A 209,201-nucleotide genomic window follows, 5' to 3' on the forward strand; every position below is an offset into this window, starting at 1 on the left:
ATCTGCGGAAGCGTCACACGTGAAAAAGAGACAGCTCGAGGGGCTGGGCGGGTGCTGGGCGGGCGGAGCGGGAAGAGCAGCACGAGCGTACGGGCGCCTCCTGGGAAGCCTGCGGCGGCCCGCCGTGATCGCACGTTCACGGTCCGGGGGTCAGCGTTTGCGGTTCGGAGTCCGGGGTCCGTGGTTCGCCGCCGGTTGCTCGCCGCGGGGCGGGCGCGTCCCTGACAACGAGTGACGGTTCTGGTTCACGAAGCGGGGGCTTCGCGAACCAGAACCGTCACGGGTCGTTCGTGCACCGCAGTCAGCGCTCGCGTCGACCGTCCTGTCGACCCCGACGCAGGCGCCAGCCTCCGGCGGACAGCGACAGCGCGGCGATCACCGCGATGACGACGGTCCAGATGACACTGGTCGCGTCCATCAGACGTCGCGGTGGTCGTGCGGCGGGCGCTGCACCTTCGTCGGCTCCGTCACGAGTCCGGTCGGGGCCTTCTCGGCCTGCTTCCGTCCGTGGGTGAACCAGGTCAGGATCCAGAGCAGCACGCCCAGGGCCAGCAGCGCGCCGGCGATCTGGTACTGCTGCGGGTCACGACCGGACGAGAACGGCAGGACGAGCCACAGGCACGTGATGATGCCGATGACCGGGATGATGACGCCGGCTCGGAAGTGCTTGTGGTCGACCTTGTCGCGGCGCAGCACGAGCACGGTCACGTTCACGACGGCGAACACCGTCAGCAGCAACAGCGAGGTGGTGCCACCGAGGACGACGACGATGGGGGAGTCGGGGTCGAGCGAGACCCACCCGATCAGCAGCAGCGAGATGAGCGTGGTGAAGACGATCGCGGTCGACGGGGTGCGACGGGCGGGGGAGATGCGGGACAGGAAGCCCGGCAGCACGCCCTGCTTGCTCATGCCGTAGAGCAGGCGCGACGCCATCATCATGTTGATCAGGGCCGTGTTGGCGACGGCGAACATCGAGATGAAGGGCAGCAGGTCGGCGATCGGGAAGTCCGGCGCGGCGGTCTGCACGACGGTGACGAGGGGGGTCTCGTTGCCGGCGAGCTCCCCGATCGGCACGACGGCCACGGCGCAGATCGACACGAGGACGTAGATCACGGCGGTGATGCCGAGGCCGGTGAGCATGATCTTCGGGAAGATGCGCGAGGGGTCCTTGGTCTCCTCGGCCATGTTGACCGAGTCCTCGAACCCGACCATCGCGAAGAACGCCAGCGACGTCGCGGTGCTGATCGACAGCAGCAGGGACTTGTCCTCCGGCGTCTCGAACATCACGACCCGCGAGAAGTCCGCGTTGCCGCCGGCGATCGCCCAGAACCCGATCAGGATCACCATGACGAGACCGGACAGCTCGACGAGGGTCAGCACGACGTTCGTCTTGACGCTCTCGCTCACCCCGCGGAAGTTGATGAACATCACCGCGAGCATGAAGCCCATCGCGATGAGCATCACCACGCCGTTCGGCAGCTCGATGCCGAACCCGGCGCCGAGGTTCGCTGCGAACGCCCGCGATGCCGTCGACGCCGATGTGATCCCGGAACACATCACGATGAACGTCACGATGAAGGTGACGAAGTGGATGCCGAACGCCTTGTGCACGTAGAGGGCGGCACCGGCGGTCTGGGGGTACTTCGTCACGAGTTCGAGGTACGAGAAGGCCGTCAGCAGCGCGACCGCGAACGCGATGAGGAAGGGGAGCCACGCTGCCCCGCCGACCTCGGCCGCGACCTGGCCGGTGAGCGCGTAGACACCCGTGCCGAGGATGTCGCCGACGATGAAGAGCAGCAGGAGCTTGGGACCGATGACCCGGCGGAGCTCGTGCTGCTCCTGCTGTGGGCGGTCCGTCTTGGTGGTGGCCATGCGTCACCCTTGCGCGCGGAATGCCTTTCTGTCCAGTCCCACAGGAAGGTTTCTCGCGATCGCAACACGGTCCCTCGGCGACGGATACGCTCCGGCCATGGACCAGCAGTCGAACACCACCGAGGAGCCCATCGAGTTCGCGGACTTCAACGCGAAGCTCCTGGTGCTCGACGTCCTCTGCTACGACCTCGACGTCCTGGACCCCTACGACCCGGACGCCGAGGACGAGACCGACGAGGACCTCGACGTCGACGGGCAGGACGACCGGGCGCGCGAGTACTACGACGACCTCGACCTGCTGCCGTCGCACCTGTCGCTCGTCACCGAGATCACCGTGGACTCCGACCTCGAGGTCCTGCAGGACGTCCACCCCGGCTGGGACGGCTCGGACGACCGCTTCGACCCGCAGAACTGGGACGACCTGCTCGACCTGCCGGAACTCCGCACCGTGTACGCCGCCGCACCACTGCCCGCCCACGTCGCCGAGCGGCTCGCGGCCAAGGGCGTCGAGGTCCGCTCCGCCTGAGCGGGTCGCGACCGGGACGCGACCTGGACGCGGCCTGGACGCACCTGGGCGGACGGACGGCTAGCGGTCCAGCGCTCGCAGCTGCTCGGTGAACTGCTTTGCGCCGCCCTGCGCCGGGTGCCGCACGGCACTCGCCTCGATGTCGGCCAGGGCGAGTGCTCCCTGCGCCTTGCGGCCGACGGCGACCACCCGGACACGGTCCACGCCGCCGAGGGCCGCCAGCAGCGCAAGCGCGACGGGCGCTCCCGAGCGGACCTCCGCGGGCCGTGGCGTCCGGTTCGTCAGCCGGTCCGGTGCCACGAAGGGGTGGTGCGGGAAGATCGCCCACGCGACGGGGAGGGCACCGCGCCAGCCCTCCAGCGCAGCGTGCACGACGCGCGACGAGGCCTCCCACGGTGCCGTCGGCTCCGGCGGGACGCCGTACTCGGGTCCGAGCTCGCGCATGCTCGTGAACGGCACACCCGTGTTCGTCATGCCGCGCCACCCCGGTGCCTCGGCCACGAGCAACGTGTCAGCCCCCGGCCCGGACTGCTCCAGGTACCGCGTCAGGTTCGCCCGCCGGAGTCGTCCCTCGGGCGATCCGACGTCGTAGAGCGCCTCGGCGTCCGACTCGACGGGCACCGCGTCGAGCGCCGCCCAGAACGCGGCGAACCGGCTGCCCGTCCCGCTCACGAGCGCCCGAGCACCCGGCGGTAGACGTCCTCGAGCCCCGCGGCCGACCGCTCCCAGCTGAGGCGCTCCGCGTGCTCCCGCCCTGCAGCGGCGAGCCCGGCGGCGTACGGCGCATCCGTCAGGATCCGCTCGATCTCGGCCGCCCACTCCTGCGGGTCACGGGACTCGAGCACGACGCCCGTCTCCCCGTCGACCACGGCCTCACGCAGGCCCCCGGCAGCCGCGGCCACGACCGGCACCCCGGAAGCGGAACCCTCGAGCGCGACGAGCCCGTACGTCTCGGAGTGGGACGGCACGAGCACGGCTGCCGCGCCACGGAACAGGAACGCCAGGTCGGCACGTGACTGCGGCCCGATGAAGGTGACGTGGTCGGCGATGCCCCGCGCGTCGGCGAGCCGACGCAGTTCGTCCACGTAGTCGCCCGCCTCACTCGAGACGTCGCCCGCGATGACCAAGGTGGGGCGGGCCTCCAGGCTGATGTCCGCGATCGCCTCGATCGCCAGGTCCAGACCCTTGAGCGGCTGCACGCGCGCCGCTGCGACCACGTAGGGGGTGGCGGCGCGGCGCGCACCGACCGCGGCGGGGCGGAAGACGGACCCGTCGACCCCCGGTGGCACGATCCAGATGCGGGCGTCGTCGCCGCCGAGCCGGGTGCGCACGGTCGACGCTTCGGCCTCGGACACCACGACGACTGCGTCCGACTCGCGCGCGAGCAGTTCCTCGCCGGCGATGCGGCCCGCCGACTCGGGTCGTTCGCCCTCGGACAGCGGCGTTGCCGGGTCGGCGGCGATGGAGTGGAACGACTGCACGTGGGGGATGCCGCGCTCACGGGCGACGGGCAGCGCGGCCGCGCCGGAGAACCAGTGGTGCGAGTGCAGGACGTCGAACGGCCCGAGCTGCTCCAGCTCGTGGCGGAACGGTTCGATGAACGCGTCGTGCTCGCCCTTCGGCACCGGCTCGGCCGGCCCCGCGGACAGGAACCGCAGGCACACGCCCGGCACGAGCGACACCGAGTCCGGCTGCGTCGGGGCGGACCGGCGCGTGATGATGTCCACGTGGTGGCCCAGGTCGGCCAGTGCCTCGGCCTGGTGCCGGACGACGACGTTCATGCCGCCGACCTCGCCCGAACCGGGTTCGTCTCCGGGGGAGGTGTGCAGCGACACCAGCCCGATGTGCAGGGGTTCGGTCGTCGTGCTCACCGCTCAACCCTAGCCGCGCGGCCTCCGTTGCGACGGTCGTGCGGGTGCCACCACGACGGGCCGTCCTGGCGGGTCTGGAACACGTGCGCGCCCCGGCGTAGCATTGATGCATGCCCAAGCGAATGGTTCGGACCGTCTCCGGCTCGGAGCGCGTCAAGCGGACGCGCGCCGTCGCTGCGGTGATCCACTCCGGGCGACTCGAAGGCTTCAAGGACAACCCCGAGTGGATCCGGTACATGGACCGCTTCGCGAAGGGCGAGATCAGTCGCGAGGAGCTCCGGGCTTTCGCGCACCGTCGGTGAGTCCTCGACCCGAGAGTTCGCGACGCTCGATCACATCCACCCCTTCATGATCTGCACGGCGGCAGCAACGGGCGAGATCTGATCCTTCTCGCGCCGTCAGCGCTGCGACGGGCGTGCGGGCGCCACCACGACGGGCCGGCGGCCCGCCTCGTCCGGCGTGTCGGTGGGGAGGGCCGGATCACCTCCCAGGATCTGCACGCGCTCGTCGCCGTGTCGCTCCCAGAACGACGCCGTCCACGCGCACAGCGCCCCGTCGAGCAGGTCCTCGCGGTGCTTGTGCGTCGGACCGTGCAGCACCGACGGGTCGGCGAGCCGCTGCGTCAGCGGGTGGGAGTCGAGCAGCAGCGGCGGGTCGAGCGGGGTCTCGCGCAGCCGCCGGACCAGCTCGTCGAACGCCTCGGCGCGACGGGCACGCGCCTCGGCGGCGGGGATCCGCAGGTTGAGTCGCTTGTAGCGGGGGCGTTCGACGTCGTAGCCGAGTTCCTCCACCCCCACCAGCGTCGTGTACGGGTAGCACTCGAACATCGCCGGACCGGTCCGTGCCCGCATGGCGTCCGTGTCGGAGACGTACCCGACGCCCAGTGCGGTCAGCCGGTCGAGCAGTGTTGAGCCGGCGCTCGCCGCCGACGCCTGGTTGGTCGGGTTCGCCGCGACCTTCCACCGGCCGTAGCGCTGCCCGACCTGCCGCTCGGACTCGCGGATGCCCGTCGGGTTCGTCACGACGAGCGAGGCGTCGACGGCGATCAGTGATCGTGGCCCGAGGTGCTCGGCGATCCAGTCCGTGACGGCGTCCACCCCGCGGGCCCACCCGGCGTCGGTGATCGTGCCGTCGTGTTCCATCGCCACCAGCCCGGTCTCGTTCGCGGCCTTCCGCTCGGAGCCGAGCCCCCACGCCAGGTCGATGCCGAGGTACGCGTTCACTCGCCCATCCTGCCCGGCGGGCGGTTCATCCTCACAGCGCGGCTGCCCCGGAGTGGGGGTGCAGCGGTCGACGGAGCACGGGGCACCCTGGATCGTCGTACCGAACACGAGGGGATGTCGCAGGATGCGCTGGTCAGCACTACCGACGAAGGCGAAGGCTTCGGTCGTCGTCGCGATCGCAGCGGTGATCTGGGTCGGAGGCGTGGGCACCGCCGGTGCTGTGGTCGGTGCCGCCGTGACCAGTGCCAGCCAGGACACGGCTGCTCCGCGAGCCGTCGCCGACGTCGCCACGCCCCCGACACCCAGCGCGACGCTAACCCCGACGCCGACCCCGGTCGTCGAGGTGTCGGAGGTCTCGAAGGACTTCCCGATCCACTTCCGGAAGACCACCATCGACGATCCGACCCTGGCGAAGGGCCAGACGCGGCTGCAGACGGCGGGTGTCGACGGCGTGCTCACCCGCACGTACCGAGTGACCACCACCGACGGCGTCGAGACGGACCGAGTCCAGGTGTCCAGGACCGTGTCGACGGCCCCGGTGCCCGAGGTGACCGCGGTCGGGTCGTACGTCGAGCCTGCTCCGGCCCCCGCGGCTCCCGCGCCTGCGCCAGCTGCTCCTGCTCCCGCGCCCGTCGAGCAGGCGCCCGCGCCGTCGCAGGACTTCATCACGCCCGGGGCGTTCTGCGCCGATGCGCAGGCCGGAGTGGTCGCCCAGGCCGCGAACGGCAACTCGTACACCTGCGGCGGCAAGGGCCCTGACGCGAACGGCCACCTGCACTGGAACGTGATGTGAAGTCTGCCCGCAAGACACCGGTGTCCGCGCGCTGAACACCGGCGTGCGCGTGTTCGACCAGGGAACACCGGTGTCTTGCGGGAACAAGAGCGGTCCCGGCTGCGGGCGGGCGGCCGGCACGCGTGTACGGTCCGCTGCATGGCGAGCGAAGCGACGACGGTGCGGGTGCCGGGGCCCGACGGTGACCGCGAGGTCCGGATCAGCAGCCCCTCGCGGGTGCTCTGGCCCGAGGGGGGCATCACGAAGCTCGACCTGGCGGAGTACCTCGTCACGGTGGGGGACGCCTTCGTCCGGGCGAACGGCGACCGGCCGATCTCGCTGCAGCGGTTCCCGGGCGGCGTCGAGGGTGAGCAGTTCTTCTCGAAGAACCCGCCCAAAGGGGCGCCCGACTACGTCCGCTCGGTGACGGTGACCTACCCGAGTGCCCGGTCGCACCCGCAGCTCGTGATCGACGAGCCGGCCGTGGCGGTGTGGGCCGCACAGATGAACACGGTGGTGTTCCACCCGTGGGCTTCTCGTGCCGAGGACAGCGACCACCCGGACCAGCTCCGCATCGACCTCGACCCGCAGCCCGGCACGGACTTCGGCGACACGGTACCGGTGGCCGAGGAGCTCCGGAAGGTCCTCGACGAGGTCGGCCTGACCACCTGGATCAAGACGAGCGGCAACCGCGGCCTGCACGTGTTCGCGCCGATCCGCCCCGAGCACGAGTTCCTCGAGGTGCGGCACGCGGTGATCGCCGCGGCACGCGAACTCGAACGCCGGATGCCCGACCGGGTCACGACGGCGTGGTGGAAAGAGGAGCGGGGGCAACGGATCTTCGTCGACTTCAACCAGGCGAACCGTGACCGCACGATGGCCGGTGCTTACAGTCCCCGAGCTCTCGCACACGCCTCGGTGTCCACGCCGATCGCGTGGGAGGAACTGCGCACCGCGGACCCGACGACCTTCACGATCCGCACGGTGCCGGAGCGGCTGCGGACCACGGGCGACCCGTGGGAGTCGATGGGGGAGCAGCCGGGCAGCATCGCGCCGCTGCTCGAGTGGTGGGAGCATGACCTGGCGAACGGCGAGGGTGAGCTGCCGTTCCCGCCGGACTTCCCGAAGATGCCGGGGGAGCCGCCGCGCGTGCAGCCCTCACGAGCGAAGAAGCCGAGCTGAGCCCGAGCGGCCGAGCGGCCGAGGGACCGAACAACCGGCGGCCGAATGCCGAACAGCCGCCGCCGAGCCTCAGGCTGCGGAGGAGACGTCCCGCTGACGGTCCGGGTCCTCGACGCGCGTGGTGTGCGTCGGCAGCCCGATGCTGGCGGTGTGCAGGCGAGTCAGCCGCGACCAGGTGCCGCGGTGCACGTCGGTGATGCCGTCGACGATCACGAGCCGAGTCCGACCGTGACGAGTGCGAGCGCCGTGGCGGTCACGCCGGCGATGGCGCTGATGACCGCGCTGAGCTGCAGGACGCGCTGGCGCCGTGCCTCTCGGACTTCTGTGAAGGGGCTCCGCCGAGGGTGGCGGACAAGCGTGCTGGTGCTCATGTCGATCCGCTCCGATCCGGGCGTCCGAACTGGACGCCTCGTGCTGCTGAGATCATCCTGGCACGGCTTCGCTAGTTCGGCTAACTACTTTTCCCCGAACGTGACAGAACAGCGACAAACGGACACCGCAGTGCGTTCCGCCGTCATGACAGCACGTCGTTCAGGTCGTACGCACTCGGCACCTCGAGCTGCTCGAACCCGCACGACGTCGCGTCACGGTCGGGCCGCCACCGCTCGAACTGCACGGTGTGCCGGAACCGGTCGCCCTCCATCTGGTCGTACCGGACCTCGAGCACCAGCTCCGGCGCCAGCCGGACGAACGACGTGTCGCGACCCGACGAGAACCGCGACCGTTCCCCGTCACCGGTGACGGGCCTCCCGTCCGCATCGCGGAGCACGACGGGCTCGAGCTCGTCGATCAACGCGGCCCGGCGCTTGTCGGAGAAGGCGGAGACGCCGCCGACCTGGCGGAGCTCGCCGTCCGCGTCGTACAGGCCGACCAGCAGGGACCCGACGCCGGAGCCGCTCTTGTGCACGCGGTAGCCGATGGCGACGACGTCGGCGGTGCGGTGGTGCTTGATCTTGAGCATCGAGCGCTTGTTCGGTTCGTACGGCCGCGCTCGCGGCTTCGCGACGACGCCGTCGAGCCCGGCGCCCTCGAAGGCGGTGAGCCACTCGCGCGCCTGCTCGACGTCGAGTGTGGTGCGGGTGACGAAGAGCGGGTCGGTCATCGCGTCGCCGAGCTGCTCCAGGCGCTCACGACGCTCGTCGAAGGGGCGGTCCACCAGCTCCTCGCCGTCCACCGCCAGCAGGTCGAACGCCACGAACTGCGCCGGCGTCTCGACGCTGAGCTTGGCGATCCGCGAGGCCGCCGGGTGGATGCGCTGTGACAGGGCCTCCCAGTCGAGGCGCTCGGCACCGGGCTCGCCGGAGCGCAGGATCACCTCGCCGTCCAGGACGACCGGGTGGTCGCGGCCGCCGAACTGCGCGCGGAACGCCTCGACGAGCTCGGGGAAGTACCGGGTGAGCGGCTTGGCGCCGCGGCTCCCGATCTCGACGTCGTCACCGTCGATGGTCACGATGCCCCGGAAGCCGTCCCACTTCGGTTCGTACCGCAGCCCGCCCTTCGTGCTGTCCGGGTCGGGGACGGTTGCGACGGCCTTGGCGAGCATCGGTGCGATCTCCATGAGTCCTGTCTACTCGCGGGAGTCGGCGGGGCTGCGCACTTCGTGAGCAGGAATGGTCGGGTCCGGCTCGACGACCCGACATCTTCTGCTCACGATGCGCGGCCGGGAGGCCCGGATCACCCCGGGCAGGTCGGCGCGCGTCGGTAGGGTGGCCGGCGTGACGACCGTGCCTCCGCCGGCAGCGCCGGCCCCGGAACCGATCAGCCCCGTGCAGGCCGCTGCGCTCCGCGACGGCGTCCTGCCACCCGTCGAGCAGGTCCGGCCGGGCATCTGGACCCTCGCGGTGCCGTTCCGGTTCGGGGTGCCCGACGCGACCCTGGTCTACATCGTCGAGGCGGCGGACGGCTCGCTCGCGGTGATCGACCCCGGGTGGTCTGCCGACGGCGGGCTCGCCGAGCTGCGGGACGGGCTCGCCACGATCGGACGGACCCTGGACGACGTGTCGCTCGTGGCCGTGACGCATCTGCACGCCGACCACCTGGGTGCCGCGGCGGCCATCCGCCGGGCGACGGGTGCACGTGTGGCGATGCACGGCCTCGAGGTCCGTGCGCTCGAACGGGAACGCGCCGACGCCGAGCGGAACGACGCCGACATCGCGACGTGGGGGCTGCCGGAACACCTGCGGGCCGGGGTCGTCGAGGCCTGGGGCAGCGGACGCCGGATCGGGATGGGCCGGATCGAGGCGCCGTACGCGGACGTGCTGCTCGGGGACGGCGACCTGCTGCCGATCCCCGGTCGGACGATCCGCACGCTGTGGACCCCGGGGCACACGAGCGGGCACGTGTGCTTCCTCGACGAGGCCGACGGGCTGCTGTTCTCCGGCGACCACGTGCTGCCGCGGATCAACTCCGGCATCGGACTCGGCGGCCGGACCGGGACGAACCCGCTCGGCGACTACCTGGCGTCCCTCGCACGGCTCGACCCGTACGCCGACCTCGAGGTCTGCCCGGGCCACGAGTACCGGTTCCGTGACGTCGTCACCCGCGCGCAGACGCTGGCCCGGCACCGGGAGGAACGCTCCCGACACGTCGCCGCGGCCCTCGACGCGCTGGACCGTCCGACGCTGTTCGAGGTCGCCGCCCGGGTGCCCTTCAGCGGCGGGATCGAGTCGATGACCGGGTTCCTGCTCGCGAGCGCGCTGACGCAGACGGCCTTCCACGCGGACCTGCTCGGGCGGGCCGGCGAGATCCGGCCCGCCTGACGAGCGCCGCGGACGCGCGGGTCAGCCGAGCGTCGTCGCCAGGCGCTCGATCGTCGTCTTCGCGTCGGCGAACTCCGCGGCGGCGTGGTCGGCCAGCGGTGCGAGGTCCGGCAGCCGGTCGGCCAGGGTCGCACTGACGGTGATCGGGTACAGCTTCATGCCGAGCGCGGTGCCGAGCACGATGTGCAGGACGGGGGAGCCGTGGTCCCAGCCCTCGGTCGGGGTGCCGGCGTCGTAGGTCGCGCCGCGGCTCACGACGGTCACGACGGGTCGACCGGCCAGGGGCTGCACGCCGCCGGTCAGGATGCCGGGCACGTGGATGCGGTCGATCCAGGCCTTCAGGGTCGACGGCACCGTGTAGTTGTACAGCGGCGCACCCACCACGACGACGTCGGCGGCCAGGAGCTCGTCGATGACCTCCTGACGAAGGGCCTCGGCCTCGGGCGCGACGATCTCCTCGGTGGTGCGGTCGGCGGCCGCCCAGTGCAGCGCCGAGCTCTCCAGGTGGGGGAGCTGGTCGACGTGCAGGTCCCGCCGGACGACCGTGTACTCCGGGCCGCGGGCGCGCCAGGCGTCGGCGAAGGCCGCGGTCAGTGCGCGCGAGCGGGAGTGGGACAGGTCGGCCGAGGAGTCGATGTGCAGCAGCGTGGGCATGTCGCCAACGCTACCGGCGCGGACCCGGCCGGGCGCGGATGCGAAACGGCCCCGCCTGCTCCGGTGGAGGAGCAGGCGGGGCCGTCACGGGCCTCCCGTCCACCGCGCGGGCACGCGACGGACGGGAGACGTCTCAGGGTGTCAGCGCTGGGCGCGACGACGACGCGCGAAGCGGGCGCCGATGAGGCCGGCACCGGCGACGAGCAGGCCCAGGGCCCACGGCAGCGCGTCGGTGGTGTCCGAACCGGTGTAGGCGAGCTGACCGCCGGTGTTGACCGGGGCGACCGGGGCCGCTGCCGGCGCGACCGGGGTCGGGTCGGCGATGCCGGCGACCGCGGTCGGCTGGACATCCACGGCGAACGAGGTGGCGAAATCGCCGGCGGCGACCGTGAGGTTGTGGATCGAGGCGTGCGGGAACGTGACGCCGATGAAGCCGAACTCACCGATCTCGGGGTCTGCGGCGATGACGTCGGTCGAGACGTCCGACGTCACGGTGGGCGTGATCGACTCGTCGTCCTCGCCCAGGACCTCGTTGCCGAACCGATCGACGACCGTGCCGGTCACGATGAGCGTCCCACCCTGCTTGATCGTGGGACGACCGCCGTCGACCTCGGTGCCGACCTGGCCACCGTCGCCGTCACCCTGCGTGATGACGGTGTAGACCTTGCCGTCCGGGTCGATGATCCACGTGGTGCGCTTCTTGGTGTCGTTCTCGTCGAAGTCGAAGTCGAAGGCTCCGGCGCGGTCGGTCGTGTAGACGAACAGGCCGAGCGGCGCACCGGCCTCGACGTTGAGCGAAACGTACTGCGTGGTCGTCTCGGTGCCGCTGGTCGCCGTGACGGCGAAGGTCCAGTCCCACGCCTCGGTCGTGACCCCACTGAGCTCACCGGTCGACGCGTCGAAGGTGAGGCCGTCGGGGAGCTGGTCCGCGGGGGACATCTCGTCCTCCGGGAACTCCTCGGCGTACTCGGCGTCGTCCTCGTCGAACCAGGCGAGGCTGTACTTCGGCTCCGGGAAGCCCTGCGCACGGAAGGTGTGCGAGAAGGCGTCACCGGCGGCGGTGCTCAGCTCGAGCGGGCTGTCCTGCGTGGCACCGGCCTTGGTGGGCTGGCCGTCCTCACCGAGGAACGCCGGGGTCTGCGTCACGGCGGCGGTGGCCTCGGACTCGACCGTGGAGGTCTCGGTCGCGCCGGGCAGCGTGCCCGTCACGGCGACCGTGATGGTCTTGCGGACGTCGGTCGGGTCGACGACGTAGCTCGCGGCCTTCGACAGGACGTTGCCGTCCTGGTCGGTCCACGAGTACTTGTACCCCGCCTCGTCGTCGAAGCCGGTGACGACGGCGACGAGTCGGGTGCCGACCTTGGCCGTGCCCTCGATGGTGACGGTGGCGTCGGCGGCCTTGGCCGTGACGTCCGGCTTCGGGGTCTCGGTCGGCTTCGGAGCCTCGGTGGCGGCCGGCGCGGTGGTCTCCGGCGCGGCGGGCTCGGTGGCCTCGGGGGTGGGTGCCGGGGCTTCCTCGACCGGAGCCGGGGTCTCGGGCGCGGTCTCGACGGGCGGGTCCGTCGGCGTGGGCGTCTCGTCGGAGACGACCGGAGCGGGCGTCTCGGCGGCCACGATCGGCTGCGTCGTGTCGAGCGTCTCGGCGTTGGCGGCCGTCGCGGTCATGATGCCGAGGCCGGTGGTCAGGCCGACCAGGGCGACGGTGGTGCCGACGGCGCAGGCGCGACGGACAGTGGAGGTGCTGCGGTGCACGGGATCCCCCAGGGATTCGGTCCGGGCTCATCGCCCAGATCATGTGAATTTGCCGAGAATGTCGGCGTCCTCGGATCGTAGCGGGATGACGTTGCCGGGCTGTGACGATTCACCGGAATGTGACCCGGGTTGGGGGTGCGTGCGGGAAACCGCCGGACCCCCGCACGCGCGGCGCGCCCTGTGGGCGCGAAAGGACGGACGGGAGGCGCGGTGCGGGCCCGCACCGCGCCTCCCGTCCGTCCGGGGCCGCGTCTCAGGCGCGACGGCGACGCAGCCGGTGGACCAGCAGACCGCCGCCGGCGGCGAGCAGGCCCAGCGCCCACGCGAGCGGCCCGGAGGCGTCAGCGCCCGTGTAGGCGAGGTGGCCACCGCCGCCGGCCGTCGGGGTCGTGTCGCCGACGGTCGCGACCGACGGCCGCACGTCCACGTCGAACGTGGTCGAGACCTCACCGAGGGCGACCGTGATGGTGTGCGGCGAGGCGTGCGGGAACCCGACCCGGGGCTCCCACTCGCCGTACGGCAGCGTCACTTCGTCGCTGGCCACGCTGCTCGTCACGACGGGCTGCGCGCCGTCGGACTCCTTCGTGCTGTTCCCGAACGCGTCGAGGGCCGTCACCCGGACGACCATCGTCGCCCCCTGGGCCACCGGGACGGCGTCGACCGGGATCGACCTCGGGCTCTCCGCGAAGATCTCGCGCAGGCCCTCGGCGTCACGGAGCCACCCCTTCGGGGACCCGATCGTGCCGACGAGCAGGCTGAGTTCCTCCGTCGCGGCGGGACGGATGGACAGGTGGACGTACTGGGTGGCAGCGCGGGACCCGTTCATCGCCATGACCTGGAAGTCGTACTCGCCGGCCACCGTCGGAGCGCCGCTCAGGACCCCGCTCGTGTCACCGACGGCGAGGCCGAGCGGTGCGATCGGGTGTTCGTTGCCCGGGACGGGGAACGCCGTCGGGCCGGTCAGCAGGACGTAGTGCAGCTCCGTCGACGACCCCGTCGCGGTGAACGTGCGCTCGATCTGCTCGCCCGCGGTGGTCTCGATGCGGATGGGGGACTCGGGCGTCGAGGGCTCGGTGAACGTGATGGTGTCCGGGGCGGCGGGTCCGTCGGTGTCCTCGGCGCCGACCACGACCTCGAACGACGTGGAGACGCCCCCTTCGGAGACCGTCACGGTCCGGGTGCCGGTGCCGCCGAAGGTCACGGTGTTCGAGGAGTCCCCGTCGTTCCACACCGCCGCGTCGGAGTCGTCCGTGCTCGTGACCGTCGACCGGGGGTAGTCCGGACCCGGCGTGGTCCGGTTGCCGTACGCGTCGACCGCGAGCCCGGCGAGCGTGAGGGGGGTGTCCTCGGTGACGGGGATGCTCGGCACGATGCGGACGCGGCCCTGACCGGCGGCCTGTTCCCAGATCGTGCCGTCGGTCTCGACCTGCCACAGCCCGTTGTAGTCGGGGGTGGCGACGCCGAACGTCACGCCCACGGGGTCACCGGGTGCGACCGTCAGCTCGACGTACTGCGTGATCTCGGTCGAGCCGCTCAGGGCGACGACCTGGAACCGGAAGGTCCCGGCCTCCTTCGGGTCACCGCTCAGGACACCGGTGTCGACGTTGACCCAGTAGTCGGAGGACGGGGCGTCCTGGATGGCGTAGCCGACGGTGCCGTCGCCGCCGGTGGTCTCGAAGGTGCGTGTGAAGGGCGTGCCGCTGGTGGCGGTGAGCTCGATCGGGTCCTCGGCGGTGGACGGTTCCGTGAAGGCGAGGTCGCTGCCGTCGGCGGGTGCCGCGGGCGCCGCAGGTGTCGTCGGTGTCGCCGGTGCGGCGGGTGCCGTGGGCTCTGGTGCCGCCGTTTCCGGGACCGCAGTCGGCGTCGTGCCGGTGGACGGGCCTCCCGGCTGCTGGTCGGTGTCGACCGTCGTGACGGGCGCGGCGGGCGTGATGGGCGCGGCGGGCGTGATGGGCGCGGCGGGCTCGGCCGGCGTACCGGGTGTCGCCGTGCTCGTGGCGGTGGTGGGCTCGGCCGCGACGGCGGTCGCGGCGCCGATGCCGAACGCCGACGACGCGGTGACGATGGCGACGGCTGCGCCGATGGCAGCGACCCGTCGCGTGGTGGAGGTGCAGGGCTGGTTCATGGGATCCCCCTCGGATGCCGGTCGGGGCACCGGGAGGTGCCCTCATCCAGGAGATGTCTGCGGCGACGAGATCCTGACGGATGCACAGGTCTCGATCCGGTCACGGTGTCGTCTCGCGTGCGCGGTGGCTGATGTGCGCGCCGGATGGCGTGCGCCGGCGGATCAGTCGCCGACGGCCGCCGCCGCGCGCTCGAGCGCGTCACGGAGTGCGCGGACCGCCGGGGACGACGACCCCGCGGACCGCACCACGGTGAAGATCGTGCGTCGGGGCCCCTCCGGCAGCTCGAGCAGCCGACAGGTCGTCGTCCGACCGGTCCACATCAGGTCCGGCATCAGGCTCACCGCGTTGCCCGACTCGACCAGACGGATCTGCGTCTGCAGATCGGCGGTCTCGTACCGGACGTCGGGCTCGAAGCCCCAGCGCCGACAGACCTGCTCCGCGAAGTGCCGCGACGCGGTGCCGCGGGGTTCCATCACCCAGGGCATGGTGCGGGCGTCCTCGAGCGACGACACCGGGCGCAGGGCAGTGTCGAGCGGGGGCAGGGCGAGCCGGACGGTGTCGGTCGTCAGGTCGGAGCGGTCGAGCCCGGGCAGGTGCGGAGCGGCATGGGCCGGGTACTGCTCGGCGATGACCATGTCGAAGTCACGAGCCCACGTCTCGTTCAGTGCGGTCTCCGGTTCCCGCTGGACCATCTCGACCCGGACGTCGGGGTGTTCCGTGGCCATTTCGTGCAGGGCGCTCGGCATCAGGGCGAGGGCCGCGGACTGGAACACGGCGACCCGGACGCGGCCCTGCACGGATGACAGGGTGTCCTCCACCTGGGACTGCGCGTGCTCGAGGACGTCGAGTACCTGGCCCGCCGCAGCGACCAGCACCTCGGCCTGCGGGGTGAGCTGGAGCCGTCGCCCGGCCTTGCGGAGGAGCTGCACTCCGGCCTCCCGCTCCAGGGCACTCAGCTGCTGCGAGACCGCCGACGGGGTGAAGTTCACGGCCTCCGCGACGGCCGCGATCGTGCCGCGGATGGACAGCTCCCGGAGGAGCACGAGACGGCGGACGTCGAGCATGATCCGACGCTAGCCGGATCACGACCGGAACGGTAGCGGAACTGAACGGTATCCATCAGGAACGCTCACTTCCGCTACCGCATCCCCGACCTCCACACTGAACCCATGACGACGCTGCACGAGGACTCCGCCATCGACCACGACGCCCTGGCGGACCAGTCCGTCGCGCTCGTCCGACAGTGGCTCGCCGAGGCCGAGTCCTACCCGGTCGACGGCTCCGCGAAGCAGCTCGCCGGCGTGCTCGCCGACCCCGCCGGCCTCGACTTCGCCGTCGGGTTCGTCGACGGGGTCGTGCGACCGGAAGACCTCGCCGTCGCCGCACGCAAGCTCCGCCAGATCGCCCCGGACGCCCCCGGGTTCCTGCCCGCCGCGCTCCGCGGACTCGTCCGGCTCGGCGGCGGCGTGGCCCCGATGATGCCGAACGTCGTCGTCCCCATCGCCCGACGCGTCCTCCGCAACATGGTCGGCCACCTCATCGTCGACGCCACCGACTCCAAGCTCGGCCCGGCCATCGCCGGCATCAAGCGCGACGGCGTCCGCCTCAACGTCAACCTGCTCGGCGAGGCCGTCCTGGGCGAGCGCGAAGCCGCCCGCCGACTCCAGGGCACGCACAAGCTCCTGGCCCGCGACGACGTCGACTACGTCTCCATCAAGGTGTCCTCGACCGTGCACCCGCACTCGCCGTGGGCATTCGGCCACGCGGTGGACGACATCGTCGAGCAGCTCCGACCGCTCTTCCAGCGTGCCGCAGCCGCCACCCCGGCCAAGTTCATCAACCTCGACATGGAGGAGTACAAGGACCTCGACCTCACCATCGCGGTCTTCACGAAGCTCCTCGACGAGCCCGAGTTCCTCGGCCTCGAAGCCGGCATCGTGCTGCAGGCGTACCTGCCCGACGCGCTCGCCGCGATGCAGGAGCTGCAGGAGTGGTCCGCAGCCCGCCGCGCTCGTGGTGGTGCCGGCATCAAGGTCCGTCTGGTCAAGGGCGCGAACCTGCCGATGGAGCAGGTCGAGGCCTCGGTCCACGGTTGGCCGCTCGCCACCTGGCACACCAAGCAGGACTCGGACACCAACTACAAGCGCGTGCTCGACTGGGCGCTCACCCCGTCGCGCGTCGAGAACGTCCGCGTCGGTGTCGCCGGGCACAACCTGTTCGACGTCGCGCACGCCTGGCTGCTCGCCGGTGAGCGCGGCGTGCGGGACGGCATCGAGTTCGAGATGCTGCTCGGCATGGCGCAGGGTCAGGCGTCGGCCGTGAAGAACACCGTCGGTTCGCTCCTGCTCTACACACCGGTCGTGCACCCGGGCGAGTTCGACGTCGCGATCGCCTACCTGATCCGCCGTCTCGAAGAGGGTGCGTCGCAGGACAACTTCATGTCCGCGGTCTTCTCGCTCGTGTCCTCGCCGCCGCTGTTCGCCCGCGAAGAGGAGCGATTCCGTGCATCCCTGGTGCCGCTCGCGACGCCCGAGGGCCTCGAAGCGCCGGCCTCCCACCGTGTCGCCGACCGGTACGCCGCCGTCGGCCGCCCCGGCCCCGGCCACTTCGAGAACACCCCGGACAGCGACCCCTCGGTCGGCGCCGTCCGCGCCTGGGGCGACGCCATCACCGCACGGGTCGCCTCGTCGACGCTCGGCGTCCGTGCCGTCCAGGAGGCCCGGGTCGACTCCGCCACGGCGCTCGACTCCGCGCTCGGCCGCGCCAAGGCCGCCGGTGCGGTCTGGGGGACCTGGTCCGGTGGTGCGCGTGGCGCCGTGCTGCACGCCGTCGGTGACGCACTCGAGGCGAACCGCGCCGCCCTCATCGAGGTCATGGCGTCGGAGACCGGCAAGACCATCGACCAGGCCGACCCCGAGGTGTCCGAGGCGATCGACTTCGCGCACTTCTACGGCACCCTGGCGTCCTCGCTCGACGACGTCGACGGCGCCACCTTCGCGCCCGCGGCGCTGACCCTGGTCGCGCCGCCGTGGAACTTCCCCGTCGCGATCCCCGCCGGATCGACCCTCGCTGCGCTGGCGGCCGGGTCCGCCGTCGTCCTGAAGCCCGCGCCGCCCGCCGAGCGCTCCGGTGCCGTGCTCGCCTCGATCATCGAGACCGCGCTCGACGCCCACGGGGCCCCGGCCGACGTGCTCGCGTTCCTGCAGGTGTCGGAGAACGACCTCGGGCAGCAGCTCATCGCGTCCCCGATGGTCGACCAGGTCATCCTCACCGGTGCGTACGAGACGGCCGAGCTGTTCCGCTCGTTCCGCCCCGACCTACCGCTGCTCGCCGAGACCTCGGGCAAGAACGCCGTGATCGTCACGCCGTCGTCCGACCTCGACCTCGCCGTGAAGGACGTCGTCGCGTCCGCGTTCGGGCACGCCGGCCAGAAGTGCTCGGCCGCGTCCCTCGTCGTCATGGTGGGCTCGGTCGCGAAGTCGAAGCGCTTCCGGAACCAGCTGCTCGACGCGGTGGCCTCGCTCACGGTGGGGTACCCGACCGACGCCGCGACGCAGATGGGTCCCGTCATCGAGCCGGCCTCGGGCAAGCTGCTCGACGGCCTGACGAAGCTCGGCGCGGGGGAGTCCTGGGCCGTCGAGCCGAAGCAGCTCGACGAGACCGGCAAGCTCTGGAGCCCGGGTGTCCGACAGGGCGTCCGCCGCGGCTCGGAGTTCCACCGCACCGAGTACTTCGGCCCGATCCTCGGCATGATGACCGCCGACTCGCTCGACGAGGCGATCAACATCGTGAACGAGGTCGACTACGGCCTGACCTCGGGCCTGCACTCGCTCGACCCGGCCGAGATCGGTACCTGGCTGTCGCGGATCCAGGCGGGCAACCTCTACGTCAACCGCGGCATCACGGGCGCCATCGTCCGCCGCCAGCCGTTCGGCGGGTGGAAGAAGTCGGCGGTCGGCGCCGGCACGAAGGCCGGTGGGTTGAACTACCTGCTCGGGCTCGGGTCGTGGACGCCGGCACCGGCGGCCGCTGCGTCCGGTGTCGCCGTGTCGGGTCCGGTCTCGGCGTTCGCCCGGGCTGCCGAGGTGTCCTCGCCGGTGCTCGACCGTGCGCTGCCGTCCGACGAGCAGGCATGGTCGACGCTGTTCGGCACCGCGACCGACGTCTCCGCGCTCTCCGCCGAGCGGAACATCGCCCGGTACCTGCCGTTCCCGTCGGTGCAGGTGCGGCTGGCCGCGGTTGCCGACTCGGACACGGACGCTGATGCCTCGGTGATCGAGCTCGTCCGCGTCGTCGCTGCAGCGCTCCGGGCCGGCACGACGATCGAGGTCTCCACGGCCGCGACGCTGCCGTCGTCCGTCGCCGCGGCGATCCGTTCGCTGCCGATCGTCCGCTCGCTGTCGCAGACGGTGTCCGACGCGGCCTTCGCGAGCTCGGTCGCCTCGGGTCCGTCGACGCGGGTGCGGCTCATCGGCGGCGACACCTCGGCGCTGTACTCGGCCGTCGGTGGTCGTCCGGACGTCGCGGTCTACGGCGGCCCCGTGACCGAGGCCGGGCGGCTCGAGATCCTGCCGTTCGTCCGCGAGCAGGCGGTGTCGATCACCGCGCACCGCTTCGGCACGCCGAACCACCTGACCGACGACCTGATCTGACCCCGGACTGCGGCGCTGGCGTTCGGGTCCAGCGCCGCTTGCAGAACCGAAGTGCCCCCGAACCGTGGAGAACCGCGGTTCGGGGGCACTTCGGTTGTGCGGCGTGCGGAACGCCGTCCACGGGGCTGTCCGGTCGCCGCACGGCCTCGGGTGCTTCGGAGGGACCGAGCGTTGCCTCAGGTGTGCGCCGCAGCAACGGCGCGCAACCCTGAGGAGCTCCACCATGACCGAGCCGTTCGCACGCCCGACCGCCCTGGCCCACGTCCGTGTCACCGTGACCGACATCCACCGGAGCAAGGCCTTCTACCAGCTGCTGCTCGGCACGGATCCGGCGATCGACTTCAGCGACCAGGTCGACGAGCCGGGTGTCCGTGAGGATCGCGAGCGTTTCTACGGCGGATCGGTGTTCCGGCTCGGTGACCAGGTGTTCGGGCTCCGTCCGGTCGCTCCCGCAGGGCAGACGTTCGATCCGGACACCGTCGGCCTCGACCACGTGAGTTTCGTCGTGAGTTCGGTCGACGAGCTGCACGAGGCGGCCGCCCGACTCGATGCCGCGGGTGTCGAGCACGGCGAGGTCACCGACCTCGGCGACGCCGGCATGGTGATCCTGTCCGTGCAGGACCCCGACGACATCAACCTCGAGCTGGCTGCAGTGAAGGGCTGAGGTCGTCAGTCGGCGACGGCGGTCTGCTGCGCGACCATCGAGCCGGTCACGAGCTCGCGGAGCTCGGCGGGCAGCGGGATCGGACGGCGGGCGCCCTCGCGGTCGATGATGACGTGCACGAACTCACCGGTGGCGAGCAGGGCGCCGTCGGACTGACGGAACAGACCGAACTCCCACGACAGGCTCGTAGTGCCGAGGTGCTTCGAGCGCATCCCGACCTCGATGACGTCCGGCCAGACGGCGGACTCGACGAACCGGCAGCTCGACGACACCAGCACGGCGATCCACTCCGACGAGAACGGGTCGAGCCCGGCGGCCTCGCGGAACCAGTACGTCGACGCGTTGTCCATCGCCGAGTAGTAGATCGTGTTGTTGACGTGCCCGAACATGTCGTTGTCGTTCCACCGGGTGGGGTAGGAGCGGCGGAACGGGTACTCGTCGATGGTCATCGGTCTCCGATCGGTGGTGCGGGTGTGGCGTGCACCGCGTCGGGCCGCAGGACGTACTCGAACGCCGCACGGGCCCGGTCGGGATCAGGGGTCTCACCGGAGATGAACTCGGCGTAGGTGAACGACTCGGAGATCCGGACGAGCAGCCGTGCGAGCTCCTCAGCCGACAACGGTGCCGGATCGAACGTACCGGACGACTCCTGCTGCTCGATGAGAGCGGTCACCCGGGCGACGAAGCGGCTCTGCACGTCACTGTCCGAGGTGGTGAGCAGACGCATCGCCCGAGCGGGTTCGCGCGTCAGGAACGCCCGGAAGTACGGGGCGTCGATCAGGTCGGCGGTGAACCGGTCGAGCACGACGACGAGCCGGGCTGCTCCGGTCGCCCCGATCTCGTCGGCGGCGTGGGTGGCTCCGTCGAGGGTCGGGACTGCGAGGGACCACAGGATCTCGGACAGCAACCGGTCACGGTTGCCGACCCACCGGAACAGCGACGTGCGGTCGACGCCGAGTGCGGCAGCCAACGCCCCCATGTCGATCCGTGAGCCGGCGATGAAGGTGTGACGGGCCTCCCGGAAGGCGCGCAGCGCAGAGTCTGATGTGTACACGCGATCCTCTCTTGCAACGTTTTCGAGAATGATGCATCGTGGTTCCCATGTCAACGACGATGCCCGCGACGCCCCTGCTCGAATCGGACTTCTACGGCTTCCAGCAACAGCTCACCGAGCAGGAGCGCGCGTCGCTCGGGCAGCTCCGGCAGTACCTCGAGCGCGAGGTCGCGCCCATCGCCGACGCGTACTGGGCGCGCGCCGAGTTCCCGATGCAGGTCATCGCGCCGCTCGCCGAGCTCGGCATGTACGGGCCGGGCGTCCCGCTCGTGCGGCAGTTCGAGAACTCGGCCGTGTACCGCGGCTGGGCGGCCCTCGAACTCGGACGCGTGGACGCGAGCGTCGCCACCTTCATCGGCGTGCAGTCCGGCCTGGCGATGAACTCGATCGCGGTCGCCGGCAGTGACGAACAGCAGCGCGAGTGGCTGCCCCGCATGGCTGCGGGTGAGATCGTCGGGGCGTTCGGGCTCACCGAGCCGTACTCGGGCAGCGACTCCGCGAAGGGTCTGCGCACCACCGCCCGGCGCGAGGGCGACGAGTGGGTGCTCGACGGCGAGAAGCGCTGGATCGGCAACGCCACCTTCGCCGACGTCGTCGTGATCTGGGCGAAGGACGTCGCCGACGGTCAGGTCAAGGGCTTCCTCGTCACCACCGACACCGCGGGCTTCACCGCGACGAAGATCGAGGACAAGATCGCGCTGCGCGGGGTGCAGAACGCCGACATCGTCATGCAGGACGTCCGGGTGCCCGAGTCGCGCCGGCTGCAGAACGCGACGTCGTTCCGCTCGACCGCCGAGGTGCTCCGACTGACCCGCACCGAGGTCGCCTGGCAGGCCGTCGGCATCGCGGTCGGTGCGTACGAGGCCGCGCTCGCCTACGCCCGCGAGCGGATCCAGTTCGGCAAGCCGATCGCCGCGCACCAGCTCGTGCAGGACCTGCTCGTCAAGTCGCTGTCGAACATCACGGCCTCGATCGCACTGTGCACGCAAGCCTCGGCCATGCAGGACGCCGGGGTCGGTGGCGACGAGCACTCGGCGATGGCCAAGGCGTTCGCCACCGCGAAGATGCGGGAGACCGTCGCCTGGTGCCGCGAAGTACAGGGCGGCAACGGCATCGTGCTCGACAAGGGCGTGGCCCGGTTCTTCGCCGATGCCGAGGCGATCTACTCGTACGAGGGCACGCGCGAGGTCAACACCCTGATCGTCGGGCGGGCGATCACCGGGCAGGCCGCGTTCGTCTAGCGGCCCACCCGGCTCGCCCCGGTTCGCCGGGCGGGTGCGCTACCCGAGCAGCGCCGGCCGCTCCCACTCCTGGTCGAGCACGTGCTGCCCGAGGAACGCGAACACCGTCTCGTACCAGACCACGGCGTGCTGCGGAGCGAGGACCCAGTGGTTCTCGTCCGGGAAGTACAGGAACCGGTGCGGCATCGAGCCGTCCGGTGCCGCGTGGTGCTCCGCGAGTTCGGACCAGAGCCGCAGCCCCTCGCCGATCGGCACCCGGTAGTCCTTGTCGCCGTGGATCACGAGCATCGGTGACGTGATGTCGGCCACGAACCGGTGCGGGTCGTTCGCCGCGATCCCGTCGGCGTCGAAGATCGACGACCAGTACTGCGACGAGTCCGTCGTGCCGTTGAACTGGTCGAGCGCCCACAGGCTCGCGTGGGTGACGATCGCGCGGAACCGGTCGGTGTGCCCGGCGACCCAGTTCGCCATGTACCCGCCGAACGATCCACCCATCGCGGCGGTGCGGGTCGCGTCGATGTCCGCCCGCGCCTCGACCACGTCGGTGATCGCCATCAGGTCGGTGTACGGCGCCTGCCCCCAGGCGTTCCAGCCGCGGTTCACGAAGTCGAGTCCGTAACCGGTCGAGAGCGCTGGGTCCGGCAGCAGCACGGCGTAGCCCCGGGCTGCGAGCAGCATCGGGTTCCAGCGCCAGGACCACTGGTTCCACGAGTTGAGCGGTCCGCCGTGGATCCACAGGACGAGCGGGTGCGGCCCGTCGCCCTCGGGCACGACCAGCCAGCCGCGCACCCGGGCGCCGTCGGCTGCGGTCGTCTCGACCTCTTCCAGGTGAGCGGGCACGTCCGGCAGGGGCGCCGGCGTCGCCAACGGGGTCACCGTGCCGTCCGTCGCGATCCGCACCGGGTGCAGCGGGGCCGCCCAGGAGGCCCGGAGCGCCACGACCACGCCCGTCGCCGCCGCCACGCGCAGGTTCGAGTACGCCCAGTCGTCGTGCGTCAGCTGCTCGACGGCTCCGCCGTCGAGGGGGATGCGGAAGACCGGCGCGCGGCCGTCCTGGTCGGCGACCGCCAGGAGCGCGCGGTCGCCGTGCTCGAACACGAGTTCGCTCGGCCAGCGGTCCCAGTCGGTCGCGACACGGCGGGCGTCGGAGCCGTCGATGCCGGCGACCCAGACCTCCTGCTGGTTCGCGCCGGCCGGGGTGGAGCGGACGGTGCGGACCCAGGCGATCGTCCTGCCGTCGCGGCTGAGCGCCGGCATCTCGTGGTCGACGTCGACGTCGTCGAACAGCACCGTGCGGTGGCCGCTGGACAGGTCGATGGTGACGAGCGTCGAGCGGTCCCCACGGGCCTCCCGGACGCCGACGGATGCCAGCAGGACCGAGCCGTCGGGCGTGAGCGCCCCGCTGACGTGGTCGAGCGAGCGGCCGGGCGCCGGTGTGCGGTCGACGGGCTGGACGGGCTGGACGGGCTCGGCGCTGGCGCCGACGGCGTCGCTGTCGGCCGTCTCGAGCGTCAGCACGTGCGTCTGGGCCGGCCCGAGGTCGTGGTCCCAGTACCGGACCGGGTAGGTCTCGTGCAGGATCGCGCGGACCTGCTTGTCCTTCCGGCTCTTCCGGAGCTCCGCGTCGGCCTCGAGCACGGTCGCGGGGTCGGAGCCGGCCCCCGGCAGCAGGTCGGCGGTCAGCGCCACGACGTCCGACGAGGCCGCGGTGGCCAGGACCCCACCGACGCCGCCGGCCAGGCGGGTGAGCGGACGTGCCTCGCCAGCGTTCGCAGGCAGCACCCAGAGCTGGGCTGTCTCGAGGTCGGTGGCGTCGGCGTCGGGCCGGGCGGAGACGAAGAGCAGGTCGCCGGTGCGGGTGAAGGCGATGCCGCCCTCGCCCTTGGCGGAGCGCGTGAGGCGGACCGGTCGCGCGGCGGGTGTGCCGGCGTCGTCCGCGTCCTCGGCCTGGGCTGCTGGTACCTGCCAGATCGACCGGCGGTACCCGGTGCCGTCGGGGTCGAGGGCACTGACCGTCAGGGCGACGCGGGTGCCGTCGGGGCTGATGTCGATGCCGTCGACGCGGGGGAGCGCGACGTACTGGTCGAGGTCGGAGAACGGGGTGCTCATGCGTGCACGCTCGCCAGGTCCTCGGCCCAGAAGGCGGCGACCTGCTCGGCGACCACGGTGCCCTGGGCGTGGCCGGCTTCGGCCGACGGTGTCTGGGTGGCGAGCGAGAGCGAGTTCGTGCCGAAGGCCTGCTGGGACGCGCTGTCCGCCACCACGACCTCGACCGACGATCCGCCGGCCCGCAGGGTCTCGACGGCGACGTCGAGCCAGGGCCCGCACGGGGACGGGCCCTCGGGGCCGCAGGCGATGACGAGCACGCGCTCGTACCCGGCGGCGGCGTCGGCGTTGGTGCCCGAGCGGACACCACCGTCGACGTACGGGCGGCCGTCGATGGCGACCGGGGTCCAGACGAAGGGCACCGAGCAGCTGGCCGCGACCGCACGGGGGAGCGGCACGCCGTCGGCTGCCGTCAGCAGGCGGAAGGTGCCGTCGGTGGCGTCGACCGCGGTGACGGCGAGCGGCTTCTCCGGCCACTCGGTGGACGGGAGCGTCTCGCCGAAGGTCGCGGTGCGCTCGTCGTCGCTCTGCCCGCCGACGACCTGCTGTGCAGCCTGACCGAGTCGAGCCCGGGCGTCCTGCTCGCCGGTCGCACCCTGCAGTGCTGCGCCGATGTGCTGCTGCACGGCCTCGACGTCGATGGGCGCCGGCTCTTCGTAGGTGGTCGGCGCCGGGGTGTGCTGCTGGTCGTAGGCCTGCTGGACGGCACCGTTCCGGACGAACGCGCCGACGACGCTGCCGGCACTGGTGCCGACGACGAGGTCGGCGGCGTCGAGGTCGACGCCGGCTTCCTGCAGGGCGACGAGGACGCCGACTTCCCACGCGATGCCGGCGACACCTCCGCCACCGAGGACGAGGGCTCTGGATCCGGGAACGGGCGTGCTGACGTCGGTCATGGGTCCTGCTTACCAGCTGCGTGCGACGGGCCGGTGGAGGCCGATGGATCCTGTGGAGAACCCGCCTGTGGACAACTCCGTCCGCGTCGGTGGCGTGACCTAGCGTCGTGGTCATGGGGCAACAGCGTTCAGGACGGGTCGGCACGGTCGTGTGGCCGATCGTGGTGGCTGCTGCGCCCACCGCGGCGTTCCAGCTGCCGAACCTGTTCGTCACGCCGGCGGTCCGACTGTCGCTCGTCGCGTTCGGGCTCGTCGTGCTCGTCGGCGCCGTGACCGTGCAGGTTGTCCGGACCCGGCGCAGCGACGCCGCCCGGTCGGTGGCCGAGGACAACGCCACCGCGGCGGAGCTCGAGCAGTCGACGGCGGTCCGGTACGCGTTCGGCCAGATCGCCACCCGGCTCGTCCGGTTCACCGAGCTGCCCCGATCCGAGCGCCACGGTGAACTCTCGGTGGTCGCCGACCGCGTCGCCGTGGCCCTGGCGTTCTACCTGCTGCCCAAGGTGCCCGACGTCCGCGCCAACGTGTACCAGCTGTCCACCGATCTGCGTGCGCTCGAGCCGATCGGTCACGGTGGGGCCGGCGACACCGCCGGGGTCTTCCGCGCGGGCACGCCCTACGGTGACCGCAACCTCGAGTGGGTGCTGGTCGGCGGATCACCCCGGATCGTCGGTGACCGCTCGGCCGACGTGGACGTCGACCAGGACCTGCGGGGCTTCGAGCCGCGGTACACCTCGTACGTCTCGGTGGTGATCCGGTCCGACCAGTACTCGTTCGGCATGCTCACCGTCGACTCTCCGGTCCCCGACGCCTTCACCGAACTCGACGCCAAGAACATCGCGATGATGGCGTCGTTCATGGCCGTCGCGTTCTCGTTGACCTACTCGTTCCCCGAGCGCGACCGCAATCCAAGGAAAGGCCCGTGATGCTCACACGCTCTGTCGGACGCTCGACGTACGATGCCCCCATGACGACCGTGAACCCTGCTCCGCCGTCGTTCGGGCGTGCCCGGATCTCCTCGCCGAACTGGAACGACACCACCACCGACGCCGACTACGAAGACCTCGACGTCATCGCCGCCAACATCGAACGCGAGCGCGTTGCAGCCCGGCTCCGGGTCACCGCAGCGATCGCCGCGCGTCTGGGTCGCTGACCCCTCCCGCATCGTCCACGACGAACGGCTCCCACGCATGCGTGGGAGCCGTTCGTCGTCTGCGAGCCCGAGCCCGAGCCGGCTCCGATGTCGCAGCTACGGCGCCTCGGTCACGTCGATGAGCACCTTGCCGACCGTGTCCTGCTCGACCGCGTCGTGCGCCTGGGCGGTCTGTCCGAGCGCGAAGCGGGTGAGCGGGAGCCCGGCGTCCTCGCCGACCGGCAGCAGACCGTCGTGCAGCGCCTCGGTGACGTCCTCGGCTGCCGCGGACAGCGCCTCGTCGCCGATCGTGTAGAGCAGCAGGAACTGGTAGCGGGCGTTCACGCTCATGTTCGGGCGGATCGGCAGGCTCGCCTCGTCGCCGCCGTTGTTCGCGTAGATCGACACGACACCATGGTTCGCCAGCACGTCGGCGACCAGCGCGGCGTTCTGCGGGATCGACACCTCGACGACGATGTCGACACCGTCCGGCGCGATCGACCGGATGCGCTCGGCAGCATCCTCGTCGCGGTAGTTCACGACGTGGTGGGCGCCGGCCGCAGTCGCCAGTGCTGCCTTCGCGTCCGAGCTGATCGTCGTGATGACGGTCGCGCCGGCCCAGCGGGCGAGCTGGATCGCGGCGTGCCCCACGGCACCGGCGCCGCCGGCGACGAGCACGGTGAAGCCGGCCAGGGCACCGGGGCCCAGGCGTGCGGGGCCGTCCTCGTGGGTGGTGAGCGCTCGGTGCGCCGTCATGGCGGGCACGCCGAGCGAGGCGCCGACGTCGAACGAGACGCCGTCGGGCAGCGGGACCACGCGCGACTCGGGCACGACCGTGTACTCCTGCGCGGTGCCGGTCGGACGTGACGCCGCCGCCATGAACAGCCAGACACGGTCGCCGACGGCCAGTCCGTCGACTCCGGCACCGACGGCGTCGACGACACCTGCGCCGTCCTGGTTCGGCGTGATCTCGGGGAAGGGCAGTCCGTCGCCGTACGTGCCGCCGGCACGGGCCTTCCAGTCGGTCGGGTTGACGCCGGAGACGACGACGCGGACGCGGACCTCACCGGCTCCGGGCTCCGGGATCTCCCGCTCGACGAGTTCGAGGACGCTGCTGGCACCGGGCTTCGTGTAGACGATCGATCGCATGTCCCCAGGCAACCACTCGTCGCCGTCGGGGATTCCGAGTGCGGGCTCGCTCAGCGCGCGTCGTACCCCTCGCGCGCCTCGGCGACGTCGGGCATGTGCGAGGTGGCCCAGTCCTCCAGTGGCACGAGCACCGTGCGCAACGACCGCCCGAGCTCGGTCAGTTCGTACTCCACGTGCGGCGGGATCTCGGGGAACACCGTCCGCGTCACCATGCCGTCGCGTTCGAGCGCCCGCAGCGTCTGGGTGAGCATCTTCTGGGAGACCCCCTGCACCCGGGCCGCCACCGCCGAGTACCGTGCGGGACCGTCGGCGAGGGCGCCGATCGTCAGCACGCTCCACCGGTCGCCGATGCGGTCGAGCAGCTGCCGGCTGGGGCAGTCCGCCGCGTAGGGGCTGTACTCGAGTGCTGACATGGTCTCCTCCGCAACGCACCGCCAGGTGCCTACTTACTCAAAGAGAGTAACTCTTGTACGGTGACTGTCAACGTCACCGACGCCCAGCACGTCCACGAAGGGAACACCATGACCAACATCGTCGTCTTCGGAGGCACCGGCTACGCCGGCTCCGCCATCACCCACGAGGCCCTCTCCCGCGGCATCGCCGTCACCGCGGTCGCCCGCGACACGAGCAAGCTCGAGCCGGCCGAGGGTCTCACCCTGGCGCAGGGTGACGCGTTCGACGCCGACTTCGTGTCCGAGGTCACCAAGGGTGCCGACGTCGTCATCGTCTCGCTCCACGCCGTGCAGGCCGACGGCAGCGAGCTGAAGGACAAGTTCCAGCACTTCGTCGACGCCGCCGCTGCAGCCGGTGCGCGGCTCGGCATCGTCGGCGGTGCCGGCTCGATGCGCGTGTCCGAGGACGGCCCCCGCCTCTTCGACACCGACGGCTTCCCGGACGCCTTCAAGGGCGAGGCGAAGAGCCACGCGCAGATCCTCGACGCCCTCCGTGCGTCGGACACCGAGGTCGACTGGTTCTACGTGAGCCCCGCCGCGGCCTTCGGCAGCTACAACCCGGGCGAGCGTCGCGGCACCTACCGCGCCTCGGACGAGGTCCTGCTCGCCGACGCCGAGGGCAACTCGGACATCTCCGGTGCCGACTACGCGATCGCGTTCGTCGACGAGATCGTCACCCCGGCGCACCACCAGACGCGTTTCGGCGTCGCCTACTGAGGCACTGCCCCTCGCAAGACACCGGTGTTCACGCAACGCACCGCGGGATCCCGCGGCGTCGAGCGTGAACACCGGTGTTTTGCGCACCACCCGACGCGACCAAGGGGCGGACGGGAGGCGCGGGGCGGGGCCGCCACGGGCCTCCAGGTCGGCGGATGGTCACCGCCAGGGCCCGCGTCAGTGCGCGACGATCGCCGGCACCGGCAGGTGGTGGCGCATCTGCACCGCCAGGTGCAGGCCGCCCCGGCGGGCGAGCACGAGCGCGATCACGGCGGCGGCCGCAGCCGGCACGCCTCCGGCGACCATCATCCCCACGTGCGCACCGAAGCGGTCGACGATCTGGCCCATCAGCGGCCCGCCGATCGCCTGTCCACCGAGCAGCACCAGGACGTAGAGCGACATCACCCGGCCGCGGATCGCCACGTTCGACGACAGCTGCACGAGCGAGTTCGACGCGGTCTGGAACAGCAGCTGCGACATCCCGACAGCAACCAGCGCGACGGTGAACGGTGCGATCGCCGGGATCGACCCCGAGACGACGAGCAGCAGGCCCGTCCAGAACACCCCGCCGACGATGGTGCGGAGCCGGACGACGGCCCTCCGGGTGGAGAGCAGCGCACCGACCAGGGCGCCGATCGCCACGGCGGAGTTGAACACCCCGTAGCCGCCGGCGCCGACGTCGTACACCTGTGACGCGAAGGCGGACAGCAGCACGGGCATCGTCAGCGCGAACACCGAGAAGAACGCGACGAGGATCACCGGCACGATGATCGTCGGCTTGTGCACGGCGTAGCGCAGGCCCTCCACGAGCTGCCCCTTGCCGCGGGGCGCCGGGGGTGTGCGGTGCAGTTCGGAGACCTTCAGGAACCCGAGCGTCACGACGACGGCGACGCAGGCGATCGCGTTCACCCCGAACGACCACCCCGCACCCACCGCGACGAGCAGGGCGCCGGACAGCGCTGGACCGATCATGCCGCCCAGCTGGAACACCGACGAGTTCACGCTGATGGCGTTCCGCAGGTGCTTGTGCCCGACGATCTCGGTGACGAACACCTGCCGTGCCGGGTTGTCGATCACGGTGACCATGCCGACCAGGAACGCGATCACCCAGATGTGCCACGCCTCGACGACGCCGGCGAGCGTCAGGACAGCGAGCAGCGCGGACAGCACCGCGAAGGCGCCCTGCGTGATCATCATGAGCGCGCGCTTCGAGAACCGGTCGACCAGGACGCCGCCGAGCAGCCCGAACAGCAGCATCGGCGCGAACTGGCAGGCGACCGTGATGCCGACCTGCGCGACCGACCCGGTCAGCTGCAGCACGAGCCAGTCCTGCGCGATGCGCTGCATCCAGCCGGCGGTCATCGCCACCAGGTTGGTCGCCGTGAACAGCCGGAAGTTCGGCACGGACAGGGCGATGAGCGTGTGGCGCCACGGCGGTCGCGTGGCCTGGATCGGGAGCGGTTCGGTGGGCGGGGGGAGGGTCGTCGGTGACGCGCTCACGGTGCGGGGTTCTCCGGACGTCGGTGTGGATCTGGTACCCCAACGAAACTACGTGGCGCCGGCCCATTCGATACCCCTATGGTGGCTATCACTCCATTGCGATGTCGAATGAGGTCGCACCGACGGAAGGCGCGACGTGCTCGATCCGGTCCTGTTGCAGACGTTCCTGGCCGTGGCGGAGACCGGCAGCTTCACGCAGGCCGGCACCCGGCTCGGCATCAGCCAGCCGACGGTGTCGCAGCACGTCCGGCGCCTCGAGACCGCGGTGGCGCGCACCCTCGTCGCCCGGGACACCCGCGGCGTCGCCCTGACCGACAACGGGGACGCGATGGCCGGGTTCGCACGGACGATCCTCGCCGCGCACGCCACCGCCGACGCCTACTTCTCCGGCGCGGCCACCCGCGGGCGGCTGCGGTTCGGGGCGGCGGACGACCTCGCCATCACCCAGCTGCCGCGGATCCTGCGGGACTTCCGACGGCTGCACCCGCAGGTGAACCTCGAGCTCACGGTGAACCAGTCGTCACCCCTGCTCCGCCGGGTGCACGCCGGCCAGCTCGACCTGGTGTTCATCAAGCAGACGGCGGGGGAGTCCGCCGAGGGCACCCGGGTCGCCACCGACCAGATGGTGTGGATGGCGCAGGACGGCATCGCCCTGGAACCCGGCGAACCCGTCCCGCTCATCGCGTACCAGGCGCCGAGCATCAGCCGGCAGATGGCTATCGACGCCCTCGAGGCCGCAGGCCGCACCTGGCGGATCACCTGCAACACCCGCGACGTCAACGGGGTGCTCGCCGCGGTGCGCGCGGGCATCGGCGTCGCGGTGTTCCCGCACTCGCTGATCCCGGCCGACCTGGTGAAGGTGTCGCAGCGGCTCGGGCTGCCGGATCTGCCTGCGGTGGACTACGTCCTCATCGCGAACCCGACGGTGCAGCGGGAGCCGATCGACGCGCTGACGAACGCGATCCTGTCCCGCGGGGTCGTCCGCGCCGTCTGAGCGCGTGCATCGGCGGCGAGACGCCGGCGTGTTCGGGCTGGTGTCCGCAGCAAGACGCCGGCATGTTGTCTCGACACCGCCGAGCCGCCGAGACGCCGCGACTTTCGGAGGCGTCTCGACGTCGACGCGGCGTCCTGCCGAGACGACGGCGTCTGAGCGCTCGCGGGCCGCGGTGCGCTACGGGGCGAGCGTCGGGGTCGTGCCGGTGCCGGTGACGTCCGGCAGCGTCACGCCCGCGAGCGGCAGCAGCGCCGCCGCGACCGCCCACAGCAGCACGATCGTGCCGACACCGCCGAGCACCGCACCGAGCAGCGCGACCGGTCGCTGCCACGCGGCCGTGCGGTCGCGCAGTGTCACGATCGAGAGCACCAACGCGAGCAGTCCGAGCACCACGCCGACGCCGTGCACGGTCGCCGGAGCGGTGAACCACCAGGCCGCCAGACCGATCGTCGCGATCCCGGCGACGGCACCGAGCACCGCACCGGCGGTCGCGCCGAGCGCACGGCGTGGCCCCGGCACGGCGCCTGCGGTCACGGGCTGGTCGAGCAGTTCGGTCGGGAGGCCCGCCTCGCCCCCGCCAGCACCCTGCGGCACCGGGGTGGGTGCGACCAGGGCCGTGGTCGCCCGGGCTTTCGGGGTCGCGACGGCGGTGCCGCCGGGAGCCGCGGTGGTCGGCGCCGCGTGCAGCACGGCGTCGAACGACCCCGCGGCTGCGGGTGTGGGTGCTGCCGACCGTGCGGCGGCCTGCTGGTGGGCGAAGCGTCGGGGTGTCCGGTAGCCGATCGGGCCGACGGGCTCGGGTTCGGTGCCCTCGACGACCACGTGTTCGAGGCCGGGCACCGAGAACCGGGGCTGTCCGGCGACGGGCACCGCGGGTGTGGCGGTCGGCGGTGCCTCCGGCGAGGGGGTGGTGAGCGGTGCGACGAGCGGTGTCGCGTCCGCCGAGGCGGGTGCGGCGGCGACCGGGGAGACCGGCACCACGAGCCCGGAGGCGGGGACGACCGACGACGGCGGCACCGCGGGGGTCTCGAACGGCACGGTGTGCACGTTCGGCGACGTCGGGGCCGGGGGCAGCAGTTCCTGCTGCGGCGGGAAGTCGGGCACGGGGGCGTCGGCTTCGACCAGTGCGGCGATCGACGCGGGCTCGGACGTCGGTGCGTGCGCGGCCGGCGCATGCGCGGCGGGTGACTGCTCAGCCGCGGCGTTCCCTGCCGGGGCGACCGTGGTCGGTGGGACCGGCACCGCGTGGGCGGCGCGTGACGAGGCGGGGGTGGGGCGGGCCTCCCGGCCGGAGGCGTTCACGTGACCGGCGGCGGCGACCCGCTCGGGCGCGACCTCGTCGACGGGCGGCGCGGTCACCCAGGCCGGGACGGGCCGACGGGGCCGGTCCGATTCGGGCATGCGATGCGCTGCCACTGCGGCGCTCCTTCCGTCGACTGATCCATGCTCAGTTGTAGCGGCAACCGCTGTGCGGATCGCAGCCCCAGTTCGGGGTCGCCGCCCACCGAGGACCACATCGCCGACATGACGACGATCTTCGACCGGGCCTGAGCGGGCTTTTCGCGCCCGGTTGTTTCGCGCTGAGCGACAGGTCACGGGCTGCGGAGCCCGTGAGGTGTCGCTCAGCGCGAAACTGCGTCGGGGGCGCGCCGCGGACTAGCGCGTCGCGGCGGCCAGGGCGTCGCGCAGCTCGGCGGCGGTCATCCGCGGGCCGTAGCCGGGGGTGTCCCGCTGGATGCGCCAGCCCTCGGCGAGCGGTCCGGCGTCGACGACGTCGAAGCCGAACGCGTCGATGAGCTCGGCGACGGTCTGCTTGGCGGAGTCGTCGTCGCCGGCGATGACCAGGGCACGACGGTCGGGGGTGCCGGCGGGCGTCGCGTGGCCGGTCAGGTCGTCGGCGCCGATGTGGTTGAACGCCTTCACGACACGGGCGCCGGGCAGGTGGTCCTGCAGCATCTCGGCGGTGGTCGTGGACTGGTCGTCGAGGGCGGCGATGTGGCCGTCGCGCTCCCAGTAGTAGTTGTTGGTGTCGATGACGACCTTGCCGACGAGGGGCTCGACGGGGATCGTCTCGATCGCGGCGAGCGGCACCGTCACGACGACGATCTCGCCCGCTGCGGCTGCCTCGTCGCGGGTCGCTGCGCGTGCGCCGTCGCCGAGTTCCGTGACGAGGTCGGTCAGGGTCTCCGGGCCGCGGGAGTTCGCGATGACGACCTGGTGGCCGTTCCGTACCGCGAGTCGAGCGAGCTGGGATCCGATGTTGCCGGCGCCGATGATTCCGATGGTTGTCATGGTGTCCCTGCAACGCTGCCCGCCGTCGTGCATTCCCCGGGGGCGCGAACGCCCCGCCGGGAGCATGATGGCGGCATGGACCCCGACTTCCGCGACGAGACCGACCAGGACCGCTACGCGATGTACGTCGGCGGCGAGCTCGTGAGCGTGCTCGACTACCGGGTGAACGGTGACGCGGTGGCGTTCCCGCACACGTACACGGTCCCGAAGCACCGCGGCCACGGGTACGCGGCGCAGCTCGTCGAGTACGCCGTCGCCGACGTCGAGTCGTCGACCACGAAGCGCATCGTCCCGATGTGCTGGTTCGTCGGCAAGTGGTTCGACGAACACCCCGAGAAAGCCGACCTGCTCAGCCGCAGCGCCGCGGACTGAGCACCGAACGAAGGGGCTCCCCGTGCCCACCATCACCCCGTTCCTCTGGTACGACGACCAGGCCGAACAGGCGGCCGAGTACTACGTCGGACTGTTCCCCGACAGCCGCGTCGACAGCGTCAGCCGGATGCCCGACGGCCGTGCCCTGGTCGTGGAGTTCACGTTGCTCGGCGCCCCGTACCGCGCGATGAACGGCGGTCCCGGGCACCCGCACACCGACGCGGTCTCGTTCCAGATCGACGTGGACACGCAGGACGAGCTCGACCGGCTGTGGGACGCGCTGCTCGCCGACGGCGGGCGCCCGATGGCGTGCGGCTGGTTGACCGACCGCTGGGGTCTGGCGTGGCAGGTGACCCCGTCGATGCTGGGGGAGCTGATGAGCGGATCGGGTGATCCGGAGGCCAACGCCCGCGTCTTCGAGGCCATGATGCAGATGGTCAAGCTGGACATCCCCGCACTGCAGGCCGCGGCCTCCGGTCACTGACCCCACTCTCCGCGGACCCGCCGGTAGTGTGACCGGACGAGAAGACCGCCGGCCGGCGCCGGCACAGACAGGCTGGAGCCACCATGGACCACCCGAGTTCGAGGGTCCGCAACAGCGACATCAGCCGGGCGTACACCGAGCTCGCCCGCATCACCCGTCGGGCGAGCATCCGGGCCCGCGGTTCGGACCAGGTGTTGAGCGTCGTCGACCAGTCCCTCGTCGACTTCGTTGTCCAGCACCCGGGCTGCATGGCCATCGACATCGCCCGGTACCTGCGGCTGAACCGGTCGACGATCTCGCGGCAGCTGTCCGGGCTCCTCGCGACCGGGCTGGTGCGGACGACCGACGGTGGCAGCGGCAACGCCAAGCCGCTCGAGGCGACCGACGCCGGCCGCGCAGCGCTCGAGCGGTCGGTGCAGCTGCACCGGGACGCGCTCGACGAGCGGCTCGCCGACTGGTCGGACGACGACATCGCACTGCTCGCCGGGCTGCTGGAGCGCCTCGGTGCCTCGGACGAGGCCGGGCTCCCGATGCCGGCACCCACCGAGTCGTGACGACGTCGTTCGTCCTGCTGTCCGACACGCACCTGCCGAAGCGCGCGAAGGACCTGCCGCCCGGACTGTGGGCCGACGTCGACGCGGCCGACCTCGTGGTGCACGCGGGGGACTGGGTCGACCTCGCCACCCTCGACGCCGTGCAGGCGCGGTCCCGCCGCTTCGAGGGCGTGCGGGGCAACAACGACGGTCCGGAGTTCGACGACCGGCTGCCGCTCGTCGCCCGGTTCGGTGTCGAGGACCTGCGCTTCGCCCTGGTGCACGAGACCGGGGCATCGACCGGTCGGGAGCGCCGGATGGACGCCGAGTACCCGGACACCGACGTGCTCGTCTTCGGCCACTCGCACATCCCGTGGGACACCGTGGCGCCGTCGGGGATGCGCCTGCTGAACCCCGGTTCGCCGACCGACCGCCGTCGCCAGCCCGACCACACGTGGATGCGCGGCACGGTCAGCGGCGCCGAGCTCTCCGTCGAACTGGTGCGGCTGCCGCCGGTCGCCGGCTAGCCCCGGTCGCGTGCTTGCGTCGGCGCGCCCCGTTCCCGAAAGCGACAGATCCCTGCGGAACTTCTCCGGACATCTGTCGCTTTCGCGGGGTGTTCGACGGCCGTCAGCGCAGCAGTGTCGCTTCGGCGGCACCGACCGCGCCGCCCGCAGCCGCGGTGGCCCCGGCACCAGCAGCCCCTGCCAGCGGCATCCGGAAGAACGCGAGCTCCCACTCCGCCGAACGCCGGAACGCCCGCGCCATCCGCCCCCGCTCGTCGGGTGTCGCCGCACGGGCTGTCTCCTCGACGAGCCGGGTCGCCTCGGCGCTCGACGCCGCGAACCCCGGGTCCCCGTACGCCGTGATCCAGTCCGCGAAGGCGTGCCCGTCCGGAGCGACCCCGAGCTGCGACCCGACCCAGGCGTAGACCCGGAAGCACGGCAGCACCGCGGCGGCGAGCACCGCACGGGAGCCGGAGTCGGCGGCCTCCTGCAGGTGCGCGAGGTACCCGGCGCACGTGGGGTGCACGGGATCGTCGGCGTGCGAGCCGGCCAGCCGACGGTGGTGCAGGTCGCGGGCCTCGTCGGCACACCCCTGCGCAGCCGCGGCCCAGAACGCAGCAGCACCGCCAGCACCAGCACCAGCACCCGAACCAGCACCGGCACCGGCAGCGCCGACCCCGAGCGCCGCCAGGTGCCGCTCGTACGCCCGCAGGTAGTGGACGTCCTGCGCCAGGTAGCCCGCGAACACCTCCGGCTCGAGGGTCCCGTCCCGGAGCCCCACCAGGAACGCACAGTCGATCGTCTCCTGCAGCACCGACGCCGCATCCGCCCACCACACGTCCGTGTACGACAGCGCCGGCAGGGCTGCCCGCGCCTGCGCCCCGTGGTCGACCGGACCGTTGCCGCTCCCGACCGACAGAGCATCGGCCCCGCGGAGCGCCGCCGTCAGCCACTCCTTCGCCACCCCGACCGCGAGCTCCCAGTCGCCGTGCCGCGCGGCGAGCGTCGCGACCGCACTGGAGAGCGAGCACCCGGTGCCGTGCGTGTTCGTCGTCGTGACCCGGGGACCCGTGAACACCCGCACGGTGCCGTCCGGTGCCACGAGCACGTCGTCCGAAGTGGGTCCCTCGTCGTGCCCGCCCTTCGCCAGCACCAGGACGTCCCACCGCGCCGCCACGGCACGCGCGGCATCCAGCGACGAAGCCGACGACGACGCACCACGACCGGGGACACCGGACCCGGCCAGTTCCGCCAGCACCACGAGCTCGGCCCGGTTCGGCGTCACCAGGTCGGCGAGCGCGAACAGCGCCCCCATGGCCGCCGCCGCGTCCTCGTCGAGCAGCCGGTCCCCGCTCGTCGCCACCATCACCGGGTCGACGACGACCACCGGCGGCCGGTGCTCCCGCAGCCAGTCCGTCACGACCCGCACGACGTCGGCCGTGCCGAGCATCCCGATCTTCACCGCGTCGACCACGACGTCGTCCGACACCGCGTCGAGCTGCTCCCGCAGGAACCCGACGTCCGGCACGTGCACCGATCGCACCCCGTGCGTGTTCTGCGCGACGAGCGCCGTCACGACCCCCATCCCGTACCCGTCGTGCGCGGCGATCGCCTTGAGGTCCGCCTGCATCCCGGCCCCGCCCGTCGGGTCGGTCCCGGCGATGCTCAGCACCCGTGGGACGCTCATGCGTCCGCCCCGTGGTGCGTGGCGTCGGCCTGGAGGGACGGATCGCCAGCACCTGACGGCCTCGCCTCCGTCCCGTGGTCGGGTCCAGGGCCCCACGCGGCCACGTACGCCGCCGCCGCGGATCCGGGGTCGGCCGCAGCGCAGATGCCCGACACGATCGCGACCCCCGCGGCACCGGCAGCCCGGAGCGGCGCGACGTCGTCGAGGGTCACCCCGCCGATCGCCACGCACGGCACGTCGGTCGCGGCGGCCAGCCGGGCGAACCCGTCGCGGCCCAGCGCCGGCGGGTGGTCCGCCTTCGTCGCGGTGGGGTGCACGACCCCGACGCCGAGCAGGTCCACGGTGCCGCGGGGCAGTCGCTCGACGGCAGCCAGGTGCGCGAGCGTGTTCGCGGTGAGGCCCACGTGGGCGTCCGCTCCGAGCAGGGCACGGGCGGCGGTGACGGGGACGTCGGACTGGCCGAGGTGCACGCCCGCGACCCGGTGTCCCGCGTGCCGTGCGGCGAGGGCGACGTCGAGCCGGTCGTCGACCACCACCGTCGCACGGTCCCCGACGGCGTCGGCGACCGCCGCGGTGAGTGCCAGCAGGTCACGCGCCGAGGCGTCCTTGTCCCGTACCTGCACGATCCGGACCCCGGCGTGCACGGCGGCACGGACGACCCCGAGCACCCCGATGCCGTGCCGGTCGGCCAGGGCACCGTCGGTCACCAGGTAGACGCCGAACCCCGCAGACTGCAGCCCGCTCATGCCGACACCGACCGGGCACCGACAGGAGCGGTCTCGACCGTGATCCGGGCCTCGCGGACGACGTCCTCCGAGGTCAGCGACGCCAACCGGTCGAGGAACAGCGGCTGGAAGGTCCCCGGCCCACCGGCATCCCGCGCCGCGAGCTCCGCGGCGATCGTGTGCACGGCGGTGGCGGCGACGGCAGCGGCACCCGCGTCCTCCGGCGCGACCGACGTGAACGCGGCGACGACCGCGCCGAGCGCACACCCACCACCGGTGATGCGTGTCAGCAGGTCGGTCCCGTTCGCCACCCGGACCGCACCGATGCCCGGCGCGACCAGCAGGTCGACCGCACCCGACACGGCCACCGCGGCCACGAGCCTCCCGTCCGAAGCGGCGACGGACGCGACCCGGGCATCCTCCGTGCCCACCGTGCTGTCGACCCCCCGGCCACCGGCCGAGTCGCCGAGCAGGGCGAGCACCTCGGAGGCGTTGCCCCGCAGCACCGTCGGGTGCAGCGCGAGCAGATCGCGCGCCAGGGCGGTGCGCACCGGCAGCGAGCCGACCGCCACCGGGTCGAGGACCCACGGGGTGCCCGCGGCACGGGCGGCGTGCACGGCCTCGAGCGCGGCGACCCGCGGCTCGGCGTGCGGGGTGCCGGTGTTCACCAGCAGGGCATCGGCGACGCGGGCGAACGGCCCCGCCTCGGTCGCCACGTCGACCATCGCGGGCGAGGCCCCGAGTGCGAGCAGCACGTTCGCCGTGACGTTCTGCACGACGGTGTTCGTGATGCACTGCACCAGCGGGGCCCGGGCACGCACGGCCTCGAGCAGTTCGGCGGTTCGGTGGGCCCAGGCAGGGGAGGGCGCAACGGTTTCCATGGACGATCCCTTCGCGAGTACGAGCTCGAGCAGGTTCGACGGGTGTGATCTCAGCCGCTGGATGCGGCACCCCGTGTCTCGAGCGACACCGTACACGACGCCCGGTGACCACTTCGAGGCCCGCTCCGGGCACCGTGTGCCAGGGTTGGACCGTGCCAGATGCAATGCCCCCCGGGCCCCCACCCGGCCCCCGCGACCCCGGCGACGCCTGGGCGGTCGGTCCCGACGGCACCAAGGCGTGGGGACGCTTCGGCGCCGCCGGCCTGCTCGTCGACGACGGCGCCGGCCGCGTGCTCCTGCAGCACCGCGTCGAGTGGAGCCACCACGGCGGCACCTGGGGCATCCCCGGCGGCGCACGGCACCAGGGCGAAGCAGCGGTGACCGCCGCCCTCCGCGAATCCGCCGAAGAGGCCGGCGTGCCCGACGACGCGATCGCCCTGCGCCACACGGCACTGCTCGACCTGGGCTTCTGGACCTACACGACCGTCGTGGGGCGCGCCTCCCGGCCCTTCGAACCCGTCATCGCCGACCGCGAGAGCCTCGCCCTGTCGTGGATCCCGATCGACCAGGTCGACGAGCTGCCCTTGCACCCCGGGTTCGGCAGGTCGTGGCCGGCGCTCCGTGCCACGATCGCGACCACCGCGCACGTCGTCGTCGACGCCGCGAACGTCGTCGGCAGCGTGCCCGACGGCTGGTGGAAGGACCGAGCCGGCGCCGCATCGCGCCTGCTGGCACAGGTGTCGGCGCTCGCCGCGGGCGGGGTCGCCGCATCGTTGCTCGACCTGCCGTTCGCGCGGTGGTGGCCGCGGTGGACCGTGGTGCTCGAGGGGGAGGCCCGGGCCGCTGCGGACGTGGGCGGTGCGGGTGGAGACGGCGGTGCCGGCTCGGACCGCGGCGCCGCCACCGGCGCTGTCGATGTCGTCCGTGCTCCGGCCTCCGGCGACGACGCCATCGTCGAGTCCGCGCGGGCCGCGGTGCAGGCCGGAGACGGGCCGGTCGTCGTCGTGACGGCCGACCGCGAGCTCCGCGACCGCGTCGAGGCCCTCGGCGCGGTCGTCCACGGGCCGTCCTGGTTGCGCGACCAGCTGTAGCCGCCATCCGGACCGCCGCGTTCCGGATGGTCTCCGAGCGGCCGTCGGTCGCTGCCGGTACGCTGGCCCTCCGTCAACGGAGACGCAACACGCAGGAGGTTCCCCTTGGAGCGCATCACCAGGGCCGACGACCGAGTCCACCGCCCCGCCGGGCCGTGGACCCCCACGGTGCACCGGCTGCTCGCCCACCTGCACGAGCAGGGGTTCGTCGCAGCCCCGGAACCGATCGCCCTCGGTGACACCCTCGAGACGGTCTCGTTCGTCCCCGGTGTCGCGGGCGAGTACCCCTGGACCGAGGACATCGCCAGCGAGGCCGCCCTCGTCACCAGCGCCCGACTGCTCCGCCAGTTCCACGACGCCGCCGCGAGCTTCCCGCGCAGCGCCACCGACGACCTCTGGTCCCAGGCCGACCGTGCCCCGGTCGAGACGATCGTGCACGGCGACTTCGCCCCGTACAACTGCGTCTACGACGGCATCGCCGCCGTCGGCCTGATCGACTTCGACACCGCTCACCCCGGGCCCCGCGTCTGGGACGTCGCGAGTGCCGTCTACCGGTTCGCACCGTTCACCACCGGTGCCGTCGAAGGATCGACCGCCCCCGACCTCGACGAGCGGCTCGCACGGGCCGCCGAGTTCTGCCGCGCCTACGCCCTCGACGACCGTTCCCGCAGCGTCCTGGCCGAGACGATGATCGCGTCCCTCGTCGCCCTGGTCACGACGATCGAGCACGAGGCCGCCGCCGGCAACCCGAAGTTCGTCAGCGACCTGCAGCACGGCCACGCCGACCTGTACCGCGCTGACGTCGCCTACCTGGAGCAGCACGCCGACGCCGTCACCGCCGCCGTCGCGTGACCACCAGCCCCGCGCGGCTCCGCACGGCGCGGTTCGCGGCGCAGGGCATCGCGGCACCCGGACTGCGACCCACCGAGGTCGTCGAGCGGATGCTGGCGGTGCAGGGGCAGGACCTCGGCCAGGTGCTCTGGGCCATCGGGGTCCGCGCTCCCGGATCGTCGCGGGACGACGTCCGCGAGGCCTTCGACCGCGGGGAACTCGTCCGCTCGTGGCCGATGCGCGGCACCCTGCACGCCCTGCGCCCCGACGACCTGCGCCTGCTGCTCTCGCTCACCGCCGAACGGACGCTCCGCACGATCGCCCGACGCGCCGCCGAGCTCGGCATCGACGACGCCCTGCTCGGCCGGGCCCGGGACGCGACGATCGCGGCCCTGGTCGGTGGTCGTGCGCTGGGCCGGGACGACCTGTTCGCGGCGTACCGCGCTGCGGGCATCGACCCGGCCGGAGGCCGCGGCTACCACCTGGTCCTGCAGCTCGCGCAGGAGGGCCTCGTCGCCTGGGGCCCCACCGCCCGCGTCGGGCAGGGGCTCGTGCTGCTCGACGAGTGGGCACCCGCCACCGCTGACCCGCCGGACCGCGACGAAGCCCTCCGCCGGGTCCTGCTCGGGTACCTGCGCGGCCGTGGCCCCGCGACCGAGGCCGACGCCGCGAGCTGGACGAAGCTGCCGCTCGGTGACCTCCGCCGAGCGCGGGCGGCGGCGGGGAACGCGGTGGAGGACCTCGGCGACGGGCTCCTCGACCTCGCCGACCGGCCGGCAGCCGCGCGCGTCCCCACCGGGCACCTGCTCCCCGGCTTCGACGAGTACCTGCTCGGGTACGCCGACCGGTCCGCGCAGCTCGACCCCGCCCACGCCGACCGGGTCGTCCCCGGGGCCAACGGCATGTTCCTGCCGATGGCCGTCGTCCGGGGTCGCGTCGTCGGCACCTGGAAGCGCACCGAGCGCCGGGCCGGGCACCTCGTCACCGTCACACCCTTCGGTGCCCTCGACGCGGCATCGGTCCGCGCGCTCGAGGCGGCGGCCGCGCGGTACGCGGCGTTCCTCGGTGCGCCCGTCGCGACCACGGTGGTCTGACGCGACCACCTGCGGACCGTGTGCCGAGACTGCCCGGCCGCCCCGACCCTCTCCCCACCGGCACGGCCGCCCCGCCGCTGGCGCGTCGGTGCGGAACCGGCGGCGTGGGCCCAGACCGCACCCAGCAACCATGCGGCGGACTCCGACACTGCCTCCGGTAATGTCGCAGGGCCATGACGGACAGCCCGGCCGACGCCACCCCCTACGAAGTCCTCGGCGTCCCCGCGACGGCTGACGACGAAGCGCTCCGCCGCGCCTACCGGCGGGCCGCCCGCGAGACGCACCCCGACCTCGGCGGCGACGCCCAGCGCTTCCGCCAGGTCCAGCTCGCATGGGAGCGCATCGGCACGCCGGCGGCCCGGCGCGCGTACGACATCGGGTCCCGCGCGTACGGCGCGTCCGGGGCGACCGCCGGCAGGGGTGACACCGGTCGCGACGCCTACGCACCCCCGGCAGCGCGTCGCGACACCCGCCCCCGGGCCCGGTCCCACGGACACCCCGGCGGTCGGTCGCGCGAGGTCTTCCTGCAGGCCGAACGCGAGTGGGTCGGCCTCGGCGACCCCATCGAGGACCCGTACGACCCCACGCTCATCCGCTCCGCGCCGCGGCACATCCGGCGCCTGCTCGCCGAGGCCCTGGCCGAAGAAGCGACCGCGCTGATCGTCTCCGACATGGGGATCGGCGTCACGGTGTGGCACGACCTCGACGCCGGGGCCGAGGGCAAGCTCGACCACGCCGTCCTCACCCCGAGCGGACTCTGGGCCGTCGAGTCCATCGACTGGGGCGCTCCGGTCCGCGTCGAGCACGGCGAGATCGTCGGCGAGACGCTCGCGCCGGGGGAGCGACCCGTCAAGGAACTCGTCCGCGCCGCCCGTGCCGTGCAGAAGCAGACCCGGGTGCGGTTCTCCGGGCGGCTGCTCGTCGTGCCGGACGCCGCCGTCACCGAGGACGTGCAGCTCGTCGGCTCCCCGAAGAAGCCCACCGCGCTCGTCGTCCGCCGGAGTGCGCTCGCCCAGGTGCTGAACGGCGTCTGGTCGCCGGCCGGTTCCGTCGACGTGTTCGAGATCCGCGACCGCCTGCAGCAGACAGTCCGCTTCGTCTGATCCGCTGTATCAGTAGCCGCGGAGCTTCTCGAGGTCGCGGCGCTCCCGCTTGCTCGGCCGTCCGGCGCCGCGATCACGCATCGGGACGAAGCCGGCCTCTTCCTTCGACAGCCGCGGCGGGGTCTTGTCCTCGAAGTGCTTCGCCGCCTCGGGGGCGCTCGTCCGCTTCAGGATGATGCCGGTGACCATGACGATCCGGTCGAAGCCGTTCTGGCGCACCCGCACCTCGTCGCCGGGGCCGATCGGCTGCGCCGGCTTCGCGCGCTCCCCGTTCACCCGGACGTGACCGGCCTTGCACGCGGCGGTGGCGGCCGACCGGGTCTTGGTGATCCGGACGGCCCAGATCCAGCTGTCGACCCGGGCCTTCTCCATGCCGACACTCTAGGCGGCCCGTACCCTGGGGCGGTGCATGCGGACGAACAGGCGGCGATCGCCCGGGCCCGTGCCCTCGGGGTGCTGCACGAGGCCGCGATCGGGGACCGCCTGGTGGTCCGGGCGCACCACGGGGACGGCGCGCAGGACGCCCTCGGCGACCTGGTCGCCCGGACGCCCGACGCCGTGACGATCGCCACCCGCCGCGGCCCGGTCGAGGTCCGGCTCGCCGACGTCGTCGCCGCGAAGCCCGTCCCGCCGCCCCCGCCCGCGCGGCCTGCTCGGCGCTGACGCGCTCGGCTCGCACCGTGCGGACTTGTCGTGCTGTCGAGCCGGGGTCGCACGGTGCGGACTTCGTCGGCGGGTGCGTCATCGGAGGTTCGGTGCGGGGTTGTAATGGCGCACGGGGCCACGAGCCCCGCACGGTGTGGCGGAGGCGGCACGGTGCGGGATTCGCGGAGCCGGGGTCGCACGGTGCGGACTTCGTCGGCGGGTGCGTTGTCGGAGGCTGGGTGCGGGGTTGTGGTGCCGCACGGAGCCACCAACCCCGCACCGGCTGACGAACCTCGCACCGTGCGAACCCGGCGCCCCGCTCCCGACATACGCTCATCCCATGGCAGTCCCCGTCCCGCTCGGCACCGAGGACCGCACCGCCCGCCTCACCCTCCGCCGCCCGGACTCCTGGCGCCGCGAGGAATCAGCCCAGGCGGACCTGCGCGTCACCGGCGACGACGTCGTCCTCACCGTCCGATCCCGACCCAGTGACCGCGCGATCGGCGACGAGAACACCGGCCTGCTCGAACGGCTGCCCGGCTCCGTCGAGGGCCTGCTGCTCGTCGGCTGCGACCCGTGGACCACCGCCGGCGCCCCGGCCCGGCTGGTCGAGTACGTCCGGCCCGACGAGCACGGCGACGTCGCCGGCACCCACCTGCTCTTCGTCACCGGTCGGCACCGCGTCGACCTGACGATCGAACGCCCGCTCGCCCGGCTGCTCGAGACCGACGACCTCGTGCTCGCCGTCCTCGAGAGCGTCCGCGCCACCGAGACGGTCCCGGTCCGCCCCGAGCGTGACCTCGAACCCCTGCCGGCCCCCGCCCCGGCACCGTCGCTCGACGGCCCCCGCCTCAGCACGGACGCGATCGGCACCCTGCAGAGCCTCGCCGGACGCCGGTGGAACCCCACGCTCCTCCGCACCGCGGCGGGCCGCGAACTCATCGAGGCGGGCCTCGTCGGCCGACTCGGCACGCTGCCGGAGTCGACCCAGACCCTCCTCGAACCCTGGCAGGGCGATGCCCAGCCGGTCACGCTGGAACAGCACCTGCCCGACGGGGGCGAGTCGCGCCTCCAGGCCTGGTCGCAGACCGTCGTCGACGGGACCGACGCGGCGGGCGCCGTGGTCGCGTCCGTCACGCCGGACCGGGCCGTCGCGCTGCTGGCCGGGAGGCTCGGCATCGGTCCGACGTGGACCTTCCCGTTCCGCACGGGGTCGCTCCCAGGGCACCTGCTCGGCCGCAGGCTGGCCGGCGGTCCGGACGCACCGGACCTGCCGGAGGCCCTCGTCGAGGCGGACCCGCGCCTCGCGCGGTTCTGGGCCGCGCCGTGGACCGTCTCGTACCTGCGTCGACCCGGCAAGCCGAAGCCGATCACGATCGTGCGTGCTGAGGGGCACGGGTTCGCGCGGGTGGGCGCGACGAAGGCCGGGGAGACCGCCTTCCGGACGGACTCCCCGGCCAACGTCTACCGGTCGGTGGTGCGGGCGCTGCTGGGCTGAGCGCGCCCGGGTTCTCCCGCTACGCGGCGGGTCCGGCGGTCAGGGTGATCGTGACCGTCTTCGCGGCGCCGGTGCTGTCGGTGTAGCGGACGCTCACCTTGTCGCCCACCGAGTGCGACTGGACGACCTTGGTCAGCTGATCCGAGCTCGTGACCGCGGTGCCGTCGATGCTCGTGATCGTGTCCCCGGCGGTCAGGCCGGCGCTCGCGGCGCCGGAGCCCTCGACCGTGCCGGCGACGGCGACGCCGCCCGTGGTGCCGGTGGTGTTGCTGACCTCGACCCCGAGGAACGCGGGCAGCCCGATGGTGATCGTGCTCGAGGACTCCCCGGCGAGGATCTTCTCGGCGATCGTCTTCGCGGTGGTGATCGGGATGGCGTAGCCGGTGACGTCGGCCGTGCCGGAGGACGCTGCCGTGGCCATGCCGACGACCTCGCCCTCGCTGTCGAGCACCGGTCCGCCGGAGTCGCCGGAGACGATGTCCGCCGAGATCTCGATCAGGCCGGTCAGGGACTCGGTGCCGGTGCCGGACTCGCTCTGCACCTGGATGTCCTGGTCGGTCGCGGTGACGGTGCCCTCGGCGGCGACGAGGTTGCCGGTGCCCTCGGCGTTGCCGACGTCCTTGACGGTGTCACCGGTGCTCGGCTCGCCGTCGTCGTCGAGCGTGACCGTGGACAGCCCCGAGGCGTTCTCGAGCTTCAGGACGGCGACGTCGTTGGTGGCGTCGGCCCCGACCACGTCGGCCTTGTACTCCTTGCCGGTGGTCTCGTCGGTGACGGTGATGCTCGTCGCGCCCTGGATCACGTGGTTGTTCGTCAGGATCGTGCCGTCGGAGGTCAGGACCATGCCGGTGCCGGCCGCCTGTGACGACTCGTCGTAGTTCAGGACGGTGTTGATGGTCACGACGCCCTTCTTGTCGGTGGCCGTCGCTGCGGTGGCGGGGGACTGGGTCGTGCCGGTGCCGGTGCTGCCGTCGCCGCGGGTGCCGCTGCCGCTGCCGTCGCCGGGCACCGTGAAGCCGTTCGTCCCGTCGCTGCTGCCGGTGCCGCCGGTGCCGTCGGTGCCGGATCCGGTGTCGGGCAACGTGGTGGTGCCCTGCGACTGGCTCGACGTGGTGGTCGTCCCCTGCGAGGACAGGCCGAGGGCGGTGCCGCCGGCCGCACCGACGATGGCGAGTGCAGCGATGCCAGAGCCGATCATCAGTCCCAGGCGACGCGGGCGCTTCGTCCCACCGGGGTGGTTCGCGGTCGCCGCCGAGTACGCCCACGCGTGGTTCGCGCCGGCGAGGGCGGGGCTGCCGATCAGGTACGGGCCGCGGCCGTCCGGCGTGTAGGCGTAGGGGCCGGAGCCGTCCGGACCGTAGAGGTAGGGACCGGAGCCGTCGAACGCGTACGCCGGGCGTAGTGAGGCCGGGTCGGCGTGCGGCGCCTCCCAGTGCATCCCGGGAGCCTGCTGCTGCGCGGCGGGGGTGCCGTCCTCGTCGTGGTCGGCGGCTGCGGGGTTCGGGGTCTCGTTCATCGGTGCTCTCCGGTCGTCCCTCGACGGCCCGGTCGGGCGTCGATGGAGACCAGTACAGGGCGCTTCCCCATGACGAGCCTATGAACGAACCCTGCGCACGCTCCGGGCTTGCTCGGGGGACGCCGAGTGGAGCTGCGGCGTTAGGGTGGCCTTACTTCCATGCCTCCGTCGACGTCCACGCCCCCGGCTCCCAGCTCCGTCCCCCGACTCGTCGGTGCGACCGTGCTGGCGGTCGTCGTCCTCGCCGTGGCGTGTGCGCTGTCGATCGCGTACGGCTCGCGGCCGATCCCGCTCGGCACCGTCCTCGACACGGTGATGCACCCCGGGCGGAGCGACGAGGTCGGGCTCATCGTGCTCGGCAACCGTGTGCCCCGCACCGTCGTCGGACTGCTCGCCGGAACCGCGCTCGGGGTGGCCGGGGCAGTCATGCAGGGCGTGACGCGGAACCCGCTCGCCGACCCGAGCGTCCTCGGCATCAACTCCGGAGCGACGCTGGCCGTGGTGGCCGGGATCGCGGTCTTCGGCGTGAGCGGCACGGTTGCCTACCTGCCGTTCGCGTTCGTCGGGGCCGCACTCGCCGCCGTGCTCGTGTACGGGATCGCGACCGTCGCCCGTCGTGGCCTCTCACCCGTCGGGCTCGCCCTCGCCGGAGCCGTGGTCGCCGCGGCGCTGTCGTCGGTCACCACCGCGGTGCTCGTGACCGACCAGAGCCTGCTCGACCAGCTGCGGTTCTGGCAGGTCGGGGCCCTCGCCGGCAAGGACCTCGGCACGGCGGGGATCATCACGGCGCCGGTGCTCGTCGGGCTGGCGATCGCGTTCGGCCTCGGTCGGTCGCTGAACACCCTCGCGCTCGGGGACGAACTCGCGGCGTCGCTCGGGCAGCGGGTCGTGCTCGTCCGCGCCGTCGGCGGTCTGGTCGCGGTGCTGCTGGCCGGGTCCGCGGTGGCCGCCGCCGGGCCGATCGCCTTCGTCGGGCTCGCCGTGCCGCACGCCGTCCGCCGGCTGAGCGGCCCGGACCACCGCTGGACCATCCTGCTGTCGGCGATCGTCGCCCCCGCACTGCTGCTCGTCGCCGACGTCATCGGCCGAGTCGTGGCGTACCCGGGGGAGCTGCAGGTCGGCATCGTCACGGCGTTGATCGGGGCGCCGGTGTTCATCGCGCTCGTGCGGTCGAAGGCGGTGCGGGGACTGTGAGGCAGTTGTTCGGCTCCGGCCGCCCGCGGTCCGGCGGTCTGCGCCGCTCGGCCGGCCTGCGTCGTGAGGTCGCGGTGCTCGTCGCCGTGGTGGCGGTCGTCGTGGTGCTCGTCCTGGTGGGGCTCGGCGCCGGTTCGATCCCGCTCACCCCGGGCCAGGTGCTCGCCTCCCTGTTCGGCCAGGGGGACCGGATCTCGGACTTCGTCATCGGGCAGCTCCGCGGGCCGCGGGTGCTCGGTGCCGTCCTCGTCGGCGCTAGTCTCGGCGTCGCGGGCGCGATCGTGCAGAGCGTCGTGCGGAACCCGATCGCGAGCCCCGACGTCATCGGGATCACCTCGGGGGCCAGCGCCGCCGGACTCACCGCCATCGTGCTGTTCGGTGCCAGCGGTGGCACGCTCTTCTCGGTCGTGCTCGTCGGCGCCGTGGTGGTCTCGATCGTCATCGCCGGGCTCGCCTGGCGACGGGGGATCACCGGCAACCGGGTGATCCTCGTCGGGATCGGCGTCGCGGCCATCTGCCTGAGCATCACGGGCTGGATGCTCACGAGCGGCACCGTCACCCAGGCCGGCACCGCGCTGCTCTGGCTCTCCGGCAGCCTGAACGCCGTCGACCGCGACCTGGTCGGGGTGCTCGGCGTCGCGTTCGTCGTGCTCGTCGTGCTCGCGCTGCTGCAGTCCGCCCGTCTGCAGGTGCTGCGCCTCGGGGACGAGGTCGCCGCCGCACTCGGACTCCGGCCGGACCGGGCAAAGGTGCTCCTGCTCCTCACCGCCGTGTGCCTGACCGCCGCAGCCGTCGCCACCGCGGGGCCCGTCTCGTTCGTGGCGCTGATGTCTGCGCCGATCGCCCGACGCCTCGTCGGCGGCGGACGGGTGGCGCTCGCGCCGGCCGCTGCCGTCGGTGCCGCGATCACGCTCGGCAGCGACCTGCTGGCACAGTTCGCCTTCCCCGGCACCGCGCTGCCGGTGGGCGTCGTGACAGGCGTCGTGGGAGCGCCGTACCTGCTCTGGTTGCTCGCGCGGGGAAGGTGACGCCGGGTCCCACGGGTCGCTGACGTCGGGTCCCACGGGTCGCTGACGCGGCTCGTGCGTTCGCGGATCGCGGAAGTCCCTCCACAGTCCCAGATCGGGGCTGCCGCTCGGGGCTTCGTTTCCGATACGCTGGTGGGCCAAGAGGAGGAGGTCCACCGATGCCAGATCCAGTGGTCCCGCAGCCGGGCGGTCAGAAGACCCCGGAGCAGCGGCTGGTCGACACCACGCTGACCTTCAGCATGGACATGGGCGCGGCGCTCACCGCCGAGTCCGGTGTCTCGACCGAAGAACGTGAAGCCGTCAACGCACTGCCCTCCGGGTCGGCGTTGCTCGTGGTCCGTCGCGGCCCCAACGTGGGTGCGCGGTTCCTCCTCGACTCCGACGTCACGACGGCCGGTCGACACCCCGACGCCGACATCTTCCTCGACGACGTCACCGTGTCGCGCAAGCACGCGCAGTTCCTGCGCCACGGCACGAGCTTCAGCGTCAAGGACAACGGCTCCCTGAACGGCACGTACTTCGACGGTGTCCGCATCGACGAAGCGCTGCTCACCGACGGGGCCGAGGTCCAGGTCGGCAAGTTCCGCCTGACGTTCTACGCATCTCGGGTCGACCTGGCGCGCCTGGCGAACGCGTAGTGGCCGCACGGTCCGCTGCGGCCCGGGCGGGGTCCGCGGCACCGGACCTGCTCACCATCGGGCAGGTCCTCGCTCGCCTCAAGCCCGAGTTCCCGGACCTGTCGAGCTCCAAGCTGCGGTTCCTCGAAGAGCGCGAGCTCGTCACCCCGATCCGCACGGCCAGTGGGTACCGCAAGTTCTCCGCTGCCGACCTCGAGCGGCTCCGGGTGATCCTCGGACTGCAGCGTGACCACTACCTGCCGCTCAAGGTCATCAAGGAGTACCTCGCCGACCTCGATGCCGGACGCGAACCCGTCCTGCCCGGCGGAGGCGACGCGCCGAAGCCGTCGATCCTCGGCCGTGAACGCCGGTACACCCGCGACGAGACGGTCCGGGCAGCCGGCGCCTCCCCGATGCTCCTCGCCGACGCGGTCTCGGCTTCGCTGCTCCCGGCCACCGACACCTACGGTGACGACGGCGTCTCCGTGCTGAAGGCCCTGGTCGAACTGCAGCGCACGGGTATCGAGCCGCGCCACCTCCGCACGCTGCGCAGCACCGCCGAGCGCGAGGTCGGTCTCATCGAGTCCGCTCTCATGCCGGTCTCCCGCCGGGGCGACGCCACCTCGCGGGCCAAGGCCACGGAGCTCGCGCGTGAGATCGCCGGGCACCTCGAGATCATCCGGTCGAACCTCATCCGCCAGGCCATCGGTCGTCTCGACGCATGACGCCCTCCGGTGCTCCGACGGGGCTTGTGTGTCAGTGGCCGAGGCGTATCCTCGACACGCCGGACGCGCCGGGTCGGATGTCCCGCGCGGGAGCGGTCGGAGTCGCTACCGTGGACCTCGGAACAACTCTCAACCCGTCGTTGAAGCTTCGGGTGGGAGCTCGATCGTCGTGGAAGGCAAGCTCATGAGTGGGAACGACACCCCTGGCACCGAGTCTGATGTGACCCGGTACGACCTCGGGCTGCTCTTCACCGATGGTCTGCCCGAGCACGACGAGCAGAACGGCTACCGCGGCACCGTCGCCGCACGGGCAGCCGGCATCTCGTACCGACAGCTCGACTACTGGGCCCGCACCGAGCTCGTGCAGCCGACGATCCGCGGGGCCGCCGGCTCCGGGTCGCAGCGCCTGTACGGGTTCCGCGACATCCTCGTGCTCAAGCTCGTGAAGCGCCTGCTCGACACCGGCATCTCGCTGCAGCAGATCCGCACCGCGGTCAACCAGCTCCGGGAGTCCGGCGTCTCCGACCTGGCGCAGACCACGCTGATGTCCGACGGCGCCTCGGTGTACCTGTGCACCTCTGACGACGAGGTCATCGACCTCGTGTCCCGCGGCCAGGGTGTCTTCGGCATCGCGGTCGGCAAGGTCCTGCGCGAGGTCGAGAGCTCCCTGGTCGAGCTCGACGCCACCGCGGCGGCCGACCCCTCCGACGAGCTCGCCGCTCGTCGCGCTTCCCGCGCTTCCTGACCGTTCGGGTTCCGGCCGAGTGGTCGCGAACCGCCGTGTGCGCGTTGCCGAGGTGTCACGAACCGTCGCCTGCGACGCTGCCGGCCGACAGTTGGTGACCGCTCGCCGGACGTGAGCGGTGTGTTGTGGTCGCTGGGCGAGCCGGGGTCGGGTGTGTCTGCCGGGGCCGGGGCGGGCCTCCCGGCAGTCGGCGCGCGGTCACGAACCGTCGTGTGCGCGGCGCCGAGGGGTCACGAACTGTCGCCTGCGACGCTGCCTGCCGACAGTTGGTGACCGCTCGGTGGACGTGAGCGGCATGTCGTGACCGCTGGCGAGCCGGGGCCGGGTGGTGCCTGCCGGGGTCGGGGTGGGCCTCCCGGCAGTCGCCGAGGTGTCACGAACCGCCGTGTGCGGCACGTCGTGGCCGCTGGGTGAGCCGGGGTCGGGCGTGTCTGCCGGGGCCGGGGCGGGCCTCCCGGCAGTCGGCGCGCGGTCACGAACTGTCGTGTGCGCGTCGCCGAGTGGTCACGAACTGTCGGCTGCGACGCTGCCTGCCGACAGTTGGTGACCGCTCGGCGGACGCGAGCGGCATGTCACGCGACCGCGATCGCGTCCGCGCCGCGACCGCGTGAGCACCGACCTACGCGGCGCCACCCTCGGCGTACGGACCGATCTTGCCGGTGCGCATGATGCGCTCGAGCAGCTGGTCGAAGTTCTTCGCCATCTCCTGCGCGGACTCGCCGGGCCAGACGTGCAGCGGCTTCGCGGCACCCTGCGCCTGCTGCAGCGACGTGCGCTCCGGCAGCTGCGGCGAGAGCACGAGCGGGCCGAACATGTCCCGGAGCTCCTTGATGCGGAACTGGTGCTCGAGCGACTGCACCCGGGCACGGTTCACGATGATGCCGAGGGGCTGCAGGCGCGGGGAGAGTCCGCGGCGGATCTCCTCGATGGCGCGCAGCGCACGGTCGGCGGCGGCGACGGAGAACAGGCCGGGCTCGGTGACGACGGTGACGCGGTCGGACGCGGCCCACGCGGTGCGGGTCAGGGCGTTCAGCGACGGCGCACAGTCGATGAGGACGAGCTCGTAGTCCTGCTCGACGTTGGCCAGGGCCTCCTCGAGCTTCCAGATGTCGCGGATCGACGGGTGCGGACCGTCGAAGTTGATGGCGGAGGGCGACCCCACCATGACGTCGATCTTGCCCTGCGACCCCTTCGTCCAGCCCGAGGGGGCGATCGCCTGACGGACGATCTTCTCCTTCGGGTTCTCGAGGACGTCGGCGACGTTGAGGTGGCCGGCGAGGTTGATGTCGAGGCCCGTGGAGACGTCGGACTGCGGGTCCAGATCCACCACCAGCGTGCGCAGTCCCTTGGCGAACGCGGCCGAGGTCAGGCCGAGCGTCACCGTCGTCTTGCCGACACCACCCTTGAGGGAGCTCACGCTGAGTACATGCACGTTGAGCAACGTTACCGCCACTAGGGTTGTCTCACCTCAACCCGGGCTGAAAGGGACGTCGTGTTCACGAAGATCCTCGTTGCGAACCGTGGCGAGATCGCCATCCGCGCGTTCCGTGCCGCCTACGAGTTGGGGGCCCGTACGGTGGCCGTCTACCCGTACGAAGACCGGAACTCCCTGCACCGTCTCAAGGCCGACGAGGCCTACCTGATCGGGGAGCGGGGCCACCCGGTCCGCGCGTACCTGGACGTCTCCGAGATCATCCGCGTCGCCCGCGAGTCGGGGGCCGACGCGATCTACCCGGGGTACGGGTTCCTGTCCGAGAACCCCGAGCTCGCCGCGGCAGCAGCCGCGAACGGCATCACCTTCATCGGCCCGGGCGAGCACGTGCTCGAGATGGCCGGCAACAAGGTCACCGCGAAGGAGCACGCGATCGCGGCCGGCGTCCCGGTCCTCGCGAGCACCCCGGCGAGCCGCGACATCGACGAACTGATCGCCGGCGCCGACGCGATCGGGTTCCCGGTCTTCGCCAAGGCCGTCGCCGGTGGTGGTGGCCGTGGCATGCGCCGGGTGGAGACGAAGCCCGAGCTGCGTGACGCCCTCGAAGCAGCCATGCGCGAGGCCGACAGTGCGTTCGGCGACCCGACGATGTTCCTCGAGCAGGCCGTCATCCGTCCGCGCCACATCGAGGTGCAGATCCTCGCCGACGCGACCGGCACCGACGCCGGCACGATCCACCTGTTCGAGCGGGACTGCTCGGTGCAGCGGCGCAACCAGAAGGTCGTCGAGATCGCGCCGGCGCCGAACCTCGACCCCGCGATCGCGCAGGCACTGCACCGTGACGCCGTGGCCTTCGCCCGGTCGATCGGGTACGTGAACGCCGGCACCGTGGAGTTCCTGCTCGACACCGAGGGCGAGCGCGAGGGGCAGCACGTCTTCATCGAGATGAACCCGCGCATCCAGGTCGAGCACACGGTCACCGAAGAGGTCACCGACGTCGACCTGGTGCAGTCGCAGATGCGCATCGCGGCGGGGGAGACCCTCGCCGACCTCGGCCTGTCGCAGGACACCGTCGCCGTGCACGGCGCCGCGCTGCAGACCCGCATCACGACCGAGGACCCGACGCAGGGCTTCCGTCCGGACACCGGCCGGATCAGCACCTACCGCAGCCCCGGCGGCGCGGGCGTCCGGCTCGACGGCGGCACGGTCGCGACCGGCGCGCAGATCAGCCCGCACTTCGACTCGATGCTCGCGAAGATGACGTGCCGCGGCCGGGACTTCCCGGCGGCGGTGTCCCGGGCCAAGCGCGCCCTCGCCGAGTTCCGCATCCGCGGCGTCAGCACGAACATCCCGTTCCTGCAGGCCGTGCTCGAGGACCCGGACTTCGCCCGCGGCGACGTCTCGACGAAGTTCATCGAGGAACGCCCGCAGCTCTTCGGCGGCCACGTCTCGAAGGACCGCGGCACGAAGGTGCTCACCTGGCTCGCCGACGTCACGGTGAACAAGCCGAACGGGGAGCGGTCGCTGCTGGTCACCGACCCGGCCGACAAGCTCCCGGCCACCGACCTGACGGCGCCGGTGCCCGAGGGACAGCGCGACCGCCTGCTGGCCATGGGGCCGGCCGAGTGGTCGAAGGCCCTGCGCGCCCAGACGGCCCTCGCGGTGACCGAGACGACGATGCGCGACGCCCACCAGTCGCTCCTCGCCACCCGGGTCCGCACGAAGGACCTCGTCGCCGTCGCGCCGCACGTCGCGCGGCTCACCCCGCAGCTGCTCAGCGTCGAGGCCTGGGGAGGTGCCACGTACGACGTGGCACTCCGGTTCCTCGGTGAGGACCCCTGGGAGCGCCTGTCCTCGCTGCGCGAAGCGATGCCGAACATCCCGATCCAGATGCTGCTGCGCGGCCGCAACACGGTCGGGTACACGCCGTACCCGACCGAGGTCACCGACGCCTTCGTCGACGAGGCGGCCCGGTCCGGCGTCGACGTCTTCCGCGTGTTCGACGCGCTGAACGACGTCAGCCAGCTGCGTCCAGCCCTGGAGGCCGTGCTCGCGACCGGCACGGCCGTCGCCGAGGCGGCGCTCTGCTACACCGCCGACCTCCTCGACCCCGCCGAGGAGCTCTACACGCTCGACTACTACCTCCGACTGGCGGAGCAGATGGTCGACGCCGGCGCGCACGTCATCGGCATCAAGGACATGGCGGGCCTCCTTCGTGCCGGTGCGGCCGAGAAGCTGGTCACCGCGCTGCGCGAGCGCTTCGACCAGCCCGTGCACGTGCACACCCACGACACGGCCGGCGGCCAGCTCGCGACCCTGCTCGCCGCCTCGCGCGCCGGGGCCGACGCCGTCGACGTGGCCGCAGCACCCATGGCCGGCACGACCAGCCAGCCGAGCATGTCCGCCCTGGTCGCCGCCCTGGCCCACACCGAGCGCGACACCGGCCTGTCCCTCGACGCCGTCGGTGACCTCGAGCCGTACTGGGAGTCGGTCCGTCGCGTGTACGCCCCGTTCGAGTCCGGGCTCGCCGGTCCGACCGGGCGTGTCTACAAGCACGAGATCCCCGGCGGCCAGCTGTCGAACCTCCGCCAGCAGGCGATCGCCCTCGGGCTCGGTGACCGGTTCGAGCAGGTCGAGGACTGGTACGCCGAGGCGAACCGGATCCTCGGACGCCCCACCAAGGTCACGCCGTCGTCGAAGGTCGTCGGTGACCTCGCGCTGCAGCTCGCCGCGGTCGGTGCCGACCCGGTCGACTTCGAGCAAAACCCCGACAAGTACGACATCCCGGACTCCGTGGTCGGGTTCATGGCCGGCGAACTGGGCGACCTGCCCGGGGGCTGGCCCGAGCCGTTCCGCTCGAAGGTCCTGGCCGGTCGCGACGTCAGCCTCGAGATCACCCCGGTGCCCGTCGACGAGCGCGCGCACCTCGAGACCCCCGGGCCGGAGCGCCAGCAGGCGCTCAACCGCCTGCTCTTCCCGCAGCCGACGCAGCAGTTCCAGCGCGTGCGGGAGCAGTACGGCGACCTGTCCGTCGTGCCGACCGTCGACTACCTGTACGGGCTGCGCCCCGGGCAGGAGCACAGCGTCCCGCTCGGCAAGGGCGTCGACCTGTTCGTCGGGCTCGAGGCGATCGGCGAGGTGGACGCCAAGGGCATCCGCACGGTCATGGCGACGATGAACGGGCAGCTCCGCCCGGTCGCCGTCCGCGACCGTTCGGTGGAGGTCGAGACGAAGGCGGCCGAGAAGGCCGACGCGTCCGACCCCAAGCACGTGGCCGCGCCGTTCTCCGGCGTGGTGACGCTCAAGGTCGCCGTCGGTGACGTCGTCGAGGCCGGTACGCCGGTGGCGAGCATCGAGGCGATGAAGATGGAAGCGGCCATCACGGCGCCCGTGTCGGGCACCGTCGGCCGACTCGCGATCCCGGTGACCCAGCAGGTGGACGCCGGCGACCTCCTGGTGGTGCTGCACTAAATTGACCGTTCGTCCCATCCGCCTGTTCGGCGACCCCGTCCTCCGTTCGCCGGCCGACCCGATCCGCCCCGAACTGCTCGGGAGCGCCGGGGTCCGTGACCTCGTACAGGACCTCATCGACACCGTCAAGGAACCCGGACGTGCCGGGGTGGCCGCGCCCCAGATCGGCGTCGGACTCCGTGCGTTCTCGTACAACGTGGACGGTGAGGTCGGCTACGTCCTCAACCCCGAGATCGTCGAGGTCTCCGGCGAGCCCGAGCTCATGGAAGAAGGCTGCCTCTCCGTCCCGGGGCTCGGCTACCCGACGCGTCGCTCCCCGTACGCGAAGGTGCGCGGCGTCGACGTCGACGGCGACGAGGTCGTCCTCGAGGGCACCGGCCTGATGGCCGAGGCGCTCCAGCACGAGTGCGACCACCTCGACGGCACCGTCTACGTGATGACGCTCGACCCCGAGGTCCGACGTCAGGCACTGCGCGACATCCGTGCGCAGGACTGGTTCCACTGAGCGCTTGCACAGTCCCGCATTCGCCGGCTGTGAACTGTGGTGTGACACCCCCACGGGGGATTGTCGCTTTGTCCTGACGAGGGGGTACCGTGCTGCTGTCGGCCTCCCACCGACGACCATCCCATCCCCCAGGACTCCCGCATGACCAGTCAGAACGACGAGCTCAGCTCGCACCGCACCCGCACCAACCGTCGACCAGCCGAGACCACCGTCACGACCGGTTCGACCGCCGTCCTCGACGCCCCCGCGACGGAGCAGTCGCAGGAGGCCTGAGCCCCGCAGGCGCCCCCGGCGCCCGCTGAACGGCCTGGAGGCCCGGATCACGTCCGACGGACGTGATCCGGGCCTCCAGGCCGTTGCGTCCACACCGCGCGTACCTGGCGGAATCGGGCGTCCCTGGTCGAAAGAATCGACCCGGTACGCCCGGAACGACCCGGTACGCCCGGAGCTGGTCGCTCAGTGGGGCGGCCGCGCGCGTACCTGGCGGAATCGGGCGTACTTGGTCGGAAGAATCGACCCGGTACGCCCGGAACGACCTGGTACGCCCGAATCGACCGGTACGCCCGAATCGACCCGGTACGCCCGGGGCTGGTCTCTCAGCGGGGCTGCCGCGCGTGTACCTGGCGGAATCGGGCGTACCTGGTCGAAAGGATCGACCCGGTACGCCCGAAACGACCAGGTACGCCCGAAAGCTGCCAGCCCGCGCGAGCGGCGACCGCCTGGAGGCCCGGCGGCAGTCCGGCGGACCGGCGCCGGGCCTCCAGGCCGTCGCGTCCACGACTGCGCGCACCTGACGCAATCGGGCGTACCTGGTCGGAAGAACCGACCCGGTACGCCCGGAACGACCGGTACGCCCGGCGGGCGCTACGCGCGGTTGCGGCGCCGACCCTCGATCACCGGGGTCGCCGTCGTCTGCACCTTCGACCCGGAGTAGATGTGGTCGATGTCCGCGGCGAAGTCCTTGAGGATCACCGACCGCTTGATCGTCAGCTTCGGCGTGAGGTGCCCGGAGGCCTCGGTCAGATCCGTGTCGAGGATCGTGAACGACCGGACCGACTCGGCGCGGGAGACCCGGCCGTTGGCGGCGTCGATGGCCTCCTGGACGGCGGAGAGCACGCGCTCGTCGTACGCGGCCTCGTGCCCGCTCAGCGCCGGGGTGATCCCGCGGGACTCGCACCAGCCGGGGAGCATCTCGCGGTCGAGCGTGACGAGTGCTGCGACGAACGGCTTGCCCTCGCCGACGACCACGACCTGGCCGATGAGCGGGTGCTCGCGGATGCCGTCCTCGAGCGGTGCCGGTGCGACGTTCTTCCCGCTCGCGGTGACGATGAGCTCCTTGGCACGGCCGGTGACCGTGAGGACCCCGTCGGCGTCGATCCGGCCGAGGTCGCCGGTGCGGAACCAGCCGTCGGCGAAGGCGTGCTCGGTCGCCTCGTCGTTCCGCCAGTACCGGTCGAAGACGTCGACGCCGCGGATCAGGATCTCGCCGTCGTCGGCGATCCGGACCTCGATGCCGGGCAGCGCCCGCCCGACCGTCCCGATGCGGAGTTCCCGGGCCCGGTTGACGGTGGCGGGGGCGGTGGTCTCGGTCAGGCCGTAGCCCTCGAGGATGAGCACCCCGATCGAGCGGAAGAAGTGCGAGAGCCGCGGCGAGAGGGGTGCCGAACCGCTCACGGCGTACTCGACCCGGCCGCCGAGGGCGTCGCGGAGCTTGGCGTACACGAGCCGGTCGAACAGCTTGAACTTCAGCCCGAGCAGGAACGGCACCCTGCCGGCTGCGAGGGCCTCGGAGTGGGCGACCGCGGTGTCGGCCGCCGCGCGGAAGATCCTGCCCTTGCCACCGAGGTCGGCCTTCTGCTCGGCGGAGTTGTAGATCTTCTCGAACACCCGGGGGACCGCGAGCAGGAACGTCGGCTTGAAGGTCGACACCGCCCGCATCAGGTCCTTGGTGTCCGGCTCGTGGCCGACGAGGACGCCGGCGGACACCGACATCGCGGCGATGAACCGGGCGAAGACGTGGGCGAGCGGGATGAACAGCAGGGTCGAGGCGCCGTCGGCGACTACCTCGGGCATCGCTTCGCTCGCGCCCTCCACCGTGGCGGTGAAGTTGTCGTGCCGCAGGACGCAGCCCTTCGGCCGGCCGGTGCTGCCCGAGGTGTAGATGATCGTGGCGTCGTCGTGCCCGTGCACGTTCGCGGTCCGGGCGTCGAGTTCGTCGTCGGTGACGTCCTCGCCGAGCCGGGTCAGGTCGTCGAGGCCGCCGCCGTCGATCGTCCAGTGCTGGCCCAGGGACGGCAGGTCGGGTGCGATGGAGGCGACGCGGCGCGCGTGCTCCTCCTGCTCCACGATGATCGCGACCGACTCGGAGTCGGACAGGATCCAGCGCACCTGGTCGGGGGAGCTCGTCTCGTACACGGGCACGGACACCAGGCCGGCTGTCCACACGGCGAAGTCGACCAGGGTCCACTCCAGACGGGTGCGGGACAGGATCGCGACGTGCGCGCCCGGTTCGAGCCCGGCGGCGACGAAGCCCTTCGCGATGCCGCGCACCCTGGCGAGCGTCTCCGCCGCGGTGAAGGTGGTCCAGGTGTCGCCGTGGCGCTGGGCGAGGATCGGACGGTCGGGCGTCAGGCGGACGCGGTCGCCGAGGAGCCGCGCTGCCGAGCCGTGGTCCGGGGCGACGGGACCGGCGCTGGGCGGTGTGGCGTGCCTCCCGGCCGACGGCGTGGTCCCGGTGGCGGCGCTGCCAGCGGTGGACGTGTCGGTGGAGGCGCTGCTGCGTGCAGGACGCTGATCGTTCACGGTGACTCCCTTGTCTGCCGGTTCGACTCGAGTGCGCCTCAACACCGAGGCGACACCGCCAGCATAGGACGCGTCACCGGGCGTTCCGTGACTTCGCGGCGAACCGGTAGGCTCGTTGCTCGTGCACGCCATCGGAATCGACATCGGGGGCACCAAGATCGCGGGTGCGGTCGTGACGGAACTGGGCGAGATCGTCGCCGAGGACCGCGTGGCCACCAACGCTGCGGACCCGAACGCCATGCTCGACGACGTCGTCTCGATGGTCGAGCGACTCAGCTCGCTCCACCAGGTCGGCGCCGTGGGGGTCGCTGCCCCCGGGTTCATCGACGCCTCGCAGTCGATCGTCTACTACACGCCGAACATCCGGTGGCGGAACGAACCGCTCCGGCAGAAGCTGCAGCAGCGCCTCGGCGACCTCCACATCACGGTGGACAACGACGCGAACGCCGCCGGCTGGGCCGAGTTCCGGTTCGGCGCCGGTCGACTCGTGTCCGACATGACCATGCTGACCATCGGCACGGGCGTCGGCGGCGCCATCGTGACCGAGGACCGCCTGTTCCGCGGGGGCTTCGGCACCGGCGGCGAGATCGGCCACCTGCGCATCGTCCCGAACGGGCTGCCCTGCGGCTGCGGCGCCCGCGGCTGCATCGAGCAGTACGGCTCGGGCCGCGCCCTGCAGCGCATGGCGAACGACGTCGCCGACGCCGGTGGCATCGGTTCGGCCCTGGCCGAAGCCCGCGCCGACAACGGCGGCCAGCTCGACGGCAAGATCGTCGGCGACCTGATCCTGGCCGACGACCCGGGTGCCCTTGCGGCCCTCCGTCGGCTCGGTCGACACCTCGGCGAGGCGTGCGCGTCGCTGTCCGCGGTGCTCGACCCGCAGCTCTTCGTGTTCGGCGGCGGCGTCGCCAGCGCGGGGGAGCGGCTGCTCGACCCGATCAAGCAGGCGTACCTCAACAACCTGCCGGCCCGCGGGTACCACCCGGAGCCGGACTTCGTGATCGCCGAACTCGTCAACGACGCCGGCGTCGTCGGTGCTGCCGACCTCGCCCGCATCCACGCCCGCACGGCGTAGGGTCGCGCGCACACACGCACACACGCACACCCGAACGACCGCCCACCCCGGGCCGTGCACCACCCGGACCTTCTCACCACCTGGAGTCGTCGATGACCTACTGGCTGCTGAAGAACTTCGTGCTCGGCCCGCTCATCCTCACCCTGTTCCGGCCGTGGGTCGTCGGGCGCGAGCACGTCCCGACCTCGGGCCCGGTCATCTTCGCGTCGAACCACATCTCGTTCATCGACTCGGTGATCCTGCCGGCGGTGCTCGACCGTCGACTCTCGTTCCTGGCGAAGAGCGACTACTTCACCGGCCGCGGGTTGAAGGGCTGGGCGACGAAGACGTTCTTCAACGCCATCGGCCAGCTGCCGATCGACCGCTCCGGCGGCAAGGCGTCCGAGGCATCGCTCCGCACCGGCCTGCAGGTCCTGGCGCGCGGTGAGCAGCTCGGCATCTACCCCGAGGGCACCCGCAGCCCCGACGGCAAGCTCTACCGCGGCCGCACCGGCATCGCCCGGATGATCCTCGAGGGGCGCGTGCTCGTCGTCCCCGTGGCCATGGTCGGCACGCGCGAGGTGCAGCAGATCGGGCAGCGCTTCCCGAAGATCAAGCGCGTCGGTGTCGTGTTCGGCAAGCCGCTCGACTTCTCGCGGTTCCAGGGGTTCGAGACCGACCGCTTCATCCTCCGCAGCGTCACGGACGAGGTCATGCACGAGCTCGCCGGCCTGAGCCGACAGGAGTACGTGGACGTCTACGCCACCAGCGTGAAGGAGCGGGCGAGCTCCGCGCGCGAGGCCGTCATGCGGGAACGGAAGTCGACGCCTGCACGTTAGGCTCTGATGGTCCCGGCACCCCGCCAGGACGCCCATCGACGACGCGCGGCCCGGTGCCGGTCAGCGTCGTCGGGCCGCCCGCACAGAACACCGAGGTAACGCCCTTGCCCGAGTCGACCGACTTCGTCGCCCTGCAGGATCCGGACGTCATCGAGGGGCTCGACTATTGGCGGACGCTCCCGATCAAGCAGCAGCCGACCTGGCCGGACGCCGCCGCGGCCGAGGCCGCCTCGGCCGAGATCGCCACGCTCCCGCCGCTCGTGTTCGCGGGCGAGGTCGACAAGCTGCGTGAGCGGCTCGCCGCGGCCGCCCAGGGCAAGGCGTTCCTGCTGCAGGGCGGTGACTGCGCCGAGACCTTCGCCGGTGCCACCGCCGACTCCATCCGCGACCGGGTCAAGACGATCCTGCAGATGGCCGTCGTGCTGACCTACGGCGCCTCGATGCCCGTCATCAAGATGGGGCGCATGGCCGGGCAGTTCGCCAAGCCCCGCTCGAGCGACTTCGAGACCCGTGGTGACGTCACGCTGCCCGCGTACCGCGGTGACATCGTGAACGGCTACGACTTCACGCCGGAGAGCCGGACGGCCGACCCGCGCCGCCTGGTGCAGGGGTACCACACCGCCGCTTCGACGCTGAACCTCGTCCGTGCCTTCACGCAGGGGGGCTTCGCCGACCTGCGCCAGGTGCACTCGTGGAACAAGGGCTTCGCCTCGAACCCCGCGAACGCCCGCTACGAGCACCTCGCCAAGGAGATCGACCGCGCGATCCGCTTCATGGACGCCTGCGGTGCCGACTTCGAGGCGCTCAAGCACGTCGAGTTCTACGCCTCGCACGAGGGGCTGCTGATGGACTACGAGCGCCCGATGACCCGCATCGACTCGCGCTCCGGTCTGGCGTACGACACGTCCGGTCACTTCATCTGGATCGGTGAGCGCACGCGCGACCTCGACGGCGCCCACGTGGACTTCCTGTCGCGGGTGCGCAACCCGATCGGCGTGAAGCTCGGCCCGACGACGAGCGTCGACGACATGAAGGCGCTCGTCGACAAGCTCGACCCGAACCGCGAGCCGGGTCGCCTGACCTTCATCACGCGGATGGGTGCGGGCAAGATCCGCGACGAGCTGCCCAAGCTGCTCGAGGCGATCAAGGGCATGGACGCCAACCCGCTGTGGGTCACCGACCCGATGCACGGCAACGGCCTGACCACGCCGACGGGCTACAAGACCCGCCGGTTCGACGACGTCGTGGACGAGGTCCTCGGCTTCTTCGAGGCCCACCGCCAGGTCGGGACGTACCCGGGTGGCATGCACGTCGAGCTCACCGGTGACGACGTCACCGAGTGCCTCGGCGGCTCGGAGCACATCGACGAGGCCACCCTCGCCACCCGCTACGAGTCGCTGTGCGACCCGCGCCTCAACCACATGCAGTCCCTCGAGCTCGCCTTCCTGGTGGCCGAGGAACTCGGCGCGCACCAGCCCGACCGCTCGTAACGCAGGAACCGTTTCGCCGAAGCGACAGAACCCCGCGGCATGTCCGCGGGGTTCTGTCGCTTTCGTGTGTCGGACGGGAGGCCCGTGACGGCGCCGCCACGGGCCTCCCGTCCGTCCTGGGGTCGCGTCCAGGGCCGAGGGTGCGGTGTCCGCACCTACTGGTCGTAGGACAGGGTGATCGTGTCGCCGCGGTAGACGGTGGCGCCGGCCCCCGGATCGGTGCCGGTGACGGGCAGCTTCGACTTCCAGTCGTAGAAGCCGCAGAGGATGTTCGTGCAGTCGGGCACGGACACCTTGAGGCCGAGGTCCTCGAGGGTCTTCGTCGCCTCGTTGATCGTGGGCCGCTCCGCTCCGAGGTCCGGCACGGTGATCGGCGTCGGCCCCTTCGACACGACGACGTCCACCGCCGACCCGCGCACGGCGGGGGAGTCCTGCACGGCGGCGGAGACGATCTGGCCCGAGGGCACGGTGTCGCTGTACTCCTCGGTGCGGGCGCCGAGGATCAGTCCGACGTCGTCGAGAGCGGCGGAGGCCTCGTCGACCGTCTTGCCGACGACGTCGGGGACCGGCCCGAGCGAGACGGTCAGGGTGACCGGCCCGGTCTCGCCGTAGGCCTGCACGGTCGTGAGGTCGAGGGCCTTGCCGCCGGACGCCCGACCGGTCGCCGCGACCACGGTGTCCTTCGGGGCATCGGCGGAGAACTCGTACCGGTCGTCCTGCAGCTCGAAGTCGTCGTCGAGCGCGGCCGTCACGGTGGAGAGCGGCTGGCCGACGATCGCCGGCAGCGGGATCATCCGGGGGCCGTTCGACACGACGATCTGCACCGCCGTGCCCCTCTGCACCTCGCGCTCCGCGGCCGGCTTCGTCGTGGAGACCTGCCCCTTCGCGACGACGGCGTCGAACCGTGTCCCGGTCTTCGACGCCGCCTGCAGGCCCTGTGCTTCGAGCAGCTGCCGGGCCTGCGAGACCGACTTGCCCGTGACTTCCGGGATCCGCACGTTGCCACCCGGCCCCGGGCCGAAGTACCAGCCGAAGCCGGCTCCGATCAGCGCGAGCACGACGACCACGGACAGCAGGATCCAGCCGCGCTTCCGACGCTTCGCCGACTGGTCGGCGAGCCGCTGTCCGGCGGGGGAGAGCACGCCCGGCTGGGCCCCGGTGCGACGGGGGCCCGGGGCGTTGCCACGCGCACGGGCGGGCGCTCGACCGCGGTCGCCGGTGTCCCGGTCGCCGGACCGGTCGATGATGGCGGTCTCGTCCGCACCTGCGGCTCCTGCAGCCCCGACCGAGGCGGCGGCCGCTGCGGCGCCGAGCGTGCCGGCACCACCGGAGGGCAGGATCGCGGTGCCGTTCTCGGGGCGGAGCACGGCCGTGCGGTACTGGCCGGTCGCACGCTGCTGGTTGCCCGACATGTGGTCGAGCATCTCGCGGGCGTCGCGGGGGCGGTCCTCGGGGTCGCGTGCGGTCGACCAGGCGACCAGCTCGTCGAGCTCCGGCGGCACCCCGGCCACGGCGGCACTCGGTGCCGGCACGGAGTCGTTGGCGTGCTGGTAGGCGATCTGCATCGGCTGCTCGCCCTTGTAGGGCTGCTCGCCGGTGAGCATCTCGTAGAGCATGATGCCGAGCGCGTAGATGTCGCTGCGCGAGTCGGCGGCGCCGCGGGTCACGAGCTCGGGGGACAGGTAGGCGATCGTGCCGAGCAGTGCCGCGCCGGTCGCCGTGTTCGCGGTCGTGGCCCGGGCCAGGCCGAAGTCGCCGAGCTTGATGCGACCGTCGTCGGCGAGCAGGACGTTCTCGGGCTTCAGGTCGCGGTGCACGATCCCGGCGCGGTGGGCCGAGGCGAGGCCGGCCAGCACGGCGCGCAGGATGTCCGTCGCCTGCTCGGGCGTCAGGGCGTGGTGCTCCTGCAGCAGGTCCCGCAGCGTGATGCCGGGGATGTACTCCATGACGATGTAGGCGATCTCGCCCTCGGCGCCCTGGTCGTAGACGCCCACCAGGTTCGGGTGCGACAGCCGGGCGGCCGAACGGGCCTCTTGGATGAAGCGCTCACGGAAGGCCTGGTCGTCGGCCAGGTGCCCGTGCATGATCTTGATCGCGACGCGTCGCTCGAGGCGCACGTCGGTCGCGAGGTAGACGGTCGCCATGCCCCCGCGCGCGATGCGGGAGCGGACGCGGTACCGCTGATCGATCATGCGACCGATCATCGGGTCCGTGGCGGCGTTGGTGGTCATCGGCGGCATTCTACGAATCGAGACCGCACTCGGACGCACCGGCGCACCGGCCGTGACCCAATCTCGATCTTCCGGATGAGGCTCAGAGGGTCGCCAGCCAGCCCTCGGCGGCGCTCGCCCAGGTGGCGTAGGCCTTCGGGTAGGCGGAGAGCTGCACGGCCTGGGCCGCGTCGGTGATGCTCATCGAGGACCAGCCGGGCACGTCGAGCAGCCCGCGGGTCTTGCCGGCGTTCGGGTTGTTCCGCCCGCCGAAGAACAGCGCGGTGGCGTGCGCCGGGTCCTGCAGCTTCGCCGCGCTGCCCCAACCCTGGCTCGGCCGCTGCTGGAACAGGCCGACCGAGTCGCGGTCGCCGTGCGGCAGGTTCCGGAGGCTCGACTCCTGCATCGCGGCGGCGAGGGCCACGACGATGCCGCGGTCCGGGACTCCGAGCGATCGACCCACGGCGACGATGGTCGCGGCGTTCTGGCGCTGCTCGGCGCTCAGGCCGACGGCGCCGCTCACCGCAGCGCTGGCAGCGACCGCGGGCGCGGCGGTGGCGTTCGACGACGGGATGACGAGTGTCTTGCCGGCGTAGATCGTGCTCGTGTACGACAGGCCGTTCGCCGACAGGAGCGACTTGACCGAGACGTGGTGCGCGGCGGCGATCGAGGCCACGGTGTCGCCGGCGCTGATCTTCACGCTCGACTTGGTCGACGGGGCCGAGGCGGTGGAGACCGACGGCGTCGACGACGTGCCGTGCGGCACCCGCAGCGTCTGGCCGGGGTAGATGACGCTGCGCTGCGACAGATTGTTCGCGCTGAGGAGCGCCGTGGTCGACACGCCGACGCGGGATGCGATGCCGGAGGCGGTGTCGCCGTGCTTCACGTGGTAGCTCGAGGTGTCCGAGCCGGAGCCGCCGGTCGACCCGGAGGTCCGGACCGCGGCGGTGGTGACGGCGGGGGTCGACGCCAGGTGGAGCGTCTGTCCGGGGTGGATGATCGTGTTCCAGCCGAGGCCGTTGCGCACGAGGATCTCCTGCGCCGACAGGCCGAAGCGGGCGGCGATGCCCGAGACCGTGTCGCCGTGGTGGACGGTGTATGTGGTGGGGGCCTTCGTGGTCGCGGCGACGGTCCGCACGACGGTCTGCGACGGCCGAGCGACGGCGGTGCCGAACACCGGGCGGTCGGTCACGGCGCGGTCCTGGTCGACGTGGCGCTTGTGGTTCGCGTCGGCGTCGTCGTGCCGCGGCTCGGCGTGCGCGACCGGGCCGGTCAGTCCGGCGGTCACGGCGATGGTGCCCGCGAGGACGATGGGCATGGTGGCGAACCGGGCGGATCGTGCGCGCCGGGCGACTTCGTCTGCAGCGTGGTCCACGGGTTTCTCCTGATCTCGACTGAGCCGTGCGCACGCATGCGCGCACTCACAGGTGCCACAACGCTGGCATGGCCTGATTCCCAAGTCAACCAGAGAGTCAGATGGGGTGGATGTGACGAATGTGACGAACGAGGCGGATTCACTCCGGCGGTCACTCTGGCACCATGGGCGTGTGAGTGCCGCACCCGTCGACGACCTGTCCCTCTCCGAACGCTGGCTGACCGTCCCCGAGCTGGTGGACATGTTCAGCACCAGCCCCGGACGGATCCACCGACTCTTCGAGCAGAAGACCCTGCTCGCAGCCCGCGTCGGTGGTGTGCTGCGCGTGCCCGTCGAGTTCCTTGAGGACGGCGAGCCCATGCCCGAACTCCGCGGCACGCTGATCGTGCTCGGCGACAACGGCTTCACCGACGACGAGGCGGTGCGCTGGATGCTCACCGTCGACGACGCGATGGGCACCACGCCGATCGCGGCGCTGCGCGCCGGTCGCAAGGCCGAGGTGCGTCGCATCGCCCAGTCGCTGCTCTAGACGCGTTCCGGACAGACGGGAGGCCCGGTGCCAGCTGGCACCGGGCCTCCCGTCTGTCCTGGGGGTGTGTCTAGGACGACCGGCGGCTGACCGTGTCGGCCAGCGACGCGAGCTGCTCGCGTGCCGATGGTGTCAGCGGCGAGGCGTCCAGTGCCGCCTTGGCGCGCTGGACGTGCCGCTCGATCGACCGCTCCACGGCGGCCACGGCACCGGACTCGGTGAGGGTCGCGCGGAGCATCTGCACCTGCTCCTCGTCGAGGTCGGGGTCGCCGAGGAGCTCGTCCAGGAGCTGCCGCGGGCCGCTCGCCAGCGTCTTGCGCGCCGAGGCGATGAGGACGGTGCGCTTGCCCTCGCGCAGGTCGTCGCCGGCCGGCTTGCCGGTGACCTCGGGGTCACCGAAGACCCCGAGCATGTCGTCGCGGAGCTGGTACGCCACGCCGAGGGGGAGTCCGAAGGCGCGGAGGCCCTCGAGCTGGGAGTCGCTCGCGCCGGCGACCAGGGCGCCGATGACCAGCGGGGCCTCGATCGAGTACTTCGCCGACTTGAAGACGATGACGCGCTGGGCGCGGAGCAGGTGTTCGGACTCGTCGATGACGGGCCAGGCGGTCTCCTCGTGCACGTCGAGGTACTGCCCCGCCGTGACGTCGAGGCGCATCGCGTGGAACTCCTGGCGGACGATGCGGGCCCGCACCGGGTCGAGGAGCGCGAGGCCCTCGTCGAAGACCGAGTCGCTCAGCGAGAGCAGCAGGTCGCCGAGGAGCAGCGCGGAGTTCGTGCCGTACTGCCCGCGGTCGCCGACGAAGCCGGACTCCTCGTGCAGGGACTCGAAGCGGCGGTGCGCGGCCGGACGCCCACGACGGGTGTCCGAGCGGTCCATGATGTCGTCGTGCACCAGGGCTGCGGCGTGGAAGACCTCGAGCGCTGCGGCGACCGTGACGACGGCCTCGGCGGTGGTCTGCCGGGACCCTTCGGCCAGCGGGTCGAACGAGCCCGAACGGCCCGCCACCGACTGCCATCCCCAGTAGCAGAACAGCGCCCGGAAGCGCTTGCCGCCGGACAACAGGTCTCGGGCGTACCGGTCGAACGGCGCGAGGTCGGGGCTGATCGCGAGGAGCCGTTCACGCTGCTCGTCGAGTGCCCGGTCGATACGCGCCGATACGAGGTCCACTAATCGCGTACTCTCAGCCACGATCCCTACCCTAGTGGAGTGGTCGAGGCATAGAATCGGTCCACTCAACCCGCGTTTTTCAACCCCGCGTCGATCCCAGGAACAGAGGGAACCAAGATGCCGCTCTCGGAACAGGAGCAGCGCCTTCTCGAAGAGATGGAGCGCAGCCTCTACCAGAACGATTCCGATTTCGTGGCTCGTGTCACACGTCGACAGGGTCGTCCGACGTACACAGCCATCACGCTCGGTGTCCTCGGCGCACTCGCCGGGGTCGCCATCGTCATCGTCGGCCTGGTGATCAAGGCGCCGCTGCTGGGCATCCTCGGCTTCGTCGTGATGCTCGCCGGTGTCCTGTTCGCACTGCGCCCGGGCATGCGTGCCCCGAAGGCGAAGCCCGCTCGGCCGGGCAAGCCCGCGTCCGGTGGGTCGGCGCGTCCGTCCGCCGGTGGCGGCGGGTCCTTCATGGACCGGATGAACGAGCGCTGGGACAAGCGCAACGACCAGAGTCAGTAGCTGACGGGGGTCACCAGGACTCCCTCCACACTCCTCCACGGGGTCGGCCTTCGGGTCGGCCCCGTTTCGTGTTCCCCGGGGGCCTGTGGGTGGGGCGGGCCGGGGTCGTGCCGGGGTCGTGCCGGCGCGAGTGGTCACGACATGCCGCGTGCCGGCCGCCGAGGTCGCACGAACTGTCGGCTGGGGCCCGCGCGAGCGACAGTTCGTGACCACTCGGCGTCGCGGCGGCGGTACGTCGTGACCACGCGCTGACCGGCGGCCGGGCGTGGTGGAGCCGACCGTGCGCCCGTGTGCGCTCCGCGGCGGGGGTGGGACGGGCCTCCCAGGCCGGGGAGGCCGGGGTGGACCGCCGCCGGTGCGTGCGCGAGTGGTCACGACATGCCATGCGGTGGACGCCGAGGGTGCAGGAACTGTCGGCTGGGGCCCGCGCGAGCGACGGTTCGTGCCCGCTCGGCGTCGAGTGCCCGCGGCGCGCCCCGGGGCGCTCCACCGGCTGCGAAAGTCCTCCACTTTCCTCCACGGCTGCTCTGGCGCTCGCAAACCGCATGGATCCGGGCATCCGCGCTCATCCCCGCGGGCTGCATTCCGGCCTCGATGCCCCCAGTAGGGGTGTCGCGGGCGGAAAAGAGAGCGGATTCCTGGTCGAGGGGAGGGGAGTGGAGTAAAGTGGGGCTCGCAACGGTCCGGTGGAGCGGAGGGGAGGCCCGACGTGCTGCTCGGTACTCATGCCCCGAAGCTCGACGAGAAGGGTCGCGTGATCCTCCCCGCCAAGTTCCGGGACGAACTGTCCGGCGGGCTCGTGATGACCCGCGGCCAGGAACGCTGCGTCGTGGTCTTCAGCGCCCGGACGTTCGAGGAACTCCACGAGCGCATCCGGACCGCCCCGATGACGTCGAAGCGCACCAGGGACTACATGCGTCTGTTCCTCTCGGGGGCCAGCGCCGAACAGCCCGACAAGCAGAACCGCGTGACGATCCCGCAGAACCTCCGCGAGTACGCGGGGCTCGAGCGGGACCTCACGGTCATCGGCAGCGGTGACCGTGCCGAGATCTGGTCCACCCCCGCGTGGGAGGCCTACTACGCCGAAGCCGAAGAGGCATTCGCCGACAACGACGAGGAGGTGATCCCGGGGATCTTCTGATCCGCGGATCGGGACTCCCAGCCGTGAAGCCCTGACGCCACTTCCCCGGTGTCAGGTCGCATGGATGGGGATCCGGACCCACGGCCCAGGAGACGAGGGGCTGCACATGGCCGACAACGACAACGAGACGCCACGCTTCCCGCACACGCCGGTGATGCTCCAGCGCATCGTCGACCTCTTCACGCCGACGCTCGAGGGACCGGGCAAGGTCGTCGTCGACGCCACGCTCGGCATGGGCGGCCACTCCGAGGGCCTGCTCGAGCGGTTCCCGGAACTCACGCTCATCGGACTCGACCGCGACACCGACGCACTCGGCATCGCGGGGGAGCGCCTGGCCCGTTTCGGCGACCGTGTCCGCCTCGTGCACACCGTGTACGACGGCATCGTCGACGCGATCGAGGGCGAGGGCTTCACGAAGGTCGACGGCGTGCTGTTCGACCTCGGCGTGAGCTCGCTGCAGCTCGACCGGGCCGAGCGCGGGTTCGCGTACAGCCAGGACGCACCGCTCGACATGCGCATGGACCGGACCGAGAGGCAGACCGCCGCCGACGTCCTGGCCACCTACGACGAGGGCGAACTCCGCCGCATCTTCCAGCGCTACGGCGAGGAGAAGCTCGCCGGCCGCTACGCCCGAGCGATCGTCGAGCGGCGGGCGACGAAGCCGTTCGAGATGTCCGGTGACCTGGTCCAGGTGCTCCACGACGCGACCCCGGTCGCCATCCAGCGTCAGGGGCACCCGGCCAAGCGCGTCTTCCAGGCACTCCGCATCGAGGTCAACGCCGAACTCAGCGTGCTCGAGCGGGCGATCCCGGCGGCGCTGGACGCCATCGCGGTCGGCGGCCGGATCGTCGTCGAGTCGTACCAGTCCCTCGAGGACCGCATCGTCAAGCGGGCCCTGGTGGAGCGCACGAAGTCGAGCGCCCCCGCCGGCCTGCCGGTGGAGCTGCCCGAGCACGCCCCGACCTTCTCCCTGATCGTCAAGGGCGCCGAGCTGGCCGACGAGGCCGAACGCGCCGCCAACCCCCGAGCAACCCCCGTGCGCCTGCGCGCGGCCGAGCGGATCCGGAACTGACATGAGCACGAACCTCGCACTCGTCGACCCTGCGGTCGTCCCGTCGCGGGCCCCGCGCCCCGACCGTCAGCACCGCCCCGAGCTGGTCGAGGTCACCCCGACCGCGGCCCAGCGCCGGGCACGCCCCCGCATCGGGTACGCCGTGGTGGCCGTCGCCGCGCTCGGGATCCTGCTGCTGGCCCAGCTCGGCATCAGCATGGTGCTCAGCCAGGGCGCCTACACGCTCAACTCGCTGTCGGCCGAGCAGACGAACCTGTCCCGCACGCAGCAGTCGCTGTCCGAGCAGCTCCGGGTCCTCGACTCACCGCAGAACCTGGCCCGCAACGCGCAGTCGCTCGGCATGATCGCCAACTCGACACCCGTGTACCTCGACCCGAAGACCGGTCGGGTGTACGGCACGCCGACGCCGGCGAAGCCCGACGAGGCCACGGCGTCCACCGAGAACCAGGTGCCGAACTCGCTGCTGAACGACGTCCCGCTGGCCACGAAGCCGGGGGACACCTCCACCAGCAAGGAGACGGGCACGACGAGCACGACGGACACGTCGGGCACGTCGAGCACGAAGGACTCGTCGGGCGCCACGGGTACCGCGGGATCCACCGACAGCACCGCCACGTCTGAGAAGACGAGCGGCGCCAGCGCGTCGGACCAGGGGACGGCGAAGTCGTCCGTAGAGTCCGACGCGAACCCGCTCCAGGCGCCCTCCACCCGGTGACCGGCGGGTCCGCCGCACCCTCAGCACCGCCCGGGAAGGACCGCACCGCGTGACGAAGACGATCCGCAACCGACGCCTGCGCTACAGCATCGTGATGCTCGCCGTGATCGCCCTCGTCGGGGTGTTCGTGGTGCGGCTCGTCGACATCCAGGTCGTCCAGGCGTCCGAGCTGAACAAGGCGTCGGCCCAGAAGCGCAGCATCCCCGTGACGATCTACGGCACCCGTGGGTCGATCGTGGACCGCAACGGCACCGAACTCGCCGACAGCGTGACCCGGTACAACATCACGACCTCGCCGCGCCTGGTCAAGCAGTTCAAGGGCAAGCTCGGTGGCACCCGCATCAAGGACGTCAGCGTCGGCACCGCCCTCAGCGCGTTGGCGAAGGCCTCCGGCGGCGATGTCGCGACCATGCGGAAGAACATCGCCGCGAACCCGAAGTCCGACTTCGCGTACCTGGTCAAGGGCCTCGACGTGCAGCACTACGAGGCCGTGCGGGCACTCGGCATCCCCTGGCTGTACCCGGAGCCACAGGCGGCGCGGGTGTACCCGACGGGTGCGACCACGGGCAACCTGACCGGCTTCATGGGCACCGACGGTGCCCAGGCCGGCCTGGAGTACTCCTACAACCAGTGCCTGGCGGGCACGAACGGGTCGGAGACGTACGAGCGCGGCGAGGACGGCGTGCAGCTCCCGGGCAGCACCGTCACCACGAAGAAGGCCAAGGACGGCGGCACGCTCGAGACCACGATCGACAGCGACCTGCAGTACATGGCGCAGCAGACCATCGCGTCCGCCGCCAAGACCCTGCAGGCGGAGTCCGCGACGGCGACGGTCACGAGCGTCAAGACGGGTGAGCTGCTCGCGGTCGCCGACTACCCGACGGTGGACCCGAACGACGTCGACGCCACGACCGACAAGGGCGCCTTCGGTTCCCGTGCCCTGACGGCGTCGTACGAGCCAGGCTCCACGATCAAGGCCGCCATCGCCGCCGCGCTGCTCGACCAGGGCAAGTCGAACCCCACCGACCAGGCGGTCGTGCCGTACTCGCGCACGTTCCCCTGGGGCGGCACGATCCACGACTCGGAGTTCCACCCCACCGAGAACCTCACGCTCACCGGCATCCTGCAGAACTCGTCGAACGTCGGCATCACCGAGCTCGGCGCACGGCTGACCGCCCAGCAGCGCTTCGACTACATGAAGAAGTTCGGGCTGTTCGAGCCGGAGACGGCCATCGACTACCCGGGCCAGCCCTCGATGGACTACGGCACGAGCCCGAACTGGGACCAGCAGACGAACATCAACTCGATGTTCGGTCAGGGCATCTCGACGACGGCCGTGCAGGTCGCGAGCGTGTTCCAGACGATCGCGAACGACGGTGTCCGGATCCCGCTGCACTTCGTCAAGGGCTGCACCACGGCCGACGGCAAGACGATCGACGCGCCCGACGTGCAGAAGCAGCGGGTCGTCTCCGCAGCCGCCGCCACGCAGGTCACCGACATGCTGCAGAGCGTCGTCACGGGTGGCACGCTGGTGGGCATGAAGCCGATCTCCGGCTACAACATCGCCGCGAAGACGGGGACCGCCGAGGTGGCCGAGGGGTCGCAGGGCTACGGCGGTCAGCGCATCACGTCGGTGGCCGGAATGGCACCCGCCGAAGACCCCCAGTATGTTGTCACGGTGACGTTCACGAAGCCGCAGACCAACAAGTGGTCCAGCGGAGCGGCTCCGGCGTTCCGCACACTCATGTCCCAGGTGCTCGAGAAGTACCGAGTAGCCCCCTCCGCGTCCGAGGCGAAGCTCTACCCGTCCACGTGGTGAGGAAGAAGGAACACTTGTCCGCACGGATCCCCCCGGTCCTCCGACCCGAACACCCGACCCCGAGGGCCGTCTCCGAACTCGCCAACGCGTTCGGTCTGCGAGTCGTCGGCTCGGTCGACAGCATCGAGACCACCGGTGTCACCCTGAGCGCCACCGAGGTGCAGCCGGGTGACCTGTTCGTCGGCGTGCACGGTGCGAACCGGCACGGCGCACAGTTCGCGACGGAGGCCGCCGAGCGCGGCGCCGTCGCCGTCCTGACCGACCAGGACGGCGTCGCACTGGTCGAGCCGTCCGGGCTGCCGGTGCTCGTCGTCGACGACCCCCGCGCCGCCCTCGGCGACGTCGCGGCGTGGGTCTACCGCACGCACCCCGACGAGGCCACCGACCTGCCGCAGCTGTTCGCCGTCACCGGCACGAACGGCAAGACGAGCACGTCCTACATCCTCGAGGGCATCCTCAAGCAGCTCGGCCTGGTCACCGGCCTGAGCTCGACCGCCGAGCGCCACATCGGTTCGCTCAGCGTGACGAGCCGCCTGACCACGCCCGAGGCCAGCGAGATGCACGCGCTCCTCGCACGCATGCGCGAGAGCGAGGTCCGCGCGGTCGCCGTCGAGGTCAGTGCCCAGGCCCTCAGCCGGCACCGCGTCGACGGCATCGTCTTCGACGTCGCGGCCTTCACCAACCTGTCGCACGACCACCTCGACGACTACGCCGACATGGAGGAGTACTACCAGGCGAAGCTCCCGCTGTTCCAGCCCGAGCACGCCCGTCGCGGCGTCGTCTCGCTGGACACCGACTGGGGCCACCGCGTGGTGCAGGACTCCCGCATCCCGGTCACCACGATCACCGTGCACCCCGACGTCGAGGCCGAGTGGCACGTCGACATCGTCGAGGCACACGCCGCCTACACCGAGTTCCGTCTGACCGGCCCCGAGGGCCGTGAGCTGACCACCCGTGTGCCGCTGATCGGCTGGCACATGGCGGCGAACGCGGCACTCGCGATCGTCATGCTCGTCGAGGGCGGCTTCGAGCTGGGTGCCATCGCGCACGCGCTGGAGAGCAACCACCGCCGCTACCCCGACGAGGACGACGCGAGCGAGCGTGACGGCGAGACCCACCGCGTCTCCGCCATCGAGTGCTACCTGCCCGGCCGCACCGAGCGTGTCTCCGGCGAGCACGGCCCGAGCGTCTACGTCGACTTCGGCCACAGCGCCGACGCGTTCGAGAACACCCTCGCCGCGGTCCGGCAGTTCACCTCCGGCAAGGTCCTCATGCTGTTCGGCGCCGACGGCGACCGCGACACGACGAAGCGCGGCGACATGGCCCGCGTGGCCGCGGCCGGCAGCGACATCCTCGTCGTCACCGACCACCACCCCCGCTTCGAGGACGCCGCGTCGATCCGGAAGACCCTGGTCGACGCCGCACGTGCGGCGTACCCCGACCACGAGATCCACGAGGTCAGCCCGCCCGAGGCCGCCATCCGCACGGCCGTGAGCCTGGTCGGCGAGGGGGACTCGATCCTCTGGGCCGGCCCGGGCCACCAGGACTACCGCGACATCCAGGGCGTCCGCACGCCGTACTCCGCCCGCGACGAGGCCCGCGTGGCCCTGCGCGAGGCCGGCTGGGAGCCGAACTCCGGTCCGGCGGAGGACGTCCGATGATCGCCATGACCCTCGCCGAGATCGCCACCGCGGTCGGCGGCGAGCTGATCGGCGGCGCGCAGGCGACCGACGTCGCCGAGCCCGGCGACCTGGTCGTCGAGGGCTCGGTCGAGACCGACTCCCGCCTGGTCCGCCCCGGCAGCGTCTTCTTCGCCCTCCCCGGTGAGGTCACCGACGGCCGACGCTTCGTGCCCGCAGCGGTCGACGCCGGTGCCGCCCTGGTGATCACGCCCGAGCGCGTGGACACGACCGCGCCGCAGATCGTCGTCGCCGACGGGTACGAGGCCCTCGCCGCGCTCGCGCACGAGGTCGTCACGCGCGTCCGGATGAGCACCGCGGACCGCGTCGACGCCGACGGTCGCCCGGCACCCCTGCGGGTCGTCGGCATCACCGGCTCGAACGGCAAGACGAGCACGAAGAACATGCTCCGCACGATCCTCGAGCAGCACGGCGCGACCGTCGCGCCCGAGGGCTCGTTCAACAACCACGTCGGCGCACCGATCTCGATGCTCCGAGTGACGTACGACACCCGGTACCTCGTGGTCGAGATGGGCGCGAGCGGCGTCGGCCACATCGCCAAGCTCGTCTCGATCGCCGAGCCCGACCTCGGCGTCGTCCTCAAGGTGGGCCTCGCGCACGCCGGCGAGTTCGGCGGCATCGAGGCGACGCAGCGCGCGAAGTCCGAGATGGTCACCGACCTGCCCGAGACCGCCACGGCCCTGCTCAACGTCGACGACGACCGCGTCGCGTCGATGCGCGACCTGACGGCCGCGCGCGTGGTCGGCTTCGGCACGTCGACGGACGCCGACTACCGCATCACCGGCATCGAGACGGACCGCAGCGGTACCCGCTTCACCCTCGCCGCGCCTCCCGTCCGCCACGAAGGCGACCGTCCGACGGACGCGACCCTGTCTGGAGGCCCGGATCACGTCGACGTGCGCCTCGCGATCCTGGGTGAGCACCACGCCATGAACGCGTCCGCCGCGCTCACCGTCGCCCACCTGTGGGGCGTCCCGCTCGCCGACGGCGCCGCGGCGCTCGCGTCGATGACGCGCGCCGAGCGCTGGCGCATGGAGCTGCTCCAGGGCGGCCCCGAAGGCGTCACCGTCATCAACGACGCGTACAACGCGTCGCCCGACTCCACCGCGGCGGCGCTGCGGACCCTGGCGCAGATCGTGCGACCGGGGGAGCGGACCGTCGCCGTGCTCGGTGAGATGGCCGAGCTCGGTGAGTACTCCGTCGAGGAGCACGACCGCATCGGTCGGCTCGTCGTCCGCCTCGGCATCGGACAGCTCGTGGTCGTCGGCCGCGGCGCGATGCCCATCCACCAGGCCGCCACCCTCGAGGGATCGTGGGACGGCGAGTCCGTGTACATCGAGGACGTCGACGACGCCGTCCGTGCCATGCAGGAGATGCTCCGCCCCGGCGACGTCGTCCTCGTCAAGTCCTCGAAGTCTGCCGAACTGCGATTCCTCGGCGACCGCCTCGGAGGTGTCACCGAATGATCGCGCTCCTCATCGCCGGCGCCACGTCGCTGGTGTTCACGTTGCTGCTCACCCCGTCCTTCATCAAGCTCTTCCACCGTCTCGGGTGGGGGCAGTTCATCCGTGATGACGGTCCGCAGTCCCACCACACCAAGCGCGGGACCGCCACCATGGGTGGCATCGTGCTGATCATCGGTGCGGTGATCGGGTACTTCGTCGGCCACCTGATCGGAGGCGACTCGATCACGCTGTCCGGGCTGCTCGTGCTGTTCCTGATGGTCGGGCTCGGGTTCGTCGGCTTCATCGACGACTTCCTCAAGGTGCGCCGTCAGCGGAGCCTCGGGCTCGGCGGCTGGGCCAAGATCCTCGGCCAGGTCATCGTCGGCGTCATCTTCGCGACGATCGCCCTGGTCGTGCCCACGTCGAACGGCAAGCCGCCGGCGTCCACGATGATCTCGGCGATCCGCGACGTGCCGTGGCTCGACTTCATGGCGCTCGGCACCGTCATCGGCACCGTGCTGTTCCTCGCCTGGATCGTCCTGCTGACGGTGTCCACGTCGAACGGCGTGAACGTGGCCGACGGGCTCGACGGCCTGGCCACCGGGTCGAGCATCCTGGCGATCGGCTCGTACGTCATCATCGGCTTCTGGCAGTCGAACCAGATCTGCGGCGGGGCACGGCTCGACTCGAACACCGCCCACGCCTGCTACACCGTCTCGAACCCGCTCGACCTCGCCGTGGTCGCGGCCGCGGTCTGCGGTGGGCTCATCGGGTTCCTCTGGTACAACACCTCGCCGGCGCAGATCTTCCTCGGTGACACCGGGTCGCTCGGCCTCGGCGGTGCCCTGGCCGGCCTCGCGATCCTCAGCCGTACCGAGCTGCTGCTCATCCTCATCGGTGGCCTGTTCTTCATCGTCACCGGCTCCGTCATCCTGCAGCGGGCCTACTTCAAGATCACCCACGGCAAGCGCATCTTCCTGATGAGTCCGCTGCACCACCACTTCGAACTGAAGGGGTGGGCCGAGGTGACCGTCGTCGTCCGCTTCTGGATCATCGCCGGGCTCTTCGTCGCGGCGGGGGTCGGACTCTTCTACCTCGAATGGATCGCACGCGTTGGTTGACCCGGTGTCCTCGCCGTCCCGCCTCCAGCCCCTCGACAGCTGGTACTCCGAGGGGTGGAAGGGGCTCAACGTCGCCGTCCTCGGCCTCGGTGCCACCGGGTTCTCGGTCGCCGACACACTCGTGGAGCTCGGCAGCGAGGTGACGGTCTACTCGTCCGACGCCCCCGCCGACAGCGTCGAGCTGCTCGACGTGATCGGTGCGCGATTCCTGCAGACGCCGCTCGACACCGTGCCGGACGCCCTCGTGCAGCAGGCACCCGACGTGGTCATCGTGTCGCCGGGGCTGCCCCCGCACAACGCCACCGTGCAGTGGTCGGTGACGAACAGCACCGTCTGGGGCGACATCGAGCTCGCCTGGCGCGTGCGCGACAAGGTCGTCCGCGGCCCGGTCGCGGCCCCCTGGATCACGATCACGGGCACGAACGGCAAGACGACGACGACACAGCTCACGACCGCGATGTACGAGGCCGGCGGCCTGCGTGCCGTCGCGTGCGGGAACATCGGCGTGCCGGTGCTCGACGTCGTCCGCGACCCGGTCGGCTACGACGTGCTCGTCGTCGAGCTCTCGAGCCACCAGCTGCACTACGCGGCGACCTCCGGTGACGGCGCCGTGGTGCCGCTCGCGAGCGCCTGCCTGAACATCGCCGACGACCACCTGGAGTGGCACGGCTCCGCCGAGGCGTACCGCGCGGCGAAGGCCAAGGTCTACGAGCGCACCGTGATGGCGTGCGTCTACAACACCTCGGACGAGGCCACCCGGCAGATGGTGCAGGAGGCCGACGTGGTGGAGGGCTGCCGTGCGGTCGGCTTCACCCCCGGCGTCCCCGCTCCCGGTGACGTCGGCATCGTCGAGGACGTCCTGTGCGACCGGGCCTTCAACGAGGACCGCCGCAACAGCGCGCTCGAGCTGTCGACGATCGCCGACCTCGAGGCCGCCGGGCTCGCCAGCCCGCACATGACCATGAACGTCCTGGCCGCCGCTGCCCTGGCCCGTGCCGGCACCGTCCAGCCGAGCGCCATCCAGTCGGCGGTCCGGGCGTTCCGCGCCGACCACCACCGCACCGAGCTCGTCGCCCAGGCGGACGGCATCACCTGGGTCGACGACTCCAAGGCCACGAACCCGCACGCCGCCACCGCGTCGCTCGCGTCGTTCGACACCGTGGTGTGGATCGTCGGCGGTCTGTTCAAGGGCGTCGACGTCGACGGGCTGGTCGAGCGCTTCGGCCCCGGCGTCCGCGCCGTCGTGGTCATCGGCACCGACCGGACCCCGGTCCTCGAGGCATTCGCGCGACACGCGTCCACGGTCCCGGTGCTCCAGGTCGAGACGACGGACACTGATCAGGTCATGCGCGAGGCGGTCCGGCATGCCGCATCGGTCGCGAGGCCGGGCGACACCGTCCTCCTCGCCCCGGCGGCTGCGTCGTTCGACCAGTTCGGCTCCTACGCCGACCGGGGGCAGCGTTTCGCAGCCGCGGTCAACGAGCACCTGGGAGGAGAAGTCGATGGCGACGACACCGACGGATCTTCCGAACAGCCGTAACGGCCGGACCGCGACGACCCCACGACGGACGAACGGCGCGATCGTCGCCGTCAAGAACGTCTTCGTCGCGGAGTCCAGCACCTTCTACACGATCCTCGGCGTCACGCTGTTCCTCGTCGTCTTCGGCGTCGTGATGGTGCTGTCCTCGTCGAGCGTCGAGGAGTACGCGGCGACCCACGACTTCTTCGGGGCGGCGTCCCGCCAGGGCCTGTACGCCGTGCTCGGCGTGCCGCTCATGCTCATCGCCAGCCGGGTCCCGACCCGGATCTGGCGGAAGTGGGCGATGCGGCTGCTCGGTGCGGCGCTCGTCCTGCAGCTGCTCGTGTTCACCCCGCTCGGCATCGACATCCAGGGCAACCGGAACTGGATCGAACTCGGGTCGTTCACCGCGCAGCCGTCCGAGGTCGTGAAGCTCGGCCTGGTGCTCGGCATCGGCGCCATCATCTACGTCAAGCGGGACAAGCTCGACGACTGGAAAGAGGTGTTCATCCCGATCGGGATCGCCTCGATGCTCTCGCTCGGGCTCGTCGTCCTCGGCGGTGACCAGGGCACCGCGATGGTCATGCTCATCCTGGTGTTCGGCGCGCTGTACATCGGCGGCGTCCGCGCCCGGCACCTGCTCGTCGGCCTCGGTGCGTTCGCCGTGATGCTGCCGTTCGTGACGATGGCCTCGGCCTCGCGCTCGACCCGCATCAGCGCCTGGCTGTCCGGGTGCACCGACACCAGCCAGTACCAGGACATCTGCTGGCAGCCCGTGCACGGCATGTGGGCGCTCGCGTCCGGCGGCGTGTTCGGCGTCGGCCTCGGCAACTCCAAGGCGAAGTGGTCGTGGCTGCCCGAGGCGGACAACGACTACATCTTCGCGATCATCGGCGAGGAGCTCGGCCTGATCGGCGCCGTCGTGGTGCTCAGCCTGTTCGTGGTGCTCGCCGTCGGCATGATCAAGATCATCCGGCAGTCCCGCGACCCCTTCGTGAAGACCGTCACCGGTGGCATCCTCGCGTGGATCATCGGCCAGGCGCTCATCAACATCGCGGTCGTCCTCGGCCTGCTGCCCGTGCTCGGTGTGCCGCTGCCACTCATCTCGGCCGGTGGTTCGGCCCTCATCATGACCCTGGTGGCGATCGGCGTCGTGCTCTCCTTCGCCCGTGACCTGCCCGGCAAGAACGACCCCGGCCTGACGAACGCCCCACTCGGCCGGACCTCCACGAACGGATCACTGCGGTGAGCAAGTACCTCTTCGCCGGCGGCGGCACCGCCGGCCACGTCAACCCCCTGCTCGCGGTCGCCGACCGGCTGACCGAGCGGGAGCCGGGCGCCGAGGTGCTCGTGCTGGGCACCGCCGAGGGCCTGGAGTCCCGTCTCGTCCCGATGCGCGGCTACGAGCTGCTGACGATCCCGCGCCTGCCGTTCCCGCGGAAGCTGAACGGAGCCGCCCTGCGCTTCCCGCAGCGGTTCGAGGCGGCGGTCAAGCGGACCGAGCAGATCATCCGCGACCACGAGATCGAGGTGGTCCTCGGTGTCGGTGGCTACGCGGCCGCTCCGGCGTACATCGCCGCCCGCCGCACCGGCACCCCGATCGTCGTGCACGAGCAGAACGCCAAGCCCGGGCTGGCGAACCGCCTCGCCGCCTTCCTCACCGAGCACGTCGGCCTGACCTTCTCGAACACCCGCCTGCGTCACGGCCGCGTCGTCGGCATGCCGCTCCGTCGCGAGATCGAGTCGCTCGACCGTCGTGCCGTCCGGGCCGAGGGGCTCACCGAGTTCGGGCTCGACCCGGACCGACCGGTGCTGCTCGTGACCGGTGGCTCCTCGGGTGCGCGGAGCATCAACCGGACGATCAACAAGTCCGCCGCCGCGATCGTCGGAGCCGGCTGGCAGGTCCTGCACGTCGTGGGCGCCGCGTCGGACATCGGCCCGAGCGACCTCGACGGCTACCACGTGCTGCCCTACTGCGACCGGATGGACCTGGCGTACGCGGCGAGCGACTTCGTCGTGTCGCGCTCCGGCGCCGGCATGGTGTGCGAGCTGACCGCCGTCGGGCTGCCGAGCGTGCTCGTGCCGTACCCGGTGGGCAACGGTGAGCAGCGCCACAACGCGAAGGACGTCGTCGACGCCGGGGGAGCCGTCCTGGTGGCCGACGGGGAATTCGACCAGGACTGGGTGACGTTCCAGCTGCTGAGCATCCTGCAGGACCGCTCCCGCATCGCGGACATGACCGTGCGGGCGGGCAGTGTCGGCCACCGCGACGGCGCCGACCGGATGACCGACCTGGTCCTCGACGCCGCGAAGCAGGCCCCCAGCACCACGGAGGAACGATGACCATCAAGCCGGACCTGACCCAGCCGATCCCGGACGACCTGGGCACGGTGCACTTCGTCGGCATCGGCGGCGCGGGGATGAGCGGGATCGCCCGGATGTTCCTCGCCGCCGGGCACCGCGTGACGGGCAGCGACTCCCGCGAGACGGAGACGACCGGCACGATGCGCGACCTCGGCGCGACCGTGCACATCGGTCACGACGCCGCGAACGTCGGCGAGGCCGACACCATCGTCGTCACGAGCGCCCTCTGGCCCGACAACCCCGAGCTCCTCGAGGCACAGCGCCGCGGTCTGCCCGTGCTGCACCGCTCGCAGGCCCTCGCCGCCCTGATCGCCGAGCACCGCCTGGTCGCGGTCGCCGGTGCGCACGGCAAGACCACCTCGACCGGCATGATCGTCACCGCGATGGTCGAGCTCGGCCTCGACCCGAGCTTCGTCAACGGCGGCGTCATCCAGTCCCTCGGCACCAGCTCGGCCCCGGGGTCCAGCGACCTGTTCGTGGTCGAGGCCGACGAGTCCGACGGCTCGTTCCTGCTCTACGACGTCGCCGTGGCGCTGATCACCAACGTCGACGCCGACCACCTGGACCACTACGGCAGCGAGGAGGCCTTCACCGAGGCCTTCGTCGAGTTCGCCGCGAAGGCGAGCGAGCGCGTCGTCATCTCGAGCGACGACGCCGGAGCGAAGACGGTCACGGCCGGCATCCGCCAGCGCCAGGACGCCCCCGAGATCGTCACGTTCGGCGAGGCCGTCGACGCGGACGTCCGCATCGAGGGCATCACCGAGTCGGCTGGCGTCGAGGTCGACTTCCGCGCCGGTGGCGAGGCGTACCACCTGACCCTCCGCGTGCCCGGCCGCCACAACGCGATCAACGCCGTCGGCGCCTTCGCGGTCCTGACCGGCCTCGGCGTCGCCCCGGCCGACGCGGTCCGCGGGCTCGAGGCGTTCGGTGGCACCCAGCGCCGCTTCGAGCTGCACGGTGTCGAGCGCGGCGTCTCGGTCTACGACGACTACGCGCACCACCCGACCGAGGTCGCCGCGGCGCTCAAGGCCGCCCGCAACGTCGTCGGCGACGGTCGCATCATCGCGATCCACCAGCCGCACCTGTACTCGCGCACCCGCCTGATGGCCGGCGACTTCGCCAAGGTGTACGAGGAGCTCGCCGACCACACGGTCGTGCTCGACGTCTACGGCGCCCGCGAGGACCCGGAGCCCGGCGTGACCGGTGCCCTGGTGCAGGAACGCTTCGCCGACCAGTCGCGCGTCGAGTTCCTCCCCGACTGGGACGAAGCGGCGGCCCGCGCGGCCGCGGTCGCCCGTGACGGCGACATCATCATGACGCTCAGCTGCGGCGACGTGTACCGGATCATCCCGCAGGTGCTCGGCGCCCTGGGCACCGACGGAGCGTCGTCCCGGTGAAGCGCCCCGAGGGGTTCGACGAGGGGGACGCCCGCAGGGACGCCCCGGCCGAGGCTGCGGAAGCGCCCCGGCAGCGTCGTGGTCCCTCGAAGCCGCGGCTGCCGTTCCGCGGACGCGTCGCCGACGACCGGGAGGCCCGTCCCGCGTCCGCCCCGGACGCCCCGGTCGACGAGACGGTCGACGACACCGCCGAGCCCACCCCCGCGGACCGGCCCGCCGCCGATACTTCGGGTCCGCACCGGGACCGCGTCGGTGCGTTCGCCGGTGCCGCCGGACGCCGGTTCGGCGCCGGGCTCTCCACCGTCGCCGACCGCCTGCGCGAGTACACGCCGAACGAGGACCACCGGGACCCGGAGGCCGACCGCCGCGACGCGGAACGCCGAGCGGCCTCGAGCGGTGGAGCCGACCGCGACGCGACCGTGACCGACGTGCTCGACGCGGGCAGTGCCTCCCGGACCGACCAGCACTCCGAGGCGCCCATCGGGGCGCGGGTGCGCGCTGCCGAGACCGCCCGCGAGGCGCGCATCGCGAAGCGGCGCCGCCGGCTGCTCGAGCGTGCCGAGGTCCGCCGGTTCACCCGGCGCAGCCGGCACCGCCGCGCCGCGTGGATCACGGCGGCGAGCGTCGTCCTGGTGCTCGGGGTCTCGATCCTCGTCGCGGTGTTCTCCCCGTTGATGGCGCTCCGCACGATCGAGGTCAAGGGCACGAACCGCGTCGACGAGTCCGCGCTGCGTCAGGCCCTGTCCGACCAGATCGGCACGCCCCTGGCCCGACTCGACTTCGACGCGATCAAACGGGACGTCGCCGGGTTCCCGCTCATCGAGAGCTACGTGACCGAAGAGGCCCCGCCGCACACGCTCGTCGTCACGGTCACCGAACGCACGCCGGTGGTCGCGGTGCGCTCCGGTAGCACCTTCGACCTCGTCGACCCCGCGGGCATCGTCGTCCAGTCGTCGCCGAAGCGCCCGGCGACTATGCCGCTCGCCGACATCGCCCGTGCGCGTCTAGGGTCCTCGAGCTTCCGCACCATGACCGAGGTCGTGCTGGCGCTGCCCTCGACGGTCCGGTCCCAGGTGACGCGCGTCGCCGGGTCGACGGCCGACGACGTCACCCTGACGCTCAAGGACGGCTCGACCGTCGTGTGGGGGAGCCCGGACGACTCGGTCGCGAAGGCCGAACTGCTCGCCGCGCTGGTCAAGGACCACGCGGCGCGGAACCCCGGCGTCGTCGTCGAGTACGACGTCTCGGCACCGGACAACGGCGTGATCCGTGCCAAGGACTGAATTGCCGGACCTGATCGGCGACACGCGGCGTGGCGGGGCGACACTGCGCCGAACGCACCCGTAGCGTCGGAGCCAGCACCACATCTACCAGCATTGCCCCTGAACTTCAAGTAGAGGTTGAGGGTTCTACCGGAGGCCTGACTGACGTGACCACGAACCACAACTACCTCGCCGTCATCAAGGTCGTCGGTGTCGGCGGCGGCGGCGTCAACGCCGTCAACCGCATGATCGAGCTCGGTCTCCGTGGGGTCGAGTTCATCGCGATCAACACCGACGCCCAGGCGCTGCTGCTCAGCGACGCCGACGTCAAGCTCGACGTCGGCCGCGAGATCACCCGCGGCCTCGGTGCCGGCGCGGACCCCGAGGTCGGCCGTCGTGCCGCCGAGGACCACGCCGAGGAGATCGAAGAGGCCCTGGCCGGCGCCGACATGGTGTTCGTCACCGCGGGCGAGGGTGGCGGCACCGGCACCGGTGGCGCACCGGTCGTCGCGCGCATCGCGAAGTCCATCGGCGCACTGACCATCGGCGTCGTCACGAAGCCCTTCAGCTTCGAGGGCAAGCGTCGCCAGTCGCAGGCCGAGAACGGCGTCGCGGGCCTCAAGGACGAGGTGGACACGCTCATCGTCGTCCCGAACGACCGCCTGCTCGAGATCAGCGACCGCGGCATCTCCATGGTCGAGGCCTTCGCCACGGCCGACCAGGTCCTCCTGGCCGGTGTGCAGGGCATCACCGACCTCATCACGACCCCGGGCCTGATCAACCTCGACTTCGCCGACGTCAAGAGCGTCATGCAGGGTGCGGGTTCGGCGCTCATGGGCATCGGCTCCTCGCGCGGCGCCGACCGTGCGATCAAGGCGGCCGAGCTCGCCGTCGCGTCGCCGCTGCTCGAGGCCTCGATCGACGGTGCGCACGGCGTGCTGCTGTCGATCCAGGGTGGTTCGAACCTCGGCATCTTCGAGATCAACGACGCCGCGCGTCTGGTGCAGGAAGCCGTGCACCCCGAGGCGAACATCATCTTCGGTGCGGTCATCGACGACACCCTGGGCGACGAGGTCCGCGTGACCGTCATCGCCGCGGGCTTCGACGGCGGCGAGCCGGCGCAGCAGCAGAAGGAACGTCGCTCGAGCTACGTCGACCCGGAGTCGAGCGCAGCGGCGCCCGTCGCCGCCTCGACCGGCGCGATCGAGGACTCCACCACGTCGAGCCCGTCCTGGGCCTCGCAGGAGCACCAGCCGCCGGTGCAGCGCGCCGCCGACCCGGCGTTCGACGACGACGACGAGCTCGACGTCCCCGACTTCCTGAAGTAGCCCACCCTTGGTAGCCGACACGCGCCTCCCGTCCGCCTCGTCTCACGACAACGGACTGGAGGCGCGCGTTGCGTCCGTCCGGAGCGGCATCGCGGACGCGGCGCGCGCCGCAGGGCGCTCACCCGACGAACTCACGCTCGTCGTCGTCACGAAGTACCACCCGGCGTCACTCGTGCGCGAGCTCGCCGCACTCGGCGTGACGGACGTGGGGGAGAACCGCCACCAGGAGGCGCAGGCGAAGGCCGCCGAACTGGCGGACCTCGGCCTGACCTGGCACTTCGTCGGGCAGCTGCAGTCGAAGAAGGCCCGCCAGGCCCGGCGGTACGCCCAGGTGGTGCAGTCGCTCGACCGTGGCTCCGTCGTCGACGCGTTCGCCCCGACCGAGGCCGAGCCGGAGCCGCCGGTCATCGACGGATTCGTGCAGGTCAACCTCACCGACGACCCCGGCCGCGGCGGGGTGCAGCCGGACGACGTCGAGGCGATGGTGACCCGTGTGCTGGCCACCGGGACCATCCGGCTGCGGGGTGTGATGGCGGTCGCGCCCCTGGACGAGGAGCCCCGAGCCGCCTTCGCCCGACTCCGCTCGATCTCCGAACGGGTCGTGTCGCTCGAGCCCGGCGCCACCGACATCTCGGCCGGCATGAGCGGGGACTACGCCGAGGCGATCCTCGAGGGCGCGACACACCTGCGGATCGGCACCGCAATCACGGGAAACCGGCCGCCCGCACCCTAGCCTCGTTGCAGGGCACCACGAGCACGAACCCCGGAGGAACCATGGCCAACCCGCTGAAGAAGACGATGGTCTACCTCGGCCTCGCCGATGAGGAACTCGACTACGAGGACGAGCAGCAGGCCGAGCCCGCGCGCCAGCAGGCAGCCCCTGCTCGCCAGGCCGCAGCGGCTGCTCCGGCGCCCGCCGAACCGCAGGAGGCCCCTGCCGCGGCAGCAGCCCCGGCGGCCGCTCCCGCAGCGGCGCCGGCTCCCACCAAGACGCACACCCACCAGCGCGGCGCCCAGGTCACTCCGCTCCGCCGCTCGCACACGACCGCACAGAAGGCGACCCCGGTCCAGGAAATGAACGAGATCCTCACCGTCCACCCGCGCGAGTACAAGGACGCCCAGTCCATCGCCGAGAGCTTCCGCGACGGCATCCCCGTCATCATCAACCTCTCGCAGATGACCGAGGGTGACGCCCGACGCATGATCGACTTCGCCTCGGGGCTGTCGCTCGGCCTGTTCGGCAAGATCGAGCGCGTCACGAACAAGGTCTTCCTCCTGTCGCCGGCACACGTCGCAGTGAGCGGTGAGCCCGCTGAGGTAGAGTCCGACATCGAGGCGAACTTCTTCGCCCAGTCCTGAGCCGTACCCGGCACACCCGCCCCTGAGCGTCGTCTGACGACGCTCGCCCGAGACGAGCGAGCCCCATCGTGTCCGTGATCCTAGGGATCATCTCCCTCGCGTTGCTCCTGTACTTCTTCGTGATGTGGGGGCGCTTCGCGCTCGACCTCGTGCAGAGCTTCAACCGTTCCTGGCGGCCGCGCGGGGGCATGCTCGTGGTGTCCGAGTTCGTCTACACGGTCACGGATCCGCCCATCCGAGCGGTGCGACGGGTCCTCCCGCCGCTCCGCCTCGGTCCGGTGGCGCTCGACTTCGGCTGGACGATCGTGATGCTCGTCGTCATCATCGCCCGGTTCGTGGTCGCCGCCCTGGCACGCGGTATCTGAGCGGACTCCCGTCCGCGACACGCGCCACGCCCGGCGCAGGTCACGGTTCCGCCCCATCGTCGGTGTACGGTGGTTGGGATCGATGCCCGCTCCGGTGGCGCATCCGCACCGCACGGTACGACTGGTAGATTCGGTCGCACCGCACGCGGTTCCACACGTTCAGCAGTTCTATTGAGGTGACGGCAATGGCTTTGACGCCGGAAGACGTAGTCAACAAGCGGTTCCAGCCGACGAAGTTCCGCGAGGGCTACGACCAGGACGAGGTCGACGACTTCCTCGACGAGGTCGTGGTCGAGCTCCGTCGCCTGACCGCGGAGAACGACGAGCTCCGCCAGCGCCTGCAGGCGGCCGAGTCGGCCCCGCAGCCGGCGCAGGCCGAGCAGCCCGCTCCCGCAGCCGAGCCGGAGCCCACCCCGGCCCCGGTCGAGGCAGCACCGGAGCCCGCTCCGGTCGCCGCGGCGGCACCGGCCACGACGGTCCCCGCCGACGAGGACACCGAGGGCACCACGAACCTCCTGACCCTGGCGCGTCGTCTCCACGAGGAGCACGTCCGCGAGGGCATCGAGAAGCGCGACGCGCTCATCGCCGAGGGCACGGCCCAGGCGGCTCGCCTGGTCTCCGAGGCCGAGGCGAAGCAGCGCCAGATCATCGCCGACACCGAGAACACGAACCGTCAGCGTGTCGCGGTGCTCGAGCAGGAGCAGCGCCAGCTCGAGGGCAAGATCGACGAGCTCCGGACCTTCGAGCGCGACTACCGTGCGCAGCTCAAGAGCTACATCCAGGGTCAGCTCTCCGAGCTCGACACCTCGGGCGAGCAGTCCGGTCTCACCCCGGCGCCGGCTTCGGCGCAGGGCTTCGGCAACTGACGTTGTCGCGACCAGCATCACGAGCGAAGGTCAGTGTCCGCGCGATCGCGGCACTGGCCTTCGCCGCTGTCGTGGTGGTGGCGTTCGACCAGGTCGCCAAGACGCTGGTCGTCGCGAACCTGCCCTACGGCACTCCCGTCCCGGTCCTCGGCGGGGCGTTGCAGTTCCTGTACGTCCGGAACCCGGGGGCCGCGTTCTCGTTCGCGGTGAACATGACCTGGGTGTTCTCGGTCATCTCGGCCGCGGTCGTCGTCGCGATCATCGTGTACTCGCGTCGCATCCGGTCGATGTGGTGGGCCATCGTGCTCGGCATGCTGCTCGGCGGCGCGCTGGGCAACCTGCTCGACCGGCTCTTCCGTGAGCCGGGCTTCGGTCGTGGCCACGTCGTCGACTTCATCTCGACGCCGTGGATGATGCCGGCGATCTACAACGTCGCCGACTCCTTCATCTGCATCAGCATGGTGGTCTTCGTGCTGCTGGTGATCCTCGGGGTGAACCTCGACGGCACCCGCACGCTCTCGGCCAAGCGCCAGGCGCAGCTCGACGCGGCGCAGCCGGTCGACGCGGCGGAGCCGCTCGACGGTGGGGCCGCGTTCTCGTCGGCTGATGCGGCTCTCGACGAGCCGACCCGCGCCTCCAGGCCGGAGGACCGCGACCGTCGCGACACGCTGGGCCACGACGCCACGTGAGCGAATCGCGTTCTCTTCCCGTGCCCGACGGGCTCGCCGGTGAGCGCGTCGACGCCGCCATCGCGAAGCTCCTCGGCTTCAGCCGGTCGTTCGCGGCCGACGTCGTCGCGGCCGGTGGCGTCCGCGTCGACGGCGTCCCCGTCGACAAGTCGGATCGGCTGCACGCCGACTCCTGGCTCGAGGTCGAGTGGACCCCGAAGGAGCCGCCGCGCATCGTGCCGGCGGCCGTGCCGGGCATGACGATCGTGCACGACGACGAGGACATCGTCGTCGTGGACAAGCCCGTCGGTGTCGCTGCGCACCCCTCGCCGGGGTGGGACGGTCCGACCGTGCCCGGGGGCCTCGCCGCCGCCGGGTTCACCATCGCGACCTCCGGCGCCGCCGAACGTGCCGGGATCGTGCACCGCCTCGACGTCGGGACCTCGGGCCTGATGGTCGTCGCGAAGACCGAGCTGGCGTACACGCACCTGAAGCGGGCCTTCAAGGAGCGCACGGTCGAGAAGGTCTACCACGCACTCGCGCAGGGCCACCCCGACCCGACCTCGGGCACGATCGACGCCCCCATCGGCCGGCACCCGTCGAGCGACTGGAAGTTCGCGGTCACGTCGGAGGGCAAGCCGAGCGTCACCCACTACGAGACCCTCGAGGCCTTCCGCGCCGCCACCCTGCTCGAGGTGCACCTGGAGACCGGGCGCACTCACCAGATCCGGGTGCACATGGCTGCTACACGCCACCCGCTCGTCGGGGACACGATGTACGGCGCCGACCCGGTGCTCGCGGCCGAGCTCGGGCTGACGCGCCAGTGGCTCGATGCCGTCCGGCTCGGCTTCGACCACCCCCGCACGGGCGAGTGGGTGTCGTTCGAGGCGCAGTACCCGGACGACCTGCAGGCAGCGCTGGAGCAGATCCGGAGCGCGTCGCTCTGACGCGCCCGGGCGCTTGCGCCGAGTGGTCGTGAACTGTCGGCTGCGGCGCCGCCAGGCGACGCTTTCTGTGCCCGCGGCGGTCGGCGTGCGGCGTGTCCTGCTCTCTCGGCGGGGCGCCCCGCGCGTGTCGCGACCCGGTGCCGGTCTGGAGGCGCGGTGCGGCCCCGACCCGCGCCTCCAGGCCGACGCGCCCGGCCGCACGCGCCGAGGGGTCACGAACTGTCGGCTGCGGCGCCGCCAGGCGACGCTTTCTGCGCCCGCGGCGGAGCGCGTGCGGCGTGTCCTGCCCTCTCGGCGGGGCGCCCCGCGCCTGTCCAGACCGCCGCGCCCGGGCGCTTGCGCCGAGGGGGCACGAACTGTCGGCTGCGGCGCCGCCAGGCGACGCTTTCTGCGCCCGCGGCGGCATGGGTGCGGCGTGTCCTGGCCTCTCGGTGTGGCGCTTCGGGCGTGTCGCGACCCGGTGCCGGCCTGGAGGCGCGGTGCGGCCCCGACCCGCGCCTCCAGACCGACGCGCCCGGCCGCACGCGCCGAGGGGTCACGAACGGTCGGCCGGGGCGCCGCCAGGCGACGCTTTCTGCGCCCGCGGCGGAGCGCGTGCGGCGTGTCCTGCTCCCTCGGCGGGGCGGCCCGCGCGTGTCGCGACCCGGTGCCGGTCTGGAGGCGCGGTGCGGCCCCGCCCCGTGCCTCCCGTCCGCCCCGACGCGCGCGGGAATGTGGGCGGCCGCGGTTAGGCTGTTCCCACCCCGCAGCACACCGTACGAACCGGCGGTTCCGTGTCGGATTCCGACTCCTTCGTCCACCTGCACGTGCACAGCGAGTACTCGATGCTCGACGGTGCCGCCAGGCTCTCCGACCTCGTGGCGGAGACCGCCGCGCAGGGGATGCCCGCCGTGGCGGTGACCGACCACGGCAACATGTTCGGCGCCTTCGAGTTCTGGAAGGCCGCCAAGGCCGGTGGCGTCAAACCGATCATCGGGACCGAGGCGTACATCACGCCCCGCACGCACCGCTCGGACAAGACCCGTGTGCGCTGGGGTGACGGCGGGGGCGACGACGTGTCCGGCGCCGGGTCGTACACGCACATGACGATGTTCGCCGAGAACACGACGGGCATGCACAACCTGTTCCGGTTGTCGTCCAAGGCGTCGCTCGAGGGCTACTACTTCAAGCCCCGTATGGACATCGAGCTCCTGCAGGAGTACCACGACGGCATCATCGCCACGACGGGTTGCCCCTCGGGGGAGATCCAGACACGCCTGCGGCTCGGCCAGTACGACGAAGCGGTGCAGGCCGCCGCCGACTACCGCGACATCTTCGGCAAGGAGAACTACTTCGCCGAGGTCATGGACCACGGCCTCGAGATCGAACGCCGGATCATGAGCGACCTGATCCGTCTGGCGAAGGACCTCGACATCCCGCTGGTCGGCACGAACGACCTGCACTACACGCACGCTCACGACGCCAAGTCGCACGCGGCACTGCTCTGCGTGCAGTCCGGCTCGACCCTGAACGACCCGAACCGCTTCAAGTTCGACGCTGACGAGTTCTACCTGAAGACCCCGGCGCAGATGCGGCACGTCTTCCGCGACAACCTCGAGGCCTGCGACAACACGCTGCTCATCGCGGAACGCTGCAACGTCGAGTTCGACACCTCGGCCAACTACATGCCGAAGTTCCCGGTGCCCGAGGGCGAGACCGAGCACTCCTGGTTCGAGAAAGAGGTCGCGAAGGGGCTGGACTACCGGTACCCGGACGGCATCTCGAAAGAGGTGCAGGACCGCGCCGACTACGAGGTCGGCATCATCAACCAGATGGGGTTCCCGGGCTACTTCCTGGTGGTCGCGGACTTCATCAACTGGTCCAAGAACAACGGCATCCGCGTCGGTCCGGGTCGTGGCTCCGGCGCCGGCTCGATGGTGGCGTACGCGATGCGCATCACCGACCTCGACCCCATCCGGCACGGCCTGATCTTCGAGCGGTTCCTCAACCCGGACCGCGTCTCGATGCCCGACTTCGACGTCGACTTCGACGACCGGCGCCGCGGTGAGGCGATCAAGTACGTCACCGAGAAGTACGGGTCGGAGCGCGTCGCGCAGATCGTCACGTACGGCACGATCAAGGCGAAGCAGGCGCTGAAGGACTCCTCGCGCGTCCTCGGGTTCCCGTTCGGCATGGGCGAGAAGCTCACCAAGGCGATGCCGCCGCCCGTGATGGGCAAGGACATCCCGCTCACCGGGATCTTCGACAAGGACCACCCGCGCTACAAGGAAGCCGTCGACGTCCGTACCGTGGTCGAGACCGACCCCGAGGCGAAGACCGTCTTCGACACCGCGCTCGGGCTCGAGGGGCTGAAGCGCCAGTGGGGCGTGCACGCAGCCGGCGTCATCATGTCGAGCGACCCGCTCATCGACATCATCCCGATCATGAAGCGGGAGCAGGACGGCCAGATCGTCACGCAGTTCGACTACCCGGCAGCGGAGTCGCTCGGCCTGATCAAGATGGACTTCCTGGGGCTCCGCAACCTCACGATCATCAGTGACGCCCTCGACAACATCAAGACGAACCGGGGGACCGAGCTCGACCTCGAGAACATGGGCCTCGAGGACCCCGAGGCGTACGCGCTCCTGCAGCGCGGTGACACCCTCGGCGTGTTCCAGCTCGACGGTGGACCGATGCGTGGCCTGCTGCGGCTGATGAAGCCCGACAACTTCGAGGACATCTCCGCGCTCATCGCCCTGTACCGCCCGGGGCCCATGGGTGCGAACTCGCACACGAACTACGCGCTCCGCAAGAACGGCGAGCAGCCGATCACGCCGATCCACCCGGAGCTCGAGGAGCCCCTCAAGGACATCATCGGCACGACCTACGGCCTGATCATCTACCAGGAGCAGGTCATGGCCATCGCGCAGAAGGTCGCCGGGTTCTCCCTCGGCCAGGCGGACATCCTCCGCCGCGCGATGGGCAAGAAGAAGAAGTCCGAGCTCGACAAGCAGTACGCGGGCTTCCAGCAGGGCATGAAGGACAACGGGTACTCCGACGCGGCGATCAAGACGCTGTGGGACATCCTGCTGCCCTTCTCCGACTACGCGTTCAACAAGGCGCACTCGGCGGCCTACGGTGTGGTGTCCTTCTGGACCGCGTACCTCAAGGCGCACTACCCGGCCGAGTACATGGCGGCGCTGCTGACGAGCGTCGGCGACGCCCGGGACAAGCTCGCGCTCTACCTGAACGAGTGCCGCCGGATGGGCATCAAGGTGATGCCGCCGGACGTCAACGAGTCGATCGGCTTCTTCGCCGCAGTCGGCGACGACATCCGCTTCGGCATGGGTGCCATCCGCAACGTCGGGTTCAACGTCGTCGACGACATCGTCAAGGCGCGGACCGAGAAGGGCGCCTTCGAGTCGTTCCACGACTTCCTGCGCAAGATCCCGATCTCGTCGGCGAACAAGCGCACGGTCGAGTCGCTCATCAAGGCCGGTGCCTTCGACGAGTTCGGCGACACCCGACGTGCCCTGGTGGAGATCCACGAGGGCGCGGTCGAGGGTGCGGTCAAGGTCAAGCGCGACGAGGCCCACGGCAACGTCGGGTTCGACTTCGACTCGCTCTTCGCCGAGGCAGCCGAGGACGCCCCGAGCGCCGCGGTGTCGCAGGTGCCGGACCGTCCGGAGTGGTCCAAGCGCGACAAGCTGGCGTTCGAGCGGGACATGCTCGGGCTCTACGTGTCCGACCACCCGCTCGCCGGGCTCGAGATCGAGCTCGCGAAGCACCAGTCGATCACCATCGCCGACCTGCTCACCGCCGACGACTCGATCGAGGGTGAGACGGTCACCGTCGCCGGCCTGCTGACGAGCGTGCAGCACCGGGTGGCGAAGACGAGCGGCAACCCGTACGGCATCGTCGACATCGAGGACTTCGGTGGCCAGATCGGCGTGATGTTCCTGGGCAAGACGTACCAGGAGTTCGGCCCGTCCCTGGTGCCCGACTCGATCGTCGTCCTGCGCGGCCGCGTCAACGTCCGCGACGACGGCAAGGCCCTGCACGCGGTGAGCATGTTCCAACCGAACGTCGGCGACGCGATGGGCTCCGGCCCGCTCACCCTTTCCCTTCCGGAACGCCAGGCCACGACGACCACGGTGACGGAACTCGCCGCCGTGCTCGGCCGCCACCAGGGGGACACCGAGGTCCGGCTGAAGCTGCTCAAGGACGACGTCGCGCGCACCTTCGAGCTGCCGTTCCCGGTGAACCTGACCCCCGACCTGTTCGGCGAGCTGAAGAGCCTGCTCGGACCTCGCTGCCTGGTGTAGGAGCGTCGACCATGGCCGGTCACCGGATCTTCGGGACGCCCGTCGCGGACGTCTACGGGCACTACCTGGCGAAGGTGGAGCGGAAGGGCCACACGAAGGCGGAGCTGGACACCGTCATCGAGTGGTTGACCGGCTTCGACGGGCGGGCGCTCGCGCAGCACGTGGCCGACCGGACCACGTTCGAGGACTTCTTCGCCGGCGCGTACCTCAACCCGAACGCCCCGCTCATCACCGGGGTGATCTGCGGGGTGCGGATCGAGGAGCTCGACGACCCGCTCATGCGGCAGATCCGGTACCTCGACAAGCTCGTCGACGAGGTCGCGAAGGGCCGGCCGATGGCGAAGATCCTCCGGACCGCGTGACCGACGGGCGGCCGTCGCCGGCGGCCCCGACCCTCGACCGCCTGGCCGCGGCGTTCCGTCCCGTCCACGCGCCGGCGCAGTTGATCCACGGGGACCTGCTGGGCAACGTCCTGTTCGCGGAGGGACTCGCGCCCGCGATCATCGACTGGCCACCGTACTGGCGTCCGGCCGGCACGGGAGCCGCGATCGCCGCGGTGGACGCGGTCTGCTGGCACGGCGTGCCCGTCGACCGCCTCGACGATCTCGGCGAGGGCGAACACGAGTGGCGGCAGTTGCTCCTGCGCGCCCTCGTGTTCCGGATCGCCACGCTGCACCTGCTCGGTGCGTTCGACGTGGCCGGCATCGCGCGACACCGCGCGGTCGTCGACGCACTCGCGTGACGGACGGGAGGCCCGTGGCAGCGCCGCCACGGGGATCCCGTCCACTCGTCGGTCGTCGCTCAGGCGCCGCGGCCGGCGATCGCGCGGAGGCGGGCGACGATGCGCGGGTTGCGCGCACCGAACGTGAGCGCGGCGAGGCGTCGGACCGACACCGTCGCGCGGTGCACCAGGAGGCCGGTCGCTTCGGCGATGTCCGAAACCGCGTGCCAGCGAGCACGCAGGGACGCCGGGTCGATCTCGTTCGCGGCGGCTGTGCGGACGAGCCGGACGAGGTCGTCCCCGTCACGCCAGCTCGTGCTCTGGTTCTCGAAGCGGCGCAGGATGCGGTCGATCGCCGACGCACGGTGGTTCGCGACCGCGTGTGACCACCGGACGTCCTGCGACACGGGGTCGACGAGGATCCAGCGGGGAGCGTTGGCGTTGAGCGCGGAGAGCTGCGCGAACGTGGTCAGGGCGCCGAGGGCGACCGCGACGTCGAAGATCTGCCGTGGCCGGCCGCCGACGGCGATCGCAGCGCCCGGGAACGCCTCACGGGCGTCCCGGATCTGCGACTTCGCGACGATGACCGTGACGACGACGTCATCCGGCGCTGCAGCGAGAGTGCTGCGGGTCCGGGCGATGACCTCGTGGGTCAGGTCGGCCGGGAGGTGCAGCGCCACGCGGACGACGTCGTCGTCGGGCAGGAACGCATCGGCGAACACGTCGACGGCGTCACGGTACCGGGCGAGGAAGAGCGCGATCGCTCCGCCGTAGAAGGGGTAGCGCTCGAGCAGGATCCGCTCGTGCTCGAGTCGGAGCGAGGGACCGCGATCTCCGCTGAAGCTCGTCGAGCCCGTGTGCAGGACCAACGCACGGTTCGCCAACACCGAGGTGAAACCGTGCTCGTTGATCCGCAGGCAGAAGTCGTTCTCCTCGCCGTAGCCGGGGGAGAAGACGTCGTCGAACAAGCCGAAACGGTCGACCATCTCGCGCCGGATGAGGAAGCAGAAGCCCATCGCCACCGGGGAGACCGTGTGCCGCGGGAGCAGGTACTTCGTACGGCCGTGCAGCTCGCGGGTGCGGCGCGGTGCGAGGCTCGCGCGCGGGTTCCGCCGCGCGTAGGGGAAGGACGCGATGGTGGCGTTGTCGCTCCTCGCGCACACGACGCCGATCGAGTCGTCCGAGGCCAGGACCGCGGTCATCTCGTCCAGGAACCCCGGCATCGGGACGGTGTCGCTGTTGAGGAGTAGGACGTCGTTGCCCGTGCGGTCGAGCTCGAGGACCGCCCGGTTGCAGTTGCCGACGAAGCCGAGGTTGCGGCTGTTGCGGGTGTACTCGAACCCCTCGTGGTCACCGACGAGCTCGAGCACCCGGGCCTCGATCGCGTCGACGCGGGGGCCCATGTCGTTCGCCAGGAGCACGCGGTCGACGGCGAAGTCCACCGTCTCGAGCAGTGCCTCGATGCAGCGCTCGAGACCGGGGAGGTCGTCGTAGATCGGGACCACGATCGTGACCGGACGACGGTCGCGCGTCATCGCCGAGCCAGCTTCCGGACGACGACGCCCGGCCGGGCGAGGAGTCGACCGACGGCCCCGGAACGGGATCGCACGCGGCTCGCGAGGAGTCCGACGGCGGCTCTGGCGCTCGTCGCACCGAGCGAGGCGTACGCGCCGGGCAGCTCGAACCAGTAGCGCGCCGCCTGGGGGAGCCGGTAGCCCTCGGTGCCGACCAGCGCGACCAACCGTGCGATGGCCGCCGCGTTGTCGTGGCCCGCACCCGTGACGGTGGCGAGGCGGTCCGGTGCAGCCGCACCGTGCCTCCTGGCCGTGTCCGGGTCGGCCGCGTACGCGGCGAGGGCGTCGGCGAGGGCGTCCGTGTCGTCGGCATCGACCAACGCGCCGGTCACGCCGGGCTCCACGAGTTCCGCGCTGCCGCCTTGGCGCGTGGCGACGACGGCCCTGCCGAGCGCCATGTACTCGGCGGTGGTGCGACCGAAGGCCTCGATGGTGGACGGCGTGACGCAGACGTCGGCCGCCTGGATGAAGGGCGCGGGCGTGTGCTGCTCGCCAGCGAAGACGACGTGCTCGGCGACACCGAGCGCGCGGGCGCGGTCGGTGAGCCGCTGGTCCTCACCCGGGTGCTTCCAGCTCCCGACGAAACAGACGCTCGCGGTCACGCCTCGTCGGCGCAGCGCGCCGAGCGCGTCGACGACGCGGTGTTGCCCCTTGGACTCCTCGACGCGGCCGAGGACCGTGATCCGGAGGCCGGGTTCTGCCTGCGGGAAGGGGGTGACGGCAGGCGTGTCGTCCTTCGTCGCCAGGAGTCGGCTCGTGTCGACCGTCGGGTACGCGACGGAGAGCTTGTCGGCAGGGATGTACTGCGCCAGGTGCTCGCGCATCGCCTCGGAGTTGGTGACGACGGCCCCGGACAGCAGGCCGATGTCGCCGAGGACGCCCGCACGGCCCGTCTGGAACTGCAGACCGTGGTCGAAGTCGCCGTACTCGCGGACGAACCACGCCTGCGGGATCCCGAGGACCGCGGCGGCGAACGACGCCCACGGGGCGACGAGTGTGTTGATGACGACGAGGTCCGGGCGCTCGCGCTCGTACTTCCGGATGATCGCGTTCACGGCGGCGTAGTCGACGGTCGCGAAGGCGGCGCGTTCGGCAGCCGGTGCGGGCTGCGGACTCGGCAGGGCCCAGCCGCGGAACCGCAGCGCGTCGTACGACCAGCCACGCTCGTCGAGGGCATCGATGAACTTGCCGCGCGGGGCCTTGGTGATGAAGGTCGGCGTCATGGCCGGGTCCTGCGCCTGCCAGTCCTCCACGAAGCGGATGAGTGACCGTTCCGCCCCGCCGAGGTTCACCGGCGCGGTGGAGTGGTTGGCGAAGCTGACGATCACCCACCAACCCTACTCAGGTTTCACCAGGTGTTCGTCTCCGAGGCACCCGCAGCGGACATGCATAACCGAGTCGAACGTGGCAAGTGCAACCTTTGTGCGAGAATGTCTCGTCCCCGAATCCCTGTGAGGAGCGCTGCGTTGCGCCCCGGAGGAGCCTGCACCCGAAGCATGACGTACCTGAACGAGCTCATGTCGTCGCGGGAACTCCTGGCGAACCTCACCGCCCGCGAGGTCAAGGGCAAGTACCGCCGCACGGTCTTCGGGCAACTGTGGTCCCTGATCAACCCGCTCGCGACGATGCTGATCTACACGATCGTGTACTCGTTCATCTTCCGGGCACGACTCGAGGTCGGTGACCCCAGCGGGCTGAACATCTACCCGCTCTGGCTCATGTGCGGGCTGCTGCCCTGGATCTTCGCGCGCAACGTCATCAACTCCGGCATGACGTCGATCGTCGCCAACGGCTCACTGATCAAGAAGGTGTACTTCCCGCGGATGACCCTGCCGCTCGCGGCCGTCGGGTCCTTCGGGTTCACGTGGCTGGTGGAGATGGGGGTGCTGCTCATCGCGCTCGCGATCGCCGGGTCGAACTTCTGGCTCTACCTGCCGCTGATCGCCCTGACGATGGTGTTCCTCGCCATGTTCTCCGCCGGCCTCGGGCTGATCCTGTCGATCATCAACGTGCACTTCCGCGACATGCAGCACCTCGTCGGCATCGGCCTGCAGATGTGGATGTACCTGTCGCCGATCATCTACCCGCTGTCGCTCGTCGAGGACGCCGCGAACAAGGCCGGACACCCGTGGATCATCCACGTCTACAAGCTCAACCCGATCGAGCGGTTCTCCGAGGTCTTCCGGAACCTCATGTACGACAACCGTCTCCCGAACTGGACCGACCTGGTCGCGTGTGCCATCGCGGGGTGCGCCTCGCTCGCGATCGGCTACGTCGTGTTCTCCCGCAACGAGAAGAAGCTGGCTGAACTCCTGTGAACGATTCCGCCGTATCCGTCGAACACGTCTCCAAGCGCTTCCGCATGTACCACGAGCGCAACGACTCGCTGAAGAGCATGGTCATGCGCGGGAAGAAGTCCGTGCACGAAGACTTCTGGGCGCTGAAGGACGTGTCGTTCGAGGTCCCGCACGGATCGACGTTCGGCCTCATCGGCAAGAACGGGTCCGGCAAGTCGACGCTGTTGAAGTGCCTCGCCAAGATCCTCTGGCCGGAAGAGGGCTCGATCACCGCGCGTGGCAAGCAGGCGTCACTGCTCGAGGTCGGCTCTGGGTTCCACCCCGAGCTCTCCGGTCGCGAGAACGTGTTCCTGAACGGCTCGATCCTCGGGATGAGCCGCAAGGAAGTGGCGCGGAAGTTCGACGACATCGTGTCGTTCTCCGGTGTGGGCAACTTCATCGACCAGCCGGTGAAGAACTACTCGTCCGGCATGTACGTGCGACTCGGGTTCTCCGTCGCCGTCGCGGTCACGCCGGACATCCTGGTCGTGGACGAGGTGCTGGCCGTCGGCGACGCGACGTTCCGCAAGCGCTGCCAGACGAAGTTCAAGGAGATGAAGGACGAAGGCCGCACGGTCATCCTCGTCTCGCACTCCATGGGGACCGTCAAGGACATGTGCGACCAGGTCGCCTGGCTCAACGAGGGCGAGCTGAAGATGATCGGCCCGACCAAGAAGGTCGTGTCGGCGTACGAGGCGACCGTCTGAGCGTGCTCGTGCGCTGCGCCTAGGCTGGAACCGTGCAAACGGATGTTGAGGAGCTGTCGGCCTACTCGGACGACCGCGGGAACCGTATCGAGTACGTCGGCCCGAAACGGGGGAACGTCAAGATCACGTTCCGCGGGTCGAACAACGTCGTGCGGGTCCACCAACGTGCGCGTCTCGGGCGGATCGTGGTGAGCATGGACTGCGACAACGGTCTGCTCGACATCGCGGAGAACCACGGTGCGCCGGCGTTCGTCGCGAACATCAGGATCGGGCAGGACTCGTCCGTGCTCGTCGGCGCCAACGCATCCACCACCGCCAACTGCGTGATCTCGGCAACGGAGGGGACGACCGTGCGGATCGGCGACGACGTCATGATCGCTTCGCACGTCCAGATCCGGGCGGACGACGCGCACCCGATCTTCGACGTCCGCACCGGAGCGCGGGTCAACGTGTCGAGGTCGATCGACATCGGTGACCACGTCTGGCTCGCACTCGGCGTCACGGTCCTCGGCGGTACCACCGTCGGGCGCGGCTCCGTGATCGGGACCGGGTCGATCGTGACGGGCCGGGTCCCCAACAACTGCATCGCCGTCGGGACGCCGGCACGGGTCGTGCGGCGCGACGTCGCCTGGGAGCGGCCGCACCTCTCGCTGAAGGAGCCCTTCTACAAGCCGGACGCGTCGACGGTCGAGCGTTCGCCGTTCTGGGAGCTCACCGAAGCCGACGACTGATCCTCGGCGGGCAGCGCGGCCTCGGGCTCGGGCTCGGGCTCGGCTGGTCGTGGCCCGCCCGTCAACCACTCCATCATCTGGATGACGCGTTCCGAATTGCGCCCGTCCCGCGTGACGAAGGTCCGTCGCGCCCGTTCCCGGAACGTGTCCGACGGGCGGAACCCGGCCTCTGCGATCCGTTCGACAGCGCCTTCCACTTCCCGGACGGACCCTGTGACCTCGCCGAACCCGGCTTCGTCGTAGTCGAAGTACCCGCGACGACCACTGTGCGAGCCGCCGAAGAACTCGCGGAGGTCGAAGTGGAAGTACACCACCGGGACGTCGATGAAGGCGGCGTCGAAGGCCAGCGACGAGAAGTCGGTCACGAACGCAGCGCTCCGGGCGAGGACGTCCTGCACGCCGTCGACGGCGAAGTCGAGGATCTCCACGTCGTCGGGCAGGTGGAAGTCGGTCAGGTACGGACGGAGGAGCGGGTGCGGCATGAGCGCGAGGCGCTTCCCGGTCCGCTTCGCGAGTGCGCGGAGCTCCGGCGACGACATGAGCGCCGTGTACTCCTTGGCGAAACGGCTCTCCATGAACCGGTCGTCACGCTCCCACGCTCCGGATCCGGCGACCTGCGCGCCGACGAGGTAGTGACGCCAGGTTGGCATCACGAGGATGAGGTCGCGCTCGGTTTCCTGCTTCGCCCGGCTCTTCTCGAGGAGCGCGTCGAAGCGGGGCAGCCCGGTCAGGACGACCTCGTGCTGGGAGAAGATCCACTGCCCGTGGCCCGCGATCGCGTCCCGCTCCTGCGGGGTCGAGACCACGAACAGGTCGGGTCGCTTCGAGTTGAGCCACCGCGACAGGTCGTAGTTGATCACGCCGTGCTGCAGGAAGGTGAAGTGGAACCGCGGCTGCCCGAACTTCGACGCGGGCAGGGGCTTGGTGACGAAGTCCGCGATGTGCGACGACGCGACGTGTTCGGCGTGGAGCATCAGTTGCACCCACTCGAGCGACCGGAACGCGATCATCCGGAACCCTTCGCGCTGCAGGCGGTCCCAGTCCTTGGAATCGCGGTTGAGCACGAAGTAGGCGTTGATGTCCGGACGGTGCCGTCGAACGTACCGGTAGGCGTGTTCCGCGTTGTCGTTCGCGTCCGTGTCCCGATCGATGAACACCCACGCGCCCTGGAACCGTTCGCGTGCGCGGCGCGTGCGGGCCAGCGTCGGTGCCAGGGCGTTCCGGAGTGCGGTCTTCTGCAGGGAGTTCCGGGTCGTGATCGCACGCTCGCGCACCGCTCGCCAGACGTGCTGCTTGTTGGTCAGCTCCACCTCGTTGGGATCCACCACGCGTCGGCGCTGGGCCAGGATCTGCGGTTCGAGCTGGCGGCGGGTCAGGGTTGCGTAGTGGTTCGGCACTTCACCCCGGGCGAAGACAACCTGCTGTCCGTCCACGTGCATCTCGGTGACGTGGCCGCGGGGGATCCAGATCACGCGCCGGCGAACCAGCGGCCGACCGTAGAAGACGAAGTCCTGGACGGTCTCGAACTCGGGGACGACCTCGTGTCCGTCGACAGCGATCTGTTCCGCCGGGATCTCGCCGGTGAACCAGTACTGGAGCTGCACGAGTTGGTGGGCCTCATCGACCTGAGCGAGGTTGACGGTGTTCGGGCGGTCCGGTTCGTCCCGGTACCCGACGAGCATCGCCCGCCGCACCGCGAACTCCACGGGCAGCAGGTCGAAGGAGCGCACCGCTTCCGGACCGACCCGCTGCAGGACCGCAGCCGCCAGCTCGTGGAACTCGTCGAACGCATCAGCGGGGGCGAGGGCCGAGGGCGACCGGATCGCACGCTCGCGCCGGAAGTACCCGACGAGGTCGTAGAGGACGGTGTTCGCCACCCAACGATCGATGCGTCCGGTCGCCGACGCCTCGTCGAGGAGCCCGAGGTGACCGTGACGGAGCACGTCGGTGTACTTCCGTCGGTCCTCGTGGCTGGTCTGCATGGTGGAGCTGCCATCGCCGCGCTGACGGTAGCGGTACTTGGCCGAGGCCATCAGACCGATCCGGTGCAGTCCGTTGCGGAGCAGGTAGCGCGCGACGAAGTGGGCGTCCTCGAACGTGGGTCGGACACGACCGTCGAACCGGAGACCCGCCGCCTCGACGAGGTCACGACGCATGAACGCCGCGTTCACGCCGGTCTGCACGATGGGGTCCAACCGCATGTCGACGATGCGCGATCCCTTCTCGAAGCGCTTGCGGGACGGGTGCCCGTCCGTCACGCCGCCGTCGTCGTCCAGGAGGAGCTGATGGGCCGCGAGGAGCGCGACATCGTCCGACGCGTGCAACTCGATGAACTTCGCGACCTCTTCGAAGTACCGTTCCTCCAGCTCGTCGTCGGCGTCGACGAAGGTGACCCACTGCCCGGTGGCACGGGTCAATCCGGTGTTCCGTGCGTCGGCGATCCAGGCGTTGTCCTGGTGGATCACGGTCACGTCGGCTCCAGCGGACCTGGCCCAGTCGTCGAGGAGCGACCCCGTCGAGTCGGTCGACCCGTCATCGACGAACACGAACTGCACACGGTCGTGGTCGAACGTCTGCCGTTCGAACGACCGCAGGAGCGTCGGGAGGTACCGTTCCACGTCGAGCGCCGCCACGACGACGGAGATGAGTGGTGTGGTCCGGATCGCTGAGTCCATCGGTCGATCGGCTCCCTGTCGTCGTGATGCACGTGCTGCGATAGTTTAGGGCTGAAGTCGAGGTTGGCTCGTCGCGCACTGCGCAACCCGAACGTGATGAACTCCAGGAGAAGTGCTGTGGGCGGACCCCTTCCTCTGCTGTCGGTCGTCGTGCCGGTCGGCAGCGTCGGCCCGTGGTTCGACGTCGCGCTGGAGGCGCTCCGGTCGCAGACCCACCGTCGGCTCGAGATCATCCTCGTGCTCGACGGGCTCAGCTCCGGGGCGACGGAGTCCGTCCGGTCGCTCTCCACCGAAGACCCGCGCATCGTCGTGCTCGAGATCGGGGAACGTGGCGGAGCCGGCAACGCCAGGAACACCGGGCTGGGCGTCGCGACCGGCGACTTCGTCGCGTTCGCGGACGCCGACGACCTCGTGCCGCCCGCTGCTTACGAACGGCTCCTCGCCGTGTTCACCGAGTCCGGTCCGGAGATCGTCAGCGGGAGGGCTGAGCAGTTCACCGGGGACGGGCGCGAGTCGACCTACTGGACGACGGACGACGCACTCTGGACGACCGGGGGGACCGGCCTCCGACTCTCGGACACGCCGCAGCTGGCCTTCGACCACACACCCTGGAACAAGGTCTTCAACCGCACGTGGTTGCTCGAGTCCGGCGTCGAGTTCCCGACCGGCACCACCTGCGAGGACGTTTCCTGGTGGGCGCGGCTCGCGGCGGGAGCGAGGGTCGACGTGCTGCCCGAGGTGGTGTACCGCCACCGGCGACACGACGAGTCGGTGACGTCGGGCATCGGCCGGGGCGACGACCTGGACGACTGGGTCGAACAGACCCGTGCAGCAGTCGAGACGTACGCGGCACACGGGGCGGATGGGGCGACGGCGGCTTTCGGACGGCGGCTGATCCGCCGAGAGGCGTGGACGCGGGTCCGCGGGATCGGCGTGCTCGACCCGGCCGGCGCCCGCCTGCTCGCCGATTTCGTGCGGTGGATCGGCACCTGGGTCGACGAGACCGAGTTCGACGACCTCAGCGCCTACCCCGGCGCCGCCTACGCCCTGCTCCGGGCGAAGGAGCCGGGACTCGCGGCCGAGCTCGTCGAGACGTTCGAACGCCCGGCAGAGGACGTCGTCCTGCGGTGGGGCAGTCTCGCCGCCGAGTGCGAGCGGGCCCTCGGTCCCGATACGGAGCGCGGCGCTGACCTGTGGCGCGAACGCCTGTTCCGGCCGGTCGTCGATGCCGCACAGCGTGGCGATCCGCTCCCTGTCCGTCCAGAGCTCGTCGCGGCGTTCTGGGACGAGTTCGTCGGCCGTGGGCTGGACGAGCACGAACAGGTCGTGCTGTCCGCGTTGCGGGACGGAGCAGTGGACGACGTCGTGTTCCTCCGACGCAATCGTCGCGTCCGTGCGACCGCCGACCGACACCGTGGTGGTCTCCGGATCAGCATGACGGGTCTCGAGCACCCGGCACCGGGGAGTGTCGTGCTCGAGCGCGACGGAACCCGGACGGCAGTGCACCGGGGCGTGCTGTCATCGGACACGGTCGTGTCGTCGGCGAGGCCTCGGCCGGGTGACAGGTGGAGCGTCGAGTTCACGCTGCGCGACGGGCGGATCCACCGTGTCGAGGTGGCCGTCGCACCGTCGGCACTGCGCCGCGTCGCCGCCGTGCTCAGGACGAGGAGTCGGCCGTGAGCGCACAGCTCTCCGTCGTCATGCCGGTGCACGACGTCGCGCCGTGGATCGAGGAGCAGCTCGACTGTGTCCTGCGGCAGGATGTCGACCTCGAGGTGATCGTCATCGACGACCGGTCCACCGACGAGACGGTCGCGATCGTGGAGCGGATCGCGTCCGGCGACCCCCGCGTGCGACTGCACCGATCCCGAGCAGCGGGGGGAGGCGCCGCCCGCAACCAGGGGATCGACCTCGCGCAGGGCGAGTACCTGGTGTTCGCCGACGGTGATGACCTGGTACCTGACGGGGCGTACCGGGCGCTCATCGACGCAGCCGAGCGCAGCGACGCCGTGATCGCGCTCGGCCGGCACCTCAAGTTCAGCTCCGGGTCGACCTGGGAGCCCATGTCGAGTTGGTACGACGTCCTGACCGAGTCGGTGACGGACCTCCGGGCCATGCCGAGGCTCTTGGCGAACCGCGCATGCTGGAACCGGGTCTTCCGCGCCGACTTCCTGCGCGCGTCGGGCGTCCGGTTCCCGAACGCCCCGCGCTCCAACGACATCGTGCCGATGGTCCGCGCGTTCCTCGCCGCGGACCGTGTCGCGGTGGTGCCGGAGGTCGTCTACCTGTACCGCGAGCGTCCGGGAGCCTCGTCCATGACCGCGAGGGCGTCGGGCATCGATGGCGTGCTGAGCTACTTCGATCAGGAGATCGAGGTGGCATCACTGCTCGCCGATGCCGCCCCGGAGGTCCGCCGCGCGCACGCCGAGGTCGTCCTCGACGCCGACGGGTACGTCCACCTCGAACGGTTCCTCCGCGGCCAGCCGGATGCGAACGACCTGCACCGGGTCATCGGAGCGGTGCACGATCTGCTCGCGGTCGTGCCGACCGCCGATCGTCAGGCGCTCCGTGCCGAGCGACGAGCGCTCTGGTTCGCGGTGGCCAACGGAGCGGGGGAGATCGCCGTGCGCCTCGCGTCTGCGCTGCACGACGCGCGCGACGACCGCGACGTGCCGCCGGTGCTGCTCCGCGCCTGGGTGGACGTGATCCGCTCGGTCGGTGTGCTCGGAGAGGAAGCGGTCTTCGCACTCGATCGCGGATCCCTCGTGAACGACGGGCCGTTGGTCCTGCTGGCGAACCGCGCGGAGCACACCGACGTGTCGGTGCTCGGATCCGCCGTCACGGACCTGGGTCCGTTGACGGCGGGGGCCGAAGGGAACTCCGAACTCCTGCGCGCGATGGCGGGTGCCGTCCACGGGCAGGACCCGCTCGCAGTGCAGCTGGTCTCGATGGTGCGGCACCTCGCACCGCTCGTCGTCGACGAGGCGCACCCGGACGCCGGCGGCCTGACCTTGAGCGGACCAGTGGCCGGGACGGTGCCTGACGGGGTCTCCCTCGACATGGTCCTGACCGCAACCCCGACCGAAAACGCCACTCTGACCGGAGCCGGGGCAGCGGGTACCCAGGCCGTCCTCCGGGTCGATCACCGCTCGTCCCGCTGGTCGCTGCGCCTGGAGAACGGCGACATCGCCACCGGCAGACACCGTGCCGTGGTCCGGATCTCGTTCCGTGGTCTCCGGCTCGACTTCCCGGTCGTGACCGCGAGGATGCCGCTCCCGCCCGTTCCGAGCGGCGTGCAACTGCAGCCCCTGGCCGACCGTGCGGACGGCTGGCGGTTCCTCGTCGACCGTCGGGTGCCGAGCGGGCACTTCGCCCGACGGCTCCTGCGCGCAGCGCGCGCCAGGCTCAGGAACTGAGGCCGGCGAGTTCGTCGGCCGGGTGCCCGGCGGTCAGGGCATCGCCGATGACCATGCGGTCGAGGTCGGCCATGAAGTCCTGGAAGAACGGTCGGCCGAAGTGCCAGGGCGAGATGCCGTAGGGGTGCGCGCCGTCGGAGTGGTACGAACGGTCGCGGTTGTCGATGGTACGGAGGTCGTGACGGGCAGCGATCGAACGGTAGAGCGAGTCGTACCGGTCGTTCTCCCGCAGCAGCCGCTTGTACAGGTCATCCCGTTTCTGGTCTCCGCGGTACTTCACGAACTCCAGGTCGCCGGTGCTCGTCCGGTAGTAGGAGCTGTACCGGAAGCAGTTCAACACCAGGGTCGTCTCCGGGAGCGCCTGTCGCTGCCATGCCACGAGCTCGTCGACGGCCTGCTCGAGGAGCGGCACGTACTCGGCGCTCGCGTTCGCCATGTGCAGGGTCGTGAACCCCTCACCCGCCGCGAAGAAGTCCGTCTTCCGGAAGCTGTTCGGATTGTTCGTGATGGTCGCGTCGCCGATCCGCGCGAGCCCGTACCGGACGTCGGAGTAGAGGTCGAACAGCAGGTAGTCGGGCGCGAACGACTCGAGTTCTGCGCGGTCCGACTTGGCGATGTCGCGCGCCATCGTGCGCGCCCCGTGCTCGTTGACCTTGTCACCCGGCTGGATCCGTAGCGCGATGTCCGGAGCGACGGGCGCCGACAGGAAGCTCACGAGACCGGTCTGCCACGCGAGCGGACCGAGGTCGTAGACGTCCTTGTAGTGCGGGTTGTTCCGCGTGATGAACGCTTCTCGTGTGACGCACGAGCCGATGATGGCCACCTTGATCCGTGACACCGAGTTCTCCGTTCGATCGAGCATGAGCCAGCAACAAGGGTTGATTATGCCTCAGGGCGCGTGGCGGTCCGCGTCGGCAGGCCAGCCGTCGTGCGCCGCAGGAGCGCCTCGTACCGGCGGGAGACCGCGAACGGCGCGAGCCGGGCCGTGAACCCGAGTGCGGCACCGCCTTCCGGCAACGGCTCCGACAGCACCCGGGCGAGCGCGCCGGCATCACCGGGTTCGAACCACCGGACCCAGGCTTCACCGCCGAAGTCGCTCCGGAGGTGCGCTTCGTCGGGCAGCACGACCGGCACGCCGAAGGTCGCGGCGAGGTGGAGGCTGCCGGAGTTCAGGACGCGCCGGTACGGCAGCACCGCGATGTCCGCGGCGTCGAACCAGCGCTTGACCTCGGCGTCGGCCACGTAGTCGTGGTGACGGACGGTGCGGAGCCCTTCGGGCACGAGCCGATCGATGGTCGCTTCGTCCTCGGCCGACGTCCTCCCGGCGAGCAGGAGGACGAACCGGCCGGCGGCGGACGCCTGCTGCAGGGCCTCGATCAGGACGTCGACTCCCTTGTACGGACGGATCTGTCCGAAGAAGAGCACGGCGACGTCGTCGTCATCGAGTCCGAAACGTGCTCGTGCCTCCGCCCGGGACCCGTTGCCGTCGTAGATGCCGCGGTAGCTCGGGTGGGGGAGGTGTTCGACCGTTCGCCCGGAGAGGTCGTAGAACGGCGCCACCACGTCGCTCGTGCGGGAGTTCATGACGTGCACCGTGTCCGCGGTCGCGGCCAAGTAGCGGTTCAGCGCGATCTCGTGCTCCTCGTGCCGGACGTCGTGTGCGAGCGCGTTGTGGATCGTCCAGACGACCCGGGCGCCGTGTGCCCGCGCTCCGTCGACCGCGGCTCGGAACCGAGCGAGTCGGGCAACGGCCTCGGCGGCGTCGTCCGCACGCTGCACGATCGGAGCTGTCCAGTGCACGTGCACGACGTCTCCGGTGCCGAGGGAGCTCAGGTCGTGCTCGAAACGCTCGAGCCTCGCGGACTCGAGGACGTCCCACCCCGAGGCGCGTGGAGCCAGGAGCATGAGGTTCAGGTACGGGTTGTCGCGGTAGACGGGGAAGACCGCGAGCCGCGGTGGACGGCCGTCGCGAGGACGCGAGCGCGCTGTTGGAGCCACATGGCGATCCTACGAGGGGTCGCCGGTGCTCCGGTCGATAGCATCGAGGGATGTTCAGAGCTCGATCCAAGATCACCACCGATACACCGCTGACCTTCGCCGTGTCGGGTGACTCGGTCACGGCCCGCCCCGAGTCCTGGCGTGACCAGCTCGGCGATCGCCGTCTTCGGCTGGTCGGAGGCTTCGCCGAGGACGGTGCGACGTCCGAGCGTGCGTTCGGTCAGGTCCGTCGTTCACTGGCCGACGTGCTCGTGGTCATGATCGGCATGAACGACGTCCGGGAGGGCGTGCCCTTCGAGGAGATGACCGCGAACATCGAGAAGATCGTGCGGTTCGCGGAGTGTCAGACACCCCTGATCTGCTTGGTCCCGCCGAACAACCGCACCAACGGCACGGTGAACCAGCGTACGAACGGTGTCGTGGCGAACCGGCACTTGTTCGACCTCGGTGCGCGACGAGGGTGGGTGGTCGCGGATCCGTTCGCCTTCGCCCGGGCCTCCAACAACTCGTGGGGTGGCGGCATGTCCGAGGACGGCGAGCACCCGCTCCCGCACGTCTCCGCAGAGGCGGCGGTCCGCATGCGCCTGTTCATCCGGCAGGCAGCGGCGACGATGGGTCTCAACCAGTGAGATGAGGTCGGTCGGCGCTCAGTCCAGCGTCGCGACGATGTACTCGGCCTCGTGGAGGACCGAGCAGAACGCCAGCCCCTCGTGGTCGAGCGCATCGCGCTTCCGGATGACCGCGCCGCACACAGCGCACTTGGTCGTGAAGGTCGACCGCATTGCATCCGAGAGGAGCGACATGCGAGCAGCCTGCTCCGGCAAGGTGAACAGCAGGCCTCGTTTGTCTCGGAACCTGGTGAACGTGCCCGAAGAATCCGCCTCAGAATCGAAACGCGCTCAGCTCAGCGGGCTCGTGGTGTTCGCTCGCCACCTGCGCCGAGGGAGCGCTCACAGCGACCGGACGACCTGCCCCGCCTCCGCTGCAGCACCGACCACGACGGCGAAGTCCCCCTCCGCGACGGACTGCCCCTCCGCCAGCCACACGACGTTCCGCGCCCCCGGCTGCGGCACGAACGACGAACCACCCGGCCCCGAAGACGGTGCCCCCACGACCAGCACGGTCACCTCGTCCAACCCGCTGGATCCCCGGTACCAGGACGTCGGCATGTCGACCTGCACCACGTGTCCTGCGGCTTCGAGTGCGATGACCAGTGCGGACACGTCCGCGACGCGCGTGCCGTCGTGCTTGACGGCGACACGGAAGCCAGCAGCCCCCTCCTCCCGGACGACGACCGGTCGCGAGGACCGCACCATCACGCCGTGGCCCTTGGGGAGCCCGGGGGCCACTCCGAGGTAGCGCAGTCCGGCTGCGTCGTACCGGTCGACGGCGTCGGCGTCGGCGTCGGGGTAGCGCCCGCGCCAGCGCTCGTCGAAGACGCGGCGGTTGTCGACCCGGGCGTCGTCCCGGCCCGGCGTGCGGCTCTCGTGGTGGACGACGACCGACGACGGGACGACGACGAAGGCGGAGCCCGCCGGTGACGCCGCCAGTGCGCGGAGACACAGGTCCACGTCCTCCAGTCCGTTGGCGTACACGGGGTCGAACCCGTGCCAGCGGATCAGGTCGACGGCACGGAACGCCGCGGCAGCTGCGGTGATCGCCGAGAACCGCACTGCGCCGGCGGAGCCCGACCCGAACACGCGGTCGGCGTCGTGCCGCGGGTGCTCGCCGAGGAAGTGCCAGGGCAGCACCTTGTCCCCGCCGAACACCGTGCCGGCGGCCTGCACGACGCCGTCCGGGTACACGAGCAGGGGCTGCGCGCCGAGGACCGACGGGTCGTCCAGCGCGCTGACGAGCGGCCGCAGCCAGCCGGTGGTGACCTCGGTGTCGTTGTTGAGCATGACGACGGTGCCGCCCGAGGACCGGGCGAGTCCGAGGTCGCTGCCCAGGGCGAAGTTCCGGTTCCGGTCTTCGCGCTGCAGGACCACCCGGGGTTCGTCACGGAACCATGCACCGAGGATCGCGGAGACCGATCGCGGAGAGCCGTTGTCGACCAGGACGACCTCGACGCGGTCGCCGTCGTGGTCGGCCGCGCCGAGGACGGCATCGACTGCGCGCCGGGTCATCGTCCAGTCGCGGAACACCGGGACGACGATCGAGACGAGTCCGGTGTCGCGCGTCGGTGCTGCGGACGCCAGGGCGTCCCAGTCGATGCGGTGGCGGGCGAGCGCGACCTCCTGCCACGACGCGGGCTGGGCGGAGGAGACCCGTCGCTGGTCCCGCACGTTGTCGTAGTCGACGCCGATGACGGGCACGTACGCGGGCACCCCGAACCGCTGCCCGATGCGGAGCAGCCACTCCCAGTCGATCCAGCGTCGGAGCGTCTCGTCGAACGGGCCGACCCCTGCGGCGACGTCACGGCGGACCACGAGCGCGTTGAGGTCGATGAAGTTGCCGGCGAGCAGGTCGTCGAGCGTGCCGTCCTCGCCGCGGTACGTCTCGACGGGCGCGGTCCGGTCGTCCGCGTTGTTCGCGCCGACCATCCGCAGACCCGTGTGCACGGCGGGCCCGTCGGTCTCGAGCAGAGCCGCGAGGGCCGCGGTCAGGTGTTCCGGACGCCAGGTGTTGTCGGCGTCGAGGAACGCGACGAAGTCGCCACGCACGGCCGCGAGTCCGGTGTTCCGTGCGGCGCCGGCACCGCCGTTCTCCCGCTCGAGGAGCCGGATGCGCCCGTCTCCGGCAGCGAGCCCGCGCACGACGTCGACGGTGTTGTCGCCGGACCCGTCGTCGACCACGAGGAGTTCCCAGTTCGTGTGCTGCTGCGCTCGCACCGAAGCGATCGCCGCACCGACCACGTCGGCGCGCTGGTACACCGGCATCACGATCGACACGAGCGGTTGCTCCGCGTCGCGCCGCGCGACACCGCGCGGGTACCGGCCGAGGGCCTCGGCGACCTCGGGCCCGTCCCACGTGGACCGGTAGCGTCGCCGGGTGCGGTGCTGCGCACCGGCGAAGGCGCGCGCATCGGCGGCGGCTGCGTCGCGTGCGGCGCCCCAGGTGGGAGCGTCGCCACGGCGGCCTGGAGGCACGGGGAGCGTGGTCGCGTCGGTCGCGTTCCGCAGGAAGTGCCGGAGCGCATCGAGCGTGGTCGCCGGGCGGTCGGCTCCCGGCACCGAGGCGGCGTACACGCCTGCGTCGAAGAGCGGCCCGGTCTGGAAGAGCTCGGGGCCCTCCTGGTGCAGGGCGTCGTACCAGGACATCGCGGGGACGGGCTGGTGCTCGCGCATCCACTCGTGCTCGATGAGCGGGTGCAGCGAGAGCCCACGCTGCCCGTCGTTGTGCACGTAGAACGCGACGGCGTCGGCGTCGGTGTCGAACGTCCGTCCGGTCTGTGCCTCGAAGTACGCGCGGTCCAGTACCTCGAACTCGGCGATCCGCCGGGCCCAGCGGTCGAGCCGGTCGGTCACGGTCAGTGGTCGGTCCGGGCCCCGGAAGGGTCGGGCGAGGCGCCGTGCGACGCGGCCGATGCCCTTCGCCTCGGCCATCAGCGGCGCCCCGGCAGTCGTGCGGCGACCTTCGCGATCGCCTGGCCGGTGCGGAAGGACCTGCTCGCGCGCAGGTCGGTGAGCTCCCGGCGCAGGCGCACGACCTCGTCCGCTGCGCTGGCCGCGGCGACGTCGGCGGCCGTGAGGTCGAGGGGGAGCAGCGCCGCCCACCGACGTTCGAGCGCGTCGGCCGTGCCCGCGAGCGGGGCCGTCAGCGCATCCTCGATGCGTGCACGGGCGTCGGTGACCGCGCCCGGTGCGACGACCACGGCGAAGTGGTCCACGACGGCCGCGAGGGTGTCGGCGCCCGTCCGGTGCGCTCGCGACGACCACGGCACCGCGTTCTGCGCGGCCCGCACGACCACCAGGTGGAGCGCCCGCCGGTTGGCCGCGACGACGTCCGCGGGCGCCGGGTCCACGAGCACGGCGACCGTGACGAGGTCGTCCGGGCTGGGGTCTCCGGTGGTGACGGTCCACGCGGCCGGTGCCGACGTACCGGCGGGGAGCCGGGCCTCCAGGTCGAAGCCGTCCCCGAAGGCCGCGTCGACCTGGCGGACGAGCGTGTCGGCGTCCTCGACGTGCCGCAGGTCCACGGCGAGCCGCGGGCGCTGCCCCGAGGGGACGAGGACGTCGGCGAACCGCTCGGTCGCCGTCATGCCGTGCCGCTGGTACGCGGCCACTGCGTCCGGCAGGAACGGGTAGCGACCCTCGAGCACGCGCTGGTGCGCGGCGCGCAGCGCGCTGCGGTTGCCGGAGAAGCTCTTGCCGCCGGCGTGAAGGACCAGCGCGCGGTTGGCGATCTTGGCGAGCCAGCCGTGGGCGGCGATCCGGAGGCAGTAGTCGTTCTCCTCGCCGTAACCCGGCGCGAAGGCCTCGTCGAACAGACCGTGCTCGGCGATCAGCTCGCGGCGGGTGAGGAAGCAGAAGCCCATCGCGACGGGCAGGACCTGGGACACCGGGAGCAGCGGTGCGAGCTCGTCCCAGACCCGTCGGGTGCGGTCCTCGGTGCGGGCCGCACCCCGGTTGGTCAGGCGGTAGGGGATGCTCGCGATCGTCGCGTTGTCACTGCGCGCGGTGACGACGCCGGTGCGGTCCTCGTCGAGGACCGCGAGCATCGCGTCGAGGAACCCCGCCGTCGGCACGGCGTCGCTGTTGAGGAGCAGGACGGCCTCGGTGTCGGGCTCGTCGGCACCGCGGTCGAGTTCGTCCACAGCACGGTTGCACGTGCCGACGAACCCGAGGTTGTGGTCGTTCCGCTCGTACCGGAACCCGGGGCGGTCGCCGATCCGGTCGAGCAGCGCCCGCTCGATGGTGTCCGCATCGGGCCCGCAGTCGTTGACGAACAGGGCGCGGTGCCGCTCGGTGTCGAGGTGCTCGAGGAGCCCGTCGAAGCACCGCAGCAGGGAGTCGAGGTCGCCGTACACAGGCACGACGACGAGGGTGGAGCGGGTCATCGGGTGGACTCCTCTGCTTCGAGTGCACGTGCGAGGGCGTCGACGGCGGTCCCCAGCGGGCCACCGAGCACCCCCGCGGCCAGGGGCACGTGCCCGGTCGGGCCGTCCGCAGCTGCCTGCCGGACGGCGTCGGCGACGGCCAGGCCGAGGGAACGGGCGTCGGCGGGGACCGCCTCGAGGTTCGGGTGCAGGTGCGCCCGGGTGCCCCGGAACTCGTTCGTCACGACGCGTGCGCCGGACACCGCGCCGTCGAACGGCGGGTGGCTCGGGTGCGGGCTGTGCTGGAGCGACAGCACCACGTTCGTCGATGCGATGAACCGGAAGTAGTCGTCCCAGGGCATGGTGCCGTGCGAGACGAGCTTCACGTCGCCTCGGCCCCCGTCCAGCTCGACGTCGCCGTGCTGTTCACCGGCCGAGTGGAACTCGACCCGGATACCGTCGTCGGCCAGCTCCTGCACCGCGACCCGCAGCGCGGCGACGCCGAGGCGGAACAGGTTCCGGTGCTTGCTCGGACGGCCGTAGAAGAGGACCCGGACCACGTCCTCGTGCTTGCGGGCAGCGGCCACGCGTTCGAGCAGCTCGAGGTCGAGGTGCGGTGCGAAGGTGTGCTCGGAGGGGACCTCGAGGCCCTCGACGTCGGCCAGGTACCGGCGCAGCGGCTCGGAGTTCACGAGCATGCGGAAGCCGGCGCGGTAGGTCGAGGCAGCGACCGCGTACTCGGTCGACCACGGGCTGAAGCCGGGTTCGTAGTCCTGCACCAGGTACACGACGCGGTGTCGGGGGACGACCCCGGCGGTGACGGCGACGTCGATCGGGTGCGCGGTCTTCCAGTGCGTGGCGACCCAGACGTCGTCGCGGCCGAACTCGGTGTCCAGGACGTCCTCGCGCCGGACCACGCGGACGCCGGGACGTCCGTCGACGCGCGACTCCGGGAACCGGTCGGCGACGAGCGCCTCGGCTGCGGCGGCACTGTTGCCGGGTGTCGTCCACCGGACCATGACGACGCGGACCCGCCGGCCGAGCCGGTCGCCGAGCGCGAGGGCGACGGCCAGGGCGGTCTGCACCCCGGCGAAGGCGGCACCCTCGCGGAGTTCGTCGACCACGAGCACCACCTCGGGATCGCGTTCCACGGTGCGGATGCCGGCGAGCGACAGGCTCGTCTCCACCAGGCCGTCGAACGGGCGCGCGGCCAGCGGCGCACGATCGCGTTCCCGCCGAGCCACACCGACGTCGACCCGGGACACCGTCCGGCCGAGTCGCTCACGGACGTCGTTGCGGTAGTGGCCGTCGCGGGCGTACCGCTCGTTCACCCGGACGAGGTCGCTCACGAGGCGCCGTGCCTTCTCGAAGTTCATCAGCCCTCACGTTACTGGGCGTCGGCGTTCGGCTCGGTAGGATCGGACCCCTCATGATGCAGCGAATCGACCTCCGCGGCGGCCTCCCCGCCCGTGCCGAACTCCTCCGACTCATGCCCCGCGCCGCGGGTGACGTGTCGCACGCGGTCGACGCCGCGCGCGAGTTGATCGAGGACGTCCGACACCGTGGGGCCGCGGCCCTGCACGACCAGGCCGAGCGCTTCGACGGCGGGGCTCCCGCGGACGTCCGGGTGCCCGCCGCCGAGATCACCGCAGCCGTGGCCGGGCTCACGCCTGAGGTCCGGGCAGCCCTCGACGAGGCCATCCGCCGCGTCCGGGCCGCGAGTGCTGCGCAGATCCCCGCCCCGTCCGTGACCACCCTGGCCGACGGCGCCGAGGTCCACCAGCGCTGGCAGCCGATGCGCCGCGTGGGGCTCTACGTGCCCGGTGGCAAGGCCGTCTACCCGTCCAGCGTCGTGATGAACGTCGTCGCGGCCCAGGTCGCGGGCGTGCCCTCGATCGCCCTCGTGTCCCCGCCGCAGCGCGACCACGGCGGCGCGGTGCACCCGACGATCCTCGCCGCGGCGGGGCTGCTCGGCATCGACGAGGTCTACGCGATGGGCGGCGCCGGAGCCGTCGGCGCGCTGGCGTACGGCGTCGCCGAGATCGACCTCGAGCCGGTCGACCTGGTCACCGGTCCGGGCAACAACTACGTCGCCGCCGCCAAGCGCCTGGTGCGCGGGGTGGTGGGCATCGACTCCGAGGCCGGGGCGACCGAGATCCTCGTGATCGCGGACGACACCGCCGACGCCGGGTTCGTGGCCGCGGACCTCATCAGCCAGGCCGAGCACGACGAGCAGGCCGGCAGCGTGCTGGTGACGACGTCCGCGGAGTTCGCCGACGCGGTGGAAGCGGCCATCCCGGAACGCACCGCGGTGCTCGGGACGGCTGCGCGCCTCCAGACCGCCCTGGACGGACCGCAGTCCGCGATCGTCCTGGTGGACTCGCTGACCGACGCCGCGACCGTGAGCAACGCCTACGGGCCGGAGCACCTCGAGATCCAGACGGTCGACGACGACGCCGTGCTGGCCGACATCGACGCCGCCGGTGCGGTGTTCGTCGGGCCGAGCACGCCGGTGAGCCTGGGGGACTACCTGGCCGGGTCGAACCACGTGCTGCCGACCGGCGGCCAGGCCCGGTTCGGGTCCGGGCTGTCCGCGTCGACGTTCCTGCGACCCCAGCAGATCGTCCGGTACACGCCCGAGGCCCTGGCCGAGGTCGCGCCGCACATCGTCGCCCTGTCCACCGAGGAGCAGCTCCCCGCGCACGGGGCCGCCGTGACGGAGCGCACGAACCGATAGCCTGGGGAACGACATGTTCTGCCCCTTCTGCCGCCACCCGGACTCCCGCGTCGTCGACTCACGGACGAGCGACGACGGAACCTCCATCCGCCGCCGTCGACAGTGCCCCAACTGCGGTCGACGGTTCTCGACCACCGAGACCGCATCGCTCAACGTCGTGAAGCGCAACGGTGTCACCGAGCCGTTCAGCCGCGACAAGATCGTCTCCGGCGTCCGCAAGGCGTGCCAGGGGCGTCCGGTCACCGACGGTGACCTGGCCGTGCTCGCGCAGCGCGTCGAGGAGACCGTGCGGTCCTCCGGATCCAGCCAGATCGACGCGAACGACATCGGCCTCGCGATCCTCGCACCCCTCCGGGAGCTCGACGAGGTCGCCTACCTGCGGTTCGCGAGCGTCTACCAGGCGTTCGACTCGCTCGAGGACTTCGAGGACGCCATCGGCCAGCTCCGCCGCGACCACCACGGGGCATCCGACACGGCCGCCGGGTCGTCCACACCGTCCGGCACGCGCGCGTGAGCGGCATCGCCGAACGGATCGTGCGCGGCGGCTACCGCGTCGTGTTCCGTTCCGTGTTCGCGAACATGGACCCCGAGCGCGCCCACCACCTGGCGTTCGCCGTCATCGCGGGGCTGCCCCGCGTGCCGTTCCTGAGCGGCGTCGTCGAGCGGTACTGCCGTCCCGCGGCGGCCGACGGCATCACCACGATGGGCATCCACTTCCCGTCGCGCTTCGGCCTGGCGGCCGGGTTCGACAAGGACGCCCGCGGCATCGCCGGTCTCGGCCTGCTCGGCTTCGGCCACGTCGAGGTCGGCACCATCACCGCCAAGCCGCAGCCCGGCAACGAGCGCCCGCGCCTGTTCCGGCTGATCGGCGACCGCGCCCTGATCAACCGCATGGGCTTCAACAACCACGGCGCCGCAGCGGCCGCCCGACGCCTCGAGCGCGCCCGCCGCAACCCCGGCCGACCGGTCATCGGCGTGAACATCGGCAAGAGCCGGGTCGTCTCCGTCGAGGACGCCATCGACGACTACCTCGAGTCCACCCGTCGGCTCGCGACGTTCGCGGACTACCTGGCGGTCAACGTCAGCTCGCCGAACACGCCCGGTCTGCGCGGACTGCAGGAACTCGACCAGCTCCGACCGCTGCTGTCCGCGGTGCGCGACGCCGCCGGCCGGACGCCGGTGCTCGTCAAGATCGCGCCGGACCTGACCGACGAGCAGATCGACGCGATCGCGGGCCTCGCGGTCGAGCTCGGGCTGTCCGGGGTGATCGCGAACAACACGACGATCTCCCGCGACGGGCTGACGGCGGATCCGTCCGATGTCGAGGCGATGGGTGCCGGGGGCCTCTCCGGCGCGCCGGTCGCCGTCCGCTCGCTCGAGGTCCTGCGTCGCGTCCGCGCCGCGGTGCCCGCCGACTTCTGCGTCATCGCCGTCGGTGGTGTGACCACCGAGCAGGACGTGCAGGACCGCATCGACGCGGGAGCCACGCTCGTGCAGGGCTACACGGCGTTCCTCTACGAGGGACCGACCTGGGCCGCGCGCATCAACCGGCTGCGCCGTCGGCGGCTGCGTCGCGCCGCGCGGTAGACGCGACCACCTGACGGACTGGAGGCCCGTGGCGACACCGCCACGGGCCTCCAGTCCGTCCTGGGGGCGCGCCTGCGCCATCGGGTGAGCAGAACACGCCGTGGCTCGCCAGTCGACCCGTCGTGTTCTGCTCACTCGATCGCCGATGCGGAGCGTGGGAGCGGGGAACAAGGGAATGGGAACGACGAAGCGCCGCCCGGCAGGCCGGGCGGCGCTTCGTCGTGTGCGTAGAGCTAGAGGGTGGGGTACTGCCGACGCCGGACCTGGGGCTTCGGCAGCCGCAGGAAGCGCAGCTGCCACGCCCGCGTGAGGATGTAGAGGAACGTGCCGCGCTGGAACTCGCCGAACTTGTTGGTGAGCTTGCGGCGGAGCGACAGCCACAGCACCACGCAGTCGATGATGAACAGCGCCACGAACGCCCACACCAGCAGGAGCGAGTAGGAGGCGATGACGGTCTGCGCGGCCGCGAACCCGACGATGAGGAACAGCACGAGCACGGGCATCATGACCTCGCCGACGTTCCAGCGGGCGTCGATCCAGTCGCGGACGAAGCGTCGCTGCTCACCACGGTCCTTCGCCGGCAGGTAGCGCTCCTCGCCGTTGGCCATGCCGACCCGGGCGCGCTCGCGCTCCGAGTTGAGGCGGGCACGGGCGGCCTTCTTGTCGACCGGCGTGTTGCCGACGAGGGGGCGGCGGTTCGCTGCCTCTCGCTCGCGGCGGGACGGCGTGGGGCGGCCCTTGCCCTGCTCGAGGAGCTCGGCCTCGGTCGGGTTGACGGTCGTGTTGGTCTTGGGGGCTGCCTTCGCCACGGTGCGTTCCTAACGGCGGTGTGCGTGCGGGATCTCCTCTAGATTACCGGGCATGACCGACAGCGAACAGCACAGCCCCGCGACCGACCCCGCGCTCCTCGACGCCCTGCGCGAACACGTGCAGGGTGCACTGCCCACGACGATCGCCGACCTGTCCGCGCTGGTGCGCCTGCCGTCGGTGTCCTGGTCGGCCTTCGACGCGTCGAACGTGCGCGCGAGTGCCGAGGCCGTCGCGGACCTCGCCCGGTCGACCGGGGTCTTCGGAGCGGACGACGTCCGGATCGTGCGGTCCGCGGTGTCCGGGTCGACGGCCGACGTCGCCGAGGCCGACGCGGAGACCGAGCTCGGCCAGCCCGCGGTGCTCGCGGTGCGCCCGGCGCGGAACGGCAAGCCGACGGTGATGCTCTACGCCCACCACGACGTGCAGCCGCAGGGCGACGAGGCCCTGTGGGAGACGCCGCCGTTCAAGCCGACCCTACGCGGCGACCGCCTGTACGGCCGCGGTGCCTCGGACGACAAGGCCGGCGTGATGACGCACATCGCGTCGCTCCGCGCGGTGCACGCCCAGTTCGGTGACGACCTCGACCTCGGGATCGTGCTCTTCGTCGAGGGCGAGGAGGAGTTCGGCTCCCGCTCGTTCCGCACGTTCCTGCGCGAGCAGAAGGAGCACCTCGCCGCCGACGTCATCGTCGTGGCGGACAGCGACAACTGGTCCACCGAGGTCCCGTCGATCACGGTCTCCCTGCGCGGCAACGTCACCTTCAAGCTCACCCTGACCACGCTCGAGCACGCCAGCCACAGCGGCATGTTCGGGGGAGCGGCCCCGGACGCGATGATCCCCATGGTGCGGCTGCTCGCCTCGCTGCACGACGCCGACGGTTCGGTCGCCGTCGAGGGGCTGTCCTCGTACGAGGCCGACGTGCCGGAGCGCACCGAGGACGAACTCGCCGTCGACGCCGCGCTCGTGCCCGGTGTCCGCCCGATCGGCACCGGCGCCGTGCTGTCGCGCATGTGGTTCCAGCCGTCGATCACGGTGACCGGCATGGACGTGCCGAGCGTCGCGAACGCCTCGAACACCCTGCTGCCCACGGTCTCGGCACGGGTCTCGGTCCGCGTCGCCCCCGGTCAGGACGCCAGGCAGGCGTCCGCGGCCGTCGAGCGGCACCTGCGCGAGCACGTCCCGTTCGGCGCACGGATGGAGATCACCGAGCCGGACAGCGGCGACGGGTTCCTCGTCGACACCGCCGGCTGGGCCGTCCAGGAGGCCCGAACGGCCATGCGGGAGGGCTGGGGCGCCGAGGCGGTCGAGCAGGGCATCGGCGGGTCGATCCCGTTCGTTTCCGACCTCGCCGCGGAGTTCCCGGACGCGCAGATCCTGGTCACCGGCGTCGAGGACCCGGACACGCGCGCCCACAGCCCGAACGAGTCGCAGCACCTCGGTGTCCTGCACCGTGCCATCGCGTCGGAGACGATCCTGCTCGCCAGGCTCGCGACGCGCAGCTGAGGGTGCTTACAATCGACGCCAGGCGCGGTGACCAGCACCGCCCGGAGGGAGACGCGCGATGAGCGACACCATCACCGAAGCACCGGCGACCGAAACGCAGTCGCACGGCGTCCTCCTGAGCGACGCCGCTGCCGGCAAGGTGGCGAGCCTGCTCGAGCAGGAGGGCCGCGACGACCTGCGCCTGCGCCTCGCCGTCCAGCCCGGTGGCTGCTCGGGCCTGATCTACCAGCTCTACTTCGACGAGCGCCTGCTCGACGGTGACGTCACCGCCGAGTTCGACGGGGTCGAGGTCGTCGTCGACAAGATGAGCGTCCCGTACCTGGACGGCGCGACGATCGACTTCGAGGACACGATCCAGAAGCAGGGCTTCACGATCGACAACCCGAACGCGCAGGGCAGCTGCGCCTGTGGTGACAGCTTCCACTGATCGCCAGCGATCCGACACGCGAGCGGGGAGCGACCGGAACGGTCGCTCCCCGCTCGCGTTCGTGTGACCGGACGTGGCCCGGTGGGGCGCGGTGTGACCGGGCCAAATCGTGCCCGCAGACGTGCGGATCGAGGCCAGAACCGTGTCGTGTGTGCGCGAGCGGTACCGAGCTGCGAGTAAGCTAGGAGTGTTCCAATCAAGCTGGGAGCCAGCCATGCGCCGCCTTCGTGCGGCTCGCCGTCGGACTCGACGGGCTGACCTCCGAAGCTCACGTCTTTTGCGAGAGGTAACAGTGCGTTCGAATCGCCGTATACGTTGGGCGGCCGTCCCGGTGGCCGTCGGTCTGGTCATCGCACTGGCTGGCTGCACGCAGCAGCAGATGAACGGATGGCTCCCCGGCACGGAGGAGACGAAGAACGTCACCAACCACACGAGCCGCATCGTCGGCCTGTGGACCACCAGCTGGGTCGTTCTCCTCGCCGTCGGTCTCATCGTCTGGGGCCTGATCATCTGGGCCGCGATCGTCTACCGCCGCCGGAAGGGCCAGACCGGCCTGCCCGTGCAGATGCGGTACAACATGCCGCTCGAGATCTTCTACACGATCGTGCCGCTGATCCTCGTGCTCGGCTTCTTCGCCTTCACCGCGAAGGACCAGGCCGCGATCGAGAAGCCCTTCGCCGACCCCGACGCCACCGTGCACGTGTACGGCAAGCGCTGGGCGTGGGACTTCAACTACATCAACAAGGACAACCCCGAAGAGAGCGTCTACTACCAGGGCATCCAGGCCCAGGAAGAAGAGAACGCCAACGGGGCGATCGACGAGTCGCAGCTGCCGACCCTCTACCTGCCGAAGGGCAAGAAGGTCGCGATCGAGCTCTCCTCGCGCGACGTCGACCACTCCTTCTGGGTCATCGACTTCCTCTACAAGAAGGACATGCTCCCGGGCAAGACCAACTGGGAGTACTTCATCCCGGAGAAGCTCGGCACGTACCAGGGCAAGTGCGCGGAGCTCTGCGGTGAGTACCACTCGCTGATGCTCTTCCAGGTGAAGGTCGTCACGCCTGCGCAGTACCAGGACTACCTCGACACCCTGAAGGACCAGGGCAAGGTCGGTCTGCTCGGTGACGAGTACAACACCAACACCAACGAACCGAACAACAAGGCGCCGGTCGAGGCGTCCAGCGAGAACAAGTAGGGGCTCGTCAGATGACAACGTCACTCGTCGGCCAACCGACCCAGACCTCGTCGCCGGACTTCCAGGCGTCGAAGGTGGGTCGGAAGGGCAACATCGTCGTCCGGTGGATCACCTCCACCGACCACAAGACCATCGGGTACATGTACCTGATCGCGTCGTTCATCTTCTTCCTGCTCGCAGGTGTGATGGCCCTCGTGATCCGTGCCCAGCTCTTCGAACCCGGCCTGCACGTGGTCGCGACGAAGGAGCAGTACAACCAGCTGTTCACGATGCACGGCACGATCATGCTGCTGATGTTCGCGACGCCGCTGTTCTCGGGCTTCGCGAACGCGATCATGCCGCTCCAGATCGGTGCGCCGGACGTCGCCTTCCCGCGACTCAACGGCTTCGCCTTCTGGCTCTACCTGTTCGGCTCGCTCATCGCGGTCGGCGGCTTCCTCACCCCGCAGGGTGCTGCCTCGTTCGGGTGGTTCGCCTACGCGCCACTGAGTGACACGACGTTCACACCAGGGCTCGGCGGCACACTCTGGGTCTTCGGGCTCGGCATGACCGGCTTCTCGACGATCCTCGGCGCGGTGAACTTCATCACCACGATCATCACGATGCGTGCCCCGGGTCTGACCATGTTCCGCATGTCGATCTTCACGTGGAACACCCTCGTGACGGCGCTCCTCGTCCTGATGGCCTTCCCGGTCCTCGCGACGGCGCTCTTCGGCCTCGGGCTCGACCGCGTGTTCGACGCGCAGATCTTCAACCCGGCCAACGGCGGGGCCCTGCTCTGGCAGCACCTGTTCTGGTTCTTCGGGCACCCCGAGGTCTACATCATCGCGCTGCCGTTCTTCGGCATCGTCTCCGAGGTCTTCCCGGTGTTCAGCCGCAAGCCGATCTTCGGGTACAAGACCCTGGTCTACGCGACCATCTCCATCGCGGCCCTCTCGGTCACGGTGTGGGCGCACCACATGTACGTCACCGGCGGAGTCCTGCTCCCGTGGTTCTCGCTCATGACGATGCTCATCGCGGTCCCGACCGGCGTGAAGATCTTCAACTGGGTCGGCACGATGTGGCGCGGTTCGGTCACGTTCGAGACGCCGCTGCTCTGGGCCCTCGGCTTCCTGATCACCTTCACCTTCGGTGGTCTGACCGGTGTCATCCTGGCGTCGCCGCCGCTCGACTTCCACGTGTCCGACTCGTACTTCGTCGTCGCGCACTTCCACTACGTGGTCTTCGGAACCGTCGTGTTCGCGATGTTCTCCGGCTTCTACTTCTGGTGGCCGAAGTGGACCGGCAAGATGCTCAACGAGCGTCTCGGCAAGATCCACTTCTGGCTCCTGTTCATCGGGTTCCACACCACGTTCCTCATCCAGCACTGGCTGGGCGTCATCGGCATGCCGCGTCGCTACGCGACCTACCTGCCGAACGACGGCTTCACCTGGATGAACCAGCTGTCGACGATCGGCTCGATGATCCTCGCGATCTCGTTCCTGCCGTTCATCTTCAACGTCTACGTGACCGCCCGGAACGCACCGAAGGTCGCCGTGAACGACCCGTGGGGCTACGGCCGCTCGCTCGAGTGGGCTACCTCCTGCCCGCCGCCGCGCCACAACTTCACGTCGATCCCGCGTATCCGTTCGGAGTCCCCGGCCTTCGACCTGAACCACCCCGAGGCCGGTGTGCCGATCGGTGTGGGTCCCGCGAAGGACGCCCCCGATGCCCCGACCTACGACGCCGCGAAGGGCGAGGTGAAGTAACGCCATGCGCGCGAACACCAACCTGTTCTGGATCCTCTTCGGGTTCTTCATCCTGGCGGACGCCGCCTACACCACGTGGGCGATGATCTACTACGGCGAGCCCGAGTGGGTGGGCACCGTGGCGATCGGCCTGACCGGCCTGATGTCGGCGTTCATCGCCTTCTACCTCGGCAAGGTCATGTCGTCCCAGGGCGGGGTCCTGCCCGAGGACCGTCCCGACGCCAACATCGAGGACGGCGACGCCGAGCTCGGGCACTTCAGCCCCTGGTCGTGGTGGCCGATCCTGCTGGCCGCCGCGGTCGCCGTCTGCTTCCTCGGTGTGGCCGCCGGCCTGTGGATCGTCCCGATCGGACTCGTCCTCGTGGCGATCACCCTGGTCGGCTGGGTCTACGAGTACTACCGCGGCAACTTCGGGCACTGACCCGGCGCTGCAGCGCACCTGACACTTCGGGCGGCACCAGAACGGTGCCGCCCGAAGTGCGTCCAGGAGACGATCTCCGGTCCCGATCCGGAACAAACGGGCCCGCCCGCGACTTGACTGGAGCGGACCTCCCACCACAGCGAAAGGAGTCACCTCAGGTGACCGACAAGCGCACCCTCATCATCTTCGGCGCGACGGGCGACCTCGCCTCCCGCCTGCTCCTGCCGGGCCTCGGCACGTTCCTGCAGAGCGGCCGTGCCGTCCCCGTGCAGCTGATCGGCACGGGCCGCAGCGAGCGCAGCCCCGAGAAGTGGAAGGACATCGTCACGCAGTCCTTCGCGTCGCAGGACGTCAAGGGGCCGGAGGTCGACGCGACCATCGAGTCGACGCAGTTCATCCAGGGCGATCCCACCGACCCGAAGCACCTCGAGGCGCTCCTGGCCGCGGCCGACTCCGAGCCGATCCTGTACTTCGCGCTCCCTCCGCAGATCGCCTCCGACATCTGCGAGGCGCTCGAGCACGTCGAGCTCCCCGAGGGCACGACCCTGGCCTTCGAGAAGCCCTTCGGCACCGACGTCGCCAGCGCCCAGGCCCTCAACGAGACGGTGCTCAAGCTCGTCCCCGAGGACCGCGTGCACCGCACCGACCACTTCCTCGGCCGCACCACGGTGCTGAACATCATCGGTCTGCGCTTCGCGAACCGCCTGTTCGAGCCCATCTGGAACGCCGAGAACATCGAGAAGGTCGACATCTTCTACGACGAGACCCTCGGTCTCGAGAACCGCGCCCAGTACTACGACGAGGCCGGCGCGATGGTCGACATGATCCAGTCGCACCTGCTGCAGATCCTCGGCATCGTGACGATGGACGCCCCGGCGGACATCGACGCGGTCGAATTCCGCTCGTCCCTGGCCCGGGTGCTCCGTTCGACCCAGCTCAAGGGCGGCGACCCGAAGATCGCGTCGCGTCGCGCCGTCTACACGGCCGGCACGATCGACGGCAAGGAACTGCCGTCGTACCAGGACGAGGACGGCGTCGACAAGTCGCGGAGCACCGAGACGCTCGCCGAGATCTCGGTCGAGGTCGACACGGCTCGCTGGAAGGGCGTTCCGTTCACGCTGCGGTCCGGTAAGGCACTCGGCAACAGCCGGAAGGAGGTGCTGATCACCTTCAAGCCGGTCACGCGTCTGCCCTCCGGTCTGAGCGGTCGCCCGAAGGCGGACACGCTCCGCATCGTCCTGAACCCGGACGAGATCGAGCTGTCGGTGTCGGCCAACGGCGGTGGCAACCCGTTCGAGATGGGCCAGGTCACCCTGTCGTCGTCGTTCAGCGACGGCGAGCTCACCCCGTACGGCGAGGTCCTGAACGGGATCTTCCACGACGACCCGCTGCTCTCCATCCGCGGCGACGTGGCCGAGCGCTGCTGGGAGATCGTGGAGCCGGTCGTCGCCGCGTGGAAGGCCGACGAGGTCCCGCTCGAGGAGTACCGCGCCGGTTCGCGCGGCCCGGCGGACTGGGAGTCGTCGTCCTGACGGACGCGCTGCCGACGTCCTGAACGGACGCCCTGACGGACGGGAGGCCCGGTGCCAGCTGGCACCGGGCCTCCCGTCCGTCGTGGAGTCGCCATCAGGGCATCGCGGGACGCATCAGGCGGGGGAGCCGGCGCGCTCACCCTCGCCCGTCCACGACCGGGTGCCGCCGTCGTGGACGGGCAACCGCGTGCGGTGCCCGACGGTCGCGCCACGGGCGCGCTCGATGGCGTCCGCTGCCGACACGAGCGTCAGGTGCGACAGCACCTGCGGGGTGTTGCCGATGTGGTGCCCGGTGGCGACGTCGATCTCCTCCGAGAGCATGCCGACGTCGTTGGCGTACCCGACGAGCACGTCCATCAGGCGCTCGGCGTCCTCGACCCGGCCCGAGGCGGCGTACTGCTCCACCAGCCAGAACGAGCACGCCAGGAACGGGTGCTCGGCGCCGGACAGCCCGTCGAAGCCTGCCGTCGTGCGGTAGCGGAGCACGAGGCCGTCGTCGCCGACGCGCAGGTCCTCCTCGATGGCGCGAACAGTGCCCGTCATCCGGGGGTCGTCGGCGCGGCAGAACCCGACCTGCGGCAGGACGAGCAGGCTCGCGTCGACCTCGTCGGTGTCGTAGTGCTGGCGGAACGAACCGCGCTCGGCGTTCCAGCCGTGCTCCTCGATCTCGGCGCGGACGGTGTCGCGCAGGGTGCGCCAACGGTCGACGGGGCCCTCGAGGCCGAACTCCTCGACCGCGGCGACCCCACGGTCGAACGCGGCCCAGATCATCACCCGCGAGTGCGTGAAGCTGCGCCGCGGCCCCCGCATCTCCCAGATGCCGTTGTCCGGCTCCTGCCAGTGCTCCTCGACGTAGCCGAGCAGTGCCCGCTGCAGCGCCCAGGAGTCGGCGTTCTCCTCGACCCCGAGCTCGCGGGCGTCGTGCAGTGCCGCGAGCACCTCGCCGAAGACGTCGCCCTGGTACTGCGTCGAGGCGCCGTTGCCGACGCGCACGGGCGTCGAGCCGAGGTACCCGGGCAGCTCGGGCAGCTCACGTTCGGGCAGCTCGCGTTCGCCGGCGATGCCGTACATGATCTGCACGTCTGCGGGGTCGCCCGCGATCGCGCGCAGCAGCCAGCCGCGCCAGTGCGTGGCCTCGTCGCGGTAGCCGTGGGCGATGAGCGATGCGAGCGCGAGGGAGGCGTCGCGCAGCCACACGTAGCGGTAGTCCCAGTTGCGTTCGCCGCCCGGGTCCTCCGGCAGGCCCGTGGTCGCGGCGGCGACGACGCCACCGGTGTCGCCGTGGGTCATCGCGCGGAGGAACACCAGCGACCGTCGTGCGGCGTCTGCGTACCGACCGGTGGTCTGCGCCGGGGCGGTCCACGCCGTCCACCACTGCACCGTGTGGGCGAGGGCCGCGTCGACGTCGAGTGGCTCCGGCGGCTCGCGGTGCGACGGGTACCAGGTGAGCACCGTGTCGAGCACGTCGCCGTCGTGGATCGTCGTGACGGCGGTGTGCCGGTGGTCGTCGGCGCGGAACTGCGGTCCCCGCACGATCACCGAGCCCGGACCGGCCGTCGCGAGCAGCGCCGGTTCGTCGTCGTCCCCGATCTGCCGGATCCACGGCAGGGCCCGTGCGTAGTCGAACCGGATCCGGAGCGTCTGCCGGAGTTCGACGGTGCCACGGAGCCCGCGCACCCGGCGGACGATCGAGGGGCGGTGCGCGCCGACGGGCATGAACTCGGTGACCTCGACCACACCGTCACGGGTGGTCCACACGGTCGAGAGCACCAGGGTGTCGCCGTGGTACCGCCACTCGGCCGTGGCCTCGTCGTCGACGGGTCGCAGGGTCCAGTGGCCGTGGTCCTCCGTGCCGAGCAGTGAGGCGAAGGTGGACGAGCTGTCGAAGCGTGGCAGGCACGCCCAGTCGATGGTCCCGTCGCGGCCGACCAGGGCAGCGGTGCCGGTGTCGCCGATCAGGGCGTGGTCCTCGATGCGGTTCGGCGGTGTGTGCGGTGCGGCTGGGCGTGGTGCTGCTGGGCGTGGTGCGGCTGGGTGTGGTGCGGCTTCGGGCGGTGCGGCCGGCTCGGTGCTCATGGACCGATCGAACACCCGGTGCCCGAGCGCCGCGGTCGGCGACGGGGGCTCCGGGCCGAGAACGTGATGAAGGGTCGCTCAGGCCGGGTCGGAGGCGTCGGACTCGATGATGCCGACCCGCGCGAGCTCGCTCCACAGACCGGCGCCGTCCGGTGCGTACACCCAGGGTGCCGACGAGTCACGGGAGCGTTCCTGCGCCCGCGAGCGTCCGCCGGCCAGGACCGCTTCGCTCGTGGACAGCTGCCGGATGGCGACGCCCGCGACGTTGTCCGGGTGCTCCCGCGAGAAGTCGCCGTAGAGGCTCTCGTCGTGCTGTCCGTCGTCGCCGACCAGGAGCCAGCGGATGTCCGGGAAGTCCTTCGCGAGCCGGCGCAGGTTCTCCTGTTTGTGCAGCTGCCCGCTGCGGAAGAACCGGTCGTGGGTGGGACCCCAGTCGGTGAGCAGGAGCGTGCCGGACGGGTACATGTTGCGCGACAGGAAGCGCTGCAGCGTCGGCGCGACGTTCCACGCTCCGGTCGACAGGTAGACCGTCGGGGAACCGGGGTGCTGCGCGAGGATCCGTTCGTACAGCACGGACATGCCGGGCACGGGGCGGCGGGCGTGCTCGGTCAGGACGAACGAGTTCCAGGCGGCGAGCATGGGGCGGGGGAGCGAGGTCACCATCACGGTGTCGTCGATGTCGGACAGCAGCCCGAAGCGGGTGTCCGGGTGCACGACGAACACGTCGGCCTCGACGTCGCGCCCGCCGCCCGCCGACAGCCGTACGGTGCGCCAGCCGGGCTCGAGGTCGATCGGGACGATGGTGTCGACGACGCCGCCACGGTCGGTCTGCACCACGTGGGAGACGCCGCCGGCGGTGACGGTGACCTCGGCGTGGTCGACGGCGACGCTCGTGAAGCTCTTCCAGCCGCGGACTCCGGCGTAGGAGACGTCGGAGGCGAGACCCCGGCGCGTCAGCAGCACACGGCAGAGGATGCGCACCCAACCGGGTGCGCCGTAGCCGGTGTACGGGACCACCGTCGGGACGAGTCCGCGACGGCGTGCACGGTGCTCGCGGAACTCCTGGACGGCGTCCTCGATGCGGGCCGCGCGGTGCAGGAGCGGCTCGGCCAACGACGGCTCGTGGGGCGTCGGGTCGGGCATGGCGTCATCCTCCCACGGGCGGCTGACGAAACCCGCGCGCTGGACAGAACTGGTGCGTCGCAAGTGGTGAGTCGCAGCCACGTTCCAGGTGCGTTCTGCGAAAGTTGTCCCCGTCACACCAACCAACCGCGCTGGAGCGCAAGAGGAGAACACGTGCTCGTCACCGAGGTAACGAACGCTCTGCCGGGGGGATCATCACTGCTCAGGAACGAGCCGGTCCAAGCCCGCAGTTCGGCGCGCCTCGCCGGCCTCCTCGACGCCGCAGCCGCGGTGATCGACGAGATCGGGTTCGAACGGCTCACGACCGCCATGGTCGCCGAGCGCGCGGGGGCGTCGATCGGCACCGTCTACCGGTACTTCCCGGACCGCATCGCCGTGGTCGAGGCACTCGCGATCCGCTGCACCCAGCGGCTCGCCGCCCGCTTCGTCGAGGCGCTCGACGCCAGTGGCGCCGAGACCTGGCAGGACGCCAACGACGCGCTCATCGACATGACCGCGGAGATGTACCGCACCGAGCCCGGCTTCCGGGCCATCCGCTTCGGCGACCCGGCGGACACCGGAACGGGCGACGCGGAGGACCGCATGGGTGCGCTCGGCGCGGCCGTCGGCCAGATCATGCGCGACCGCTTCGGCCTGCCGGACGACGAGCGCATCACCCGCGCCTGGGTCGTCCTCGCCGAGTCCGGTCACGCGGTGCTGGCACGGGCACACCGCGACCGCGAGCACCCCGACACGGAGCTGATCGAGGAGTACCGCCGGATGAACCGTGCGCACCTGGAATCGGTGATCGCCGCTTCCTGACCGTCCCGTCGAACCGGCGCGACACGCCGGAGACCGAACCGACCCGCCCGCGCCTCCGAACACCGAGGCGCGGGCGTCGTCGTCCCCGCCGATCCCGTGGTGTCCGTCGGCATCCCCACCGACCTGTGCACCGCCGCGGGTCCGTCACGGATCGTCACAGCGAACCGATGTCGGCACCCCCGGGTACTCTCATCCGGAGTCGGGCTACCTCCGAACAGAAGGGCACCCCATGATCGAGTTCCGCTCGGTGCGCAAGACCTACCCGGACGGCACGACTGCGGTCGAGCACTTCGATCTGGTCATCCCGTCCCGGACCACCACCGTCTTCGTCGGATCCAGCGGCTGTGGCAAGACCACGCTGCTCCGCATGATCAACCGCATGGTCGACCCCACGTCCGGAACCGTCGAGATCGACGGCTCGGACGTCGCCGGGATCAACCCCGTCGAGCTCCGTCGCCACATCGGGTACGTCATGCAGAACTCCGGACTGCTGCCGCACCGCAAGGTCGTCGACAACATCGCGACCGTCCCGCTGCTGACCGGCGTCTCCAAGGCCGACGCTCGCAAGCGCGCCCTCGAGCTCATGGACACCGTCGGACTCGACCGTGCCTTCGCCGACCGGTACCCGTCACAGCTGTCCGGCGGCCAGCAGCAGCGCGTCGGTGTGGCCCGCGGCCTGGCCGTCGACCCGAACATCCTGCTCATGGACGAGCCGTTCGGTGCGGTGGACCCGCTGGTGCGCAACGACCTGCAGGACGAGCTCATCCGCCTGCAGCGCGAACTCGGCAAGACCGTCGTGTTCGTGACGCACGACATCGACGAGGCGTTCAAGCTCGGCGACCAGGTCGTCATCCTCAAGAAGGGCGGCGAGATCGCCCAGCAGGGGACGCCGGCCGAGATCCTCGCCGCACCCGCCGACGACTTCGTCGCCACGTTCATCGGCGCCGGCCGCGGGCGCCGCGCGCTCCGCGTCGAGCAGACCCCGACCGGTCCGATCGTCGTCGACGGTGAAGGCCGCGCAGCCGGCGTGCTGACGGGCCCCGTCGGGGTCGTCGACGCCGCCGAGGCCGTTCCGCAGTCCGACTCCCGAGCAGCAGAGGCCGGAGCGTCCCACGACGCACCGGGTGCCCCGGCGCAGGGTGGGGGCACCCGGTGAAGTGGGTGCTGGCGAACCTCGACACGATCTGGGACAACACGGTCTCCCACCTCGCGATCGCGATCCCGCCGATCATCGTCGCGTTCCTGCTGTCGATCCCGATCGGGTGGCTGGTGGTCCGGCTGCAGCGCCCCGGTGGCTCGCGCTTCGCCTCGGGTGTGGGCAGCAGCATCGTGACCCTCGCCGGTCTGCTCTACGCCATCCCGTCGCTCGCCCTGTTCGTCGCCCTGCCGAGCATCATCGGCACCGGCCTGCAGAGCCCGATCAACGTCGTCATCGGTCTGACCTTGTACGGCCTCGCCCTGATGGTCCGTTCCACGGTCGACGGGCTGACCTCGGTCGACTCCGAGACCAAGTCCGCCTCGACCGCCATGGGCTACTCGCCGGCGCAGCGGTTCTTCCGGGTGGAGCTCCCGCTCGCCGGTCCGGTCCTGCTGGCCGGGCTCCGGGTGGTCTCGGTCTCCACGATCTCGCTGACCACGGTCGGCGCGGTCCTCGGCATCCCGAGTCTCGGCCTGCTGTTCACCGACGGCCTGGGGCGCGGGATCTACGAGGAGATCCTCTCCGGCATCGTGATGGTGCTCGTGCTCGCCTTCGCCCTCGACGGCCTCCTCGTGCTGCTCGGGCGCCTGGTCATGCCGTGGACCCGGACGAACTCGGTGTCACGCCGACAGGCTCGCCGAGTCCTGCAAGCAGCGGAGGTCTCCTCGTGATCATCGGTCAGGCCTTCGCGTGGGTGTTCGACCCCACGAACTACGGCGGGTACAACGGCATCCCCACGCGCCTCTGGGAGCACGTCTGGATCACCCTGCTCGCGGTGCTCATCGCCGCGGTCATCGCCGTGCCGGTCGGGTACGCGATCGGCCACACCCGCCGTGCTCGTGGCTTCTCGATCGCGGTGTCCGGCGGGGTGCGGGCGCTCCCGACGCTCGGCGTGCTCTCGCTGTTCGGGCTGCTGCTCGGCATCGGGCTGCAGGCTCCCTTGCTCGCCCTCGTCATCCTGGCGATCCCGTCGGTGCTCGCCGGTGCGTACTCCGGCATCGAGTCCGTCGACCCGGGGGTCGTCGACGCCGCGAAGGCCCAGGGCATGACCGGCTGGCAGATCCTGTGGAAGGTCGAGATCCCGCTCGGGCTCCCGCTCCTGATCGGTGGCATCCGCGCCGCGGTGCTGCAGGTCGTCGCGACGGCCACGCTCGCCGCGTACGTCGGGGCCGGTGGCCTCGGCGGCTACTTCTTCCTCGGCTTGAAGACCCAGGACTACGCCGAGATGCTCGGCGCCTCCATCCTCGTGATCGCCCTCGCGATCGCGTTCGAGATCGTGTTCGCCGTGCTGCAGCGGGCGGCGGTGCCGAAGGGCACCGCGGACCCGTCGGCCCGACAGCGTCAGGGGTCGCGTGAGCGAGCCCGCAATCCACTCCCGGAAGGAAATCCCTCGTGATCACAGCACTCAAGATCCGCGCCGGTGTCGCCGCCGCGATGGCGGTCGGCGTCGTCGCCGCCCTCGCCGGCTGCGCGTCGAGCGACCCGCTCGACAGCGGTTCCAGCGACTCGTCCGACTCGAAGACCATCGTCGTCGGCTCGCAGCAGTACTACTCGAACGAGATCATCGCCGAGCTGTACGCCCAGGTCCTCGAGAAGGACGGCTTCGACGTGAAGCGCAACTTCAACATCGGGCAGCGTGAGGTCTACATCCCGCAGCTCGAGAAGGGCGCCATCGACGTCATGCCCGAGTACAGCGGCAACCTGCTGCAGTACTTCGACAAGGACTCGGACGCGAAGACCGCCGACCAGATCGATGACGGGCTCGACAAGGCCCTGCCGAAGGGCCTCCGGGTCCTCGACGAGGCCGACGCGACCGACCAGGACAGCTACACCGTCACGAAGAAGTTCTCCGAGGACAACGACGTCACGAGCCTGGCCGACCTGAAGAACGTCGACGAGAAGCTCACCGTGGGCGCCAACTCCGAGAACCAGACGCGGCCGTACGGCCCGAAGGGGCTCAAGTCGGTCTACGGCGTCGACGTCGACTTCAAGGCGATCGAGGACGGCGGCGGTGCCCTGACCGTCAAGGCGCTCAAGGACGACACCGTCCAGCTGGCCGACATCTACACCGCCGACCCGAGCATCAAGGCGAACGGCTTCGTCACGCTGAAGGACCCGGAGAACCTGATCCTGCCGCAGAACGTCGTGCCGGTCGTCTCGAAGAAGGTCAACGAGAAGGCTGCGGACGCGATCGACTCGGTCAACGAGAAGCTCACGACCGAGGCCCTGATCGAGCTCAACACCAAGAGCACGGCCGACAAGGAGAAGGCGTCCACCATCGCCGAGGACTGGCTCAAGGCCGAGGGTCTGCTGTAACCACAGCCCTCCGAACAAAGCGACAGGCGTCGGGTGTCCACCCGGCGCCTGTCGTCGTTCGTGGAGCAGGCAGCGCGAACATCCGTGCCGCACGGTTGTGCCGTGCAGGGGCCGTGCACGTTTGTGCAGAGACTGGTTCTACAAGTTGTCGAAGTGGAGTCCAGCGCGATAGCGTTGGGGTGTCCCAAGGGCTGTGACACCTGATGTATCCGTTCCACAGGAAGCAACTGACGTGCACGAACAGCGCGCGGCCACCCGTCTCGGAATCGCCGCATGAACGACCTCCTCGATCCGCTCCTCCTGTCGCGGTGGCAGTTCGGTCTGACGACCATCTACCACTTCCTCTTCGTCCCGCTGACGATCGGCATGGCAGCCGTGGTGGCCGTGTTCCAGACCGCCTGGTACCGGACCGGCCGCGCGCACTACCTGCAGCTGACGCGGTTCTTCGGGCGGATCTTCCTGATCAACTTCGCGATGGGTGTCGTGACGGGCATCGTGCAGGAGTTCCAGTTCGGCATGAACTGGTCGAACTACTCGCGCTTCGTCGGTGACGTCTTCGGCGCACCGCTCGCGCTCGAGGGGATCCTGGCGTTCTTCTTCGAAGCGGCCTTCATCGGCATCTGGATCTTCGGCTGGGACCGCCTGCCCAAGGGCCTGCACCTGGCGAGCATCTGGTGCGTGAGCGCCGGCACGATCATGTCGGCGTACTTCATCATCGCCGCGAACGCGTTCATGCAGCACCCGGTCGGCTTCGCGATGAACGAGGCCAAGGGCCGTGCGGAGCTCACCGACATCTGGGCGGTGCTCGGCAACAAGGTCGCCCTGGCCGCGTTCCCGCACACGCTCTTCGCCTGCTTCATGGTCGCCGCGGCGGTCATCATCTCGGTCGCGGCCTACCACCTGGCCCGCAACCAGAACCTCGAGACGATGATGCCGGCGCTCAAGTTCGGCATGTGGACCATGCTCGCGGCCGGCGCGCTGACCGTCCTGACCGGCGACCAGCTCGGCCTGACGATGGTCGACACGCAGCCGATGAAGATGGCGGCGGCCGAGGCGCTGTACAACACCGCGACCGGCAAGGACGCCTCGTTCTCGATCTTCACGCTCGGCACGCCCGACGGCGTGCACGAGCTGTTCTCGATCCGGGTGCCGTACCTGCTGTCGTTCCTGTCGACGCACACGTTCAACGGCACGGTCGAGGGCATCAACGACCTGCAGGCGCAGTACACGCAGGTGTACGGCCCCGGCGACTACAAGCCGATCATCTGGGTCACCTACTGGTCGTTCCGCTGGATGATCGCCCTCGGCGTCGGCGCGGTCATGGTCTCGCTGGTCGGGCTGTGGCTGACCCGCAAGGGCCGGTTCCCGACGCAGCGCTGGGTGTGGCGCATCGCCACCTGGACGGTGCCGCTGCCGATGGCCGCGATGATCGTCGGTTGGGTCTTCACCGAGATGGGCCGCCAGCCGTGGCTCGTGTTCGGGCTGCTCCAGACGAAGGACGGTGTGTCGCCGAACGTGACCGGGCTCGAGGTCCTCATCTCGCTGCTGGTCTTCACCCTGATCTACGGCTCGCTGGCCGTCGTCGAGTTCAAGCTCATCAAGAAGGTCGCGCAAGAGGGGCCCGCCGACCCGGACGAGGTCGACGAGGAGACCGGCGAGGTCAAGCACGAAGTGACGGTCTACTAGAAATGGACGCTGCCTGATGGATCTCCCCGTTCTCTGGTTCGCGATCGTCGGCGTCTTCTTCGTCGGCTACTTCGTCCTCGACGGATTCGACTTCGGTGTCGGCATGTCCCTGCCGTTCCTCGGCAAGGACGACACCGACCGTCGGGTCCTGATCAACACCATCGGCCCGGTCTGGGACCTCAACGAGACCTGGGTCATCGTCGCCGGGGCGTGCCTGTTCGCGGCGTTCCCGGAGTGGTACGCCACGATGTTCTCCGGGTTCTACCTGGCGCTGCTGCTCATCCTCGCTGCACTCATCCTGCGAGGGGTGTCGTTCGAGTACCGGCACCAGAACAAGCACCTCGAGTGGAAGCGCCGCTTCGACCTGATGATCATCGTCGGCAGTGCGGTGCCGTCGTTCCTGTGGGGCGTCGCGTTCGGCAACGTCGTCCGTGGCATCCCGATGGACGCCGGGCACAACTACACCGGCACGATCTTCGACCTGCTCAACCCGTTCGCGCTGTTGACCGGCGCCGCGACGCTGCTGGTGTTCTTCACCCACGGGGTCGTCTTCGTCGCACTGAAGACCGAGGGCGACATCCGCGTCCGCGCCAAGCGCCTGGCGACCCGTGCGGGCATCGTCACGATCGTCGTCGGCGCCGCGTTCCTGGTGTCGATGGCCTTCGTCCGGGCCACCCCGGCCTCGCTGGTGCTCTCCGTGGTCGCCGCCCTGGCCCTGGTGCTCGCCGTGCTCTGCAACGCCTGGGGCAAGGAGGGGCGCGCCTTCACGCTGATGGCGGTCACCATCGCCGCGATCGTGCTCGCGATGTTCACGGCGATCTTCCCCGACGTCATGCCCGCCTCGAACGACGTCGCGAACAGCCTGAACGTGTACAACGCCTCGTCCGGGTCGTACACGCTGACCGTGATGAGCTGGGTCGCGCTGATCTTCGTGCCCCTGGTCTTCGCGTACCAGGCCTGGACCTACTGGGTGTTCCGCAAGCGCGTCTCCCGCGCCCACGTCACCGCGGCCGCGCACTAGGCAGACGACGATGAAGCCCCTCGACCCCCGACTCCTGCGGTTGTCCCGGACGGCGCGCGGCTTCATCGTCGCCGCCGCCGGCACCGGTGTCCTCCGCACGCTCGCGACCATCGCGATCGCGTGGGGGATCGCGGCGGCCGTCACCCTCGGGGTCGACGCCGTCGGCGACGGCAGGGTGCCGGCGGCGTTCGGGCAGGCGCTCGCGCTGCTCGGCGGGGCGTTCGTCCTGCGTGCGGTGGCCGCGTGGGCGACGGACGACCTGGCGGCGCGCGCTGCTGCGAAGGTGAAGAGCGAGATGCGCACGACGGTGCTCGCCCGCGCGGCCGAGCGAGGTCCGTCGTGGCTCGCGGGCCGGTCGAGCGCCGGCTTCGCCACCACGCTCGGCCCCGGGCTCGACGCACTCGACGCCTACTTCGGCCGGTACCTGCCGCAGCTCGCGCTCACCGCGATCGCGACGCCGATGCTCCTGGTCGCGATCGGCCTGGGCGACCTGACGAGCGGGCTGATCATCCTGTTCGCCCTGCCGGTGATCCCGGTCTTCATGATCCTGATCGGCCTGGCGACGCAGTCGCTGCAGCGAAAGCAGTCGGACGCCCTCGCGAAGCTGGGTGGCGCCTTCACCGAGGCCGTCGAGGGGCTCGCCACGCTCAAGGTGTTCGGCCGTGCCCGCCGCCAGGTCGGTCGCATCGGGGCGGTCACCGACGAGTACCGCCGGGGCACGATCGGCGTGCTCCGGCTGTCGTTCGTGAGCGGCTTCGCGCTCGAGCTCGCCGCGAGCCTGTCCGTCGCACTGGTCGCCGTCTCGATCGGCATCCGCCTGGTGGACGGCTCGCTCGGCCTCGGGGCCGCGATGTTCGTGCTCGTGCTGGCACCGGAGGCCTTCGCTCCCATCCGCCAGGTCGGCGCCGACTTCCACGCTGCCCAGGACGGCGTCGAGGCCTCGGCCGCGGTGCTCGACGTGCTGGCCGACGACGAGACCGCATCACCGTCCGCGACGGGCAGCAGCGGCGGCTGCGGGACCGACACGGACCCCGCAGCACCTGCATCCGCCCTGGACGTCCGCGGGCTCACCGTCCGCCGACCCGACGTCGTGATCGGACCGTTCGACCTGCACGCCGAGCCCGGCACCGTCGTCGTGCTGGCCGGCCCGAGCGGTTCCGGCAAGTCGAGCATCATCGCCGCACTCCGCGGCGTCCTGCCGCACGACGGCACCGTCACCGTGCCCGGCCCGGCCGGCGCGTCCGTCGCCGAGCGCACCACGTGGGCCGACCAGCGCCCGCGTCTCGTCCGCGGGACGATCGCCGAGAACGTCGCGCTCAGCGCGACCCCCGAGGACGCCGACGTGCGCACCGCCCTGGGCGACGCGGGGCTGGGACTCGACCCGGGCCTCCCGGTCGGCGCCGGTGGCAGCGGACTGTCCGGCGGCCAGGCACAGCGTGTCGCCGTCGCCCGCGCGCTGTACCGCGCACGCCGCGCCGCCACGCCCCTCGTGCTGCTCGACGAGCCGACGTCCGCGCTGGACGCCGAGGCCGAGGAACGCGTCATCGCGGCCGCCCGTGCCCTGGCAGCCGACGGCGCCGTGGTCGTGGTCGCCAGCCACCGACCCGCGGTCGTCGCCGCGGCGGACGTCCGCGTGGACGTCCGCGCCGGTGGGTCCGTGACGGTCCGCAACGGGGTGCGCGCATGAGCCGGGAGGCCCGTGGCGGCTCCGTCCTGCGGCTCGCGATGCCGCACGGGTCGGGTTGGGCGAAGGCGGTCGCCGCCGGGTCGCTCAGCGCGGTCTGCGCCGTCGCGCTCCTCGCCGCGAGCGGCTACCTGATCACCCGTGCCGCCGAGCACCCGCCGATCCTGTACCTGACGCTCGTGATGGTCGGCGTGCGTGCCTTCGCGCTGGGGCGTGCCGTGCTCCGGTACGTCGACCGGCTCGCCGGGCACGACGCGTCCTTCCGGCAACTGGCCGTGGTGCGGACGGAGATGTACCGGCGGCTGGCGTCGATCGCTCCCGCCGGACTCGGGCGGACCGGACGCGGCGACCTCATGACGCGCCTGGTGACCGACACCGACCGGTTGCAGGACCTGCCGATCCGCGTCGTCGGGCCGCTCGTCTCCGCCGGGGTCGTCGCGGTGCTGTCGGTCGTCGCCGTGGCGCTCGTGTCGGTGCCGGCGGCGCTCGTACTCGTCCTCGCGCTGGCGGTCGCGGCCCTGGTCGGCACGATCGTCACCCGGGCCATCGCCGAGCGCTCGGACCGCGAGACCGCCGCCGACCGGGGTCGCGTCGCGGACCTGGTGCTCGACACCGTCAGGACGCTCGACGTCTTCGCCGCGTACGGCACCCTCGACGAGCGGCTCGCGCACATCGCCCGGCTCGACGCGGGTGTCACCCGGGCCGTCCGGCGCCGTGGCACGGTCGAGTCGCTCGTCGGTGCCCTGGTCGGCCTGGTCGGTGGCGGTGCGGTGATCGGGATCCTCGCCGTCGGTGCCCCCGCCGTGGTGTCCGGTGCGCTCGACGGTCCGCTCTGGGCCCTGGCGGTCTTCGTGCCGCTGGCGCTCTTCGAGGTCGTCGGGACCGTCCCGCTCGCCGTCCTGACGCTCCGCCGGGTGCGTGCTGCGGCCGAACGGGTCGAGCAGGTCGTGCCCGCCGAGGTGCCCGTCGGCATCGTCCCCGAGCCCGACGAGGACGCCGACCCGGCGTCGCTCGTGGTCGAGGGGCCGGTCACGCTCGCCGTGCAGGACCTGACCGTCCGCTGGCCGGGAGCGGCCGAGCCGGCGGTCGACGGGGTCTCGTTCGCGCTCGCCCCCGGCGAGGTCGTCGTGCTCCAGGGGCCGAGCGGTGCCGGCAAGTCGACCCTGGTCGACGCGCTCGTCCGGTTCGTGGAGCACGAGGGCTCCTACACGCTCGACGGCGTCGAGGCGAAGGCGATGCACCCCGACGCGGTGCGGGCCCGGGTCGGCCTGATCGAACAGGACCCGTTCGTGTTCGACCAGTCGGTGCGGCAGAACCTGCTCTTCGCCCGCGAGACCGCGACCGACGAGGAACTGCTCGCCGTGCTCGACCGGGTCGGCCTGGGGGACTGGGTCGTCCGACGGGGCGGGCTGGACGCCTCGGTCGGGGAACGCGGCGTGCTCGTCTCCGGCGGCCAGGCGCACCGGCTCGCGCTCGCCCGCGCACTGCTGCACGCGTTCCCGGTGCTGGTGCTCGACGAACCGACCGCAGACATCGACCCGGACCTCGGTGACACCGTGCTGCGTGACCTCGTCACCACGGCCCGCACAGCGGGCCGGACGGTCGTCATCGTCTCGCACGTCCCGGTGGCGCCGGACCTGGTCGACCGCACCCTGCGGATGCGGGACGGACGCCTGCTCGCCGGGTGAGCCGACAGGCGGACGCGGGACGGGCCTCCCGGCTTGTATCGTTGACGACCGTGACCACCGAGCAGCACGCCGAGGACCCGAACGCCTACGACTTCCGTCGTATCCAGGAGAAGTGGCAGCCCCGCTGGGAAGAGCTCGGGCTCTTCACCACCGACCTCGACGACACCCGTCCGCGCAAGTACATCCTCGAGATGTTCCCGTACCCGTCCGGCGACCTGCACATGGGGCACGCCGAGAACTGGGCGCTCGGGGACTTCGTCGCGCGCTACTGGCGTCAGCAGGGCTTCAACGTGCTGCACCCGATCGGTTGGGACTCCTTCGGGCTGCCCGCCGAGAACGCGGCGATCAAGCGCGGGGTGGACCCGAAGGACTGGACCTACGCGAACATCGAGCAGCAGAAGGCGTCCTTCAAGCGCTACGCGCCGTCGTTCGACTGGACCACCGAGATCCACACCTCGGACCCCGAGTACTACAAGTGGAACCAGTGGCTGTTCCTGAAGATGTACGAGAAGGGCCTGGCGTACCGCAAGGACAGCTGGGTCAACTGGGACCCGGTGGACCAGACCGTGCTCGCGAACGAGCAGGTCCTGCCGGACGGCACCTCCGACCGCTCCGGCGCCGTCGTCGTGAAGAAGAAGCTCACGCAGTGGTACTTCAAGATCACCGAGTACGCCGACCGGCTGCTCGACGACCTGAACCAGCTCGAGGGGCGGTGGCCGGCGAAGGTCATCGCGCAGCAGCGCAACTGGATCGGCCGCTCGGTCGGTGCCGACGTCGACTTCGTGATCGAGGGCCGCGACGAGCCCATCACGGTCTTCACCACCCGCCCGGACACGATCCACGGGGCGACGTTCCTGGTCGTCGCGCCGGACTCCGACCTGGCGGCTGAGCTCGTCGCCGACCCGTCGGTGCCGGCCTCGGTCCGTGACGACTTCGACGCCTACCTGACGGCGACGCAGAAGACGTCCGAGATCGACCGGCAGAACGCCGACCGCCCGAAGACCGGTGTGCCGCTCGGCCGGTCCGCGATCCACCCGCTCACGGGGGAGCGCCTGCCCATCTGGGCCGCCGACTACGTGCTCGCCGACTACGGCCACGGCGCCGTGATGGCCGTGCCCGCGCACGACCAGCGCGACCTCGACTTCGCGCGGGCGTTCGACCTGCCCGTCAAGGTGGTCGTCGACACGAACGCCGCCGTCACCGGCGCGATCCCGGTCATCCCCGAGGGCGCGACGCTCGACGACTTCGACGTGCCGACCCTCGACCCGGTCGCCACCGGCGAAGCATTGACCGGTCAGGGCCGGATGATCAACTCCGGGCCGCTCGACGGCATGTCGAAGCAGCACGCCATCACCGCTGCCATCGCGCTGCTCGAAGAGCGCGGCACCGGCCGTGCCGCCAAGACCTACCGCCTGCGCGACTGGCTCATCTCGCGCCAGCGCTTCTGGGGCACCCCGATCCCGATCATCCACGGCGCCGACGGCACCGAGCACCCGGTGCCCGAGGACCAGCTGCCGATCGTGCTGCCCGACACCGAGGGGCTCGACCTCAAGCCGAAGGGCACGTCCCCGCTCGGTGGCGCGACCGACTGGGTGAACGTCCCGAACCCCGTCGACGGCACCCCGGCGCTCCGCGACACCGACACGATGGACACCTTCGTCGACTCGTCGTGGTACTTCCTGCGGTTCCTGTCGGCGAACGACGACACCCAGGCGTTCGATCCGGCAGCCGCACGCCGCTGGGCTCCGGTCGACCAGTACATCGGCGGCATCGAGCACGCGATCCTGCACCTGCTCTACGCCCGCTTCGTCACGAAGGTCCTGTTCGACCTCGGGTACCTCGACTTCACCGAGCCGTTCTCGGCGCTGCTCAACCAGGGCATGGTGCTGTCCGGTGGCTCGAAGATGTCGAAGTCGAAGGGCGGCGTCTCGCTCGGCGACGAGCTCGACGCGAACGGCGTCGACGCCATCCGACTGGTGATGGGCTTCGCCGGCCCGCCGGAGGACGACATCAACTGGGAGGACGTCTCCCCGTCCGCCTCTGCTCGGTTCCTGGCGCGGGCGTACCGCCTGGCGCTCGACGTCACGTCCGCACGCGACGTCGTGTGGGCTGACGGCGACCGGGCTCTCCGCCAGGTCACGCACCGGTTCCTCGCCGACGCCCCCGGGATGATGGAGTCGTTCAAGTTCAACGTCGTGGTCGCGCGACTGATGGACCTGGTCAACGTCACCCGCAAGGCGATCGACAGCGGCCCCGGTGCCGGTGACCCCGCCGTGCGCGAGGCCGTCGAGACCATCGCGCTCGGGCTGAGCGTCTTCGCGCCGTACACCGGCGAGGAGATGTGGGAGCGGCTGGGCTACGAGGCCACCGTCGCCACGTACGGCTGGCGGAAGGCCGACCCGACGCTGCTCGTGCAGGAGACCCTGACCGCCGTCGTGCAGGTCAACGGCAAGGTGCGTGACTCGTTCGAGGTGTCGAAGTCGATCGAGGCGGACGAGCTCGAGCAGCTCGCACGGTCGTCGGCGAACGTGCAGCGGTACATCGGTGACCGCGAGATCGTGAAGGTGATCGTCCGGGCGCCGAAGCTCGTGAACATCGCCATCAGGGGGTAGCGACCGTCGCTGGCGTCGTCCCTCACAGCAGGGGCGTTCGCGGCACCCGTCCACGGGTGTGACCTACGGAGCCCGGCCGATCGGCCGGGCTCCGTAGCGTTCGGGGCATGTCGTCCCCGTCGTCTCCCGGACCCTGGTGGTCCCGTCTCGCGCTGTCACCGCGGGCCGCCGTGGTGCTGGCGGCTGTCGTGGTGGTGGTCGCCGTCCTCGTGGTGCTCGTCGGGGCGCTGGTGTCGGGTGGTGGCGAGGGCGCTGAAGGAACGGGCGGGGTCGTCGTGCGTGGGGCGCCGACGGCCGGTGCGGCGTCGGGCGGCCCGTCGCCGTCGGCTGGTGCGTCTGCCGGTGCTGCTCCGTCCGCTCCTGGTGCCGGGCGCGTCGTGGTGCACGTGCTCGGGGCGGTGCGGCGGGGCGGTGTCGTCGAGCTGCCGGCATCGAGCCGGGTCGGTGACGCGCTCGAACGTGCCGGTGGGGCCACCGACGACGCCGACCTCGACCGGCTGAACCTGGCCCGGGTGCTGACGGACGGCGAGCGGTTGTACGTGCCGCGGGTCGGGCAACAGGAGGTGCCCGAGGCGCTCGGGCCGATGGCAGACGGTGCTGCCGCCGGGCCGACTGCCACCGCCGGAGCCGGGAGCGGTGGTGGCTCGGCGGGCACCGGGGGCGAGGAGTCCGCCGTCGTCGACCTGAACACCGCCGACCAGGCCGTGCTCGAGACCCTGCCCGGCATCGGACCGGGGCTGGCCGGGCGGATCATCGCCTGGCGTGACGAGCACGGCCGGTTCACCGCGGTCGAGGACCTGCTCGACGTCAGCGGCATCGGCGACGTGCGGTTCGCCGAGCTCCGCGATCGTGTGCGGGTCTGAGGGGCGACGGTGCAGCTCGCGCCGAGTGCGATCGACCTGCGGGTCGCGGTGCCGGTGGTGGTCGCCTGGATCGCGACCGCCCTGCTCGTCGGCGTGCCCGACGTGGCAGCCGTGGTCGGTGGGACCGCGGCGCTCCTCACCGGCGTCAGCGGGATCGTGCTCCGGTGGCGACGGGGCACCGGGGTCGTGCCGGTCGTCGCCGGGCTCCTGCTCGTCGCGGGGGCCCTGACGACGCTGCTCGCAGTGTCGGTCACCGTGGGGGAGTCCAGGCGGGCCCCGGAACCGCTGCGTGCGCTCGTCGCCGGTCCGGGGGCGGGGCGCGTCAACGTCGAGGCGGTGCTGACCCGCGACCTCGTGCCGGGTGACCGCTCCGTCACCGCGACGCTCGTGCGTGCGGACGACCTCGACGGGCTCCGCGTGCCGGTCCGGCTCGTCCCCGACCAGCACGGCGGTGCACCGGGTGCCGTGCTGGCAGCCGGTGCCCGGGTCACCGTGACCGCCGCCGTGCAGCCGGACGAACCCGGATCGGCGACCGCGTTCGTGGCGTTCCTGCGCGGGACGCCGTCGTCGGTGCCGCCCGACGGACTGCTCGGCGCCACCGACACCGCGCGACAGGCCTTCGTCCGGGCCACTGCCGACCTGCCGCAGCCCGGAGCGGCACTGCTGCGCGGACTCGCGATCGGGGACCGCTCCGGCCTCGACCCGACGACCGAGGCAGCGATGGAGACCTCGGCGCTGACGCACCTGACGGCGGTGTCCGGGGCGAACTGCGCGGTGGTGGTCGGCCTCGTCGTGGTCCTCGGCCGTGCCTGCGGGCTCCCGAGAGGCCCCCGAGCGGCGGCGGCCGTCGGCGTGCTCCTGGTGTTCGTCGTGCTCGTGCGGCCCGACCCCTCGATCGTCCGGGCGACGGTGATGGCGATCGTGGTGCTCGTCGTGCACCTGGCCGGCCGACCGGTGCGGGGTGTCCCGCTCATCGCCCTCGCCGCGGTCGGCATGCTCGTCGTCGACCCCTGGTTCGCCCGGTCGTTCGCGTTCGCCCTGTCCGTGCTCGCCACGAGCGGGATCGTGGTGCTCGGCCCGCCGCTCACCGAGCTCCTGGCTCGTCGTCTGTGGCCTCCGGTCGCCGCGGCACTCGCGATCCCCGTCGCGGCGCAGGTGGCGTGCTGGCCGGTGACGATCCCGCTGTCGGCGGCGCTCCCGACCTACGCGGTGCCGGCGAACCTGCTGGCGGAGCCGTTCGCGCCGGTCGTCACGGTGGTCGGGCTCGCCGCGTGTGGTCTCGCTCCGGTGTGGCCGGTGGGTGCGCAGGGGCTCGCGGCCGTCGCGTGGGTCCCGGCCGCCGCCGTCGGGGGCATCGCACACGGGGCGGCGGCCCTGCCCTACGCCTCGGCACCCTGGCCTGCCGGGGTGCTCGGTGTGGCCGCCGCCGTGCTGGTGTGCGGCTGCATCGCGGTCGCCGTGCTGGTCCGGGGGCAGCTCGGCTCCCGGCTGCTGCTCGCCGCGGGGGTCGTGGTCGTGGTCGGTGTCGCAGCGGTCACCGTCCCGGTGCTCGTCGTCCGGGGCTCGGTACCGGATGACTTGTCGGTCGCCGCGTGTACCTGGTTCCGTATTGAGACAAGCTGTTGCGGGAGCTAGTGTTACCGCGAGCGGCTCGAGTGTTGAAGCCAGGAGGGCTCCGAGTGTGATGTTGTGGCGAGTGCATTGGGCGGATTCTGTGCTGTCGGCCGACGCTCCTGGCGATGGGCTTTGGGACGCAGATGAGCTGAGCCGCCGCGAAGCTACAGCGCGAGTGAAGCCCGGCAGCCCGTTTATGACGAGTCCAGATGGCAGAGCAGACCCGTTCATGACCGCATACTTCAACTCGGGATCGTTCCGGCGCCTGGCTCAGAGTTCGCAGCGCTCCTACACGGATGACTATCGTACGTTTTTCAACTTCCTTTGGCTCCGGAGAAAGAGATGGTTGGAAACAACTACTCGGGACTTCGAGGACTACGAGGACTGGCGCCGTCGGGCTCCGAATAATCCACGACTGATTAGTGGAGCGAAGTGGGTACGTGAGTGCGCCGCGCTGAAGCGACTTTATGAGTGGGCGCAGCAAGAGAACCTGATCGAAGCCACTCCCATTCGGACCACTGTGTCGCGCGGGCGTGACGGATCGATAGTGGAGGTGGTCGATGGGGCCGCACACGATGTCCGAAGCTCTAACGTGAAATGGCTGACCCCTCGGATGTGGAAGCTATGGCGCGACGTCGGTCTTCTGGGACTCACTCGAGATGGAGCACCCGATGACACTTTCCACGCCCGCAACGGCGACCGCAACGCTGCGTTCGCGGACCTTCTGTTCGAGTCTGGGCTACGCCGGACCGAAGCGGCTTCGCTGCTCACGCTTGAGATCCCAGTCAACGATGGTCGGTCTCGGTATCAGTGGAGCCGCGTTGCACAGGCCGCGGCAAAATACAGGAGCGGGCGGCCGTTCCCTGTGTCTTCGCCGACGGTCGGACATCTTCGCGCTTACCAGGTAACCGCGCGAGCCGACGCGGTTACCGCTGCTCGGAAATCAGGGCGCTACAACTCTATCCCCGACAAGTGGATTGTGACCAAGATCGAGCCTTCTGCCGGCGAGACCACTTTGTACTGGACTGAGGAGCAGTCCGGTCGGACGCGGCACATGCCCCTCGATCAGCTACGAGTCGACGAACGTATGCGACTATTCAAGACAACCGACGACGGGTTGGAGCCATTGTGGTTCTGGCTTGGAGAAGGCGGGTTGCCCTTCAGAAGTCACTCCTGGGAACAAGTCTTCTCGGCCGCGACGAAGCGTTGCCGCAAAATGCTCGGCGACGGTGCGCCCTATTGCACCCCTCATTCAGCCAGGCATTCATTCGCTCTTGTGATGCTCGTTGCCGCGGAGCACGCTACGAATTCTCGCTTCGGACTTATCGCTAGCGAGAGGCGGGATTACGAGAAGCTTTATGGCAACCCTTGGCGGATGGTCAAGGATCTCTTAGGGCATCAGTCCGAGGAGACCACCCGAAACGTTTACCTCGCTCCCGTGCGTGACGTGCAGGTTCGCACGCTGCTCGAAGGCGACTTACAGCAGAGCGTCGAGTTGCTACAAGCGCTCGCGCTCGCGAGTGGTCGAGTGCAGGACGTGGTGCATGTCTAAGGGGCGGCCCGCGAGCCTTCCACCGGGGGGCAGACACCAGCGCCCGGCTGTTCTAAGTGGCCTCGTGGTGACGCATGTCAATGAAAAGGGCACGAGGTCCGCCGAGTACGACTTTGCACGACTCCCGCTAACGCCGGAGTTCCGGCTCGAGTGGGCGACGGTATTTGCAAGAAGAGCAAACCCAACAGGGGCGTGGCGCAACCTGCCGTCAAGCAAGCAGGGGTACTGGGCCATCAGCTACTTCGCGCGATGGCTCGCAAAACGAGAGCGCGTTCCCCGCAGCATCGCAGAGCTGGACGCCGCAACGTGGCTGGAGTGGCGACTCGGACAGGCGGGAACAACTGCGGCCCGCCGCGCGGTGCGGCTCACCCGAATGCTGCTGCTGGAATCAGAGCTCCTAACCCACGACACCCGCCGCGTTGTCTCGAAGCGGGCGAAAAAGGATCAGGCGACGGAAGCGTCCTACGACGAGGACGAGCTGCGCGCCCTTACCGTGGCGGCCCGTCGCATCTGGCGGATTGCTCGTGATCGCATCCGTGCCAATAAAGCACATCTCCGTGCGTACCGAGCGGGACAGTTTGCGCTGGACACGGACGAAGAACTCCTTGGACGAGCCCTCGATCGCATCGCCGTCGACGGCGATGTGCCCCGCACCAATTGGCATGACCGCGCGCCCGTGCCCTGGGCATCGAGAGCGCTCGGCGGGGGCCACCGCGATCGGACGTGGAAACGGCTCTACCTCGATGATGCTGAGGTGATGGCGGCACTAGTGCTCCTGGCATGCAAGGAAGGGTGGAATCAAACCAGCATCCAGGAGCTGAAGGTCCCCGAACGCATCGACGGCGGCTCCGCGCAGCCCGTATACCGGGTCGAGTTGGAGAAGCGACGCCGGCGGCCGCCGCATCGCTACGAAACGCGGACGCTAACGGACAGCAAGCCGGATAGCACCGCGAGACTCCTGGGCCAGATTATCGAGGTCACACAGCCCGCTAGAGACGCACTCTCCGCCCACGGGCTCTCAACCGATCGACTCCTGGTCGGCCATCGAGTACGATCGCTCGGCGGCACAGCCGCGGAGATGTTCCAGCTCGGCGTCGGCGGCCATGCACGCGAGAACTTCCGTCTCGCTAGCGGGCAAACAGTGAATCTCAGGCGTGTTCGCAAAGCGGTAAACAATCGGCACCGACGAGAGCCGAATCAGAACTCGCGTGAGACGCACGAAAGTATCTACCTACTTCGCGACCCTCAAACCATCAGCGACTCGGAGGATCTGATCGCACGCGGTCTTGAGCGAGCTGTCGAGCACGCCCGAACCGGAGAGGTGACGGTGGAGACAAACGACAGCGACTGGGGCATGGACACACCGACGTCGGCATGCGTTGACGTGGAACGGAGTCCTTTCTCCCCGTGGGGAGTGCCGTGCACGGCCTCGTTTCTGCTGTGTCTCGCCTGTCACAATGCCGTGGTGATGCCGAAGCACCTTGGCCGGCTCGCGTACCTCTACGAGTGCCTCAACAGCCGGAGGACCTCCCTGCCACCGGACGTGTGGGTGTCCGAATGGCGGGCGCACTTCGAACGTCTGCACAGCCTCCGGACCGAGTACTACAACCACGCTCAATGGCAATCAGCATTGGACACGCTCACGGATGCCGACCGAGCGACCGTTGACCACCTTTTGAAGGGAAACCTTGACGCATGAGCGATGCATGGGCGTCGACGTGGGCGTCGTCAAAAGTCGTCCTCCCACGCCCATCCGAGCCGATCTACCCTCCTGAGCGGGCTCCTTCCAAGCGGGACCCGGTGCCACGCTTCGAGGATGCGACATGGCCCGTGCGCTTCTTCAGCAACAATCCGTCGATGCAGAACGTTCGCATTCACTGGTCAACCTTTCCGCGGCGATATGTAGAGCACTTCCGGCTGGCCGTGTGGGCATTGTTCAATCTTCCCGTACCGGATGAGACGATTGCACAACGGGCAGTCACGATGGTCTCGACCTTGAGCGCCCTGCGCATATACCACAACGCCATCGACTATCGGATGTTTGGTCGTTGGCTCGAAGCGCGTGACGTACCGAGCATCTCCGAAGTCACATCGTCCGTGATGTCCGACTATGCCGAGTACCTCCGCGACGAGCGGCGCGTTGCGCGTGGAACGGCTGTCAACCACTTGACCGCAATCACTCGATTGTGGGTCGCGGGTTTACAGATCCCGCAGCTGGCTTTAGCAAGCGCACCGCCGTGGGTGACCGGGCGTATCAACGACTACCTGCCTCCGGCGACCGGCACCAGCGGGGAGAACGACACGGAACCGCTCGCGACCGCCACCATCTCCAGTCTCCTAAACTCCGCAATCCACTTCATCCAGACCGGATCCAAGGAGATCCTGCAAGCGGTCGCGCTCGAACGGGCGATCTACGACCACGCTCGAAACAGTGTCGGCACCGGCGGCGGCAGCGGGACTGGGAAGCTGCACGCCTACTTCAACAAGCTCAGGGCCGCGGACGCAGAGCTGCCAACGAAAATTCACAACGCACGGCTCGCCATCGACAACTCGTACATTGCTTACATCAACGACGTTCCACTCAACTCAGTCTATAAATGGGCTGAAAGCCCAGAAGTCAGAGCGTATGCGCGGTCGCACGGCGCGCCCACAACGGTCAGGCTTGCCGGAAACGACCTAATACCTGATACCGCCCCACTCGCGGACGTACCCGCCTTCACAGGCCTCTTACGTGGGGCTTGCTTCATCGTCACCGCCTATCTCACCGGAATGCGACCCGGTGAAGTGCTAGCACTGGAGGCGGGCAGTCTGCGCCCATCGAGTAAGAACGGCGGCTGGATGCTCCTGCACTCCAGGACCTTCAAGACCGCCCGCGACGAAAACGGCAATCATGACTCCAACGGAGAGGTGCGCCCGGCGCCATGGGTCGCGATCACGCCGGTCATCCAAGCCATCCAGGCCTTGGAGGGCCTGGTCGATTCGGGTCTCCTGTTCCCGTCTCGCCAGCACCTGAAAAACGCAGGGAGGTCAGTCGGCCTGTCGACCGCTGCAAATAGTGTTATCCGCTTCAGCCAGTGGGTCAACGAGCGGAAGCCGGGCACGATCCCGGAGGACCCGGCGGGACGAGTATCGCCCTCGCGTTTCCGGCGGACGCTCGCGTGGCACATCGCTAATCAACCAGGCGGTCTCGTAGCGTTGGCGGTGCAGTATGGCCATTTACGAACCGCCATCTCAGAGGGATACGCGAGTAGAGTTCGCGATGGTATCCAGGACATGATCGACTTCGAGGCAGCTCGAGTAATTGCCATGCGACTCGCAGAAACTGCCGAAGCTATCGACAATGGCGAGGGGATCTCCGGGCCCGCCACCCTTCGTTTCGTCGACAGCTTGCGTGAGCAGACGGCTCAGTTCAACGGCATCATCACCAGCCAGAAGCAAGCACTCAGCCTCCTGCGCAATAAAGACCTTGCTGTGATTCAGAACGACGACGCCTTCGTCTGGTGCAACTTCAAACGCGAGACGGCGCTATGCCTCACCGCTGACGATCCGGACGACGCCATGACGCCTCGACTCGAACGCTGTAAAGCAAACTGCTCGAACATCGCTCGAACTGATGCCCAAGCACAGGGCCTCCGAGATAGAGCGGGCAGATTCCGGGATGACGCGTCGACGATGCCGCAGCCTGGTGCTCAAAGGCTCATCGCGAACGCAGAGTGGTTGGAGGCTCAGGCGGACGACCACGCTCGTAACCGCCGTACTCAGGAGGACTTTAATGCCGGTGTCTGACGAACGGCAGGTCATTCGCGACGCGATGGCAAGGCTCCTGAACGGAGAGCCGATCCGGTCGAACGGCGCACTCAACGTCGTGACTCTAGCGCAGGAAGCAGGTGTTAAACGGCATCTCCTCACGCATCGCCACACGGACCTGCGTGAAGAGTTCTATGCCCGAGTGAGGAGTCAGGGCCGTGTCCCGCAAAGCGAGGTAGCGCTGCGACAACGGGTCTCCGAATTGGATGCGTCCGTTACCCGTCTTCGTGGTGATAATGCAAGATTGGCTGCGGAAGTTGCATTGCTCAGGCGGATTAATAACGTCCTCGAAGTCGAGAAGGCGAGGCTCGAGGAATCGTTCGAAGCAACGCGTTCTGGCAAGGTGACCTCTATTTTTAGGGACTGGTCGTAGAACGCGGAGGTCACCTTGACCGCGCGATGACGTTGTCGCAGTCAGCCTCGAACGCGAACACGTTTGCCGTTAGAGGTCTTCAAGCCAACGTACTGAGAGATCCGTGAGGGTCAGGAGCGCTGCGTGCCGACGCCCCCGAATCACGTTCAGGCTGTGCACCTCACCACCGCCGATTTGCCGACTGCTGCCCGCGACGTGCATGTGGCCATGAAATGTCTGCTGCGGATGGACTGCAGACCAGAGGCGCGTCAGCCTTCCACGAGACTCCGCCGACGAGGCGCGGCGGCTCAGCGAGAACGTTCCGCTGGCACGGATCAGCTGCTGAACTTCTGCGATGTCAGCGTCAATCGCCTCGTGGGTGAGAAGCACGTCTACGCGGCCGCCGTCAATAGCTGAGTTGATTTCTTCATCGGTCGGCGCTTCAAACGGTCCGCCATCCCGCTCGAGCGACACCGCGCCTCCCATGCAGAGGTAGGTGTGCCCGGCAAGCTTAAATCGGAAGCCACGGGGGGCAATCCAGATCCGTTGGCCAACACGGAAGAAGCGGTCGGGATGGTCCGCGAACTCCCATACCAGGCGCTCCCACCACTCGTGGTTTCCTGGCACGAGAATAAGGCGACGGATACCGCGTTCTTGCAGCTCTTCATCAAGCTTCCAGGTGAAAGGCCGCGGTCCTCGGCCTCCTCCCTTTGTAGAACCGACGGGGGCGCTCCAGCGAAGGTCTCCGACATGCAGAATGGTTCGCACGTCGGGCGCAAGACGCTGCAATCGTCGGAGGAAGGGGAATACGAGCCATTCCTGTGATTCCCAATCGCCGAGGATAGCGACGCGCGATTCGTCGGGATCAGTGAGGTCGTACGACGGCAGCCCGTCTGGGGTTGGCCAGACCTCTCGGTCTGACGTACTGAGGCCGTCGCGGAGCGGCGCGAATCGTGCAACCCGTGCTCGACGTCCCCAGATACTGGCGCTCTTCAAACCGGTCAGCACGGTCGACTCGTTGTGTTCCATGCCACCCTCGATCGCCGAAGCCATGACGCGAAGATAATGCCGCAGACGCCCGGAGTAAAGGGCCACCGTCAATCTGGGGGGAGTGCGACGTGAGTACGCAACGGCGTCAAGCCGCTATCCGCGAGTAAAGTACGCAACTTCGCTAGCGTGCGCGAACAAAGTACGCGTTGACGCCTTGACCGCGCTTCATCCGCTTATGCGTAGAAGGGTTCCCGGCGCGCGGATTCACGCATATCATCTCCCCATGTCAGAAGATGTGCGGGCCAGCGTGCTGCGAGCATGTGCCGAACAGCGCGGACTCGTCACTATTGCCCTCATCGAGCGGCTACACGGTGCTGCCTCCGCGAGCGCGGTCTTCAAGGAGATGACTGCGGCGGGGGATCTCTTCCAGGTTGTCGGAGGCGTCTGGGGGCACGCGGCGGTACGTCTCGCGACGATGCCGACCCTCGAGGCCCAGGCACTGTGGCTTTTGACCGACCCAGCATGGGGCCTGGTCGATCGCTGGGTGCAGCAGCAACGCGATGGCCGGCAGCCCCCAGTCCTCGGGGGCGCGCCTGCTCTTGAGCACTATGGGTTCGGCACCGTCCCCGTCGAAGCGACCCTCGACCTCCCTGCCGGTATACAGGCGGACTCCACCTCAGATTTCGTGACGATCCGAACGGATTCCCCCACTCCGCTGCGTGACGTCGCATGGGAGCTGGGCGACTACCCGTATCGCAGGATCGAGGCAACGATTGCTGACGCGCTCCGCGATGGCGTCGGTATCGATCATGTCGCGGACTTCCTTCGTGAGGCCGCGGCACCGCAGCAGGAAATTGACCAGGATCTGCTGCTGGCGCACTTGACACAGCTCAGTGTGGATGACGAACAGCCAGCCGCGGACGGACAGCGCCTCTATGCCGACCTGTTGAGGCTCGCGGGCCGAGCCGAGCTACTAAATGCCGAAGCTGGCCACCCGTGGCCGACGAACAGGGCGGCGTTCGACGCGCTTCTCACCAGCGAGGCCGACCTCCAGCGGAACCGCCCCGATGAAGCAGAAGCGCGCCGACGCGATCGGGAAGTGCAGCTCGGCTACCTCAACGAGGGGCGTGGTACCTCCATCGGAGACGCAGCCACGGATCTAGAGATGGCGCGCCAACGCACGCTGGACGACCTGCGAGCGGCTTCGTTTTCGGAGGAGCAAGCATCACTCATGCTGCGCTGCGATGCGCATCAGCGTATTCGCCAGATCGACCCCGTCGACGGCACCTGGTGGGAGGCCGAGGGGCAACGCCTCTACCCTGATTGGCAGTTCAATCCCTGCGGAACGATCCCGCATCTCATGGCTGTCATCAGCGCCGCACCGCCGGGCCAACATCCTGCATCGCTGCGAGGCTTCATGACCCACGCGCAGCCCTGGCTTCGTCGCGACGGCCACCCGTGCTCACCCCGGCTCTGGCTCATCGGCGGCGGGGACCCACAGCCTGTCCTCGACGCTCTTTCTGCCACTCCCTTCCGCTGAGCCGCGCACTCCCCGCGACTGCACCCAACGCTTGAAGCGCTGCCAGCTGGACGCGCGCTGTGTGCCGGTTGCCGGCGGGGTCACCGCCCGCCGGTGATCCGCGAAGTCGGAGATGTAGCGCGATCGGCCCGTGCGACCTTCGTCGGGCACGGCGAATCTTCCCGGCGTCGGTAGCCGCGACTGACGGAAAGAGCTGACAAGGCGCTGAGCGCCAGAACCTGCGCTGATTTGGGTGTGGCGCCAAATAACGGGTGATTTGTGGTCGAGCAATACAATTCAGCCAGATAGTGACCTCCCGGCCGATGCGGTAACTCTCGATGGTCTCAATCCGCTCGAAACATGGCGCAATTGAGGCGAACAGTAGGTCTGAAGCAATATGCTCTCTCCGTTCCGATCGCTACAGAATGGAAGAAGCTATGGCTCAGCGCACACTGGTGCAACTCATCGACGACCTCGACGGTACGCCAATCGAATCCGGGCAGGGGCGCGCGGTGGAGTTCGCCTTCGATGGCAACTCCTACGTCATCGACCTCTCCGATGAGCACATCGAAGGACTCCGAAACGCCCTCGCCGACTACGTGGCCGCGGCGCGCAAGGCGAGCAGCAGGGCGGCTGGCCGTTCGACCGGAACAGCACGTCGGACGCCGAAGGAAGATCTCGCTGCTATCCGAGACTGGGCGAGCAAGAACGGATACACCGTCTCCAGTCGTGGGCGAATCGCTCAGGAGATCCGGGACGCCTACGACGCAGCGCACTGACCGCCGAGTCGCAACCGCGATCGAGAGAGCAACCGGCAACAACCAGGCCGCCGCAGGCTGCGGCACCGTGCGCCGTGGAATGCTACTGCTCTGCTGAGGGTTGGAAGTTGCGTGATCGACGAAGTTTGGGACGTGTTGATTGTTGGCGAGGGAGAGCGCGCCGAGGCTGCGGTCCGTTCCGCGACTGCAGCCGGTCGTTCGGCCATGGCCGTCCCTTCGTTCACAAGCCCACTCGCGAATCAGGCAGGTGCTTCTGACGGCACTAGCGCGTCCCTACGGCTCGAGGGCACGCCGGTAATCATCGCGACGGGCCAGACGGTGCTGGCGAAGCAGATCGTTTTCACCGCAGCACTCGACCCGCTCAACTACTGCACGATCTGAGCGGGGGCTCGGTTCGGGCCGAGCGTTAGGCGCCTCGCCCGAACCGAGGCTCACGCTGCCAGGAAGGTCAGCACCTCTCGCCCGTAGTCCTCGTAGTGCTGGAAGAGGAAACCATGGCCAGCGTCGCTGTACACCACAACCTTTCCACTCCGCAGCACGTACGCAGACTGCAAGCTCGAATGCGGCGGTGCCATGACATCGTGGGCGCCAGCTCCAATCAGAACCGGGCCGGAAATCTCGGAAAAGCGATCGAACACACCAGCTCCGAATGAGCGGATGGCGTCGATGCTCGAGCGAGTTGCCTCCGGGCTGACCGCTGCGCCCGAGGCCTCGAGACGAACATCCAGACGACGGAGAGACGCGATTCCGAGCGCCTTCGCTTCTGGCGTCTGCGGGAAGAAGAGGTACAGAAAGTCGTTGTCGTCGTTCTCTTCGCGGCCCGCGATCTGCCAGACCTTCGCGCTGGCCATCGGCTGCCCATCGATGGTGCCGGGAGTGCTTCCGGAGAACACAAGACGGCGTACCCGCTCTGGATGATCTAGCGTTGTGGTCGCCGCGACCATGCCGCCCATGGACCAACCAAACAGGTCGACCTGCGACAATTTCAGAGCGTCCAGGAACTCCACGAGGCCATCGGCGATCTCCGATATGGACGACCCCGCGGTGCCGCTAGAGGCATTGATTCCCCGGTTATCGAACACGATCACATCGCGCTCTGCGGAGAGAATTTCCAGGAACGCCGGATCCCAGTGATCCATCGTTCCGCGGAGGCGGATCACCATGACCATTGGAGTCTGACCGCGCGGCCCGAAACGACGGTACGCAAAGGTCGCATTGGGCCCCGTGATTGTCTGCGTTTCCGCGAGATCCGACTTGTATTCCTGCACGATGTACTGCCTTTCGGTCAAGCGACGCCTCGAAGGTAACTGCTTTGATCGACGCGAGCGTGTCCCTCCGAAGGGCAGCGAGCGCAGCCTGTGGCGCGCCCGGGCCCTACACGCACGAAGGCGCAAGAACCCGGTCGAAGACGGACCATCTGTTGACAGGCTTGGTTGACGGCGTCCGGGCGACGGGTCTCGTCAGCGCGCGCCTCGCCGCCGAGGGCCAAGCGCTGTTCTCGCGAGACGGCCACTCGAGCATGCACCTCCCGGGGACAGGCCGAGCAGCGCCATTCTCGCTAGCGTCATCGCTACTCCAGCCCAGCCTCGGAAGGCGGGGCGGTAGAAGGGGGTGCGTGCTGATCAGAGAAACCAGCCGCGACGGCCACGGCACCGCAGCGTCGGACCGAGTACGGCTCCAGATGGGCGCAACGCTCGAGGCGCCACGGGTGATGACCGCCCTTGCGGCGCCGAGCCCTCAGCCTCTCCAACTGAAGGCCAGGCAGACGGAGTCTCCGGTGAGAGTCCTCACGTGTCGGACGACTTCCTCATCTCGAACCGATTGCTCCTTCTGAAACGGAGCAGGCGGGAGCGAGCTGAACCCACATCGGCAAACCGATGAGGGTCGGCGTCTGCCCCATCCAATAACTCCAACCACTCACACCGACAGCGGCGCTTCCACAGCTCGCGTAATAGTAAGGAGTCCATCATGACCACGAAGATCACGCTCATCATCGACAACCCCGCCGACGTAAACGCTTTCGAACAGCACATCCCCGCGCTCCTCGAAAGCGCCAGCAACATTCCGGCCCTGCAGCGACTCGAATCAGCGAAGGTGTGGCCGAAGGAAGACGGAACGCCCACGCCGGCCCACCGCACGCTCGACCTGTACTTCGCGACGTACGAAGACGCATCCGCAGCTGTTGCATCCGAAGCCGGCGGAAAGTTCTTCGGACAGCTTGCCGCCGCCGGAGGCACCTTCACTGGCCTGTTCACGGACGTTGAGCGATGACAATCACTAATTACGACGTCATCGTCGTCGGCGCTGGCGCCACAGGCGAGAACGTGGCGGACTACGCGCACAAGCGCGGCCTCTCAGTCGCGATCGTCGAATCGGAACTCGTGGGCGGCGAATGCTCCTACTGGGCCTGCATGCCATCCAAGGCGCTGCTGCGCAGCGGGCACGCACTCGCCGCCGCGAAGCGCCTCGATGGAGCGAAGCAAGCCGTGACCGGTCACGTCGACGCGCAACGGGTGCTCGCTCGCCGTGACGGATTTACGTCGCACTGGAAGGACAACGGCCAGGTCGCCTGGCTCCGATCAGCGGATATCCCGCTACTGCGTGGACATGCCCGCATTACGGGAAAGAAGACGATCGAGGTCGACGGGCAGACCCACACCGCCCGAGCTGCGATCGTCATCGCGACGGGCTCGCTCCACGCTCTGCCGGACATCCCTGGTCTCGCCGATTCCAACCCGTGGGGGACTCGAGAAGCGACGAGCGCGCACGCGGTCCCCGAGAGCCTGCTTGTTATCGGCGGCGGAGTCGCGGGATCTGAGCTGGCGACTGCATGGGCGTCACTTGGTTCGAAGGTCACGCTCTTAGCGCGCCACACTCTCCTCGGAGACATGGAACCGTTCGCCGGCGAACTTGTCGCCATGGGGATGCGACAACTCGGCGTCGACGTCCGAACAGACGTCACCCCTACCAAGGTGACCCGCGACCCCACCGGTCTCATCACGGCCACGCTCAACGACGGATCGAAGGTCACAGCCAGCGAAGTACTTGCGGCCACCGGACGTTCCCCGCACACCCGCGACCTCGGCCTCGAGACGGTCGGAATCACCGCGGGAGACTGGCTGACGGTTGACGACAGCATGCTCGTCGATGGAACGGACTGGCTCTACGCCGTCGGCGACGTCAACAACCGCGCTCTCCTCACTCACCAAGGCAAATACCAGGCTCGAGCCGCAGGCGAAGCCATCGCCGCACGACATCACGGCACAGCACTTCACGTCGAGCCGTGGGGCAGTCACGTTGCCACCGCCGATCATGCGGCAGTACCGCAGGTGACGTTCACTGACCCAGAAGTCGCAAGCGTCGGCCTCACCGAGGCGCAGGCGCGAGCGCAGGGACTGAATATTCGCGCCGTCCAATACGAACTCGGCCACGTCGCAGGTGCCTCCTTGCAAGCAGACGGCTACAGCGGGCGCGCGAAAATGGTCGTCGACCAGGACCGGAACGTCATCGTGGGCGTGACCTTCGTCGGTCAAGACGTCGCCGAGATGCTGCACGCCGCGACGATCGCCGTCGTGGGAGAGGTCCCGATCGACCGGCTCTGGCATGCGGTGCCGGCGTATCCGACGATGAACGAGATCTGGCTGCGCCTCCTCGAGACGTACGGCCGCCCGAACTAGCGGCGGCGATACGGGGCCAACGACCGGTGGCGCTCCCTGCGACAAACGCGGGAAGCGCCATCGGTCGTTTGGGATTGCCTCACCGAGATCAATCGTCTGAGCGATGCAGGGCGACAGACACCTTGGCGGCTAGCCTAGGCTGAACCGATTGATGCGGTTGAGTAGAAAGATGGCACGCTCAGAACGTTGAAGCATTCTGAGCGCGCCATCTCGGTTGATTTCGCTTATCGACTACAACTCTGAGTGGTTCCAGTCGCCGCTATCCGTCGGTGGATTTGCGAGGAGCGTCCGCATATACCGCCGGACGTCGTTCCAGGACGAGAGCGTACCCACCCCAACGATCGTTCGAGGCGCGGTCGTCGAGTTGTTCGACACACTGAACGCGTAGTCGGAGATCGCGCCCCACGAGTTTTCCAATCGCTGCTGCAACATCGGAAGGCCCCCATAGTAAGACGTCGGGTTCGCAGTAACATCGCGCATCACGCCGAACACATCATTGAAGCGAACCGCTTCCGACGTGTACTGGACGAGCAACATCAGGGACCGTGCCACGGCCTGCTGATTCCCACCATAGGGGTTCGTTGCACCTGCCAAATTCTGCACCGAGTAGATGACGTCCCGGTACGAGACTGGCATACTCTCTCGACCGCGTCCCGCGGCTCGCACCAAGCTGTTGTAATCGCTTGCGAAGTTCAAGGACTGCACGTACCCGTACTGGAGCAGCGACCCGCCGTGGTGATCACCCATTGTCCGCATGGTGTCTTGAAGGGCGGGAGCATCGGCGAACGAAAACACATGACCGTCGGATGTCTCGTAACCAACGACGTATAAATTGTTCGGCTGAAGCCACAGCCGAACAGACTGTCCCTCGAAGGAGAGCTGGACCCGAATCAGCCCGTTTGCCGGCCACTGAGTCGTGGAGACGCCATCCCGAAAGTTGTGACCGGACGCAGCTTGGATGCTACGGATGAGGGCATCGTACTGACTCGCCTGCGTCGGGCTCGCGGAAACTCCAAGGTTCATATACGTGTCCGCCCAGTCATTTGGATTGACGTCCGCAGCGGCTTTGCGCGGCGCGATAAGAGTCGCACCCATCACCAAAGTGATTATAACTAGAAGTAACGCAGTCAGTCGCATTCTCAAAGTCGACACATTGTCGAATCGCTTCGTGTTCATGTGCTCCCCTGTTGAGTATGTCCGGGATTTCGCGGACGCGACCCAACGGTAGCGGCCACGAACCGTTCGATCGTGTCCCACTCGGGGATACTTTGATGCGTTTTGACCTGTAAATTTGTAAAGCCTACGAAGTACTCGTTCAGGGCTACTGTTTCCAAAGTGTCGATGGTCGATTGGACGCTTGCTGACGGATGCGGATGCCATGATCTCAACGATGTGTGCGGCGAGTCGGCGATAGTCGTTGGCTGATCGTAGCCGACCGTCATTGCTCTCTTCCGTGCTGCTGAATGGCGGTATGAAAGTCATTAGGGGTGTCTCCTCGCAGAATGAAGACGAGGTGTGATTGAGCGAAGCGGCCGCACGGTCTACCAGGCCACTGGGTCGGGTTCGGAAACCGGGAAGACTACTCGGGGTCGGCATCCCCAAGACAAATACCGATGGCGAAGGGATGGTTTCCTTCATCGCCTGGCGGATTTCATGAAGCCCGAAACGCCACTCCTTCGCATCGCGTAGCTGCGCGGCGTCAGAGATCCCTCCGATCAGAAGGACTGCATCGAACCGCCAGTCCGTCCTCGCAGCCGCCAGCCTCACGATGTCAGAGATCACTCCCGCTGGGGTCTCCGAAAGTTCAACCGTCACTCCGCAATGCGTGTTGGCGCTCAGTGTCCGAGCAAGGAAGCCGGGCAGTGCGAGGTCGTGACTCCGAACACCCCACCCGCTTGCCGCGTCGGTTCCCAGTACGAGTACCCTTCGGGTCTTCGGCCCCCGGGCGTGCACCACCCGGGGGCTATCCGGACGCGGCAGATAGAGATAGGTTGCCCGGGTTCTGGCGAAGTAGAGTCGCGCCGCAGCAGCGATCAAGAATTTCATAGACACTGACGCCTCCTTGGCTGCCGGCGTGGTGGTTGAGTCCGAGCGCTTCGGGCGAGCGCGAGACGCGCTGCGATCACATGACGCGGCTGGTTGGAACGGAACTCGGTCGTGACGACATCAAGGCAGCGGGGCACTTACATCGAAGTTCTGCTTGAACACATCGTCCGGATCCCACGCAGACTTCACCCGGCGAAGGCGCTCGAGCGTTGCGGGTGGGAACGCTTCGAGAACGTGTTCAGCACGATGGTCGCTCTCGAAGCTGAGGTAGAGGCCGTCCATGTGCTGGTGCACGGGAGCCCAGGCCGAATCGAACCTGGCGCCGCCTCGTAGTGACACCGCTGTCGCGGAGATCAACTGGTGGCGGTGCGCATACGCGGTGGCGGAGGCGTCGACGTCATTGATCGCTCCTCCCACGGAACGAAGCTGCACCATGTCGGCGCCGCTGCTCTGGAGCAGGTCGGCGATGCTCGCCGACGTGTCGCCGTCCAGGTGATTCAGGAGACCGCTGTGGGTGGTCGCTCCCTGCTGTCCGGTGTGCGGCTCGCCGCTTGTGAGCGGCACGTTCGCGTATGTCGTCACCACACCGCGCTGGCCTGCCAGCCCTGGAAGCCTCAGGAATGGGTCGATCGCGGCGGTTGCGAGGTCCACGTCATCGCCGTCGAAGACGATGGTTGCTTGCGCGAACGCTCGCGGGCCTCCGCCAAGGTAGAGGAACGCGGACACGCTGCGCGGAGCTGCTTCGAGCGTGGAGCCCCACTCGCGAAGGAACTCCGTCAAGTTGGCAGGCTGGTACACCGCGGTCACTTGGACGACTGCAGGAACCTTCGCCGCCTCAAATTCGAAGCTGGTCACGATGCCCACATTCGCCCCGGCGCCACGGATTGCCCAATACAGATCCGGCTCGTGCGACTCAGACACGAGGTGAGTCGTACCATCGGCCGTCACGACCTCCGCACTGCGGAGGTGATCGATCGTCAGACCGTGCGAGCGACCGAGGAGGCCAATGCCGCCGGTCGTGGCGAGGCCGCCGACCCCGACGTCCCCGGAGTCGCCGGAGCTGATCGCGAGGCCGTGTGGTTCAAGTGCGCGCGCGACAGCTCCCCACCGCGCTCCAGGCCCGACGCGAACTCTTCGGTTTCCGAGATGGTCCACTCGGTGCATGGCGCGCAGATCGATGACGTCCCCGCCGACGTTCGTGGAGATGCTGCTGATGCCGTGACCGCCACTACGGATGGCGAGGGCGCGGCCGGTCTCGCGGGACGTCGTCAGAGCCTCGGCGACCTCGGCGGTCGTGGTCGGAAGGAAAACGCGGGCCGGGCTGCCGGTGCTCGAGTAGACGTGACGGACACTGTCATAGGCCGGGTCCTCGGGGCTGATGACCTTCATGCGTCGTGACCCGATCATCAGGCAGACGGCCCTGAGACGGGGCCCGTACCGCGTTCGACAAAGTACTGGAGCGCTGTGTCGGAGAGGTCGCTTGTGCCGGCAACGAGCTGCGCGACGTGGTCCCCGATCTGCGTGGCGTCGATCCATCGACGATCGTCGATACCTGCTTCCTGCCGCGCCCGTGTCCTGACAACACCGAGGATGAGTTGATGAATGCGCGGACCGCGGCCGCCGAGTTCGGCAGCAAGGGTCACCGTCAACGATTTTGTGGCCGCGGCACTCAGCGCGACGCCGGCGCTACCAGGGAAGGGAAGGTCGGCGCTGAGCCCGTTGAGCTGCATCAACGCTCCGGAACGTGACATCCGCGGCAGGAAAGCTCGGAAGAGGCGGAAGACACTAGTGAGGTTGCCGTCGAGGAGCCGTTGCCACTCTTCGTCTGTGAGATCCAGAGCGCCCTTTCGCCCCTGGTCGCCCCATGACGCGACAGAGATCACGACGCCGTCGAACGGGCCGAACTCCTCGGCCAATGCGGTCACGTCGTTCTCGAGGTCAGCGCTCATGGCGTCGAGGACGCGCGTCTCCAAGCGGCCCGCTTCGTCTCCTTCCGATCCACGCTTGGCGAGCTGGTCGAGTCTGCCTTGGTCGCGACCGGTCGCGATGACCGTTGCTCCTGCTGCCAATGCGGCCGCGACGACGCCCTCGCCGACACCGCCACTACCACCGACCACTACGACGGTGCGACCGCGCAGGTCGGGGCGGCTCTCAGGGGCCCAGGTCGAGGTACTTGTCGGAGTTGTCATCGCGGTCATTCCTTCTCTTCGGTGCTGTCGGATTCGAGCAAGTCGATGTGCGCAGCGATCGCGGTGAGCGCCGTGCCGAGGTGGTCGAGTTCAGTGGGTGTCAGCGCGGCCCCAAACCAGGTTGCGGCTGCGCGCAAGTGCGGCCCGACTGCGTCCGAGTGAGCCGCTTTCCCGGGGGCCGTAAGAGCGATGATCGACCCGCGACCGTCGGTACCCGGACTCGGGCTGCGGGTAATGAGGCCGCGGCTCTCCAGCCGACGGAGCTGGTGGGCTAGGCGGCTGGAGTCCCAACCGATAGACGCCGCGCACTCGCTCGGCCGAGCGGTGCCGCCGTATTCAACGAGGTGCGCCAGCACCGTGAACTCTGCTTCTGAGAGACCTGCGTCCCCTCGAAGATCCCGACCGACATGACGACGCAAACGCTCCGTCACCGTCTGCAGTCGTTGCCAAGCATCGAGCTGTTGGTGTGACAAACGGTTAGCCATGTAAACCTCCAACAACCTGACGCGTCAGGTATTCCGCGTGCCCTCCTCTCGTCGTGTGACCAATGTCCGCCGCGCTGGGGGAGCCACTGACCGCTGTCGTCGTCCGGGGCTCCGGGCGTTCGGCTTGCGGCCTACGGCTTGACCCGACGGATGCGGTGTTGGTGTCGGGCCTGTCCCGTTCCACCAACGACCTCAGCCCTGCGATGCCTCGTGCAGCGTAGGTACGACGGTGCCTGAATGCGCCGGTTTCGACCTGCCCCAGGTGGGGACAGGCTGGCGAGCAGGCCGGCACTTAGCGTCGAGCCGTAAGGAGCAGTTGGCAGGGACCTGCTGACCGCTGACGTGTCCTAGGAAGGCGCGTGCCCGCCCATGCCGACCAGCAATGAAGGACGAAATGACTGACATCACGACGGACTACTTGATCATCGGTGCTGGCTCCGCCGGCTCCGTCGTGGCGGCTCGGCTGTCGGAAGATCCAACGGTCAGAGTTACGCTGCTGGAAGCCGGCGGAGACTTCAAACCTCCAGCCGCCGCCGACCCAAGTCGGTGGCGCACGCTCGCGCAATCGGAGCTTGACTGGGGCTTCGTCACCGCTCCACAGCGCGGTGCCGCGGGGCGGTCGATCGCCTACCCGCGAGGCAAAGCAGTCGGCGGAACAAGCATGATCAACGCGATGATGCACGTCTGGCCAGAACGCGCGGACTTCGACGCGTGGCCGACGACCGGAGCAACGAAGTGGTCGTTCGACGAGGTTCTCCCGTTCCTCCAGAAGGCGGAGACGGTTCACCCGCACGTCGACGCGTCGCTTCACGGGCAGGCGGGCCCATTCACGGTCCGAGCGGAACCGCCAAATGACTTCACTGACGCTGCGGTCGGTTCGCTGACGTCGATCCGGCATGCTTGGGCCGGGAGGTTTCCTCTCGCGATCAAGGACAACTCTCGGGAGACGGTCGCCGACGCGTACCTCACCCCGGAGGTGCGCAGTCGCCCGAACCTCACGATCGCTTCGGACACAGTCGTTACGAAGCTCCGCTTCGATCAGAACCAGCGGTGCATCGGCGCCGAGTTCACGCGCAACGGCGTCCCTGAATGGATCGTCGCGCGACGTGAGGTGATTCTGTCGGCTGGCGTCATCGGCACACCCCACCTCCTGCAGGTGTCAGGGGTGGGTGACACCAAGCATCTCCAGGAGCTAGGGATCGCACCCATCTCCCATTCGCCAGAGGTCGGCAGGAACTTCCGCGATCATCCGTTGCTGATCATGGCGTACCCGTCCAGTAGCCCCGTGTCTGCCGTGGACCAACGCGTCGAGGCAGGCGCGCTGATCTACAGCAGCGACGAACAAGTCGAGCCGGATCTGCACGTGTTCACGATGCGAAACGACGCTCCGGACGGCAGCAGTTCTGTAGCCATTGGCGTCGCCGTCCTTCGCCCGCAGAGCACTGGTTCAGTGGTCGCGTCGAGCGCAAGCATCAGCGATCCGCCGGCCGTTGACCCGAACCTGCTCAGCGAGGTCGAGGACGTGCGACGTCTCGCAGCCGGAGTTGAGATAGTTCGCGAGCTGGCGACGTCGTCAGCCCTTCGGCAGTTCACATCTTTTGAGGTCCTGCCCGGCCCGAACACCGATACCGCGGAGTCCCTTGAACGCCGGATCCGTGACCTTGTCGGCTTCTACTGGCATGGAGTCGGGACCGCGCGCATGGGCAGCGACCAACGGGCGGTTGTCGATCCGGACCTCCTGGTCCGAGGCGTCAGCGGGTTGCGAATCGTCGACGCGTCAGTGATGCCAGCGATGGTGAGCGCGAACACGAACGCGACGGTCCTCGCTATCGCTGAACGCGCCGCGCACCTCATTAAGCAGCGTGCAGCGGAGAGAAGCGGGGCAACTCCGCTGACGGTCGGCGCTTAGCCCCTAACGTGATGAGCCTGTCGGTAGGCGTTCGGAGCTACCCCGAGCTGCGCGGTGAGGTGGCGGCGGAGCGAAGTTGCAGTCGAGTAACCGACCGCGGATGCAACGTCGTCAATGGTGAGGTCCGTCGTCTCCAGCAGTCGCCGAGCCGCCACAACTCGCTGCTGCGTGATCCATTTGCGCGGCGACAGGCCGGTCTCGGCGTGGAACTTTCGGGCGAAGGTACGCTCGCTCATGTGCGCGTGCTTCGCCAGCTCGACAGTCGTCAGCATGTCGGACAGATGCTCTAAAGCCCACGCTCTCGTATTGGACGTGGATAGGTCAGGTGCGTCAGGCACAGGCCGTTCGATGAACTGCGCCTGCCCACCTTCGCGGTGGGGGGCGACGACGCACCGACGGGCGGCGTGATTCGCTAGCTCAGCCCCATGGTCTTCCCGGATGAGGTACAGGCAAAGGTCGATTCCGGCGGCGGCTCCGGCGGAAGTGAGTACTCCCGCGTCGCCGGTAAATAGCACGTTCTCGTCTAGCTCGATCTGTGGGAACCAGGATCGGAAGAGGGGCGCACACTGCCAGTGCGTGGCGGCCTTGTGTCCGGTGAGAAGCCCGGCCGCGGCCAGTGTGAATCCGCCGGTGCAGATGGACACGAGCCGGGCGTCTGTCCGAACGCGATCAAGCGCCGCGGCCATCTCGTCTGAGAGCGACGGACGCAAGAACGTGGGCTCCACCGGTGTGACGATCACAGTGTCGGCTCGCTCGAGCGCTTCGAGGCCGACGGTCGGAACCACCGAGAAGCCGGCGTTGGTCATGATGGCAGCTCCGGTAGGGGTACAAAGGTCAACCCGGTAGACGCCATCCGTTGCGCCGAACACCCGAGACGGAATTCCCAGCTCGAACGGGTACGCGCCCTCCTGGGCGAGAACTACAACTCGGTGCGGGTCATCGACCGTCATGGCTGAATTGTATCGGAACCTGACGTTCGTCCGTTGGGCGTCTCACCATCGGCGCATAGCGTCGGAAGTATCGCTGAGAGCCCGCCCGCAGTGTTTGGGTTGAACGGCGCAGCCGCGTGGGCTCACTCTGTCTTCTCGAAAGACGAAAGGGCTCGCCCGCCCGCTTCGTTTGAACTAGTCGCGGGAGATCTCTCGCTATCTGCTGCTTTACAGGCGTTCTACTGCTTGTTAAGCACACGGGCAGCGGCCCTCTTTCGAACCATCGGATTGCTCGACTCGCGTACTTTCGCGACACGGCACGTGACTAAGGCGTCAGGGGAAGGTGAATGGCGTGTGATTGACGGCCTCGACGAGATTGCCAAGGTCGGATCGATTGAACCGATAAGCGAGCTTCGCTGTCATGCGGTCGAATTAGTTCGCCTCTACGCTCGCGGACTCAGCGAAGAGTAAGCGACTGCATCGAGGCTCGGATGGGGTTCGCCGAGCGTCGTGGATGCGTCTTCTAACTGCGGACGAGCGGCAGGCGCTTCGAACGGCCCTCCGGAGTCGGTGTTCTTAAAGGGCGTTTTGACCAACGCCGAGCGCAGCGCAGCAAGCGCTGCCTCGCCTACGGTGCCCGGGAGCGCATTGAACGCAACCAGCACATTTCCTCGGCCGCCGGGGATGAGTAGTGTCTGGCAATCAAGCGTGACAAACCCGAAGCCGTCCATATATTGCCGCACAGGGCCCAGGTGATGAGGGCGCGCATCGTGACGCGACCACAGTCGACGGAAGTCGGCATCTCGGACGGAGAGAAGCCCGACAATTTCTTGCAAGCGCCGATCGAAGGGGTTGCTGTTGAAGCGTAGGGTCGCAACTGTCCGCGCGGCAGTATCCTCCCAGTCGTCGAAGCCCTGTCGGGCCTCGTCGCTGAACACAACCAAGGGTAGATTGATGCCCGTACGAAGTCCGCCACCCGTCATTGCCGTTGCTAAGTTGTTGACGGCAACTACATCCTGGTTACTGTCCATGACGTACGCTGGCGTGTCGGTCCACTGTTCGAGTAGAACGCGAACGCCTTCATCGATCCGATCTGCGACCTCTGGCTCGCTCTCAATAACGAACTCGCCGGAAGCTACGCAAGCGAGTCGTCGCAGGTACTCGAGGCCCGCGCCGTCGAGCCGAAGCGCTCGGCCGAGCGCCTCGATGACTTGTGTTGACGGCTGCCGATCGCGCCCCTGTTCCAGGCGCAGGTAGTACTCCTGGCTAATGCCGGCGAGCTGTGCCACCTCGTCTCGCCGTAGCCCTTCAACGCGGCGTACGTTCATGCTCTTGAGCCCGACGTCTTCAGGCTTCAAGAGCGCGCGTCTAGCGCGGAGGTAGTCACCGAGCGGAGAGGGATTCGTGCTCGCCATCGTCCTGTGTCCTTCCGAGACGGTGCCCCAGGCGGGCACTAGGTTGGCGGTAAAAGCTCAGCAGCCGAAGCTGCACTGAACCATGCAGTTCGCACGCGGTTTCTCCAAGTGCTTCGCTCCGAAGCGTCGTGGAAGAACGGCTTGCGTTCCAAGTTGAGGCGCCCGCTCATGCTGACACCCACACGTGATTGGGCCCTACTCCTCTATTGTCGCGCGATCTCGTGGGTACCGTAAGCCGGCCGCGGTGGAGAGGGTGTCCCTCCTGGGGGCACTTACGCAGACTGCACTGGTCGTACACTGATGAAATGCCCCTAAACAACGGCGCGGTTGAGCGGCGCACGAAGCTCGGCCAGCTCATCGGGCCGTGGAAAAACGTGCCTGCCCTCGTTTACGACCGACACCTCGACGTCGTTGTCGCAAATGATCTCGCTGGCGCCGTGCAAGAGTCCTTCAGAGTGGGTGCCAACCTGGCGCGCGCCACCTTCCTCGAGGCCAACCTGGACAGCTCCCTCGGGGACGTAAACCAGAAGCGCGATCAGGTTGCAGCCGAGTTGAGGGAGGCTGTCGCAGAGCAGGGAGAAGACGACGGCTACGTCAGCCTTGTCGGCGAACTGGCCGCTTTAAGCGATGCTTTCGCAGAGGCTTGGGCGGGTGACGTGCAGCCAGCGTCCGACGGAGTCTTTCGCTTCAATAATCAACTTGTAGGAACGCTTGGTCTTGCGTATCACCGGTTCCGCGTTACCGGGCCCGACGCAGACACGCTTCTCGTATGGCGGGGAGCGGACGCGGAGTCGACCGAACGGCTCGCGGCCCTGGCGAGATATCCGATCAGTGACGCGCAGTGACGCCGACGCCGACCATTCGTCGAGACGCCGGTGCTGTATCGGCCAAAGCGCCGTATTTGGGCACGTACGCGGCGATCTGATGCCTTCGTCCCTGTCGAGGATGCGCACAGCACAGGCTCATGGTATTCGCCTGGGTGGCGGGCCAGTGTTCCGCAAGCCGTGTGCTGGCGCGGGAGTTCAGTACTTTTAGACGGTTTAGCCGGCTCAGAAAAAGTTGCGGGTGCAACGGGGCGCGTACTCTCCGACGGGAAACACGCGAGCGCAAAGCGGCTTGTTTCAACCTGCGCTCGCAGCGATCCCAGGATCGGAAGCGAATGACGCCGGCCTAGGGCACGACGCCGCGTTCGCCGCCATGCCACGATCACGCTACGGAACGCTCCGGCGCGAGCACCGCAGATCCCGCCGCGGAACGCTCTGGCGCGAGCGCCGCATCCTGCTCGACCCTTGACACACGTTGCCGCAGAGCTTCGACTGCTGATGCAGCACGGCTCCCGGCTTGCGCATGAAACACCACAAGTACGTGCCCTTTCGTGCCTGGGACGACGAAGGTCTGGCAGGTCAACGAGACGGCGCCGAAGGGCGGAATCATCTGGTCAATCGGGCCGACGTAGTGAGGGCGCGCATCGTGCCGAGCCCACAGACGTCGAAAGTCGGGGTCATTGAGATAGAGCCGTCCGACAATCTCGTGAAGCCGTGGATCGTTGGGGTCCGATCCGTATCTGAGTGTGGCGACAGTCCGGATCGCGGTCTCTTCCCAGTACGGATCGGCGGCTCGCGCGGCGGGGGAGAAGACGAGCTGTGGGAGGTTCACTCCCGGCTCCAACGCACCCGGTGCCATTGCGCGAGCGAGATCGTTAGATAGCACCACGTCCTGGTTGCCGTCCATCAGATATGCGGGCGTGTGCTTCCACTGTGAGAAGAGCGCTCGCATGCTCATGTCCATGGCGGCGGGAAAGCCGTCGGAGTCTGAGGTTGGCCGCCCGTCGGACTGCAGCCGAACTAGCCGCGTCATGTACTCGACCGCAGCAGCATCGAGCTGGAGCGCCCTGCCGAGAGCTTGGAGCACTTGAGTAGAGGGCCGGGTGTCGTGCCCCTGCTCGAGGCGAAGGTAGTAGCCCGCGCTGACATCCGCGAGAAGCGCGACCTCGTCGCGGCGCAAGCCTGCAACTCGCCGCCGCGACACGATCGGCAGGCCGACGTCCTCGGGCGATACGAGCGCGCGACGCGCCCGTAGGTACTCACCAAGTGGAGTTCGAGATGCGTTCATTTTCGCGAGCCTTCCGCCTCCGCCGGGGGACCGGCACGAGAAGAGTCTCGCGAACACAACGACGCATGCGCATCGGCAAAACGACGCAGATCTCGCTGCGCGGCGCTACGAAGCGACGGCGCGAAGACCTGTAACGGAGGAGAGCTGGCCCCGGCGACTCACGCCGAGCTTTGTAAACGCATGGCGGAGATGCGATCCCACAGTCCGATGAGAAAGGTACATCTGATCAGCGATTTCCTTGTTGCTCAACCCCTGCGCTGCCAGCCGGGCGACCGCAAGCTCCTGGGATGTGAGGGTGTCGTCGGCCCGCAACTCGTTTGCGTCCGCCGAGGTGGCGGGGACGGCACGTATGCCGGCCGCGCGTAGCTCCTCACGTGCCCGGTCGGCCAGAATCACCAGGCCGAGGGCTTCGAACACGTCAAGTGCACCGCTCAGGTGCTCTCGAGCCTCGACGATGCGTCGCTCGCGGCGGAGCCACTCGCCGTACAGCAACCGGGTCCGCGCGACGTGGAGGCTGGCATCTGCCTGGTCACGGCCCGCCTCGATGCTCGCGCGGAAATACTGCTCAGCCAGGGGGCCATCCTCCATAAGCGCACGCACACGGTCGATGAGCACTTGCACGGATGGTGCTCTGGTGGCTTCAGCTACCGGTCGCGCCATCGCAAGCCAGCGAACGAGCAGGTCCGCCCTGCCAACTTGAACGGCGGATCCCGCGAGCTGGCCACCTGCCCACAACCCGACGGGCCCGTACTCCATGGCGCGGCCAAGTTCGTCGACAGCTCTTCCGTGATCGCCGGTGTTTGCGGCGACAATAGCCGCCGCCCACGCAGCGGTGGCAGCGACCCGAGCGAACGAGGGGGCACCGGGAAGCTCGGCGACCAGAGCGAGCGCCGTACGGGCATCCTCGTGCTCGCCTCGAAGCGCGCGTCCGCGGGCGAGTGCAGCGCCGGCCATGCCTGCAACGATTGGAAGGTTCAGGTCGGTAGCGAGACGCAGCGCCAGTTCCGCGTCCTCGATTCCAGCTTCGATTCGACCGCGATTCAGTCGGACGGTGCTGCGCCCACAGACCGCGGTCACCTCGTCACTCACTCTGCCGGTCGAGTGGAACAGGTCGACGCCCGTTGTCCAGCAGAGTTCAGCGAGCGCGAAGTTGTTCAGCTCTTCGGCGCAGAACGCCAAGCAATTGAGGAGAATCCCGTGGGTGTCGTCCACCTCGCCCCGGAACTGCGCGAGCGCGTCACTGCCGAAACCCTGTGACGGGTCGGCTAGAACCGACGCGACCTCACGCAGAGCTTCCGGCGCTTCGCTCGGCGTCGCGGCGACGGCTGCCGCGACGCGCGTGCGAAGGGCGGGGGGCTCTTGAAGGATGTAGCACTTCGCTGCGGCCCAGACGAGCACCTCCATTCGAGCGTCGGCATCCGTAAATGAAGCGGCGAGTTCCAGCAACTGTTCGGCGTTTCGGCCTTGGTAGACCGCGGTCATGCTGAGCACCCACTCGGTACGTGCGAACCTCAACTTGGTGGCCGGGGTCTGGTCGAGGGGTGCGGCTTCGGCTAGAAGATGACCGCAGAGGGTCGGGTTCCCGCCTTGACGCGCGGCCTCCGCCGCTTCGACGAGACGTCGGGCTCGATCCGAGGCTTGCGGCGACAGCTCCGCCGCTCGGCGCCAAGCGGCAATCGCTTCGCGTTTCGCGCCCTGGCGAGAAGCCGAAGCGGCTGCTGCGTCAAGCTCAGCTGCTACCTCCTCGTCCCACCCGACCGTTGCGGCCGCTCGGTGTCGGGTGCGCCGAGCCTGATCAGTGGCGGCCTCGGCCAGCGTTCGATGCACGTCCGCTCGGGTGGCGAAGTCCGCGGCCTCGTACAGCGCGGAAGCGATGAGGGGGTGTCGGAAGATGAACCTGTTGCCGCTAAGTCGCACGAGCCTTGCGCGTTCGGCTGCGGCGAGGTCATCGAGTTCCATGCCGGCCAGTTGAATCGCCGAGAGCACCTCAGCGGCTGGCGCGTCGTCACCGGCTGCTGCGAACAGCATTGCTCGCTGCGTTATGACGGGCAGTTGGCGGGCTTCGGCGAGAAAGACCTGTTCGATCCGCGCCGTCACCGGAACGGGGTCGTCGAACTCCGCGGCGGTCGCGTGTTGATCCGACAGCTCGAGGAGTGCGAGCGGGTTACCCAGCGACTGCCGGAGGATCCTCGCTTGAACGGTCGGGTTCAGCGACGGTGCCTGCGCATCGAGCAGCGTAGAAGCTTCCTCCGCATCAAGCGGTGGCAGCGTCACGACCTTACGGAACCCATCTTCGCGGCCCGCGCCCTCAGCAACGGGACGGGTGGTGGCGAGGACGAATGCACGCGTTCCAGTTAAGCGGTGCGGCAGGAGGGAAATGATGTCCGCACTGGACGGATCCAACCAGTGCATGTCCTCGATGAGGATGAGGAGGGGGCCTGCCTGAGCCGCCTCTTCGATAAGCCCGAGAACGGCGAGCCCGAGCAGCAGCTGATCGACGCCTTCTCCTTGCTCGATCCCGAGGACAACATTCAGAGCCGAACGCTGTCTCGGGGGCAACGCTGCAACGCCGCCAAGTATCGGGCGGAGTAGCTCGTGGAGGCCACCGAAACCGGTAAGCGACCCAGATCGCACGCCCGAGCAGCTCAGAACGCGGTAGCTCGCAGCCTCGGCCAGTCGCATCGCCGTCTGCGCCAGGGCGGTTTTCCCGATACCTGCTTCGCCTACGAGGAGGACTCCGCTTCCCTCGCTGTTGGCGGCGGCGCCGAGCTGCCGTTCCAGGAGGGCGACCGTCTCGTCGCGCCCGATCAATAAGCCGGAAGCCATATGTCGATGATACTGGCTCACGTCCCAACGAAGCGAGGTGGCTTGGCTGCCCATAAGCACGCGAAGGGCCGCTGCAATAAACTGGTGTTTCAGCTCAGTTCGAGCCTGCGCTCTCTTGCTGTACTTGACTTTCGTTGCGCTCCGGCGGGTTGCTAGCACTGGACGGCAGGGGGCTTCGCCGCGGCTACCCCTGGCGTGGGTATAACCGTCCCAGGGACACGCTCGTTGCCCGGAGTGCCGCTTAGCGTCAGGGAACTGCCGCACTTTCAGTGGCAGAACCGGAGGAGTCGCCGTGCGGAACACCTTTGCCCCTTTGCCGGCTACTGCGCACATCGCCGATGCTGCGCCGAGGCCGCTACTTCCCCATCTGACCACGTCAGGTCAGGCCGGCCCGCGGCCGCGATGGCCAGGCACCCTCGTCGGCGAAGGAGGCGTGCGATGACCAGGTACGCGCCGAGGTTGCTCCAGGACGACCCACGGGAGTGGCGACGTCGCGGTCTGCGATCGCCTGCTGAGATCGCAGCGCTTGTTCAGCGACGACTCATCCCACATGAGCCCTGCTACGGCGACTTCTTCGTTGCGCCCACGGAGCACCGTATTCGCCACCAGGGCAACGATCTCAGTACCGCGGATCCGTGGTGACCGTTAGCCCCCATCCGAATGGCGGTCCGACCGGACGAGGATCGTCGGCAGCTACGCATGCATATCCGCTGGTAGAGGCATCGTCCGTCCGACGGCTGCTGGACGAAGCGAAGCAGCTCGCACCGCGAACGATTGACAATGTGCAACCTGTCCAGGGACGGACCGCAGGGGATTGCGAGCGTCGAGGCTCCCCGCGATAGCTGCGACAGCAAAGAGCGGACTGGCGTCGGATACCAGTCCGCTCTTGCACAGCGCGGGGTCGCCTAAGCGAGGAAGCCGCCGTCGACTGCGAGGTGGGCGCCGGTCACGTATGACGCGGCGTCCGAGAGCAGGAATGCCACCGCCGTGGCAATCTCGTCCGGCCGCCCAACGCGCTGGGCGGGGATCGTCGCGGCGATTCCTGCCGCGTCGGCGTCCAGCATCGGGGTGTCAATGACGCCGGGCTGTAGTTCGTTGATTCGGATCCCTCGAGCCGCCCAATCTCGTGCGGCAGAGCGTGTGACGCCGCGGATCCCGTGCTTGCTCGCGGAGTAGGCGGCACGCGTCGGGAGACCTCGATCGGCGAAGACGCTGGAGACGTTCACGATTGCGCCCCCTCCCGAATCGGCGATACGTGGAAGCTCGGCCCGCATCGAGTAGAAAATCGACGACAGGTTCACACGGATGGTGTCGTCCCAGGCGGCGAGCGGAAGGTCAGGAAGGTCGGCGCTCTCCGAGGCGATCCCCGCGTTGTTGACGCCGTAATGAAGGATCCCGAACTCGTCGACGGTCCTGCTCACGGCGTCGTCGATCTCCGCAGCATTGGCTACGTCCGCTGCGACTACGAGCGCGCGACCGCCGTCGCGGCGCACCAGCTCGGCAATGCGTTCCAGCGGGTCGCTGCGACGACCAACGAGCGCTACTGCTGCGCCCCGCTGTGCGAGAAGGAGGGCCGTGGCGGCGCCCATTCCGGTTCCGGCGCCGGTGACGAGCGCAACCTTGCCGTCGAACTCGTGCGAGCTCATTTCGTGTTCGCGAAGTCGACGGAACGCCCGACGCCTGCCCACTGGCGGTCCTCGGCTGCGGTTGCCTCAAGGGTCTTCGCCATGTAGTCGACGGCGTCGCTGCCGAGCAGCAGGTGAAGCGGAGGGGCGGGATGTTCGGCGATCTCGACGAAGACCCGAGCAACGGCCTTGGGATCGATCGGCTGGCTGCCGGAGCTTTCACGCGTTCGGCGGGCCATCGCTCCGACTGTCGCGTCGTACGCAGGGTCAAACGTCGCGACGTTCATTGAGTCGCCGGCCCAGTCGGTTCGCATCGAGCCGGGCTCCGCGAGGATGACGCGGATGCCGAGCGGGGATACCTCTTGGTGAAGCACGCTGGAGAAGCCTTCTACAGCGAACTTCGCGGCCTGGTACGCCCCGAGTCCGGGAGCGGTGAGTCGCCCTCCCACCGAGGTGACCTGGATGAACAGGCCGCTGCCCTGGTTGCGGAACACCGGCAACGCTGCCTGCGTCACGTGCACCGTGCCGTAGAACACGGCGTCCACCTGTGCGCGGAAGGAGCTGAGGTCGGTGTTCTCGATCGGAGCGATGTCGGCGTAGCCGGCATTGTTCACGACGACGTCAAGGCGACCGAAGGTCTCGACGGCGGCGGCGACGACCGACTCGGCTTGCGCGGGGTCCGTCACGTCCAGCGTGAGCGGCAGGATCCGCTCGCCGTATGTCGCACGGAGATCCTCGAGGGTCTTGGTGTTCCGTGCGGTCGCAACGACTGAGTTGCCGGCGGTGAGGGCGGCTTCGACGATGTCTCGCCCGAGCCCTCGAGAGCTACCGGTGACGAGCCAAACTTGTTCTGACATGAGATCTCCTTGGGTCAAGCCTCACCTTACGCAAGGCGTTTGCGTTATGCAACGCAAGCTGGTTGCGTTACTATTCCCGCGTGAGTGAGACCTTCCTGCGCGCCCGTTCCGCCGCTGCCAAAGAGCAGCGGCGTCAGGATCTGCTGGGGTCGGCCCGTGAGCAGGCCGCCGCTCGCGGTGTTCGCGGCCTGACGTTGACTTCCATCGCCGACCGTGCTGGCGTGCACATCTCAGCGGTTCGTCGGTACTTCAGCTCTCGGGAGGAGATCCTCCTGGTGCTTGCTGCCGAGCAGTGGACCGCGTTCGCCGACGAAGTCGAGGCGATCCTTCGGAATGGAACGATTGACGACGTTGCCGAGGTGCTGGTCAACGCGATGCTGCGCCAGCCGCTGTTCTGCGACTTGCTCGCTCACGCCGCCATCGATCTCGAACGGGCAGTGAACGGGGACGTCGTCGCCGTGTACAAGATTGCAGCTGTAGACGCTGTTGAGCGCGCCGGTATGTGCCTCGAACGATCGCTGGATGCCTTGCCGTCCGGCCTCGGACGGGAAGCGATCGCCGACATCACAGCTCTCGGGGCTGTGCTGTGGCAGTATGCGAATCCCTCGCCAGAGCTGGCGGCTTTGTACGAACGTGATAGTCGGTTGGCGACGGCGCATATCGAACTCGCCCCGCGACTACTTCGGGCGACGACCGCGCTCCTCGGAGGCTTTGTGGCGCGGGACCGATGAGTCGCAACCTCTGCCTCATGGCTTGCGGTGACGTGGGGACCGGTGTGCCCGCAATCCCAAACCGTCCGTCCTCCGCCTAGCTGACTACGCGACCCGGGATCGACGGCCGTGGTTGAGTTTGCCGCTCCCGAAGAAGCGCCACTGAACGGGTCGCGATAGCTGCAACGAGCAGCGTCGCGAGTGCGACGGCGAGCCACGCAGCCGCCGTCGAGACCCACCCGGCATCAGCCGACGTCAACATTCGAACGCCGTAGGTCGCGCTCGCGCCAGCGGTGAAGGTCATCGCCCAGAACCCGATAGCGAAGCCACTGGCCAGGTACCGGCGGATGAGGAACAAGTGGGGGAGGAGGAACGCAACCATCGCTCCGGTGAGCACCGTATGGACGACCGACGGCGCTCCGTCAGAAATCGCCCACCAGGCGTTCCCTGCGACCGCTGGAGGTGCAGAGAGGATGGCCAGCGTGGGCAGGAGCGGTGCTGGGATGGAGGGGCCCGTGATAAGGCGAGCCAGAAGCACGCTGCCCACAAACAGCCAGAACATGATGCCGACGGCGAAGTACCCCATCGCAAGCGTTCGATAGCCGATCGTGGCTAGGGCCTGGGCCGCGAGCAGTGAGCCCGCGACCGTCGGGAGTAGGTATCCGCCGTGCAAGGTGGCCAGGTCGCGAGGTGTCACGAGCAACGTGGTCAGGAACCAAGCGCCGAAGATCGTGGTGAGCGCGAGCATCACCCAGACGCCGATCTCCCCGACTGTCGGCAGAGTGGCCGACAAGTGCGCGAAAAGCAGTGATCCGATGACCGGAACGAGACCGGCGAAGGGGCCGAGCACCGGGTGGCGGAGGTCCGACCGGATTGCGGCCAATCCGCCCGGGCGATTGAGGTATCGGACGATGGTGATGATCCACGCGGCAGCGGCGATAACCCAAATGGATTCACCGACCGCGGCTGGCGAGCCGAGCTGCGTCGTTGCCGCGGTCCAGGTGCCGGCGATACCAGCGGTGCCGAATGCGATGCCGAACGTGTTGAGGGGCAGGCGCGGTCTTGCCGCGGTGTTCGTGCTCATGGGAGCCCTCCTGATATGACGTCGAAGCGGATTGCGCCAGAAGCACGTTCAGGCGTTCTGGGTGGTGGGGAAGCGCGGAAGGCGCGACCCGTGGGCCGCGCCTTCCCGTGCACCGGAGTGTCTTAGCCCTTGATCCAGGCGAGGACGTCCTGCTGCAGGACCTTGCGGTAGTCGCCGTGGATGCCGTGCGGGGCACCCGGGTACGTCTTGAGCGTGCCGTCCTGGACCAGTTCGATTGCCTTGCGGGCGGCGTCGTCGATCGGGACGATCTGGTCGTCCTCGCCGTGGTTGATGAGGATCGGGACGGTGAGGGACTTGAGGTCCTCGGTCTGGTCGGTCTCCGAGAACGCCTTGACGCAGTCGTACGCGGCGGACAGGTTCACGAGCTGGCCCTGGCGCCAGAAGTCGAGCTTCGCGCCGTACGAGACATCTCGGCCGTGGTTCGCGCTGAAGAAGGACTCGGACAGGTCGAGCCAGAACTGCGATGCGTCCTCGAGCACGCCGGCGCGGATGCCATCGAAGACCTCCATCGGCGACCCCTCGGGGTTGCTGTCGCTCTTGACCATGATCGGCGGAATGGCGCCAGCGGTGACGACCTTCGCGACGCGGCCGTTCGCGTACTTGGCGGCGTACCGGACGACCTCGCCGCCGCCGGTGGAGTGCCCGAAAACGATGACGTCGTGCAAGTCGAGGTGCTCGATGAGCGCCGCCAGGTCCTTCGCGTACTGGTCGATGGTGTGACCGACAGCGGTCTTCTCCGAGCGGCCGTGGCCACGGCGGTCGTGGGCGATGGTGCGGTAGCCGTTCTCGCTGAAGAACTTCAGCTCCGGCTGCCAGGCATCCGAGCTGAGCGGCCAGCCGTGCGCGAAGACAATGGGCTGTCCCTCGCCCTGCTCGGTGTAGTACATCTCGATGCCGTCGGGAGTGTTGAACGTGGGCATTGCAGGCTCCTTGCGTCGTGGTCTAAGCCGCGACGTCGGGTCGGCGGCAAAACTGACGCTACGAGGCAGCGTGGCAACGGGCGTGTCCCCATCGGGGGCACCATGAACGTCCCGCTCGACGTCATGCTGAGTCGCGCGACGTGCCCCGTAATGCAGACCGCGATCTGCGCGCGCGAGGAAGCGTAGGGCAAACCGCAACGGCAACCGATTACAGATGGAGCATCCATGTCGAACGCAATTGTCATCACGGAATTTGGCGGCCCGGAAGTCCTGCAGTGGCGTGAGGTGCAGGCACCAGAACCGGGGCGGGGTGAGGTGCGTATCCGAGTAAAGGCCGCGGCCGTGGGCCCAACGGACCTTCGGATCCGCGCCGGCGAACTCACTGCGGTCTTCCCGCAACGTGCCGGAGACGTGCTGGGCTTCGAGGCTGCCGGAGTCATCGACGCCGTCGGCGAAGGTGCCGACGCGCAGGTCGGCGACGAGGTTGCCGCACTCTTGCCCGCGCAGGGCGGTTACGGCGAGCTGGTCACAACGCCCGTTTGGTATCCGAAGCCCGCCTCGGTCAGTTGGGAATCGGCGGCTGCGCTGCCTGCCTCGGCGGACGCAGCGGTGGGGACCCTCCGTCAAGTTGGAGCGGTAGAGGGTGAGACTCTTGTCGTGCTCGGCGCTGTCGGTGCCGTCGGTGCCATCGTCACTCAACTGGCACGAGCGCAAGGCATCCGCGTGATCGGGGCGGCCAAAAGGCAGGACGCAGATCTCGTCCGCGAACTTGGTGGCGAGTTCGTCGCATACGGCGACGGGGTCTTCGATCGCGTTGACACGCGTGTGGACGCCGTCATCGCCGCTGCTGGTCACGGCGGGCTCCTGGCCGCAGTAGCGGCGACCGGCGACCCCCGCAGAGTGGTGACGCTCACCGGGGGTCCCGATGTTGCGTCGTCAGGGGCGCTCCTGTCTCATCCGAGCCCTGACCGCGCTCCAGACGCCATGGCGACCACGATGCCGTTGCTCGCCTCAGGAGAGCTTCGCCTCAAGCGGAGCCGCGTGTTGCCCATCAAGGATGCAGCTGAAGCGCATCGCCTTCTGGAGTCGGGCGAGACCCACGACAAGATCGTGCTCGCGTTCGAGTAGCCAGCCGACGCGCTGCTCCGATGTTGTCATCCGATGGTGCTGGCGAGTCCGGGCACGTCAGTGACAGGTCGGAGCGGCGGTGGGTGGCCGGTTGACCAGCTGCAAAGCGGGGCGTCCGGTGCGCCCTGACCCCGTTCCCGGATACCCCGCGCAGGGACACGATAGAAGCCCAACGGCGGACGTACCGTCCCGGCATGCACTCCCACATCACCGAGTACCTTACGGATCGGTTTTCGGTTCCATTGGCCGCGAACTTCCATGACGTCGTCGCGGCGTTCGAGGACGCCGTACCGGCGTTTGATCAAGCTGGCCTCGTCGCGGAAATTCAACGACACAGCGACTGGGACACTGTGGAAACCTGGACGATGCGAAACGCGCCACATGGGTTCCTGCGCTACTGGCGATTGGAGCCCACCACCTTGATGGCTATCTCCGGAGGTACTTCTTCCTGTGTCTCGTATCTCTTCGGCAACCATGTCTTTGCTCAACGCATGTATCGGTACGACCCGAGAGTGATGGCACTGACGCCGCTGCGGTGCACGATCTCGCAGAAGGTGGGTGAGCCCGTGTTGCTGACCTCGGACGTTCCCAGCTCCGCTCTGGGCTCGTTCGGGGACGGAAGAATCACGGCGATCGGGCACTTCCTCGACCAGGAACTTGCTGCGCTGTTGCGTCTGCTTGGTGCGTCGGTCCCGGAAGTGCTGGCACCGAGTTGAGGGCTAGTTAACGAACGCCTCATGTCGCTCTAGCCGCCGTGCGTCGTTAGGAGTGAAGATCGCCCGCCGACCGCGAAGCAGCGGCGCCGGCTCTGAGCCTGGTCTTGACTGAATTGAACTATGGGCGGGCAGGGCCCCGTCTTGGTCAGGATGGCTCGGCGTCTTTGCCCAGCGGATCGATGGCCGGCGGAAGTAGATCTGGGAAGTCCGCCTCGACGAGAGCGTGGTCGTCTCCGATGAATTGCGCGACCGCCGAGGCGTGCAGCGTCGCGGCGTTTCCGAGTTCCGGAAACCGCCGCTGCATGGACGCGACGAGCGCTTCCGCGCTCACACTCTCAGCCGCAGCGTGTTCGAAGAACTCAAGGTAGTTCCTCACGAACGCAATCTGAAGCGGCGCGGCGTCCGTCACCGCCAGGGGATCCCGGTGGCCCGCGATGGCCCAGGAGCTTCGAAGCGCTTCGATGATGTCCATTGCCTTGCTCCAGGAGGCGCGTTCGCGAGGTTTCGTGTTCACCAGCCAGGGGTGAACGCCGTTGTAGAGCAAGTCTCCGCTGATCACGGTGTCGAGGTCTCGCACCGAGACGACGCTCGTCGGCCTCCCCGCGATCGTTCCCACGTCGAAGAGCTGGATGGTGTGCCCCTCCAAGCTCATTGCTGCGGGACCCACTCCGATCGGAGCAGTGAGAGTGTTCGGGAGCTGAGATGGGAAGAGTGTTCGCCAACGATTGACGAATTCGGGTGCTACTTGGCGCCGCGCGTATTCGGCGACGCCGGGAGTGGCCAGTGCGACTGCGTCGGGAAACGCTTGCAGCACGGACGACAACCCGTAGAAGTGGTCGGCCTGCCCCTGCGTCACGATCACGGTGGTGAGGCGCCTCTTGGTGCCGCGGACCCAATCAATGAGACTGTCTGCCTCTGCACTTGTCATCAGCGCATCGACGAGGATCGCATCGCGTTCGCCGCTGATCAGCGTGGCCGTGGTGGCGGACCAGGTCGCTCGGCTCCCACTGAGGTCGGTTCGAGTGATCGGCGTGTAGGCCCCGATAACGACGTCGATTCGCAGCGGCGCAAGCGGTACGCCGCCAGCGGCCTCCAGCCTCTTGGCGAAATGCGACTCGAGACGTTCGCGTCGACGAGCATCTCCCGAAGCCGCGACAAACTCCGCGGACCAGGTGACTAGTGAGCCGTCGCCGTCCTGCGAAACCCGGACCGCTACATCAACGTCCTGGGCGGCCGAGCCTCCTGCGCGGCGTGCCCGGTAGCGCAGCAGCCCGGGGGACTTGTTGAGGAGTTCTTCGACGACTCCGAGGTCCTGTTCGTAGGTGCGGAGGTAACTCGACTTGCCAGACCGCAGCACCGTCCGTTCCACCGTGTCAGATCCGAAGGGCAGGTTGTCGAACGCTTCGAAGCGCTGCCACACGTCGTGCGGAGCAGCTCTGAATCGTGCTGCGGCGCCCGCGTGCGCGCGTCTGGTCGTCGGCATCGGATCCCTGACCTTCCATGGCACGGACCCAATTGACCCGCTCGCCACGACGGTAGGAGTGTCAACGGCGCCACGAGTGTCCCAAGTGGGGACACGCTCCGGAGGATGACTGGGTGCTCCACTGAGCGTCAGTTGTCCGGGGCTCCTCCATCGCAGCGGTCGTTACACGATCGTTTCGGCGCAGCAGACCCGGCACCGGTTTCACTGCCGAAGGAGACAACGATGAGGTGGCGGCACCATGAGCGCAGGCGAGTGTCGACGGCGCGGCGAAGTCCGTGCTGCCCGGCGAAAGCAGGGACGAAGCCGCCCCCTTTCATGACCTTTCAACGCTTCAACCGTTGCGGAGCATGCGCATGAGTGTCAACGAGATGCTCGCGTGGGTGGTGGCCTTCCTCATCGTGACGGTAGCCGTGTCCGCGGCTGCACGCCGGGCGGGTGGCTCGGCACCCGTCGCGTTGGTGGCGATCGGCGTTGCCGTGTCGTACGTTCCAGGAGTCCCGCGGGTCGACGTGGAACCGGACTTTGTGCTCTCCGTTCTGTTGCCGCCTCTGCTCTTCGCCGCTGCCTTGCAGACATCCCTCGCCGACGTTCGAGCCCGCCGGCAGTCGCTGATCTTGCTCTCGGTTGGACTCGTAGCGTTCACAACCGTCGTCGTGGGACTCACCACATGGGTGCTCGTGCCTACGCTGTCGCTTGCTGCCGCCTTCGCATTCGGCGCAGTGGTTGCCCCCACGGATGCCGTGGCAGTCAGCGCGGTGACGCGGCGAACCCCGCTTCCGCGGATTCTGGGGTCAGTCCTCGAGGGCGAAAGTTTGCTCAACGACGCGACGGCGCTCGTTGCGCTGAACACCGCAGTTCTAGCAATCGTGAGCACGTTCGACCCGGCACGGGCGGCTGGCGAGTTCGTGCTCGCCGTGGTTGGAGGCATCGGCATCGGGCTGTTAGTCGCGTTCGCCATGGGTCTGTTGCGTCGCAAGATCGCCGCGCCAGTGCTCGACACCAGCCTGTCTCTTGTAACGCCGTACGTGGCGTTCCTTCTTGCGCACTCGATCGGCGCGTCCGGTCCCCTTGCCGTGGTCGTGACTGGCCTGTTCCTGGGCTACCGATCGCCGGTCGTGCAATCAGCAGAGGCAAGGCTTGCGGAGTCGCTCAACTGGCGGACGATTCAGTTCCTCCTCGAGAATGCCGTGTTCCTGCTTATTGGTCTCAGTCTGCCCGCCATCCTGCGCGGAGCACTCGAGTCGGGCGTTCCTCTCGGTCAAGCGGTGCTCATCGTGGTGGTGGTCTTCGTGACGCTGGTCGTAGCTCGACTCGCGTGGAGCCTCGGAATCACCGCGATCTACCGTTGGGGTCCTCCTGCTATGCGACGGCGGAGCTGGCAATGGCGGCTGAACTTACCGGTCACCGTCGCCGGTGTGCGAGGTGTGGTGACGCTCGCGGCTGTTTTCCTGCTGCCGGAGGAAACGCCGCATCGAGCGTTCCTCCAGTTCCTTGCGTTTGCCGTAGTCGTTGGCTCTCTCCTGTTGGGCTTGAGCTTGCCCTGGGTGATGCGTCAGGTTGCTCTGCCGCCACCGGATCTGGCTCAAGAGCAGATGGAGACACAACTGCTGTTGGCTGAGGCACGTTCGGCAAGCCTCCGTCTCGTCGACACAATCGAACCTGACGAGTACGAAGATCGTGTCCGCGAACGCGTCAGAGTCGACGCGGCGCTGCTCGGCGAGACGCTCATCGGCGATGAAGGACGGCGAGCGGATCGGACCGAGGCGTACGCGGAGCTGCGCATGCGAGCTATCGCTGAAGAACGAAGGGCCGTGCTCCGAGCGCGGATGGAGGGCCGATACGCGGAGGCCGCTGTCCGAGCCGTCTTGACGGTCTTGGACATTGAGGAAGCCGCAGTCAGCGCGACCTTGCCCGACCGGTTCCGATGAGGTGCCGCCCAACGAAGGAGCGTGCTCCTGTTGGGAGCACGCTACGACCGCGCCGGCTTCCTACGCTCGGCAACGAGGCCGGCTATCGGAGCCGATTCGCTAAGGAGATCGAGCAATGACAAACACGGAACAAGCAGTGGGTACCACCGCCGTCGACGCGTCCACGCAGACCGTCGAGGCTTCGAACGGCGTCGCATACGCGTATCGCCGCTTCGGTACCAGCAGCGACGGCGTGCCCGTCGTCTTCCTTCAGCACTTCCGCGGGAACCTGGACAACTGGGATCCCGCGCTCGTCGATGGCATCGCGTCCGAGCGCGAGGTCATCCTCGTCGACAACGTAGGTGTCGGCGCTTCCACCGGGCGGGTTCCGTCGACGGTGGCGGAGATGGCCCGCGACGCGCTCGCGTTCACCGACGCGCTCGGCCTCCGGAGCTTCGACCTCTTCGGATTCTCACTCGGCGGCTTCGTTGCGCAGGAACTGGCGCTTCTGCGGCCATGGGCTGTGCGCAACCTCGTGCTCGCCGGAACCGGCCCCAAGGGCGCGCCCGCGATGCACGGGTGGCGAGAGGACATCGAGCGCGAGTCCCGGCACGACGTTCCGACGCCAGCGAACCTGCTCTACATCTTCTTCGCCCACAGCGACTCCAGCCGAGCGCTCGGTGTCGAGTTCCTCCAGCGCATCAGCGCCCGCACCGAAGGCCGCGACGCTCCCACGACGCCCGCTGTTCGGGACGCACAGTACGACGCCGTCCTCGAATGGGGCATCCCCAGCATCGCGGCGCTGGAGAGACTCACTGCCATCCGACAGCCCACACTCGTGCTCCAGGGTGACGACGACCTGATGATCCGCACTCCCGGCAGCCACACCCTCGCCGGTCTCATCCCGAACGCTCGCCTGCACATCTTCCCCGACGCCGCACACGCGTCGATTTTCCAATACCCGCAGGAGGCAGCCGCGCTCGTCCGCGAGTTCCTCAGCACCACCCAGGCCTGATGATGACGAAGCTAATGAAGGCGACCCCCGACGTGAGTCGTCATGACCTCGACGACAGGACCCGACGGTGACCGCGATCGCGGGCGCTGTGGTGCTCATCACCGGCGCTAACGGCGGCCTCGGCTCCGAGTTCGTGCGACAAGCAGTGGAGCGTGGCGCATCGAAGGTCTACGCGGCGGCACGCACGCCGCGCGAATGGGGCGACGCTCACGTCACACCTCTGCAGCTCGACGTGACCGATGCCAGTTCAGTGCGCGCGGCAGCCGCAATCGCGGGCGACACCACCATCGTCATCAACAATGCCGGAACCATCCGTGCCGGCTCGCTCGTGGACGGCGACCTCGACGGTGTCCGCGATCAAATGGAGACCAACTTCTTCGGACCGTTGCTCGTCACCCGCGCGTTCGCCTCGTCGCTGCGGCAGGCGCGCGGAGCTGTCATCAACGTGGCCTCAGTCCTCAGTTGGCTGGCACACGGGAACGGATACAGCGCCTCGAAGGCCGCGCTCTGGTCGGCGACCGACTCGATGCGGCTGTCGTTCGCACCCGATCAGGTTCAAGTGCTCGGCGCTTACCTGGGCTACACGGACACCCCAATGACGCCAGGCGACATGCCGAAGAACAACCCAGCCGACGTCGTGCACGCAATCTATGACGGCCTCGAAAGCGACGCGCATGAGGTCCTCGCGGACGAGGTGACCCGGGCCACACGGCAGTCATTGAACGCGCCCGTACACGAGCGCTACGGCGCACTCTCGCAGCCGCGCGACTGACCGCGCTGGTCGGCCTCTGGCAGGTTTGGAGGCCGACCAGGGGCGAGGCAGGCGCCGCGTCCGCGCCGCTGGGTGCCGCCGGCCGGCGTCCGGTACCCGACCCGCTACCGGACGTTCAGCACGGTGGTCCTGCTCGAACTTTGGATCACCAGAGCAGCAGTCGCCCAGCAACGAATCCCGAACCAGCGACCGCGATCCAAGTCGCCCGCCAGTCGGTCTCTGGCGACAGCACCGATCGGCCTGACCGGACGTCGAACTCGCACGCAGTGCCGAGAGGGACGAGGGGGCGGTGCGCGATCAGAGTGCCCTCAGCTGGATAGCCGCCTGGCGCTCGTCGCGCTTGGCAGGCCGCAACACCGACGCCATTGTGCAGATCGTCCCCGTAGGCACGGACAAGTGCGAGGTTGATCAGTGCGCCTCCGATCACGACGAGCAACAGTGTTTGCCCCCGCCGAGTAGGACGTCGTGTCCGACCACTCCGCACTGGTTGCTCGTCCACGGCGAAACTCCGAGCGGGAAGAATGCGGATCGGTTCGACGGAGGATCGCTCATCTGAGTGTCGGTCGGGTTCTGCCACGGGTAGCTTCAGCATCATGACGAGTCGCGAGTGGCTGGGCCGACGTCTACCGCTGTGGACGCTGGTCCTCGTCGGTGTCGTCCTCCTCGGCGTCGCCGCGCTGCTGTTGTTCCGCGTCAACCCGATGTTGGTCTTCCTGGCTCTCTCGCCACTCACGATCGTCCGGCTGTGCACGCTCGCCTACGCCGGCGGGGAGTGGCGACGAGGTAGCGACAAGCTGCGCGGCCGGTAGACGACCGGACGACCGGACCCAGGGGGAGCTGCGGACCGTCGACCCGATCCGCGCCTGCCAAAATAGCGTCGGAGTCGGAGCACCTGGGGAAGCCGAAGGGGGACGAATCGTGAACTCTTTCGCCCAGGCTGAGCAATAGCTGGTGTGAGCACCGATAGCGACATCATCCGGGGGGCCGTGGAACGCCCCGCGGAGTTCGCGCAACTCTACGACCGGCACGCGCCGGCGATCCAACGGTTCGCGGCCCGTCGTGCCGGGTCCGACGCGGCCGAGGACCTGCTGTCCGAGACATTCACGGTCGCGTTCGAGCGGCGCGGAGCGTACGACTTTGACCGCGAGAACGCGTTGCCGTGGCTGTACGGCATTGTGAGCACGCTGTTGAAGCGTCATCGGCGGCAGGAAGCACGGCAGTGGAAAAGCGCGCAAGCCGATCCGACGTCGCTGGTGACAGAACAGTCACACGACGCACTCGAGGCGGAACTAACGATGCGCCGCCTCAGGAACGCGATGCAGCGGATGCCAGCACGCGACCGTGACGCGCTACTGCTGTATGCGTGGGCTGACCTCGATTACGAGGGTGTCGCGCTCGCTCTGAACGTTCCCGTCGGGACCGTTCGCTCACGACTCAACCGAGCACGCCGCACACTGCGTGCCGCTCTAGGCCGCGACGCGGCACAGGAGGTGGACCATGGACGAGCTGACCCTGCTTCGATCCGTCCGTAACAGCGAAGCGGCCGCGGATGCTGATGCGTTGGCACGCGGCCGGACCAAGCTGCTCGCACACATCAGCGCCGCGGACGACGCACCAGCAACCGCACCGTCGAGCCGGCGTCGAAGCGTCGTCCGTCGGGTCCGCTGGTTCGGCGGTGGATCGCTCGTCGCGGGTGGCGTCGCAGCAGCCCTCGTAGTCGGCAACGTCACCGGGTTCGCTGGACTTCGAGGAGGCGCGGACCCCGCGGCGGCGGACGTGCTTAACGACGCAGCATCGACCACGATCACTACCAGCGACCCCGTGGTGGGTGCTGGCCAGTACCTCGAAGTCGCCACGCACGCGGCTGCCGCCACGCAGGCGGTCACCGCGGACGGTTCGGCTACCTATCTCGCCTCGCAAGACGGGCAGTTGTACATCCCCGCCGACACGACCAGCACGTGGGTGTGGGTGCGGGAACCGGAGGCGGTCGTCAAGACGTTCGGGGCCGCTTCCAAAGAGGCCGCAGCCGACACGCCGCGGGCGAAGGGTGAGTACCTCCGTGCAGACGGTGGCAGCTTCTACGGAGCGCCGGCAGCAGTCTCGCCCGCTGACTTGAAGGAGCTGTCTCGGGACCCCGCTGCGCTCCTGCGCCACATCTACACAGTGACCAACGGACAGGGCCGTTCCCGTGACGGAGAAGCACTCGTCTGGATCGCTGACACCCTTCGCAGCGGCATCGTGCCCGCCGACCTCCGAGCCGCGCTCTACAAGGCCGCAGCAGGCATCCCGGGCGTCGAACTCACCGACAAGCAGGCAAACCTCGAAGGTCAAACCGGCGTCGCGATCGGACGCACCGAGTCCGACGGCACCCGACATGAACTGATCATCGACCCGACCACCGGGCTCATGATCGGAGAGCGCGAGGTCGCTACCGGCAAGGCCGCAACCGGATTCCGGGTCCCGGACGGAACCGCCGTCGGGTGGACCGCCGTTACCACCGCCGTGGTCGACACGGCGCCGGGCAAGGGTACGAAGTGATCCGCCCGCCGGCGTCCCCGGACCTCGACACCGTGCCAGTGATGATCATCGAGCGTCCACGAACCCGTTGGATCGACGTCACCTGGGCGCTGCCGCCCGCACCACAGCGCTAGAACTCGACGCGTGAGACGGCGTGGCTGCACAGGCCACGTCGTCTCCCGCGTCCCGCCCCATTAGGACGGACCGGCCATGATCATTCGAACCGCCACGACCGAGGCCGACGCCGACGCCGACGCGCGGCGATGCTTTCCCGCACTCGCGGAACTGCGACCGCGCTCTTCCGTGTCGCCCGCTCAACTGTCTACCGAGAGTTTTCGCCCTGCGGAGTGCACCCGCCCGCCGCCTGACGACACGGAGCGAAGCAGGAAGGATGACACGCGCGAAGCCGCTCACGCAAGCACGCAGCACCCCTAACGATCAGCCAATACGACGGGGACCGGCCAGCGTGTAGCGGCGAGTACGGGTAGGACACTGGCGAGCACAAGCACGACGAGACACGCTGCGGCAGCGGCTCCGGCGATCGCGACGCCGAAGCGAGGTGACGCCGAGGCGTTGAGGCTGAGGCTCCACGCTGAACCGACAGCAGTCACTATCAGGACAGCTCCCGCCACGATTACTGCGGTCCCGACCAGAATGACCGCCTCCGAGATCGCTCGGCTGAGAACCACGGCGGACGTGCCGCCGGCAGCCTGCACCAACGCGGCCTCCCTCGAGCGTCCCCGCCCCGCCATCAATACTGTCGCGGCGGCACCAGCTAGCGACACCAGCAGCGGGCCGCCAAGCAGCAGCAAGAACGTTGTCGCCGAGAGTGCCCCGCCCGAATTGCCATCACTGTGAGCCGTGGTGCCGAGCGTCGCTGAACCTGCGTAGATGCTCCCCGGCAGCGCGACGGTGACCAGGACCGCGCTGATGGTCGCGGAACTTCGACCTACTTGGTCGCCGGCAGCATTGCGCGCAAGGAACCACGAGGGAGACAAACGAACCGGGACGATCGCAGTCCAGCCTCTCAACAACGAGGGGAATAAGAGGGGGCCCGCGGATGCAGCCGCGACCGTTAAGACCGGCCCGATGAGTAGGACTTGGCTGCCTCCTGTGCCGCTGCTGAGCGACCCGATCATCGACAGCGCAAGCAGAAGCGCGAGAATGACCGAGCACCAGCGCTTCCAGCTCATCTTCGATTGCTCGTCGCCGGGCTCTCGTAGCACCTCGACGGCGCTCACCCGCCCGGCTCGGCGCGATGCGGGAAGACCCGAGGCGCTCACGATCGCGGTCACGATCAGCACCACGATCGCGCTTCCCAGTGTCGTTGACCGTGGGTCGACATCGCCGAGGCCCTGAGCGCCGGCGAGGCCGAATACGAGAAATGGGGGTACCGCCGGATACGCAGCAGCGGCGCCAACGGTCGCGCCGAGTAGCGCCACGATTGTCAACTGTGCACGCACCACCCACGTGATCTTCGTGCCGGACGCCCCGACCAGCTGCCACAGTGCGTAGCTGCGGCTCTGCAGTGAAACCGTGAGCCGGGTGACGCTGCCGAGCACAACTGCAGCCGCCACCGCCGTGAGCACGATCACCGTCGAAGCGAGGACGTCCAGTGCCGCGGCGCGCGTAAATCCTGCACCGATGCCGGTAGTCACCAGGCTCACTGCGACGCTGATCGCGATGCCGCTCGCGACACTCACGACGAACGCGCCAACCCAGATGCGCGCGTTGGCCACGAGGTCTCGGTGTACCAAGCGGATCACAGTGCGCCCTCCAGCCGGGCGCTGTCCAAAGCCTGGAGGATCGCGGCGCTGTCCGGACGAAGCAGCTCACGGTGCACGACTCCGTCGCGCAGCACGAGCACTCGGTCCGCGCGAGCTGCGGCTTCGAGGTCATGTGTCACCATCACCACGGCACGATCGCCGCCTGCAAGGCTTCGAAGCAGTTCCAGGACAGCGGCGCCGGCATGAGTATCGAGTGCTCCCGTTGGTTCGTCCGCGAAAACGAGCTGCGGACCCGTTGCGAGCACTCGAGCGATCGCTACCCGCTGCTGCTGTCCGCCGGACAGGTTCCCGGGCCGGCGATCGTGCTGCTCTGACAGACCGACCGCCGCCAGTGCCGCGGCCACCTGCGTACCCGATAGACGACGTTTCGCGAGTGTGGCGGGGAGCGCGACGTTCTCACTGGCAGTGAGCGACGGGATCAGGTTGAAGGTCTGGAACACGAATCCGATGTGGTCGCGGCGAAGCTTGGCGAGGGCTTTCGCAGGCAAGTTGTCGAGCCGCTTGTTAGCGATGCTGACCTCTCCGCTCGTGGTCGGCTCAAGACCGGACAAGCAATACAGCAACGTGGACTTGCCTGAGCCGCTTGGGCCGACGATCGCAACGAACTCGCCCGGTGCGACTGCCAGCGAGATGCCGCGCAACACCGGTACCGCAGAGCCGTCGGAGCTTGGGAAGGTCTTCGTGATGTTGCGCGCTTCAACCAGGGGAACTGCCATACCCCCATTGCAGCGCGAAGTCCGCGTTCGCACACTGGTGCTGCCTGGGGCAGGTTGGTGGGGCCTGCCCTACCTACACTCTGCGGTTCGCCCTCCGTCGCGGCGTCGTCACCTATTCGCGCTACACGTCAACTTCGCCGGCGCTCTTCCTGCCCCTACTCGGGGCAGGCTCCTGATTCGCGCTCGTCCTACGCTCAGGCTCGTCCACGATCGATCGGAGTCCTGATGCCCACCGTCCAGTTCACCCGCGAGTCACCGGCAGTTGGCCGGGTCACGTTCTCCAATCCTCCCGTCGGGCTCGTCACCGGAGGAGCCGTTCGCGACCTCATCGACATCGTGAAGAACCTCTCTACGGACGCCGACCTGAAGGTCTTGGTCTTCGACAGCGCCGACGACGACTTCTTCCTCAACCACTTCGATCTCGCACACCTCGACCAGTTCCCCGGCGGACCTGCCTGGATGGACCTCGTGGTCTCGTTGTCGCAGGCGCCATACGTGACTATCGCCCTGATCCGCGGACGCACCAGAGGCGGCGGCAACGAACTCGCTCTCGCTCTGGACCTTCGCTACGCGAGCCGCGAGCGTGCGCGTTTCGGGCAGCCCGAGGTCGGCACGGCTCTTGTCCCCGGTGGCGGCGGAACCGAACGTCTCCCTCGTCAGATCGGCCGCGACCGAGCACTCGAGGCGATCCTGACCAGCGCCGACTACGACGCCGAAACGGCCGAGCGTTGGGGCTGGGTGACCCGAACGCTCAACGACGAGATGCTCGATGACTACGTCGCTGAGGTCGTCGAGCGGCTCGCATCCTTCGACCGGACCGCACTGGCGACCGCGAAGGCGATGGTGAACCGCTCAGCACTGCCTTCGGAGTCGGACCTTGAGTCGGCCTACAAGACCTTCCAACAGCTCACCTCGTCGGCCTCGTTCCAAGCCCGCGCCGCGAGCAGCGCGCCGGTGCTCTCGCCGGAGCAGCTCGTCGCATCCGAACTCGACCTCGGCGAGTTCATCGGCCGTGCCGCTTTGCAGCGGGCCGCGGCGGCTTCTCCCACCGCCAACACCCCCTGATCGTGCGCGTCACGCTTCGACCGAAAGCAGAGTGAACCATTGAACGAGCTGAACTTCGCCGTAAAGCACGCAGACCGCGTCGGCGTCACGCGCGACCTTCCCTACGGGCCGGACGAGTTGAAGCGGGTGGCCAACAGCGCGACTCTCATCTACGGCGAGCACGACGCGCTCCTCGTCGACTCGTTCACAACGCAGGCGCAGAACGAGGAACTAATCGAGTGGATCCGCTCCTTCGGGAAACAGCTGAAGCGGATCTACATCACTCACGGACACGGGGACCACCTCTTCGGGCTGAACCAGCTCATGACCGCCTTCCCGACCGCCGAAGCAGTCGCGCAACCGAACGTAATCGAGACCGCGCACTTCCAGGGCAGCGAGGCGTACATGGGCTCGTTCTGGGACGCTCTCTTTCCAGAGCAGATCGCGAAGCCGATCGTTTTCCCGGAACCGCTTGACGGGGACCGGCTTGACATCGAAGGACATGAAATCCGCGTCATCCCCACCGGGTACACCGATACGGAGTTCACCACCGCTGTGTGGGTTCCCGAGCTGCGCCTGTTGGTGGCCGGCGACGTCGTCTACGACGATACCCACCCGTATCTTGCCGAAGCGGATCACGACACACGAGAGGCTTGGGCGTCGACTCTCGACCAGCTTCAGCAGTTGCACCCACGAACGGTTGTCGCTGGTCACGGATGGCCGGGCAAGACCGTCGGTGCTGAGGCGATCGACGCGACAGCTGCGTACCTCCGAGACTTCAACACGGAAGCAGACCGAACGAGTACGGCGAGAGACCTCTTCGACGCCATGATGCTCAAGTACGGCACGCGTCGTAACCCGGGCTCCCTGTGGGGCGGAGCAAAGCGAGCGAAGAGCAGCTGACTGCCAAGCTGCTGAGACACCGAGCGCACCGGCCAGCTCGAACCTACAAATCTTCCCGGCAGACGTGAACCTCCCCTGACACCCCGTCTGCCGGGAACCCCAGCAGTAACCGCTGCGAGCCGCAGCGAAGAAACTGCCTCAAGCGCCGGGCTGTCAGCCCCGGTGCCCGACCTGACAGGAGACACCCTCTTGGTGCATCACGACCTCGTCGTCCTCGGCGCAGGCCCCGGCGGATACGTAGCCGCCGTGCGAGCGGCGCAGCTCGGACTCAACGTCGCCATCGTCGAGAAGCAATACTGGGGCGGAGTTTGCCTGAACGTCGGATGCGTCCCGGCGAAAGCGTTGATCAGGAACGCAGAGATCGCCCGTGTCGTCACCGCGGAAGCGGGCATGTACGGCATCACTGGCGTGACCTCCGTCGACTACGGCGTCGCATTCGATCGCAGCCGAAAGGTGAGTGACGCCCGAGCCAAGGGGGTCAACTTCCTGATGCGGAAGAACAACATCACCCAGTACGACGGGACCGGCACGTTCGAAGGGCCGCGCCGCATGCGAGCGGATCTGCTCGACGGATCCAAAGCGACCATCGACTTCGACCACGCGATCATCGCGACCGGGTCCACCACCCGTTTGCTGCCAGGCGTAGAGCTTTCCCCGAACGTCGTCACCTACAAAGAGCTGATTCTGTCTCGCGAGTTGCCGTCATCGATCGTGATCGTCGGCGCAGGAGCCATCGGGCTGGAGTTCGCCTACATCCTGCTGAACTACGGGGTGGACGTGACCGTCATCGAGTACGCAGATCGGCCGCTACCGAATGAGGATGTCGACATCTCCAAGGAGGTCAGTAGGCAGCTCCGGAAGCTCGGCGTCCAAGTCCTCACCTCGACTAGAGTCACGTCGGTCGTCGACAACGGGTCGGAAGTTGCAGTGAGCTACCTCGACGCAGCTGGAACGCCCGGTGTGGTCACCGGAGCGAAAGCCCTCATCGCCGTCGGGTTCTCGGCCAACGTCTCTGAGTACGGCTTGGAGACCACCGGCGTCGAGCTGACCGATCGCGGTGCAATCGCGATCGACGGCCTCATGCGGACGAACGTTCCAAATATTTTCGCGATCGGCGACGTGACGGCGAAGCTCCAACTCGCGCACGTCGCGGAGGCGCAAGGTCTGGTCGCGGCGGAGACCATCGCCGGCGCCGAGACGCTGTCCATCGAGGACTACCGGATGATGCCGCGCGCGACCTACATCCAGCCTCAGGTGGCCAGCTTCGGGCTCACCGAGCAGCAGGCGCGGGACGCGGGCCACGACGTGGTGGTCGCGACGTTCCCGATGGTTGCGAACGCGAAGGCGCAAGCCCTGGGCGACGCGTCCGGATTCGTCAAGCTGATCGCTGACCGGGGGCACCTTGAACTACTTGGCGGACACTTGATCGGGCACGACGTGTCGGAGCTGCTCCCGGAACTCACCTTGGCGCAGAAGTGGGACCTGACGGCTCTCGAACTCGCACGGAACGTACACACGCATCCGAGCTTGTCCGAGGCACTCCAGGATGCGTTCCACGGCCTTGAAGGGCACTACATCAATATCTGAACTCGCCACAGTTAGAGAGGCGAAGGCTGGTGCGGCTCGGCGTCCGGAGCGGCGTCGTGGCGGCCGGTCGTTCAACTCGCTGCGCCGGTCTGTGCGCCGGTCGTGGAGGCTCGACGGTCCCGGTACATGGGCCGGGACCGTCGAGCAAAGGATCGATGCCTAGAACGAGCCGTTGGTGTGCGGCAGTTGCGCAGGAACCGCGGCCACGACGCTCCATCTCTCCACAATCCGTCCGGCCGACACTCGCCACAGATCGTTGAGGATCAGCGACGGCTCGCCAGCGCCCTCCACCCTGGTAAACACGAGGTCGCCCTCTGCGATCACTTGGTGGAGCGTGGTGTACGGAATCGGTTCTCCCGCGGCACTGGCCGGGATGCTGATCGACGCGCCCGCGCGGGACCGGTCGACACTTCCAAGGCTCACGAAGTCATCGACCTTCTCCTCACCGTCGATGAGCACCCGTCGCACCCAGTCGGTCACCAAGACTCGATTGTTCGAAGTCTGATCGACGTCTCCCGGCTCCGTCTGTCCTTCGACCGGAGCGGTATCTTCGGGCGTCTGGCCGCCGACTGGAGCAAGCGCGTCCCAGTGCTCCACAATCCGTCCGTCGACGACTCGCCACACATCAAAGCCGGCGATAGGAGCAGGGCCGAAGCCTTCGTAGAGCCCGTGAGTGACCACGAGGTCGCCGTCGACGATCACCCTGAGCGCCCGGAACGCGAAGTCTGCGGGGAGACCCTTGATGAGAGTTTTCAGCCCCTCGGTACCGTCGGCGCCGAGAGCGGAGTGCTGCTTGTAGACCGGTCCGAAGTATCTGTCTACGGCGGTCAGGTCGCGGTCACCGAACACGGCGGCTACTGCGTCGAGGACTGTCTGCTTTGCGTTCATCGTGCTTCCCAACAGGTCAGGTGCGTGGTTCCCGTCGCAGCGGGGGCGCATGTGGTCTCAGGACGTGCATCTGCGTGCTCGCTGGCCGGCGAGCTGCCGCTCGGGGGCTGCCGCAGCGGGTTTGAGCGCTGCGGACGCTTCGGGAACGCTATCCGTGCAGGGGAGCTGATTCCATGGGGCAAACGGCGACTTTCGATCGGAGACTGCCACTTCTCACGAGCCGTTCACGTGCTGTGGCTCGATCATGCAAGTCGGCGCACAGCGCCCGTCGATCCTCCGCCGTATAGGCGGAGTGCCGACTGTTGGCCCGCACCAAGAAGCAAGCCCTTGAGTCGGCGACCGCTGCTTCCAACGCCGCCATCACGACCGAGAATGAGGCCTGGTCGCCGGCCGCCGACGACCAGGCTCTCCACTACGCGCGGGCTCAGACTTCCAAACTCGTCGGCGCTTCCCTCGACGATCCCAACTTGCTGAAGGACGTCGCACTTCGTGGCCACACAGTCGACGGCGTACCCCTCCCACCCGTCGAGGAAGGAGGCATCACGGCTGTTGACCTCACCGGAGTTGAAGACGCAGACAATTCGACGTTCTCGACGGCACGGAGCTGTGGACGGTCGACCTAGACTCGTCGATCGAAGTTGAAGCCGGCCTACACAAGCAGGACGTCAACGAGCATCCGAAGAAGGAACCATCGTCGACCCGGACAGGAACCGCCGCTATATGTTGGTGTCGTTCCCTGTTCATGCTCGGCTCCGATACGACGACCGGACTGATGGGGGAGACGTGACGGATGGCCAGCGTGTTGGCGTCACGCTGCTCCCGTCGAGCTGAGCACCCGCCACCTGCTCGTGAGTCGATTCAGCCGGTCGACCTGCTCGGAGCGGGAGAAAGCATCCTCTCCGGTTCACCACGGTCCTGGCTGATGCGACCCGTTCCTCGTCACTATGCGCCGATCCTGACGGGACGGTTTACGGTGCGATAGCACTCGCCCCGATGCCGTGGCAACGCAGCGCTGTCTCAGTATCCTGGCGAATCGTCCGCCCGGACGGTCAGCAGCCCGACGATGTCGTCCAGGCCGGGGAGGTCAGGAAGGGTGTTCATGGAGGGCTCCGTTCGGGCAGACTCCTGCCTGCATTTTGGCGCGTTGAACCCGCCATCGGAAGCCTCAAATCGAGCGCCCGGAGTGCTTTTTCGAAGAGGGTGTGCGCGACATCGCAGACTTGGAGCCTTTCAAGCGTTTTGGCTGCTTCGTATCGGAACGTGTCGCAGCAGTCATTGGTTGTCTGGGGCTCTCCGCCTAGCGTGAAGGCATGTCTGCAACGATGTTCGCGATGACGCAAGACCGGCTTGGCGGTCCCGATGTGCTTCACGGTGCCGAGGTTCCGCGCCCGGTGCCTAGCGTCGGCGAATTGCTAGTTCAGGTCCGTGCCGCTGGCGTGAATCCAGCGGATCACATGTATCGCCAGACCGGTGCCTTCGGTGCGCAGCCGCCGTTCACTCTTGGCTGGGACGTGTCGGGCGTCGTCAGTTCCGTCGGCCCGGGCGTCACCGTCCTCGCCCCCGGCGACGAGGTCTTCGGCCTTCTTCCCTTCCCGAAGGGTGCCGGCGCGTACGCCGAGTACGTGGTGGCACCAACACGCGCGCTCGTGCCCAAGCCCGCTTCTTTGACTCACGAGGAAGCAGGGGCGTTGCCGTTGGCCGGACTCACCGCCTGGCAGTCCCTCGTCGAAACTGCGAACGTCGGCTCCGGCACACGAGTGCTGATAACCGGCGCGACCGGAGGGGTTGGGCACCTTGCGATTCAAATTGCCGCCGCTCGAGGAGCCGAAGTCGTGGCTCTCGCTTCAACAAAGAACGTCGAGGCTGCCCGCGGCTACGGTGCGAGCGAGGTCATTGACTACCGCACAACCGACGTCGCGACAGTGCTGTCGGACTTGGACGTGGTGATCGACGTCCTCGGCGGAAACTTCACCGCAACGGCTGTTCGAATGGTGCGGCGCGGCGGCAGCGTGGTGAGCATGATCCCCCAAATTCCGCCCGCCACTTACGCTCTTGCCGAGGAGCGCGGCGTTCGGCTTTCAGGACTACTCGTCGAGGCGGACCGTCTGGGGCTCGGCGAGCTTGTTCGCCTCGTCGAAACCGGTCGTCTTCGTCCCACCGTGGCAGCAACGTACCCGCTGTCTGACGCCGCGGCGGCCCACGCCGGCGATGGCGGTTTCGGTAAGACCGTTCTCCTCCCCTGAAGTCACCGAAGATCCGCAGTGGTCGCCGTGGCGTTCCACGGGTGGCTCTGTGAGGTGGTGAGGGCGTCACGAGCGGAGATGCTTCCCGCCGGTAGTGTGCGCTGGCGGCACCATCAAATCTGGAGCGGTCTTTGAGTAATCCTGTTCGGTGCAACGGCTATCACACCGGTTACGGTGGGGCCGTCGAGATGAATCGTTGTTCGGTGCTGTCGGGGTAGCCCTTGCTTGGCGGCGACTCGCCTCCGCCCCCGCCCCCGCCCCGGGTCCTTTCGGCCGGAGCTGCGTCGCGCTCATCGGCGACGTCTGACGAGTTGCGACGTCCGGTTTTGCTCGGTCCTTCCGCTGGGATGCGTCCACGTACGCAGCCGCTCCGCGTCTCCACGGACAGTTGCCCAGTTGTCGCTGTGGCGACCGCGCGAAGGTCAGGCCATCCGCCCGCTACGGCGATCAGCTCGGTGAATGAGTCCGCGATCGTGGTCCCCGATCAGCCCTCCTCGACATCGAATTCGCTGAAGTGGCCGCGCCGCACCAGAGCTGGTGAGAGCTGCGCAGATACACCACGCCCCGCCGCCCAGCGACACGAGTGAAGTAGAGGACCTCAGCGGGGGAGTGTGATGGCGCCTTGCGCCCCCCGATTTGGTTGCAGCCGGTGCGTGGTGTGGGCGGTTTCCGACACCGACGTAGTCACGCCTTCGGCGCTTCAGTGCGCAGAGCGGGCCTCCTCAGCCTCGGGGTTGCCTGTGATCAGTCGACCACTCTCGGCCGCGTTGCCATTATCGGCGTTGAGGCGTTCTGTAAGACGCGCCAGTGTTGACCGGGTGGTGCAGCATCAAATTCGGCAGCCGAACTTCGCTGCCATGCGTGCGGCGTTCGTTGCACGCAAGTCAGCGTTGGGGCTGACCTACGATCGCCTGGCTGAACTGAGCGGGATCGGCCGCCGCGACGTGTGGCGCCTATCCACCGGCGAGACCAGTGGGACAATCGCGAGTTGGTACGCTCTGGCTGCTGCGGTCTCGTTGCCGTTCCCGGAACTTGTTGCGCACCTCGATGAGGCCCCTTCGGGGGAGTATCAACGGCCCGCTGTGTGAGCGGTGCCCTCGAGTTCTTTGCTCGCCGCTGATCACCCGGGCTCTACTCCTCGCTCGCGATAGCGCGTCCTGACTCGTACTGAAGAAGAATGCCTTCCATGAGGTCCGTGGCGCCTCTGAAGTAGAGGAAGAGGATCTGCACCACTGGCCACGGGGGTCGACCCGTCGTCAACCAGTCGGCCGGACTCATGCAAGTTCCGCGCTTCGCGATCAGTGTCGGGTGCTCGGTTGTCATCACTTTTCTGACGAGGAGTGGCGGGGCGTCGTCGGGGATCGCTTGCGTTATCTGTCTCATCCCTGGGATAGGGCGAATCTTCCAGTCGGGGCCACTCTGGCTGAATTGCCAGGTTGGATATCGGCTGCCGTGACCGATGTCGTACCCCCACAGCTGCTTGGTGCTTGTCAGGTTACGGACGTGGTCCTGGCTCCAGCCGGTCATTGCTGCAACGCCAGCAGAGTCCCGTGTGTCTGTCGCATCGAAGACGGCGGAGCGAGCAATAACGGTAAGGAGGTCGCCGTGACTCAGGCGATCGGAGTCGACGAGTGGTCGGTCGCGACCGCCAAGCCACTCGAGTCGTATCTGTGCTGCGATCGCGCCGACCGACTGTGGACGGGCGTACAGCGTGATCAGATCCGCCAGGTCCTCCAACGTGTCGCCGACGGGTAACCCTAGTTCGCTGATCCCGCGCGCCAATCGCTTGACGGACTCGCCAAGAGGTCGCTCTGTTGCGTCGCTCATGCATCCTCCTCTGTGGCCGATAATGGCACCGGTGCTCGGAAGCGTACCTGGAGAGGAGCGAGCAGCGCGAGGGGCACTTGGGCAAGCGGGACACCTCGATTCGCTGACCGCGCCGCTTGAGAACTTCATGCGCGACCTCCGGGCATCGGAACCGATTCGCGTCAAGGGCACGTCCGCCCGGTCCGGCAGGGACTGGCGGTTCGGTGTCTAGTCGTGGAGGTAACGGAGTGGTAGAAGAGCGAGGACTCGGGCGGATTCATCCGTACACCGCTTTGACGCGACCTGGCGTAACTGTGTCCGGCACAGTTTGATGGGCAATTCGTAGGCATGTGGGCGCGGTGCCGTGTCCGAGCGAGACAATGGCATTGTGACGACGAAGCAACTCGAGCTGCCAGCGAGGCTCTGGTCGGTGCCCGATGGTCCGTGGCCGAACCCGCCGGTACAGACCCGGCCGGCGCTGCTTCCTGTGGGCGAGTTGACGCCTGAGAACACAGAACGCCTATTCACGCGCCTACTCGAAACCGAAGCGCACATCGAGCACGCGGCCCTGTACGGGCTACCCGGGCAAGCCCAGGCTGGGATCGACGTGTACGCGCGCACGGCGCCCTCGCTAGACGCCGCCACGGCGGGGAGAGATTTCGCGGCACTGCAGTCTCGTCGGGTGAAGCACCTCACCGCTGCATCGATCTCCTCGGCAGTTACAGACTTCCTCGCCGGCGAGTGGGCGGACCGGTGCTCCCGTTTCTACTACGCCACAAGTTCTTCACTTCGAGATATCAAGCTGGACGCCGCCGTCCAATCCGCGCACGACACCCTGTCCGAGAAGGGGATCAAGTTCGTGCCATGGGGCGCGGAGGAGATTGCCGACCGGCTCCGTGATCATCCACGACTGGTGGATGACTTCTTTGGACGAGCGTGGGTTACCGCGTTTTGCGGCGAGGCCCACGCCGTGGAGCTTGCCCGACGAATCGCTCCCGAGCAGGCGCGCAAGGCCCGGGGTGCCCTCGGGAGTCTGTACCGGGCCGCCTTCCGGGCGCAGGGGGCCTCGGCGACTGTCACCGGCATGAACACGCAAGGTCTGCCCTATTTGGTCCTCGATACTCAACCAGCGTCAGAGGACAGCCCGCTACGAGCCACCGCTATAGAGCCGGAGCGGCCGGAGCCGGCGGTTTCGACCAAACCGCGGGAGGAATACGCCGGAACGCCCCGACGGATGCGCCGCCGCACCCGCCGTCTGACGCTGAGAGACCCGCTCGTATCCGCAGACGCTGAGCGAGCGCGCACTCCGGTCGACGAGTGGATGGAGTCCGCTCGCCTGCGGCTACTCATCGGCGCGCCGGGGTCGGGCAAATCGAGCTTCCTGATGTTCACCGCCGCGGACATCCTCGCTGCCGAGCCACAGTCCGCTGCTTTGCAGCGGGCGCACGGCGGCGACTTGCCGTTGTGGCTGCCGTTCGGATTTCTATGCCGTCACCTCGACGGATCGACTACGAACTCGGTCGTCTCGGCAATCGAGGCCTGGGTCACTCAACAGGGCGGACCGACGGCATGGGATCTCACTCAGCCGGCGCTTGACGACGAACGGGCAGTCCTTCTCGTCGACGGCATCGACGAGTGGAACGATCCGGCCTCCGGCGAGTATGCACTTGGGCTCATCGAGTCGTTCGTGTCTCAACGCAGGATCGGGGCGATCCTCACCGCCCGTCCCTACGCAGTGGACCGACTGAACTGGGTGGGTCCTTGGGCGAAGGCAGTCCTTGCGCCCCTCACCTACACGCAGCAGGTCGACCTAGTAGTCCGCGTGCTGTCCGAGTCTGACACGATCGGTGCGGACGGCCTGTCCAGCCCGCACGCGGAGTCGTTCTTGGCTGAACTGACGCAGATCCCGGCCTTAAGCCCACTCCTGGGCACGCCGCTGTTCCTCGGATTGTTGGCGAAGTCGTGGCGTGGCGAGTCGTTGCCGCCGCAACGGTTCCACCTCTTCTCCGCGCTCGTTCAACTCCTGGTGGACAAGCATCCGCAAATGCGCCGCCGCGCCTCCTCCGCGGCCGGGTCCGAGTTCTCCACTGGAGACATGCTCACGGCGCTCCGTGGAGTTGCCTATCAGGCACGCGTCGAAGGTGGATCGTCGATCCTGCCGAGGCAGGAGATGGAGCGACGATTCCGGGAGGAGCTTCGCCGGGACGACGGCCTCGCCTACCCGGCGGGCGACGCGGCGCGGGTCGCGACGGCGGTGCTGTCACAGGCGGAGGACGAATACGGGCTGCTCGTTCCGCAGGGCGTCGGTATGGTCGGGTTCTTGCATCGGGTGCTGCTCGACCAGCTCGCCGGGGAGCACCTGGCCACCCTCTCGCCCGAGGTGCAGGAGAGCATCCTGACTGCCCGGGCCGGTGACCGCACCTGGCGTGATGTGCTCATCGCTGGCCTAGCCACGCAAGTCAACGCGCACGTCAACGCGTCCCTGCTCACGCGGCTCGGCGATCACGCCGAGGTGAACCCCGTCGACAAGTACGAACTAATCGCCGACGCCATCGCAGCCGACGTAGCCATCACCACAACGAAGCAGTTGCAGTGGATGTCGGAGATCATCGAACGGGTTGACGAGCACGCCGATACCAATCACCGGGCCACGCTGATCGAATCGCTGGTCGCGATGACGAAGCACGCCTCGCTTAGGCCGCTCCTGCTCGGAACGTTTAGACGATGGCTGAACTCTGCGCACCCGGAGCCGACGTCAACGCTGTGGACGCTCCGCGACGCGGCGATCGCGGAGACAGGAGTCCTTCCTGCGCTGCTGTGGGGACTGCGGCATGAGGAGGAGGCGGTGCAGCTGAATGCAGCTCATGCCATCGCCATCCGCTACGGCGGTGACCCGACGGTCGGTGCTCGCATCGAGACGTCCGTCCGGGACGGGGCGTCAGCAATCGACCAGGCGTTCGCTCTGCTTTGTTTGGGAACTGGGTGGCCGGAGTGGGCGCAGCTGCCCGCCCTCCTCAAGTGGGCGCGAACGCAGGTCACCCCAGAATTGCGAGTGTGCGCTCTGCACCTTCTGCGGCACACAACAGAGGGGGAGTTCGGCCACCTCTCTGCCGCGGAGAAACGGTGGTTTGGGGGATTCTTGCGGCACGAAGGACTGAGGCCGCGGGAGCACTGGAAGGATCTCGCCATTCCGTTCATACAGAATGTACTTTCAGAACAGCCCGAAGCGTCGCGATTCGTGCTGGAGACGTTGTCTGGCAATGGCAAGAACGGCGGCGACCGGTCGATTGCCTGGATGCTTGCGTGCACCACATTTAGCGGCGACGACGAAATTAAGAATTGGGTGGCCGGCGAACTGGAACACCCAGACCGTAACGGGTTGTTGTTGCACAACCTTGCGCTCATTCCCGAGTCATGGCGCGCTGACCCTGCTTTTGCGCGCAGCGCTGCGGTGACCGTCCGAAAAGACGCCTCTGGGCCTCAGTTCAGCGACGGCACCGTCGCGATCGCCGATTCATTGCCTGACGAGGAGGCGCTCGAGGCGCTGCTCCCCATGCTGGACTCGTGGCGTCCCGTCCGTGCCGGGGCAGTGCTGCTGGAACGGTTCGGGGACCGTCCTGAGGTGCGCGCCGTTTTCGATGAGCGCCTGCATGGGACACTCGAGTCGGCTGCACCGCTTGCCCCCCTCGCGCTCGAGGCACTCGGGAAAGTAGAAGGATTTAGGGTGCTCGTTGAGCTGTTGCGGTCCTCGGTCGACGCGGACGACTCTGAAGCGCGGGTCTTGGTCGCGATGGCCGTCGCGAACGCTTGGGCCCGATTTGCCAGCACCGCAGAGGACCCAGCGGCCGCTGCGATTCTGGGCGATTATGACCCGGACGAACTCGCAACACGCTGCACCGCCGTGGGAACGGGAACCCTCACCTGGCATGTCGACGCAATCATCGCCGCGTGGCCAGCGCACGAGGCAGTTGCCACATTCGCGTTGCAGATCCTGCAGCACCCCCGGCACCTCAGCATCGGCATCCATGATCCGGCACCTGCGGCGATCGCGCGAGCGTACGGTGGCCGCGCCGACGCTACCGCGAACATGATGATGGATGCGGTCCTTGATCAGGTCGCTTACTTGCCACCGCAGCTGCGAGAGGCGCTCGTCGATGCACTGAGCCGCTCTGATCTCACCCCCGCAACGTTGCGCGGCCTGCTTGAGTACTCGAGTGAGGACCCAGACTCTTGGGTGCAGCGTGCATCACTGATCGGTCTGATCCGTCGTGTGCAGCGGTACCAGATCTCACCAAATGCCGAGCACGCGCAGGCTGAGGACGTCACCGAGTGGCTCCGCGCGCAGGTGCAAGCTGAACTCTGCGGATATGGTCCGGCGTTGGAGCACCGCAGGCAGACGGGCTGGGTGGGGATGCTACTGCTCGATGATCTCGGGCTGCATGACGATCTTCTGGAGACCATCGGTGAACCAACTCGACCGGGCGTGCGGCTTCGGCATCTATTCGGGGGCGTCGACCGGGAATTGATAGACTTGCTCAACGTCAACTGGAACAAGGTGACCGACCACTTCGGGGATGACCTGTTCACACTGCTATCGGCCTCCCACGCGCGGGACGTCCGCGACGATGCGCGCGCAACGGTACTTGGGCAGCTCAGCTCCAATTCCTCACCGCATACCTCCATTAGCAAGCTCATCCGAGCGGAGGCAGATTCAAATCCTCAGTTCCGCAATAGTCCCGCGTATCTGCTCTGGTTGCACCGCGGTGGGCGCCGCGATCTCGACCTCTTTCTCGCGTGTCTGACGAGTGCAAGCTCCGCCAGCTCGACCCGGGGCGGGACGAACGAGGTCTACGACGTGTTGGTCGATCAGGGCTCTTGGCAGATTCCCGCTGACACGCTCCGCGACGCCCTGACGAGGCAACCAGGGTTCGACAGTGATCCGGAACTTCGGGCGATATTCTGCGAACTATTCCCCCTTGATGAGGGCAGTCGCGCGATGTTCGCCGATTTGGAGGAGTGGTTTCGCGCCGGCGATCACCGGGAACGTCGCGAGTGGATCGACGTGCTCGCCGTCGCGGTGCGATCCTCGCCGCCCAAGCTGCTCCCGGTGATCATTGAACGGGCACACCAGCAGATCATGATCCGGGACTCCGTCGACCTGTTGCCGTTGTTGACAGGGCCGCTGCTGCGCCGACTCAGGCACGACACCGACGCGGTCAGAGCGATTCGAGTAGCCATCCAGGATCCCGGTTTCGCAGATGCCGACACCCCGATCTGGGCGCCGGCTCCCACGGATGGGCACCTTCGCAACCCGGCGGGCGACACGCAACTATGTTTCCTGTTGGCTGCGGCCCTCGATCACGCAGGAGCGCTGGACGAGCACACCGCGACGATCGCGCAAGAGGTGCTCACCACGAGCAACCCAGATGTGGTGGTCCACGATCCGTTCACCGGGGCCGAGCGTGCCGCGCGTGCGGCCGCGGTCTCCCTGACAAGACACTCACCGACTCGGGACTGACCTCCGCGACGCCGTGCAAGGCGGCGCTGTCGTCGTCGCTTTTTCGGACGTTGGCAGTTACGAGGATCGCAATGTTGATTCTCGGGGCGGTCGTGCTGGCCTTACGGTGGTGGAGGACCCCGGAGATGCGTGCGCCTCGGTAGCTCATCGGGCTACCGAGGAGATTCTTCACTGTGGTCACGGGAATCGCTAGAAGGCGGCCCTATACGCGGAACCGGCGAAGAAGAAGAAAACACCTCCGAACAGCAGAGTCGCAACCAAGATGACGAATCCCAGAGCGCAGCCGCCATAACCCCAATACGTCCGCGAACCGAACGATGGTCTCCCTGCGGTCCGGTCCGGTCCGGTCCGGTCCGGTCCGGTCCGGTCCGGACCGGACCGGGGCTCGGGGGCACCGGCGACGGATCGGCTCAATAGTGCATCTGCCGTGGTCCCGGGGAGTCGGCATCAGCAACGCACTTGGAAAGGGGAGCAGGTGTCACGCAAGCAGCGCGCTGCGCTTCTCGCGGCCGACACCTCAGGACGGCGTCCACCAGTCGAAGAGTGTTTGTCCTGAGATGATTAGCGTCGCGATGTTCCATCCAACGATGGTGGATATCAAGGCTGCTAGGCCCATCGCGAGAAGTGACAAGCAACTATCGCCAGAAGTGCTGTATGCAATCGCGGTGTAGACGAGAATACCGTGAACCACGGGCAGGATAGCGATCAGAACCCACCCCAATCCTTGAAGGAAGCCTCCGACCGCGTCAATTCCTTCCAGATTACCGGAGTTAACTAGGGCGACAATGGCAGTGACCAGCGCCCAACCGGCAAGAGTCACACTGACAGGGAAAAGCCAGGAGAAGCGTGGCTCGTCGCTCATGATGGATTGTCGGCGCGTATCACGCGTTAGATTGTGCACCCCGGATCGATCGGTTGCATCCAGTGAAGTCGCAACTAGGGTCGTAGAAGTTCGTCCTGGAATCCGAATGTTGCGGGCGCCGGTCCAAGCGGCAAACGCCAGGCTCGTGAATATGATGCCGAAGATATTCTGTACCGCGAAGCCTGCGGGTGTGGACCCAAACGCGCTCTTCGCGATCACGGCGCCGAGCATGCTAACGAGGACGAGGAGGAAAATCCAAACAGCGCGCATGTTGAAGGCTCCTGCATGTTTCGAGTGGCGCGAGGCTATCACTTCATGTGCGATGCACGCTTCCTAAAGCGTTCAAGGCTTCTTCGCTCTCATTCGGTGCGGTTGGGGCTGACCGTGTAGACGTAAGGCTGCCGCTCCATCGCCTTCGCATACCGCTCGCTTCTCGCCAACACATCCGTACCTGACTCTGAGCGGCAGTGCCGTTCTGAGCGGCCGGATCGAGGGCGGCAGCATGCGCTCAGAGGCGGCACAGACAGTGGCTGCCGTATCCATCGGTTCGGCAACCCCCGCGGGCCGGTCCGTGCGCTGAGAGTCCTGTCGCGCGGACCGCTCAGCAAAACCTTCGAGTGCGAGTCGACCGCGCCCGGATGCCGCAGGGGCCTCCCGTGGCGCTCATGATCCGGCGCAACAGGTCAGAACCGAGCACGGAAGACGTCGGGCAGGGGGACGCCGTGCTGCTCCGCGGTGACGACGCCGTCGCGCTCGTGGACACCGGCGACGACGAGGAACGGCTCCGGGCGTGCCTGGACCTGCTCGGGGTGACCCGGATCGACCTGCTCGTCCTGACGCACTTCGACCGCGACCACGTGGGCGCGGTGGGCGCGGTGGCCGGCACCGTCGAGACCGCCCTGGTCGGACCCGTCGGACGTGCGTCAGACGAACGGGTGGTCGACGACCTCCGACGTGCCGCTGTCGACGTGCGGACGGCCGACGACCGAGTCTCCGGAACCCTCGGGCCGCTCGCCTGGCGTGTGGTGTGGCCGCTGGTCGGCGACCGTGCCGCCGGCAACGACGCGAGCATCGTGCTGGCCACGGGGCCGGCCGACGGAGACTCCTGTCCGGCGTGCCTGACCGGGGTCTTCCTCGGCGACCTGGGGGAGTCGTCGCAGCGTCGGCTCCGGAACGCCGGGGAGCTGCCGGTGGGGCCGGTCGACGTCGTGAAGGTGGCGCACCACGGCTCGGCGGACCAGGACCCGCAGCTCTACCGGGGGCTCACGGCGCGGGTCGGGCTCGTCGGGGTCGGCGCGGACAACACCTACGGACACCCGACGGCATTGGCCCTCGGCATGCTCGAGGCCGTGGGCACGCTGCCGCTCCGCACCGACGAGCTCGGCACCGTGGTGCTCGCCCGGTCCGGCAGCGACGAGGTGCGGGTGTGGACGGAGCGCTCGTCGTCGGCGGCCGCCCGTAGGATCGACGGTGCACCACTCGACCCGGCACCGTCCGGGCCGGCACCACCGGAAGGACCACATGGCCGCCAAGAAGCCCGCGCGCGCCGCAGCGAAGATCGACCAGGTGCCCTGGTCGGGGATCCGTCCGGCGGCCGTCGTGCTCATCACCGGGCCCGAAGCGTTCCTCGCCGACCGCGCCCGCGGTGTGCTGAAGGACCTGCTGCAGGGCGAGGACCCCGCGCTCGAGGTGCACGACCTCGAAGCCGACCAGTACGCCCCCGGGCTCCTCGCCACCCTCGCCAGCCCGTCGCTGTTCGGCGAGCCGCGACTCGTGCAGGTCACGAACGTCGAGAAGTGCACCGACGCCTTCATCACCGAGACGATCTCGTACCTGCAGGCCCCCGCCGACGACGTCACCCTGGTGCTCCGGCACGGGGGTGGTGTGCGCGGCAAGAAGCTCCTCGACACGATCCGCAGCGGTGTCGGCGGCGGGGTCGAGGTGCTGTGCGACGAGCTCAAGCGCGAGACCGACCGCATCGACTTCGTGAACGCCGAGTTCCGCGCCGCACGCCGCCGGATCGCGCCCTCCGCCGTCCGGACCCTGGTGACCGCGTTCGCCGACGACCTCGCCGAACTCGCCGCCGCGTGCCGACAGCTCCTGGCGGACGAGGACGAGGAGATCACCGACAAGGTCGTCGACAAGTACTACGGCGGTCGCGTCGAGACGAACGCGTTCAAGGTCGCCGACATCGCGCTCGCGGGCCGGTCGGCACCGGCGATCGTCGAGCTGCGGCACGCCCTGGCCACCGGCGAGGCACCCGTGCCGATCGTCGCCGCGTTCGCGAGCAAGATCCGCACGATGGCGAAGGTCAGCGCCTTCCGGGGTCCGAGCGGGCAGGCGGCCTCGGCGCTCGGCATGGCGCCGTGGCAGGTGCAGCGCGCGCAGCGTGACGTCGCCGGCTGGAGCGAGTCCGGGCTGGCGAACGCGATCATCAGCATCGCCGAGGCGGACACCGCGGTGAAGGGTGGCTCGCGCGACGCGCACTACGCGCTCGAGGTCATGGTCCGCACCATCGCCCGACGCGGCGAGCCCCGCTGAGGCGAGTCGGGCCTCCCGGCTGTCCCGCGCGCCGTCCCGCGTCGTCGAGTGAGCAGAAGACGACGTGTGATCCCGGGGAACTCGTCGTCTTCTGCTCACTCGAGAGCCCACGCGCGCAGCGCCCCCCCACGCACGACGAAGGCCCCGCACCAACGGTGCGGGGCCTTCGGACCAGAAGGGTCAGGACGTCAGAGCGACGAGACCTTCTTCGCGATGGCCGACTTGCGGTTCGCGGCCTGGTTCTTGTGGATGACACCCTTGCTCACGGCCTTGTCGAGCTTCTTCGACGCGAGGGCCAGGGCGGCAACGGCCTTGTCCTTGTCGCCGGCGGCGACGGCGTCGTTGGCACGACGGATGTGCGTCTTGAGCTCCGACTTGTAGGCCTTGTTGCGCTCGGTGGCCTTGAGGTTGGTCTTGATGCGCTTGATCTGCGACTTGATGTTCGCCATGAATTGCTCCTGCTCGTCTCGTACGGGTGGGCGCGACCGCAGGGTAGAGGGGCCCTTGGTCGCATCGCGTTCCACCCGTGGGCGGGGAACGCGGAAGCCAGCCACCAACACTACCAGGCAAGCGGGCTGCCACCAAAGCACGAAACACCGCCGGATCGGCGGAAGCCCGCGGCCGACCGCGCCGAAACCCCACGGCAACACGCACCGGATACCGTGACGGACATGCCCTCCCTCGCACCGCGCATCGACACCGTGCCCGCCTCCGGCATCCGGAGGGTCTTCGAGCAGGCAGCCCTGCTGCAGTCGAGCGGCACGGACGTCACGATGCTCGTGATCGGCGAGCCGGACGTCCCGGTGGCGCCGCACATCGGTGAGGCTGCCCGTCGTGCCTGGACCGAGGACCGCACCGGGTACACCCCGAACGGCGGGATCGCGCCCCTCCGCGAAGCCGTCCGCGACAAGCTCCGCCGTGAGAACCGGATCGAGGCCGACCTCGAGCAGATCTGGATGACGATCGGTGCGACGCAGGCGCTGTTCCAGGCGATGACGCTGACGCTGAGCCCGGGCGACGAGGTGCTCGTGCCCGACCCCGGCTACACGACCTTCACGATGAACGCCCACATCATCGGGGCGACCCCGGTGCCGTACCGGCTGGAGCCGCAGCACGGGTTCGAGCCCGACCTGCAGGCCCTCGAGGCGAGCGTCACCGAACGCACCCGGGTGCTGATCGTCAACTCGCCGTCGAACCCGCTCGGCTCGGTCTTCGGCGAGGAGACCCTGCGCGCGCTGCTGGCCTTCGCGAAGCGGCACGACCTCTGGGTCATCAGCGACGAGGTCTACGAGTACTTCACCTACGGCACCCGGCACGTCAGCCTGGCGGCGCTCGACGAGGACGACCGCGTGTTCTCGGCGTTCTCGCTCAGCAAGACGTACGCGATGACCGGCGTCCGCGTCGGCTACCTCGTCACGCCGAAGGGGCTCGGCGCGACGATGCGGACCACGCAGGAGGCCATGATCAGCTGTGTCGCCGAACCCGACCAGTACGCGGCCCTCGCGGCGATCGTGGGGGACCACTCCGCGGTGCGCGACGCCCGGGAGCACTACCGCGCGAACCTCGAGGTCGCGAAGGAGACGCTCGACGCCGCCGGCATCCGGTACCTCGACCCGCGCGGGGCGTTCTACCTGTGGGTCGACATGTCGCACGCCTCCGACGGGGACATCGCCGAGTGGGCGCTCGGGTTCCTGCAGCGCGAGCGGGTCGCCGTCGCACCGGGCAGCGCCTTCGGACGCACCGGCGAGGGCTGGATCCGCGTCTGCCTCGCAGCCACCGCGGAGGACCTCCGGCGCGGCCTCGGTGCCCTGCCGGCTCCGGCGCACGCGACCGTCTGACGCGCGGTCCACACGGCCAGGAGGCCCGGTGCCGGTCAGCAGGACGGCGCACGGTGCGTGGTCCTCCACCTGGTGCGAGGGTGCTCGCCCCGTGCCGCGCAGCATCCGGCCACCGGGCGGTCGACTGCGCACGGCCCCGCCGCCCTCGCACCGTGCGGGGTCCAGCACGCCGGCGCGAGGGCGCACCAAACAAGCACCGAACGCGCACCGTGCGTGGCGGACGCGCGCCGTGCCTCCAGGTCGGGTGAAGCGTGGGAGACTGTTGCGACCGTCCGACCCACCTGAGGAACCGTGAGCCCACAAGCATCCGCACCGCTGGAGCCCGCAGCGACCCCGGCCGACGCGATCCGCAACTTCTGCATCATCGCGCACATCGACCACGGCAAGTCGACGCTGGCCGACCGCATGCTGTCGATCACCGGCATCGTCGAGGACCGCGCGATGCGTGCGCAGTACCTCGACCGCATGGACATCGAGCGCGAGCGCGGCATCACGATCAAGTCGCAGGCCGTGCGCATGCCGTGGGAACTCGACGGTGAGACCTTCGCGCTGAACATGATCGACACCCCCGGGCACGTCGACTTCTCGTACGAGGTCTCGCGCTCCCTGGCCGCCTGCGAGGGCGCGATCCTGCTCGTCGACGCCGCCCAGGGCATCGAGGCGCAGACGCTCGCGAACCTGTACCTGGCGCTCGAGAACGACCTCGAGATCATCCCGGTCCTCAACAAGATCGACCTGCCGGCGGCCGAACCGGACAAGTACGCCGCCGAGCTCGCACAGCTCATCGGTGGCAAGCCCGAGGACGTCCTCCGGGTGTCCGGCAAGACGGGCGTCGGGGTGCCCGAGCTCCTCGACCTGGTCGTCCGTCGTGTTCCGGCCCCCGTCGGCGACGCCGAAGCGGCGCCCCGCGCGATGATCTTCGACTCGGTCTACGACAGCTACCGCGGCGTCGTCACCTACGTCCGCATGATCGACGGCACCATCTCGCCCCGCGAGAAGGTCCAGATGATGTCGACCAAGTCGACGCACGAGATCCTGGAGATCGGGGTCTCGAGCCCGGAGCCGAAGCCCACGAAGGGGCTGTCCGTCGGCGAGGTGGGCTACCTGATCACCGGTGTGAAGGACGTCCGCCAGTCCAAGGTCGGCGACACCGTCACGAGCGCGCAGAAGCCCGCGACCCAGGCGCTGCCCGGCTACACGGACCCGAAGCCGATGGTGTTCTCGGGCCTGTACCCGATCGACGGCAGCGACTACCCGGTGCTCCGCGAGGCGCTCGACAAGCTCAAGCTCTCCGACGCCGCACTGGTCTACGAGCCGGAGACCTCGGTCGCGCTCGGCTTCGGGTTCCGCTGCGGGTTCCTCGGACTGCTGCACCTCGAGATCATCACGGAGCGGCTGTCCCGCGAGTTCGGCCTCGACCTCATCACCACGGCCCCGAGCGTCATCTACGAGGTCACGACCGAGGACAACGCCGTGACCGAGGTCACGAACCCCTCGGAGTTCCCGACCGGGCGCATCGTCGAGGTCCGCGAGCCGATGGTCCGCGCCGCGATCCTGGCCCCGAAGGACTACGTCGGCGCGATCATGGAGCTCTGCCAGCAGCGCCGCGGCTCCCTGCTCGGCATGGAGTACCTCGGCGAGGACCGCGTCGAGATCCGCTACGAGATGCCCCTCGGCGAGATCGTCTTCGACTTCTTCGACCAGCTGAAGAGCAAGACCCAGGGCTACGCGTCGCTCGACTACGAGCCCACTGGCGACCAGGCCGCCGACCTCGTCAAGGTCGACATCCTGCTGCAGGGCGACCAGGTCGACGCCTTCAGCGCGATCGTGCACCGCGACAAGGCGTACGCCTACGGCACGCTCATGACGGAGCGGCTCCGCAAGCTCATCCCGCGCCAGCAGTTCGAGGTGCCGATCCAGGCTGCCATCGGCGCCCGCATCATCGCCCGCGAGAGCATCCGCGCGATGCGCAAGGACGTCCTGGCGAAGTGCTACGGCGGTGACATCACCCGCAAGCGCAAGCTCCTCGAGAAGCAGAAGGAGGGTAAGAAGCGCATGAAGACCATCGGTCGGGTCGAGGTCCCGCAGGAGGCCTTCATCGCGGCGCTCTCCGGCGACGTCGAAGAGAAGAAGAAGTAGCGCCGCGTCAGCCGGTCCGGCGGGCGCGGGCCCGCAGGGCGGCCAGGCAGAGGGCCGGGAGGCTCGCTGCGGCCAGTCCCGCCAGTGCGGTCCGCAGGATGGCCCAGTGGGCAGCCGCGTCGAAGTCGGTCTGCTCGCCGGAGGCCACCCCGGCGACCACGGCACCGACCACCATCGCGAGCGTCACGACCGCGAGGGCCAGCGCCAGCCGGCGGCCGCGATCACGCCGCACCGCCGACACCAGCGCAGCACCGAACAGCAGCACCCCGGCGCCGGCGCAGCTCGCCCCGACGGCGGCGATGACGTTCGCGGTGTCGAAGCCGTTCCACGACTCGGGGGCGATCGCGGCGGTGGCGTACCGCGCGGGTGACGCTGCGGCCGAGGTCGTCACGTCCACCAGCACCCGGGCGGTCGCCGCCACGCCGAACGCGACGAGCGTGAGCGCGGCCGCCGGCTGGCGCTGGCCCTCGCGGTCGTGACGCTCGCGATGGTGGTCGGTGCCGTGGTCGCCGGGGTGGCCTCCGGCGAGCAGACCGACTTCGACGCGGCTG

177 protein-coding genes, 1 pseudogene and 1 riboswitch are annotated in these 209,201 nt (G+C 69.2%); of the genes and pseudogenes, 114 read left to right on the forward strand and 64 right to left on the reverse strand.

Translation table 11 applies throughout. The annotated features are described in order from the left end of the window. Positions 1–417: 417 nt before the first annotated feature. Complete coding sequence (locus DEJ05_RS03535) at positions 418–1,872, reverse strand: APC family permease (RefSeq protein WP_071404196.1); 1,455 nt, start codon at positions 1,870–1,872, stop codon at positions 418–420. Between the two features lie 97 nt (positions 1,873–1,969). Between DEJ05_RS03535 and DEJ05_RS03540 the strand changes: the two genes are divergently transcribed. After that, positions 1,970–2,398: a DUF6892 domain-containing protein gene (locus DEJ05_RS03540; protein WP_110865109.1), complete on the forward strand. Its 429-nt coding sequence runs from the start codon at positions 1,970–1,972 to the stop codon at positions 2,396–2,398. A gap of 60 nt (positions 2,399–2,458) precedes the next feature. Here the strand turns inward: DEJ05_RS03540 and DEJ05_RS03545 are convergent, their stop codons facing one another. Together DEJ05_RS03545 and DEJ05_RS03550 are read right to left on the reverse strand one after the other, a co-directional pair. Beyond that, a complete protein-coding gene (locus DEJ05_RS03545; protein ID WP_111109756.1) occupies positions 2,459–3,070 on the reverse strand; it encodes a uracil-DNA glycosylase in 612 nt (203 codons plus the stop codon). Continuing rightward, on the reverse strand, positions 3,067–4,269 hold the full coding sequence (locus tag DEJ05_RS03550; protein WP_111030293.1) for a glycosyltransferase: 1,203 nt from the start codon (positions 4,267–4,269) through the stop codon (positions 3,067–3,069). Before DEJ05_RS03550 ends, DEJ05_RS03545 begins: the two co-directional genes overlap by 4 nt. Before the next feature lie 110 nt (positions 4,270–4,379). Here DEJ05_RS03550 and DEJ05_RS03555 point away from each other — a divergent pair, with 110 nt between their 5' ends. Further along, positions 4,380–4,571: an antitoxin VbhA family protein gene (locus DEJ05_RS03555; RefSeq protein ID WP_146245006.1), complete on the forward strand. Its 192-nt coding sequence runs from the start codon at positions 4,380–4,382 to the stop codon at positions 4,569–4,571. A gap of 96 nt (positions 4,572–4,667) precedes the next feature. Here the strand turns inward: DEJ05_RS03555 and DEJ05_RS03560 are convergent, their stop codons facing one another. Further along, positions 4,668–5,492 carry a DUF429 domain-containing protein gene (locus DEJ05_RS03560; RefSeq protein ID WP_181440654.1) on the reverse strand — a complete coding sequence of 275 codons (825 nt, stop codon included), beginning with the start codon at positions 5,490–5,492 and terminating at the stop codon, positions 4,668–4,670. A gap of 124 nt (positions 5,493–5,616) precedes the next feature. Between DEJ05_RS03560 and DEJ05_RS03565 the strand changes: the two genes are divergently transcribed. Next, entirely contained in the window at positions 5,617–6,285 is a 669-nt protein-coding gene (locus tag DEJ05_RS03565; RefSeq protein WP_111109845.1) for a G5 domain-containing protein, read from the forward strand. Between the two features lie 138 nt (positions 6,286–6,423). Then, positions 6,424–7,446: a non-homologous end-joining DNA ligase gene (gene ligD, locus DEJ05_RS03570; RefSeq protein ID WP_111109757.1), complete on the forward strand. Its 1,023-nt coding sequence runs from the start codon at positions 6,424–6,426 to the stop codon at positions 7,444–7,446. A gap of 69 nt (positions 7,447–7,515) precedes the next feature. Here the strand turns inward: ligD and DEJ05_RS17970 are convergent, their stop codons facing one another. From DEJ05_RS17970 to DEJ05_RS03575, 3 genes are all read right to left on the reverse strand, one after another. Then, a complete protein-coding gene (locus DEJ05_RS17970; protein WP_155896788.1) occupies positions 7,516–7,659 on the reverse strand; it encodes a hypothetical protein in 144 nt (47 codons plus the stop codon). Continuing rightward, positions 7,656–7,817: a hypothetical protein gene (locus DEJ05_RS17975; RefSeq protein WP_163343780.1), complete on the reverse strand. Its 162-nt coding sequence runs from the start codon at positions 7,815–7,817 to the stop codon at positions 7,656–7,658. The genes DEJ05_RS17970 and DEJ05_RS17975 overlap by 4 nt, the downstream gene beginning before the upstream one ends. Positions 7,818–7,960: 143 nt before the next feature. Then, positions 7,961–9,004 carry an ATP-dependent DNA ligase gene (locus DEJ05_RS03575; protein ID WP_111109758.1) on the reverse strand — a complete coding sequence of 348 codons (1,044 nt, stop codon included), beginning with the start codon at positions 9,002–9,004 and terminating at the stop codon, positions 7,961–7,963. 157 nt (positions 9,005–9,161) lie between these two features. Here DEJ05_RS03575 and DEJ05_RS03580 point away from each other — a divergent pair, with 157 nt between their 5' ends. Continuing rightward, complete coding sequence (locus tag DEJ05_RS03580) at positions 9,162–10,205, forward strand: MBL fold metallo-hydrolase (RefSeq protein WP_181440639.1); 1,044 nt, start codon at positions 9,162–9,164, stop codon at positions 10,203–10,205. A gap of 21 nt (positions 10,206–10,226) precedes the next feature. Here the strand turns inward: DEJ05_RS03580 and DEJ05_RS03585 are convergent, their stop codons facing one another. The 4 genes from DEJ05_RS03585 to DEJ05_RS03600 form a co-directional block, all read right to left on the reverse strand. Continuing rightward, positions 10,227–10,859 carry an FMN-dependent NADH-azoreductase gene (locus DEJ05_RS03585; RefSeq protein WP_111109760.1) on the reverse strand — a complete coding sequence of 211 codons (633 nt, stop codon included), beginning with the start codon at positions 10,857–10,859 and terminating at the stop codon, positions 10,227–10,229. Positions 10,860–11,000: 141 nt separating this feature from the next. Next, the gene (locus DEJ05_RS03590) at positions 11,001–12,611 is read right to left on the reverse strand and encodes a putative Ig domain-containing protein (protein WP_111109761.1); all 1,611 of its coding nucleotides are present in this window, start codon (positions 12,609–12,611) and stop codon (positions 11,001–11,003) included. Positions 12,612–12,864: 253 nt separating this feature from the next. Then, on the reverse strand, positions 12,865–14,736 hold the full coding sequence (locus tag DEJ05_RS03595) for a hypothetical protein (RefSeq protein ID WP_111109762.1): 1,872 nt from the start codon (positions 14,734–14,736) through the stop codon (positions 12,865–12,867). Positions 14,737–14,898: 162 nt separating this feature from the next. Continuing rightward, the gene (locus DEJ05_RS03600) at positions 14,899–15,801 is read right to left on the reverse strand and encodes a LysR substrate-binding domain-containing protein (RefSeq protein ID WP_111109763.1); all 903 of its coding nucleotides are present in this window, start codon (positions 15,799–15,801) and stop codon (positions 14,899–14,901) included. A gap of 105 nt (positions 15,802–15,906) precedes the next feature. Between DEJ05_RS03600 and DEJ05_RS03605 the strand changes: the two genes are divergently transcribed. Beyond that, complete coding sequence (locus DEJ05_RS03605) at positions 15,907–19,389, forward strand: bifunctional proline dehydrogenase/L-glutamate gamma-semialdehyde dehydrogenase (protein ID WP_111109764.1); 3,483 nt, start codon at positions 15,907–15,909, stop codon at positions 19,387–19,389. A gap of 223 nt (positions 19,390–19,612) precedes the next feature. Then, positions 19,613–20,053 (forward strand): VOC family protein, encoded by a 441-nt coding sequence (locus DEJ05_RS03610; protein WP_111109765.1) that lies wholly within the window; start codon positions 19,613–19,615, stop codon positions 20,051–20,053. 5 nt (positions 20,054–20,058) lie between these two features. On the opposite strand, the gene DEJ05_RS03615 is transcribed toward DEJ05_RS03610, so the two are convergent. Next, positions 20,059–20,502: a thioesterase family protein gene (locus DEJ05_RS03615; RefSeq protein WP_111109766.1), complete on the reverse strand. Its 444-nt coding sequence runs from the start codon at positions 20,500–20,502 to the stop codon at positions 20,059–20,061. Continuing rightward, positions 20,499–21,107, reverse strand: a complete 609-nt coding sequence (locus tag DEJ05_RS03620) for a QsdR family transcriptional regulator (RefSeq protein ID WP_071247243.1) — start codon at positions 21,105–21,107, stop codon at positions 20,499–20,501. Before DEJ05_RS03620 ends, DEJ05_RS03615 begins: the two co-directional genes overlap by 4 nt. 59 nt (positions 21,108–21,166) lie before the next feature. Between DEJ05_RS03620 and DEJ05_RS03625 the strand changes: the two genes are divergently transcribed. Further along, positions 21,167–22,348, forward strand: coding sequence for an acyl-CoA dehydrogenase family protein (locus DEJ05_RS03625; RefSeq protein ID WP_071405382.1), 1,182 nt, complete (start codon positions 21,167–21,169; stop codon positions 22,346–22,348). 39 nt (positions 22,349–22,387) lie between these two features. Here the strand turns inward: DEJ05_RS03625 and DEJ05_RS03630 are convergent, their stop codons facing one another. Both DEJ05_RS03630 and DEJ05_RS03635 read right to left on the reverse strand, forming a co-directional pair. Continuing rightward, positions 22,388–24,457 carry an alpha/beta fold hydrolase gene (locus DEJ05_RS03630; protein ID WP_111109767.1) on the reverse strand — a complete coding sequence of 690 codons (2,070 nt, stop codon included), beginning with the start codon at positions 24,455–24,457 and terminating at the stop codon, positions 22,388–22,390. Then, entirely contained in the window at positions 24,454–25,350 is an 897-nt protein-coding gene (locus DEJ05_RS03635) for a patatin-like phospholipase family protein (RefSeq protein WP_111109768.1), read from the reverse strand. Before DEJ05_RS03635 ends, DEJ05_RS03630 begins: the two co-directional genes overlap by 4 nt. A 113-nt stretch (positions 25,351–25,463) precedes the next feature. On the opposite strand from DEJ05_RS03635, the gene DEJ05_RS03640 reads away from it, so the two are divergent. Then, positions 25,464–26,273 carry a GAF domain-containing protein gene (locus DEJ05_RS03640; RefSeq protein ID WP_146245007.1) on the forward strand — a complete coding sequence of 270 codons (810 nt, stop codon included), beginning with the start codon at positions 25,464–25,466 and terminating at the stop codon, positions 26,271–26,273. A 41-nt stretch (positions 26,274–26,314) separates the two neighbouring features. Continuing rightward, positions 26,315–26,500, forward strand: coding sequence for a hypothetical protein (locus DEJ05_RS03645; protein ID WP_027465208.1), 186 nt, complete (start codon positions 26,315–26,317; stop codon positions 26,498–26,500). A gap of 96 nt (positions 26,501–26,596) precedes the next feature. Here the strand turns inward: DEJ05_RS03645 and DEJ05_RS03650 are convergent, their stop codons facing one another. Both DEJ05_RS03650 and DEJ05_RS03655 read right to left on the reverse strand, forming a co-directional pair. Next, on the reverse strand, positions 26,597–27,628 hold the full coding sequence (locus tag DEJ05_RS03650) for an NADPH:quinone reductase (RefSeq protein WP_111109770.1): 1,032 nt from the start codon (positions 27,626–27,628) through the stop codon (positions 26,597–26,599). Between the two features lie 50 nt (positions 27,629–27,678). Further along, positions 27,679–28,041 (reverse strand): helix-turn-helix domain-containing protein, encoded by a 363-nt coding sequence (locus DEJ05_RS03655; protein ID WP_071247254.1) that lies wholly within the window; start codon positions 28,039–28,041, stop codon positions 27,679–27,681. Positions 28,042–28,149: 108 nt separating this feature from the next. On the opposite strand from DEJ05_RS03655, the gene DEJ05_RS03660 reads away from it, so the two are divergent. Then, the gene (locus DEJ05_RS03660; RefSeq protein ID WP_111033793.1) at positions 28,150–28,797 is read left to right on the forward strand and encodes an NAD(P)-dependent oxidoreductase; all 648 of its coding nucleotides are present in this window, start codon (positions 28,150–28,152) and stop codon (positions 28,795–28,797) included. A 177-nt stretch (positions 28,798–28,974) separates the two neighbouring features. Here DEJ05_RS03660 and DEJ05_RS03665 read toward each other — a convergent pair whose 3' ends face one another. Continuing rightward, positions 28,975–30,297 (reverse strand): MFS transporter, encoded by a 1,323-nt coding sequence (locus DEJ05_RS03665; protein WP_111030310.1) that lies wholly within the window; start codon positions 30,295–30,297, stop codon positions 28,975–28,977. Positions 30,298–30,433: 136 nt separating this feature from the next. Between DEJ05_RS03665 and DEJ05_RS03670 the strand changes: the two genes are divergently transcribed. Further along, entirely contained in the window at positions 30,434–31,291 is an 858-nt protein-coding gene (locus DEJ05_RS03670) for a LysR substrate-binding domain-containing protein (RefSeq protein WP_017886578.1), read from the forward strand. A gap of 177 nt (positions 31,292–31,468) precedes the next feature. Here DEJ05_RS03670 and DEJ05_RS03675 read toward each other — a convergent pair whose 3' ends face one another. Both DEJ05_RS03675 and DEJ05_RS03680 read right to left on the reverse strand, forming a co-directional pair. Then, a complete protein-coding gene (locus DEJ05_RS03675) occupies positions 31,469–32,707 on the reverse strand; it encodes a hypothetical protein (RefSeq protein WP_146245008.1) in 1,239 nt (412 codons plus the stop codon). A 240-nt stretch (positions 32,708–32,947) separates the two neighbouring features. Continuing rightward, the gene (locus DEJ05_RS03680; protein ID WP_071405392.1) at positions 32,948–33,583 is read right to left on the reverse strand and encodes an NADPH-dependent F420 reductase; all 636 of its coding nucleotides are present in this window, start codon (positions 33,581–33,583) and stop codon (positions 32,948–32,950) included. Positions 33,584–33,658: 75 nt separating this feature from the next. On the opposite strand from DEJ05_RS03680, the gene DEJ05_RS03685 reads away from it, so the two are divergent. From DEJ05_RS03685 to DEJ05_RS03700, 4 genes are all read left to right on the forward strand, one after another. After that, positions 33,659–33,955 (forward strand): GNAT family N-acetyltransferase, encoded by a 297-nt coding sequence (locus DEJ05_RS03685; protein WP_111047405.1) that lies wholly within the window; start codon positions 33,659–33,661, stop codon positions 33,953–33,955. A 22-nt stretch (positions 33,956–33,977) separates the two neighbouring features. Beyond that, positions 33,978–34,439: a VOC family protein gene (locus DEJ05_RS03690; RefSeq protein ID WP_111109772.1), complete on the forward strand. Its 462-nt coding sequence runs from the start codon at positions 33,978–33,980 to the stop codon at positions 34,437–34,439. A gap of 83 nt (positions 34,440–34,522) precedes the next feature. Then, a complete protein-coding gene (locus DEJ05_RS03695; protein ID WP_051596672.1) occupies positions 34,523–34,993 on the forward strand; it encodes a MarR family winged helix-turn-helix transcriptional regulator in 471 nt (156 codons plus the stop codon). Next, positions 34,990–35,499 (forward strand): metallophosphoesterase, encoded by a 510-nt coding sequence (locus tag DEJ05_RS03700; RefSeq protein WP_111109773.1) that lies wholly within the window; start codon positions 34,990–34,992, stop codon positions 35,497–35,499. Before DEJ05_RS03695 ends, DEJ05_RS03700 begins: the two co-directional genes overlap by 4 nt. A 103-nt stretch (positions 35,500–35,602) precedes the next feature. Here DEJ05_RS03700 and thiD read toward each other — a convergent pair whose 3' ends face one another. The 3 genes from thiD to thiM form a co-directional block, all read right to left on the reverse strand. Beyond that, on the reverse strand, positions 35,603–37,165 hold the full coding sequence (thiD, locus tag DEJ05_RS03705) for a bifunctional hydroxymethylpyrimidine kinase/phosphomethylpyrimidine kinase (protein ID WP_111109774.1): 1,563 nt from the start codon (positions 37,163–37,165) through the stop codon (positions 35,603–35,605). After that, on the reverse strand, positions 37,162–37,911 hold the full coding sequence (gene thiE, locus DEJ05_RS03710) for a thiamine phosphate synthase (RefSeq protein WP_258376076.1): 750 nt from the start codon (positions 37,909–37,911) through the stop codon (positions 37,162–37,164). The genes thiD and thiE overlap by 4 nt, the downstream gene beginning before the upstream one ends. Beyond that, complete coding sequence (gene thiM, locus DEJ05_RS03715) at positions 37,908–38,771, reverse strand: hydroxyethylthiazole kinase (RefSeq protein WP_181440640.1); 864 nt, start codon at positions 38,769–38,771, stop codon at positions 37,908–37,910. The genes thiE and thiM overlap by 4 nt, the downstream gene beginning before the upstream one ends. After that, positions 38,760–38,855, reverse strand: a riboswitch (TPP riboswitch). It overlaps the preceding gene by 12 nt. Before the next feature lie 80 nt (positions 38,856–38,935). On the opposite strand from thiM, the gene DEJ05_RS03720 reads away from it, so the two are divergent. The 4 genes from DEJ05_RS03720 to DEJ05_RS03735 all read left to right on the forward strand — a co-directional run bounded on the left by DEJ05_RS03720 (position 38,936) and on the right by DEJ05_RS03735 (position 42,890). Beyond that, positions 38,936–39,862 (forward strand): NUDIX domain-containing protein, encoded by a 927-nt coding sequence (locus DEJ05_RS03720; protein WP_111109775.1) that lies wholly within the window; start codon positions 38,936–38,938, stop codon positions 39,860–39,862. Between the two features lie 105 nt (positions 39,863–39,967). After that, positions 39,968–40,714, forward strand: a complete 747-nt coding sequence (locus tag DEJ05_RS03725) for a phosphotransferase enzyme family protein (RefSeq protein WP_027465222.1) — start codon at positions 39,968–39,970, stop codon at positions 40,712–40,714. Further along, positions 40,711–41,787, forward strand: coding sequence for a winged helix DNA-binding domain-containing protein (locus tag DEJ05_RS03730; protein WP_111109776.1), 1,077 nt, complete (start codon positions 40,711–40,713; stop codon positions 41,785–41,787). The genes DEJ05_RS03725 and DEJ05_RS03730 overlap by 4 nt, the downstream gene beginning before the upstream one ends. Positions 41,788–41,960: 173 nt before the next feature. Further along, positions 41,961–42,890, forward strand: coding sequence for a DnaJ domain-containing protein (locus DEJ05_RS03735; RefSeq protein WP_111040227.1), 930 nt, complete (start codon positions 41,961–41,963; stop codon positions 42,888–42,890). A gap of 9 nt (positions 42,891–42,899) precedes the next feature. Here DEJ05_RS03735 and DEJ05_RS03740 read toward each other — a convergent pair whose 3' ends face one another. Beyond that, positions 42,900–43,262 carry an RNA-binding S4 domain-containing protein gene (locus tag DEJ05_RS03740; protein ID WP_071405402.1) on the reverse strand — a complete coding sequence of 121 codons (363 nt, stop codon included), beginning with the start codon at positions 43,260–43,262 and terminating at the stop codon, positions 42,900–42,902. Between the two features lie 33 nt (positions 43,263–43,295). Here DEJ05_RS03740 and DEJ05_RS03745 point away from each other — a divergent pair, with 33 nt between their 5' ends. Beyond that, positions 43,296–43,553: a hypothetical protein gene (locus tag DEJ05_RS03745; protein ID WP_258370582.1), complete on the forward strand. Its 258-nt coding sequence runs from the start codon at positions 43,296–43,298 to the stop codon at positions 43,551–43,553. Between the two features lie 322 nt (positions 43,554–43,875). Then, on the forward strand, positions 43,876–45,033 hold the full coding sequence (locus DEJ05_RS03750) for a hypothetical protein (RefSeq protein WP_111109777.1): 1,158 nt from the start codon (positions 43,876–43,878) through the stop codon (positions 45,031–45,033). A 19-nt stretch (positions 45,034–45,052) separates the two neighbouring features. On the opposite strand, the gene DEJ05_RS18380 is transcribed toward DEJ05_RS03750, so the two are convergent. Next, positions 45,053–46,549 carry a trypsin-like peptidase domain-containing protein gene (locus DEJ05_RS18380; protein ID WP_309146942.1) on the reverse strand — a complete coding sequence of 499 codons (1,497 nt, stop codon included), beginning with the start codon at positions 46,547–46,549 and terminating at the stop codon, positions 45,053–45,055. A 159-nt stretch (positions 46,550–46,708) separates the two neighbouring features. On the opposite strand from DEJ05_RS18380, the gene DEJ05_RS03760 reads away from it, so the two are divergent. From DEJ05_RS03760 to DEJ05_RS03780, 5 genes are all read left to right on the forward strand, one after another. After that, positions 46,709–47,743, forward strand: coding sequence for an iron ABC transporter permease (locus DEJ05_RS03760; protein WP_111109778.1), 1,035 nt, complete (start codon positions 46,709–46,711; stop codon positions 47,741–47,743). Beyond that, complete coding sequence (locus DEJ05_RS03765) at positions 47,740–48,771, forward strand: iron chelate uptake ABC transporter family permease subunit (protein ID WP_258376077.1); 1,032 nt, start codon at positions 47,740–47,742, stop codon at positions 48,769–48,771. Before DEJ05_RS03760 ends, DEJ05_RS03765 begins: the two co-directional genes overlap by 4 nt. Positions 48,772–48,929: 158 nt before the next feature. Next, positions 48,930–49,409 (forward strand): FHA domain-containing protein, encoded by a 480-nt coding sequence (locus DEJ05_RS03770; RefSeq protein ID WP_051596676.1) that lies wholly within the window; start codon positions 48,930–48,932, stop codon positions 49,407–49,409. Next, complete coding sequence (locus tag DEJ05_RS03775; RefSeq protein WP_027465230.1) at positions 49,409–50,113, forward strand: MerR family transcriptional regulator; 705 nt, start codon at positions 49,409–49,411, stop codon at positions 50,111–50,113. The genes DEJ05_RS03770 and DEJ05_RS03775 overlap by 1 nt, the downstream gene beginning before the upstream one ends. A gap of 184 nt (positions 50,114–50,297) precedes the next feature. After that, a complete protein-coding gene (locus DEJ05_RS03780; RefSeq protein WP_027465231.1) occupies positions 50,298–50,858 on the forward strand; it encodes a MerR family transcriptional regulator in 561 nt (186 codons plus the stop codon). A 619-nt stretch (positions 50,859–51,477) separates the two neighbouring features. Here the strand turns inward: DEJ05_RS03780 and DEJ05_RS03785 are convergent. Next, positions 51,478–52,290 (reverse strand): ParA family protein, encoded by an 813-nt coding sequence (locus DEJ05_RS03785; protein ID WP_027465232.1) that lies wholly within the window; start codon positions 52,288–52,290, stop codon positions 51,478–51,480. A gap of 60 nt (positions 52,291–52,350) precedes the next feature. On the opposite strand from DEJ05_RS03785, the gene DEJ05_RS03790 reads away from it, so the two are divergent. From DEJ05_RS03790 to DEJ05_RS18290, 3 genes are all read left to right on the forward strand, one after another. Beyond that, entirely contained in the window at positions 52,351–55,761 is a 3,411-nt protein-coding gene (locus DEJ05_RS03790) for a pyruvate carboxylase (RefSeq protein ID WP_111109779.1), read from the forward strand. Between the two features lies 1 nt (position 55,762). Beyond that, the gene (locus DEJ05_RS03795; protein WP_071405406.1) at positions 55,763–56,266 is read left to right on the forward strand and encodes a peptide deformylase; all 504 of its coding nucleotides are present in this window, start codon (positions 55,763–55,765) and stop codon (positions 56,264–56,266) included. Positions 56,267–56,407: 141 nt separating this feature from the next. Further along, entirely contained in the window at positions 56,408–56,539 is a 132-nt protein-coding gene (locus DEJ05_RS18290; protein WP_258366694.1) for a hypothetical protein, read from the forward strand. Positions 56,540–57,130: 591 nt separating this feature from the next. Here DEJ05_RS18290 and DEJ05_RS03800 read toward each other — a convergent pair. After that, positions 57,131–59,068, reverse strand: a complete 1,938-nt coding sequence (locus DEJ05_RS03800) for a long-chain fatty acid--CoA ligase (RefSeq protein ID WP_111109780.1) — start codon at positions 59,066–59,068, stop codon at positions 57,131–57,133. A gap of 121 nt (positions 59,069–59,189) precedes the next feature. Between DEJ05_RS03800 and DEJ05_RS03805 the strand changes: the two genes are divergently transcribed. From DEJ05_RS03805 to DEJ05_RS03815, 3 genes are all read left to right on the forward strand, one after another. Continuing rightward, complete coding sequence (locus tag DEJ05_RS03805; protein ID WP_111109781.1) at positions 59,190–60,143, forward strand: ROK family glucokinase; 954 nt, start codon at positions 59,190–59,192, stop codon at positions 60,141–60,143. Positions 60,144–60,235: 92 nt separating this feature from the next. Next, positions 60,236–60,961: a 1-acyl-sn-glycerol-3-phosphate acyltransferase gene (locus DEJ05_RS03810; RefSeq protein WP_071405408.1), complete on the forward strand. Its 726-nt coding sequence runs from the start codon at positions 60,236–60,238 to the stop codon at positions 60,959–60,961. Between the two features lie 104 nt (positions 60,962–61,065). Beyond that, on the forward strand, positions 61,066–62,451 hold the full coding sequence (locus DEJ05_RS03815; RefSeq protein WP_071405409.1) for a class II 3-deoxy-7-phosphoheptulonate synthase: 1,386 nt from the start codon (positions 61,066–61,068) through the stop codon (positions 62,449–62,451). A gap of 155 nt (positions 62,452–62,606) precedes the next feature. Here the strand turns inward: DEJ05_RS03815 and pknB are convergent, their stop codons facing one another. Both pknB and DEJ05_RS03825 read right to left on the reverse strand, forming a co-directional pair. Beyond that, positions 62,607–64,682 carry a Stk1 family PASTA domain-containing Ser/Thr kinase gene (gene pknB / locus DEJ05_RS03820; RefSeq protein ID WP_111109849.1) on the reverse strand — a complete coding sequence of 692 codons (2,076 nt, stop codon included), beginning with the start codon at positions 64,680–64,682 and terminating at the stop codon, positions 62,607–62,609. Positions 64,683–64,764: 82 nt separating this feature from the next. Beyond that, positions 64,765–66,036 (reverse strand): LysM peptidoglycan-binding domain-containing protein, encoded by a 1,272-nt coding sequence (locus DEJ05_RS03825; RefSeq protein ID WP_258376078.1) that lies wholly within the window; start codon positions 66,034–66,036, stop codon positions 64,765–64,767. 172 nt (positions 66,037–66,208) lie between these two features. Here DEJ05_RS03825 and DEJ05_RS03830 point away from each other — a divergent pair, with 172 nt between their 5' ends. Next, positions 66,209–66,565 (forward strand): Rv2175c family DNA-binding protein, encoded by a 357-nt coding sequence (locus DEJ05_RS03830; RefSeq protein WP_171907813.1) that lies wholly within the window; start codon positions 66,209–66,211, stop codon positions 66,563–66,565. Positions 66,566–66,635: 70 nt separating this feature from the next. On the opposite strand, the gene DEJ05_RS03835 is transcribed toward DEJ05_RS03830, so the two are convergent. Then, a complete protein-coding gene (locus tag DEJ05_RS03835) occupies positions 66,636–67,754 on the reverse strand; it encodes a polyprenyl synthetase family protein (RefSeq protein WP_071405410.1) in 1,119 nt (372 codons plus the stop codon). Between the two features lie 96 nt (positions 67,755–67,850). Here DEJ05_RS03835 and DEJ05_RS03840 point away from each other — a divergent pair, with 96 nt between their 5' ends. From DEJ05_RS03840 to DEJ05_RS03950, 23 genes are all read left to right on the forward strand, one after another. Then, positions 67,851–68,246 carry a DUF3040 domain-containing protein gene (locus DEJ05_RS03840; protein ID WP_110864614.1) on the forward strand — a complete coding sequence of 132 codons (396 nt, stop codon included), beginning with the start codon at positions 67,851–67,853 and terminating at the stop codon, positions 68,244–68,246. A 709-nt stretch (positions 68,247–68,955) separates the two neighbouring features. Then, positions 68,956–69,387, forward strand: coding sequence for a division/cell wall cluster transcriptional repressor MraZ (mraZ, locus tag DEJ05_RS03845; RefSeq protein ID WP_017886616.1), 432 nt, complete (start codon positions 68,956–68,958; stop codon positions 69,385–69,387). Between the two features lie 106 nt (positions 69,388–69,493). Beyond that, positions 69,494–70,459 (forward strand): 16S rRNA (cytosine(1402)-N(4))-methyltransferase RsmH, encoded by a 966-nt coding sequence (gene rsmH / locus DEJ05_RS03850; RefSeq protein WP_111109782.1) that lies wholly within the window; start codon positions 69,494–69,496, stop codon positions 70,457–70,459. 1 nt (position 70,460) lies between these two features. Then, on the forward strand, positions 70,461–71,174 hold the full coding sequence (locus DEJ05_RS03855) for a hypothetical protein (protein WP_111109783.1): 714 nt from the start codon (positions 70,461–70,463) through the stop codon (positions 71,172–71,174). A gap of 49 nt (positions 71,175–71,223) precedes the next feature. Beyond that, positions 71,224–72,993 carry a penicillin-binding protein 2 gene (locus DEJ05_RS03860; RefSeq protein WP_111093038.1) on the forward strand — a complete coding sequence of 590 codons (1,770 nt, stop codon included), beginning with the start codon at positions 71,224–71,226 and terminating at the stop codon, positions 72,991–72,993. A 14-nt stretch (positions 72,994–73,007) separates the two neighbouring features. Further along, positions 73,008–74,654: a Mur ligase family protein gene (locus DEJ05_RS03865; RefSeq protein ID WP_071405414.1), complete on the forward strand. Its 1,647-nt coding sequence runs from the start codon at positions 73,008–73,010 to the stop codon at positions 74,652–74,654. Continuing rightward, complete coding sequence (murF, locus tag DEJ05_RS03870) at positions 74,651–76,159, forward strand: UDP-N-acetylmuramoyl-tripeptide--D-alanyl-D-alanine ligase (protein WP_111030328.1); 1,509 nt, start codon at positions 74,651–74,653, stop codon at positions 76,157–76,159. The genes DEJ05_RS03865 and murF overlap by 4 nt, the downstream gene beginning before the upstream one ends. After that, positions 76,156–77,259 carry a phospho-N-acetylmuramoyl-pentapeptide-transferase gene (gene mraY / locus DEJ05_RS03875; RefSeq protein WP_071405416.1) on the forward strand — a complete coding sequence of 368 codons (1,104 nt, stop codon included), beginning with the start codon at positions 76,156–76,158 and terminating at the stop codon, positions 77,257–77,259. Before murF ends, mraY begins: the two co-directional genes overlap by 4 nt. A 4-nt stretch (positions 77,260–77,263) precedes the next feature. Next, the gene (gene murD, locus DEJ05_RS03880; protein ID WP_111030329.1) at positions 77,264–78,799 is read left to right on the forward strand and encodes a UDP-N-acetylmuramoyl-L-alanine--D-glutamate ligase; all 1,536 of its coding nucleotides are present in this window, start codon (positions 77,264–77,266) and stop codon (positions 78,797–78,799) included. After that, positions 78,762–80,027: a putative lipid II flippase FtsW gene (gene ftsW / locus DEJ05_RS03885; protein ID WP_110864618.1), complete on the forward strand. Its 1,266-nt coding sequence runs from the start codon at positions 78,762–78,764 to the stop codon at positions 80,025–80,027. Before murD ends, ftsW begins: the two co-directional genes overlap by 38 nt. Further along, positions 80,024–81,121, forward strand: coding sequence for a glycosyltransferase (locus DEJ05_RS03890; protein ID WP_111109784.1), 1,098 nt, complete (start codon positions 80,024–80,026; stop codon positions 81,119–81,121). Before ftsW ends, DEJ05_RS03890 begins: the two co-directional genes overlap by 4 nt. After that, entirely contained in the window at positions 81,118–82,539 is a 1,422-nt protein-coding gene (gene murC, locus DEJ05_RS03895) for a UDP-N-acetylmuramate--L-alanine ligase (protein ID WP_111030330.1), read from the forward strand. The genes DEJ05_RS03890 and murC overlap by 4 nt, the downstream gene beginning before the upstream one ends. Next, positions 82,536–83,822: an FtsQ-type POTRA domain-containing protein gene (locus DEJ05_RS03900; RefSeq protein ID WP_111030331.1), complete on the forward strand. Its 1,287-nt coding sequence runs from the start codon at positions 82,536–82,538 to the stop codon at positions 83,820–83,822. The genes murC and DEJ05_RS03900 overlap by 4 nt, the downstream gene beginning before the upstream one ends. A gap of 146 nt (positions 83,823–83,968) precedes the next feature. Continuing rightward, positions 83,969–85,129, forward strand: coding sequence for a cell division protein FtsZ (gene ftsZ / locus DEJ05_RS03905; RefSeq protein WP_027465251.1), 1,161 nt, complete (start codon positions 83,969–83,971; stop codon positions 85,127–85,129). 7 nt (positions 85,130–85,136) lie between these two features. Next, complete coding sequence (locus DEJ05_RS03910; protein WP_111030332.1) at positions 85,137–85,862, forward strand: YggS family pyridoxal phosphate-dependent enzyme; 726 nt, start codon at positions 85,137–85,139, stop codon at positions 85,860–85,862. Between the two features lie 41 nt (positions 85,863–85,903). Then, entirely contained in the window at positions 85,904–86,488 is a 585-nt protein-coding gene (locus DEJ05_RS03915) for a cell division protein SepF (protein WP_071405422.1), read from the forward strand. 68 nt (positions 86,489–86,556) lie between these two features. Beyond that, on the forward strand, positions 86,557–86,853 hold the full coding sequence (locus DEJ05_RS03920; RefSeq protein ID WP_084741074.1) for a YggT family protein: 297 nt from the start codon (positions 86,557–86,559) through the stop codon (positions 86,851–86,853). Positions 86,854–87,038: 185 nt separating this feature from the next. Beyond that, positions 87,039–87,719, forward strand: a complete 681-nt coding sequence (locus tag DEJ05_RS03925) for a DivIVA domain-containing protein (protein WP_071405424.1) — start codon at positions 87,039–87,041, stop codon at positions 87,717–87,719. 2 nt (positions 87,720–87,721) lie between these two features. Then, positions 87,722–88,408 carry a signal peptidase II gene (gene lspA / locus DEJ05_RS03930; protein ID WP_241660342.1) on the forward strand — a complete coding sequence of 229 codons (687 nt, stop codon included), beginning with the start codon at positions 87,722–87,724 and terminating at the stop codon, positions 88,406–88,408. Beyond that, the gene (locus DEJ05_RS03935) at positions 88,405–89,334 is read left to right on the forward strand and encodes an RluA family pseudouridine synthase (RefSeq protein ID WP_110864623.1); all 930 of its coding nucleotides are present in this window, start codon (positions 88,405–88,407) and stop codon (positions 89,332–89,334) included. Before lspA ends, DEJ05_RS03935 begins: the two co-directional genes overlap by 4 nt. Positions 89,335–90,158: 824 nt before the next feature. Beyond that, positions 90,159–93,638, forward strand: coding sequence for a DNA polymerase III subunit alpha (gene dnaE / locus DEJ05_RS03940; protein ID WP_375334588.1), 3,480 nt, complete (start codon positions 90,159–90,161; stop codon positions 93,636–93,638). An 11-nt stretch (positions 93,639–93,649) separates the two neighbouring features. Beyond that, positions 93,650–94,000 (forward strand): DUF2200 domain-containing protein, encoded by a 351-nt coding sequence (locus tag DEJ05_RS03945; RefSeq protein ID WP_111030335.1) that lies wholly within the window; start codon positions 93,650–93,652, stop codon positions 93,998–94,000. After that, positions 93,997–94,380, forward strand: coding sequence for a hypothetical protein (locus DEJ05_RS03950; RefSeq protein ID WP_111030336.1), 384 nt, complete (start codon positions 93,997–93,999; stop codon positions 94,378–94,380). Before DEJ05_RS03945 ends, DEJ05_RS03950 begins: the two co-directional genes overlap by 4 nt. Positions 94,381–94,439: 59 nt before the next feature. On the opposite strand, the gene DEJ05_RS03955 is transcribed toward DEJ05_RS03950, so the two are convergent. Together DEJ05_RS03955 and DEJ05_RS03960 are read right to left on the reverse strand one after the other, a co-directional pair. After that, entirely contained in the window at positions 94,440–95,894 is a 1,455-nt protein-coding gene (locus DEJ05_RS03955; protein ID WP_111030337.1) for a glycosyltransferase family 2 protein, read from the reverse strand. Further along, positions 95,891–97,261 carry a glycosyltransferase family 4 protein gene (locus DEJ05_RS03960; RefSeq protein WP_111109785.1) on the reverse strand — a complete coding sequence of 457 codons (1,371 nt, stop codon included), beginning with the start codon at positions 97,259–97,261 and terminating at the stop codon, positions 95,891–95,893. The genes DEJ05_RS03955 and DEJ05_RS03960 overlap by 4 nt, the downstream gene beginning before the upstream one ends. Before the next feature lie 168 nt (positions 97,262–97,429). Between DEJ05_RS03960 and DEJ05_RS03965 the strand changes: the two genes are divergently transcribed. From DEJ05_RS03965 to DEJ05_RS03975, 3 genes are read left to right on the forward strand one after another with little or no spacing between them, the layout of a single operon-like run. Next, positions 97,430–98,251 (forward strand): ABC transporter permease, encoded by an 822-nt coding sequence (locus DEJ05_RS03965; protein ID WP_111109786.1) that lies wholly within the window; start codon positions 97,430–97,432, stop codon positions 98,249–98,251. A gap of 44 nt (positions 98,252–98,295) precedes the next feature. After that, positions 98,296–98,976: an ABC transporter ATP-binding protein gene (locus DEJ05_RS03970; protein ID WP_110892815.1), complete on the forward strand. Its 681-nt coding sequence runs from the start codon at positions 98,296–98,298 to the stop codon at positions 98,974–98,976. A gap of 32 nt (positions 98,977–99,008) precedes the next feature. Further along, positions 99,009–99,707 carry an acyltransferase gene (locus DEJ05_RS03975; protein WP_258372791.1) on the forward strand — a complete coding sequence of 233 codons (699 nt, stop codon included), beginning with the start codon at positions 99,009–99,011 and terminating at the stop codon, positions 99,705–99,707. Here DEJ05_RS03975 and DEJ05_RS03980 read toward each other — a convergent pair. Beyond that, on the reverse strand, positions 99,641–102,382 hold the full coding sequence (locus tag DEJ05_RS03980; RefSeq protein ID WP_111109787.1) for a CDP-glycerol glycerophosphotransferase family protein: 2,742 nt from the start codon (positions 102,380–102,382) through the stop codon (positions 99,641–99,643). The genes DEJ05_RS03975 and DEJ05_RS03980 overlap by 67 nt on opposite strands. Positions 102,383–102,499: 117 nt before the next feature. On the opposite strand from DEJ05_RS03980, the gene DEJ05_RS03985 reads away from it, so the two are divergent. Together DEJ05_RS03985 and DEJ05_RS03990 are read left to right on the forward strand one after the other, a co-directional pair. Beyond that, positions 102,500–104,062, forward strand: a complete 1,563-nt coding sequence (locus DEJ05_RS03985) for a glycosyltransferase (protein WP_181440641.1) — start codon at positions 102,500–102,502, stop codon at positions 104,060–104,062. Continuing rightward, a complete protein-coding gene (locus tag DEJ05_RS03990) occupies positions 104,059–105,798 on the forward strand; it encodes a glycosyltransferase family 2 protein (RefSeq protein ID WP_111109789.1) in 1,740 nt (579 codons plus the stop codon). The genes DEJ05_RS03985 and DEJ05_RS03990 overlap by 4 nt, the downstream gene beginning before the upstream one ends. Here the strand turns inward: DEJ05_RS03990 and DEJ05_RS03995 are convergent. After that, on the reverse strand, positions 105,788–106,636 hold the full coding sequence (locus DEJ05_RS03995) for a DUF6270 domain-containing protein (RefSeq protein WP_111109790.1): 849 nt from the start codon (positions 106,634–106,636) through the stop codon (positions 105,788–105,790). The genes DEJ05_RS03990 and DEJ05_RS03995 overlap by 11 nt on opposite strands. Positions 106,637–106,680: 44 nt before the next feature. Continuing rightward, the gene (locus DEJ05_RS04000; RefSeq protein ID WP_111054963.1) at positions 106,681–107,796 is read right to left on the reverse strand and encodes a glycosyltransferase; all 1,116 of its coding nucleotides are present in this window, start codon (positions 107,794–107,796) and stop codon (positions 106,681–106,683) included. A 50-nt stretch (positions 107,797–107,846) separates the two neighbouring features. Between DEJ05_RS04000 and DEJ05_RS04005 the strand changes: the two genes are divergently transcribed. Continuing rightward, the gene (locus tag DEJ05_RS04005; protein WP_111030345.1) at positions 107,847–108,425 is read left to right on the forward strand and encodes an SGNH/GDSL hydrolase family protein; all 579 of its coding nucleotides are present in this window, start codon (positions 107,847–107,849) and stop codon (positions 108,423–108,425) included. Between the two features lie 18 nt (positions 108,426–108,443). Here DEJ05_RS04005 and DEJ05_RS17980 read toward each other — a convergent pair whose 3' ends face one another. From DEJ05_RS17980 to DEJ05_RS04020, 4 genes are all read right to left on the reverse strand, one after another. Next, positions 108,444–108,599: a hypothetical protein gene (locus DEJ05_RS17980; protein ID WP_175529707.1), complete on the reverse strand. Its 156-nt coding sequence runs from the start codon at positions 108,597–108,599 to the stop codon at positions 108,444–108,446. 147 nt (positions 108,600–108,746) lie between these two features. Beyond that, positions 108,747–111,341 (reverse strand): glycosyltransferase, encoded by a 2,595-nt coding sequence (locus DEJ05_RS04010; protein ID WP_111109791.1) that lies wholly within the window; start codon positions 111,339–111,341, stop codon positions 108,747–108,749. Continuing rightward, positions 111,341–112,795, reverse strand: a complete 1,455-nt coding sequence (locus DEJ05_RS04015; RefSeq protein ID WP_111109792.1) for a glycosyltransferase family 2 protein — start codon at positions 112,793–112,795, stop codon at positions 111,341–111,343. The genes DEJ05_RS04010 and DEJ05_RS04015 overlap by 1 nt, the downstream gene beginning before the upstream one ends. Beyond that, positions 112,792–114,150 (reverse strand): hypothetical protein, encoded by a 1,359-nt coding sequence (locus tag DEJ05_RS04020; protein WP_111109793.1) that lies wholly within the window; start codon positions 114,148–114,150, stop codon positions 112,792–112,794. Before DEJ05_RS04020 ends, DEJ05_RS04015 begins: the two co-directional genes overlap by 4 nt. A 53-nt stretch (positions 114,151–114,203) precedes the next feature. Here DEJ05_RS04020 and hisD point away from each other — a divergent pair, with 53 nt between their 5' ends. Genes hisD through DEJ05_RS04035 form a run of 3 tightly spaced genes read left to right on the forward strand, consistent with a single transcriptional unit; the run spans position 114,204 to position 117,098 of the window. Then, on the forward strand, positions 114,204–115,511 hold the full coding sequence (hisD, locus tag DEJ05_RS04025; protein ID WP_111109794.1) for a histidinol dehydrogenase: 1,308 nt from the start codon (positions 114,204–114,206) through the stop codon (positions 115,509–115,511). Positions 115,512–115,524: 13 nt separating this feature from the next. Then, complete coding sequence (gene nrdR / locus DEJ05_RS04030) at positions 115,525–116,025, forward strand: transcriptional regulator NrdR (RefSeq protein WP_111054959.1); 501 nt, start codon at positions 115,525–115,527, stop codon at positions 116,023–116,025. Beyond that, positions 116,022–117,098, forward strand: a complete 1,077-nt coding sequence (locus DEJ05_RS04035) for a quinone-dependent dihydroorotate dehydrogenase (RefSeq protein WP_111109795.1) — start codon at positions 116,022–116,024, stop codon at positions 117,096–117,098. The genes nrdR and DEJ05_RS04035 overlap by 4 nt, the downstream gene beginning before the upstream one ends. A gap of 233 nt (positions 117,099–117,331) precedes the next feature. Here DEJ05_RS04035 and DEJ05_RS04040 read toward each other — a convergent pair whose 3' ends face one another. Then, the gene (locus tag DEJ05_RS04040) at positions 117,332–117,907 is read right to left on the reverse strand and encodes a DUF3043 domain-containing protein (RefSeq protein WP_111109796.1); all 576 of its coding nucleotides are present in this window, start codon (positions 117,905–117,907) and stop codon (positions 117,332–117,334) included. 52 nt (positions 117,908–117,959) lie between these two features. Here DEJ05_RS04040 and DEJ05_RS04045 point away from each other — a divergent pair, with 52 nt between their 5' ends. The 6 genes from DEJ05_RS04045 to DEJ05_RS04070 all read left to right on the forward strand — a co-directional run bounded on the left by DEJ05_RS04045 (position 117,960) and on the right by DEJ05_RS04070 (position 124,734). Beyond that, positions 117,960–119,411 (forward strand): dipeptidase, encoded by a 1,452-nt coding sequence (locus DEJ05_RS04045; protein WP_111109797.1) that lies wholly within the window; start codon positions 117,960–117,962, stop codon positions 119,409–119,411. A 58-nt stretch (positions 119,412–119,469) separates the two neighbouring features. Continuing rightward, positions 119,470–119,838 carry an iron-sulfur cluster assembly accessory protein gene (locus DEJ05_RS04050; protein WP_035808216.1) on the forward strand — a complete coding sequence of 123 codons (369 nt, stop codon included), beginning with the start codon at positions 119,470–119,472 and terminating at the stop codon, positions 119,836–119,838. A gap of 292 nt (positions 119,839–120,130) precedes the next feature. Next, complete coding sequence (gene coxB / locus DEJ05_RS04055; RefSeq protein WP_027465265.1) at positions 120,131–121,033, forward strand: cytochrome c oxidase subunit II; 903 nt, start codon at positions 120,131–120,133, stop codon at positions 121,031–121,033. An 11-nt stretch (positions 121,034–121,044) separates the two neighbouring features. Then, positions 121,045–122,781 carry a cytochrome c oxidase subunit I gene (gene ctaD, locus DEJ05_RS04060; protein WP_027465266.1) on the forward strand — a complete coding sequence of 579 codons (1,737 nt, stop codon included), beginning with the start codon at positions 121,045–121,047 and terminating at the stop codon, positions 122,779–122,781. A 4-nt stretch (positions 122,782–122,785) separates the two neighbouring features. After that, positions 122,786–123,202 carry a cytochrome c oxidase subunit 4 gene (locus DEJ05_RS04065; RefSeq protein ID WP_027465267.1) on the forward strand — a complete coding sequence of 139 codons (417 nt, stop codon included), beginning with the start codon at positions 122,786–122,788 and terminating at the stop codon, positions 123,200–123,202. Between the two features lie 158 nt (positions 123,203–123,360). Then, complete coding sequence (locus tag DEJ05_RS04070) at positions 123,361–124,734, forward strand: glucose-6-phosphate dehydrogenase (protein WP_111093058.1); 1,374 nt, start codon at positions 123,361–123,363, stop codon at positions 124,732–124,734. 114 nt (positions 124,735–124,848) lie between these two features. Here DEJ05_RS04070 and DEJ05_RS04075 read toward each other — a convergent pair whose 3' ends face one another. Together DEJ05_RS04075 and DEJ05_RS04080 are read right to left on the reverse strand one after the other, a co-directional pair. Next, positions 124,849–126,810 carry a glycoside hydrolase family 15 protein gene (locus DEJ05_RS04075; protein WP_258376079.1) on the reverse strand — a complete coding sequence of 654 codons (1,962 nt, stop codon included), beginning with the start codon at positions 126,808–126,810 and terminating at the stop codon, positions 124,849–124,851. Positions 126,811–126,888: 78 nt separating this feature from the next. After that, complete coding sequence (locus DEJ05_RS04080; RefSeq protein WP_110864632.1) at positions 126,889–127,953, reverse strand: App1 family protein; 1,065 nt, start codon at positions 127,951–127,953, stop codon at positions 126,889–126,891. A 153-nt stretch (positions 127,954–128,106) separates the two neighbouring features. On the opposite strand from DEJ05_RS04080, the gene DEJ05_RS04085 reads away from it, so the two are divergent. From DEJ05_RS04085 to DEJ05_RS17785, 16 genes are all read left to right on the forward strand, one after another. Further along, the gene (locus DEJ05_RS04085; protein ID WP_110864633.1) at positions 128,107–128,754 is read left to right on the forward strand and encodes a TetR/AcrR family transcriptional regulator; all 648 of its coding nucleotides are present in this window, start codon (positions 128,107–128,109) and stop codon (positions 128,752–128,754) included. Positions 128,755–128,983: 229 nt separating this feature from the next. Further along, a complete protein-coding gene (locus tag DEJ05_RS04090) occupies positions 128,984–129,910 on the forward strand; it encodes an ABC transporter ATP-binding protein (RefSeq protein WP_027465271.1) in 927 nt (308 codons plus the stop codon). Next, a complete protein-coding gene (locus DEJ05_RS04095; RefSeq protein WP_110864634.1) occupies positions 129,907–130,623 on the forward strand; it encodes an ABC transporter permease in 717 nt (238 codons plus the stop codon). Before DEJ05_RS04090 ends, DEJ05_RS04095 begins: the two co-directional genes overlap by 4 nt. After that, on the forward strand, positions 130,620–131,348 hold the full coding sequence (locus tag DEJ05_RS04100; protein WP_071405717.1) for an ABC transporter permease: 729 nt from the start codon (positions 130,620–130,622) through the stop codon (positions 131,346–131,348). The genes DEJ05_RS04095 and DEJ05_RS04100 overlap by 4 nt, the downstream gene beginning before the upstream one ends. Then, positions 131,345–132,268 (forward strand): ABC transporter substrate-binding protein, encoded by a 924-nt coding sequence (locus DEJ05_RS04105; protein WP_111030353.1) that lies wholly within the window; start codon positions 131,345–131,347, stop codon positions 132,266–132,268. The genes DEJ05_RS04100 and DEJ05_RS04105 overlap by 4 nt, the downstream gene beginning before the upstream one ends. Before the next feature lie 273 nt (positions 132,269–132,541). Next, positions 132,542–133,954, forward strand: coding sequence for a cytochrome ubiquinol oxidase subunit I (locus tag DEJ05_RS04110; RefSeq protein ID WP_027465275.1), 1,413 nt, complete (start codon positions 132,542–132,544; stop codon positions 133,952–133,954). 16 nt (positions 133,955–133,970) lie between these two features. After that, positions 133,971–134,975 (forward strand): cytochrome d ubiquinol oxidase subunit II, encoded by a 1,005-nt coding sequence (cydB, locus tag DEJ05_RS04115; RefSeq protein WP_110864636.1) that lies wholly within the window; start codon positions 133,971–133,973, stop codon positions 134,973–134,975. A gap of 10 nt (positions 134,976–134,985) precedes the next feature. Further along, positions 134,986–136,662 carry a thiol reductant ABC exporter subunit CydD gene (cydD, locus tag DEJ05_RS04120; RefSeq protein WP_111109798.1) on the forward strand — a complete coding sequence of 559 codons (1,677 nt, stop codon included), beginning with the start codon at positions 134,986–134,988 and terminating at the stop codon, positions 136,660–136,662. Continuing rightward, positions 136,659–138,347 (forward strand): thiol reductant ABC exporter subunit CydC, encoded by a 1,689-nt coding sequence (cydC, locus tag DEJ05_RS04125; RefSeq protein WP_111109799.1) that lies wholly within the window; start codon positions 136,659–136,661, stop codon positions 138,345–138,347. Before cydD ends, cydC begins: the two co-directional genes overlap by 4 nt. 50 nt (positions 138,348–138,397) lie before the next feature. Continuing rightward, entirely contained in the window at positions 138,398–140,959 is a 2,562-nt protein-coding gene (leuS, locus tag DEJ05_RS04130; protein WP_111109800.1) for a leucine--tRNA ligase, read from the forward strand. A 107-nt stretch (positions 140,960–141,066) separates the two neighbouring features. Beyond that, positions 141,067–141,822, forward strand: a complete 756-nt coding sequence (locus DEJ05_RS04135; protein WP_111109801.1) for a ComEA family DNA-binding protein — start codon at positions 141,067–141,069, stop codon at positions 141,820–141,822. A 9-nt stretch (positions 141,823–141,831) separates the two neighbouring features. Then, entirely contained in the window at positions 141,832–143,457 is a 1,626-nt protein-coding gene (locus tag DEJ05_RS04140) for a ComEC/Rec2 family competence protein (protein WP_111109802.1), read from the forward strand. A 208-nt stretch (positions 143,458–143,665) separates the two neighbouring features. Next, positions 143,666–144,988 (forward strand): integrase, encoded by a 1,323-nt coding sequence (locus tag DEJ05_RS04145; protein ID WP_220037000.1) that lies wholly within the window; start codon positions 143,666–143,668, stop codon positions 144,986–144,988. Between the two features lie 67 nt (positions 144,989–145,055). Then, positions 145,056–146,687, forward strand: coding sequence for a hypothetical protein (locus DEJ05_RS17780; protein ID WP_146245009.1), 1,632 nt, complete (start codon positions 145,056–145,058; stop codon positions 146,685–146,687). Positions 146,688–146,818: 131 nt separating this feature from the next. Continuing rightward, entirely contained in the window at positions 146,819–148,774 is a 1,956-nt protein-coding gene (locus DEJ05_RS04160; protein WP_181440642.1) for an integrase, read from the forward strand. Further along, entirely contained in the window at positions 148,761–149,168 is a 408-nt protein-coding gene (locus tag DEJ05_RS17785; protein WP_146245011.1) for a hypothetical protein, read from the forward strand. The genes DEJ05_RS04160 and DEJ05_RS17785 overlap by 14 nt, the downstream gene beginning before the upstream one ends. 69 nt (positions 149,169–149,237) lie before the next feature. On the opposite strand, the gene DEJ05_RS04165 is transcribed toward DEJ05_RS17785, so the two are convergent. After that, positions 149,238–150,200, reverse strand: coding sequence for a metallophosphoesterase (locus tag DEJ05_RS04165; protein WP_146245012.1), 963 nt, complete (start codon positions 150,198–150,200; stop codon positions 149,238–149,240). A gap of 220 nt (positions 150,201–150,420) precedes the next feature. On the opposite strand from DEJ05_RS04165, the gene DEJ05_RS04170 reads away from it, so the two are divergent. The 3 genes from DEJ05_RS04170 (at position 150,421) to DEJ05_RS04180 (ending at position 152,816) form a co-directional block, all read left to right on the forward strand. Next, positions 150,421–151,677, forward strand: coding sequence for a hypothetical protein (locus DEJ05_RS04170; protein ID WP_111109808.1), 1,257 nt, complete (start codon positions 150,421–150,423; stop codon positions 151,675–151,677). A 416-nt stretch (positions 151,678–152,093) separates the two neighbouring features. Further along, positions 152,094–152,435 (forward strand): Lsr2 family protein, encoded by a 342-nt coding sequence (locus tag DEJ05_RS04175; RefSeq protein WP_111109809.1) that lies wholly within the window; start codon positions 152,094–152,096, stop codon positions 152,433–152,435. 111 nt (positions 152,436–152,546) lie between these two features. Further along, positions 152,547–152,816: a hypothetical protein gene (locus DEJ05_RS04180; protein ID WP_111109810.1), complete on the forward strand. Its 270-nt coding sequence runs from the start codon at positions 152,547–152,549 to the stop codon at positions 152,814–152,816. 50 nt (positions 152,817–152,866) lie between these two features. Here the strand turns inward: DEJ05_RS04180 and DEJ05_RS04185 are convergent, their stop codons facing one another. Continuing rightward, entirely contained in the window at positions 152,867–153,703 is an 837-nt protein-coding gene (locus DEJ05_RS04185) for an alpha/beta fold hydrolase (RefSeq protein WP_181440643.1), read from the reverse strand. Positions 153,704–154,403: 700 nt separating this feature from the next. On the opposite strand from DEJ05_RS04185, the gene DEJ05_RS04190 reads away from it, so the two are divergent. Together DEJ05_RS04190 and DEJ05_RS04195 are read left to right on the forward strand one after the other, a co-directional pair. Next, positions 154,404–154,706, forward strand: coding sequence for an EthD family reductase (locus DEJ05_RS04190; RefSeq protein WP_111109812.1), 303 nt, complete (start codon positions 154,404–154,406; stop codon positions 154,704–154,706). Beyond that, positions 154,703–156,112: an NAD(P)/FAD-dependent oxidoreductase gene (locus DEJ05_RS04195; protein ID WP_181440644.1), complete on the forward strand. Its 1,410-nt coding sequence runs from the start codon at positions 154,703–154,705 to the stop codon at positions 156,110–156,112. Before DEJ05_RS04190 ends, DEJ05_RS04195 begins: the two co-directional genes overlap by 4 nt. 231 nt (positions 156,113–156,343) lie before the next feature. Here the strand turns inward: DEJ05_RS04195 and DEJ05_RS17985 are convergent, their stop codons facing one another. The 4 genes from DEJ05_RS17985 to DEJ05_RS04215 all read right to left on the reverse strand — a co-directional run bounded on the left by DEJ05_RS17985 (position 156,344) and on the right by DEJ05_RS04215 (position 160,832). Then, positions 156,344–157,288: a ribosome-inactivating family protein gene (locus tag DEJ05_RS17985; protein ID WP_181440645.1), complete on the reverse strand. Its 945-nt coding sequence runs from the start codon at positions 157,286–157,288 to the stop codon at positions 156,344–156,346. Positions 157,289–158,278: 990 nt separating this feature from the next. Next, positions 158,279–159,547 (reverse strand): FAD-binding oxidoreductase, encoded by a 1,269-nt coding sequence (locus DEJ05_RS04205; RefSeq protein WP_220037001.1) that lies wholly within the window; start codon positions 159,545–159,547, stop codon positions 158,279–158,281. A gap of 17 nt (positions 159,548–159,564) precedes the next feature. Next, the gene (locus tag DEJ05_RS04210; RefSeq protein WP_181440646.1) at positions 159,565–160,347 is read right to left on the reverse strand and encodes an SDR family oxidoreductase; all 783 of its coding nucleotides are present in this window, start codon (positions 160,345–160,347) and stop codon (positions 159,565–159,567) included. Between the two features lie 5 nt (positions 160,348–160,352). Beyond that, positions 160,353–160,832, reverse strand: a complete 480-nt coding sequence (locus tag DEJ05_RS04215; protein ID WP_111109816.1) for a MarR family winged helix-turn-helix transcriptional regulator — start codon at positions 160,830–160,832, stop codon at positions 160,353–160,355. Positions 160,833–161,226: 394 nt separating this feature from the next. Here DEJ05_RS04215 and DEJ05_RS04220 point away from each other — a divergent pair, with 394 nt between their 5' ends. Then, the gene (locus tag DEJ05_RS04220) at positions 161,227–162,741 is read left to right on the forward strand and encodes a GMC family oxidoreductase (protein WP_181440647.1); all 1,515 of its coding nucleotides are present in this window, start codon (positions 161,227–161,229) and stop codon (positions 162,739–162,741) included. Here DEJ05_RS04220 and DEJ05_RS04225 read toward each other — a convergent pair. Both DEJ05_RS04225 and DEJ05_RS04230 read right to left on the reverse strand, forming a co-directional pair. Continuing rightward, positions 162,738–163,691 carry a GlxA family transcriptional regulator gene (locus DEJ05_RS04225; RefSeq protein WP_111109818.1) on the reverse strand — a complete coding sequence of 318 codons (954 nt, stop codon included), beginning with the start codon at positions 163,689–163,691 and terminating at the stop codon, positions 162,738–162,740. The two genes, DEJ05_RS04220 and DEJ05_RS04225, sit on opposite strands and share 4 nt — an antisense overlap. A 422-nt stretch (positions 163,692–164,113) precedes the next feature. Next, positions 164,114–165,085 (reverse strand): helix-turn-helix transcriptional regulator, encoded by a 972-nt coding sequence (locus DEJ05_RS04230; RefSeq protein ID WP_111109819.1) that lies wholly within the window; start codon positions 165,083–165,085, stop codon positions 164,114–164,116. Between the two features lie 305 nt (positions 165,086–165,390). Here DEJ05_RS04230 and DEJ05_RS04235 point away from each other — a divergent pair, with 305 nt between their 5' ends. Beyond that, positions 165,391–165,930, forward strand: coding sequence for a hypothetical protein (locus DEJ05_RS04235; RefSeq protein ID WP_111109820.1), 540 nt, complete (start codon positions 165,391–165,393; stop codon positions 165,928–165,930). 361 nt (positions 165,931–166,291) lie between these two features. On the opposite strand, the gene DEJ05_RS04240 is transcribed toward DEJ05_RS04235, so the two are convergent. From DEJ05_RS04240 to DEJ05_RS04255, 4 genes are all read right to left on the reverse strand, one after another. Continuing rightward, positions 166,292–167,197: a helix-turn-helix domain-containing protein gene (locus tag DEJ05_RS04240; protein WP_111109821.1), complete on the reverse strand. Its 906-nt coding sequence runs from the start codon at positions 167,195–167,197 to the stop codon at positions 166,292–166,294. A gap of 105 nt (positions 167,198–167,302) precedes the next feature. Continuing rightward, complete coding sequence (locus tag DEJ05_RS04245; RefSeq protein WP_181440649.1) at positions 167,303–170,023, reverse strand: helix-turn-helix transcriptional regulator; 2,721 nt, start codon at positions 170,021–170,023, stop codon at positions 167,303–167,305. Positions 170,024–170,928: 905 nt separating this feature from the next. After that, positions 170,929–171,669: an SDR family NAD(P)-dependent oxidoreductase gene (locus DEJ05_RS04250; protein WP_111109823.1), complete on the reverse strand. Its 741-nt coding sequence runs from the start codon at positions 171,667–171,669 to the stop codon at positions 170,929–170,931. Then, complete coding sequence (locus DEJ05_RS04255) at positions 171,666–172,523, reverse strand: SDR family NAD(P)-dependent oxidoreductase (RefSeq protein WP_220037002.1); 858 nt, start codon at positions 172,521–172,523, stop codon at positions 171,666–171,668. Before DEJ05_RS04255 ends, DEJ05_RS04250 begins: the two co-directional genes overlap by 4 nt. Before the next feature lie 62 nt (positions 172,524–172,585). Between DEJ05_RS04255 and DEJ05_RS04260 the strand changes: the two genes are divergently transcribed. Beyond that, on the forward strand, positions 172,586–173,236 hold the full coding sequence (locus tag DEJ05_RS04260) for a TetR family transcriptional regulator (protein ID WP_181440650.1): 651 nt from the start codon (positions 172,586–172,588) through the stop codon (positions 173,234–173,236). 76 nt (positions 173,237–173,312) lie between these two features. Here the strand turns inward: DEJ05_RS04260 and DEJ05_RS04265 are convergent, their stop codons facing one another. Then, positions 173,313–174,299, reverse strand: a complete 987-nt coding sequence (locus DEJ05_RS04265) for a C4-dicarboxylate transporter (RefSeq protein WP_111109826.1) — start codon at positions 174,297–174,299, stop codon at positions 173,313–173,315. A 122-nt stretch (positions 174,300–174,421) separates the two neighbouring features. After that, complete coding sequence (locus DEJ05_RS04270; RefSeq protein WP_111109827.1) at positions 174,422–175,240, reverse strand: alpha/beta fold hydrolase; 819 nt, start codon at positions 175,238–175,240, stop codon at positions 174,422–174,424. A gap of 225 nt (positions 175,241–175,465) precedes the next feature. On the opposite strand from DEJ05_RS04270, the gene DEJ05_RS04275 reads away from it, so the two are divergent. Continuing rightward, complete coding sequence (locus DEJ05_RS04275) at positions 175,466–176,368, forward strand: NADP-dependent oxidoreductase (protein ID WP_111109828.1); 903 nt, start codon at positions 175,466–175,468, stop codon at positions 176,366–176,368. 194 nt (positions 176,369–176,562) lie between these two features. Further along, positions 176,563–177,084, forward strand: a complete 522-nt coding sequence (locus DEJ05_RS04280; RefSeq protein ID WP_111109829.1) for a hypothetical protein — start codon at positions 176,563–176,565, stop codon at positions 177,082–177,084. A 145-nt stretch (positions 177,085–177,229) separates the two neighbouring features. Here DEJ05_RS04280 and DEJ05_RS04285 read toward each other — a convergent pair whose 3' ends face one another. Beyond that, a complete protein-coding gene (locus DEJ05_RS04285; RefSeq protein ID WP_146245013.1) occupies positions 177,230–178,591 on the reverse strand; it encodes an MBL fold metallo-hydrolase in 1,362 nt (453 codons plus the stop codon). Positions 178,592–178,920: 329 nt separating this feature from the next. Here DEJ05_RS04285 and DEJ05_RS04290 point away from each other — a divergent pair, with 329 nt between their 5' ends. From DEJ05_RS04290 to DEJ05_RS04315, 6 genes are all read left to right on the forward strand, one after another. After that, positions 178,921–180,495, forward strand: coding sequence for a sodium:proton antiporter (locus DEJ05_RS04290; protein WP_258376080.1), 1,575 nt, complete (start codon positions 178,921–178,923; stop codon positions 180,493–180,495). A 115-nt stretch (positions 180,496–180,610) separates the two neighbouring features. Then, on the forward strand, positions 180,611–181,489 hold the full coding sequence (locus DEJ05_RS04295) for an alpha/beta fold hydrolase (RefSeq protein WP_111109832.1): 879 nt from the start codon (positions 180,611–180,613) through the stop codon (positions 181,487–181,489). Between the two features lie 67 nt (positions 181,490–181,556). Further along, positions 181,557–182,261, forward strand: coding sequence for an SDR family oxidoreductase (locus DEJ05_RS04300; protein WP_111109833.1), 705 nt, complete (start codon positions 181,557–181,559; stop codon positions 182,259–182,261). Positions 182,262–182,854: 593 nt separating this feature from the next. Further along, positions 182,855–183,070: a hypothetical protein gene (locus DEJ05_RS04305; RefSeq protein ID WP_111109834.1), complete on the forward strand. Its 216-nt coding sequence runs from the start codon at positions 182,855–182,857 to the stop codon at positions 183,068–183,070. Between the two features lie 144 nt (positions 183,071–183,214). Next, positions 183,215–183,793: an RNA polymerase sigma factor gene (locus DEJ05_RS04310; protein WP_258376081.1), complete on the forward strand. Its 579-nt coding sequence runs from the start codon at positions 183,215–183,217 to the stop codon at positions 183,791–183,793. After that, positions 183,759–184,799: a CU044_5270 family protein gene (locus DEJ05_RS04315; protein ID WP_146245014.1), complete on the forward strand. Its 1,041-nt coding sequence runs from the start codon at positions 183,759–183,761 to the stop codon at positions 184,797–184,799. The genes DEJ05_RS04310 and DEJ05_RS04315 overlap by 35 nt, the downstream gene beginning before the upstream one ends. A gap of 410 nt (positions 184,800–185,209) precedes the next feature. On the opposite strand, the gene DEJ05_RS04320 is transcribed toward DEJ05_RS04315, so the two are convergent. Beyond that, positions 185,210–186,517 carry a hypothetical protein gene (locus DEJ05_RS04320; RefSeq protein WP_146245015.1) on the reverse strand — a complete coding sequence of 436 codons (1,308 nt, stop codon included), beginning with the start codon at positions 186,515–186,517 and terminating at the stop codon, positions 185,210–185,212. A gap of 23 nt (positions 186,518–186,540) precedes the next feature. After that, on the reverse strand, positions 186,541–187,281 hold the full coding sequence (locus DEJ05_RS04325) for an ABC transporter ATP-binding protein (RefSeq protein ID WP_111109837.1): 741 nt from the start codon (positions 187,279–187,281) through the stop codon (positions 186,541–186,543). Between the two features lie 225 nt (positions 187,282–187,506). On the opposite strand from DEJ05_RS04325, the gene DEJ05_RS04330 reads away from it, so the two are divergent. From DEJ05_RS04330 to lpdA, 3 genes are all read left to right on the forward strand, one after another. Next, complete coding sequence (locus DEJ05_RS04330; RefSeq protein WP_111109838.1) at positions 187,507–188,346, forward strand: enoyl-CoA hydratase/isomerase family protein; 840 nt, start codon at positions 187,507–187,509, stop codon at positions 188,344–188,346. 39 nt (positions 188,347–188,385) lie between these two features. Then, a complete protein-coding gene (locus tag DEJ05_RS04335) occupies positions 188,386–189,228 on the forward strand; it encodes an MBL fold metallo-hydrolase (protein WP_111109839.1) in 843 nt (280 codons plus the stop codon). A 189-nt stretch (positions 189,229–189,417) separates the two neighbouring features. Continuing rightward, positions 189,418–190,815: a dihydrolipoyl dehydrogenase gene (lpdA, locus tag DEJ05_RS04340; protein WP_111109854.1), complete on the forward strand. Its 1,398-nt coding sequence runs from the start codon at positions 189,418–189,420 to the stop codon at positions 190,813–190,815. Between the two features lie 159 nt (positions 190,816–190,974). Here lpdA and DEJ05_RS04345 read toward each other — a convergent pair whose 3' ends face one another. Next, positions 190,975–191,703 (reverse strand): nuclear transport factor 2 family protein, encoded by a 729-nt coding sequence (locus DEJ05_RS04345; RefSeq protein ID WP_181440651.1) that lies wholly within the window; start codon positions 191,701–191,703, stop codon positions 190,975–190,977. A 302-nt stretch (positions 191,704–192,005) separates the two neighbouring features. On the opposite strand from DEJ05_RS04345, the gene DEJ05_RS17790 reads away from it, so the two are divergent. Continuing rightward, positions 192,006–192,326, forward strand: coding sequence for a hypothetical protein (locus tag DEJ05_RS17790; RefSeq protein WP_146245016.1), 321 nt, complete (start codon positions 192,006–192,008; stop codon positions 192,324–192,326). Between the two features lie 687 nt (positions 192,327–193,013). Beyond that, complete coding sequence (locus tag DEJ05_RS04350; protein WP_111109841.1) at positions 193,014–193,946, forward strand: NADP-dependent oxidoreductase; 933 nt, start codon at positions 193,014–193,016, stop codon at positions 193,944–193,946. 1,131 nt (positions 193,947–195,077) lie between these two features. Here the strand turns inward: DEJ05_RS04350 and DEJ05_RS17795 are convergent. Then, the gene (locus tag DEJ05_RS17795) at positions 195,078–195,773 is read right to left on the reverse strand and encodes a hypothetical protein (protein ID WP_146245017.1); all 696 of its coding nucleotides are present in this window, start codon (positions 195,771–195,773) and stop codon (positions 195,078–195,080) included. Between the two features lie 367 nt (positions 195,774–196,140). On the opposite strand from DEJ05_RS17795, the gene DEJ05_RS04355 reads away from it, so the two are divergent. Then, the gene (locus tag DEJ05_RS04355) at positions 196,141–201,270 is read left to right on the forward strand and encodes an NACHT domain-containing NTPase (RefSeq protein ID WP_146245018.1); all 5,130 of its coding nucleotides are present in this window, start codon (positions 196,141–196,143) and stop codon (positions 201,268–201,270) included. A gap of 517 nt (positions 201,271–201,787) precedes the next feature. Here DEJ05_RS04355 and DEJ05_RS17800 read toward each other — a convergent pair. Then, on the reverse strand, positions 201,788–202,351 hold the full coding sequence (locus DEJ05_RS17800) for a hypothetical protein (RefSeq protein WP_146245019.1): 564 nt from the start codon (positions 202,349–202,351) through the stop codon (positions 201,788–201,790). A 446-nt stretch (positions 202,352–202,797) separates the two neighbouring features. Here DEJ05_RS17800 and DEJ05_RS18425 point away from each other — a divergent pair. Together DEJ05_RS18425 and holA are read left to right on the forward strand one after the other, a co-directional pair. Then, positions 202,798–202,980: pseudogene (locus DEJ05_RS18425) on the forward strand (MBL fold metallo-hydrolase); the annotation flags it as partial. 673 nt (positions 202,981–203,653) lie between these two features. Next, positions 203,654–204,673 carry a DNA polymerase III subunit delta gene (gene holA, locus DEJ05_RS04370; RefSeq protein ID WP_111030359.1) on the forward strand — a complete coding sequence of 340 codons (1,020 nt, stop codon included), beginning with the start codon at positions 203,654–203,656 and terminating at the stop codon, positions 204,671–204,673. Positions 204,674–204,861: 188 nt separating this feature from the next. Here the strand turns inward: holA and rpsT are convergent, their stop codons facing one another. Then, positions 204,862–205,122 carry a 30S ribosomal protein S20 gene (rpsT, locus tag DEJ05_RS04375; protein ID WP_017886662.1) on the reverse strand — a complete coding sequence of 87 codons (261 nt, stop codon included), beginning with the start codon at positions 205,120–205,122 and terminating at the stop codon, positions 204,862–204,864. A gap of 222 nt (positions 205,123–205,344) precedes the next feature. Between rpsT and DEJ05_RS04380 the strand changes: the two genes are divergently transcribed. Together DEJ05_RS04380 and lepA are read left to right on the forward strand one after the other, a co-directional pair. Then, entirely contained in the window at positions 205,345–206,511 is a 1,167-nt protein-coding gene (locus DEJ05_RS04380; protein WP_111030360.1) for a pyridoxal phosphate-dependent aminotransferase, read from the forward strand. Between the two features lie 291 nt (positions 206,512–206,802). Next, on the forward strand, positions 206,803–208,650 hold the full coding sequence (lepA, locus tag DEJ05_RS04385) for a translation elongation factor 4 (RefSeq protein ID WP_017886664.1): 1,848 nt from the start codon (positions 206,803–206,805) through the stop codon (positions 208,648–208,650). 7 nt (positions 208,651–208,657) lie between these two features. On the opposite strand, the gene DEJ05_RS17990 is transcribed toward lepA, so the two are convergent. Then, a partial coding sequence (locus DEJ05_RS17990; protein WP_181440652.1) for a hypothetical protein occupies positions 208,658–209,201 on the reverse strand: 544 nt, incomplete at its 5' end.

Origin of the sequence: Curtobacterium sp. MCLR17_045 (assembly GCF_003234405.1) — a bacterium.
In the GTDB taxonomy this organism is placed as follows: domain Bacteria; phylum Actinomycetota; class Actinomycetes; order Actinomycetales; family Microbacteriaceae; genus Curtobacterium; species Curtobacterium flaccumfaciens.

Excerpts from the sequence above, each read along its gene's own strand:
- DEJ05_RS03535 (WP_071404196.1), bottom strand. The coding sequence starts at position 1,872 with ATGGCCACCACCAAGACGGACCGCCCACAGCAGGAGCAGCACGAGCTC.
- DEJ05_RS03540 (WP_110865109.1), top strand. The coding sequence starts at position 1,970 with ATGGACCAGCAGTCGAACACCACCGAGGAGCCCATCGAGTTCGCGGAC.
- DEJ05_RS03555 (WP_146245006.1), top strand. The coding sequence starts at position 4,380 with ATGCCCAAGCGAATGGTTCGGACCGTCTCCGGCTCGGAGCGCGTCAAG.
- DEJ05_RS03565 (WP_111109845.1), top strand. The coding sequence starts at position 5,617 with ATGCGCTGGTCAGCACTACCGACGAAGGCGAAGGCTTCGGTCGTCGTC.
- ligD (WP_111109757.1), top strand. The coding sequence starts at position 6,424 with ATGGCGAGCGAAGCGACGACGGTGCGGGTGCCGGGGCCCGACGGTGAC.
- DEJ05_RS17975 (WP_163343780.1), bottom strand. The coding sequence starts at position 7,817 with ATGAGCACCAGCACGCTTGTCCGCCACCCTCGGCGGAGCCCCTTCACA.
- DEJ05_RS03575 (WP_111109758.1), bottom strand. The coding sequence starts at position 9,004 with ATGGAGATCGCACCGATGCTCGCCAAGGCCGTCGCAACCGTCCCCGAC.
- DEJ05_RS03585 (WP_111109760.1), bottom strand. The coding sequence starts at position 10,859 with ATGCCCACGCTGCTGCACATCGACTCCTCGGCCGACCTGTCCCACTCC.
- DEJ05_RS03595 (WP_111109762.1), bottom strand. The coding sequence starts at position 14,736 with ATGAACCAGCCCTGCACCTCCACCACGCGACGGGTCGCTGCCATCGGC.
- DEJ05_RS03600 (WP_111109763.1), bottom strand. The coding sequence starts at position 15,801 with ATGCTCGACGTCCGCCGTCTCGTGCTCCTCCGGGAGCTGTCCATCCGC.
- DEJ05_RS03605 (WP_111109764.1), top strand. The coding sequence starts at position 15,907 with ATGACGACGCTGCACGAGGACTCCGCCATCGACCACGACGCCCTGGCG.
- DEJ05_RS03610 (WP_111109765.1), top strand. The coding sequence starts at position 19,613 with ATGACCGAGCCGTTCGCACGCCCGACCGCCCTGGCCCACGTCCGTGTC.
- DEJ05_RS03615 (WP_111109766.1), bottom strand. The coding sequence starts at position 20,502 with ATGACCATCGACGAGTACCCGTTCCGCCGCTCCTACCCCACCCGGTGG.
- DEJ05_RS03625 (WP_071405382.1), top strand. The coding sequence starts at position 21,167 with ATGCCCGCGACGCCCCTGCTCGAATCGGACTTCTACGGCTTCCAGCAA.
- DEJ05_RS03630 (WP_111109767.1), bottom strand. The coding sequence starts at position 24,457 with ATGAGCACCCCGTTCTCCGACCTCGACCAGTACGTCGCGCTCCCCCGC.
- DEJ05_RS03635 (WP_111109768.1), bottom strand. The coding sequence starts at position 25,350 with ATGACCGACGTCAGCACGCCCGTTCCCGGATCCAGAGCCCTCGTCCTC.
- DEJ05_RS03640 (WP_146245007.1), top strand. The coding sequence starts at position 25,464 with ATGGGGCAACAGCGTTCAGGACGGGTCGGCACGGTCGTGTGGCCGATC.
- DEJ05_RS03645 (WP_027465208.1), top strand. The coding sequence starts at position 26,315 with ATGACGACCGTGAACCCTGCTCCGCCGTCGTTCGGGCGTGCCCGGATC.
- DEJ05_RS03650 (WP_111109770.1), bottom strand. The coding sequence starts at position 27,628 with ATGCGATCGATCGTCTACACGAAGCCCGGTGCCAGCAGCGTCCTCGAA.
- DEJ05_RS03655 (WP_071247254.1), bottom strand. The coding sequence starts at position 28,041 with ATGTCAGCACTCGAGTACAGCCCCTACGCGGCGGACTGCCCCAGCCGG.
- DEJ05_RS03660 (WP_111033793.1), top strand. The coding sequence starts at position 28,150 with ATGACCAACATCGTCGTCTTCGGAGGCACCGGCTACGCCGGCTCCGCC.
- DEJ05_RS03680 (WP_071405392.1), bottom strand. The coding sequence starts at position 33,583 with ATGACAACCATCGGAATCATCGGCGCCGGCAACATCGGATCCCAGCTC.
- DEJ05_RS03685 (WP_111047405.1), top strand. The coding sequence starts at position 33,659 with ATGGACCCCGACTTCCGCGACGAGACCGACCAGGACCGCTACGCGATG.
- DEJ05_RS03695 (WP_051596672.1), top strand. The coding sequence starts at position 34,523 with ATGGACCACCCGAGTTCGAGGGTCCGCAACAGCGACATCAGCCGGGCG.
- thiD (WP_111109774.1), bottom strand. The coding sequence starts at position 37,165 with ATGAGCGTCCCACGGGTGCTGAGCATCGCCGGGACCGACCCGACGGGC.
- thiE (WP_258376076.1), bottom strand. The coding sequence starts at position 37,911 with ATGAGCGGGCTGCAGTCTGCGGGGTTCGGCGTCTACCTGGTGACCGAC.
- thiM (WP_181440640.1), bottom strand. The coding sequence starts at position 38,771 with ATGGAAACCGTTGCGCCCTCCCCTGCCTGGGCCCACCGAACCGCCGAA.
- DEJ05_RS03720 (WP_111109775.1), top strand. The coding sequence starts at position 38,936 with ATGCCCCCCGGGCCCCCACCCGGCCCCCGCGACCCCGGCGACGCCTGG.
- DEJ05_RS03735 (WP_111040227.1), top strand. The coding sequence starts at position 41,961 with ATGACGGACAGCCCGGCCGACGCCACCCCCTACGAAGTCCTCGGCGTC.
- DEJ05_RS03740 (WP_071405402.1), bottom strand. The coding sequence starts at position 43,262 with ATGGAGAAGGCCCGGGTCGACAGCTGGATCTGGGCCGTCCGGATCACC.
- DEJ05_RS03750 (WP_111109777.1), top strand. The coding sequence starts at position 43,876 with ATGGCAGTCCCCGTCCCGCTCGGCACCGAGGACCGCACCGCCCGCCTC.
- DEJ05_RS18380 (WP_309146942.1), bottom strand. The coding sequence starts at position 46,549 with ATGAACGAGACCCCGAACCCCGCAGCCGCCGACCACGACGAGGACGGC.
- DEJ05_RS03760 (WP_111109778.1), top strand. The coding sequence starts at position 46,709 with ATGCCTCCGTCGACGTCCACGCCCCCGGCTCCCAGCTCCGTCCCCCGA.
- DEJ05_RS03770 (WP_051596676.1), top strand. The coding sequence starts at position 48,930 with ATGCCAGATCCAGTGGTCCCGCAGCCGGGCGGTCAGAAGACCCCGGAG.
- DEJ05_RS03780 (WP_027465231.1), top strand. The coding sequence starts at position 50,298 with ATGAGTGGGAACGACACCCCTGGCACCGAGTCTGATGTGACCCGGTAC.
- DEJ05_RS18290 (WP_258366694.1), top strand. The coding sequence starts at position 56,408 with ATGACCAGTCAGAACGACGAGCTCAGCTCGCACCGCACCCGCACCAAC.
- DEJ05_RS03810 (WP_071405408.1), top strand. The coding sequence starts at position 60,236 with ATGACCTACTGGCTGCTGAAGAACTTCGTGCTCGGCCCGCTCATCCTC.
- pknB (WP_111109849.1), bottom strand. The coding sequence starts at position 64,682 with ATGACCACCAACGCCGCCACGGACCCGATGATCGGTCGCATGATCGAT.
- DEJ05_RS03840 (WP_110864614.1), top strand. The coding sequence starts at position 67,851 with ATGCCGCTCTCGGAACAGGAGCAGCGCCTTCTCGAAGAGATGGAGCGC.
- rsmH (WP_111109782.1), top strand. The coding sequence starts at position 69,494 with ATGGCCGACAACGACAACGAGACGCCACGCTTCCCGCACACGCCGGTG.
- DEJ05_RS03855 (WP_111109783.1), top strand. The coding sequence starts at position 70,461 with ATGAGCACGAACCTCGCACTCGTCGACCCTGCGGTCGTCCCGTCGCGG.
- murF (WP_111030328.1), top strand. The coding sequence starts at position 74,651 with ATGATCGCCATGACCCTCGCCGAGATCGCCACCGCGGTCGGCGGCGAG.
- mraY (WP_071405416.1), top strand. The coding sequence starts at position 76,156 with ATGATCGCGCTCCTCATCGCCGGCGCCACGTCGCTGGTGTTCACGTTG.
- ftsW (WP_110864618.1), top strand. The coding sequence starts at position 78,762 with ATGGCGACGACACCGACGGATCTTCCGAACAGCCGTAACGGCCGGACC.
- murC (WP_111030330.1), top strand. The coding sequence starts at position 81,118 with ATGACCATCAAGCCGGACCTGACCCAGCCGATCCCGGACGACCTGGGC.
- DEJ05_RS03915 (WP_071405422.1), top strand. The coding sequence starts at position 85,904 with ATGGCCAACCCGCTGAAGAAGACGATGGTCTACCTCGGCCTCGCCGAT.
- DEJ05_RS03925 (WP_071405424.1), top strand. The coding sequence starts at position 87,039 with ATGGCTTTGACGCCGGAAGACGTAGTCAACAAGCGGTTCCAGCCGACG.
- dnaE (WP_375334588.1), top strand. The coding sequence starts at position 90,159 with ATGCTCGACGGTGCCGCCAGGCTCTCCGACCTCGTGGCGGAGACCGCC.
- DEJ05_RS03945 (WP_111030335.1), top strand. The coding sequence starts at position 93,650 with ATGGCCGGTCACCGGATCTTCGGGACGCCCGTCGCGGACGTCTACGGG.
- DEJ05_RS03955 (WP_111030337.1), bottom strand. The coding sequence starts at position 95,894 with ATGACGCGCGACCGTCGTCCGGTCACGATCGTGGTCCCGATCTACGAC.
- DEJ05_RS03965 (WP_111109786.1), top strand. The coding sequence starts at position 97,430 with ATGACGTACCTGAACGAGCTCATGTCGTCGCGGGAACTCCTGGCGAAC.
- DEJ05_RS03970 (WP_110892815.1), top strand. The coding sequence starts at position 98,296 with ATGTACCACGAGCGCAACGACTCGCTGAAGAGCATGGTCATGCGCGGG.
- DEJ05_RS03980 (WP_111109787.1), bottom strand. The coding sequence starts at position 102,382 with ATGGACTCAGCGATCCGGACCACACCACTCATCTCCGTCGTCGTGGCG.
- DEJ05_RS04005 (WP_111030345.1), top strand. The coding sequence starts at position 107,847 with ATGTTCAGAGCTCGATCCAAGATCACCACCGATACACCGCTGACCTTC.
- DEJ05_RS17980 (WP_175529707.1), bottom strand. The coding sequence starts at position 108,599 with ATGTCGCTCCTCTCGGATGCAATGCGGTCGACCTTCACGACCAAGTGC.
- DEJ05_RS04010 (WP_111109791.1), bottom strand. The coding sequence starts at position 111,341 with ATGGCCGAGGCGAAGGGCATCGGCCGCGTCGCACGGCGCCTCGCCCGA.
- DEJ05_RS04015 (WP_111109792.1), bottom strand. The coding sequence starts at position 112,795 with ATGACCCGCTCCACCCTCGTCGTCGTGCCTGTGTACGGCGACCTCGAC.
- DEJ05_RS04020 (WP_111109793.1), bottom strand. The coding sequence starts at position 114,150 with ATGAACTTCGAGAAGGCACGGCGCCTCGTGAGCGACCTCGTCCGGGTG.
- hisD (WP_111109794.1), top strand. The coding sequence starts at position 114,204 with ATGATGCAGCGAATCGACCTCCGCGGCGGCCTCCCCGCCCGTGCCGAA.
- nrdR (WP_111054959.1), top strand. The coding sequence starts at position 115,525 with ATGTTCTGCCCCTTCTGCCGCCACCCGGACTCCCGCGTCGTCGACTCA.
- DEJ05_RS04045 (WP_111109797.1), top strand. The coding sequence starts at position 117,960 with ATGACCGACAGCGAACAGCACAGCCCCGCGACCGACCCCGCGCTCCTC.
- DEJ05_RS04050 (WP_035808216.1), top strand. The coding sequence starts at position 119,470 with ATGAGCGACACCATCACCGAAGCACCGGCGACCGAAACGCAGTCGCAC.
- ctaD (WP_027465266.1), top strand. The coding sequence starts at position 121,045 with ATGACAACGTCACTCGTCGGCCAACCGACCCAGACCTCGTCGCCGGAC.
- DEJ05_RS04065 (WP_027465267.1), top strand. The coding sequence starts at position 122,786 with ATGCGCGCGAACACCAACCTGTTCTGGATCCTCTTCGGGTTCTTCATC.
- DEJ05_RS04075 (WP_258376079.1), bottom strand. The coding sequence starts at position 126,810 with ATGAGCACCGAGCCGGCCGCACCGCCCGAAGCCGCACCACACCCAGCC.
- DEJ05_RS04080 (WP_110864632.1), bottom strand. The coding sequence starts at position 127,953 with ATGCCCGACCCGACGCCCCACGAGCCGTCGTTGGCCGAGCCGCTCCTG.
- DEJ05_RS04090 (WP_027465271.1), top strand. The coding sequence starts at position 128,984 with ATGATCGAGTTCCGCTCGGTGCGCAAGACCTACCCGGACGGCACGACT.
- DEJ05_RS04110 (WP_027465275.1), top strand. The coding sequence starts at position 132,542 with ATGAACGACCTCCTCGATCCGCTCCTCCTGTCGCGGTGGCAGTTCGGT.
- cydB (WP_110864636.1), top strand. The coding sequence starts at position 133,971 with ATGGATCTCCCCGTTCTCTGGTTCGCGATCGTCGGCGTCTTCTTCGTC.
- cydD (WP_111109798.1), top strand. The coding sequence starts at position 134,986 with ATGAAGCCCCTCGACCCCCGACTCCTGCGGTTGTCCCGGACGGCGCGC.
- cydC (WP_111109799.1), top strand. The coding sequence starts at position 136,659 with ATGAGCCGGGAGGCCCGTGGCGGCTCCGTCCTGCGGCTCGCGATGCCG.
- DEJ05_RS04135 (WP_111109801.1), top strand. The coding sequence starts at position 141,067 with ATGTCGTCCCCGTCGTCTCCCGGACCCTGGTGGTCCCGTCTCGCGCTG.
- DEJ05_RS04145 (WP_220037000.1), top strand. The coding sequence starts at position 143,666 with ATGACCGCATACTTCAACTCGGGATCGTTCCGGCGCCTGGCTCAGAGT.
- DEJ05_RS17785 (WP_146245011.1), top strand. The coding sequence starts at position 148,761 with ATGCCGGTGTCTGACGAACGGCAGGTCATTCGCGACGCGATGGCAAGG.
- DEJ05_RS04165 (WP_146245012.1), bottom strand. The coding sequence starts at position 150,200 with ATGGCTTCGGCGATCGAGGGTGGCATGGAACACAACGAGTCGACCGTG.
- DEJ05_RS04170 (WP_111109808.1), top strand. The coding sequence starts at position 150,421 with ATGTCAGAAGATGTGCGGGCCAGCGTGCTGCGAGCATGTGCCGAACAG.
- DEJ05_RS04175 (WP_111109809.1), top strand. The coding sequence starts at position 152,094 with ATGGCTCAGCGCACACTGGTGCAACTCATCGACGACCTCGACGGTACG.
- DEJ05_RS04190 (WP_111109812.1), top strand. The coding sequence starts at position 154,404 with ATGACCACGAAGATCACGCTCATCATCGACAACCCCGCCGACGTAAAC.
- DEJ05_RS04195 (WP_181440644.1), top strand. The coding sequence starts at position 154,703 with ATGACAATCACTAATTACGACGTCATCGTCGTCGGCGCTGGCGCCACA.
- DEJ05_RS17985 (WP_181440645.1), bottom strand. The coding sequence starts at position 157,288 with ATGAACACGAAGCGATTCGACAATGTGTCGACTTTGAGAATGCGACTG.
- DEJ05_RS04205 (WP_220037001.1), bottom strand. The coding sequence starts at position 159,547 with ATGAAGGTCATCAGCCCCGAGGACCCGGCCTATGACAGTGTCCGTCAC.
- DEJ05_RS04210 (WP_181440646.1), bottom strand. The coding sequence starts at position 160,347 with ATGACAACTCCGACAAGTACCTCGACCTGGGCCCCTGAGAGCCGCCCC.
- DEJ05_RS04215 (WP_111109816.1), bottom strand. The coding sequence starts at position 160,832 with ATGGCTAACCGTTTGTCACACCAACAGCTCGATGCTTGGCAACGACTG.
- DEJ05_RS04220 (WP_181440647.1), top strand. The coding sequence starts at position 161,227 with ATGACTGACATCACGACGGACTACTTGATCATCGGTGCTGGCTCCGCC.
- DEJ05_RS04225 (WP_111109818.1), bottom strand. The coding sequence starts at position 163,691 with ATGACGGTCGATGACCCGCACCGAGTTGTAGTTCTCGCCCAGGAGGGC.
- DEJ05_RS04230 (WP_111109819.1), bottom strand. The coding sequence starts at position 165,085 with ATGGCGAGCACGAATCCCTCTCCGCTCGGTGACTACCTCCGCGCTAGA.
- DEJ05_RS04235 (WP_111109820.1), top strand. The coding sequence starts at position 165,391 with ATGCCCCTAAACAACGGCGCGGTTGAGCGGCGCACGAAGCTCGGCCAG.
- DEJ05_RS04240 (WP_111109821.1), bottom strand. The coding sequence starts at position 167,197 with ATGAACGCATCTCGAACTCCACTTGGTGAGTACCTACGGGCGCGTCGC.
- DEJ05_RS04245 (WP_181440649.1), bottom strand. The coding sequence starts at position 170,023 with ATGGCTTCCGGCTTATTGATCGGGCGCGACGAGACGGTCGCCCTCCTG.
- DEJ05_RS04250 (WP_111109823.1), bottom strand. The coding sequence starts at position 171,669 with ATGAGCTCGCACGAGTTCGACGGCAAGGTTGCGCTCGTCACCGGCGCC.
- DEJ05_RS04265 (WP_111109826.1), bottom strand. The coding sequence starts at position 174,299 with ATGAGCACGAACACCGCGGCAAGACCGCGCCTGCCCCTCAACACGTTC.
- DEJ05_RS04270 (WP_111109827.1), bottom strand. The coding sequence starts at position 175,240 with ATGCCCACGTTCAACACTCCCGACGGCATCGAGATGTACTACACCGAG.
- DEJ05_RS04275 (WP_111109828.1), top strand. The coding sequence starts at position 175,466 with ATGTCGAACGCAATTGTCATCACGGAATTTGGCGGCCCGGAAGTCCTG.
- DEJ05_RS04280 (WP_111109829.1), top strand. The coding sequence starts at position 176,563 with ATGCACTCCCACATCACCGAGTACCTTACGGATCGGTTTTCGGTTCCA.
- DEJ05_RS04290 (WP_258376080.1), top strand. The coding sequence starts at position 178,921 with ATGAGTGTCAACGAGATGCTCGCGTGGGTGGTGGCCTTCCTCATCGTG.
- DEJ05_RS04295 (WP_111109832.1), top strand. The coding sequence starts at position 180,611 with ATGACAAACACGGAACAAGCAGTGGGTACCACCGCCGTCGACGCGTCC.
- DEJ05_RS04305 (WP_111109834.1), top strand. The coding sequence starts at position 182,855 with ATGACGAGTCGCGAGTGGCTGGGCCGACGTCTACCGCTGTGGACGCTG.
- DEJ05_RS04315 (WP_146245014.1), top strand. The coding sequence starts at position 183,759 with ATGGACGAGCTGACCCTGCTTCGATCCGTCCGTAACAGCGAAGCGGCC.
- DEJ05_RS04325 (WP_111109837.1), bottom strand. The coding sequence starts at position 187,281 with ATGGCAGTTCCCCTGGTTGAAGCGCGCAACATCACGAAGACCTTCCCA.
- DEJ05_RS04330 (WP_111109838.1), top strand. The coding sequence starts at position 187,507 with ATGCCCACCGTCCAGTTCACCCGCGAGTCACCGGCAGTTGGCCGGGTC.
- DEJ05_RS04345 (WP_181440651.1), bottom strand. The coding sequence starts at position 191,703 with ATGAACGCAAAGCAGACAGTCCTCGACGCAGTAGCCGCCGTGTTCGGT.
- DEJ05_RS04350 (WP_111109841.1), top strand. The coding sequence starts at position 193,014 with ATGTCTGCAACGATGTTCGCGATGACGCAAGACCGGCTTGGCGGTCCC.
- DEJ05_RS17795 (WP_146245017.1), bottom strand. The coding sequence starts at position 195,773 with ATGAGCGACGCAACAGAGCGACCTCTTGGCGAGTCCGTCAAGCGATTG.
- holA (WP_111030359.1), top strand. The coding sequence starts at position 203,654 with ATGGCCGCCAAGAAGCCCGCGCGCGCCGCAGCGAAGATCGACCAGGTG.
- rpsT (WP_017886662.1), bottom strand. The coding sequence starts at position 205,122 with ATGGCGAACATCAAGTCGCAGATCAAGCGCATCAAGACCAACCTCAAG.
- DEJ05_RS04380 (WP_111030360.1), top strand. The coding sequence starts at position 205,345 with ATGCCCTCCCTCGCACCGCGCATCGACACCGTGCCCGCCTCCGGCATC.